The sequence below is a fragment of the Tamlana sedimenti genome (assembly GCF_038148895.1).
Taxonomy (GTDB): Bacteria; Bacteroidota; Bacteroidia; order Flavobacteriales; family Flavobacteriaceae; genus Tamlana.
The window spans coordinates 1-230686 of the sequence record NZ_JBBVGQ010000002.1; the positions used below are offsets into that span (position 1 = coordinate 1).

Annotated in this window: 153 protein-coding genes and 2 tRNA genes (1 of these 155 cut by a window edge); 104 read left to right on the forward strand and 51 right to left on the reverse strand. The window is 36.6% G+C overall.

Annotation, left to right across the window (positions count from 1 at the left end; translation table 11 throughout):
- A partial coding sequence (locus tag WJN01_RS06305; protein WP_445196305.1) for a M14 family zinc carboxypeptidase occupies positions 1-3503 on the reverse strand: 3503 nt, incomplete at its 3' end.
- Positions 3504-4056: 553 nt separating this feature from the next.
- Between WJN01_RS06305 and kduI the strand changes: the two genes are divergently transcribed.
- The 6 genes from kduI (at position 4057) to WJN01_RS06335 (ending at position 11629) form a co-directional block, all read left to right on the forward strand.
- Complete coding sequence (gene kduI / locus WJN01_RS06310; protein ID WP_445196306.1) at positions 4057-4896, forward strand: 5-dehydro-4-deoxy-D-glucuronate isomerase; 840 nt, start codon at positions 4057-4059, stop codon at positions 4894-4896.
- Positions 4897-4900: 4 nt separating this feature from the next.
- A complete protein-coding gene (locus WJN01_RS06315; protein WP_445196307.1) occupies positions 4901-5695 on the forward strand; it encodes a gluconate 5-dehydrogenase in 795 nt (264 codons plus the stop codon).
- Between the two features lie 24 nt (positions 5696-5719).
- On the forward strand, positions 5720-7126 hold the full coding sequence (uxaC, locus tag WJN01_RS06320) for a glucuronate isomerase (protein WP_445196308.1): 1407 nt from the start codon (positions 5720-5722) through the stop codon (positions 7124-7126).
- Positions 7127-7188: 62 nt separating this feature from the next.
- Positions 7189-8490: an MFS transporter gene (locus tag WJN01_RS06325; protein WP_445196309.1), complete on the forward strand. Its 1302-nt coding sequence runs from the start codon at positions 7189-7191 to the stop codon at positions 8488-8490.
- A gap of 55 nt (positions 8491-8545) precedes the next feature.
- Positions 8546-9991: a tagaturonate reductase gene (locus WJN01_RS06330; protein ID WP_445196310.1), complete on the forward strand. Its 1446-nt coding sequence runs from the start codon at positions 8546-8548 to the stop codon at positions 9989-9991.
- A gap of 30 nt (positions 9992-10021) precedes the next feature.
- Positions 10022-11629: a UxaA family hydrolase gene (locus tag WJN01_RS06335; RefSeq protein WP_445196311.1), complete on the forward strand. Its 1608-nt coding sequence runs from the start codon at positions 10022-10024 to the stop codon at positions 11627-11629.
- Positions 11630-11699: 70 nt separating this feature from the next.
- Here WJN01_RS06335 and WJN01_RS06340 read toward each other — a convergent pair whose 3' ends face one another.
- The gene (locus tag WJN01_RS06340) at positions 11700-12776 is read right to left on the reverse strand and encodes a LacI family DNA-binding transcriptional regulator (RefSeq protein ID WP_445196312.1); all 1077 of its coding nucleotides are present in this window, start codon (positions 12774-12776) and stop codon (positions 11700-11702) included.
- 292 nt (positions 12777-13068) lie between these two features.
- On the opposite strand from WJN01_RS06340, the gene pelA (WJN01_RS06345) reads away from it, so the two are divergent.
- The gene (gene pelA / locus WJN01_RS06345) at positions 13069-14685 is read left to right on the forward strand and encodes a pectate lyase (protein WP_445196313.1); all 1617 of its coding nucleotides are present in this window, start codon (positions 13069-13071) and stop codon (positions 14683-14685) included.
- 65 nt (positions 14686-14750) lie between these two features.
- Here the strand turns inward: pelA (WJN01_RS06345) and WJN01_RS06350 are convergent, their stop codons facing one another.
- From WJN01_RS06350 to WJN01_RS06415, 14 genes are all read right to left on the reverse strand, one after another.
- On the reverse strand, positions 14751-15521 hold the full coding sequence (locus tag WJN01_RS06350; RefSeq protein ID WP_445196314.1) for a rhamnogalacturonan acetylesterase: 771 nt from the start codon (positions 15519-15521) through the stop codon (positions 14751-14753).
- A complete protein-coding gene (locus WJN01_RS06355) occupies positions 15511-16482 on the reverse strand; it encodes an alpha/beta hydrolase fold domain-containing protein (RefSeq protein WP_445196315.1) in 972 nt (323 codons plus the stop codon). Before WJN01_RS06355 ends, WJN01_RS06350 begins: the two co-directional genes overlap by 11 nt.
- Positions 16482-17327 (reverse strand): rhamnogalacturonan acetylesterase, encoded by an 846-nt coding sequence (locus tag WJN01_RS06360; RefSeq protein WP_445196316.1) that lies wholly within the window; start codon positions 17325-17327, stop codon positions 16482-16484. Before WJN01_RS06360 ends, WJN01_RS06355 begins: the two co-directional genes overlap by 1 nt.
- Before the next feature lies 1 nt (position 17328).
- Positions 17329-19824: a glycoside hydrolase family 95 protein gene (locus tag WJN01_RS06365; protein ID WP_445196317.1), complete on the reverse strand. Its 2496-nt coding sequence runs from the start codon at positions 19822-19824 to the stop codon at positions 17329-17331.
- Between the two features lies 1 nt (position 19825).
- Positions 19826-21517: a glycoside hydrolase family 28 protein gene (locus WJN01_RS06370; protein WP_445196318.1), complete on the reverse strand. Its 1692-nt coding sequence runs from the start codon at positions 21515-21517 to the stop codon at positions 19826-19828.
- 2 nt (positions 21518-21519) lie between these two features.
- Positions 21520-23148: a glycoside hydrolase family 43 protein gene (locus WJN01_RS06375; RefSeq protein WP_445196319.1), complete on the reverse strand. Its 1629-nt coding sequence runs from the start codon at positions 23146-23148 to the stop codon at positions 21520-21522.
- Positions 23149-23166: 18 nt separating this feature from the next.
- Positions 23167-24396, reverse strand: coding sequence for a glycoside hydrolase family 88/105 protein (locus WJN01_RS06380; protein WP_445196320.1), 1230 nt, complete (start codon positions 24394-24396; stop codon positions 23167-23169).
- A 21-nt stretch (positions 24397-24417) separates the two neighbouring features.
- Complete coding sequence (locus WJN01_RS06385; RefSeq protein ID WP_445196321.1) at positions 24418-25431, reverse strand: DUF4861 family protein; 1014 nt, start codon at positions 25429-25431, stop codon at positions 24418-24420.
- A 122-nt stretch (positions 25432-25553) separates the two neighbouring features.
- Complete coding sequence (locus tag WJN01_RS06390) at positions 25554-26987, reverse strand: glycoside hydrolase family 28 protein (protein ID WP_445196322.1); 1434 nt, start codon at positions 26985-26987, stop codon at positions 25554-25556.
- A 126-nt stretch (positions 26988-27113) separates the two neighbouring features.
- A complete protein-coding gene (locus WJN01_RS06395; protein WP_445196323.1) occupies positions 27114-29351 on the reverse strand; it encodes a pectinesterase family protein in 2238 nt (745 codons plus the stop codon).
- Positions 29352-29436: 85 nt separating this feature from the next.
- On the reverse strand, positions 29437-30978 hold the full coding sequence (locus WJN01_RS06400; RefSeq protein ID WP_445196324.1) for a DUF5123 domain-containing protein: 1542 nt from the start codon (positions 30976-30978) through the stop codon (positions 29437-29439).
- A 31-nt stretch (positions 30979-31009) separates the two neighbouring features.
- Complete coding sequence (locus tag WJN01_RS06405) at positions 31010-32809, reverse strand: RagB/SusD family nutrient uptake outer membrane protein (RefSeq protein WP_445196325.1); 1800 nt, start codon at positions 32807-32809, stop codon at positions 31010-31012.
- Positions 32810-32827: 18 nt separating this feature from the next.
- The gene (locus tag WJN01_RS06410; protein ID WP_445196326.1) at positions 32828-36109 is read right to left on the reverse strand and encodes a SusC/RagA family TonB-linked outer membrane protein; all 3282 of its coding nucleotides are present in this window, start codon (positions 36107-36109) and stop codon (positions 32828-32830) included.
- A 363-nt stretch (positions 36110-36472) separates the two neighbouring features.
- On the reverse strand, positions 36473-38971 hold the full coding sequence (locus tag WJN01_RS06415; RefSeq protein ID WP_445196327.1) for a pectate lyase family protein: 2499 nt from the start codon (positions 38969-38971) through the stop codon (positions 36473-36475).
- 467 nt (positions 38972-39438) lie between these two features.
- On the opposite strand from WJN01_RS06415, the gene WJN01_RS06420 reads away from it, so the two are divergent.
- The 4 genes from WJN01_RS06420 to WJN01_RS06435 all read left to right on the forward strand — a co-directional run bounded on the left by WJN01_RS06420 (position 39439) and on the right by WJN01_RS06435 (position 49372).
- Complete coding sequence (locus WJN01_RS06420) at positions 39439-45444, forward strand: pectinesterase family protein (RefSeq protein ID WP_445196328.1); 6006 nt, start codon at positions 39439-39441, stop codon at positions 45442-45444.
- A 201-nt stretch (positions 45445-45645) separates the two neighbouring features.
- Positions 45646-46434 (forward strand): T9SS type A sorting domain-containing protein, encoded by a 789-nt coding sequence (locus WJN01_RS06425; RefSeq protein WP_445196329.1) that lies wholly within the window; start codon positions 45646-45648, stop codon positions 46432-46434.
- A 153-nt stretch (positions 46435-46587) separates the two neighbouring features.
- Positions 46588-48609, forward strand: coding sequence for a pectate lyase (pelA, locus tag WJN01_RS06430; protein WP_445196330.1), 2022 nt, complete (start codon positions 46588-46590; stop codon positions 48607-48609).
- Positions 48596-49372 (forward strand): rhamnogalacturonan acetylesterase, encoded by a 777-nt coding sequence (locus WJN01_RS06435; RefSeq protein ID WP_445196331.1) that lies wholly within the window; start codon positions 48596-48598, stop codon positions 49370-49372. The genes pelA (WJN01_RS06430) and WJN01_RS06435 overlap by 14 nt, the downstream gene beginning before the upstream one ends.
- Positions 49373-49439: 67 nt before the next feature.
- Here the strand turns inward: WJN01_RS06435 and WJN01_RS06440 are convergent, their stop codons facing one another.
- A complete protein-coding gene (locus tag WJN01_RS06440) occupies positions 49440-50129 on the reverse strand; it encodes an NUDIX hydrolase (RefSeq protein ID WP_445196332.1) in 690 nt (229 codons plus the stop codon).
- Between the two features lie 577 nt (positions 50130-50706).
- On the opposite strand from WJN01_RS06440, the gene WJN01_RS06445 reads away from it, so the two are divergent.
- From WJN01_RS06445 to WJN01_RS06545, 21 genes are all read left to right on the forward strand, one after another.
- The gene (locus WJN01_RS06445) at positions 50707-54645 is read left to right on the forward strand and encodes an FG-GAP-like repeat-containing protein (RefSeq protein WP_445196333.1); all 3939 of its coding nucleotides are present in this window, start codon (positions 50707-50709) and stop codon (positions 54643-54645) included.
- 390 nt (positions 54646-55035) lie between these two features.
- The gene (locus WJN01_RS06450) at positions 55036-56544 is read left to right on the forward strand and encodes an alpha-N-arabinofuranosidase (RefSeq protein ID WP_445196694.1); all 1509 of its coding nucleotides are present in this window, start codon (positions 55036-55038) and stop codon (positions 56542-56544) included.
- Between the two features lie 7 nt (positions 56545-56551).
- A complete protein-coding gene (locus WJN01_RS06455; RefSeq protein WP_445196334.1) occupies positions 56552-57529 on the forward strand; it encodes a glycoside hydrolase family 43 protein in 978 nt (325 codons plus the stop codon).
- Between the two features lie 8 nt (positions 57530-57537).
- Entirely contained in the window at positions 57538-58533 is a 996-nt protein-coding gene (locus WJN01_RS06460) for an arabinan endo-1,5-alpha-L-arabinosidase (RefSeq protein WP_445196335.1), read from the forward strand.
- Between the two features lie 13 nt (positions 58534-58546).
- A complete protein-coding gene (locus WJN01_RS06465) occupies positions 58547-60502 on the forward strand; it encodes a glycoside hydrolase family 127 protein (RefSeq protein ID WP_445196336.1) in 1956 nt (651 codons plus the stop codon).
- A 27-nt stretch (positions 60503-60529) separates the two neighbouring features.
- Complete coding sequence (locus WJN01_RS06470; RefSeq protein WP_445196337.1) at positions 60530-62233, forward strand: GH39 family glycosyl hydrolase; 1704 nt, start codon at positions 60530-60532, stop codon at positions 62231-62233.
- 49 nt (positions 62234-62282) lie between these two features.
- Complete coding sequence (locus tag WJN01_RS06475; protein ID WP_445196338.1) at positions 62283-64313, forward strand: alpha-L-arabinofuranosidase family protein; 2031 nt, start codon at positions 62283-62285, stop codon at positions 64311-64313.
- A gap of 153 nt (positions 64314-64466) precedes the next feature.
- Positions 64467-66140, forward strand: a complete 1674-nt coding sequence (locus tag WJN01_RS06480) for a ribulokinase (protein WP_445196339.1) — start codon at positions 64467-64469, stop codon at positions 66138-66140.
- 1 nt (position 66141) lies between these two features.
- A complete protein-coding gene (locus WJN01_RS06485) occupies positions 66142-66840 on the forward strand; it encodes an L-ribulose-5-phosphate 4-epimerase (RefSeq protein ID WP_445196340.1) in 699 nt (232 codons plus the stop codon).
- Between the two features lie 16 nt (positions 66841-66856).
- The gene (araA, locus tag WJN01_RS06490) at positions 66857-68353 is read left to right on the forward strand and encodes an L-arabinose isomerase (protein ID WP_445196341.1); all 1497 of its coding nucleotides are present in this window, start codon (positions 66857-66859) and stop codon (positions 68351-68353) included.
- Positions 68354-68381: 28 nt separating this feature from the next.
- Entirely contained in the window at positions 68382-69566 is a 1185-nt protein-coding gene (locus WJN01_RS06495; protein ID WP_445196342.1) for an aldose epimerase family protein, read from the forward strand.
- Between the two features lie 7 nt (positions 69567-69573).
- On the forward strand, positions 69574-71280 hold the full coding sequence (locus WJN01_RS06500; protein WP_445196343.1) for a sodium:solute symporter: 1707 nt from the start codon (positions 69574-69576) through the stop codon (positions 71278-71280).
- A gap of 352 nt (positions 71281-71632) precedes the next feature.
- Entirely contained in the window at positions 71633-73285 is a 1653-nt protein-coding gene (locus WJN01_RS06505) for a sodium/sugar symporter (protein WP_445196344.1), read from the forward strand.
- A 124-nt stretch (positions 73286-73409) separates the two neighbouring features.
- Positions 73410-74396: a GntR family transcriptional regulator gene (locus tag WJN01_RS06510; protein ID WP_445196345.1), complete on the forward strand. Its 987-nt coding sequence runs from the start codon at positions 73410-73412 to the stop codon at positions 74394-74396.
- A 3-nt stretch (positions 74397-74399) separates the two neighbouring features.
- Positions 74400-75887 carry a xylulokinase gene (locus WJN01_RS06515; RefSeq protein ID WP_445196346.1) on the forward strand — a complete coding sequence of 496 codons (1488 nt, stop codon included), beginning with the start codon at positions 74400-74402 and terminating at the stop codon, positions 75885-75887.
- A 35-nt stretch (positions 75888-75922) separates the two neighbouring features.
- Positions 75923-77248: a xylose isomerase gene (xylA, locus tag WJN01_RS06520; RefSeq protein WP_445196347.1), complete on the forward strand. Its 1326-nt coding sequence runs from the start codon at positions 75923-75925 to the stop codon at positions 77246-77248.
- A 29-nt stretch (positions 77249-77277) separates the two neighbouring features.
- A complete protein-coding gene (gene xylE / locus WJN01_RS06525; RefSeq protein WP_445196348.1) occupies positions 77278-78696 on the forward strand; it encodes a D-xylose transporter XylE in 1419 nt (472 codons plus the stop codon).
- A 192-nt stretch (positions 78697-78888) separates the two neighbouring features.
- Positions 78889-79329: a thioredoxin family protein gene (locus tag WJN01_RS06530; protein WP_445196349.1), complete on the forward strand. Its 441-nt coding sequence runs from the start codon at positions 78889-78891 to the stop codon at positions 79327-79329.
- A gap of 1 nt (position 79330) precedes the next feature.
- Complete coding sequence (locus tag WJN01_RS06535; protein ID WP_445196350.1) at positions 79331-80311, forward strand: FAD:protein FMN transferase; 981 nt, start codon at positions 79331-79333, stop codon at positions 80309-80311.
- Positions 80308-80520 carry a DUF4266 domain-containing protein gene (locus tag WJN01_RS06540; RefSeq protein WP_445196351.1) on the forward strand — a complete coding sequence of 71 codons (213 nt, stop codon included), beginning with the start codon at positions 80308-80310 and terminating at the stop codon, positions 80518-80520. The genes WJN01_RS06535 and WJN01_RS06540 overlap by 4 nt, the downstream gene beginning before the upstream one ends.
- Before the next feature lie 62 nt (positions 80521-80582).
- The gene (locus WJN01_RS06545; protein WP_445196352.1) at positions 80583-81848 is read left to right on the forward strand and encodes a DUF3570 domain-containing protein; all 1266 of its coding nucleotides are present in this window, start codon (positions 80583-80585) and stop codon (positions 81846-81848) included.
- Here WJN01_RS06545 and WJN01_RS06550 read toward each other — a convergent pair.
- Genes WJN01_RS06550 through WJN01_RS06560 form a run of 3 tightly spaced genes read right to left on the reverse strand, consistent with a single transcriptional unit; the run spans position 81845 to position 85818 of the window.
- Positions 81845-84346, reverse strand: coding sequence for a TonB-dependent receptor (locus tag WJN01_RS06550; RefSeq protein ID WP_445196353.1), 2502 nt, complete (start codon positions 84344-84346; stop codon positions 81845-81847). The two genes, WJN01_RS06545 and WJN01_RS06550, sit on opposite strands and share 4 nt — an antisense overlap.
- Positions 84339-85250 carry a FecR family protein gene (locus WJN01_RS06555; RefSeq protein ID WP_445196354.1) on the reverse strand — a complete coding sequence of 304 codons (912 nt, stop codon included), beginning with the start codon at positions 85248-85250 and terminating at the stop codon, positions 84339-84341. The genes WJN01_RS06550 and WJN01_RS06555 overlap by 8 nt, the downstream gene beginning before the upstream one ends.
- A gap of 16 nt (positions 85251-85266) precedes the next feature.
- Positions 85267-85818: an RNA polymerase sigma factor gene (locus WJN01_RS06560; RefSeq protein ID WP_445196355.1), complete on the reverse strand. Its 552-nt coding sequence runs from the start codon at positions 85816-85818 to the stop codon at positions 85267-85269.
- A gap of 100 nt (positions 85819-85918) precedes the next feature.
- Between WJN01_RS06560 and WJN01_RS06565 the strand changes: the two genes are divergently transcribed.
- The gene (locus tag WJN01_RS06565; protein WP_445196356.1) at positions 85919-86986 is read left to right on the forward strand and encodes a hypothetical protein; all 1068 of its coding nucleotides are present in this window, start codon (positions 85919-85921) and stop codon (positions 86984-86986) included.
- Positions 86987-86993: 7 nt separating this feature from the next.
- On the opposite strand, the gene WJN01_RS06570 is transcribed toward WJN01_RS06565, so the two are convergent.
- Complete coding sequence (locus WJN01_RS06570) at positions 86994-87479, reverse strand: hypothetical protein (RefSeq protein WP_445196357.1); 486 nt, start codon at positions 87477-87479, stop codon at positions 86994-86996.
- Positions 87480-87802: 323 nt separating this feature from the next.
- Between WJN01_RS06570 and WJN01_RS06575 the strand changes: the two genes are divergently transcribed.
- The 9 genes from WJN01_RS06575 to WJN01_RS06615 all read left to right on the forward strand — a co-directional run bounded on the left by WJN01_RS06575 (position 87803) and on the right by WJN01_RS06615 (position 100093).
- Complete coding sequence (locus WJN01_RS06575) at positions 87803-88588, forward strand: hypothetical protein (protein WP_445196358.1); 786 nt, start codon at positions 87803-87805, stop codon at positions 88586-88588.
- A complete protein-coding gene (locus WJN01_RS06580; RefSeq protein ID WP_445196359.1) occupies positions 88589-89926 on the forward strand; it encodes an NAD(P)-binding domain-containing protein in 1338 nt (445 codons plus the stop codon). It begins immediately after the preceding gene.
- An 8-nt stretch (positions 89927-89934) separates the two neighbouring features.
- Positions 89935-91773: a cytochrome c3 family protein gene (locus WJN01_RS06585; protein ID WP_445196360.1), complete on the forward strand. Its 1839-nt coding sequence runs from the start codon at positions 89935-89937 to the stop codon at positions 91771-91773.
- Complete coding sequence (locus WJN01_RS06590) at positions 91752-94688, forward strand: hypothetical protein (protein WP_445196361.1); 2937 nt, start codon at positions 91752-91754, stop codon at positions 94686-94688. The genes WJN01_RS06585 and WJN01_RS06590 overlap by 22 nt, the downstream gene beginning before the upstream one ends.
- A gap of 50 nt (positions 94689-94738) precedes the next feature.
- A complete protein-coding gene (locus WJN01_RS06595) occupies positions 94739-96325 on the forward strand; it encodes a hypothetical protein (protein WP_445196362.1) in 1587 nt (528 codons plus the stop codon).
- Between the two features lie 87 nt (positions 96326-96412).
- Positions 96413-97213 carry a hypothetical protein gene (locus tag WJN01_RS06600; protein WP_445196363.1) on the forward strand — a complete coding sequence of 267 codons (801 nt, stop codon included), beginning with the start codon at positions 96413-96415 and terminating at the stop codon, positions 97211-97213.
- A gap of 48 nt (positions 97214-97261) precedes the next feature.
- Positions 97262-98344, forward strand: coding sequence for an NAD(P) transhydrogenase subunit alpha (locus WJN01_RS06605; RefSeq protein ID WP_445196364.1), 1083 nt, complete (start codon positions 97262-97264; stop codon positions 98342-98344).
- 43 nt (positions 98345-98387) lie between these two features.
- Positions 98388-98702, forward strand: a complete 315-nt coding sequence (locus WJN01_RS06610) for an NAD(P) transhydrogenase subunit alpha part 2 (RefSeq protein ID WP_370479225.1) — start codon at positions 98388-98390, stop codon at positions 98700-98702.
- Positions 98702-100093 (forward strand): NAD(P)(+) transhydrogenase (Re/Si-specific) subunit beta, encoded by a 1392-nt coding sequence (locus tag WJN01_RS06615; protein WP_445196365.1) that lies wholly within the window; start codon positions 98702-98704, stop codon positions 100091-100093. Before WJN01_RS06610 ends, WJN01_RS06615 begins: the two co-directional genes overlap by 1 nt.
- A gap of 83 nt (positions 100094-100176) precedes the next feature.
- Here the strand turns inward: WJN01_RS06615 and WJN01_RS06620 are convergent, their stop codons facing one another.
- From WJN01_RS06620 to WJN01_RS06635, 4 genes are all read right to left on the reverse strand, one after another.
- Positions 100177-103290, reverse strand: coding sequence for a cytochrome c biogenesis protein (locus WJN01_RS06620; protein ID WP_445196366.1), 3114 nt, complete (start codon positions 103288-103290; stop codon positions 100177-100179).
- A gap of 324 nt (positions 103291-103614) precedes the next feature.
- Complete coding sequence (locus WJN01_RS06625; protein ID WP_445196367.1) at positions 103615-105048, reverse strand: DUF1593 domain-containing protein; 1434 nt, start codon at positions 105046-105048, stop codon at positions 103615-103617.
- 107 nt (positions 105049-105155) lie between these two features.
- On the reverse strand, positions 105156-107975 hold the full coding sequence (locus WJN01_RS06630; RefSeq protein ID WP_445196368.1) for an NPCBM/NEW2 domain-containing protein: 2820 nt from the start codon (positions 107973-107975) through the stop codon (positions 105156-105158).
- Between the two features lie 126 nt (positions 107976-108101).
- Positions 108102-109874, reverse strand: coding sequence for a T9SS type A sorting domain-containing protein (locus WJN01_RS06635; protein ID WP_445196369.1), 1773 nt, complete (start codon positions 109872-109874; stop codon positions 108102-108104).
- A 404-nt stretch (positions 109875-110278) separates the two neighbouring features.
- On the opposite strand from WJN01_RS06635, the gene WJN01_RS06640 reads away from it, so the two are divergent.
- The 14 genes from WJN01_RS06640 to WJN01_RS06705 all read left to right on the forward strand — a co-directional run bounded on the left by WJN01_RS06640 (position 110279) and on the right by WJN01_RS06705 (position 137525).
- Positions 110279-114376, forward strand: a complete 4098-nt coding sequence (locus WJN01_RS06640) for a two-component regulator propeller domain-containing protein (protein ID WP_445196370.1) — start codon at positions 110279-110281, stop codon at positions 114374-114376.
- 412 nt (positions 114377-114788) lie between these two features.
- Positions 114789-118013, forward strand: coding sequence for a SusC/RagA family TonB-linked outer membrane protein (locus WJN01_RS06645; RefSeq protein WP_445196371.1), 3225 nt, complete (start codon positions 114789-114791; stop codon positions 118011-118013).
- An 11-nt stretch (positions 118014-118024) separates the two neighbouring features.
- The gene (locus WJN01_RS06650) at positions 118025-120031 is read left to right on the forward strand and encodes a RagB/SusD family nutrient uptake outer membrane protein (protein ID WP_445196372.1); all 2007 of its coding nucleotides are present in this window, start codon (positions 118025-118027) and stop codon (positions 120029-120031) included.
- Positions 120032-120043: 12 nt separating this feature from the next.
- The gene (locus WJN01_RS06655) at positions 120044-121258 is read left to right on the forward strand and encodes a DUF5000 domain-containing lipoprotein (RefSeq protein WP_445196373.1); all 1215 of its coding nucleotides are present in this window, start codon (positions 120044-120046) and stop codon (positions 121256-121258) included.
- A gap of 104 nt (positions 121259-121362) precedes the next feature.
- Complete coding sequence (locus WJN01_RS06660; protein ID WP_445196374.1) at positions 121363-122064, forward strand: DUF4998 domain-containing protein; 702 nt, start codon at positions 121363-121365, stop codon at positions 122062-122064.
- A 179-nt stretch (positions 122065-122243) separates the two neighbouring features.
- A complete protein-coding gene (locus WJN01_RS06665; RefSeq protein ID WP_445196375.1) occupies positions 122244-124679 on the forward strand; it encodes a glycoside hydrolase family 2 TIM barrel-domain containing protein in 2436 nt (811 codons plus the stop codon).
- An 11-nt stretch (positions 124680-124690) separates the two neighbouring features.
- Positions 124691-126841, forward strand: coding sequence for a glycoside hydrolase family 43 protein (locus tag WJN01_RS06670; RefSeq protein WP_445196376.1), 2151 nt, complete (start codon positions 124691-124693; stop codon positions 126839-126841).
- A gap of 5 nt (positions 126842-126846) precedes the next feature.
- Positions 126847-127920: a glycoside hydrolase family 43 protein gene (locus tag WJN01_RS06675; protein ID WP_445196377.1), complete on the forward strand. Its 1074-nt coding sequence runs from the start codon at positions 126847-126849 to the stop codon at positions 127918-127920.
- Positions 127921-127923: 3 nt separating this feature from the next.
- Positions 127924-128925, forward strand: a complete 1002-nt coding sequence (locus tag WJN01_RS06680; RefSeq protein ID WP_445196378.1) for a glycoside hydrolase family 43 protein — start codon at positions 127924-127926, stop codon at positions 128923-128925.
- A gap of 12 nt (positions 128926-128937) precedes the next feature.
- Complete coding sequence (locus tag WJN01_RS06685) at positions 128938-130326, forward strand: glycoside hydrolase family 27 protein (protein ID WP_445196379.1); 1389 nt, start codon at positions 128938-128940, stop codon at positions 130324-130326.
- Between the two features lie 50 nt (positions 130327-130376).
- On the forward strand, positions 130377-130916 hold the full coding sequence (locus WJN01_RS06690; RefSeq protein WP_445196380.1) for a HEAT repeat domain-containing protein: 540 nt from the start codon (positions 130377-130379) through the stop codon (positions 130914-130916).
- Between the two features lie 5 nt (positions 130917-130921).
- Positions 130922-133354 (forward strand): glycoside hydrolase family 2 TIM barrel-domain containing protein, encoded by a 2433-nt coding sequence (locus WJN01_RS06695; protein WP_445196381.1) that lies wholly within the window; start codon positions 130922-130924, stop codon positions 133352-133354.
- Between the two features lie 24 nt (positions 133355-133378).
- The gene (locus tag WJN01_RS06700) at positions 133379-134791 is read left to right on the forward strand and encodes a glycoside hydrolase family 30 protein (protein WP_445196382.1); all 1413 of its coding nucleotides are present in this window, start codon (positions 133379-133381) and stop codon (positions 134789-134791) included.
- A 316-nt stretch (positions 134792-135107) separates the two neighbouring features.
- Positions 135108-137525 (forward strand): glycoside hydrolase family 31 protein, encoded by a 2418-nt coding sequence (locus WJN01_RS06705; protein ID WP_445196383.1) that lies wholly within the window; start codon positions 135108-135110, stop codon positions 137523-137525.
- Between the two features lie 81 nt (positions 137526-137606).
- Here the strand turns inward: WJN01_RS06705 and WJN01_RS06710 are convergent, their stop codons facing one another.
- Positions 137607-141203, reverse strand: coding sequence for a family 43 glycosylhydrolase (locus WJN01_RS06710; RefSeq protein WP_445196384.1), 3597 nt, complete (start codon positions 141201-141203; stop codon positions 137607-137609).
- Positions 141204-141497: 294 nt separating this feature from the next.
- Here WJN01_RS06710 and WJN01_RS06715 point away from each other — a divergent pair, with 294 nt between their 5' ends.
- The 7 genes from WJN01_RS06715 (at position 141498) to WJN01_RS06745 (ending at position 158719) form a co-directional block, all read left to right on the forward strand.
- A complete protein-coding gene (locus WJN01_RS06715; protein ID WP_445196385.1) occupies positions 141498-145325 on the forward strand; it encodes a LamG-like jellyroll fold domain-containing protein in 3828 nt (1275 codons plus the stop codon).
- 338 nt (positions 145326-145663) lie between these two features.
- On the forward strand, positions 145664-148477 hold the full coding sequence (locus tag WJN01_RS06720) for an RICIN domain-containing protein (RefSeq protein WP_445196386.1): 2814 nt from the start codon (positions 145664-145666) through the stop codon (positions 148475-148477).
- 147 nt (positions 148478-148624) lie between these two features.
- Positions 148625-152545, forward strand: coding sequence for an FG-GAP-like repeat-containing protein (locus WJN01_RS06725; protein WP_445196387.1), 3921 nt, complete (start codon positions 148625-148627; stop codon positions 152543-152545).
- A 64-nt stretch (positions 152546-152609) separates the two neighbouring features.
- Positions 152610-155708: a beta-galactosidase, LacZ type gene (gene lacZ / locus WJN01_RS06730; RefSeq protein WP_445196388.1), complete on the forward strand. Its 3099-nt coding sequence runs from the start codon at positions 152610-152612 to the stop codon at positions 155706-155708.
- A 105-nt stretch (positions 155709-155813) separates the two neighbouring features.
- Positions 155814-156962, forward strand: coding sequence for a galactokinase (galK, locus tag WJN01_RS06735; protein WP_445196389.1), 1149 nt, complete (start codon positions 155814-155816; stop codon positions 156960-156962).
- A 23-nt stretch (positions 156963-156985) separates the two neighbouring features.
- Positions 156986-158008 carry a UDP-glucose--hexose-1-phosphate uridylyltransferase gene (locus tag WJN01_RS06740; protein ID WP_445196390.1) on the forward strand — a complete coding sequence of 341 codons (1023 nt, stop codon included), beginning with the start codon at positions 156986-156988 and terminating at the stop codon, positions 158006-158008.
- Positions 158009-158035: 27 nt separating this feature from the next.
- On the forward strand, positions 158036-158719 hold the full coding sequence (locus tag WJN01_RS06745) for a hypothetical protein (RefSeq protein WP_445196391.1): 684 nt from the start codon (positions 158036-158038) through the stop codon (positions 158717-158719).
- Between the two features lie 74 nt (positions 158720-158793).
- Here the strand turns inward: WJN01_RS06745 and WJN01_RS06750 are convergent, their stop codons facing one another.
- The 10 genes from WJN01_RS06750 to WJN01_RS06795 all read right to left on the reverse strand — a co-directional run bounded on the left by WJN01_RS06750 (position 158794) and on the right by WJN01_RS06795 (position 170526).
- The gene (locus WJN01_RS06750; RefSeq protein WP_445196392.1) at positions 158794-160845 is read right to left on the reverse strand and encodes a DUF2264 domain-containing protein; all 2052 of its coding nucleotides are present in this window, start codon (positions 160843-160845) and stop codon (positions 158794-158796) included.
- Positions 160846-160861: 16 nt separating this feature from the next.
- A complete protein-coding gene (locus WJN01_RS06755) occupies positions 160862-163021 on the reverse strand; it encodes a glycoside hydrolase family 3 C-terminal domain-containing protein (RefSeq protein ID WP_445196393.1) in 2160 nt (719 codons plus the stop codon).
- A 37-nt stretch (positions 163022-163058) separates the two neighbouring features.
- Positions 163059-164897, reverse strand: coding sequence for an NPCBM/NEW2 domain-containing protein (locus WJN01_RS06760; protein ID WP_445196394.1), 1839 nt, complete (start codon positions 164895-164897; stop codon positions 163059-163061).
- A 51-nt stretch (positions 164898-164948) separates the two neighbouring features.
- The gene (locus WJN01_RS06765) at positions 164949-166133 is read right to left on the reverse strand and encodes a glycoside hydrolase family 88/105 protein (RefSeq protein ID WP_445196395.1); all 1185 of its coding nucleotides are present in this window, start codon (positions 166131-166133) and stop codon (positions 164949-164951) included.
- Between the two features lie 305 nt (positions 166134-166438).
- A complete protein-coding gene (locus WJN01_RS06770) occupies positions 166439-167371 on the reverse strand; it encodes a TolB family protein (protein ID WP_445196396.1) in 933 nt (310 codons plus the stop codon).
- Between the two features lie 165 nt (positions 167372-167536).
- Positions 167537-168379, reverse strand: coding sequence for an SDR family oxidoreductase (locus WJN01_RS06775; RefSeq protein WP_445196397.1), 843 nt, complete (start codon positions 168377-168379; stop codon positions 167537-167539).
- Positions 168380-168390: 11 nt separating this feature from the next.
- The gene (locus WJN01_RS06780; RefSeq protein WP_445196398.1) at positions 168391-168876 is read right to left on the reverse strand and encodes an anthrone oxygenase family protein; all 486 of its coding nucleotides are present in this window, start codon (positions 168874-168876) and stop codon (positions 168391-168393) included.
- Positions 168873-169265 carry a DUF5367 family protein gene (locus WJN01_RS06785; RefSeq protein ID WP_445196399.1) on the reverse strand — a complete coding sequence of 131 codons (393 nt, stop codon included), beginning with the start codon at positions 169263-169265 and terminating at the stop codon, positions 168873-168875. The genes WJN01_RS06780 and WJN01_RS06785 overlap by 4 nt, the downstream gene beginning before the upstream one ends.
- A 92-nt stretch (positions 169266-169357) precedes the next feature.
- Positions 169358-170209: a helix-turn-helix domain-containing protein gene (locus WJN01_RS06790; protein ID WP_445196400.1), complete on the reverse strand. Its 852-nt coding sequence runs from the start codon at positions 170207-170209 to the stop codon at positions 169358-169360.
- A 243-nt stretch (positions 170210-170452) separates the two neighbouring features.
- Positions 170453-170526, reverse strand: a tRNA-Met gene (locus tag WJN01_RS06795).
- A 131-nt stretch (positions 170527-170657) separates the two neighbouring features.
- Between WJN01_RS06795 and WJN01_RS06800 the strand changes: the two genes are divergently transcribed.
- Together WJN01_RS06800 and WJN01_RS06805 are read left to right on the forward strand one after the other, a co-directional pair.
- Positions 170658-171050 carry an START-like domain-containing protein gene (locus tag WJN01_RS06800; protein WP_445196401.1) on the forward strand — a complete coding sequence of 131 codons (393 nt, stop codon included), beginning with the start codon at positions 170658-170660 and terminating at the stop codon, positions 171048-171050.
- A gap of 62 nt (positions 171051-171112) precedes the next feature.
- Positions 171113-171955 carry an aminotransferase class IV gene (locus WJN01_RS06805; protein WP_445196402.1) on the forward strand — a complete coding sequence of 281 codons (843 nt, stop codon included), beginning with the start codon at positions 171113-171115 and terminating at the stop codon, positions 171953-171955.
- Here WJN01_RS06805 and WJN01_RS06810 read toward each other — a convergent pair.
- The 5 genes from WJN01_RS06810 to WJN01_RS06830 form a co-directional block, all read right to left on the reverse strand.
- Positions 171952-172512: a YqgE/AlgH family protein gene (locus WJN01_RS06810; RefSeq protein ID WP_445196403.1), complete on the reverse strand. Its 561-nt coding sequence runs from the start codon at positions 172510-172512 to the stop codon at positions 171952-171954. The genes WJN01_RS06805 and WJN01_RS06810 overlap by 4 nt on opposite strands.
- A 122-nt stretch (positions 172513-172634) precedes the next feature.
- Entirely contained in the window at positions 172635-172907 is a 273-nt protein-coding gene (locus WJN01_RS06815; protein WP_370479812.1) for an HU family DNA-binding protein, read from the reverse strand.
- Between the two features lie 187 nt (positions 172908-173094).
- Positions 173095-174042 (reverse strand): methionyl-tRNA formyltransferase, encoded by a 948-nt coding sequence (gene fmt, locus WJN01_RS06820; protein WP_445196404.1) that lies wholly within the window; start codon positions 174040-174042, stop codon positions 173095-173097.
- On the reverse strand, positions 174039-175943 hold the full coding sequence (locus WJN01_RS06825) for a RecQ family ATP-dependent DNA helicase (RefSeq protein WP_445196405.1): 1905 nt from the start codon (positions 175941-175943) through the stop codon (positions 174039-174041). The genes fmt and WJN01_RS06825 overlap by 4 nt, the downstream gene beginning before the upstream one ends.
- A 1-nt stretch (position 175944) precedes the next feature.
- Positions 175945-176484 (reverse strand): AAA family ATPase, encoded by a 540-nt coding sequence (locus WJN01_RS06830; protein WP_445196406.1) that lies wholly within the window; start codon positions 176482-176484, stop codon positions 175945-175947.
- An 88-nt stretch (positions 176485-176572) separates the two neighbouring features.
- Here WJN01_RS06830 and WJN01_RS06835 point away from each other — a divergent pair, with 88 nt between their 5' ends.
- From WJN01_RS06835 to murA, 3 genes are all read left to right on the forward strand, one after another.
- Positions 176573-176866 carry a DUF493 domain-containing protein gene (locus WJN01_RS06835; RefSeq protein WP_445196407.1) on the forward strand — a complete coding sequence of 98 codons (294 nt, stop codon included), beginning with the start codon at positions 176573-176575 and terminating at the stop codon, positions 176864-176866.
- A gap of 66 nt (positions 176867-176932) precedes the next feature.
- On the forward strand, positions 176933-177577 hold the full coding sequence (locus tag WJN01_RS06840) for a DUF4290 domain-containing protein (RefSeq protein WP_445196408.1): 645 nt from the start codon (positions 176933-176935) through the stop codon (positions 177575-177577).
- A gap of 5 nt (positions 177578-177582) precedes the next feature.
- Entirely contained in the window at positions 177583-178893 is a 1311-nt protein-coding gene (gene murA, locus WJN01_RS06845) for a UDP-N-acetylglucosamine 1-carboxyvinyltransferase (RefSeq protein ID WP_445196409.1), read from the forward strand.
- A gap of 1 nt (position 178894) precedes the next feature.
- On the opposite strand, the gene WJN01_RS06850 is transcribed toward murA, so the two are convergent.
- Positions 178895-179128 carry a hypothetical protein gene (locus WJN01_RS06850; protein WP_445196410.1) on the reverse strand — a complete coding sequence of 78 codons (234 nt, stop codon included), beginning with the start codon at positions 179126-179128 and terminating at the stop codon, positions 178895-178897.
- Positions 179129-179226: 98 nt separating this feature from the next.
- Entirely contained in the window at positions 179227-181461 is a 2235-nt protein-coding gene (locus tag WJN01_RS06855) for a M1 family metallopeptidase (RefSeq protein WP_445196411.1), read from the reverse strand.
- A 180-nt stretch (positions 181462-181641) separates the two neighbouring features.
- Here WJN01_RS06855 and WJN01_RS06860 point away from each other — a divergent pair, with 180 nt between their 5' ends.
- The 3 genes from WJN01_RS06860 to WJN01_RS06870 all read left to right on the forward strand — a co-directional run bounded on the left by WJN01_RS06860 (position 181642) and on the right by WJN01_RS06870 (position 185776).
- Entirely contained in the window at positions 181642-182169 is a 528-nt protein-coding gene (locus WJN01_RS06860; protein WP_370479315.1) for an inorganic diphosphatase, read from the forward strand.
- Between the two features lie 128 nt (positions 182170-182297).
- Positions 182298-184694 (forward strand): sodium-translocating pyrophosphatase, encoded by a 2397-nt coding sequence (locus WJN01_RS06865; RefSeq protein ID WP_445196412.1) that lies wholly within the window; start codon positions 182298-182300, stop codon positions 184692-184694.
- An 80-nt stretch (positions 184695-184774) separates the two neighbouring features.
- Positions 184775-185776, forward strand: a complete 1002-nt coding sequence (locus tag WJN01_RS06870) for an App1 family protein phosphatidate phosphatase (RefSeq protein ID WP_445196413.1) — start codon at positions 184775-184777, stop codon at positions 185774-185776.
- Here the strand turns inward: WJN01_RS06870 and WJN01_RS06875 are convergent.
- Both WJN01_RS06875 and WJN01_RS06880 read right to left on the reverse strand, forming a co-directional pair.
- Positions 185773-186387: a deoxynucleoside kinase gene (locus WJN01_RS06875; RefSeq protein WP_445196414.1), complete on the reverse strand. Its 615-nt coding sequence runs from the start codon at positions 186385-186387 to the stop codon at positions 185773-185775. The two genes, WJN01_RS06870 and WJN01_RS06875, sit on opposite strands and share 4 nt — an antisense overlap.
- Positions 186388-186391: 4 nt before the next feature.
- Positions 186392-187096, reverse strand: coding sequence for a hypothetical protein (locus WJN01_RS06880; RefSeq protein ID WP_445196415.1), 705 nt, complete (start codon positions 187094-187096; stop codon positions 186392-186394).
- A 243-nt stretch (positions 187097-187339) separates the two neighbouring features.
- Between WJN01_RS06880 and WJN01_RS06885 the strand changes: the two genes are divergently transcribed.
- Positions 187340-187422: transfer RNA gene (locus tag WJN01_RS06885), tRNA-Tyr, on the forward strand.
- Between the two features lie 110 nt (positions 187423-187532).
- Here the strand turns inward: WJN01_RS06885 and WJN01_RS06890 are convergent.
- The 4 genes from WJN01_RS06890 to WJN01_RS06905 form a co-directional block, all read right to left on the reverse strand.
- Positions 187533-187979, reverse strand: a complete 447-nt coding sequence (locus tag WJN01_RS06890) for a hypothetical protein (RefSeq protein WP_445196416.1) — start codon at positions 187977-187979, stop codon at positions 187533-187535.
- Positions 187980-188098: 119 nt separating this feature from the next.
- Entirely contained in the window at positions 188099-191455 is a 3357-nt protein-coding gene (gene secA, locus WJN01_RS06895) for a preprotein translocase subunit SecA (RefSeq protein WP_445196417.1), read from the reverse strand.
- A gap of 174 nt (positions 191456-191629) precedes the next feature.
- On the reverse strand, positions 191630-191851 hold the full coding sequence (locus WJN01_RS06900; protein WP_019387375.1) for a DUF2795 domain-containing protein: 222 nt from the start codon (positions 191849-191851) through the stop codon (positions 191630-191632).
- 204 nt (positions 191852-192055) lie between these two features.
- Positions 192056-192628 carry a cob(I)yrinic acid a,c-diamide adenosyltransferase gene (locus WJN01_RS06905; protein ID WP_445196418.1) on the reverse strand — a complete coding sequence of 191 codons (573 nt, stop codon included), beginning with the start codon at positions 192626-192628 and terminating at the stop codon, positions 192056-192058.
- Positions 192629-192882: 254 nt separating this feature from the next.
- On the opposite strand from WJN01_RS06905, the gene WJN01_RS06910 reads away from it, so the two are divergent.
- Positions 192883-194979 (forward strand): DUF5723 family protein, encoded by a 2097-nt coding sequence (locus WJN01_RS06910; protein ID WP_445196419.1) that lies wholly within the window; start codon positions 192883-192885, stop codon positions 194977-194979.
- A gap of 56 nt (positions 194980-195035) precedes the next feature.
- Here WJN01_RS06910 and WJN01_RS06915 read toward each other — a convergent pair whose 3' ends face one another.
- A complete protein-coding gene (locus WJN01_RS06915) occupies positions 195036-195809 on the reverse strand; it encodes an O-methyltransferase (protein ID WP_445196420.1) in 774 nt (257 codons plus the stop codon).
- Between the two features lie 7 nt (positions 195810-195816).
- Positions 195817-197676, reverse strand: a complete 1860-nt coding sequence (locus tag WJN01_RS06920) for an ABC-F family ATP-binding cassette domain-containing protein (protein ID WP_445196421.1) — start codon at positions 197674-197676, stop codon at positions 195817-195819.
- 105 nt (positions 197677-197781) lie between these two features.
- Between WJN01_RS06920 and WJN01_RS06925 the strand changes: the two genes are divergently transcribed.
- The 31 genes from WJN01_RS06925 to WJN01_RS07075 form a co-directional block, all read left to right on the forward strand.
- A complete protein-coding gene (locus tag WJN01_RS06925) occupies positions 197782-198576 on the forward strand; it encodes a polysaccharide biosynthesis/export family protein (protein ID WP_445196422.1) in 795 nt (264 codons plus the stop codon).
- A gap of 10 nt (positions 198577-198586) precedes the next feature.
- A complete protein-coding gene (locus tag WJN01_RS06930; RefSeq protein ID WP_445196423.1) occupies positions 198587-201055 on the forward strand; it encodes an exopolysaccharide transport family protein in 2469 nt (822 codons plus the stop codon).
- 23 nt (positions 201056-201078) lie between these two features.
- Positions 201079-201918, forward strand: coding sequence for an ABC transporter permease (locus WJN01_RS06935; protein WP_445196424.1), 840 nt, complete (start codon positions 201079-201081; stop codon positions 201916-201918).
- Positions 201919-201929: 11 nt separating this feature from the next.
- Complete coding sequence (locus tag WJN01_RS06940) at positions 201930-203186, forward strand: ABC transporter ATP-binding protein (RefSeq protein WP_445196425.1); 1257 nt, start codon at positions 201930-201932, stop codon at positions 203184-203186.
- Between the two features lie 2 nt (positions 203187-203188).
- Positions 203189-203818, forward strand: coding sequence for a sulfotransferase family 2 domain-containing protein (locus WJN01_RS06945; protein ID WP_445196426.1), 630 nt, complete (start codon positions 203189-203191; stop codon positions 203816-203818).
- Between the two features lie 11 nt (positions 203819-203829).
- Positions 203830-204957, forward strand: coding sequence for a polysaccharide pyruvyl transferase family protein (locus tag WJN01_RS06950; RefSeq protein WP_445196427.1), 1128 nt, complete (start codon positions 203830-203832; stop codon positions 204955-204957).
- Complete coding sequence (locus tag WJN01_RS06955) at positions 204954-206192, forward strand: UDP-N-acetylglucosamine 2-epimerase (protein ID WP_445196428.1); 1239 nt, start codon at positions 204954-204956, stop codon at positions 206190-206192. The genes WJN01_RS06950 and WJN01_RS06955 overlap by 4 nt, the downstream gene beginning before the upstream one ends.
- A gap of 13 nt (positions 206193-206205) precedes the next feature.
- The gene (locus WJN01_RS06960) at positions 206206-206982 is read left to right on the forward strand and encodes a glycosyltransferase family 2 protein (RefSeq protein ID WP_445196429.1); all 777 of its coding nucleotides are present in this window, start codon (positions 206206-206208) and stop codon (positions 206980-206982) included.
- Positions 206983-207002: 20 nt separating this feature from the next.
- Positions 207003-207968, forward strand: coding sequence for a glycosyltransferase family 2 protein (locus WJN01_RS06965; RefSeq protein ID WP_445196430.1), 966 nt, complete (start codon positions 207003-207005; stop codon positions 207966-207968).
- A complete protein-coding gene (locus tag WJN01_RS06970; RefSeq protein WP_445196431.1) occupies positions 207965-209497 on the forward strand; it encodes a DapH/DapD/GlmU-related protein in 1533 nt (510 codons plus the stop codon). The genes WJN01_RS06965 and WJN01_RS06970 overlap by 4 nt, the downstream gene beginning before the upstream one ends.
- 11 nt (positions 209498-209508) lie before the next feature.
- Positions 209509-210288 carry a glycosyltransferase family 2 protein gene (locus WJN01_RS06975; RefSeq protein WP_445196432.1) on the forward strand — a complete coding sequence of 260 codons (780 nt, stop codon included), beginning with the start codon at positions 209509-209511 and terminating at the stop codon, positions 210286-210288.
- A gap of 1 nt (position 210289) precedes the next feature.
- Complete coding sequence (locus WJN01_RS06980) at positions 210290-211129, forward strand: glycosyltransferase family 2 protein (RefSeq protein ID WP_445196433.1); 840 nt, start codon at positions 210290-210292, stop codon at positions 211127-211129.
- A gap of 5 nt (positions 211130-211134) precedes the next feature.
- On the forward strand, positions 211135-211914 hold the full coding sequence (locus WJN01_RS06985) for a glycosyltransferase family 2 protein (RefSeq protein WP_445196434.1): 780 nt from the start codon (positions 211135-211137) through the stop codon (positions 211912-211914).
- 17 nt (positions 211915-211931) lie between these two features.
- Positions 211932-212990 (forward strand): acyltransferase family protein, encoded by a 1059-nt coding sequence (locus WJN01_RS06990; RefSeq protein ID WP_445196435.1) that lies wholly within the window; start codon positions 211932-211934, stop codon positions 212988-212990.
- Positions 212991-214178: a polysaccharide pyruvyl transferase family protein gene (locus WJN01_RS06995; RefSeq protein ID WP_445196436.1), complete on the forward strand. Its 1188-nt coding sequence runs from the start codon at positions 212991-212993 to the stop codon at positions 214176-214178.
- Between the two features lie 6 nt (positions 214179-214184).
- Entirely contained in the window at positions 214185-215108 is a 924-nt protein-coding gene (locus tag WJN01_RS07000; RefSeq protein WP_445196437.1) for a glycosyltransferase, read from the forward strand.
- A 19-nt stretch (positions 215109-215127) separates the two neighbouring features.
- Positions 215128-216201, forward strand: coding sequence for a glycosyltransferase family 2 protein (locus tag WJN01_RS07005; RefSeq protein ID WP_445196438.1), 1074 nt, complete (start codon positions 215128-215130; stop codon positions 216199-216201).
- Positions 216198-217349: a glycosyltransferase gene (locus WJN01_RS07010; protein WP_445196439.1), complete on the forward strand. Its 1152-nt coding sequence runs from the start codon at positions 216198-216200 to the stop codon at positions 217347-217349. The genes WJN01_RS07005 and WJN01_RS07010 overlap by 4 nt, the downstream gene beginning before the upstream one ends.
- Before the next feature lie 6 nt (positions 217350-217355).
- Positions 217356-217976, forward strand: coding sequence for a class I SAM-dependent methyltransferase (locus WJN01_RS07015; protein ID WP_445196440.1), 621 nt, complete (start codon positions 217356-217358; stop codon positions 217974-217976).
- 12 nt (positions 217977-217988) lie between these two features.
- A complete protein-coding gene (locus WJN01_RS07020; RefSeq protein WP_445196441.1) occupies positions 217989-219146 on the forward strand; it encodes a cytidylyltransferase domain-containing protein in 1158 nt (385 codons plus the stop codon).
- 14 nt (positions 219147-219160) lie between these two features.
- Positions 219161-220036, forward strand: coding sequence for an N-acetylneuraminate synthase family protein (locus WJN01_RS07025; RefSeq protein ID WP_445196442.1), 876 nt, complete (start codon positions 219161-219163; stop codon positions 220034-220036).
- Positions 220036-220866 carry a polysaccharide pyruvyl transferase family protein gene (locus WJN01_RS07030; RefSeq protein WP_445196443.1) on the forward strand — a complete coding sequence of 277 codons (831 nt, stop codon included), beginning with the start codon at positions 220036-220038 and terminating at the stop codon, positions 220864-220866. Before WJN01_RS07025 ends, WJN01_RS07030 begins: the two co-directional genes overlap by 1 nt.
- Positions 220863-222257: a CDP-glycerol glycerophosphotransferase family protein gene (locus WJN01_RS07035; protein WP_445196444.1), complete on the forward strand. Its 1395-nt coding sequence runs from the start codon at positions 220863-220865 to the stop codon at positions 222255-222257. The genes WJN01_RS07030 and WJN01_RS07035 overlap by 4 nt, the downstream gene beginning before the upstream one ends.
- Complete coding sequence (locus tag WJN01_RS07040) at positions 222254-223402, forward strand: glycosyltransferase family 4 protein (RefSeq protein WP_445196445.1); 1149 nt, start codon at positions 222254-222256, stop codon at positions 223400-223402. The genes WJN01_RS07035 and WJN01_RS07040 overlap by 4 nt, the downstream gene beginning before the upstream one ends.
- Positions 223399-224931 carry a glycosyltransferase family 2 protein gene (locus tag WJN01_RS07045; protein WP_445196446.1) on the forward strand — a complete coding sequence of 511 codons (1533 nt, stop codon included), beginning with the start codon at positions 223399-223401 and terminating at the stop codon, positions 224929-224931. Before WJN01_RS07040 ends, WJN01_RS07045 begins: the two co-directional genes overlap by 4 nt.
- A 2-nt stretch (positions 224932-224933) precedes the next feature.
- Entirely contained in the window at positions 224934-225929 is a 996-nt protein-coding gene (locus WJN01_RS07050; RefSeq protein ID WP_445196447.1) for a glycosyltransferase family 2 protein, read from the forward strand.
- Positions 225930-226032: 103 nt separating this feature from the next.
- Positions 226033-226764 carry a class I SAM-dependent methyltransferase gene (locus tag WJN01_RS07055; RefSeq protein WP_445196448.1) on the forward strand — a complete coding sequence of 244 codons (732 nt, stop codon included), beginning with the start codon at positions 226033-226035 and terminating at the stop codon, positions 226762-226764.
- Between the two features lie 17 nt (positions 226765-226781).
- The gene (locus WJN01_RS07060) at positions 226782-227786 is read left to right on the forward strand and encodes a hypothetical protein (RefSeq protein ID WP_445196449.1); all 1005 of its coding nucleotides are present in this window, start codon (positions 226782-226784) and stop codon (positions 227784-227786) included.
- Between the two features lie 7 nt (positions 227787-227793).
- Positions 227794-228915: a glycosyltransferase family 4 protein gene (locus WJN01_RS07065; protein ID WP_445196450.1), complete on the forward strand. Its 1122-nt coding sequence runs from the start codon at positions 227794-227796 to the stop codon at positions 228913-228915.
- Positions 228912-230003 carry a glycosyltransferase gene (locus WJN01_RS07070; protein ID WP_445196451.1) on the forward strand — a complete coding sequence of 364 codons (1092 nt, stop codon included), beginning with the start codon at positions 228912-228914 and terminating at the stop codon, positions 230001-230003. Before WJN01_RS07065 ends, WJN01_RS07070 begins: the two co-directional genes overlap by 4 nt.
- Before the next feature lie 79 nt (positions 230004-230082).
- Positions 230083-230686 carry the beginning of an O-antigen ligase family protein gene (locus WJN01_RS07075; RefSeq protein ID WP_445196452.1) on the forward strand. Its footprint extends 689 nt past the window's final position, so only the first 604 of its 1293 coding nucleotides appear in the window; it begins with the start codon at positions 230083-230085; its stop codon lies off the right edge, out of view.

Consider the following 230686-nt stretch of genomic DNA (forward strand, 5'->3'; position numbering starts at 1 on the left):
TAAAGAATCTCTGTTGCAGCTGAATTCACCGCAGGGTCAGAGTCGTCACAATCGGTATCGGAGTTCTCACCGTCGCCGTCAGCGTCCACCGTGTCAGGCGTTGCCGGGTTACAGTCGTTGTCTATACCGTCGTAAAGAATCTCTGTTGCAGCTGAATTCACCGCAGGGTCAGAGTCGTCACAATCGGTATTGTCTGCCACATATCCCGAAGGTTGTGAAACAGCTACTTGGCTTACGCCTGAGTCACCAAATCCATCGCCATCAGTATCTGCATACCAAGTGGAAGCAGCAACAAGGTTAGCTGTTAAATTTAGTTCATCAACAGCCATGTCACTTCTAAAGCCACTTCCAGTCGTACCAACAAATCTTAGTTTTATAACTTGACCAGCATATGAGCTTAAATCAATAGTTTCTTGTGCCCATGCATTGCCTTGATCCCCACTTAAAGAAAATAATGAATTCCAATTAGAACCATTATCGATGGAAACTTCCAAAGCCAATGTTCCCATATTACTTCCATACATATGTCTATAGAATGTAAATGAAGGTGATGAGTAGTTTGTGAAATCAAAACAAGGGCTAATTAGATTTACTGTTGCATTGGTTCCAGGGTCTGAACCGTTTGACGCTTCAGTGTAAAAGTAATTTCCTCCACCTGTAATATCATCAGATGGCCCTGTGTTTCCAGAGGCGGTGCCACCTGAGTTTGATGTCCAATTTCCATCATCTAAAGTGTCTTGTGTCCAGTCGCCAATACCACCATCCCAATTTTCAGAATAAGGAAACGAGCTAATTGAAGTTCCAGTACATGGAACGGGGGTAGCTGTCGTAAAATATGAGGAAGAACTATATGAAGATGTGTTGGTTATACATCTGGTTCTAACTTGTACTTCGTAATCTGAGGAAGATATTAAACCAGATAATGAATAACTATTTGTTGATAAATCGGTTATTTCAGTCCACGTTCCAGAGCTGGTTAGTTTGTATCTAATATCGAAAGTAGCAGATGGTATGTTATCCCAGCTTAGATCAGCTGAAACCGTAGTTATTGAACTTGCAGATAGATTGGTAGGAGGAGTGGAACTGTTACAAGGGATTTGAATGTCAATAATTTTGAAATCGTCAAAAATAAAGCCATCAAAAGTAGTAGTTAAGTCATCTTCTCTGTTTGAGCTATCGGTTTTAAATCTAAACCTGAACTGTACATTTGATTGTCCTAATAAAAAATTATTGTCATCACTGTTAATTAGAATTTCTTCCATTACCCACTTATCCATGCTATCCCCATCATAAATAATATCTCCATTTGTTGATTGGTGGGTTCCAGTGGTTTTATTTAAGTGGTAATTTGTTAGTGATGTTGCCGCAGGTTTATTATATCTTCCACATAATGCCGTCCAGGTACCCCCGCCATTTGTGCTAGCTTCAATCTGAACCATATCATAGTTTCTCTCCAACTCCCATTTGGCGTAAAACTGCACTACAGTTTGAGTTGAACTTGATAAGTCGATAACTGAATTTAACGTAATGGTTTTATTTTCGTTATTTGCGTAAGCTCCAGAAGGAGAGTCTGTTATTGCAATTGATCCAGCGTAAGCATCAGCCGTAGTACCCCATGAACCGCCAGAGGTTGTCCAATTTGAAATATTTGTGTCGTTGTCTTGGAAGATAACTGTTGGTTGGTAGTATTTTACAAAGTTCGCTTGGTAAATTATAAAATCGCTGTTGCTTAACGTTACTTGAAATTCTATTTCGTCATTTGGTTGAATACCAGCGTCTAAAGTGTAAGGAATACTTAAATTGCGTTGTTCTAGTTTTGACCATGCAGTTTGAACAGATGGCGATGTCATTGAAGTTATATTAGCAGAAACAGGGGTAACTGTTAAAGTAATATCATCATAGGTTTTTCCTAAATATTCAACTCCAAAAGTTAAGTTTCCAGAGGTCGATGAAATATCGCTTGTGTTTAAATCGTGCAGTTTTGCAAATTTTCCGGAATGAATTGCTGAAATAAAATTCATTCTCATAGCACGTTTTGCAATTTCAGTGATTACAGTAGGAGTAGGCCAAAAATCATCACCATTTTCAGGTGCAAAAGCCAAAACATCTTTTCCTGAACCAGAACTTGTTTGTCCACCTGAAGTTACTGCTGGACCGCCCAACATCCAATCATTTACATCTCCATTCGCTTCGTACAAAGTGTTGGGTGCAGAACCATAAATATATCTGTTGTACTGTGTTAAATCATGGCATATTTTGGAATATTCATCTTCTCTACCAGAATCAGCTGCAGATACAAAGCCATTATAGGATGACGTAACAATAGAATTTAAGCCACCATGATGGTTCACGGCAACTTTTATATCGTGACTTGTTATAAATTCCTTGACGATTTGGGTTTCGGGTTCAGAACCTGCTGATGCACCACGATAGGTATTACTACTCATTGTAGGTGAGGAACCAGAATTGTCCCAGCCCCAGTAATAATCAAAGTTTCTATTTAAATCAATACCTCTGACGTTGTTTGAAGTGCTTGTAGTTCCGCTATCTGCAACGCCTGGTCTTAAGTTTTTTCGTTGTAATCCACCTCCAGAAGGTGCAATAACCTCATTCCATCTATACCCATCAGGGTTACTAATAGGCATCACATAAATTTCATGATTATCAACTAAATTCTTTATGAAGGGATCCGTGCTATAATTTTCAAGGATATACCACATAAAGTAAAACGTGTTCATTACACTACTAACCTCACGAGCGTGCATAGCACCTGTTATTAAAGTTTCGGGCTCGTTGGCTTCGTCAATGTCTGGGTTGTCAGATATTCTAACATAGTATATAGGTTGTCCTGCCCACGTTGTGCCTCCCGTAGTATTTCCATGAGTGGTAGTACCTGAAGTAGAGGCGTCCGTTCTGACTGATATTAAATTAGGATATAAGGTGCGCATCAAATCAAGCTCGGCGTAAGCTTCACTCAAGGTAAATGCTCCACCCATACTACCCAATTTGTAGTTAGTAGGTTCAACCCAATCTATTTCATCACATTCATCATGTTGCGCAGGGTTGTTTACGGTACTGGTTTTTAAGCTTAAAGTCTTACCTTGCAGTGAATTGTTATTTGATTTTTTACTAGATTTTTGAAGTCTTGCTTTTTGCTTAGCCAACTCCAATTCAGCTTTTGCCTTGGGGAGCTCGATAGCATTTCTTTCTTCGTAATACTTTGATAAGTTATCAATAATTATATTATAACTTACACCTTGACTTTGAAGAGCGAGTATTTCGGAATAACTCACTTCTAGAACCAAATTATTATTAATAAATTTTGGTCCGCAATTCAAATCTATGCCAGCCTTTTGAATTTGTTCAAGAGTATAAATAGAAGGGGTGCTTATCGATATTCTTTTTGATGCATAATCTGAGTTTTGAGAGTATGAATAATTTAGAAGCAATAAGAATGCTAAAAAAAGGAAAAGAAAATTTCGAGAGAAGGTAATTTTTTTCATCAGATTTGGGTTAATGAATTTGAGGGCTAAAATAGAATATTAATTCAAAATAATCTATGAAATGCAAAAAAAATCGATGAAATGCAATATTTTAAATATCTATAATCTTTAAAACATTGAAAAACAGTTACTTGAAATTTTAGATGTAACCTTGCTTAATTATAATGTTTTATAGGTTTTAAATTTTTTTGTAGTAATATATTTATAAATTATTAGAAAAATTATATCTTTTGTCATCAAGTTTAATTTGATAGAATTTTAAATGGGAGATTAAAAATTATAAATAGTCACGAAGATAGTTCAACATTATTAGCTTAAAATGAAAATATATTTTATCTTGGCAATCCTTTAAAAATGGTTGTGAATACAAGTAAAATTGGAATGAATCATACTCATTTTTTCCATTATAATTTTTTGTGATGACCTTTTAAATCAAATAAACTAAATTAATCATTGTAATTTCGATTGTAAACTAATAAACACATTAAAAACACTTGGTAATTCATTTAAATGTATTATTTTTGTGTAATCGATTACATAAAATATCTGAACAATGAAAGAATATGACATGAGGTATGCTTCGGGTCCTGAGGCAGTTAAACGATACGACACACAACAACTTCGCAAAGAATTTTTAATCCAAAACCTTTTTAGAGAGGACGATATCCATTGGGTTTATACACATTATGACAGGTTTATGGTGGCTGGTGTTGTACCTATGAAAAAGGGCGTTTCGCTCGAGGTCATCGACCCCTTAAAGGCTTCTTATTTTTTGGAGAGAAGAGAAATGGGCGTTATCAATATTGGTGGAGCCGGAACAATAACTGTTGATGGAACAACTCATGATATTGATAATAAAGAAGCACTTTACTTAGGTCAAGGAAACAAAAATGTTGTTTTTTCGAGTAAATCTTCGGATAGCCCTGCAAAATTCTACATCAATTCAACTCCAGCGCACAAAGCATATCCAAATAAAAAAATAGGTAAACAAGATGTTGAGACTATTGAACTTGGTTCTCCTGAAACGGCTAATGCCCGTACGTTAAGAAAATATATAGTAAATAGCGTGGTAGATGTATGCCAGTTGCAAATGGGTATGACGTCCATAAAAACGGGCAGCAGTTGGAATACCATGCCAGCCCACGTACATGACAGAAGAATGGAGGTTTATTTTTACTTTGAGGTTCCTTCCGATCAAGCTGTTTGCCATTTCATGGGTGAGCCAACCGAGACCAGACATATTTGGATGGGCAATAACGAAGCTGTAATTTCACCTCCATGGTCAATTCATTCAGGTTCAGGAACTAGTGCTTATAGCTTTATTTGGGGCATGGCAGGAGAAAATTTGGATTATGGCGATATGGATGTTTGTAAAATTAATGAATTAAGGTAAAATTATGTCTATAAACTTATTTGACCTTACAGGAAAAGTGGCATTAATCACGGGTGGAACGCACGGTTTAGGTATGGCCATGGCGATGGGACTTGGTAAAGCGGGTGCAACTTTGGTTGTGAACGGAGCTTCTTCTCAAGAAAAATTGGACAAAGCAGTTGCGGAATATAAGTCGGAAGGACTGAACGTTTACGGTTATCTGTTTGATGTCACTGATGAATCTCAAGTAATTGAAAATATCAACAAGATTGAAAAGGAAGTTGGCCAAATCGGTATTCTGGTAAACAACGCCGGAATTATTAAAAGAACCCCTTTGGAAGATATGGAAGTTTCCGATTTCGAGCAAGTTATAAAAGTCGACTTGGTAAGTCCATTCATCATGTCAAAACATGTCGTAAAAGGCATGATACAAAGAGGTGAAGGTAAGATTATCAATATCTGCTCCATGATGAGTGAGCTTGGAAGGAATACCGTTGGAGCATATGCAGCAGCAAAAGGAGGCTTAAAAATGTTGACCAGAAATATGGCAACAGAATGGTCCAAACACAATGTTCAAGTAAACGGCATTGGCCCAGGATATTTTGCTACGAGTCAAACCGCGCCAATTCGTGTTGATGGGCATCCATTTAATGATTTTATTATAGGAAGAACTCCAGCAGGGCGTTGGGGAGACCCAGAAGATTTACAGGGTGCTGCCATCTTTCTTGCCTCAAAGGCCAGCGATTTTGTAAGCGGACAGATTGTATATGTTGATGGAGGTATTTTGGCAACTATTGGAAAACCAGCTAACGAAAACTAAATAACAAACTAATTTCACTAAAAAATGAGTAAGACATTTATTCACGATAATTTTTTATTGGAAAATAAATACGCCGAAGAATTATATCATAATTATTCGAAAAACCAACCAATAATAGATTATCACAACCATTTACCTCCGCAACAAATTGCAGAGGACAAAACCTTCAGCAACATTACTAATGTTTGGATTAATGGCGACCATTACAAATGGCGAGCCATGAGAACACTTGGTGTAAACGAAAAATTTATAACGGGTGATGGTTCAGATAAAGATAAGTTTTTAAACTGGGCTAAAACTGTGCCTTATACCATGCGTAATCCACTTTATCATTGGACGCATTTAGAATTGGCCAGATATTTTGGTGTTACGGATTTGTTAAGTGAGAAGACCGCTGAAAAAGTATGGGATATCACTCAAGAAAAGTTAAATTCTGATGGTTATAGTTGCAGAGGCTTGCTCAAAAAAGTTAATGCCGAATTGGTTTGTACTACCGAAGACCCGATTGACACATTGCCATATCACCAAAAAATGGCTAAAGAAGATTTGGGCTTTAAGGTTAGTACAGCTTTTAGACCTGATAAGGCCATTTTAATCTCAGGAGAAGGCTACAAAGGGTATTTGGAAGAATTGGGAAAATCAGCGGGAGTTGAGATTAAATCTTTTTCAAGTTTATGCGATGCCCTAAGAAACAGAATACAGTTTTTCCATGATAATGGCTGTAGATTGTGTGATCACGGATTAAATCAAATTTATTTTGAAAACTACACTGAAAGCGAAGCTGATTCAATTCTCAAAAAGTATATTTCAGGAAAAACTTTGTCAAATGAAGAAGAACTGAAATTCCAAAGTGCTGTATTGGTTTACTTATCTGAAACTTACCATGAGTTTGGTTGGGTTCAGCAGTTTCATTTAGGGGCATTAAGAAACAACAATGCCCGTATGCACCGAATTTTGGGACCAGATACAGGGTGGGATTCCATAGGTGATTATCCACAAGCTGAAAAACTAGCAGCATTTTTAAATGCTTTGGACACAAAGGATAAATTAACAAAAACCATACTCTATAATTTGAATCCTGCAGACAACGAAGTTATGGCAACCATGATAGGTAACTTTAACGATGGTAGCGTAAAGGGAAAAGTACAATGGGGTTCCGGATGGTGGTTTTTAGACCAAAAAGATGGTATGACCAAGCAAATGAATGCCCTTTCTAATATGGGATTAATAAGTTGTTTTATTGGTATGCTTACCGATTCACGTAGCTTCTTGTCATTTCCAAGACATGAATATTTCAGACGTTTACTTTGTAACCTTTTAGGAGATGAAATTCAACGAGGTGAACTTCCAAAAGAGGAAATGGAATGGATTGGTAAAATCGTTTCCGATATTAGTTATAATAATGCCAAAGAATATTTCAATTTTAAATAAAGCATTGCTTAACCAAGGTAAGTTTTTACAAGATTAGCTGTGCAAACTAAACTAAATTAATTATGAGTGAAACAAAAAAGATAGGTAACTATCGTTACAGGATTTTAGCACTATTAATGTTTGCTACAACCATCAACTATTTTGATAGAAGTATTATAGGTGTGATGGCACCAACTTTAGAAAAATTGTTCGGATGGACGAATACTGATTATGCAAACATAATGATATCTTTTAAAGTGGCGTATGCTATCGGTATGCTTTCAATGGGTGGCTTAATAGATCGTCTTGGCACTAAAAAGGGATATGTTTTGTCAATCGGGCTATGGAGTTTGTTTGGTATGCTTCATGCTGTAGTGCGTCCTGGTTGGAGTGTTATTGGTTTTGCAGCGGCTAGATTTGGTTTAGGTTTTGGTGAATCTGGAAACTTCCCAGCAGCAATTAAAACCACCGCAGAATGGTTTCCTAAAAAGGACCGCGCATTCGCAACAGGTTTGTTCAACGCCGCAACCAGTGTTGGTGCTATTGCCGCTCCTTTTGTTGTGGGTTGGATTGTCCACGAAAATGGTAAAAACTGGCAAATCCCGTTTTTAATCACTGGTGCTTTAAGTGCATTGTGGGTTTTTTTATGGTTCAGAACCTACAAAAAGCCAGAAGTTCATCCACGCCTATCAAAAGAGGAACTGGATTACATACAAAGCGATTCTGGTAAAGTAGAATCTGAAGAAAAATTGCCATGGAGCAGTGTGTTGGGAAAACGCCAAACATGGGCATTTGGATTGGCAAAGGTTACTGACGCCGTATGGTGGTTCTACTTATTTTGGGGGGCAAAATTCTTGCACGATACTTTTGGTGTGAATATTCATGATATAGCATTGCCATTTTTTGTGATTTATATTATGGCTGATGGCGGAAGTATTTTAGGTGGTTACCTTTCAGGGGTGTTTATGAGAAAAGGTTGGTCTGTCAACAAAGCAAGAAAAACAACATTGTTAATATGTGCTTTAATAATCTTACCCGTTGCCATAGTGGCTATTACGGATAATAAGTGGTTGGCCATTTTCTTAATTGGACTAGGGGCTGCAGGGCACCAAGCATGGTCTGCTAATATTTTCACTCTGGCTTCTGATGTGTTTCCTAAAAAAGCTACAGCATCAGTTGTTGGAATTGGTGGAATGATTGGAGCCGTTGCAGGTATTATTGCTGATGCCTTACTGGGCTCTGTTTTAGATCAGGCAGGAAACTCAGGTTATTTCTGGGCATTTTTGGTAGCTGGTTCATGTTACCTAATCATATTAGGATTGGTACATTTATTAATGCCTAAAATGACACCGCTTGATGAAAATTTAAACCTAATTAAAGAGTAGAAAATTAGGTTTGTTAAAAAATGAACAATTATTGATTTTAGAGTTTTAAAGAAAAATGAAAAAACTAAATAGAGCAAACTTAGGACTAGAAGCAAAACGTCCTATTAAAATAGTGCAGTTTGGCGAAGGTAACTTTTTGAGGGCCTTTATTGATTATGCTTTTCAAGAATTAAATAAAAAAGCAAATTTTAATGCGGGGATTGCCGTTGTTCAGCCTATAGATAGAGGTCTTGTTAAGATGTTGAATGACCAAGATGGTTTGTATACACTTTTTATGAAAGGTGTAAAAAAAGGAAAGGAAATTCAGGAAGTAGAGCTGATTGATAACATTGTAAAAGCAGTAGACCCTTATGCTGATTTCAGTGATTATTTAAGCTTGGCCAAAGAAGAGTCGTTGGAATTTGTCATTTCCAATACCACTGAGGCTGGAATTGCATACGTAAGTTCTGATACTGCTAACATGCAACCACCAAGTTCATTTCCAGCAAAACTAACCGTACTCTTGCATGAAAGGTTTAAACATTTTAATGGTGACGCCAGTAAAGGTTTGACCATTATACCATGTGAACTTATTAACCATAATTCTGAAACCTTGAAGGAAATCATTTTAAAATACATTTCAGATTGGAATTTGGGTGATGATTTTAAAAACTGGATTTTAGAAAGCAATGCGTTCCATAGCACATTGGTGGATAGAATTGTGCCAGGTTATCCAAAAGATGAAATTGAGGAATATAACGCACAACTTGATTATGCCGATAATTTAATAGTAGCTGCGGAAGTGTTTTTATTGTGGGTTATAGAAGGCGGTGATGACCTGAAGGCAAAGCTTCCATTTGATAAGACAGATTTGGATGTTAAGATTGTTGATGACATGCAGCCGTACCGTACAAGAAAAGTGCGTATTTTAAACGGTGCACATACTGCAATGGTGCCATTCTCTTATCTTTATGGTAACAGAACTGTAAAACAATCTGTAGATAATGATTTTACAGGTAAATTTATAAACGAGGCTGTTTTCAACGAGATTATTGATACCTTGGAAATGGACAGAAATGAATTGAACAGTTTCGCTGATGAAATATTCGACCGTTTTAGAAATCCATTTATAATTCATAACTTATCAAGCATTGCCTTAAACTCCATTTCAAAATTCACCGTAAGGGTATTGCCAAGTTTATTGGGCTATGTTGATGTTCATGGTAAAATTCCAACCAATTTAACATTTGCTTTTGCTTGTTTAATACGCTTCTATAAAGGCACTTGGAATGGTGAAACACTTCCGGTACAAGATGGTGATGATATTGTAGCTAACTTTGCTAAAATTTGGGAATCCAATGATTTTGATAAAGTGGCAAACCAAGCGCTTAGCATAGAAGAATATTGGGGGCAAGATTTAACGAAAGTTGCAAACTTAACCGATGCCGTTGCCTTAGCTTTAAAAGAAATTGAAGCTAATGGAATAGAAGAAGGTTTTGCTAATTACAGTAAAACCTACTAGAGAAAAGTAAAAATTAATGCAATTTTAGGGATGCAAAAGAAACTTATAAAAGTAAATTCATCAGACAACGTTGCTGTTGCTTTGGTCAATTTAAAAGCTGGAGAGGTTATACCTTTTGAAGGAGAAGACATTAAGATTCTTTCGGATGTCAAATCAAAGCACAAAATAGCTTTGGAAAGGTTTGAGTCTGGAGACAGGATCATTATGTATGGTGTTTTGGTTGGTTCTGCAAATGGCGCCATTGAAAAAGGGGATGTGCTGACCATCAATAATGTGAAACATCAAAGTGAAAAGGTATTTGGTAAAACAGAATCTTTTAGTTGGACACCGCCAAATGTAGAGAAGTGGAAAGAAAGAACCTTTATGGGTTACCACAGGGAAGATGGGCAGGTTGGAACAGAAAACGTTTGGTTGTTTTTTCCGTTGGTCTTCTGCGAAAACAAAAACATTGAAAAACTCAAGGAAATATTTGAAAAGGAACTTTTAAAGAAAAAAGTAAATCCGCACCAAATGTTGTTACGCTCATTGGTAAGTGGAGGTGATGATGTTGATGTTGTTGAGGAATCTAAAGATGTTTTTGAAAATCTGGACGTAAAATTTATTACACATCCTGGAGGTTGCGGAGGTATTCGTCAAGATTCAGAAGTATTGGCTAAACTTTTGGCTGGTTACGTTAACAATCCTAACGTAGCGGGGGCTACTGTATTAAGCTTAGGATGCCAAAATTTACAGATAAGTATTTTTAAGGACGCGTTAGATGCCATTAACCCAAACTTAAATAAGCCTGTTTTAATATACGAACAGCAACAAATGGGTACAGTAGATGAAATGCTTTCAACCATAGTTAAGGATTCGTTTTTGGCCATGAAAGAAGCCAATAAAATTGAACGTAAACCCGCATCGTTATCTAAATTAAAAGTTGGTTTAGAATGTGGAGGTTCTGATGGTTTTTCAGGTATTTCCGCAAACCCTACTTTGGGAGCAGTTTCAGATTTATTGGTAGCTTTAAAGGGTACCGCTGTTTTAGCCGAATTCCCTGAGCTATGTGGTGTGGAACAAGAATTGGTTAACCGATGTGTGAACGACAAAGATGGCGAGAAATTTTTAGAACTGATGAAGTCCTATGAAAAATCGGTTGTCGCTGCAGGTTCTGGTTTTGATATGAACCCGTCACCAGGAAACATTAAAGATGGATTGATTACCGACGCCATGAAGTCGGCCGGAGCCGCCAAAAAAGGAGGAACTTCGCCTGTAGTTAGTGTGTTGGACTATGCTGAATATATACATGAGCCTGGGTTAAACTTATTGTGTACCCCAGGAAACGATGTAGAGAGCACAACTGGTCTAGTAGGTTCTGGAGCTAATGTAGTGTTGTTTACAACAGGTTTAGGTACACCAACTGGAAACCCTATAGCGCCAATAATCAAAGTGTCTTCAAATACCGAACTAAAAGAAAAAATGTCCGATATTATAGACATTGAAACTGGAGCAGTAATACGGGGAGAAAAAACAATCGATGAGATGGCTGAAGAAATGTTGGATTTCATCATTGAGGTGGCTAGCGGAAGAATAAAAACCAAAGCCAAACTGTTGAGCCAAGACGACTTTATTCCTTGGAAAAGGGGTGTTTCTTTATAAAATAAAATTAAGTGTTAAAAAAAAGGCCAAGATTAATCTTGGCCTTTTTTTTATTGTAAGCTTTTAAATTTTAGACTGTTATAGCAGAAGATTTTGAAAGAGAAGATTTTCTGATCATTAATTCAGGGCTTAAAACCACATGCTTTTCAGATTTTACGTTATTGCCATTTTCAACTTCCTCCAAAAACACTTTAGCTGCAATTCGACCCATCTCAGTAGGGGACTGGTCAACTGAAGTTATTGAAAGCTCCATAAACTTTGTAAAAGGTTCGTTACTAAAACCAACAACGCTAATATCCTCAGGAATTCTCAATCCTTGGTCTAAAATTTCTTTAATGGCTCCAAGTGCCGAAAAATCACTCACGGAAAAAATAGCATCGGGCGGTGTCTCCATAGCCAAAAGTTTTTGAGTCACTTTTCTGCCATCAGGTACTTTACTATAACATTCTATAACCAAACTTTCATCAAATTCAATTCCATTATCAATCAAAGCCTGTTTGTAGCCCAAATACCTATTTTTGAATATTTCCATATCCCTATTATTGGATAAATGGGCAATTCGTTTTTTTCCTTGGTCAATTAGGTGTTGAGTTGCATCGTAAGCCCCTTTAAAGTCATCAATAACCACTGAGCTTACGCCTTTAATATCTTTCTTTCTATCAAAAAATATGAGCGGTACATTTTTTTTAATAAGGTTATTAAAAATGTCATCCTCTATAACCTTTGTATCCGTGTCTGGATTTACAATATCGGCATCATTGACATTAGATACAGACATAATTACACCATCTACTTGCGCATTGAGCAAAGAATTGATATTTGTCAATTCCAGACTTTTTTGATCGTGGGTTTGGCAAATAATAACATGGTAGCCCATAGGGTATAATTCCTCTTCTATTCCACGAATTACAGAAGCAAAGAAATTAGAATCAATTCGAGGAACAATAACACCAACATTATAGCTTTTACCACTTTTTAATGCTTGAGCTAATCTGTTTTGCTCATAATTCATTTTTGCGGCCGTTTTAAGTACCAGTTCTCTGGTGGCTTCACTTATTTTCGGGTTATTGTTTAATGCTCTTGAAACTGTGGCAGCAGTAATATTAAGTTTTTTTGCAATATCGTAAATGGTGGTTTTTTTACTCATAAGCCTTAAAAATGATGAGGCGAAAATACGCTTTTTTTGTAATAATTATGGCAAAGTATTCATGAAGTGTTTTTGGGTGCTGAGTAATCGATTACATAAATATAGTATTTTATTTTAAATAAGAACTAAAATCAACAAAAATATTGAAATATCCATATATGCTTTAGTTGAGAGGCAAACAATGAGAATTGAAAATTTAACATTAATTTTATTTTAAGAGACACTAAATTTCCTTATTATTGTAATCGATTACATTATATGTATGTCAACGTAATATAAATTTATTAACTAAATGAAAAAATTAAAAGGACTATTTATATTAACGATTGGACTTACTTTTTTTACTGCTTGTAGTAGTGACAGTGATGCTGTTGAAGAAACGAACGATATTAAGGTAAAGACAATTGTTATTAATGGTAGCAATATTACTAATGGCACAGCCAAACAGCTTACGTTAGACGTATTACCGAATAATGCTACTGATAAGTCTGTTACTTGGAGTGTTTCAGACGAAAATGTTGCTTCGATTTCAAATACTGGACTTTTAAGCCCTATTAAAAATGGCACTATAATAGTTACCGCTACAGCAAATGATGGCTCTGGTGTTTCAGATAAAAAAGCTGTAAATATTTCAGGTGTTACTGCGCCAGTTGTTCTTGTTGAAAGTATTAATATTATTGGAAATAATATTAATGATGGTAAGCCTTTACAATTTACGGTTGAAGTTTTACCAACCAACGCTACTAACAAAGTAGTAACTTGGTCGGTTTCAGATAATACTGTGGCAGCCATTGGTAATGACGGGCTATTGACTCCAAAAAAGAATGGAACTATAAAGGTTACAGCTTCATCTATTGACGGCAGTGGCATTAAAGGTGAATTGGATATTACTATTTCTGGAATTGCAATTACCATATTAAGAGCTGAGAATGTTTTACTCTTCCAAAGAAACAATGGAGGTTGGCCTAAGTACCATAATGATTTTTCAGGTTATGATAGAGAACAAAATGCAACAGAGCTTGCCGAAGCGGCAAGGAAAGATAAGGTTGATACCACGATAGATAACAACCATACCATTGGTGAAATTAGAATTTTGCTAACCTCTTATCAGGTATCTGGTAATCAAGCTTATTTAGATGCCGCAATTAGAGGTATAGATTGGGTTTTCGAAGCTCAGTATGATAATGGCGGATGGCCTCAAATTTATCCAATTCAGCCAACGGGTTATAGTAGGCACATAACGTTTAATGACAATGCAATGAGCAATGTTATGAATTTAATGCGAGATATTTTCTTGAGACAAAATAACCTAAATTTAATAGATGAAAGTTATGTAGCGCAAGCGCAAACAGCTTTTGACAAAGGTATTCAAGTTATTTTGGACACTCAAGTTATAATTAACGGTGCAAAAACAGCCTGGTGTGCGCAGCATGATGCCGTTACTTTAGCGCCAGCAGATGCAAGGGATTATGAATTGGCCTCAAATAGCGGATCTGAATCAGTTGGTGTTGCAAGATTATTAATGACTTTAGATAATCCATCATCAGAAGTAATTGATGCCGTAAACAGTGCAGTAGCTTGGTTTGAAGCTGTTAAGATTGTTGGCTATGCTTTAGTGGATCAAGGTGGTGATAAAGTGTTGGTAGAAGCTCCGGGCAATGAAATATGGGCTAGATTTTACACTTTAGATAATTATGCAGGTCATGAATATGAGTCATTATTTAATACATTTGGACCTAATGAGCCGTTTTTCTGTAGTAGAAAGTCAGATAGCGAGGGTGGTGGACCAAGAAAAACAATAGCAGAGATAAGTTTCGAGCGTAGAAATGGTTACGCCTGGTATGGCACATGGCCGAAAAATTTAATAAGTTCAGAATACGCGGCTTGGAAGAATAAGCATGGTATTTAATTTTTATTTGAGTTAGTAGTTGAAAAAAGCCGCTTAATCAAGCGGCTTTTTTATTTTTAGTCAATTTAATTTCTTTTATAAGGCTTTATAACACGTTTAGCCAATTCTAAATCTTGCGCAATAATTTCATTCAATACAATTTCAGCCATTTTTCTAGCACCAAATTCTGTAAAGTGTGTATTGTCTGGGTAGCCATCGGGAAATTTGAAATACTCGCCTGGTTCAAAATACATATAAAGATATCTTGAACATTCTTTTCCCATTTTATCAAGAAGTTCGCGGCTTTTTGTGTCCAAATCTATGAAAGGTACATTTAATTCTTCAGCAACCTCTAAAAGAGCTTGTAAGTATGGCGCATGAGATTCTTCAGCTTTACCTTCAGAATCAAATTTCCATCGGGTAACTGGGCTTATAATTATAGGATTGGCGCCATTAGCTCGCGTTTCGTTAATGTATTTTTCAATATATCTTTTATACTCCTCAGGTGTTGTTTTTCTATCTGGATGGTTTTTGGAGTTCTGCGCATCGTTGTGTCCAAATTGTATCAAAACATAATCGTCTGTTTTCAAAGAATCGACAATGGGTTGCCAACGGTTTTCTTGGATAAACGAGCGCGAACTTCTTCCACCTTTGGCATGATTTTCAATGATTACGGTATCATCAAAAAAATGGACAAACGGCATGCCCCAACCTTCTTGGGGAAATTGGCTTTCATCATATAAACACATAGTGGAGTCACCCACAAGATAAATTTTGATTTTTTGTTCTTCTTGAGCATAGGCTAAATGCGAAAAGAAAAGTAGGAGAAAAATGTATTTTAGAACGTTATTTTTCATTTTTTAAAGTTTTATTTAGAAAATTTACGGTATAGCTTAATGTGGTTTCGAACCAAGGATGGACCAGCCAAAAGGAATGTGGACTTTCAGGAAGCGTATGGACTTCACTATAAATACCATGTTTGTTTAATATGTTAATCATATCATCACGTCCGGCATGAAAGCGCGCATGCGAGCTGTTAATAAAAAGAATAGGTGGTGTATTTGCTCCAATATATTCAAGTGGCGATGCTTCTTTCCAGGTTTTAAAATTTTCATCTTTTTCACCGTTTAGCCAAATGCCTCCCATCGATTTTTTTCCTGGTTTAGACTCAGCTGAAGCCTCCGGGTGAACAAACGATACAATGCCATCAACATTTACAATGGCTTGCACTTCATTTGATATTTTTTCATCAGTATTATATAAATTTGAATCTGGAGTTACTCCAATGAGTGTAGCAAGCTGCGCCCCAGCCGATGCTCCCAACACGGCAATTTTATCTGGATTTATATTATATTTTTTTGCATTTTTTTTTGTCCAAACAATGGCATCCTTTAAATCGTTTACTCCGGCAGGATAAGGGGCTTCAAGCCCTAATCGGTAAGCAACAGAAATACCCACATAGCCATTTAAGGCTAAATGTTGCGCCATGATGCGTTCATTTTCCTTGCTTCCCGTAAGCCAACCGCCACCATGAATGAGTAAAACCGCTGGAAATGTTTCTTTTCGGTTATTCGTATTAGGAATATAAACGTCTAACTTTAGTTTTGATGTTGGCGTTTTTTTATAGACAATATCTTCTTTGTACTTGAATTTGTCTGAAACCAACGGCACTATTGGCTTGATATTTGGGTAATACTTTTTTAGTTTTTGATAGGTGTTTTCTATGGTATAAGGTTGATAGTCTTCCTTTTTTTGGGCGAAAAGCGTGCTTCCAAAAATTAATAAAACCCCAAATGAGCACAGAAACCTCTTCATCATTATTTATTGTTTGAATCTGAATTTATTTCTTTTAAACCATCAAAAACCAAACCAGCCACAACGGTAGCACCTTTTGGTTGAAAATGAGTGTTGTCCCTTTGCCCGTCAGGGTAAGCTTCATAAGTGTTGGGTGGCAAATTCATAAAGTAATTTTGAGATACAAAGTCTTTTCCTTTCTTCGTAAAAAATTCTCTAGACTTTAAGTTTAAATCGATAAGACAAACGTTCATTTCTTTGGCAACATCTTTTGGAGCTTTATCGTATTCGCCGTGAACATCTTCCAGCTTATCATCTTTCCAAGGGTAGTTTCTAGCCACAGGAGTTAAAATAATGGGAATGGCACCTTTCTGCCTTGTTTGGCTGACATACAACCTTAAAAATTCCTTGTAACCTTCAATATTTACATAGCGTTCGGGTTTGCTTTCGGCAGCATCGTTGTGCCCAAATTGCATGATAACAATATCACCTTTTTTAAGGTTTTCATAAACGGCACGCCATCTGCCTTCTTGAAAAAAAGTGCGGGTGCTTCGTCCGCCGCGTGCTCTATCATCAACTAAAACACTATCTGTTTTAATGAGGTTTTTTAACTGATTTAAACTATCTGAAACCAAAAAAGGTTGAAAAACCTGTCCCCAACCAGTAACGGGGTATCTGGTTTTCATATAATCTTTTCCAATATCATAATCACCTGTATAATTGGCCATAGTAGAATCGCCGATAAGGTAAACTGTGGTTACAGTTTTCAATTCTTCAACAACAACTTCCGATTCCTTTTTTGAATTGCACGAGGTAACGTTAAGAAAAAGAACGGTTAATAAAACGGGGATTAAATTTTTAGGTATCATTTTATTTTTGAACATAAAAATCATAGGTTTTTCCTTTTTCAGTTGAAACGTCATAAACATGGTATTCAGGAAGTTGCAATGGTTTAATATTGGCTTCACTTGAAATTAAAGGTGTTTTAATTTTAGGTGTTCGGTAAAATTCATTGTCATTTTCACCTGATGCTTTGGTAAGCTCATTGCCGTTTTCATCAACTAAAACTTCAGTGGTTCTTAACCTTAGGTTTCCACCTAATTGTGATTTCATTTTAACCACATCCAAAGTGTTATTTGCCCAGTTTAAATCCACTACAAAACCACCTCTTGCTTTAAGTCCTTTAACTTCACCATTACTCCAATTATCTGGAAGTGCTGGGAGCAAATGCAGTGCCTCGTCATGCGATTGAACGAGCATTTCAGCTATACCAGCAGTGCAACCAAAATTACCGTCAATTTGAAAAGGAGGGTGTGCATCAAATAGATTAGGATAGGTGCCGCCTGATTCTGTGCCATCTTCCACCAAGGTTAGTTGGGTCTTTATGAGTTTGTAAGCTCTATTGCCGTTTAGCATACGCGCCCAAAAATTCACTTTCCAACCCATAGACCAACCTGTTGAAACATCGCCTCTAAACTCCAAAGTTTGTTCGGCAGCTTTGAATAATTCAGGGTTTTTAAAAGGCGATACTTGTGCGGATGGATATAAACCATATAAATGGGAAATATGACGGTGTTTGCTGCCAGGGTCGTCCCAATCCTTAATCCATTCTTGTAATTGTCCGTATTTACCAATTTGCATCGGTGGTAAACGCTTCTTTAAAACAGCTATGGAATCCGCGAATTCGGTATCAATATCCAAAATTTTGGATGCGTCAATGACATTGCTAAACACATCAAAAACCAATTGGTTGTCCATGGTAGTGCCATAACTAACCCCAACACTGTTGATGTATTTGTTTTCTGGTGACATGGAAGGCGTAACAACCAACCAATTATGTTCGGGCTCTTCCTGTAAAACATCGGCGTAAAACTGTGCCTTGCCCTTTAAAACAGGATAGTGTTTCTTTAAAAATTCTTTATCTCCGGTAAATAAATAATGCTGCCAAATATGTTGTGTCAACCAAGCACCACCCATAGGCCAAAAGCCATAAAAACCGCCATCAATCATACCAGCAACGCGCCAAATATCTGTATTGTGATGGATGTTCCAACCTCTGGCATGATACATTTTTCGCGCACTTTCCTGTCCGGTAACAGACAAGTCCTCTAACATAGAAAAAAGTGGTTGATGCAATTCAGAGAGATTGGTGACTTCCGCTGGCCAGTAGTTCATCTCGGTATTGATATTTACCGTGTATTTGCTGTCCCAGGGAGGAGACAATTTATCATTCCAAATTCCTTGGAGGTTAGCTGGCTGCCCTCCAGGCCTTGAGCATGAAATCAATAAATATCTACCGAATTGAAAATAAAGCGATACTAAAGATAAATCCTCAGTTTCGGCAAAATTTTCTAAACGCTTGTTGGTTGGGATAGAATCATTTTCTTTTTTGCCAAGCTTAAACGATACTCTGTTGAATAGCGATTGATAGTCTGAAATATGGGCATTTTTTAAAGCTTCTAAAGGTTTCGATTTAATTTTTTCAAGATAGCTGTTTGCTATGTCTTCGGCCGAATTACTTAAATCTTTATAATTTTTAAAGTTTGTTCCTATACTAACAAAAAGCAATACTTCATCTGCATTTTTAATAGAAAGCGAAGATTCTTGTTGTTCTAATTCACCACAACTTAGTTTAGGATAAAGTAATGTTTCAAAGTTAATTTTGCCTGTTTTATTTTCATGATTGCCCGTAGTTCCTGTTAGTTTTAAGGTATTGTTTTCAGCTGAAATTGAATGGATTTTGTGAGGCGTATCCATCGATACTTCAAAATTCAATTGCTTTGGTTTATCTGCAGAAAGACTAATGACCATAACTTGGTCTGGATATGAAACAAAATATTCACGCTTAAAATTCACTCCGTTTGAAGTGTAGGTTACAGTAGAAATGGCATTTTCAATATCCAATTCACGTCTGTAGTTTGATATGTTTTCTTGGTTTGAAAAATTTAAGTTTAAATTTCCAACCGTTTGATACGGAACTCCATAATTGTTGTCCTTTGGTGTGTTTTTAGGAAAAATTTCCAAAGCCATTTTTTGTGCTTCTTCATATTTTCCATCAAACAATAGTTTTCTGATGTTTTCTACATCGTCATAATAATCTCTGGTGATGTTATTGCCCGGTTCTCCGGCCCAAACAGTTTCTTCGTTAAGTTGAATTCTATCGTTTTCAACACCGCCAAAAAGCATACCTCCAATACGGCCATTTCCAATGGGTAGGGCTTCATTCCAATTGTTGGCGGCTTCTGAATACCATAAAATATTGTTATAGTTTTTAACTGGTGTCGGGGTTTTATCGCAAGAAACGAGGTTAGCTACTAGTACTAATATTAAAAGACTATAAAACGTATTTAATGGAATGGTTTTCATTTTATTTTCTGACGTTAATGGCCTTTTTGTTTAATTCTTTGCCCAGTTTGATATTATTTGAGGATACATTTGATTTTGAAAATTGAATATTTTCAGTTTTTGCCCCTAAGACTTTTATAGTGTTTTTGCTTTCTTCAACGCTGAAGTTTTCTGAAACTACATTTTTACTGTTGTAAATAGTCAAGGCATAATCTTCTGAGGCAATGACTTTCACATTTGTTAGTGTTATGCCATTGGCATCAATAGCCGTTATTCCTTTTTTTGTTTGAAAAATGGCGTTTTTAAGTGAAACATTTTTAAGGTTCATTTCGGGCAATCCCATAAAAAAAGCTGCCGTTTCAGAATTGGAAACCTTAATATTTTTCATGAAAATATTTTTGAAAGAGGGGGTTTCTTCGGTAACAGGAACCATAGTTTCATCACGTTTTTCATCTTCAGCATTTTGGTCGTCTTCGAGAACAGGGGAGTTTCCCTCATAAAACATATTAAAACGAATGGCTTCGGTTGGAATATTAATCATATCGATATTAGAGATGTAAATATTTTCAACAACTCCGCCACGGCCGCGCGTACTTTTAAACCGCAAACCTACATCGGTACCCAAAAATGTACAGTTTGACACGTGCACGTTTCTTACTCCACCAGACATTTCACTACCTATAACAAAACCGCCATGAGCGTGATATACCACATTATTTTTAACGATAACATTTTCGGTGGGCATACCTCTTTTTCTACCGTCTTTGTTTTTACCCGACTTAAAGCAGATGGCGTCATCACCAACATCAAAAGTATTGTTGTAAATCAAAACATTTTTGCACGATTCTAAATCCAGACCATCGCCGTTTTGTGAATACCATGGATTTCTAACACTTAAATTTCTTATAATGATATCTTCACTCATTAAAGGGTGAATGTTCCAAGCTGGTGAATTTTGAAACGTTGGGCCATCCAAAAGAATGCGTTTAGAATTAATCAAACTCACCATCACAGGGCGTAAATAATCTTTAACCGATTGTAGTTCTGTATCACTAATTAAATCTGGAACGTTAAAGTTTGAGGTGCCTTCGTAGCCATTTTTTGCACCTTCACTTGGAAACCAGATTTTTTTATCGGTTGAAAGAACGCCACCAGAACTCACTAATTTTTTCCATTGGCCATCTGTCATTTTTGATTTTTTAACAGGGCGCCACGCATCGCCATTACCATCAATGATGCCAGTACCGGTTATAGCAATGTTTTCAACATTATTGGCATTAATGGGTGAAATGTTTCTAACCGTGTTTAAGCCTTCAAAACTTGTTTTTATAAGTGGGTAATCATCAAAATCATCACTAAATAGAATTAGGGAACCGTCTTCTAAATGAATATTAACATTGCTTTTAAAGGTAATAGGACCGGTTAACCAAATACCACGCGGGACAATTATTTTTCCACCACCTTTTGAGTTTACATTTTCTATTGCTTTTTCAAAAGCTTCAGTGTTTTTAAATAGGCCTCCACTTTTAGCACCAAAATCATTGATGTAAACAGTATATTTTGGAAAGCTAGTGGTTTTCACCTTAGGCATTTCAAACTCAATGCCTTCGTATATTTCATTTTCGTTTATAACGTTCGTTGATTGTCCTACTAAAAGTTTTGAACAAAAAAGGGTTAAACAAATTAACCCTAATTTTAATATTGATGATTGCATAATTATTTAGTTATAGTAAAGTAATCTACATCTGCATATCCGCCGCGTTTGGCTTCTTGTGGACTAATACTGAATAGGCCTACTTTAGCGCCAATCCATTTTCCTTCTTTGGCTTTAAATGGTTTACCTATTTTTTTGAATTTTTTACCATTTTCAGAATATAAAAACTGGCACATGGCATTTGGCGCTGTAACTTCAACCTTAAAATAAGCTGTGTTTGATTTTAGTTTTACGGTTTCGTTAGTAACTTCAGCAGCACCATCAATAGCTTTAAGGGCTTCTGTTTGGTTAAGAAAGAAACCATTTTCATCGTGAGAAATGCTTAAGGTTGCATAATCCATGCCCATAACAATGAGTCCAGAAGTTTTTCCACTCTTTGCTTCTTCGGGGATTAACGTAATCTTTGTTGAAGCCGTAAAGCTGGGCGCAGGAAATTTTTGCAACAATAAGTTGGGGGCCATCCATAGGTTAGCGGCATCTTCATCTACTTTTATTGAAAATAAACGCAAGTAATCATTTCCAGGTAATTTGGCGTGCCAAACTACATCGTTATTGGCATGCCATTGCCATTGCAATCCTATATTGAATCCATCAAAATTATCAGTTTCAACTGGATTTTCAACGGCATAAGATTTCCCTATATTTGGTTTTTTATGCGATTTTACGGGCTCGCCAATGCCATTTCCATCAAAATCTTTTCCCATAATCGGCCAATCGTTTTTCCAAGTCATGGGTTGCAAATGCACAATTCTTCCGTAGGCATCAACATCTTGAAAGTGGTAAAACCATGATTCCCCATCGGGTGTATCAACCCAAGCACCTTGATGGGGTCCATTTATGTCCGTGCTACCTTGTTCTAAAACTACTTTTTCTTCGTACGGTCCATAAATGTTTTTTGAGCGTAAAATTAGTTGCCAGCCTGTGGCTACGCCTCCTGCCGGAGCAAAAATGTAGTAATAACCGTTTCGTTTATAAAATTTTGAACCTTCAACGGTATCGTGGTTGTCGTGTCCGTCAAATACATGTATGCCTTTATCTATAACTTTTGTGCCTTCAGTATTCATTTTATTGACTGATAACAAACTTTTCACGCCTCGACGGCTCCCTGCATAGGCGTGAACTAAGTAGGCATCACCATTATCATCCCAAAGCGGACAAGGATCTATAAGTCCTTTGCCTTCCATTACCAAAACAGGTTCATCCCATTTTCCGTAAGGATCTTTAGTCTTAACCATGTAAATACCAAAATCGGGATCGCCCCAATAGATGTAAATCTCACCTTTATGGTAGCGAATGGCTGGAGCCCACACACCGTTGCCATGTTGTGGCATATTAAATGTCTCCTCGGGTACTTGAGTTTCTAAAGCATGATTAATCAATGTCCAGTTTACCATATCTTTTGAATGAAGTATGGGTAAGCCTGGAGCGACATTAAAGCTAGAAGCGGTCATATAATAATCATAGCCAACGCGAACCACATCTGGGTCTGAATAATCGGCATATATGATGGGGTTATTGTAAGTTCCATCACCGTTATCGGCCACCCAAACCTCTGAAATGTAAGGTTTGTTGATTTGTGCTAATAATAGGTTATAGGCTAGTAATGAGAATATAAACAGCTTGAACTTCATTATAAAGTAAGGGTAATTTTATTTATCCAGTTCTAAGCTAGCCATAATGAACGGACCTGTTCCTTTAGGGTCGTTAGAACGAATTTTTTCACCTATATAGTATTCAAAAGAACCATCTCTGTATGGATTTCCACCTAAACCAGCAACGGCACAACATTGGTTTAGGTTAACCACGCCGTTTTCTTCAACGGAAACTAACTTGTCAAGCAATGCTTGATATGATTTTTTTGCCACATCTAAATATTTTTCTGGTAAATATCCTTTGCGAACACCCTTGGCAAAGGTATAAGTAAACATAGATGTCCCAGTTGCTTCAAGGTAATTACCTTCTCTGTCACCTTGATCTAAAACTTGCCACCATAAACCAGATTCATCTTGAACATTGGTAATAGCTTCTGCATATTGGTTTAGATATTTAATAATACGCTCCCGTCCGGGATGGTTTTCTGGTAAAAAGTCTAGAACATCTACCATAGCCATACCGTACCAGCCCATACCACGGGACCAAAAATGTTGTGAGTTACCTGTTTCTTTGTTTGCCCAACGTTGTTCTTTGCTTTCATCCCAACCATGGTAAAGTAGGCCTGATTTTTCATCACGACTGTGTTTCTGAATCAAATCGAATTGAAGTACCGCATGCTCGTAAATTTTTTCCTTTTTTTCTTCATCTTCAACATAATCCCTTGCATAACGTGTGTGAAATGGTTCAGCCATGTAAAGTCCGTCTAACCACATTTGGTAAGGGTATATTTTTTTGTGCCAATAGCCACCATCTGATGTTGTTGGTTGCGATTCCAATTGGCTATCCAAGGTTTGCATGGCTTTTAAGAAGCGTTCTTCTTTGGTAATAGGGTAGAGGAACAACAAAACATCTCCAGATTTAATCATATCCAGATTTTGCTTTTCTAAGCTATATGTATCAATGGTTCCTGTACTATCAATCAGCGTATCGGCATAGTCATAAATATAATCGTAATACTCTTGCTTTTTTGTTTGTTCATAAACTCTGGAGCATGCACTTAAAACTAAACCTGGAGTATATGTCCAACGAGCCCTTGTTGCAAAATCTAGTTTTGTAGCTTCCGGGAAACGTTCAATTTCTGAAAGCATCATACGCTCAGACCATTTTAAAGTTTCGGGAACAACTTTTTCAACAGTTGTCGTTTCATCTTGGGTGTTTTCTTTTTTTGAGTCTTTGCAGGATGTAAACAATACTAAAGCCGTGGCAAAGCCTGCAAAATATTTCATTTTAGATGTCATTTTTATAGTTTAGTTAATTGAATTCGTATTGTTTAATGATTGCAACTTCAGGTTTAAATCTGTCAAGAAAGCGTCTTCAGTTTTTATGCCGTTAAGTTCTTGCTCCCAAGCAGCCAAAAAGTAATAGGTAATGGTTCCAGTGGTTGGTTTGAAAATTACCAAATGTTCATAATCGCCCTTTTTTTGTTCTGCCACTTCATCCAATTTGTAAAAAAGTGCCATTCCTAAATTGTCCGGCGGACTTGCCAAAGTTTGTTGCCCATAAGTGGCAACGTATGCCCATTTTTCACCTTCTTTTTTGTGGATAGTGACACCGTGGTCTACAATTCCTGTGCAAATACCTGTAATTTCTTTTGATGGTGAAAGCTCCGCTTTTGTGAATCTATCGTTTGGAAAAATAGTCAATTTAGCTTTTAAATCGATAGAGTCATCTCCAGATTTCCATCCTTCATATGAAATGTTAACCGAAGAACTGCCTTCTGAATTTTCAATTGTAGCCAAGGTGTTTTTAACGGTTTGAAAATGAACTACAGAATCGGCAACAACTCGACCATAACCACCAATGCCCATAGAATTTCCAGCCTTAAGGATATCTTGTCCCCAAGGGGATGGTTCGTGGTACGAATCAAATCCATCTTGGCCAACATATGGCAGCACAATTGAATCTGCCTTTTTGCCAAAAATATCGATGGCATTTCTCCAATCTAAATATAAACGATAGCCAACCTGACTATTTTCCCAACCAGGTCCTTCATAACGGATAAACCATGAATGGTCTGTATGTTCTTTTGGTACATGAAGCGAATCTACGTTTTTGAAAGAAGTACTGGCATTGTATTCCTTATGCCCTCTGGAACCGTCAACCCACTCACCATCTTGGGCAATAGAAATTTCTGCATAGGTTTTTTGTGGAACTATTTCCTCTGAAACTTCCTCTGTAGTAACAGTTTCTGAATCAGACTTTTTCTCTTTACAAGAGATTAGACTTAAAAATACAATTGATAAAATTGCTAATTTTTTCATGTGTTAATTTTTATTGGTTTTTAATTGTCACATATAACCTTTGATTATTAAAATAATCATTTTACTGTATGTTTAACGATTATTTTAATCATGTCGGTTTCATGAGGTTTGGTTATTAAATTTTAATATGCTTTTCCGTTAATGGTTGTGTTTTTAAATATAATTGGCTCTGAATGTTCTACCGATAAGTCTTCATTGGCGCCTTTGATGTGTACATTGGTAAGTGTCACATTTTTTATAACGGCTTCTTCACGTCCTCTAATCAAAATGCCATATTTTCCACTGTTTTCAACCGTCATATTTTCTAAATGAATACCATCTATTTTTGGAATAAATTCACCTTCTTGATTGGCATAGATGCCATAATGTAAGTTGATTTTTAGGGCAGCTTCTTTAACTTGACCTACTTGAATATCTTTTACGTAAAGATTTTCAACAAATCCACCGCGAAGGGTATTGGTTTTTATACGGATAGCTCGATCTAAGTTTGGGCTATCCATTTTGCAATTTCTGACATAAACGTTTCTAACCCCTGAAGAGATTTCACTGCCTAAAACCACGCCTCCATGACCATCTTTCATGTCGCAATTTTCAATGACAATGTTTTCAGAAGCGATGTTAACTCGTCTTCCGTCGGAATTTCTACCAGATTTTATTGCGATACAATCGTCACCCGTGTTAAACGTGCAATTAGTAATGTGTACATTTTTGCAATATTCGGGGTCGCAGCCATCATTGTTTGGCCCGTGACTGTTGACAGTAACACCATCAATTTTAACAAAATTACATTTTAACGGGTGAATAACCCAGAAAGGTGCATTGGTAATGGTTACGCCTTGAAGCAACACGTTTTCACATTCAAAAGGTTCAAAAAATGATGGACGAATATGGTGATCTGCTCCAAAAACACGCTCTGAGATAGGTATTTGAGCTTCGTTCATTTTACGTAATGTTGGTAGGTTAATAGAATCGTGCTGTTTAGGAGCACCTTCTACCCAGCCATAAGAATCTTTACCACACCAAGGCCACCAATTGGTGTTACTGGCTTGACCATCTAAGATTCCTTTTCCTGTAACGGCAATGTTCTTTTGTTTATATGCGCGAATAAGTGGGGAGAAGTTCATGAGTTCTACACCTTCGTACGATGTGTGGACTACAGGAAGATAATCGTTATGATTAGTGGAAAAAAGCACGTGGGCACCTTCTTCTAAATGGAGATTAACGTTGCTTTTTAGTACAATAGGCCCAGTTAAAAATTTACCACTTGGAATAATTACTTTACCGCCACCCATGTTACTACACGAATCAATGGCCTTTGCTATAATTTCTGTATTAATGGTTTCTCCATCAGAAATGGCACCTAAATCAACGATGTTTAAAATGTTGTCTGCAAATTCAGGAATTTTTATAGATTCAATAATGGCATCAGCTTGAGCAAATGCATCTAGTTCTTCAGTTTTTTTTTCATTTTCCTTTTGTTTGCAGGAACTGAATGTTAACGAAAAAACTGAAAATAAAAGGATAGAATATAGTCCAAAAGGTGTTTTAGTGTTCATTTATTTTTGTTTAGTGTAATCGATTGTACTAAAAATAGCAAAAACTATTTTAGGGCATGATTTCTCAAAGATAATACATAGAATATTAAAAATGGAGGTGATACAATAACAATTTTATATTAAAATTTACAATTTAGGAATCCAATCGTCTAAACCTTTTAACACATTTTCTTTGCTAAAGGAATCAATGTCTTTTTTTGAAAGTTTTTTTCCCCAATTCACCCTTTTGTTGGAAGCTCCAGGCCCTGTTGAATTGTATTCTGCATAAAAAGTAGTTTCTTCTGCATGGGGTTTGCCCCAATTGTGCCAACCTTCGGGTTTTATATGGTTGTCCATGTAACAATTTATAAAAACGGTTTGGGCATAATCACGCCATGGCCGTCCGAGGTAAAATGTGCTATCTTGGGCATTTCCTGTTATTTTACAGTCTTTAAAAACAAAACCATATTTGGTGTCTTTATTGGTTGAAGCCGCGGTTATATAGCCGCGATTTTTGCAAAAGATTTCACAGTTTTCGAAATACCCGGTTGACCAACCAAAAATAAAATCTACTGTGCCTTCAATGTAACAATCTTTGTAATACTGTCGGCTATTGTCTCCGTACAAATAAAGCGTATCCTGATTTCCTAAGAATTTGCAATTTTCAAAAATAACTTTATCGCCATCAATCCTTACAGCAACAGCTTGACCAACTGGCCCCGCACTGTTTTCAAAAGTTATATTTTTGGCTTTAAACCCATCACCAAAGACAAAAAAGGATGTAGAACCTGTGGTGCCAACTTCTTCACCAAATGTGTTTCTTTTTTGGGCATAATCGTCATAAGTCAATATGGTGTTTTCTTTGTCCTCACCAATAAACGTAACATTTGTTTTTGAGGCTGGAAGAACCAATTTTTCTTTATAGACACCATTTTTTATAAAAATTCGGGTTTCTTTTTTTCTGAAATCTGGCACGGCGTCAATAGCTTCTTGAACTGTTTTAAAATTTCCGCTACCATTTGAGTCAACAACAAAATGATAAGTTTCACTATTGATGGTTGTTAAATTTGAAGATGAATGTATTAATGAGTTAGCGTATATCTCGATATTTGTGTAGACCTTATCTAAAGAGTTACCTTTAGAATCGGCAATTTCGGGATTAAGCTGATGCTGCTTTTCCCACTCATCAGGAATACCATCTTTGTCGGAATCTGTTTTTCCATTTTCTGACTTTAAAATGGGCCAACCCCCAACATTTTCCTGTGAATCAATAATGCCATTTTTGAAATTAACACTGCCTTCTTGGGTGTTGTGAACGATTCTGGAATCTACGGCATCTCTAAAAATACTGGCTCCAGCTTTTTTCATGACCTTTTTATAGGCCTCTTGAGCACTTGACGTTTTTATGTTATCGCTTATGGCTATCGGGGAGTTTAATTTAGTAGCTTCAGGATTATCGCATTGAACACCTCCATCCCAATTGTTTTTTGTGATATTTTCGAAACCACTAACGTAATTTCCATTTACATAAAATTTACCATAAGGCTTGGAGGGATTTACAATTCTATCAAGTTTGGAAGATGTTGTAGCCGGACCGGATTTAAAGTAGTTGTTAACCATATTATAGGTGCCATTTTCCCCTCCGTAGATACTGTTTTCACCCCAATTGTAAATCACGTTATTTCTGAAATCCACAAATTCGTTTTCTGAATTTTGGGTTGTTTTTGAACCACTAAATCTTGGATTTCTACTGTTATTGCTGGCTATTAAATTATGATGAAAAGATGCATTAACACCACCCCAAATGCCTCCATAACCATGGGCACCTTTAGGATGCACCGAATTGTTTAGTGCTTCTGATATGATGCACCACTGAAGTGTGAAATTTTTGTTGTTGTAAAATGAAGCATTTTCATCGGTTGCCCAACTAACAGAGCAATGGTCAATGATTACATTATTGGCGTTTCTGCACCCTAAGGCATCGCCTTCAACTTTGCTCACGTCTCCCATTCTAAACCTTAAATAGCGTACAATGACGTTATCTGCTTTTATAGTGAATGGATAGCCTTTTAGCGTAATGCCATGCCCTAGAGCCGTTTGTCCTAAGATGGTTAAATCTCCTCTGTTTACATCTAAATCAGACTTTAATTCAATAGTTCCCGAAATAGCAAATATTATGATTCTTGGTCCTTTTTTTACTATGCCTTTTCTTAAACTCCCTTCGCCGTCATTATTTAAATTGGTAACCGTGTAAACCAATCCACCTCTACCTCCAGTAGCATATTGGCCAAAGCCTTCTGCTTCTGGAAAGGCTAGTTGCTGTGCATGAGAAATAGATGTAAAAATTAAAAATAGGCCTATGATGTAACTGATTTTTAAGCTCATTAATACTTTTTTTCAATAAATTAAAAAAAGGGCATTCATTAAAAATGTTTGCCCTTTTGTATGATAAAAAATGTTTATTGCATTTTTAAGGTCTCCATCTTGGATCTCCAACTTGATTGTCCAATAAGGTTTGGTTAGTAACTGTAAAATCGCCTGCAAGAGGGTCAACAAATCCAGGGTCTAGTTCTGTATAGTTACTGGCATCAAAAATAAATTGGTCAGGATTAATAAATCCAGGTGCGTTAAAATAATTATTGTTATTAAACGTTGGACTTTCATCAACACCTGTTCTGTCAGCATATCCTTCAGATTCAGTTTCGGCTATTAAGGTATTTTGCACGGTAACTTCGTTGGTTTGGAATCTAACATATAGAATTCTTCTACTATCTGAATTAGAGCAGGCATATATTGTACAACTATCTATTAATATATTGCAAATGCTATTGCCATTGGAAGTACCGGCAGCATCAAGCCTTAAAAAATCACGACCTGGTGCGCAGTTATTAAATGTACTTGAGGTTATGGTAACGCCTAAAGCATCAGAGTTTCTAAAATCAATAAAATCTCCACCAGCTGTAAGTATGTTGGTAACTATGCAATTTTCAACAGTTACATTTTGCACAATGGCATCTGTAACATTTCCTGCAATAAATGAGCGTGCAAAATCGTGAATATTACAGCCACTAAGTAAGAGTGAGTTGTAATTGCCTGCACCAGTAAATCTCACGACATCAGAAACAGTTAATGCTCCGTCTAGATCTAAATTGATTAAGCTTACATCTGTTGCTCCACCATTTATTTCAAAATTAATACCCAATTTGGCCTTATCATAGCTAAGCAAACTTCTTACAGTTATAGGTTTGTCTAAAGTAGCCGTTCCGGTTTGAGATGTATAATCACCTGGTTCAAGCAATATAACATCGCCTGGGGCAGCATTTTCAATCATTTGAAGTATATCGTTGCTTGAATTTATAACAGTACCAGTTGATGGATCTACTTCCGTCAGAAAATCTGCAAAGCCCCTAACTTTTGAGTTGTTGTAAAGGATTGCTGAATATTCTGTATCACCTGTTAATCCTGTTATGGTTGCTACACCTGATGCTTTTTCTGATGCCGAAATATCATATCTTATATCTCCAGGTTGAAGAATGAAATGAGTAACATTCAATCCGGCTTCCCATCTTAATGTTGCCTGTGTTGCCTGTATGTCGCCTATTTGAGAAGGTTGCATAATTTGTTCGGATAATGTAGTTGCTTCACCTAAGGCCCATGAAGAATCGTTTAGTCCGCGGTCACTTACCGCTTTAACTCTGATGGAGTAAACAGTTTCTCCTTCCAGTCTTATTAAAATAGGCAATTCACTAGCCGTTACTATCTCAGACTGAAAAATATTGGTAAAATTAGGATCGTCGGCACTAAATTCCACAACGTAATAATCTACACTTTCATTTACAGCCCAACTTAATTCAACGAATGTTTGGTTTCTTACCCTAGCCGTTAAATCTACTGGAGCAAACTCTCGACTAATAGACAATTCTTCCACGACGTCTTCATGGTAACCACAGCTAACAATCAGCAGAGTTAGAATGAATGTGGATAATGTTTTAACTATATATTGTGTTTTCATAATTTTTATCTACTTTTTTCTTAATTAAATACTAATATCCGTAATCGTTTTCTAACATATTGTTACTTCCATCAATGAATACCTGCCATATTGGCCAAAATTGTCTTGTATCAGGATCTACGCCTTCTTTAAATAGGGAGTTTATCTCATCTATTTCCAGATCAGTCCAATCTTGTGCAGAATACTCCCCTCCAGGATTTGATGTTTCACCTCGGTTTAATCCGTAAATGTCAAGAGTTTCATTGTCGTCTTCATACTTGTAGTATAACGTTGTTGGTACATCAGCATAGTCTCCTGTTCTGAATAGCAAATCATTCATTTTTTGTTTTGCTTCCGCTAAATTTGCTCCCAGTAAGTTCCATCTAATTAGTGCATGTTTACGCTGTTTTTCTCCAGTAAACTCAAATTTGTGCTCATCAACTATGGCGTTGAACATGGCTTCTTTGGTAGCTAATGCATTTACATAGGCATCAACTTTTTGTGCATGGTTTTCTGGTGCAAAAGCTCTTCTGCGTAGTTCCTTCAAATAAGGAGCAGCAGCGGCAGGACCTTCCAATTCATTGGCAGCTTCGGCAGCCATTAGTAGAACTTCCGCATATCTCATTTCTAGCCAGTTGATACCATCATCGTTCGATGAAGTAACATAGCGATTCATCCATTCATAACGATATTTTCCAAAATACCAAGTGCTTAATCCCACCAATTGCTGTTGAGAAAATCCAAAGGCGTCTGCAGTACCCCATTCATAAGGTACAGCAGTAATATCTCTACGGGTATCTGCTTCGTCATAATCATAAAAAACAGTTGGTAAAGGGCCTGCTATACCTCCTCGAGGTTGACCTGTGTGCTGATCCACACTACGGTGACGAATTGCAAAAGAGAAATTTACACGACCACGGCCATCTGCAAAAGGCATTTCCCAAAGCGATTCACCACCGGCAGAAACATCCTCTTCATTTAATTTTCTCCAAACAGTTTCGAAAGAAGATTCTAATTGAACCGTACCACTGTTAATAACTGAACGGCATTCATCCAAAGCAATTTTATACATTTTTGCAACAGAAAGGTCCGGATCGGTACTTCTTCGTACACCATCTCCCGGGTACTGTTGAAAACCACTGGCAGCCAAAGCTAAGCGGGCTCTAAGACCTTTAACAAACGCTTTATTTATTCTTTCAACCGTCATGGTAGCAGAATTTTCGTTAGGCCATGGTACCAAAGTTGCAGCCTCTTCTAAGTCGGCAATAATTTGTTTGTATATGACATCTCTACTACTCTTTGCCAAATAAATGGTTTCAGAATTTATAGGTTCAAATCGAGCGGGAACATCTCCCCATGCCTTAATTAAGTCGCTGTAAAAAAGAGCCCTGTATGTTAAAGCTACACCCAATAGACGACCAAGCTCGGTATCTGGTTCTGTTGTTCCATACGTACGGATTCCTTCAATGGCTTTATTGGCTCTTTCTATTCCAATATAAATCTCATTCCAAGAACTGTTGTCCCTATTCATTTGGTCGTTATTTGGCTTAGTGTCATATATCATAAGCTCTCCAGTGGAATTACCTTCTGAAAATGAGTTGTAGTTCCATTCAGTATCAGTGTTAAAGCCATAGAATGGTATGTGACGCCCTCTGTAAGAGTTGGTATGTGCTATAATTTCTATAATACCATCAATAGCTCCTTGTGCTAAATCTGGATTAGAAAATATAACATTGTCTGCAATACTAGATTTTGCTGGGGAGTCTAAAAAATCTGCCTCAAATTCTTGACAGCCGTTTAAAAGACCGATCATAATTACTCCCGAAGTTAATATTTTAAATATATTTTTCATTTTCTGTAGAATATTTTATTAAAAGTTAAGGTTTAAACCGAAAACAATTTGTCTGCTTCGAGGATATGGAGAATAATCAACCCCAGGCGTTAGAGGTGTTCTTCTTCTTGTTGAAACTTCAGGGTCTAAACCAGAATAATCGGTGATGATGAACACATTATTTGCCGTAGCATAAAACCTTAGGTTTGTAAGCCCAATTTGAGAAGTAAACCTCTCAGGTACAGTATAGCCAAGAGTAAGTGTATTTAATCTTAAGAACGATCCATCTTCTACGGCCCAATCGCTAAACACAAAACGAGACATAAATGGAGACCACATTGTGGTATTCGCGTTAAGTGCTGCCAATTGAGTTGGATCTGTGACCAACTGACCGGTAGCGGGATCTAAGTTTGTCCATCTTTTTCCATCGGCCATGATGGTACTTAAGTTTCTGTATTGCGCATTTTGGTTAGAGGTTGTAAACTCTATTTTATTTGCATTATAGACATCGTTTCCAATGCTAAAGTTAAAAGCGGCCATCAGGTCAAACCCATAAGCACGGGCGTTGATTACCATACCACCTGTTACATCTGGATTGGCATCTCCTATGATGGTTTGGTCATTAATATCTACCACCCCGTCAGGTGTGCCATCTGGACCACTAATGTCTTTAAGTTTCATAGTTCCTGGCATAACACCCCCTAGCCATAGATTGTCAACAACACCTGAATTTAATGTGTAATCACCTGTTGTAGCATCATAGGTGAAATCTGAAACCTCATAACGTCCGTCACTTTGGAAACCGTACATGACACCCAAAGGTTCACCCACTGTTATCAAATAATCATTTCCGATTTGTGTGGAAGCCCAGCCCGTTGCTTGACCGAAATCATCCAAATCTCCTAGGGAGTTAATACGATTTTTGTTCATTCCAGCATTAAAAGAGAAACTTAACCCGTAATCTTCTTTTTCTATAGCCGATACATATAACGAAGCTTCGATACCGGTGTTTTGTACCTCACCCAAATTTCTATATTGGTCATCGTAACCAGATCCAGGTATTGGGAATCTTATTAATAAATCTTCGGTAATGTTTTTGTATGCCTCTACTGTACCACTGATGCGTCCTCTGAACAAATCGAAATCAAGACCTACGTTTTGAGTGACTGTAGTTTCCCATTTTAAATCTGGATTTGCCAATGTATTGTCTGGTCTCCAATAGTTTGAAAATGTATTGAATTGCGACGTTGCACTAGACTGGTAGTTTTGAATGGTTTGACCTGCCGGAATATTATTGTTACCTGCCTCACCGTAACTAGCTCTCACCTTTAAGGTATTTAACCAATCTGCACCAGCTAAAAATGGCTCCTCAGAAATTTTCCATGCAAATGCAGCAGATGGGAAATACCCCCATCGGTTGTCACCTAAGAACTTGCTTGATCCATCAGCACGGTATGTAGCGGTTAATAGATAGCGGTTTTTAAAATCGTAGTTAACACGACCAAAGAACGATAATAATTTATCATCAGGACTATAAAAGTCATCTACAAGAAGTGGAGTTCCTTGGCTAGTAAGGTTTCTTGCAGTGTTAAAGTCAAATAGCTTAGGAAATCCTTGAATTTCACTGGTAACTTCATTTCTTTCTGTAATAATCATTTCCTCACCTACAAGAAGTTTCAAACTATGGTCTTCATTGTCTAAAAGTTTTTGGAAGTCATAATTCAATGTATTGGCATTTCTGAAGGAAACACGTTTATCATCGCTGGAAACCAATGAAGGCAAGCCTTGGTTTTCGGCAGCCGGTCTGTTATTGGAGTAATAAGTTGAACGGCCATAAAAACGGTAATCTAAATCATTACGATTGTCAAGACCTAAGTCCATTTTGAATTGTAAATCATCCAATATTTTCCAAGAAAAACTACCTACCATGTTGAAGTTTTTTCTAGTTTTTAAACGTTGATTGTCATCAACCGCTACAAAAGGATTTATCAAATAGCTCGAAAGTGCTTCATCGGTATCTGTAGTCGTTAAGCCTGAAATAGGGATAGGAGAATAACCAACACTATGTCTTAAGCGAGCATCTGCAGACGAAACTTCATTCTGTTCATTGGCACCACCACCATTAATTTCAGTATCAGAATAACGTAAGGTGAATGATAAGTCTACTTTATCACTTGCTTTGCTTTTTAAAGATAAGGATAAATTGTTTCTTTTAAAATCCGAGCCTAGCATAATGGCTTTTTCATCGTAAAGCGCATAGTTAAAATTGAAATTAAATTTTTCAGATCCACCTCTAATAGCTAAATCCCTACTTTGAACTTCACCCATTTGGCCATATATCTGTTTTTGCCAATTGGTGCCTTTTTGCCCAAGGTATTGATCATAATCTTGCCATAACCCAAAATATCTTTCATATGAGTCTAGGTTGTTTGGGTCATCAAGCAAGGCATATTCATATTGCCACTTTACAAAATCTTCTGGGCTTTGCACATCAATAGTGTTAGCAATTTTCTTTGCTCCGTAAAACATGTTGAAGTTTACCGAAACTTTGCCTTCTTTACCACTTTTTGTCGTAATGATTACAACACCATTGGCACCTCTAGAACCATAAATGGCTGTAGAAGACGCATCTTTTAAGATACTGATGTTCTCAATATCTGAAGAAGAAACATCACTTATGTTGTTTACAGGAAACCCGTCTACGATGATTAACGGTGAACTGTCTTGGGTGATTGATCCACCTCCACGTACTCTTATGTTGATTTCAGCATCAGGAGAACCTTCAGAAGATACAACTTGAACCCCTGCCAATCTACCAGTCAATGCTTCTGCAACATTGGATATTGGCTGTTCCTTTAAGTCATCGCCTCCTATGGCAACGACAGAACCGGTTAAATCGGATTTACGAGCTGTACCATAACCTATAACTACAACCTCTTCGAGAGATTCTAAATCAGGTTGAAGTGTTATGTTAATCGTTTTTTGACCGGCAACAGATTTTTCTTGAGTTTTGTAGCCGATATAAGAAAAAACCAATGTGGCATTAGAAGCTATGTTTTGAAGCTCATAGTTTCCGTCAAAATCTGTTGATGTACCGGTTGTCGTTCCTTTAACAAGGATTGTTACACCTGGTAGGGGTCCACCTAAATCACCGTCGCTAACCGTACCCGTAACACTGATTTGGTTTTGGGCTCTGGCAAGGTTGATGCAAAGTAAAAATAGTCCGATGAATAAGACTGAATAAGCCTTATTTCGATGTCCACTTTTCTTCCGAACTTCTAAAAAGCTCAAAAGTTGATCAAATAATGAATAGTTTGTCATGAAGTTTTAGTTTAATTAGTATATAGTTTAAAGATTCGTGAATTATTTTCCTAAAGGATAGTTACTATGACTGTATCAATGCATGAACAAATAATTGCAATCGATTACACAAAACTATAATTTTTTGCTGGGAAAACAAATAAAATTGCTAGAATTTAAAAAATTTAACATGATACACCTTAAAAAAAACTAGTTGTTTTCTGTCATTTACCAATTTTCTTGAAATAACCAATCAGATTAATTTATGCGTCTCATATTTGATTATTTAACAATTTAATTAAAACCTTTGAAATTGTTTGATTTTTGTTTTGTTAATGAAGCGCATTCAAATAATCGGCAAAAAAATGAGACTAGAGGTCCAGGTTAGTTTTTAATTATGACTTTGGCAAATGCTCCTCGAGATGTATTTATTTTAACTAAATAGCTTCCTTTGCTCAAATCACTTAAATCTACACTCTCAAGGTTATTCTCAATTCTTTTGACCATTACACCCAACAGGTTGTAAATTTTTATGCATTCTAAATTTAATTCAGTAGAAACAATAAGTTTATCTGCAACTGGATTAGGATATAATTTGATTTTGGCTTTCAAGACCTCGTTCAGGCCTAAGGCGTCGTATTCAATACTCATATAGTACAGGTTGGCCACACTATCTTTAGTTATTTCATAGTTGCCGGCAGCCAAGGGCATAGAAAGGATACCTCCAGTAATGTTATAACTTATACCGTTTATTTTAATAGCACCAGAATAGCCCTCATTAAATACAAGCGTTAAATTAGATGAGCCGATAGTTGCAAATGTGATGCTGGTACTCGATTCAATTTTTAAACATTGGGTTAACGTAAGTCCATTATATACAACTGTGCCTTTTGTATCTGAAAGACTTCCAGAAATGGAATAAAAAGTGCTGCTCAGTCCAGATTCTGTGAAATTATGAATTTCGTCCCCCGTACCTGTTCCGCCTTCAGAAGGGGTTGCTAAATCTACATTGGATTCTAAAGAGCTATCAGCAACCACCCAATAATAATAGGTTGTTCCATTGGTTACTGTGCTGTCCAAATAGCTTAATGTGTTTGGGTTACCAATGTCTACTAGTTTTATTCTTCCTGCGGGGTCGGCATCTGTGTCTCTAAATACTTCATAAGAAGTAGCACTGTAATTAGTGACCGTCCAATTTAAATTGACCAAGGCATCTCCGGCATTGGCCGAAAGTACAATGGCTGGCTCTGGGCCAACATCGCCTTGTACGCAAATCAAACTAGTATTATAGTTTGTTAAAGCACTTTTTAGGGCAGGATCTACAGCATAAGATGTATCATCGGTAGCATTATTAAAGGTCCAATTGAAATCACCCCCATGCATTCGTCCGGAATATTGCATCACTTTCGTTCTAGCATCCTCTGGGGAATCTGGCGTGTAGGCATACATGACAGATGGGTTAGTGTCAAAATTATCATGAATATTTCCGCCATAAGCGGAAGTAACACTGGCAGGAACGGTTTCATTTCTTGTTGAAACAACATAAGCATCAAAATCGACAGTTGAATTTGGGAAACCCGCATCACCGTAAGGAACAAATCGTCTTGCTCCTTCTATATAGTTATTAAAAGCCTTTATGGTGCCTCCATCTTCACTGGAAAACGTTGGCATGTTTGAATAGTCGTTTGTTCCTGAGTTTTCATCATAAACATCAGAGCCTTGCATGGACGTTAACATAGGGTATTTACAATTTCTAAAATAATTGGCCTCTACAAATAGGGAAGAGCCATTTGTTGAACCGGCACCATATTTTGAATTTCCGTCATAATAGTTATTGTAAATATGGGCAGAATAAAAACGAACTCGAGGGTGTCGTGAATCTGAATGGTCGTACCAGTTATGGTGATAGGTAATGTAAAGATCATCATTTGGGTCTTCACTTAAGCCTAAAAGGTTTGACTTTCCAGAATCCCAAAAATGATTGTATGAAAAGGTAACATAAGTTGATCGTTTGCAATCAAGTGCACCATCTCCCTTTGCTTGATCGGCATCGCTACCTGCGTCACCATAAAAGAAATCCACATTATGCACCCATATGTAATCGTTGTTTTGCTGTAGGCCAATATTGTCGCCCTCATCACTGTTGCAATTTATGGTACCTATATTTCGAATCTCAATATTCGTTGCGTTTTTTATGCGAATACCCCATCCGTCTGCTACGGCATCATCACCGACGCCTTCAAAGGTAATATGGCTTGATAGGTTATTCTTGTTTTCAATAACAATGTCACCGTTTAATAGATAAGAGGGATCTGTAATTTGTCCAACCAAACGAACTATAAGAGGCCTTGTGTCGTTACCTTTCTTAAATCCATCCAAAATGGTTTGTAGACCAACACACGGATTGGCATTTGCCCCTGTAACATTAAGCTCAATAATGTTTTTGGTGTTTTCAGTAATATATAAAATGACAGCACCGTTTTGTGGTGTGCCATCCAAATTATACGCTCCTGGAATTCTTCCGTTGGAAAAAGCAAAGCCTGTGCGATCATGTGCCTCTACGGTAATTGTTCCACTTGTTGCTAGGGCACCCTCAATACCAGAAATTACAGGAGCGACGCTAATGGTATATGATCCAGCTTTAAGCCCTAAAATATCAGCCCTATGATAACCATCATAGCACCTTATAAGTTGGTCATCTATTTTTTGGTTAGAAATACCTTCACCGGTATAATAAACATTGTAGCTTTCAGCTTCTGCCATGGAATCCCATTTTATGTAGGCTGATTCTAGCCAACCAGCGGCTTCGGTAATGTTTGCTTGAGCCATTACGCCAATAGGCACAAGAATAGAAGTTAACAGTAAAAATAATTTGTGTTTCATTTTAACAGTTAGTTTAGTATGATTTGATTAGCATATAGTGTAATCGATTGCTAAGATAGATTATTATCTAATTCAAGCTTGATTTTTATGAAAAAAAACGACAATCGGCAATGGTTTTGTGGTATGTGCAAGATTAAAATGTAAAAAGTTGTTTTCAATGTTGTATAAATTCTGATTGAATTGGAAATTTTTGTACGTATATACGGCGCTTTTTTGTTAATTCTAATGGAGCATCAATTTTTTATTTGCATTTTCTTTTTTTTATGATATATTTGCGTAATCGATTGCATAAACTTTTATTGATTCCAATTTGTAATTCAAGTTAAAGCTAAAGGTTTTTCAATTGCTTTTCCAAGTCACCTCTTGCCTACAAAAGTTTAAAAAACTCTTGGTTTTCTTAACAGGTCAACTATGTTAAGATTGCCAAGATTCATTATACCACTATTTACTAAACTAATTTTAAAACAATGAAAAAACTTTATTTTTTATTATTAATTCCCTTGCTATTTATAGGTAAAATGGCTCTGGGACAAAATGTTGGTGCCGTAACCTATGATTTTAGGGACGGAACAATAATTACTAATCAGCAGAGTGCTGATGGAAAATTGACACTTGGGGGTGCCTACACACACCATGGAGGAACCTACGGATTAAACCTAAAAGTAGATCAAAACATTAGCATAGATGTTGATGGCAGCTGCACCGTTCGTTTTTTGGGCTCGCAATATTCTAGTCTGGATGTAAAAGGAACAGCAGTCGAAGATGGGGATTTGGGAACTCAAGTCGGACAGGTAGTAAACGATCTTGCGGACACTTTTGATTTTGTTTATTCAGGACAAGCTACTACTTTAACTTTTGCAACAGTGGCTGCAACAGGTAATGATTTGTACCTGCCTACTATTGAGGTTATTCCTGCTCAGGCCGGAAAAGATTCCACAGTCCCTGAATTGAATATTCCCTATTATTTCGACTTAAGGGATGAAAGTATTTATCCTGCTGGAGCTGGTAATCATGTTGAAGCTGGCCTCATCATAATCGATGCAGGCTGTTGTCATGGTATCAGTTTGAATGGAAGTCAGCATGGTATAACTTTTAATGACCAAAACACCATTACACTTAAGGTTGCTGGTAATACTAAAATTAGAGTAGCTGGCGATCAATACTCAGGGGGGGCAATTGCGGTCTCAAGTGCTTCAGGAGCATTTGATATTTCTCAGCAATCTCATGGAACTGGTGTTACCTTCCCTCAAGGTGTCGATGGTGGCCCTTGGGTAGATTTTACTTATGTGGGAACTGCTGGAGAAGTAGTTTTAACAGGCGTTGGTAGTACAAATTATATACCTTATATAGAGCTATCTCCAATTCCTTATGATATATCTCTAAATTCTTATGTTCAAAAATCTGGAACAATTACACTTAATGGCGTTAATATTGATCTTACTTCTGGAGCAACATCGGCTGATAATGCCACAATTGCTGTAAGTGCAGGAGTTGTTGTTTCGGCTTCAAAAAATACGGGTATGGTGGCTATAGATTTGGGAGGCGTTGATTTGTCAACACTTACTCCATCAGTTTCTGGAGATATTGCTTCAGCGAGTATCAATGGTAACAATTTAGAAATTACTTATTCAGATGGAGCTACAGACCCAAAAACATTCACCATTGAATTGTTTGATAACAGTTATTTTCATGATACAGTAACTTATGATTTTAGAGACGGAACCATTATTACCAATCAACAAAGTGCTGATGGAAAATTGGTGCTTGGCGGGGCTTACAACCATCATAGTGCGCAGTACGGTTTAAACCTTAAGGTGGACCAAACCATTAGTATTGATGTTGACGGAAGCTGTACCGTACGGTTTTTAGGGTCTCAGTACTCATCTTTGGACGTCAAAGGAACCGCTGTTGCTGATGGCGACTTGGGAACCCAGGTTGGTGTAGTTGTAAATGATTTATCTGATACTTTTGATATTGTTTATTCTGGACCAGCTAGAACTTTAACCTTCACCACAGTAGCTGCTTCTGGTAATGATTTGTATTTGCCTCAAATAGAAGTGATACCAGCGCAGTTTGGCACTGGTTTCCTTGCAAGCGAAATGAATATTCCATACTATTTTGATTTTCGAGATCAAACTATTGTTCCCCAAGATGCTCCTGGTAATGTTACCATCGAAAAAGGATTAATAAAAGTAGAGTCGGGTGCATCAAATGCATATGGTTATCACAGTGCGCAGCACGGATTAAACTATAAAACGGGTAATGTAATCACCTTGCAAGTTTCAGGAAATAGTAAAATTCGTTTGGCTGGCGACCAATATTCAGGAGGAAATATTGTAGCTTCCGTTACTAGTGGTACAGGTGGTTTTGATTTAACAGAACAGCCTCACGCAACAGCCGTAACTTATCCTCAGGGTGCTGATGGTGGACCATGGGTAGATTTTGTTTACGTGGGTACGGCTGGTACGCTAAGTTTTGAATCTACGGGCCAAAATTATTTACCGTATATTGAGGTTTCACCAATTCCTTACGATATCTCACTTACCCCTTGGGCTCAAAGGTCTGGTACAATAACTATTAACGGAACAGAAATTACCTTTTTGGGAGGAGCGGATGCGTCAGAAGCAGCCTCAGTTTCAATAACATCTGGAACTGGCTCTGTATTTAGTGCAACCAATGAAACCGCTTCCATTGAAATAGATTTGGGTGGAGCCGATTTATCATCATATACGCCTAGTTTAACTGGAGATATTGCTTCTACTTCTGTAAACGGAAACGAACTGACTATTACGTTTACCGATGATGGAAATGATCCAACATCTTACATCATTAATATTTCAGATAGTTCAGCGGTAGTTACTGCCAACCCGGGTGAAACCTATATTTATAATTTTGCCGATGGTTCTGAAATGCCGCAAACAAGTTACACATCTTTAAGGTATGAAACATTTAAAACAGCTGATGGCATTGTAACCATAAACAGTAATACCGCAGACGAAGCGGGGCAATTTGGTTATCACGATGCTTCTCATGGAGGTGTGTTTTTCCCAGGAAACTCGTTTGACATTATTGTAGCTGGAGATGCAACGATTACCTTTATAGTTTGTAGGTACGGTGTTGCGGACGACGCGGTATTGGTGTTTACCGATGAAAATGATAATGTTTTAGGTGAAATTGTAGCCACTGATATCATTTCAGGAGTTGGCGATATTCCAGTGAATTTTAGCTATACAGGGCCAGCAGGTATTGTAACGGCTACCTTGTCAAGTGTCGGATATCCAACGGCGGAAATATACTTGCATGGTATGTCTATAGAAAATGCCGCAATAATTGAACCGTCTAATGGGAAAATTGACGTTTGGGATTTTGGAGCAGAACAATTGGATGCCAATATTTATAACAATAGGTTAGATGAAACAAAAATTAATGCGTGGTACGATGGTTCCATTACTCCGGGGTCATCAAATAATGTATTGCCATCCTGGTCTGAAGGTGTTTTAAGTTGGATTGGTGGCAGTAATGACCGTTTAAGAACTTCTAACACAAACCTTACCCGCTATGATGAAAATTTAAGTGGTGTAAGTGGTTACACAGGTAGAATTTATGTGAATAGCGCTATGGCCGCTGGAAGATATATGAGTTTAACATTAAGTGAGGATGATGAGGTAACACTTGCCATGTTGGCTCAAAATGCTAGCGGTCAAATCCATTTCACCTATGTACCAGATCCATCAGCTCAAGATGATGTTGTACCTGTAAATACAAGCGGTTCAATAACTACGGTTAATTTTGTGGCAAAAGCAGCAGGTTCCTATCGTATTTATGACAGCGCTGACAAACCAAGTTATTTTAGAATTGAAAGAAAAGATGCCACCTACAAAACCTTGTCTGGTAACGTTGATGTATCTCAGGCATCAGGTATTCCTGCAAATTATGCTATTGTGTTCACCAACGAAGCAGGTAAAGATTGGTCTGTTATGCCATCCGGCGGTACCTTTAGTTTAGACCTTCCACAAGGCTATACTTATAATTTAAGTTTGGCTGATGCAAACGGTTATGTTATTAGCAGTGCAAATTCCATTCTTTTGGAAGAAACAACAGGTACATTTGATATTACTATTCAAACCGTAGAATTGTACACCGTTAGTGGAAATATTACTGGATTGGGAGCAGAAATTTCCAATGCGGCCATTACCTATACACCAGATCCAGCGGCTAACAAAATATTTGTGCCCGGAATATCAGTAGATACAGGTGCTTCTACTTATTCGGTTCAATTAGAACCTAACGTGGAATATACCATATCGGCTGAAGGTGTTAATGATTTTGAAATACTTTCAAATACCATTACCATTGGAACTGCGGATCAATCGGCAGATATTGATTTTACTCCAAAACCATTGTATAACATAACTATTAGTTCATCAGATCTTGATGCCACGCAATTGAGTAAATTGGAGTTGACTTTTAATAATTTGAATGAAGCAGGTTATTCATATAACTTTAGTGATGTAAGTACAGTAGCTCTGCGCGACGGAGTCTACGCCCTGGATTATGCAGGCTTGGATGAATATCCCATAGAATTGGCTTTAACCTCTAATTTAACCGTTTCAGGAGCAGCTACTTCAAAAGATCTGTCATTCAATCCAGTTACAAATTGGGGATTTGATGATAAAGTTATTTTAAACACAGACCTATATTACAAAGGTCTGGCTTTATCTGGAATGAAAAATGAAATTGCAAAAGGTCATATTTCAGGAGTTGATGGTAACACTATTACGGTACCACTTAATCCAGGAGAAAAAATGATTGTAACCTATTACTATTCAGCTGAATTTTCCATTGAAGGTGGGGCTACTGTTAGTACTAACAGTGGTAGTACTTCTGTTTTTGAAACCACTGAGTATATTTACCCAGGAGGCTCACCAGGTACTGCAACCATTGCATGTTCTGGATCAGGAACCACTTACTTTACAAACATTCAGGTCGTACCCAATGTCTCTTTTACTAACACGATTACAGTAGGAACAGATAAAGATTACCAAACCATAAATGAGGCTTTAGAAGCTATAAAAATAATGCCACGACCAAGCGACGAGCGAGTGACTGTATTAATAGATCCAGGTAATTATGAAGAAATGCTCGTTATCAACAGTAATAATGTAACGCTTAAAAATGCCGCAGCCACCCCAAGTATTGCATTGTTAAACAAAGGTATTGACATAGATGCAAATGCTGTTAGGATTACGGGCTATTATGGCCATGGCTATAACTACTACAGTATGGGTGCAGACCAAAAATGGCATGGGGATATTTTAGCAGTTAATAAAGCAAATGGCTCTTTAAGCTACGAAAATAATGGTGCAGGTTCAACAGATGGCTCATATTGGAATGCTACAGTAGTAGTGTATGCCAATGGCTTTATTGCTGAAGATATAATTCTTGAAAATTCATTTAATCAATATATTTCCCAGAAAGAGGCTAATGATGTTGTTATTCCAAATAATTCAGCTCCAACGGGCGGTGCAAGACCTATTTTGTATGGTGATACTTCAGTTCAGGATAGAGGATTGGGTTATGTAGAGAGAGCAGCAGCCATTGCAGTTATAGGAGATAAAACCATATTGAATAATTGCCGTGTGGTGGGCCGTCAAGACTCATTCTATGGTCAGCATAACTCTAGAGTAGCTGTTTATAAGGGAGCTATGATGGGCGCGGTAGATTATTTATTTGGAGGTATGATAGCTGTATTTTACCAAACAGACCTTGTTTTAAATACAAGTGATTCAGGAGGTGATTCGGCATACATCACAGCGGCACAACATGGCGGGGGTAGAGGATACTTAATGTATGAATGTAATGTAAAATCAACTGTCCCTGGTGTAGAAACAGCATCAACCAATTGGGGTAAACCAGGTTATTTCGGACGTCCATGGGCAGCAACAACTAGCGAAGTTGTATTTTATAAGACAAACATAGATATTTCCCAAAATCCAAGTTACACAGGGCAATCCATGATTTTTCCAGTAGGTTGGACAAGTTCTCTTGGAGGCGAATCTGAATTTATGTACGAGCGTAGCACTAATGAACTTTCAGGAGTTGATAATTCTGGTAGCCGTGCTTCATGGTCAACCCTGCTTAGTACTGACCAACTGAATGATGGAACAGATATTACTCCATTCAACTTTACAAAAGGAGGTGATAACTGGGATCCGTTTGCAGAATTAACTTTAAGTGTTGATGAAGAACTGAGTTCAAGAACCAATAGTGTTAGGGTTGTAGGTTATAATAATAGCGTGTTCATTTCTAATGTAAGATCTGCTACCACAGTAAATATTTATAATATTACAGGAGCGCTTGTAAAGACATTAAAAACCAATACAGATACCAGTTTTAGCTTTAAAAATGGTCTATATATTGTTACGGTTAAAGATGAATTAGGTCAAAAGGCCATAAAGCTTCTGGTACACTAATTAATAGCAATAATTTTTAGGAAAAGGGAGATTTATATAAATCTCCCTTTTTTTTGAGTAATTGAAATGGAAGGTCAAAACTTCTGGTTTAGAAAAAATTATGTTAATAAACCTAAAAACAATTTCATATTAAAAAAAAAATACATAAATTAGGCAATCGATTACAATAAAGTGGTCGAATTAAAACTAAAACTATTTTATATGATGAAAAAATTACTTTTAATTATTTTACCAGTGCTGTTTTTTACAGCAACTTTACAAGCCCAAACCAAGACATGGGATTTTTCTAGTAACTGGCCTGAAACAGATGGTTTTGCTGGTTATCCTGCAGCTGGAGGTACTGTAGTAGTAGATAATTTAACAATTGTGCCCCATACGTCCAGTGATAATATGGGTCAGATAAACGCAAGTGTTATTGACTTTGGTGATGGTTTTGTTTCTGCGTTACGTTTTAGAACGAACGGTAGTTCTGGCGGAACCGCTGAGTTGCCAACAAGTAGACGTTATTTGTCATTTCCTGTTTCAGGTAATGTAGATGTCACTATTTGGTGTGCGGCAGGAGGGTCTAGTGCCAGGGATCTTAATATTTCAGATGGGACTAGCGTTCTTGGAACAATAGTGACAGATGGCGAACAAGATGTTCCAAAAAAATTAACTGTTAATTACGTTGGTGGAGCAGGAACCATTTATATTTCTCAAACCAATAACTTTAGTATTCATAAAATTGAAGTTACTGGAGTAGGTGCTGATGTACTTGGTGTCAATGATGTTCAATCGTCCGTAACAACCAATGTAAGAGCAATCGGAAATAGATTATATGTTTCTGATGTAAAATTAGATACTGAAATAAATATCTACAGCATGACAGGCGCATTGGTAAAATCATTAAGAACTAACACAAATGCAGATTTTAGTTTTAAATCGGGGTTATACATTGCCACGGTAAAAACTTCTGAAGGACAAAAGTCTGTTAAATTGCTTTTAAAGTAAAAGATTAGTTTATTATTTTTTTTAGATAAAACATAAAGGATGCCTAAACAAGGTGTCCTTTTGTTTTCATATAAAGATTTAACATTAAGCTTGTTGTTTTAAATTTATGAGGAAATGGGTCTGGCTTTAATCGAATATTGAAAAGAAAGTAAAATGAAGTTTAATAAATTTTTGATTACAATTGTTTTATTATTGAGTTTTTGTAGTTTCCAATTACAGGCTCAAGTGCATCGCACAGGATGGAGACAGATAATCCACAAAAATGAAGGCTCTTGGTTTGCGTCGGTGGAGGCTAAAAGAATAGCAGAAAATGTTTTGCTTTACCAAAGGGATATTGGTGGCTGGCCTAAAAATATTCAAATGCAAGAACCTCTTAGTGAAAGTGAAAGGGAAAAATTGTTGGGCTTAAAGGAAAGCACTGAAGATGTTACGACCGATAATGGCGCTACCATTCAGGAAATGCGATTTCTTTCAAAAATGTACAGACAAGTTCCAGATGAACGCTACAAAAAAGCATTCCTTTTGGGGTTAGATTATGTTTTAAAAGCGCAATATCAAAATGGAGGTTGGCCTCAATTTTTTCCTCTAAAAGAGGGTTATTACACCCATATCACTTACAACGACGATTCCATGTTGAACATTATGAATCTTCTAAAAGATTTGAAAGATCATCCAGAAAGGATCTCTATAAAACCATCGGATGAAATTTTAACTAAAGTTAAAAAGGCTTTTGAAAAGGGAGTTGATTGTATTTTAAAAACACAATACAGGCAAAATGGTGTTTTAACAAGCTGGTGTGCACAACATGATGAAAATACCCTAGAACCGGCAAAAGCTAGAAGTTATGAGTTGCCATCACTAAGTGGTAAAGAATCCGCTGGAATTGTACTATTGTTAATGTCTATAACAAACCCCTCACAAGAAATCATTAATGCTATAAATAGTGCAGTTGCATGGTTTGATGATGTAAAATTAACAGGAATAAGGCAAGAATACATTGTAAATGAGGAAGGAAGATTTGTGGACAAAAAGATTGTAAAAGACCCTGATGCGAAACCATTATGGGCACGTTTCATGAATTTAGAAGACAATAAACCGTTTTTTTGTGATAGAGATGGGATTAAAAAGGCAACTATGGCAGAAATTGGATTAGAACGCAGGCGAGGCTATGCATGGTATACCGACGACCCTAGCGTGGTATTAAACCAATATCCAGAATGGAAAGCCAAGTACGATAAGCCAAATTTTAATAAAAAGCCTAAAGAGGAATACAATATGGTGGTTGCAAAAGATGGTAGCGGGGATTTTACAACCATACAAGAAGCCATCTATGCGTCCAAAGCTTTTCCTTATCAACGCGTTATCATCAATATTAAGAATGGTGTTTACCGTGAAAAAGTACGTGTTTATTCTTGGAATACGCATGTTTCATTGCTCGGGGAAAGCAAAGAAAATACCATAATTACCTTTGATGACTTCTTTAAAAAAATAAACTTGGGTAGAAACAGTACTTTTCATACATCAACCCTTTTGGTTGAAGGCGATGACTTTATTGCCAAAAATTTGACCATAAAAAATACATCTGGACCCGTTGGACAGGCTGTGGCACTTTCGGTAAATGCCAACCGATGCTATTTTGAAAATTGTTCTTTTTGGGGATATCAGGACACGTTATATACTGCCGGAGAAGGCTTTAAGCATTATTTTAAAAAATGCTATATTTCAGGTAGTGTGGATTTTATATTTGGTGCAGCTACTGTACTTTTTGAAAATTGTACCATTCATAGTAAATCTAATTCCTATATTTCGGCAGCTTCAACACCACAAGGTCAAAAGTATGGTTATGTATTTAAAAATTGTAAGCTTACTGCAGATGACAATGTTAATCAAGTCTATCTAGGAAGGCCATGGCGCTTATTTGCAAAAACGGTTTTTATTGATTGTGATATGGGTGGGCATATTAGACCTGAGGGCTGGCATAATTGGTCTAAAAAGGATGCTGAGTCTTTAACCTTTTATGCAGAATACAATTGTAAAGGAACGGGTTTTAAGCCTTCGGAAAGAGTTAATTGGTCACATCAATTAACAAAACGGGAAGCAAAAAAATATACAAAAAAGAATATTTTGGGAGATACTAGTAACAATTCAAAAATTCAATGGTATGAAAAACTTTAAAGTTTTAGTTTGTTTATTAATTGTTGCCACGATGGGGTGCAAAGAACAGAATTCCAATGGAGAATCAAAAGACCTTAAAAATTCAGCCATAACAATATACATGATAGGTGATTCCACAATGGCCAACAAAAAGAACCCTGAAGAGAATCCGGAACATGGTTGGGGGCAAGTACTACATCAATTTTTCAATGATAGCGTAACTGTTGATAACCGTGCGGTAAATGGTAGAAGCAGTAGAAGTTTTATTGGCGAAGGTCGTTGGGATTCTATCCTAAAAACCTTAAAGAAAGGCGATTATGTATTTATTCAATTTGGGCATAACGATCAAAAATTCAAGTCTCCTGATAGGTATACCAATCCACATGTTACATATCGTCATAATTTAATAAAATATATTACTGAAACACGAGAAAAAGGTGCTAATCCTGTATTGTTTTCATCAATTGTTAGGAGGAATTTTAATGAGTTTGGTACTTTAATAGACACACATGGGGAATACCCGTTGGAAACAAGATTAGTTGGCATGGAATATGAGGTGCCATTTATAGATCTTCAATATTTCACTGAACTTTTAGAGAATTTATATGGTGTTGAAGAATCGAAGAAATTACACTTGCATTTTGAACCTGGGGAACATCCATATTACGAAAATGGTAAAGAGGACAATACCCATTTATCAGAACTTGGGGCTAATGAAGTTGCAAAACTTGCAATTTCAGAATTGAAGAGAAAAGTTCCCGATTTAGCAAATTATTATAGATAACACAAGACGTTTGCAGAAAGGTCAAGTTTACATTTGTTTGAATAATAAAAGGTAAAATCTTATGATTTTATAACTTCAAATAAAAGTCGTTGTCGTTTTTTTCTATGTACTTTTCTTGATCAAACATATGGAGGTAAGAGCCTTTTGTGGAAGAGGTCATGTCTTTTTCGTCCAACTTTATCAAAATGTCCATAGAGCGTATTTTGTTGATAAAGTTTCTTTTATCAAGTTTTTTGTCTAGAATAGCTTCGTAAAGTTTTTGCAGTTGCCGCATGGTGAATTTTTCCGGCAACAGCTCGAATCCGATAGGATTGATTGAAGTTCTTCTTCTTAACCGTTTAATGGCCTTGTCTAGCATTTCATCATGATCGAAAATCAATTTTGGCACTTCAGACAAGCTAAACCATTTGGCATTAAAGTTTTCGATTAGCTCTTCATTGTGTTTTTCAATATTTATAATGGCGTAGTAGGATGTAGACACGGTTCTGGCAACGGGATCTCTATTAACCTCGCTAAATGCGTAAAGCTGCTCCATATATATATCGTGCATCCCAGTTAATCTATGAAGTATTCTCTCTGCGGCATCATCCAATGTTTCATTTTGCTTTAAGAATCCACCCATTAACGACCATTTTCCTTTTTCAGGCTCGAAATCTCTTTGAATGAGCAGTACTTTTAAATCTTCGTCGTCAAATCCAAAAATAATACAATCAACAGCAAGAAAAACTTTATCTTCAGGAATATATCCTTTATACATGAATTGCTAATTTTTATGCTAATATAAGGTTTATGGTATTCAATAATTTTTCAAATATATTGATTAAGTGTTAAAGGCACATTTATTTATTAAAAAAAATAATCGGTGTTAAATTTTTTGTTATTCAAATTCAAATGTATAATTTAAACTTATGATTTAATTGGTCTCTTTTTTCAGACTAATTTACATAATCAAATTATATTATTTGGGTTTAAAATTTTGGTTGTCATGTGATTATAATCAAATAAAACAAACCCGGAACAGGATGAGTTTAAATAATTATGAATCTAATTTATTTTTTATGCTTGTATTAATTTAGTTAGGTCAAATTTTAGCTAGATTAAATATACCCACATCTTTTTAAATAACCCTACAACAAATTAATTGATAGCGTGAATTTATTTAGAAAATTGATTTGAAAGTGTTTAATGCAAAACAATGCTTGCCTTTTTTTAGAGAGGTAAATAAAAAAGTGGAAATAAAAATAGTGCCTTTAAGTAAAATTATTTTCAGAAATTATTTTAGCTTGTTCATTGTCAGTCTGATTTTGGCTTGTAGCAGCACAATCAATGCCCAAATGTTTAAGCATATTGAGTCTTTTGCTGGCTTTAGTGGACTTGAAGAAAATAATGGTGTGGCTATAGCCGATTATGACCAAGACGGTGACCTTGATATTTTTGTGGTTGCTAGAGCAATGGATGTTGATGGAGTTTCCAACAGTAAGAGTAGATTGTTTAGCAATAATAACGATGGAACTTTCACTGATATGACTGAAGCTTCAGGATTGGTAAATCTATACCCTTATAATAGTTTAGTCAAAGTAAGTAGCGCTCTACAAGGTTTTAAATACGGGGCTTTTTGGGGAGACTATGATAATGATGGTTATCCTGATTTGTTCATGACCCATTTATATAAGATTCAGTTATTTCATAATGAGGGGAATGGCTCTTTTAAAGAGGTTACTTTTGAAGCTACATCCTATGGACAAGGATGTGCAAATACTGATGCTACCTGGTTTGATTATAATAACGACGGGTTCTTAGATATTCATATTTCAGAATGGGAGACTAGTTGTAGAGGAAATCGGTTATACAAGAATAATGGAGACGGTACTTTTACTAATGTTAGTAATTTGTTTCCCATAGGCATTACCAACAAACGCTCTTACCAAAGTATACCCTTTGATTTCAATAATGATGGCTGGTTGGATTTATATGTGGCCAATGATTCTTATACAAACAAATTGTTTATTAATTACCAAGGCGACGACTTTGTAGAGAACTCCAATGAGTTTGGACTTGATCATGCTACAACCGATATGGGAATGGCTTTTGGAGATTATAATAATGATGGATTTTTCGATTTGTTTGTTACTGCAATTAGAGATAATGTACTCTATGAAAATAATGGTGATAATACCTTTGTGGATAAGGGTAAAACTTTTGGTCTTCATAGCACTGATTGGGCTTGGGATACAAATTTTTCTGATTTTGATTTAGACCGAGATGAAGATTTATATATCGTCAATGGGTTTCATTCCTATTATCAAAATAGGTATTTTGAGAATTTACTAAGCCAAAATGAAGTTGGTTTTACAGATAGTTCCCAAAAGACAGGATTGGGAGAGTTAACTGAAAGTGTGGGTGCTGGTATTTTTGATTATGATAATGATGGTGATTTGGATATTTTTCTTTCAAACAACGACAAGCCATCTTATTTTTATGAGAACATCACCACCGATTTTGCAAATCCTACAGAGAACTTTCACTGGTTTAAAATAAAGCTAGAAGGCACGGTCTCCAACCGCGACGCGATTGGGACGAAGGTCTCGATACACACGGCTAGTGGTTGGTTGCATAGGTATTTCACTGGTAAGGGCTTTTTGTCACAGAACCTGGTGCCGGTTCATTTTGGATTGGGTGCGGATGCCGAGGTTCAGGAGCTGAAGATTTCCTGGCCGTCCGGTATCATTGACATATATTATGACCTGCCGGTGGACAAGCTCATCAAGGCGAGGGAGGGTGAAAGCTTTGAGATTATAGATCAATCGCCCAGTATTAAAACCTATGGCTGTACGGATCCAAACTCCTGTAACTACAACCCCAATGCTGTGGTCAGTACGGGCACCTGTATTTATTTACAGACCAGTAACATAACTGGAAAGATTAGGACGCTGAAGAACAGCATTGAGCTCTACACTTACCCTTTAAAAGAAGGCTATATATTGAACTGGCAGGTCACGGGTGGTCAGATTGTGAACACCCAGGAAGATAATGGTATCGTAGTGCAATGGGGCACAGGGGAAACGGGGATTATAACGCTTTTGGAGTCAAACGGCACCTGTTCAAGCGAGCCATTGGAACTGGTCGTTACCTTGCTTGACGAAGAATCAAGTGGCAATGAGCATTCCGTTGCCAGGCTATGGAATGAGACACTGCTGAGCCTTATCCGTAAGGATTATGCTCGCCCGACGGTACACGCAAGGAACCTGTTCCACACGGGCATTGCTATGTACGATGCTTGGGCCCTATACGATGCCAAAGCCTCTCCTTATCTTATAGGCAATGAGGTGCATGGTTTCCAGAGCGGTTTTCAGGGGTTTTCAACCACCGAGGACGTTATAGAGGCAAGGAATAAGACAATCAGCTATGCGGCCTACAGGCTACTATCGGAGCGATTTAGCCAATCACCGAGCCCAGCGCTGTCCAAGAGTATCCTGGATGTGGCCATGGCTAGCCTAGGTTATGACACGGGTTATGAATCAATTGACTACAGTTCGGGTGACCCCGGTGCATTGGGAAATTTTATAGCTGCCGAGATTATTGCCTATGGTCTACAGGATAACTCCAATGAAGTTGGCCATTACCAGAACGAATATTACGAGCCGGTCAATGAGCCCTTAGTACTCAATAATCCTGGTGTGAACGACATCACACAGATAGACCCCAACAGGTGGCAGCCATTGAGTTTTGATACCTTTATAGACCAAAGTGGGAATGTGATTGAAGGCAAGACTCCTGCCTTTTTGAGTCCTGAATGGGGCAACGTTTATCCTTTCTCACTAAAGAAAGAGGATAGGATAACCTATACCAGGGATGGTGATGTGTATCAAGTTTATCATGACCCAGGTACACCGCCAACAGTCTCGAGCGATGATTACAAATGGGCCTTTTCATTGGTGAGCAAATGGAGTTCTCAGCTGGATCCCACAGATGGGGTGTTCTGGGACATTTCCCCGAATACCATTGGCAATATTCAGTTCGATCAACTGCCACAGCAGTTTTCCGATTACAAGGACTTTTATAAGGAGGCAGAGGGCGGCGATATCGGCACAGGCCGTTCCATGAACCCATACACACAAGCGCCATACGATGAACAGTTGGTGCCAAGAGGTGACTATGCCAGGGTATTGGCCGAGTTCTGGGCAGACGGACCTGATTCGGAGACGCCACCTGGCCACTGGTTCACGATATTAAACTATGTGAACGACCACGAGCTTTTCGAGAAGCGGTTCCATGGAGAGGGGGACATCCTTCCCGATCTTGAGTGGGACGTGAAGGCATATTTTCTACTAGGGGGAGCGATGCATGACGTGGCAATAACTTCATGGGCAATCAAGGGCTGGTACGATTACATTCGGCCGATTTCTGCCATACGGTACATGTGTGCGAAGGGGCAGTGTACTAATCCTTCAGGGAAGCACTATGACGCATTGGGCATACCGTTGAAGACGGGTTATATTGAGATTATAGAGGTAGGCGACCCCTTGGCGGGCGACAGCAACGAGAACGTTGGAAAGATAAAGCTGTATTCTTGGAAAGGTCATGACTATATAGTAGACCCTGTTGTGGACGAAGCTGGCGTTGGCTGGATATTGGCGGAGGACTGGTGGCCTTACCAGAGGCCATCGTTTGTAACACCCCCTTTTGCAGGTTATGTCTCAGGTCACTCAACCTATTCCCGGGCTGCCGCTGTGGTGATGACTATGCTTACGGGCGATGAGTACTTTCCCGGGGGTATTGGGGAATTTGTTGCCAAGAAGAATGAGTTCCTGGTGTTCGAGGAAGGCCCCTCAATGGACGTAAAATTACAATGGGCCACATACAGGGACGCATCGGACCAGTGTAGTTTGTCAAGGATTTGGGGTGGCATTCATCCGCCACTAGATGACATTCCGGGGCGTATAATCGGCGAAAAGATAGGTAAGGATGCATATGACTTCGGTGTGAGGTTCTTCGAGGGACTACAGAAACCAACAATAATAGCGGAAGCAGAGGTTAAAGTTTACCCAAACCCTATCCGCAAGGCCTCTGAAGAATTGTTCGTTACAGGTGCAACCTTGGAAGACTCCATCCTGCTTTTCGATATCAACGGCAGACTTCTTCAGCTGCTCTCAAGGGAATACAATCAGGATAATGGGACCACCAGGCTAATATTTCCAGTGGCCATGGCTACTGGCATGTACATCCTTAGAGTGAATAACCATTCGTTAAAAATAATGGTGACGAGCAATTAAAGAATAATTGCTTTAAGGCCAATTGGAAAAATTCATTTTAAAAATTCAGTTTGAATTTGATGATTAATTTTAAATTATTTTTGAGACTTCTTTATTTTAAAAAGAGTGATATTTATTTATCTAAATGCTTATTTAATTTTGATAATAAGTAGATTTTTTAATTATATATTTTGATTAATTTTAAAAAAATTCTCTTTTTTATGAGTATATTCAAAAAATAATATCAAATTATATTAAAGATGTTTTTTTTGATTATTTTGCAAGTGTATATTTTACACTTTTAAACATCTTTTCTGAAATTGTATAGGTAAATCAATAAATAATAACTATAAGTCAATGGTCAAGTCTAAATTTAAAATTGTTTTTGTGAGAGTTTTGTCGGTCTCTTTGATGTTTACATTATCTCTTTATTCGCAGATTGAAAGTACAACAATTAAAATAAGCTCAGATGAGAAGGCACCAATTATTAGTAAACATATCTATGGGCATTTTGCTGAACATTTAGGAAGATCTGTTTATGACGGATTTTATGTAGGAGAAGATAGTTCAATACCAAACACAAATGGTATTAGAAATGATATTATCGATGCCCTTAAAGGATTGAAGACACCTAATTTGCGTTGGCCTGGAGGCTGTTTCGCCGATGAGTACCACTGGAAAGATGGTGTAGGCCCAAAGCAGGACAGACCTGTTATAATAAATACGCATTGGGGTCAGGTAGAAGAAGATAATAGCTTTGGAACCCATGAATTCTTAAAATTATGCGAGTTATTAGATGCTGAACCTTATTTGGCAGGCAATGTGGGAAGTGGAACGGTTGAAGAACTGAACGATTGGGTTGAGTATTGCAATTACGATGGAAACACAGACATGGCCAAATGGAGAAAGGCTAACGGGCAAGAAGAACCATGGCGTGTTAAATACTGGGGCATTGGCAATGAGAGTTGGGGTTGTGGTGGTAACATGACACCTGAATATTTCGCTAACTTGTATAGGCAATATGCAACTTATGCTAGAAGTTATCCAGGTTCTAGTGTCAAAAGAATTGCCTCAGGAGCTGATGCAGACAATTATCATTGGACCGAAGTTATGATGAAGGATGTGCCCCATTGGATGATGTGGGGACTTTCACTTCATTATTACACACGTACAGGATGGCCGCCTTCAGGTTCTGCTACAAAATTTGACGAATCAGATTATTTCCTTATCATGAAACAATGTTTAAAGACAAGTGAAATTTTGGATACGCATATCTCAATTATGGATAAGTATGACCCTAGAAAAAGAGTTGCTTTGGTAGTGGACGAATGGGGGAGCTGGTATGCCGTTGAGGAAGGAACAAATCCAGGGTTTGCGTACCAACAAAATTCAATGCGTGATGCTATGATTGCTGGTATTTCATTAAATATGTTTAATGAAAGAGCCGATAGAATTAAAATGGCCAATTTGGCACAAGCGGTAAATGTGTTACAAGCTGTAATTTTAACTGATGGTGAAAAAATGCTTTTGACACCTACCTATCACGTCATGAAAATGTATGCAGCTCATCAAGACTCAAAGCTTTTGCCTGTTTCTTTTGAATCACCTAAATATACTTTTAACGGAGAATCACTTCCTGCGATATCAGCTTCAGCTTCAAAAGATAAAAATGGCTTGGTCCATATATCTTTGGTTAATATCGATTCTCAAAAAGAAAATGTAGTTGAGATTGATTGTGGTGAATTAGGAGTAGAAGGTTTTACAGGAACCGTAGTAGCTTCAAAGAAATTACAAGATCACAATAGTTTTGACAATCCTGGCAAAATTGCTGTTGGGGAATTCAAGGATTTTAAATTCAAAAAAGGAAAACTTTCTATTACAATTCCTCCGTTTTCTGTAGTTATGGTAGAAGGAAAATAAATCAGTTATGAATAAAGTATTCGTCTCATTATTGGCTTCATTTATTTGTTTTGCTTGCGGTTCCAGTAAAAGTAAGGGAAGTTTTTCGGCTACAGATGGCTTAAAATTTAATAACCCAATAATCACCGAGAAATACACGGCTGATGCAGCTGCAATTGTGTATGATGGAAAGGTGTATTTATACGCCGGTCATGATCAAGCGCCAAATGATGTTAATGCATACAGAATGCATGAGTGGTTAGTGTATTCATCACCAGATATGATACATTGGACCGAACATCCAGTACCGTTAAAACCAACTGATTTTAAATGGGCTTCCGGCAGTGCTTGGGCTTCTCAAGTTATAGAAAAAGATGGAAAGTTCTATTGGTATGTTACTGTTGAGCATGGAAGTATTCACGGCAAGGCAATTGGAGTTGCGGTTTCAGATAGTCCAATTGGGCCATTTGAAGATGCTATTGGTAAAGCATTGATTACAAATAACATGACTACCCAAACGAAAATTAGTTGGGACGATATAGACCCAACGGTTTGGATTGATAATGATGGGCAGGCTTATTTGTTTTGGGGAAATACTGTTTGCAAATACGCCAAGTTAAAACCCAATATGATTGAGTTGGATGGTCCAATTATGACCATTGATTTACCAAATTTTACCGAAGCTCCTTGGATTCATAAAAAAGGCGATTGGTACTATCTATCTTATGCTTACCAGTTTCCAGAAAAAATAGCTTATGCCATGAGTAAATCCATTAATGGTCCATGGGAGTTTAGAGGAATATTAAATGAAGTAGCAGGAAATAGTAACACAAACCATCAAGCCATTATTGAGTTTAAAGGGAAGGATTATTTTATCTATCACAATGGTTCCATCCCTACTCATGGAGGAAGTTTTAGGCGTTCGGTATGTGTAGACAGACTTTACTATAATGAAGACGGCACCATGAAACGTGTTATCATGACATCTGAGGGTATTCAAGAATAATTAAAATTATGAAACTACTCCGCCTGATATTTTTTTCCTTTCTTCCTTTATTTGGCTTATCATTAACCGCACAAAACATTCGCGTACACGACCCTGTGGTCATTAAACAAGGAGACACCTTTTATTTATATTGCACGGGTAGAGGAATTGACTGTTACAGTTCAAAAGATTTAAAAAATTGGGAAAAGGAACCATCTGTATTCTCCGAAAAGCCAGAGTGGACGGATACTGTTGTGCCTGGATTCAGAAATCATATCTGGGCTCCAGACATTTCTTTTCATAACAATACTTATTATTTGTATTATTCAGTTTCAGCATTTGCCAAAAATACCTCTGCCATTGGTGTGGCCACAAATGTTACCTTAAATCCAAAGGATGAAAACTATAGATGGATAGACCATGGCATTGTTATTCAATCTATTCCAAATCGGGATTTATGGAATGCAATAGACCCCAATTTGGTTTTTGATGAAAATAATATCCCTTGGTTGTCGTTCGGTTCTTTTTGGGATGGTCTTAAAATCGTTAAACTAAATTCAGATTTAAAATCTATTGCAGAACCTCAAGAATGGCATACTATTGCAAGGAGAGAGCGTAGTTTTGAATTGAAAGATACTAATCCTGGAGATGCGGCTTTAGAAGCACCCTTTATTTTCAAAAAGAATGGGTATTATTATTTGTTCTTGTCTTGGGATTTATGCTGTAGAGGAAAAAATAGCACTTACAAAGTAGTTGTGGGACGTTCTGATAAGGCAACAGGCCCGTATTATGATAAAGATGGAAAATCTTTATTTGAAGGAGGAGGAACTTTGGTAGCTGAAGGAAATGAAAATTGGTTTGGCGTTGGTCATAATAGCACCTACACCTTTAATGATAAGGATTATATGTTTTATCACGGTTATGATGCCCACGATAATGGTAGGCCAAAATTGATTGTGTCTGAACTTGACTGGGATGATGAACTATGGCCACTGGTAAAACCAACGATTAAACAACACGATTAAATAACAACTAAAAATGAAACTATTAAAACATTTGCCAATTATTGCTTCGTCGCTTGTGCTATTAAATTGTGTAGCAGATAAAAAAGATATTGCTGATAAACAGGAGGCAAAACCTGGCTATCAAATTGAGTCTGTTGATATTCAGCATGTAAAGGTAACCGATGAATTCTGGCTGCCAATCATTAAAAGAGTTCAGGAAAAAACGATAGAATATGCTATAGCTAAATGTCAAGAAGAAGGCCGTTTGGATAATTTTTTGATTGCTGGTGGGCAGATGGAGGGTGAAGTAAAAGGTGAAATGCCTTTTGATGATACCGATGTTTATAAAATTATTGAAGGAGCATCAAATTCATTGATTAGTGCGCCAAATCAAGAGTTGGAAACCGTACTGGATTCCTTGATTGGCATCATAAAAGTTGGTCAAGAACCAGATGGCTATTTAACCACTTGGCGAACTATAAACCCCGCTAAACCATCAGCCGCTTGGGTTGAGGTAAAGGAAGGAAAGCGATGGGAGTCTTTATTTATGAGCCATGAACTCTACAATGCTGGGCATTTATATGAAGCAGCAGCAGTACATTACAAAGCTACCGGAAAACGAAGTTTTTTGGATATTGCTTTGAAAAACGCTGATTTAATGGTGAAAACCTTTGGTGATGGAGAGCATAAAATTTCTGCTGTTCCAGGGCATCAAATCATTGAGACAGGCTTGATAAAACTCTATCAAATTACAGGCAAGGAAGATTATTTAACCCTAGCTAAATACTTTTTGGATAACAGAGGAAACCCAGAAAACCATAAATTGTTTGGTCCATATTCCCAAGATCATATTCCTGTTATAGACCAAGATGAGGTTGTTGGGCACGCGGTTAGGGCAGTATATATGTACGCAGCCATGACAGATATTGCAGCTATTCAAAAAGATACTTTGTATGCCAGTGCGGTCAACAAATTATGGAACAATATGGTGGGCAAAAAAATGTACATTACTGGAGGTATAGGAGCAAAACATGATGGTGAAGCTTTTGGTAAAAACTATGAATTGCCAAACCTTACCGCGTATAACGAAACTTGTGCCGCTATTGGCGATGTGTATTGGAACCACAGACTACACAATCTATATGGTGATGTAAAATATTTTGATGTGATTGAACGCACTTTGTATAATGGATTAATTTCTGGTCTGTCATTAGATGGCACAAATTTTTTCTACCCAAATGCTTTAGAATCTGATGGTGTCTACAAATCCAATCGAGGATCATGCACCCGCCAAGCTTGGTTTGATTGTTCGTGTTGCCCAACCAATGTCATTCGCTTTGTGCCCTCTATTCCTGGTTTGATTTATTCCAAAGGAGACAATACGATTTATGTCAACTTGTATGCTTCTAGCCATGCAGATATTGATTTAAAAGGTGAAAAAGTAAAAGTTTCCCAAGAAACTTCATATCCATGGAATGGAAAAATTAATATAATTGTAGAAGCTAATTCAGAACTGACAATGAAATTTCGAGTTCCTGGTTGGAGCAGAAATGAGGTGTTGCCGAGCGACCTATATTCATACGACAATGCTTCACAAGATCTACCGACACTATCAATAAATGGTGAAAAAGTTGATGCCTCAGTTAAAGATGGCTATTTTGAAGTTACAAGAAGTTGGAAGACCGATGATAAAATTGTGATCAACTTACCAATGGAGGTAAGAACGGTAAAAGCCAATGAAAAAGTTGAAGAAGACAGAGGAAAATTATCTTTGGAATATGGCCCAATTGTATATGCTGTTGAGGAAGTGGACAACCCAAATTTTGATGATATTACAGTATCATCTTCAGATGAGTTTACTGTTCAAAAGGAATCTATACTTGAAGGCGTAAACACCATTGCAAACGATAAATTAAAAGCTATTCCTTATTATGCTTGGTCTAACCGAGGTGTAAACAAAATGAAAGTTTGGCTTCCAAAAGCCGAATAGGTTTCTCAAAAAGTAAAAGAACTAAAAATGTTAATAAATAAGTTCATTTTTAAAGCCATATTTGTTCTAGGTTTCTTCTTTTTTCAATTTGAAGCAAGCGCTCAAGATGGACCTGTTGAAATTCAGATTGATGCAAATGAAGAGCTTGGGCCAATGAAACCCATTTGGGCGTGGTGGGGCTATGATGAGCCTAACTACACCTATATGAAAGATGGTAAAAAACTGCTTTCGGAAATAGCGTCTTTAAGTCCTGTTCCTGTTTTTGTGCGCGCCCATAGTTTGTTGGTTACTGGTGAAGGTACGCATGCCCTTAAATGGGGTTCCACAAACGCATATACCGAAGATGAACACGGTAACCCTATTTACGATTGGACCATTGTTGACAAAATATTCGATACCTATATTGAACGAGGCATGAAACCTTTTGCTCAAATTGGGTTTATGCCAAAAGCCTTATCCTCAAAACCAGAACCATATAGACATTATTGGAAACCAGGGGCAGCTTATAATAATATCTATACAGGTTGGGCTTATCCACCGAAGGATTATAAAAAATGGGCAGAGTTGGTTTATCAGTGGGTGAAACATTCTATTGAACGATATGGAAAGGAAGATGTGGAAAGTTGGTACTGGGAACTGTGGAATGAACCAAATATTGGATATTGGCAAGGCACGACAGAAGAATACATTAAACTTTACGATTACACTGCCGATGCCGTAAAACGAGCATTGCCGACTGCAAAAATGGGTGGTCCAGAAGTTACTGGTCCCGCTTGGGATAAATCGGAGGAATTCTTACGTACATTTTTGGACCATGTTAAAAGTGGAAAAAACTATGTGACGGGTAAAACAGGTTCGCCGCTTGATTTTATAACCTTTCATGCCAAAGGAAGTCCAAAAGTGGTTGATGGTTTTGTTCAAATGAATATGGGTGCACAGCTACGGGACATTAGCAAAGGTTTTGAAATTGTGGCTTCTTACCCAGAATTTAAACATTTGCCTATTATCATTGGAGAGTCAGACCCTGAAGGATGTGCCGCGTGTTCCGAGGCAGATTATCCTCATAATGCGTATAGAAATGGCACCATGTATGCCAGTTATACGGCTGCATCATTTTCTAGAAAATACGAATTGGCAGACCATTACGGTGTTAATCTTTTGGGTGCAGTTACTTGGGGTTTTGAATTTGAAAACCAGCCTTGGTATGCAGGTTTTAGGGATATGGCCACCAACGGTGTTGATAAACCCGTGTTAAATGTTTTTAGAATGTTTGGCTTGATGGAAGGCCAGAGAATTAAAGTAAATCAAGAAAATCTAGATTATAACTTTATAAAAGTAAGGGATGAAAGTGTTAGAGGTGTAAACCCCGATATAAACGCCATTGCTTCAAAAACGAATAATTCAATAGCTATAATGGTTTGGAACTATCATGATATTAATGATTTGGATGTGCCTGCATCAACAGTAAAACTAACAATTGATAATATCCCTGCAAACAAAGTGTTGATAAACCATTTCAGGGTAGACCAAGAGCTGAGCAATTCTTACACCCTTTGGAAAAAAATGGGTTCACCCCAAAATCCTTCACCAGAACAAATTCAAAGCCTTGAGAAAGCAGGGCATTTGCACTTATTTACATCCCCGGAGTGGAAAAATATAGGAAAGGGAAAAACAACGCTTGAAGTTGAATTGCCAAGACAAGCAATATCGTTAATTACGCTGAGCTATTAATTCCTAGAATAGATAAACCAACTAAAACAATTAAACTAAAAAAATACCCATGAAGAAATCAATTTTAAAACATGTCATTTTAACCGCTACAGTTCTTGCTGCAGGTTTTTATGGTTGCAAAGATAATGCTGATAAATTAACTGCAGTCGATGAAAATAGTGCATCAAATGAAACAGCAAATTTGGTTGTCAATCTAGCTGATACTGGAATTAAAATTGAACCTACCATGTATGGGATTTTCTTCGAGGATATAAATTTTGCCGCCGATGGTGGTTTATACGCAGAAATGATTAAGAATCGTTCGTTCGAATTTACTTTGCCTAAAATGGGTTGGTTAGAGCCAAATAGTGACAGACATAAGTACAACAAGGGATCTGGTTTTTTAAGTCCGATGAAATATCCTGGCGAAACTACCAATCATAATTATGCCCGTGTTGAAGTTAAAGGCCCGGATTATGAATTGATTAATGAAGGATTCAGGGGTATGGGAATTAAAAAAGATGCCAAGTACAACCTTACTATAGATGCTAAAAAGGTGAGTGGAGACATCCAAAAAATCAACTTTCAGTTTATAGCTGAAAATGGAGTAGAGGTTGGCAAAACATCAATAACGCCAGAAACTACTGGTTGGAAAAGCTACGAAGCGCAATTAACGGCTACAAATACGGTGATGAAAGCAAAGCTTAAAATTACTTTTGAAGGCACCGGAACAATTGATTTAGATATGGTTTCGCTTTTTCCAGAAGATACTTGGAAAGGAAGAAAAAAAGGATTGCGTAAAGATATAGTTGAGTTGTTGGACGGATTAAATCCTGGATTTTTAAGATTTCCTGGTGGGTGCATAGTTGAGGGAAGAACCTTGGAAAGAAGGTATCAATGGAAAAAAACTGTTGGAGATATAGAAGATAGAGAGATTTTGGTAAACCGTTGGAATACGGAGTTTTCACACCGTTTAACACCAGATTATTACCAAAGTTTCGGATTAGGTTTTTTTGAGTATTTCCAATTGTCTGAAGATTTAGGAGCAGAGCCTCTGCCAATTTTAAGCTGTGGTATAGCTTGCCAGTTTAATACAGGTGAGCTGGTGCCAATGGATCAATTAGACCCTTATGTTCAAGATGCTCTAGATTTAATTGAATTTGCTAATGGGAGCACCGCAACTACTTGGGGAAAATTACGTGCTGATATGGGGCATCCTGAACCGTTTAATTTGAAATATATTGGTATTGGCAATGAGCAATGGGGGCCTGCATTTATAGAGCGTTATAAAGTTTTTCACAAAGCCATTAAGGCACAATATCCTGAAATCAAGATTGTATCGGGAAGTGGACCTTTTCCAGAAGGCGATTATTTTGAATATGGTTGGGAAGAACTCAAAAAACTAAATGTAGAGATTGTTGACGAACATTATTATAAACCACCAAGTTGGTTTAGAGAAAATGCAACCAGATATGATAGTTATGATAGAAAAGGGCCAAAAGTTTTTGCGGGTGAATATGCTGCGCAAAGTGTTGCCATTGCAAGTCCAGAGAACAAAAACAACTGGGAATGTGCATTGTCTGAAGCAGCATTTATGACAGGTTTAGAGCGTAATGCCGAGGTAGTTACGTTAACGTCTTATGCACCTTTAATGGCACATGCAGATGGCTGGCAATGGACGCCAGACATGATTTGGTTCAATAATTTAAAATCTTATGGAACACCAAATTATTACGTTCAAAAGCTATATGGCAATAACCCTGGAACAGATTTATTGTCTATCACAGAAAATGAAAAACCTTTAACAGGACAACACAGTTTGTATGCTTCGGCTGTTAAAGATGCCCACACCAATGAGTTAATAATTAAAGTGGTAAATACAAGTGATGGAAAACAAACTGTTGATATTTCTGCGATAGGTAGTAATTTTGCAGGAAGAGGAACTATAACAACCTTAAGACATGATGATTTATCTTCCGAAAATTCCTTCGATAACCCTCAGAATATAAATTTATATGATGTAGATTTTCAAGTTAAAGATGGAAAAATTGAACTAGAGCTTCAAAGTCAGTCCATGAATGTAATTAAAATTAAAATTTAAAAGTGTAAATTTTACACTTATAAAAATAAATTACTATATTTGTACGCTTTAATTAATTACGAAATGCAACATCTTTTATAAAATTTGTTATCAAAGACTGATTTTGATAGAGATGATGCATGTGACCTTTGAAAACCAATTAAACTTAAACGCATGAAAAAATACACAATAGGGATGGATTTCGGTTCAGATTCTGTACGGGCATTGCTGGTAGATACTGGTACCGGTGAAGAATTAGCTACCTCGGTTCATTACTATGCTAGATGGAAGGAAGGAAAATATTGTGAACCTTCAAAGAATAAATTCAGACAGCACCCTTTAGATTATATCGAGGGGATAGAAAACACGATTAAATCTGTTTTAAGTGAGGTTGATGCAGATGTTGTAAACAATATTGTTGGAATTGGAATCGATACTACAGGCTCAACTCCAGTAGCTGTAGACAAAACAGGAACGCCTTTAGCCCTCTTAAATGGTTTTGAGGAAAATCCAAATGCTATGTTTGTGCTTTGGAAAGACCACACAGGTATTAAGGAGGCTGATGAAATCAACGAACTTTGTAAAAAATGGGATATTGATTATTCACAATACGAAGGTGGCATTTATTCTTCAGAATGGTTTTGGTCAAAAATACTGCATGTTTCAAGAGCAGATAAAAGCATTTTAGATGCTGCTTACTCTTGGGTAGAGCATTGTGATTGGGTACCATTTTTATTGACAGGAGGAACAGATATAACAGAAATGAAGCGTAGCCGCTGTGCTGCTGGACATAAAGCATTATGGCATGAATCTTTTGGTGGTTTGCCACCAAATGAGTTTTTTGTGGCCTTAGATCCTATTTTAGATGGATTGAAAGACAGATTATTCACAGAAACTTACACATCAGATGTTTCTGCGGGTACCTTATCAGAAGAATGGGCAAATCGTTTAGGTTTACCTCAATCCGTTGTGGTAGCCGTTGGTGCTTTTGATGCGCACATGGGAGCTGTTGGTGTAAATATCGAGCCTTACTTTTTAACTAAAATTATGGGAACTTCCACTTGCGATATTTTGGTAGCACCAAAACAGCAAGAAGAACATTTGGTAAAAGGTATTTGCGGACAAGTAGATGGATCTGTGATTCCAGATATGTTAGGTCTTGAGGCTGGGCAATCTGCTTTCGGGGATATTTATGCTTGGTATAATCGTTTATTGGCTTGGCCAATTAAGGAACTTATTGGGAATTCAACGTTAATAGATGATGCAACTAAAGCAAAGTTAGTTGAAGAAGCTTTAGATAACTTAATCCCTAAATTAAGTGAAGCAGCAGCAAAAGAGCCCATTGGTGCTTCAGGTGAATTAGCATTAGATTGGATGAACGGAAGAAGAACTCCAGATGCCAATCAGAATTTAAAAGGTGTTATTTCTGGAATAAATTTAGGAAGCACCTCGCCAAAAGTATTTAGGGCTTTGGTAGAATCTTCTTGTTTTGGTGCAAAGAAAATTGCAGATAGGTTTATCAGTGAAGGCATTCCAATCAAAGGCGTTATTGCTTTGGGAGGTATTGCAAAAAAATCATCGTTCATCATGCAAATGATGGCTGATGTATTAAATATGCCTATAAAAGTTGTTAAATCTGAACAAGCTTGTGCTTTAGGTGCTGCAGTTTTTGGAGCCGTAGCAGCCAATAATTATAAAGATACTTTTGAAGCTATGGAAAATATGGCAAGCCCATTTGAAACGGTTTACGAACCAAACCAAGCAAATGTTCCTGTTTATCAAAAAGTATATGAGCGTTACAGTGAATTGGCTGTAACCATGGAAAATCACATTATGAAAAACTTATAAGATGAGTAAATATAAAGATTTAAAACAGGAATGCTACGAAGCAAATATGCAGCTAAATGAGCTTAATTTAGTGGTATATACTTTTGGAAATGTAAGTGCCGTTCATAGAAAAGATGGTGTTTTCGCCATTAAACCAAGCGGTGTTGCATACGAGGTGTTAAAACCAGAAGATATTGTTATCGTAGATTTTGATAATAATATTATTGAAGGTACTATGCGTCCTTCATCTGATACGAAAACGCATGCTTATCTTTATAAAAATTGGAATGATATTGGCGGAATAGCCCACACACATGCTACTTATTCAGTAGCTTGGGCACAAGCGCAAATGGATATTCCAATTTTTGGAACCACGCATGCAGACCATTTAACTGCAGATATTCCATGTGCACCACCAATGCGCGACGATCTTATTGAAGGGAATTACGAACACAATACAGGCATACAGATTATTGATTGTTTTAATGAAAAAGGCATTTCTCATAAAGAAGTAGAAATGGTGCTTTTAGGCAATCATGGTCCTTTTGCTTGGGGTAAAAATGCTGCAAAAGCAGTTTATAATAGCAAGGTGTTGGAAGTTGTTGCTGAGATGGCTTATCTAACCAGACAGATTAATCCTAACGCACCAAGACTTAAAGATTCATTAATAAAAAAGCATTACGATCGTAAACACGGGGCAAACTCCTACTACGGTCAATAATTAAACTATTCAAAAAATGATAGACATTTCTAAAAAAGAAGTTTGGTTTATTACTGGAAGCCAAGATTTATACGGCCCAGAAACCTTAAAGCAAGTAGCTGAGAACTCAACCGTTATCGCAAAGGCGTTAAATGACTCTGCATTAATTCCGGTAAATGTTGTTTTTAAACCAACAGTAAAATCTTCAGATGAGATTTTTGAAACTTTAACAGCGGCAAATCAAGAAAAAAATTGCATCGGTATCATTACCTGGATGCATACATTTTCGCCTGCCAAGATGTGGATTAGAGGTTTAACAGCTCTTCAAAAACCAATGTGTCATTTGCATACACAATTCAACAGAGACATCCCTTGGGGAACGATTGATATGGATTTTATGAACTTGAACCAAGCAGCTCACGGTGACCGTGAGTTTGGGTTTATGGTAAGCCGTTTACGTAAAAACAGAAAAGTAGTTGTTGGGCATTGGACGTCTGAAAAAGTTCAAAAACAAATAGGTGATTGGACTCGTGTTGCAGCTGGTTGGGATGATTGGCAAGGAGCAAAATTTGCTCGTTTTGGTGACAACATGCGTTTTGTGGCCGTAACCGATGGTGATAAAGTTGAAGCTGAAACTAAGTTTGGTTTTTCAGTTAATACTTATGGTATTGGTGATTTGGTGGCAGTGATTAATGCCGTTTCAGATGAAGCCGTAAATAAGTTGGTTAAAGAATATGAAGCTTCTTATAAAATGGCAGACTCACTTCTTGAAGGCGGAAAGAATAGACAATCGTTAATCGATGCAGCCCGTATAGAATTAGGTCTAGAGAAATTCTTAGTAGATGGCGGATTTAAAGGCTTTAGTGATACGTTTGAAGACTTGCATGGCATGAAGCAATTACCAGGTATTGCCGTACAGCGTTTGATGCAAAAAGGATATGGTTTTGCTGGTGAAGGAGACTGGAAAACAGCTGCATTAACCCGTGCTATGAAAGTTATGGGTTCAGGTTTGGCAGGTGGTAACGCCTTTATGGAAGATTACACGTATCATTTAGACCCATCAGCACCTAGAGTTTTAGGGTCGCACATGTTGGAGGTAGATCCTGTATTGGCGGCAGATAAACCATCGTGCGAAATCCATCCACTTGGAATTGGAGGAAAGGAAGACCCAGTGCGTTTAGTGTTTAACGGTAAGGCAGGAAATTCCCTAAATGCCGCTTTAATGGATTTTGGTAACCGTTTTAGATTATTGATTAACAAAACAGTTGGAGAGGAAGTTAAGCAAGCTTTGCCTAAATTGCCAGTTGCTAGAGTCATGTGGAAGCCACTTCCAGATTTTGAAACTGCTTGTACAGCTTGGATCTTAGGTGGTGGTGCACATCACACTTGCTATAGCGAAAACATCACTGTGGAACAATTGGAGGACTTTGCTGAAATGGCTGGAATAGAAGCTTTGGTAATTGATGAAAACACCACAATCAGAGATTTCAAGAACACAATAAAAGCCAACGAAGCATACTATATGTTCAAATAGTTAATAACTTACTAAACTAAAGATTATTATGAGAGTTTTTAAACGTTCCTTTTTTTATATTTTGCTTACCGTTTTGGTGGCTTCAAATATTCAATGTAAGAACAACAAACAAGAAAAACCTGCAGAAAACATGGAAGTTTCAGATGAAAATAAAGCAACGATAACCAAGTCTGATTACGGAATTATGCCAGATAGCACGACTGTTGAACAGTACGTTCTTAAAAATGCAAATGGTGTTGAAATGAATGTCATTACTTTTGGGGGAAGAATAACCTCTTTAAAGGTGCCAAATAAAAATGGCGAATTCGAAAATGTGGTTCTAGGCTTTGATAATTTAGATGATTATTTAAAGGACAATCCGTTTTTTGGTGCGTTGATAGGACGTTTTGGAAACCGAATTGCCAAAGGAAAATTCACTTTAAATGGTGAAGAGTACACTCTAGCCACCAATAATGGAGAAAACCATTTGCATGGAGGTGTAGACGGTTATGATCGTGTGGTTTGGACTGCAGAGCCTATAGAAGATGATAAAAACCCAGGGCTAAAGTTGACTTACTTGAGTAAAGATGGTGAAGAAGGGTACCCTGGTAATTTAAATATTACCGTAGTATACACGGTAACCGATGATAACACTTTGGAGGTTGATTATGAAGCCACAACAGATAAAGCTACAGTTATTAACTTAACGCAGCATGCTTATTTTAACTTAACTGGAGATTTCAGCAAAGATATTTTAGACCATGAAGTGGTTATTAATGCCGATGCATTCTTGCCTGTAGATGCTACATTGATTCCTACTGGTGAAATTAGAAAAGTTGAAGGTACACCGTTCGATTTTACAACTGCAAAAACGGTTGGAAAAGAAATTAACGCAGATAATGAGCAACTAAAACTTGGTGGAGGTTATGACCATTGTTGGGTGTTGAACGGAGATAAAGGAACTTTAAGAATGGCTGCTTCGGCTTACGATAAAGGCAGTGGACGTTTGATGGAAATTTTTTCAACAGAGCCTGGCATACAATTCTATACAGGAAATTTTCTTGACGGTACGTTGCCAATGCCTAACGGAGGAACCTATGCGCACAGAACAGGCTTTTGTTTAGAGACACAGCACTACCCAGATTCACCTAACCAAAAGAATTTTCCATCCGTGGTTTTAAACCCAGGTGAAACATATAAAACAAAAACAACTTTTAACTTTTTAACTAAATAATAAACATATGCAACAAGGATTGGGTAATTTAGACTGGATAGTAATTGCCGTATTTGGTGTTTTACTTATTGGAATTATCGTTTGGGTAGTTCGACAAAAACAAGAAGATTCTGCAGATTACTTTCTAGGAGGAAGAGATGCGTCATGGATAGCCATTGGGGCATCTATTTTTGCTTCTAATATCGGTTCAGAACATTTAATAGGATTGGCTGGAGCTGGAGCTTCGAGTGGAATGGCCATGGCCCACTGGGAAATTCAAGGATGGATGATTTTAATTCTGGGCTGGGTTTTCGTTCCATTTTACACACGTAGTATGGTTTATACCATGCCGGAGTTTTTAGAACGTAGGTACAATCCTCAGTCAAGAACTATTTTATCAGTTATTTCATTAATAAGTTACGTTTTAACTAAAGTGGCAGTAACTGTTTATGCAGGAGGCTTGGTATTTCAACAAGTGTTTGGTATTGAAACACTTTGGGGTATCGATTTCTTTTGGATAGCTGCCATTGGTCTTGTTGTGATTACAGCATTATACACCATTTTTGGTGGAATGAAATCAGTACTTTATACTTCTGTACTGCAAACACCTATTTTACTTTTAGGTTCATTGATTATAGTAGTTTTAGGGCTTAAAGAACTTGGTGGTTGGGATCAAATGATTGCAATTACTGATGCTGTTGTTGTTAATGATTACGGCGATAGTATGACAAACCTTATAAGAAGCAATAACGATCCAGATTTTCCTTGGTTAGGAGCCTTATTAGGGTCTGCAATCATTGGTTTTTGGTATTGGTGTACAGACCAGTATATTGTACAAAGAGTGTTATCTGGTAAAAACCTTAAAGAATCAAGAAGAGGAACAATATTTGGTGCTTATTTAAAACTTCTACCAGTATTTTTATTCTTAATTCCAGGGATGATTGCCTTTGCAATCCATCAACAAAACATTGCCGATGGTGGAGCAGGATTCTTGCCATTTTTAGATAATGGTGTTGCCAATGCAGATGCGGCTTTCCCAACTATGGTGGCTAAATTGCTGCCTGCTGGTGTAAAAGGATTGGTGGTATGTGGAATCTTAGCGGCATTGATGAGTTCTTTGGCATCATTGTTTAACTCTTCTGCTATGTTATTTACTATTGATTTTTACAAGAAAATCAGACCAAGTACTTCTGAAAGAAACTTGGTTAGAATAGGTCAAATGGCAACTTTGGTAATCGTTATTTTGGGAATACTTTGGATTCCTATTATGCGTAGTGTTGGTGATGTTCTTTATACTTATTTACAAGATGTTCAATCTGTTTTGGCACCTGGTATTGCTGCTGCATTTTTATTGGGTATTGCATGGAAAAGAACCTCGGCACTTGGAGGTATGTGGGGACTTATCTCCGGTTTAATAGTCGGTCTAACAAGGTTAGGGGCAAAAATCTATTATACTAGTACTCCAGATGCGGCAGATTCAACCTTTAAGTATTTGTTCTATGATCTAAACTGGCTATTCTTCTGTGGTTGGATGTTCTTGTTCTGTGTTATTGTGGTTGTAGCAGTAAGTTTATCAACTGCGGCACCATCTGCAGAAAAGATAAAGGGATTGGTGTTTGGTACTGCTAGTGAAGAACAAATAGCTGAAAATCGCGCAAGCTGGAATTATTGGGATGTTATCCACACGGTAATTATACTTACATTTACTGGAGCATTTTATTGGTATTTCTGGTAGACAAACTATAATCTTAAAAAAAAGGAGGTGTTAACGCCTCCTTTTTTTATTTAAAAACAAGTAGAAGTATTAACAACTTTTTTAAATACATCTATTCAAATTAAATTGAGATGTGAGAATCAATCATATCAAAAACCTAGATTTTGATGATTATCTTCACAAAGTAATTAGTATTATTGCAGAACTGTTTTTTCTAAATATGAAGTTTAAAAACAAAGATTTCAACAAGAGACTGGTAAATGTATACCTTTTAATGATCTGAAATATGCTTCAAATTATTTAAACAGACTGTTCGGAATTCAATTAAAGAAACAAACAAAAAACTAAAAACCAACTAAATAAAACGTAAACTATGAATACACATTTCGAATTTTGGGATTATTTCATTTTTATAGCATACGCCATTCTAATACTTGGTGTTGGCTTATGGGTTTCGAGAGATAAAGAAGGGCATCAAAAAAATGCCGAAGATTATTTTTTGGCCAGTAAATCTTTACCATGGTGGGCTATTGGTGCATCGCTAATTGCTGCAAATATCTCGGCCGAACAATTTATTGGGATGTCGGGTTCAGGTTTTGCATTGGGCTTGGCAATAGCTTCTTATGAGTGGATGGCTGCGGTTACCCTAATTATTGTGGGGAAATACTTTTTGCCAATTTTTATTGAAAAAGAGCTATATACCATACCAGAATTTGTGGAGAAAAGATATTCAACCAATTTGAAAACTATTCTAGCTGTATTTTGGATTGCATTATATGTGTTCGTTAATTTGGCATCTGTTATGTATTTGGGTAGTTTGGCTTTAGAGACCATTATGGGTATACCAATGATATATGGGGTTATTGGCCTGGCATTGTTTGCTGCAGCCTACTCACTATATGGAGGTTTATCTGCGGTGGCCTGGACAGATGTGATACAAGTAGTGTTTTTGGTTTTAGGAGGTTTGGTGACTTCCTATATAGCTTTAAATACTGTATCTAACGGGGAAGGCGTCATAGAAGGGCTTAAAACGGTTTACAATGCTACTCCTGAGCGGTTTGCTATGATATTTGATAAATCTGATGAATATTACGATATGCTACCGGGTATTGGTGTATTAGTTGGAGGATTATGGGTAGCAAATCTATATTATTGGGGTTTCAATCAATATATCATTCAAAGAACATTGGCAGCTAAATCATTAAGGGAGTCTCAAAAGGGTATTTTGTTGGCAGCATTTTTAAAACTAGTCATTCCATTAATTGTTGTTATTCCTGGAATTGCCGCATATGTAATGGTTAATGATCCTGAAATTATGTCAAGATTGGGAGACTCCGTTCAAAATAATTTACCTTCTCTAGGGCAGGCAGATAAAGCCTATCCGTGGTTATTGCAATTTCTACCTACAGGTTTAAAAGGAGTAGCTTTTGCGGCACTTGCGGCGGCAATTGTATCTTCATTGGCCTCTATGTTGAATTCCACGTCTACTATTTTTACAATGGACATTTATAAGCAGTACATTAACCCTAATGCTAGTGATAAAGCGACTGTAGGAGTTGGTAGGTTATCGGCTGCCGTTGCATTGGTGATAGCTGGTATAATGGCTCCCCTTCTTGGAGGTATTGATCAAGCATTTCAATTCATACAAGAATATACAGGTATCGTTAGTCCTGGTATTTTAGCTGTGTTTTTATTGGGATTGTTCTGGAAGAAAACTACAAACAAAGCGGCTATTATTGGTGCGTTGGCATCGATTCCTATAGCCTTATATTTTAAGGTAGCTCCAAATGAATGGTCTACAAGTTCGTTTTTTGTAGATGTTCCTTTCATGGACCAAATGGGATATACGTGTTTGTTGACCATGGGAATCATTGCTTTGGTTAGTTATTCGCAACACCATGGAGTAGATGATGAAAAAGGAATTCCGTTAAAAAAGGAATTGTTTAAAACTAGTCCACTGTTCAACATTGGTTCATTTGCTGTGCTTCTTATTGTAGCAGCATTATATGCTATGTTCTGGAACTAATACCAGTATCTTTATAAAACGAAAAAAAAAGGGAAGCAAAAATTGCTTCCTTTTTTTATGCAAATAATCAGAGCGTATTCAAATTTTACATATATTTGCATACCAGAACAGAACAGAACGGTTTATGTTTTTTGAGTTAGATTTTAATAGTGAAATTCCAAAATACCAGCTTTTGATAAATGCCATTAATGACGGCCTTTCAAATAATACACTGGCTAGCGGTGACGCTTTACCATCTGTAAACAGTATCTGCAAAGACTATAACTTGTCTCGCGATACCGTTTTTAAGGCGTATTCTATTTTAAAGGACAATGGTGTGGTAGAGTCTGTTCCAAATAAAGGCTATTTTGTAGCCGGCAATACCCGAAAAGTGCTTTTGGTTTTAGATACTTTTAAGGCTTATAAAGAGGTAGTCTATCATGCTTTTGTAAATAATTTGCCGAAAAACGTCATTGTTGATGTTCAATTCCATCATTATAACATCAATAACTTTAAAACGATTTTGACAAACGGTAAGGGCAAATATTTTAAATATGTGGTTATGTCTTTTAGCCATAAAGAGGTACCTTCAATTTTATCTGAAATTGATAACGAAAGCTTGTTATTGATTGATTGGAACATGTATTCAAAATCAAATAACAATTACGTTTTTCAAGATTTTGGAAAATCATTTTTCACGGCTTTAAATGAGGCTGTTATTCGGTTCAAAACCTATAAAAAGCTCGTTTTTGCTTATCCTACATTCACGAATCATCCTATTGAAACAGTAAAGTATTTCAAGAAATTCTGTGAAGAAAACCAGTTTAAATATCAAGTAATTACAAATCCAGAGGAATTTAAAGTTGTCAAAGGTGAAGCCTATATTAGTGTAAGTGATCGGATTTTGGGTGAATTCTTGGAGCAATGCCGAAGCAAAAACTTGGAGCCAGGAAAAGACGTGGGCTTTTTGTCATACAATGAAACGCCTATGAAACCCTTTATTTACAAAGGGATTTCGGTAATTTCAACTGATTTTAAACAAATGGGGGCGAAGGCGGCAGAGTTCGTTACAACCAAAGAACCCTTACAAACCTATATACCAACAAAATTAATATTAAGAGAATCTTTATAAGCCATGTATTATTTAGGATTAGACATTGGAAGTTCGTCCATTAAGGCTGCAATTGTTGAAATAGCGTCAGGAAAAAGCATTGGCGTTGTTCAAGAGCCAGAAAAGGAAATGGGCATGTTTGCCCAAAAAAATGGATGGGCAGAACAGGAACCAGAAGATTGGTGGAAACATGTCTGTAATGCCATTAAAAAGTTGCAAAAGCAGTACAACATATCTGCTAATAGTATTAAAGGTATTGGCATTTCATACCAAATGCACGGTTTGGTTATTGTTGATGAAAATGGAAAACCTTTAAGAAAAAGCATTATTTGGTGCGATAGTAGAGCAGTTAAAATAGGAAACGATGCGTTCAATGTTATTGGTGAAGAAACGTGTTCTAGTGCATTATTGAATTCTCCTGCAAACTTTACGGCTTCAAAATTAAAATGGGTAAAAGAAAATGAACCTGAAATTTATAGTAAGATCCATAAGTTTATGTTGCCTGGAGATTATATTGCCTATAAGTTTTCAAACACCATCAACACAACAATTTCAGGGCTATCCGAGGGCATTTTTTGGGATTTTAAAAATGACCAGATTGCTGATTTCTTGATGGAACATTACGGTATTGATAAAGCTTTGGTGCCAGACATTGTTGAAACTTTTGGTAAACAATCTGTTGTTGGTGCAAAAGGAGAAAAGGAAAGTGGTATTGTGGCAGGAACGCCTATTTTCTATCGGGCGGGCGACCAACCCAATAACGCTTTATCGCTAAATGTATTTAATCCCGGTGAAGTTGCAGCAACTGGTGGTACATCAGGTGTAGTATATGCCGTTACTGATAGTTTGTCGGTTAAGGAAAGTTCTCGGGTTAATAATTTTGCCCATGTTAATTATAAAAAAGGGGCAAATGCAAGAATTGGAAAATTGCTATGTATCAATGGAGCGGGAATTCAATACCGTTGGTTGCTCAATAATCTTGCGGTGGATTCATACGAAGAGATGAACAATTTAGCAGAAAATATTCCAGTTGGGTCCGATGGGGTTTGTTTGATTACATTTGGGAATGGGGCTGAAAGGATGCTAAACAACAAAGAGATAGGTACAAGAATTTTAAATCTAAACCTTAATATTCACCATAAAGGTCATCTTTGTCGTGCTGCTCTTGAAGGCATTGCTTTTTCATTTGTTTATGGTGTTGAAATTTTAAAGTCCGACGGCATAAAACCTAAAGTAATCCGGGCAGGCAACGATAATTTATTCCGTTCAGAAATTTTTGCAAATACAGTATCAACCCTTATTGGACAAGAAATTGAAATTTACAACACAACAGGAGCGATTGGTGCAGCACGTGCCGCAGGTTTGCATAAAGGCGATTTTAAAAATTTTGGAAAAAACATCATGGATAACGACCATGTAATGACATTTAAACCGCTAAATGATAAAGTACCATATTTGGAAGCGTACAATAAATGGAAAGACGAATTAGAACTCATATTGAACAAAAAATAACAAATTAATAAATCAACGATTAAACATTAAAAGCTATGGCATTAATAGGAAACAAAGAATACTATAAAGGTATTGGCAACATTAAATTTGAAGGAAAAGAATCAGACAACCCATTGGCGTTTAAATATTATAACCCAGACCAAGTGGTGGCTGGAAAAACCATGCGCGAGTGGTTTAAATTTTCGGTAGCTTATTGGCATACCTTCTGCGGTCAAGGAAGTGACCCGTTTGGACCAGGAACACAAAGTTTTGAATGGGATAAAGCTTCAGACCCAATTCAAGCGGCGAAAGATAAAGCTGATGCGGCTTTCGAATTCATAACCAAAATGGGATTTGGTTACTACTGTTTTCACGATTTCGATTTAATAAAAGAAGGTGCAACTTTTGCCGAATCGGAATCAAGATTGGCAACAATAGTTGATTATTTAAAACAAAAACAAGCCGATTCTGGCGTGAAGTTACTTTGGGGTACCGCAAACTGTTTTTCAAATCCGCGTTACATGAATGGTGCTGCAACCAATCCGGAATTTAGTGTTGTAGCTAGGGCTGGCGGACAAATAAAATTGGCACTTGATGCTACCATGGCTTTAAATGGTGAAAACTATGTGTTTTGGGGTGGACGTGAAGGTTATATGAGCCTATTAAATACAGATATGGGTCGTGAGCTGGACCATATGGGACGCTTTTTGGGTATGGCAAGGGATTATGCACGTTCTAAAGGGTTTAAAGGTAATTTCTTTATAGAGCCCAAACCAATGGAACCATCAAAACACCAATACGATTTTGATACAGCTACAGCTATTGGTTTCCTAAAGGAATATGGTTTGGACAAAGATTTCAAAATAAACATAGAAGTGAATCACGCAACCTTGGCGCAGCACACGTTTCAACATGAAATTGAAGTTGCAGCAAAAGCAGGTATGCTAGGAAGTTTAGATGCCAACCGCGGTGATTATCAAAATGGTTGGGATACAGATCAGTTCCCTAATAATATTCAGGAAACTACTGAAGCTATGTTGGTATTCCTAAAGGCAGGTGGTTTGCAAGGTGGAGGTGTTAATTTTGATGCTAAGATTAGACGTAATTCAACCGATTTGGAAGATGTGTTCCTGGCTCATATTGGGGGAGCAGATACGTTTGCCAGAGCCTTGTTGATTGCAGACAAAATAATCACCTCTTCTCCTTATGAAAAACTTCGTAAAGAACGTTACAGCAGTTTTGATTCAGGAAAAGGAAAAGATTTTGAAAATGGCAAATTAACCATGGAAGATTTGTATAAAATAGCTCAAGAGAATGGAGAGTTGCCTTTAAAAAGTGGTAAACAAGAGTTATTTGAAAACATTATAAATCAATACATTTAAGAAATAACAAACTAACCTAAAGAAGCATTATGGGAGCATCAACCAATTCAAAGTATTTGATAAAACTCACTTTAGTTGCAACGCTTGGCGGTTTATTGTTTGGATACGATACAGGCGTAATTTCAGGAACTGTTGGTTCGTTGGAGAGTTTTTTCGTAGCACCAAAAGGTTTGTCTGAGAATGCAGCAAATGCCTTTAAAGGGTTTATTGTAGCAAGTGCTTTGATTGGTTGCATTGTTGGAGGTCTTATAGGCGGAATTGTAAGCAAAAAGCTAGGCAGGAAAAATGGATTGATTTTAGCTGCTGTATTGTTTTTGGTTTCCGCTCTTGGGTCTGCCATGCCAGAGATGATTATTGCACCTATCGGTGAATTGGACCATACGTTTTCTACAATATTCATTATATATAGGATTACAGGAGGAGTAGGTGTTGGTTTGGCATCAATGCTGTCGCCGCTTTATATTGCTGAAATTGCGCCAGCCGAAAGTAGAGGTAAGTTGGTTTCCTTTAATCAATTGGCCATTGTAGGAGGTTTTATGGTGGTTTATTTTGTGAATTACTTTATCGCTAGGGGCGGTGGTTCAGACGAATGGTTAAATGCTGTTGGTTGGAGATGGATGTTCGCTTCCGAAATTGTGCCGGCCGGACTATTTTTGTTCCTATTATTCTTTGTGCCAGATACACCCCGTTCTTTAATGCTGAGAAGTAAACCGGAGCAAGCTTTAGAGATTCTCAGCAAAGTAAACGGTAAAGAACGTGCTTTGTCAATAGTGGAGGAGATAAAGGCCACTATGGTTCAACATTCAGGAAAACTTCTATCCTTTGGCTGGTTGGTCATACTTATTGGTATTGCACTGTCTGTTTTTCAGCAATTTGTCGGTATTAATGTGGTACTTTATTACGCACCGGAAATCTTTAAATCCATCGACCCTAATACCGATGGAGCATTATTACTAACCATTATTGTCGGAATAGTCAATTTCTTGTTTACAATAATTGCGATTAAGACTGTGGACAAATTTGGTAGAAAACCATTGATGATAATTGGGGCAATGGGCATGGGTGTGGCCATGTTGTCATTAGGATTTGTGTTTTTTTTAGGTGCCACGGGTTATTTAGCTTTGGGGTGCATGATGTTGTATGTTGCTAGTTTTGCAATGAGTTGGGGACCTGTTACTTGGGTATTGCTTTCTGAAATATTCCCTAATAAAATTAGAGGACGTGCCATGGCCATAGCGGTTGCTGCCCAATGGGTGTCAAACTATTTGGTTTCATTAACCTTCCCAATGATGGATGATAATACATACTTAACAGAACAATTTAACCACGGATTTGCATATTGGGTTTATGGGGTGATGTCTTTGGTGGCTATGTGGTTTGTTCGGAAGTATGTTCCAGAAACAAAAGGGAAAACTTTAGAAGAAATGGAAAGTCTTTGTGAAAAATAATTCTGACTGGGTATTTAATTGATGGGTTTTCTTGAGATGATTTTTTTATTGCACTGATTAACAGTTAATTAATGTATTTTGTTTTTTAAGTAGAAAATAGACTAATTAAATTTAATTAAAAAAGTACCACATGACAATGGTAAAATGGACGTTATAGTTGTTATCTAAGTATAAATTAAATTTAATTGAAGAATGAAAAAACAAATTATTGTTTTTATATTGTTTTTTGTGGGTTTAACTACAGCTTTCGCACAGGACTGGAATACAAATTTTGCCTTAGCAAAAGAAAAGGCAACTTTAGAAAATAAGCCCATTATATTGGTTTTTCAAGGCTCGGATTGGTGTGCCCCCTGCATTAAACTTGATCGTGAAATTTGGAGTACAGATGAGTTTAAGGCTTATTCCAAAGCACATTTTGTTATGCTAAAGGCAGATTTTCCGCGAAAAAAACAAAATGCTTTGTCAAAAACTCAAGCCAAAGAAAATGCAACTTTAGCTGAAACTTATAACAAGAATGGTATATTTCCCTTTGTTGTCGTTCTAGATAATAAAGGCAAAGTAATGGGACAGACAGGTTATAAGAAAACCACACCAAAATTATTTATTGATGAGCTAAATGCATTTCTAAATTAGTTTGAAAAGCCTAATTACTTCTTTTTTAATAGTATGCTCCATAGTATGCTCGGCGCAAAAGACATTCACGCGCACTCTCAAACTTATGGGTAGCCGATTTGACATTTCAGTGGTCGATCAAGATTCGATTTCAGCAAACGAAGATATAGATCTCGCTGTCGCAGAAATAACAAGAATTGAGAAACTAATATCCTCTTGGAATCCAAATTCCCAAACTTCAGAAATCAATAATAATGCAGGAATAAAACCTGTACAAGTTAGTGAGGAACTTTTTGGTCTCATTGAAAGGGCTATGGCCATATCAAAATTAACTGATGGCGCTTTTGATATCAGTTATGCCTCAATGGATAAAATTTGGAAGTTCGATGGAAGTATGACAGTCATGCCAATAGAGAGCGAAATAAAAAATTCGGTAGCCAAAGTTGGCTATGAAAACATTGTTTTAAACAAAGAAAACAGAACTGTTTTTCTAAAGCTTGCTGGAATGAAAATCGGTTTTGGAGCCATAGGCAAGGGCTATGCGGCAGACAAGGCAAAGGCCCTATTAATGGCCAAAGGTGTGCCTGCTGGGATTATAAATGCTTCGGGCGATATGAATACTTGGGGCAAGCAACCAAACGGGAGTGAGTGGAAAGTAGCTATAACCAACCCATTAAATAAAAATAAAGTTTTCGCTCTACTGCCTATCACAAATGGTGCCGTGGTTACTTCTGGAAATTATGAGAAATATGTTGAATTTAACGGAAAAAGATTTACCCATATCATTGATCCGAGAACGGGTTATCCGTCAAGCGGCATTATTAGCGTTACAGTTTTTGCTCCAAAAGCAGAACTGGCAGATGCACTGGCTACATCAGTTTTTGTTATGGGTAAAGAGGCTGGGTTGGACAGGATAAATCAATTGCCGCAAATAGAATGTATTATTATCGATGATGAGGGCAACATTATTAAATCCGAGAATATTCAAATAGAAAAATTATGATAAAGCGTTTTTTAATTTTAATGGCTATGGCTTGCATTTTTTACAGCTGTACTGTTGTTAAAGAATACGAAAAGGTAAACATTAACGATCCAGATATGGCGCTTACAACACATAAGAGCGACCGAAATGTAAGTACCATGCATTCATACCGAGAAGCCGCCGTTGGCGCAAACGGTGGAAAAACAGGAGGGGGCTGTGGTTGTAATTAATTATGGAAAATCAATTAAAAAAAATAATTTTTTTGTTGTGCATTTTCACGTTTGTGAAAACTATGGCACAAACAGACCAAGATGCAACCAACGTTTATAAAAAGCGTGTTTTAGAAACCAGTGAAGTCGATTTTTTGTCAAGTTACTATTCGCAAAATGGTGATAATGCTGCTGTAACTGGTGGTAATGGCACTGAGGAGCTAACTGATGCTACGGCAACTTTTGTAGTTTCAATGCCCATGAATGATGATGACGTTTTGACTATTGATGCTGGAATTTCAGCGTACACATCGGCTTCTTCAAGTAATATTAATCCTTTTGATGACGGATCAGCAGACCCATTTCAGGCATCTTCTGGTGCCTCAAGTAGCGATTTGTGGGCTAATCTTACCGGAAGTTATAGCCATAGCTCTGATGATAGGAATACTATTTGGTCCACTAAAATTTCCATATCTTCTGAGTACGACTACTTCTCCGTTGGTGTTGGTGGTTCGTACAGCAAACTTTTTAATGAAAAAAACACAGAATTAAGTGTGAATGCCAATGTTTATTTAGATACTTGGAATCCCATTTATCCTTTTGAATTAAGACCTTTTGAAGCTGGTGGAAATGGGTTGAACAATAGGCTGTTTACAACCAAAACCATTACAGGAAATGCCAATTATAATCCAAGCTTTCAGAGGTTCAGCAATCAGGGACGTAACTCATATTCCTTAGGGTTTGGCTTTTCCCAAATTCTTGATAAAAATGTGCAAGGTTTGTTGACCGTGGATTTTATAAAACAGCAAGGTTTGTTGTCCACGCCTTTCCAACGTGTATATTTTGCTGACGTTGCAGATTCTTTTATTGATAGTTTTCAATTGGCGGATGCTATTGAACAATTGCCAGACAGCAGATTTAAAGTAGCATTTGGAGGTCGTTTAAACTGGTATTTGAATGAAAGATTGACGATGAGGTCGTTCTACAGATACTATTTTGATGATTGGGGAATCAATTCGCACACGGCAAGTATAGAGTTTCCAGTTAAAATAACCGACAAGTTTACGCTTTACCCGTCCTATAGGTTTTATAACCAAACATCTGCAGATTATTTTAATCCGTATGAAGTTGCTTTGTCAACTGATGAATTCTATACTTCAGATTACGATCTTTCAGAATACACTGCAAATCAGTTTGGTTTCGGGGTTACCTACACCGATATTTTTGCGAAACCACACATTTGGAAATTGGGTCTGAAAAGTATAGATCTAAAATTTTATAAATATGACAGGGATACTACATTTGGCTCCAGTATTGTTACCACAGGCTTCAAGTTTGTGATGGATTAAAATGAAACCCTGAAACTAAGGTTTGGGGTAATGCCCAAAGAAGACTGTGAAACTTCTTCAATGGAATTGTCGTTGCCAAGAAGATAATACGTGTTTAAATTATTGTTGTGATTAAGCAGGTTCAAAACAGAAAATCCTATTTCACCTTTAATTTTTTTAGACAAATTTATTTGATAGTTAGAGGACAAATCAACCCTAAGATAGTCTTTTAATCGAGTGCTATTAGCAAGTTCATAATTTATTTTGTTGTTGTTAATTTCATCTCCAGATATGGGTTTTGTGGTTGGTTTACCAGAATGCCAATTGAATCCACCGGAAAATTTAAAATTGTTGAGATTATAGGAGGTTCCAAAGGTAATGGTATTTGTGATATCAAAATTCGTGTGAAATTCATCAGCACGAAGCGTTTCAAAATCGTAATAGCCATCCATCAAGGTATAGCTCAGCCAAGTGTTTAAATTTTTGAATTGCTTTCTCAGTAGGAAATCAAAACCATATACGGTGTAATCTCCAAATGTTCTTGAATAAATGTATTGATTTTGAAACCCTTGGCTTTGCGATGTTATTCCCGTCACCTTTTTAAAATAACCCTCTCCGTTAATCAACCAACCACCTCGGTTATATTGCAAACCCACAGAAGCCTGTTTACTTTTTATAACAGGAATATTGGTGTTGTTTGATAATTGCCATCGGCGTTCATCAACACCTAAAAAATCGCCCTGCAAATTGATGATTTGAGAGGTGACTTGATGTTTAAACTCTCCAAGGACTTCCAAATTTAAATAGTTGTTAATGGCTCTGTTGAAGCTTAATCTCGGCTCAAAAATATATGTATTGAATTTTGGGATGTAATTTGCACGCAAGCCAGCCGTTAGTGCATTTTTTTTGTTTTCTGAAATATATTTTACTTGTGAAAAAATATCGTGTGTTCTAATTACTTCGGCAACAAAAAGGCTATATGACGGATTATTTACGTCATCATAGTTGGTGACTTGGGTTTCAGTAAATTGATAGCCATTTAAGATTGAAAATCTGTTGTTGAATTTATAGATGGTGTTAAGTTTTGCCCCTGTTTCAGAAACCTTATTGGTTTGATATGCACGCTGGTTAAGGCCAATGTTTTCATTAATGCCTTTTATTTGGTAGTTGGTTTCGTAAGCTTGCAAGGTTATTTCGAAAGTTGGACTCCAGGTTCTTTTGTAAAATAAACCTCCTCCGTAACTAATTTGCTCAAGACTGCTCTGCCGTGATTCAATAGAACCGTTCATAGTGGCATTTTCATCAAATTTTAGTTCATTTTCAAGCGTTAAAAAATTTAATCTAATTTGGTTCTTTTCGTCTATTTGGTATAGCCATCTTAAACTGGTATCAAAAAAATCGAACTCAATATTTGAGTTGTTTTGGCTACTATTATTGCTGTCCAATTCAGAATTCTGTTTTATTCTCTTAAAAAATGAATCGTAGGTTGGGGTCTTGTAAAAATCGCTCAAGCCTTTTCGTGCTGAAATTTGTAGCGAAGAGTTTTTGCTTGTAGGCACATCGGCAAAGGCATCCAAATTCAAGAAATTTATGCCAATACTGGCCTTAAAATCAGGATTTGTAGCGTCAGTAGTTTGCATTTCAATAGTGCCAGATACGCCATCGGTATAATTGGCACTCGAACCATTTTTTATGAGCGTAACGTTGTCAATCATTTTGGGGTTAAAAATAGATACCAGCCCAAAAAAATGTCCAGATTGATACATTTTAATGCCATCCCATAAAAGAAGGTTTTCATCATTGCTACCCCCACGAATGTTGATGTTTGATACCGTTTCATCAACACTTTGTATTCCAGGTAGAGCTTGAACCGTTTGCAGAATATCAGGTTCAATCAAACCGGGCAAAATACCGAACTCTGAAACATTAATTTTAAACGTTCCGTTTTTGAGTTTACTAATTCCTTCAACTAAATAATTAGATAAAACAACTTGCTTTAACTTAACCAATTTGATATCTAAATATATGGTGGCACAGGAATCTCTTTTAAAGTAGTATAGAGGTTTTTTTAAAGGTTTATATCCCAAATGTTGAAACAGGAGGTTTTTCTCATTTTTTTTTATTTCAATCTGAAAATAACCATTGTCATCACTACTTGTTGTGGTGTTTTGGCTCTGTATGGTTGCATTAGCAATTGCAGTATTGGTTTCGGTTTCTTTAAGGTAGCCACATAAAAAAAAGGAATCTTGTTCAGTTATGGAAACAAAGTCGTTTAAAACGGAAAAATTTAAAGAGGTTTGTTTCTCTAAATCAATTAGAGCTTCTTCAAACGAACTATTTTCTGGTGGAAAGGTTACCATAACACCATCTATGGTGCTGAATAGGTAATTAAAACGATATGGATATTTTTTTTCCAAATGCTCTAAAACTTCAAAAAGGAGTACTTTTTGTTGCTGTGCTTGAACATTGAATGAAAAAAAAACAAAAAATAGGATTACTACATACCGTACGTTATTCAATTTGATGCAATGAAATTTTAGACGATGAATCCATAACAAACTTTAGCTTTAAGGGGAGGGTAATGGATTTTAGGGCTTCCTTTAAGTTATAATGATTAAAACCTCCTGTAAATAATTGATTTGCCGTATTTTCGTCAACTGAAATTTCAACATTGTACTGTCTTTCAAGTTCCTGAACAACTTCAGAAAAAGGTACTTTTTTAAAGTAACTGGCATTTGAAAGCCACAATGGTTTACTGCCTGCATCAACTATATCTGTAGTGACTTCTCCATTGATGATTCTATACATGTTTCCGGGAAGTACCGCCCATTTTTCTTTGCCATAAGTTAATAGTACTTGACCTTCAAAGCAACTCACCTCAAATAGGTTTTTTCGGTTTTTTACATTGAATCGCGTACCCACTACGGTTACTTTGCCAACGGCGGTATTAACATCGAAATTTGAACCTTTAGCTACCTTAAAAAAAGCTTCCCCTTCTAAAGTAACAGATCTTTTATCTGCCCAGGTTTTTTCATCATACTCAATTTCAGACGCTGCGTTTAGGGTAACTTGTGATGCATCTGGAAGTTGAACCAGTCTTTTTTCAGCAGCAGCGGTTTCAATGCTCACCGTATTATTTGAAAATAATAGAAAATAAACAGCAAAACCTACAACTAAAACACTAGCAATTTTCAACATTGGATTCAACCAGTTGTGTTTTTTCTTTAAATGCTTTTTAGCATCAATTTGTGGCTTGAGTTCATCAAAATCCTTTGCTTTTGAAAAGTGGGACACACTGAAAACAGGGGCTTCATCAACAATTTTTTTCAAAAGTTCGTTGTCCTCAATCAGTTCAAAAGCTTTACCCTCTTCTTCTGTTAAATCTCCGGCAAGCCATTTTTTATTTAAGTAATCTTTGTCCATAGATTATGCTTTACTATTATAACAATTTGGAAGACTTTTTTGCGTAAAAATTATTGAATTCTTCAAGTTCAGCTTTCAGCTTTAATGATGCGTTGTAAACCCTACTATCAACAACGCGCCTTGTAACACCAAGTATTTCGGCTATTTCGGTATGCGATTTTTTATCCGCTTTGCTCATCAAAAACGTAATGCGCTGTTCTTCTGGTAATGTGCCCAATGCCTTTTGGTATTTTTTTAAAAACTGTTTTTCCTCTAAAATAAATTCTGGGCTTTCATTGGTATATTCCTTTGGTTTTTCTTCTTTGTACCGCATAACCACTTTTTGGTGTTTTATGTCATTCAGCATTAAATTGTTGGCCACTTTAAATAGAAATGACCGTGCTGAGGAAGGTTTTACGTTTTTGCAATTTTCCCAAAGTTTAATAAAAGCTTCCTGCATTTTGTCATTTGGATCCAGGTGCGACCCAAATTTGTAGTACAAGAAATCATGCAGGTTTTTGGCGTATTTATTATAAATTCCTGAGAAAATCTTTTCTTCACAAATATGTTCCCGAATATCTTTTGGCATTACGGTTTATTATTGGTTAAATTTAGAAAAAATTGTTTTAGTACGTAATTTGGTTGATTAAATTGTTATATCTACGTAACGGATTAATTAAAAAGTTGTTGTGAATATTAAAATAAAGTTATTTCTTACATTGTTGGTGTTGGCTGTTTTTTCGGCTTGCCGAAATGACGAGTATCGCTTTGGAGAGCCTTTAAATGGTGAACCTTTGGTTAAAGAATCAATGGTTGCTAACTTAATCAAGCGCACCACATTAAAAGATGGTTCTTTTGATAACATTATTGACAGTGCAAGTTGCATCACCGTAAAACTACCAGTTCAATTGATGGTTAATGGTAACCAAGTTACAATTAATACAGTAGATGATTATGAAATAATTGCATCTATTTTTAGTGAAAGTGACACGGATACCGATACCCTTACAATTACCTACCCAATCACAATTATCTTGGAAGATTTTACTGAAGTGTCTGTTAATTCAAAAAGTGAACTTAATATTTACAGGAATGAATGTGACGATGAAGACGAAGAAGATGACGATATTGAATGTATAGATTTTGACTACCCAATTTTAGTAACAACATACAATACTTTAACCGATAAACTAGATGCTGTGAGCATTGATAGTGACAAAGCTCTTTATGAATTTATTGAAGAGATTGAAGATTATCTCATTGTCAACATAAACTTCCCAATAACCCTAACGCTTTACGATGGTACGTTTGTAAGCATAAATAATCTAGATGATTTACAATTGGCCATTGAAGACGTTATCAATGCATGCGATGAAGATGACGATTTTGATTTTGAAGATGATGACCATCATTCAACAGAAACAGAAGAAAGCTTCAAGGCTTTGATTGCACAATGTCCACTAAAAATATATGAACTTGTGGTTAGTGGCCAGCATCAAGAAGCTCAGTTTAGTGGTTTTGAATTTGAATTTAACTCTGATGGTTCAGCCATCGCAACCAATGGATCTAGTACTGTTTACCAAGGTTCTTGGTATGTAAGTTTAGATACTGGATTAAGGTTGACCATAGGTTTTGATGATTTTTCAATAATTAGACATACTTGGCGACTTAAAGAAATAAATCCTGAGGATAATGGCACCCAAATCGATTTACAGTTTGGTGAGGACGAAATGAAATTGAAGCAAGCTTGTCCTTAAATAACATTTAAGCTTTTAATTGCAGCGAAACTTCAACCGAAACGGTTTTAGCAGAACTTAGTGTTTTTGGGCAGTTCAATACCTTTTCAAAATCAAATTCTGAAGTATCTAACGTTAAGTTGGCTTTAATAAAAACGGTATCATCTATTTTTTTGATGCTGCCTAAAAAGGTTTTTTGTTTTTTATTGCAAAGCACTTTTAAGTCCCCTTTAAAAATTACGGTAGATTCACTTTCAGATAATTCAGAATAATCAAATTCTAAAAGCTCTCCAAAAAATTCAATTTTAGGAATTGCAGGAAAGACAATAATTCCATTTTCAAGGTCTTCATTTTTTTTAAACAACGAAATTCGAAGGTTATAATCTTCTAAAATAGATTCAATTTCAAACTTGTTTTTTAATGGTTGCCTTGAATAAGACTTTGCCATGTAAAATGTTATGTCGCCTTCAAAAGCTCTGTAAACTGGGTTTTGATTTTTAATTGCATTCGCCATAAAATAAGTTTTTAATTATAGTTTATCATGTAGGTTAAGCTATAATAGATTACTATTAATCATGGGCTGGATTACTTAATTCAATATATGCTCTTTTGTATATAACAACTTTAAAGGCTTTTTTACTGAAAAAAGATGAAATCAATCACTTAATCGATGTTGGTTGTCCAATTTTTAAAAAAAGTTCTACAAATTCTTAAAATCTCCGTGTAAACTTTAAAGTTGGGTTGTTATATAAATAAACATTGGTATTAGGGATTTTAACCAACTGAATAATATATAATATTTTGACACGCCCCTTTCATAATCTATATATCGCTGTAATGGTTGCAATTACTTTAATTGTAACTGCTTATTTGGTGTACACGGGCTACACATATTACAGTCTGCCCTTAGAAGAACGATTTTACCACCCCCGACACAATTGGTTTAAACCCAGCGGAATTTATGGACAGGGATTGGGTGTTTTTGGAACATTAATGATTTTAATTGGTGTTTTAATCTATATAGCGCGTAAACGCTATAATTTTTTATCGAAAGCAATTCGTTTAAAATACCTATTGGAGTTTCACATTTTTTTGTGCACGTTGGGTCCCATCCTTATTTTATTCCATACAACATTTAAGTTTGGCGGCATTGTTTCCATTGCGTTTTGGAGCATGGTGGCGGTAGTCTTGAGTGGTGTGGCCGGAAGGTTTATTTATATTCAAATACCCAGAACCATTGAAGGTAGGGCGCTAACTTTAAAAGAAGTTAAAAACCTAAAAACCGATTTGCCTTCGGTGCTAAATGAAAAGTTTGATTTTGATGCCCAAACGCTTCAAGTCATTGAAAATGTAACCAATTCGGAAAATATATCTTACAACAATGTAAGGCAGTTAAAAAGGGAGTTCAAGTTGAAGAAAATACCCAAAGAAGACCAAAAATATATTTTAAAATTGGTTCGGGACGATGTGAAGCTTTCGGGCAAAATAGCACGACTGGAAACCATGCAAAGGTTATTTAAATATTGGCATGTGGCGCATTTGCCATTTGCTTTAATTATGCTAGTCATTGTAGTTCTGCATATAGGAATTACAGTGGCTTTTGGCTATAAATGGATATTTTAAATGGAAGAGGTACTGTTAGAACAAATATTGGTTTATGGCACGGTATTTATACTTTGTGCGATAACAGTCTTCTTTTACACCCGAAAAAAGAAGGTGAAATCGGTTATTGTTGAAAAGAAAGTTGAAATAGCCAAAGAAGAAGGCCTTTTTGAGCCCGTTTCGCTATATCCCCACATTAACTTAAACTATTGTATTGGTAGTGGGGCCTGCATAACCGCTTGCCCTGAAAAAGACATTTTAGGTATAAAAGATGGTGTTGCCACGGTAATCAATACCGCCAACTGCATTGGTCATGGTGCCTGTTTTCATGCGTGTCCGGTAGAAGCCATTACCTTAAAAATTGGGACTGAAGCTCGAGGGGTAGATTTACCACATGTAAGCGAGTCGTTCGAAACCAACTTCAAAGGCATTTATATTGCTGGTGAGCTGGGTGGTATGGGGCTCATTAAAAATAGTGTGGAGCAGGGTCAACAGGCTATTGAAAATATGGTTAAGGCTAAAAAGCCTTCAAAGGAAAATGTTATTGATGTAGTAATTATTGGCGCCGGTCCTGCGGGAATATCGGCAACATTGGCCGCAAAACAACATGGTTTAACTAGTGTAACTTTAGAGCAAGACTCCTTGGGTGGTACGGTGTATACCTTTCCAAGGTCAAAAATAGTCATGACTGCTCCCATGGATTTACCGCTATATGGAAAGGCAAAATTATACAATACCTCAAAAGACGAATTGCTGCAACTGTGGAATAAAGTAATTTCCGAACACGACATCAAAATTCAGGAAAACACCAAGGTTGAAAGTATCATTCCAATAGAAGATAAAACGTTCAAAATAGTGACCAATACCAATGAAGAATTCATTTGTAACCATGTATTGCTAGCTATTGGTAAACGTGGAAGCCCGAGAAAATTGTACGTTCCCGGAGAGGACACCCAAAAAGTGGCCTACCGATTATTGGAGCCGGAAAACATTAAAGATAAAAACGTATTGGTTGTTGGTGGAGGCGATTCAGCTATAGAATCGGCGTTGCTTTTAAAAGATGAAAACAATACAACTTTATCCTATAGAAAAGACAAGTTTGCCAGATTGAAGCCAAAAAATCGGGAAAAAGTTCAACAGGCCATAGAAGATGGTTCGATGAAAGTTATATACAACTCTAACGTAGTTTCCATAAATGAAAAGGATGTGTTGTTAAAGATTGATGAAGATGATGAGGTGAAACAAATAGACAACGATTTGGTTTACATTTTTGCTGGTGGGGAACTGCCAACAAGCTTTCTGGAAAAGGCCGGTGTAAAAATCACCAAGCGTTTTGGATATACCATGAAAAGCCATTAAAACACTATTTGAAAAAGTTAATAGTACATATAGCAATTTTGGTTTTTTGTGCGGCCTTGGGCAATGCGCAGATATCTCCTGGTGAGTTATCTGAAGCACATAAAGAGTTGGAAGGCATGAGCAATTGTACCCAATGTCATGAGTTGGGAAACAAGGTTTTAAACAGCAAATGTTTGGATTGCCACAAAGAAATACAAGAGTTGATTAGTAATAAACATGGTTTGCATGCCAGTCCAAGTGTTGTTAAACAGGATTGTTTTAAGTGCCATAGTGAACACCATGGGAGGAAGTTTGATGAAATTCATTTTGATGAAGATAATTTTAACCATAGCGAAACAGGATATGAATTAGAGGGTAAGCACGCCACGATTGATTGTAGAGAATGCCATATGCCAGACAATATTCAAAATAGTGAGCTGAAAAAAAAGAAAAACACATTTTTGGGTTTAAACCAAGAGTGTTTAACCTGTCATGACGATTTTCACCAAAAAACACTGTCGCAAGATTGTATTCAGTGCCATGGTTTTGATGCCTTTAGACCTGCAACAAACTTTAATCATGATAATACCAAATTTGCCTTAAAAGGAAAACATATTGATGTGGAGTGTATTGAATGTCATAAGGAAACCACTAGAAACGGAAAAGAATTTCAAGAATTTACAGGGTTGGCGTTTGATGATTGTATTGCCTGTCATGAAGATGCTCACGAAGCTAAACTTCCGGGGGATTGCAAATCTTGCCACAAAGAAAGTGATTTTAATTTATTTTTTGGACAAAAAACCTTCGACCATAACTTAACCCATTTTACTTTAAAAGGAAAACATCAAGAAGTTGATTGCTATGAGTGCCACAAAGAAACCGACAATCCGCTATTGGTTTTCCAAGATAATTTGCGCATAACGGAAAACAATTGTGCCAAATGCCATGACGATGTTCATGATGGTAAATTTGGTCAAGATTGTGCCAAGTGCCACCGCGAAACCAGTTTTTCATCTATTAAAAACATCAAAAGTTTTGACCATAGCGTTACAGATTACCCATTGGAAGGCAAGCACCTTGAGGTAGATTGTAAAAAATGCCACAAAACGGGCCATTATACAGACCCCATTGACTTTTCGGCATGTAACAAATGCCATAAGGATTATCATAAAGGTGAGTTTGCGGTAAATAATGTGTCGCCAGACTGTGTGGAATGCCATTCGTTGCAAGAAGGTTTCGATTATAGTTTATTTACGCTCGAGCGACATGAGGAAACCAATTTTCCTCTAAAAGGCGCACATGTTGCCACACCTTGTTACGCTTGCCATGTTAGTAAAGAAAAGCAACGATGGACATTTGTTGATATGGGTTCAGAATGTGTGGATTGCCATAATGATATCCATGAAGATTTTATTTCAGAGAAGTTTTATCCAGAACAAAACTGTACGGCTTGCCATGTTAATGATTCATGGTCTAGCATTGATTCATTTAACCATTCAAACACAAAATGGCCACTTACAGGAAAACATCAAGATGTAGCTTGTAGTGCGTGTCATTTTAGCGAAAACGAAAAAAATAAGTCTGAAATAGTACAGAAATTCATCGATTTAGATTCAGACTGTATAGCATGTCATGAAAATGTACATGAAGATAAATTTGCCATAAACGGTGTAACCGACTGTGTGAGGTGCCACGTCACAACTAGTTGGATGCCCGAGAATTTTGATCACGATACCACAAATTTCCCTCTAGAAGGTAAGCACAGAGAAGTTGATTGCAAGGCTTGTCATACGAGCACCATAATTGACGGTAAAGAAGAAGTCATTTACAAGATAAACAAATTCGAATGTATAGACTGCCATTCATAATAGGGTTGTTTTTGATGGTGACATCGGTTTTTGCGCAATCGCCCCACGGGGAAGATTTCAAGATTAATTGTAACCAATGCCATAATCCATCAGGTTGGGAAATAGATATTTACCTCATGCGTTTTGACCATGGCAAAACAGATTTTGCACTTGAGGGTGCCCATGCACAAACAGATTGCAAAGCCTGTCATGAAACGCTCGTATTCAAGGGAGCCCCGAAAGATTGCGCTTCTTGCCATAACGATGTGCATAGCATGTCCGTGGGAAATGATTGCGCCCAATGCCATACCACCAAAACTTGGATTGTTGACAATGTTCAGGAAATACATGAAGCCAACGGATTTCCACTTATTGGGGCGCACGGAGGTTTAAGTTGTGTAGAATGCCATACTTCGGAAACGAACATAAGATTTGATAGAATCGGTAATGATTGTATTAGCTGCCACAGGCAAGATTTTGAGGCAACGCAGCATCCTAATCATACCGAATCTGGTTTTTCAACAAATTGTGTTGAATGCCACAGCCCTCTAGGAACTGGATGGGAGAGTGATAAAATTGCCAATCATGATTTCTTCCCACTTACTTTGGGTCATGACATACAAGATTGTACCCAATGCCATAAAACAGATAAATTTTCTGATGCCGACCCAAATTGCGTAACGTGCCATCAGGCTGATTATGATGGAACGTTAAATCCGCAACACAGAAACAATGGTTTTCCAACAGATTGTGTAAGCTGTCATACCACAAATCCAGGGTGGAAACCGGCTAATATAAATCATGATTTTTTCCCATTAACCCGAGGACATGATATTCAAGACTGTAAAGCATGCCATATTACTGATAATTTTTCGGATGCTGACCCGAATTGTGTGAGCTGCCACCAAACGGACTTTGATGGTACAACAAACCCGAACCATAGCACCGTTGGATTCTCAACGGATTGCGCAAGTTGCCATACAACAATACCTGGTTGGACACCAGCGAATATTAACCATGACTTTTTCCCTTTAACACAAGGTCATGATATACAAGATTGTACCCAATGCCATACCACGGGTAATTTCGCCGATGCGGATCCAAATTGCGTGAGCTGTCACCAAACGGATTATGATGGCACCACAAATCCAAATCACACTACTGTTGGATTTTCAACAGACTGTGTACAATGTCATACAACAATACCAGGTTGGACGCCTGCAAACATAAACCATGACTTTTTTCCATTGACTTTGGGCCATGACATTCAGGATTGTACGCAGTGCCATACCACAGGCAATTATAGTGACGCTGATCCAAATTGTGTAATGTGCCATCAAACTGATTATGACGGTGCAACTGACCCTAACCATAGTTTAAATGGTTTCCCAACGGATTGCGCAAGTTGCCATACTACGGTACCTGGTTGGACACCAGCGAGCATAAACCATGACTTTTTCCCATTGACTTTGGGCCATGATATTCAAGATTGTACACAGTGCCATACCACAGGAAACTTTGCAGATGCGGATCCAAATTGTGTGAGCTGTCATCAAACTGATTATGACGGTGCAACTGATCCTAACCATAGTATAAATGGTTTCCCAACAGACTGTGCAAGTTGTCATACCACAGCTCCAGGCTGGACGCCAGCAAGCATAAATCACGATTTTTTCCCGTTAACACAGGGCCACGATATACAAGATTGTACACAGTGCCATACCACGGGTAATTTCGCCGATGCGGATCCAAATTGCGTGAGCTGTCACCAAACGCATTATGATGGCACCACAAATCCAAATCATACTACTGTTGGATTCTCAACAGACTGTGTACAATGTCATACAACAGTACCTGGCTGGACGCCTGCAAACATAAACCATGACTTTTTTCCATTGACTTTGGGCCATGATATTCAGGATTGTACACAATGCCATACCACAGGTAATTACAGTGATGCTGATCCAAATTGCGTAAGCTGTCACCAAACTGATTACGATGGAACTACGAATCCAAATCATAGCTTAAATGGTTTTCCAACCGATTGTGTGAGCTGCCATACCACAAATCCTGGTTGGACACCGGCGAACATAAATCATGACTTTTTCCCATTGACCTTGGGCCATGATATTCAGGATTGTACGCAGTGCCATACCACAGGAAATTTTGCTGACGCCGATCCAAATTGTGTGAGTTGTCACCAAACGGACTATGATGGAACGACCAATCCAAACCACAGTTTAAATGGTTTCCCAACGGATTGTGCAAGTTGTCATACCACAAATCCGGGATGGACACCGGCGAACATAAATCATGACTTTTTCCCACTGACCATGGGCCATGATATTCAGGATTGTACGCAGTGCCATACTACAGGTAATTTCGCAGACGCCGATCCAAATTGTGTGAGCTGTCACCAAACGGACTATGAAGGCACCACAAATCCAAACCATAGCGCGAACAGTTTCCCCACAGATTGTGCAAGCTGCCACACCACGAACCCTGGTTGGACACCTGCTAATATTAATCATGACTTTTTCCCTCTGACCTTGGGCCATGATATTCAGGATTGTACCCAATGTCATAAAACAGCAAATTACAGTGATGCAGATCCGAATTGTGTGAGCTGTCATCAAACGGATTATGATAATGCTACAAATCCGAATCACAGGGCAACTGGTTTCCCAACAGATTGTGTAGAGTGCCATACTACAAATCCAGGATGGACGCCTTCAACGTTCGATCACAATCCATATTTCCCGATTGATAGCCAAAGTAGGCACAAACAGCCGGATCAATGGGATACTTGTATTGATTGTCATATAGATCCTAGCAATTTTTCAGTATTTGACTGCATACATTGCCATACGCGAGACCATAACACAAACCAAGGAAATCAAAGATGTTACGAATGTCACCCCCGGGGCAGAGCGTAACAGTGGACAAGATGATGAGATTAAGATTTTACTTTATTTTCATACTATGTATGGGATTAACAACAATTAACCTACAAGCGCAAGAAAACGAGCATACCATTATTGGTGAGGTTACTTTTGTTACTTCCAAGAATGCTTATGTGCGGTTTGAAAACACCAATGTTATTGCTGTTGGGGATACGTTGCAAACACCTATTAAGGAAAAATGTCTTTTGGTTACCAACAAGTCATCATCATCAGTAGTGTGTTTAAAACTTAATAATTGCATTGTAAATAAAAAAGATAAAATTTCATACGTATATGAAATAAAAGATAAAAGTGTGGTTTTGGAAAGCGAGGAAATTCAGGAAGATATTGGAATTAGCTATAATGATTCCATTCAAGCCATACAAAGTAAAAAGACCACTTATGTTGAGCGAATAAAAAGCAGGTTATCGGCCGCAAGTTATAGTAATTTTAATCAGCTTCAGGATGATAACCATAGATTAATGACCAGATTTTATTTGGAGGCCGACCATATAAATAACTCAAAATTCTCGGTAGAAAGTTACTTGAACTATAGGCAAAACATTTATCCGAAGGATACAACAAGTAATATGAACAAGAGTCATTTGAATGTGTACAACATGGCCGTAAGGTATGATGTCGATACCACACTTTCAGTTACTTTTGGTAGAAAGATAAATTATAAAATTTCCTCGCTTGGCGCCATAGATGGTATACAGGCCGAAAAGTTTTTGGGGAATAATTACGTTGGAGTTATCGCAGGATTTAGGCCAGATATTTATGACTACGGATTTAACCCAAACCTAATGCAATATGGGGGTTATGTTGGTAAATTAACAAAATCAAAAAATTTTAACTCTCAAACCACCCTTGGGTTTGCCGAACAAAGAAACCAAAGTGATATTGACAGGCGTTTTGCTTATTTTCAACACTCCAGTAGTATTTTTAAAAACCTCCATTTATTTTCAACTTTAGAAGTGGATTTATATAACAAAGTGAACGACAGCGTTAAGGAAAATGCCCGAATAACGAACTTTTATGTTTCTAGCCGATATCGTTTTAACAAGAACATTAATTTGTCCTTATCTTACGATTCCAGAAAACGCATCATTTATTATAAAACCTACGAAACTGATATTGAGCGTTTGCTTGACGAGGATATTGCCAGACAAGGATTCAGGGCGAGATTGAATGTAAGGCCAATAAAGCATATGTACACTGGGTTTAGCTACAGCAAAAGGCTTCAAAGTGATAGCCAAAATAAATCCGATAATATTTATGGTTATGTTAGCATGTCTAAATTGCCGATTGATGGGCGTTTGTCTTTGACGTTCAATATGAACAATTCCAACTATTTGCAAAGCAATATAGCCTCATTGCGTTATTCACGCGAATTTATTGATGGCAGGTTGGGCACAGATATGTACTATAGGTATGTAAATTATAAATACAATACTGATATACCAGATTTTGCCCAACATTACGTAGGAGGCTATTTTTCTTATTATATTGACCGATCTTTTACCGTTAGTTTATCTGGGGAAGTTTCAATATATGATAATGTCACAAATTATAGGGTGAACACCCAAATTATTAAACGCTTTTTTAGAAGCAAAAAACAAAAACAATGAAATGCCCATTAACAAAAAGCAGGAAACTAACCGAATTTTATAATAGGGCATTACATCTGACCATTAAAAAACAAATAATATTAACAGATGAAAACAAAATCTTTTTTAATTGCTGCAATGGCAATCATAACATTTATAGGATGTAAAAATGATCCAAAAGTAATTCCGGCCGCTGATGCCGAAAACAACAATGCATCAGGCATTTTTTCAGGAGATTCCGATTCAAAAGTAGATTTCAACAATGTATCTTCGGCATCAAATGAGTTCCATTCAGTGGTTGTAAAGGAAGTGCTGCCAACGTCAAAATACGTGTATTTAAATGTTACCGAAAATGGGGGAGAACCTTATTGGATTGCCTCAAGAAGTATGAAGGTAAATGTGGGGGAAACCTATTATTATAAAGGCGGGCTTTTAAAGACCAATTTTGAAAGCAAAGAATATGATCGTGTTTTTGATAGGGTGTATCTCATATCAAGTTTGATTAGTGCATCTGAACATGGCAAAGAAGGAGCAAGCCCAAGTGACGAGAGTTATACACCAGTTCCAAGCAATATGCCAAAAGTAGATATAGAAATGCATACTGAAAAAGTGGTGCATCATCAAGGTTCCATGAAAATTTCAGAATTGGTCAACAATCCAAAAAAATTTGAAGGCCAAACTGTGCAATTAGATGGTGTTTGTACCAAAATTAACGCAGGCATTATGAATCGAAACTGGATACATATAAAAGACGGTACAATGGATGATTACGATTTGGTTGTAACTTCAGATGCTTATGTTCCAGAAGGAGCTTTGTTTACAATTAAAGCCCAAGTTGTTTTAAATAAGGACTTTGGTGCTGGTTATAAATATGATTTGATTCTAGAGAACGGAACTTTAATAAAATAGCTTAAATTTGCATCCTTTGGGCATAAAATTAAACTAAAAAACAGATTGATGGTTATAGGTGTTTTAAAAGAATGGCATGATAAAAAGGTAGGACTCGTTCCTGCAGTGGTAAAAAAACTAATTACCAAAGGGTATGAGGTACAGGTGGAAACCAAGTCTGGAAGGACTTCATTCATTGCAAATGCAGATTTTGAAGCAGCCGGAGCTATTATAAAAGATAGGGAAGATATTTATAAAAATGCCGATATTATTATTTCATTTACTCCGGTAAAGGAGGAAGAATATGTGAAGTTTAGAAAAGGAACCATTTATATTTCACATTTTAAACCGTATATTTTTAATGATGTTTCCGAAAAATTGAAAAAACACGGTATACAAGCTTTTAGCTTGGACATGATTCCACGCTCATCAATAGCACAATCTATGGATGTTTTATCCTCTATGGCTTCAATTGCAGGATATAAGGCTGTTTTAAGGGCGGCAGATTTGCTTCCAAGGTATTTTCCTATGTTGATTACTTCGGCAGGAAGCATCAAACCAGCAAAAGTTTTGGTTATTGGCGCTGGTGTAGCAGGTTTACAAGCTATTGCCACAGCAAAACGTATAGGTGCTATAGTAGAAGCCGTTGATACTCGATTGGAAACCGAAGAAGAAGTAAAGAGTTTGGGCGGAAAGTTCTTAAAGGTGGAAGGGGCAAACCAAGCTATAAAAAATGGCTATGGTGCTGAGCAAAGTGAAGAATTCATGCAAAAGCAAAGGGAAATGATGTTTAGCCATGTTACAGATGCCGACGTTGTTATTTGCACGGCTACAGTAAGAAGTACTAAAGCCCCAATAATTGTAACAAAGGAAATGGTTGAAAATATGCGCCGAGGTTCCGTAATTATAGATCTAGCTTCTGATGCTGGCGGTAATTGCGAACTCACCGAAGATGGAAAAACCATTGTGCATAACTATGTGCACATTGTTGGGGATTCTAATTTATCTGACGCGGCTGTTGTAGATGCAAGTACCCTTTTTGCCAATAATGTTTTCAATTTTTTAAATCATATCTCTGATGATGATTTAAAACTAAAAACCGAAAATCAAGATGAGATTTATACATCTTCATGTATATCTTCTGTTGTTTAAATCTCAGCAATTCACAATATTTTACTAACAAACAAACTAAATTATGACTGAAATCATTGAATTCATTTCGAACAATTTGAATATGATTTACATTTTGGCTTTTGCCATTTTTCTTGGATTTGAAATCATATCTAAAGTCCCCACAATTTTACATACACCCTTAATGTCAGGATCAAACGCTATTAGTGGTCTTATATTAATTGGTGCTATATTATTGATTCGGGTAACACCTTCAGACAATTATATAACCTTAATATTAGGAACCTGCGGGATTATTTTCGGCACCATAAATGCGTTTGGTGGATTTGCCGTTACGGGTAGAATGTTACAGATGTTTAACAAAAAAAATAAGAAATAATGTCGGTTTTTTTAGATTTAATCATTTTTGTAAGTTCTATTCTATTGATTGTTGGTTTGAGGAAATTATCGCATCCTAAATCAGCTAATAATGGAAATATTCTAGCTGCCATTGGTGTTGGTTTAGGGATTATGTTGGCCATATTTTATCCATTAGAGACCGAAAACAACAATTATTTATTTATTGCTCTAGGCATCATTATAGGTGGTGTAATAGGGTTGATATCGGCGAAAAAAGTGCCTATGACAGCCATGCCAGAAATGGTTTCCTTATTCAATGGTTTTGGTGGTTTTTCTGCCGCGTTGATTTCTTTAATTTGGTTGATAAACAATAATGCCATTGGTGGGGTTTCGGATATGAGCGTTGTTTTGTCCAATCTGTTTTTAGGTTTTGTGGCTTTTACAGGTTCTATGGTTGCGTATGGCAAATTGAGTGGTAAGCTTCAAGATCGCCATCTTAAAATACCATATGCCACAGTTGTTAATATTATTTTATTAGCCGTTGCCATTGCAATGACTATATATTTTGCGTATCACGGTAGGTTGACCACTTTAGAACTTTCAGTATTTACAGTGCTTTCCGTCATTTACGGTATTACGTTTGTGGCTCCAATTGGGGGTGCTGATATGCCTGTTGTCATTTCATTATTGAACTCTTTAACGGGAATTACCGCTGCCATTTCAGGAATTATGACCGATAATAAGTTGATGTTGCTGGGTGGTGTTCTTGTGGGGTCTTCGGGTATTATTTTAACCATGCTCATGTGTACCGCGATGAACCGAACTTTGGTTGGGGTTTTATTTGGAAGTTTCACAAGTTCTGGTGCTTCAAGTGGAGCTTCTGGTAGTGCAACAGAAGGTACAATAAAGGAAATTTCTGTTTCCGATTTGGCGGTTCAATTGGCATATTCAGATCGTGTGGCTATTATCCCTGGTTATGGAATGGCTGTAGCTCAAGCTCAAAAAGTCACAAAGGACGTTGAAAATCTTCTTAACAGTAAGGGTGTAGAACTTAAATACACGATTCACCCAGTTGCGGGTAGAATGCCAGGTCATATGAATGTATTGCTAGCTGAAGCCGATGTAAGCTATGATAAACTTCTTGATTTGGAAGAGGCCAACGATTTTCTGGCTGATACCGATGTTGCCATAATTGTTGGCGCAAATGATGTTGTTAACCCAGCTGCTAAAGAGGATCCTTCCAGTAAAATTTATGGTATGCCTATTTTAGATTTGGCAAAAACCAAAAACGTGGTTGTTTTAAAGCGAAGCATGAATCCTGGTTATGCTGGTATTGAAAACCCTTTATTCTTTAAAGACAACACAAAAATGCTATTTAATGATGCCAAAAAATCTCTAGAAAGTATTCTTAGTGAGCTAAAGGAATTGTAAAAAATTAGAGTTCCGTTTCAATACTTAGAAACGGAACTCTTTCGGTACATTAATTAACCAACCAACCTAACTTTATGTACCGTTTAAGATATAACCTGATATTTTCTCTTTTTAAGGTAGGCTAAAATGCTTATCGCAACGATCCAGGCCACCACAACATATACCCAAGTTGGTATAGGAATTGGGTCTCCAGTGGCATAAGAATGCAATCCTGATAAATAGTAATTTACACCATAATAGGTCATGATTACGGTTGCCAAACCAAAAATGGTTGACACGTTGTAAATAAACAAACCTGTCATTTTTGGAATAATACGCATATGTAAAATGAAAGCGTACACCAAAACGGTAACCAATGCCCAAGTTTCTTTGGCATCCCAACCCCAATAACGGCCCCAAGATTCATTGGCCCAAACACCTCCTAAATAAGTTCCAATGCTTACCATAATCAAACCACCGGTAATGGTCAATTCACTGATATAAGACATCTCCGTAATGATGGCTTTTACGCGTTCTTTATTCTTTAAATTGGTAAAAATCATCAAAATCAGATTTATTAAACCGATGATGGCACCCAGCATTAAGAAGCCATAACTGCCAGCTTCCAGAGACACATGAATGGTTAACCAATACGATTTTAAAACGGGGACTAATGGCGTAATTTCAGGATCTAGGAAACTCATCATCGAAACCAAAAGAATGGTTGCGGCCAAAACCATAGTTGCTGCTAAACCACCAAACGATTTTCTGGTAAAAATAACACCTGCCAACGTGGTTGTCCATGCTATATAAATCATAGATTCGTAGCCGTTACTCCATGGTGCCCTACCTGAAATATACCAACGCAATCCCAATCCAATGGTATGGAATGCAAACCCAATTAAAACAATGGCGAATAATATCATATAGACTTTTTTCAGAGGTATCCTAGGTTTAAATACCGATAGAAATAGGAAGAACAAAAAGGCCATTCCCAATAAAAAATATAATAAAGCGAGTCTATTGAAAACATTAAGTTTATTCAAAAATATTTCAGCGTTTAGCTTGGTTTCGCTAGGCATAATATCACCACCGTTTTTAATTTGATATGCCTTTAATTCTGAAATTAAACCGTTCGCTTCAGCATAATTATTGGTTTCTACCCCTTTTATTAAGGCACTAGCATAGGCACCGAAAAAGTTTGAAGCCAACTGGCTGTCATGCCCATTTCCATGGCTATGATTGGAAATCCATGTGTTATTGTCGTCGTTTGTATCTGGAATGATATTCAACATACCACCAGAAAACATCATATTTACAATGTTTAACCTTTCATCTACTTTTATTAATTCTTTTTCATAAACACCACGGTCTTTGGGCGTTAAATTGTAAACTTGCCTAACCTCATCACGCAATTTATAATCGCCATTTTCATTAAAAAAATCTTTGTATGCAGCGTAATCACCTTTAACGCCTAATGCATTTAATAGGTCTTTATGTTTGCCCAGTTTAATAATTTTTTCACCGTACCAATCTTTACTATTAATAAACATACTTAGTAGAATTTGGTCGGCGTTCAAGCCTTTATAACTCTCTTTTCTATAAATTTTTCGCATTAATTCCCTGGAAAGCGTATGTACGGGTTTCATTCTACCTTTATAATCCTGTACCACCAATTTGCTAAAAGCTTCAGCGTGTTCTGAGCTAACCGAAGCATGGGTAATATGTGATATTTCGTTTTGGGCATTTATCATTTCCGTAGAAAGCATAAACCCTAAAGCAAAGATGAAAGTTGCGTTTGATGCTCTTAATTTTTTGATTTTTTGAATGACTTGATAGAATCTTGTATTCTTATTGAACAATGTCCAAATCAAGCCAATGGTAAGCAAAGCATATCCCAAATATGAAATGGTTGTACCCCAAAAATCATGGTTCACGCTTAGGTAAGTGCCTTTTTCATCCTTATCAAATGAGGATTGAAAAAATCGATAACCGCCATAATTCAATATGTTGTTCATGAAAATTCTAAAATCCATGTTCACGTTGTTGGGTTCATCAATAAGCACAACTTCACTGGCATAGGATGACGCACTATCGGTGCCAGGGTATTTATCTAAAATGAATTTTTTCAACTGGATATAAAATGGGAGATAAATGTCTTTTGAACCATAAGCTACAGAAAGGTTTAAACCCTCAAAAGACAAAATTTGAGGTCTTCCAGCGTTTCCCCGTGAACCATAAACAGTAGTTTCTTGTTTGTCGCCATTAACAGCAACCTCCAACTGCACGGCGGTTATGCTTTCGTTATTAACCTTTGGACTTTCAGATTCCATGGAAACGGTAGCTTTTGGGCTGAATTCGGGAAATACAAAATTATTCAAGCCGTCAGAATACAACGCTCTTAATCTTAAAGGTTTGTAGTTTTCAGAGCCAAAAATGGTATCGCGGGTTTGGGTTGCCATAACCATTTGCGAATAGGTTTTGCTGGTTTTGAACGATAACGAATCGCCTTGGTAGGAAATATTAAAAGCATCTGGGATTTCAGTATCATTAAAATTATAAAGTATGCCTTTAATGCGTTTGGTTTCACCTTCACTTAAAAAATAGTTTTCCCTTCCGTTCATGCCTGAAACCACCATTTTTAAGGTGGGTTTTCCGTTTTCATTGGTTGTTAAAACTTCGTTTGGGTTGGGAATAAAATCGGTGACTTCAACCTCCACCAAATCGCCATCAACCAAATAAGATTCTTTAAAATGATTGTTGCCAAGGGAAGCGAATAACACTTCTTCATTAAAATTATAGCTATTATTGTTTTTATTGACCTGAAATTTTAAATAGGAATTGGCAGATAAAAAACTGTTGGAAGCGTCGTTTTCGCGAATGTGCATCATGCCCTCATAACCAAAATACCGTGTAACGCCAGCTCCAATTAAAATAACGATAATGGCTGTGTGAAATAGAAGTAGAGGCCATTTTTTTTGTGGAATCATCCGGAATTTGAAGATGTTAACAATTATTGAAATCCCGAAAAGTGCCAGAAGTAGTTCGAACCACCATGCCTTGAAAATTAGTTTTTGGGCTGCACTGGTGCCAAAGTCGTTTTCCACAAATGTGGCAACACCTATGGCAATTGCGAACAGTAAAATATACAGGCCGGCGGCTCTGGTATTGAAAAATGGTTTTAGGTATTTGGCGAATACAGCGATGTATTTCTTCATAGAGACTTGATTTATTCAAAATTTGGGGCAAGGGGTAGATTTTCAGTTTGTTTTAAATTGACAAAATCTACACATTATAAGAACAACTAAGTCTCAGAAATTACATGGTTATTTCGGTCAAAAATGAAATAGAAATGGAATAATTCAGATTTATGGATTTGTTTATTCCGAAAATGGTCAAAAAAAGGAACATATAATACCCCCATTTAAACCGATTTATACCCTATATTTCATGCTCATTTTGCCGAAATTTGAATAATCATACTAGTAAAGTGGTTAAATTATACATTTAAAAACCTGCGCCTTAATTGACGCGGGTTTTTTTTATGGTATAACCTCGATTACGACTCGCTGGTATCTGGTTAACTTCGGGGTTCCCGAGTCTGATACTTCACAATTAAGGTGGATAGTTTCGCCCGGCTTAGCATCTTTGGGCACTATGATTTTTGATTTAGCAGAATTTGAAGATTGAATATCCTTCCCAGTATAGGTGTCGGCTTCATTATAATGCCACCATTTGTAAGAAAGCCCATCGCCATCTGGGTCTAATGTGGGTCTTGCATCTAGTTTAATTTTTGAACCGGCTTTAGCTTTTATATTCAGAGATTTATTTTTTAATCGGACAATTGGATGGTGGTTTGCCGAGGCATAATCCATAACACACCAATCTGCACGCGCGGCAAAATCATTTTGTACATCGTCAAGCCAACGCCATATAGGTTTAAAATAGTTGGTTCGTATTTTTACTTTTTCTTCATTGGTGTCATGCTCCATTTTTTTAGACCAACTGTTGTGGAAGCCCCATTGTTCCGTTGGGCGGGTATATGTTGAATCGGGTAGAGGATCCATCCAAACATTATGTCTTACCTTAACATAGCGTCCGCCCCAACCACCGTTGTTGGGTGATTCCATGCTTTGAAGTCCATTTGGTATATTGTATAAAAAGGAAGGGGTGTCTCCTTCTGCGTTAAAGGCTCCATGGTTGTTTTCATATACGTCACACAAAGGACCATGGCCATTCAGAATGTTTTTGGTCATCCATTCGGCTTCAAAATAGGTCTTGACTTCTTTTGGGAGCACTTTTGGCCATATATACGCCAAACAGTCAAATTGGTCGGATATGATGGTGGGAATGTTAAAATGCTCCCAATTGGGACGAATGTATTCTTGGTATGTTGTATCCTGTTCCCAAATAAGAAAGAGACGCATTTTAGCTGCAACTTCCTGCATTTTTTCAGGATGGTCTTCTTGAATGTTTTTCAATGCCCGCGAAATGGTATTGCAGCCACCCCAAGCCTGTATCCAAACTGGGCGAGGGTCGTCATCCAACAAAACTTGGGCAATGAGTGCTGCGCCTTGTGTACGGATATCATCTTCGCCTATTCCATCAATATTACCAACTTTCCATTTGCTTAAAAGATATTCTGGTTTTGGAAAATTTGGGTCGTGAAGTACAAGATTGTTATATACTTTTCCGTAATGCTCAATAAAGTCCTTTACCCAAGTAACAGGATGAAAGGCATGCCAACCTTCGCCGCCTACCCAATGAAATTGCGAACTGCTATTAATGATGCCTTCAACCTCGAATTCGTTGCTGGTTAATAGAAAACGCACCATTGAGGCACGGTCATCTGCTTCGCCATCCGTTGTTACGATAACTCGTGGTCTTTCTTGTTGACAAAAAGCTTTGTTTACTCTGGCATTTATTAAAATCAATATACCCAAATAAAGTAGTATTTTTAAATTATTGAATATCATTGGCTAATTGTATAAAGTAAAAATAAAAAATAAGTTCTGGATATTGCGTCCAGAACTTATTAATTAAGTCATCCTCATTTGTTATTTATAAACAGTGACTTTTATCTTTATAAAATGGCCTTTAAGGTTACCCAATCATTATCAGTTTTAACTTTAATGATCGCTATGCCTTGAAAATAGTTTATTGGTATTTTGTTTGATTTTGCTTTTAGACTCATCACTTTTTGGCCATAAATATTAAATATTTCTATTTCATTACCCACGGTAATGCCTGTTAGGAAAGTTTTTCCGTCGGCTCTTAATATACCAATAGTTGGTTTGTTTTTAGTTTTAACAGATAAAGTAGTACTCGTTACCTGTAATTCTGAAGATATTTTAGGCAAATAGTTAGCATTGCCACTATAATTTGCAGTAAAGGTATAAGTTCCATCTTCTGAAAATGCAGTGGTAAATTGTGCGTTGCCTGCAGCATCAACTTCAACCGTGCCCACATGAGTGCCATCTTGATATATCATGACATATCCAGAAGGCGTATCGGTACTCGTAACGACGTTGATGTCAAAAAATACATTCTCACCAGTATTTACTTCCGAAGGACCAGACAAAGTAATCACGGCCTCATTTGAACGATTTAATCCTGAAACGCGATATAAACCAGAACCATGATTATTGATAACAGGGGCAAAATCAGAACTCGAGAATGTTCCCAAATCAATTTTACTCCACATATCTCGAATACTGCAATCCCCATTAAAGCCGAGAGCGGCTAAATCAACGGGTATGGATAATGCATTGTCTATTGATGGGTCTTGGGTAAACACCATAAACTCCATGGTTACACCATTTGGTGCATTTAATACCTCATCATCGAAGCCACAAAAAGCTTTAAATAACGTGTAGTCTTCTTGGGGAATATCAAATTCAATGATTGAATAGGCGTTTACACCAAATCCGTATTCATAAGCCATTCCGTTCACCGTTAAAGGATTATTATCTAAACTTTTGTTTATTTTCACAGTATCCCATCCACTTGTTGCACTTACCCAACTTAAATCTGTCAGTCGTGTTTCTGTATTGTCAGTTTTTATAATTCTGGGGTTAATCCAATCACCATGGTCGTAATTGAAGTTGTCACCAGCATCGGTAACAACTAAATATAATTTTGTTGCTCCAGTTATGTCAGCTTCAAGATAAACACCTTCATTTTGAATGGTTCTGCTAACCCTACCGGAATTCTTAATAGTTTTATTAACATCTACCTCTCTTTTTGTTGGGTCCTCAGTAGCTATCATAAATTCAAGTGTTGGCGTACTATTTATTTGATTGGTGCCGCCAAAATCCAATCCTGCAAAAGCAGTGAAACGGACTGTATTATTCGGTATTTGGTAAAGAATAACAGAATTGGCATGCGTACCCAAACCATTAGTGTAGGTGGTACCATTAATATTTAAAGGTCCATTTTCAACATTCAGATTTTTTTTAACGGTCATCCACCCTGATGTCGCATATTCCCAATCTAAATCCGTTAAAAGGATTGTGGAGTCGTCATCTAAATGAATCGTAGGATTTATCCAATCCGCCCAATCATAACTATTACCATCACTGGTGCCATCTACTATTAAAAATAGAGAAGTAGTTCCAGGGGTAATATCAACATCTATATCAACACCATAACCATCAGTCAATTCGGTAATGTTGCCACTTCTGTAGATGAGGTCATTAGTATTTACAAAATCATTGCCACCGTTATTGAACAGAGCCACATATTTATCACCTTCTGAGGGATCATCGGCTATCCAGGCCGTTCCGCTTTCACTGCTGAACCATTCTTGATTGTTCACCGAGGTTTTGTGCATAGTCAGTACTTCTTCATTGGTAATTAATGCATTGGTAAAAGCATTATTATCAGGCAGATTGCCTCCAAACATGAGAGGTGATTTAAAAATGGTCCATAAACTCATTAAGGTATATTGTTCATCTTCAGTAAATAATGTGTAGCGGTTGGTTGCGCGTTCGCCTCTAATAAACTTCCCTAAGGGCAACATATCTGCGTCAGGCCATGCCCCTGGAGATATATAAGGTGCCCAATCGGCGCAAAGACCGAAGGCGTAATTTAATTGGCTCCAATTATCCCAAAAGTCATCAAATATGCGCCACATATTGGAATGGTCTTTGGCATGCTCGTGTTGATTTAAAGGAGTTGCACCAGGAGACATGCTCAATACCATAGGACGCCCAGTTTGGTCGATGGCATTTCTTATGAGTTCAATTTCTGGATCATGGTAAGGACGCGATAAGTCATCTACCTTGATATAATCTACACCCCATGAAGCGTATAAATCCATGATGGAATTGTAATATTCTTGAGCGCCTTCCTTTGAGGCATCAATAGTCCAGTTATCCTGTAGCCAAGTACATTCAAAAGCAGTGGAGTAGATGTCAGCCGCGGTTTTGCCATTCCCATTAAGTATAGGTAGATTATCAGTAACCGCTTTTTTGGGAACACCCCGCATGATATGGATGCCAAACTTTAACCCTAAGCCGTGTACATAATCTGCCAAAGGTTTAAAACCCATGCCACCTGTAGAAGAAGGAAAGCGAGTTGGCGAGGGCAAGTACCTACCAAATTCATCATAAACAAATGTAGAATTATTAAAAGCATTGTAATGCCCATCGTCTTCGTTGTCCACATACCAGCGTATATCTACAACAATGTACTCCCAACCGGAGGCTTTTAGATTGGCAGCCATATAATCGGCATTGGCTTTAACTTCGCTTTCAACTACCGATGGACCAAAGCAGTCCCAACTGTTCCATCCCATAGGCGGGGTTAATGCCCATTTTTGAAAAGGCAGCTCATTGCCATTTTGGGCTAGTGTCATGAAGCCCAATAATATAGTTGCAAGTACAAAAATCTTTTTTTTCATAACCATGATTTTTTTTTGAAAAAAATCCCCGATGTTTTACATCGGGGATTTTGGTTTTAACAATTTATAGGGATTTCAAATAAATTGTGTTGATTAAGTTGCTATTAATCAGTTTAGTCTAAAGGTTTACTTTACTACCAACTTAGCAGTAGCTTTATCATTTACCTTAACGATGTAAAGTCCTGAATTCAATTGGTGGTTTACTTCAATAGTTTTAGAGTTTGCAAAATCTTTGTTAAGCAATTCTTTACCTAAAATGCTATAAACTTTAACGTTTACAGAACCTTCAAATGAATTAAGCGCAATTTTAAATGAATCTCCGTTTGATGGATTTGGGAAAACGCTAAATGAAGCAGCGTTTAATTCAAAATCGCTTGCACTTAATAGAGATTCATCATATACTTCAAAATGATCAATATAAAGTAAATCTTCAATCAAACCTAAATCAGCAGAATCACAAGACATAATTAAAAAGCCTACGTTTCCAAATGCACCAGGTCCAGTTGTAATTGTTTGGTCAAATGTAACCCACCCAGAACCGGTTGGAATAGGTACAAGAGTTTGGTTTCCAGTAGTATCATTAGTTGTTAAATCCCATGTAGCACTGTTCAAACAAAAATTAAATACATCGCTACTTGCTGCTGTTTCATTTTTAATTTTTGCTAGAATTCTGTAGCTTGTATTTGGTTTAATTTCAACCCCTGAATCCCATTTTAAAACACCTCCATTTGGGTAACAGGTACCTTTTAAATAAATACTACCGAAAGAGGTACCACAAGCATCTTCAGTATCGGTTTTTGGGTCAAAATTAGTCCATTCGCGGCTAAAATCGGTCAAGGCAGTAAAAGGACCAATCATTGAAGGATTGGCAACCATGTTTCCAGATGGGAATGTAGGTGTAAAACAATCTGATTTTATAGTAATTGAATATGTTTTGGTGGTTACGCCATCTTCAGCTGTTACCACAACATCTGTTGAACCTGCGTCTCCAGTAAGTGTAATGGTACCGTTGCCTGAAGTGATATTGGCACCTGCAACTACAGTGGTTCCATCAATATCAACAGAAGCAGTACCAGAATCAACTAAAATAGAATAACTAGTAATATTGCTATCAAAAGCTGGATATAAAGTTCCTGTGCTATGAGATAAAGATGCCAAACTAGCGTTTGAAGCGTTTAAATAAGTAGCGGCACGAGTTGCTGCAGTGGTTTCATCCATAACGCCATCATAAATATTGAATTCGTAAATTTTACCTATCCAAGTGGCGTCTCCACTCCAGGCATTCGAGCCTTTTCCTAGCCATGCCTGCTCAGTACCAATAGTAAAGCTTCCTGTTTCGTTTACTTTTGATTGAACAAGTACACCATCTTTAAATACGGTAAGTTCGGTACCAGTCAATACTACAACAATATGGTGTTTAAACCCATCATTGTTGGCAATTGTTGGCTCAAAAATTTCTATTTGATTAGCGTTGTAAGTACAACGAAACTCATCATCCCAGTGGCTTAATGCGGTGTAAAGCGCATTTCCGCCCCCGTCATTGCCAAAGTACCCAGTCCAAGTCCATTCTTGATTATCAGTTGGTGCGGATGAGAACACGTATTCCATGGTGATGGCAGTGTAACCAAAATCAGGATCACTGAAAGCTAACTCAAAACCATCAAACCCTAAATAATCTCCGTTGTTTACTAAATTCAATGCACCGTCAGCTACGAATGGTGTTCCGTATACAGTTGTTTTGGCTCCGTTTACAGAATCACTGAAGTCAGATTCAAAAGTCCAGCTATGGTTCAAGGTTAATTGGGCATTTGCTGTTAAGCTAAACGCAGTCATAAGTAAAAACATTGATACATAAGTGTACAAATGTTTTTTAGTTCTAACATGTAATTTTTCTCTCATGTCTTAAAAAAGTTTTAGTTAATAATTGTTTAAATATACAATAAGTGTTGGAAATACACTTAATCGTGGTGTAAATATATTAATCAAATCAAATTTTATAGGGGTTTAAAACATCCAAAAAAGGGGTACAAAATGTCCTTAATATGATTTAATTAGTGTTTTGGAAATTAGTAATTTTTAAAATCGAAAACAAGAATTGCATAAAATTATTTTAGATGGAAAGACCACATATTTGGCGACAATGGCTATAAGTGTTACCTTAGATTAAGAAAACAATAAATAAAGGCTATTGATTTTGGTAATTTGAAAATTGTTTTTCAAGCCCTAAATTTTAAAATGTACTGGTGAAAATTTATTTTTGAATCATAAATTATGTAATAAAAAATGGTTTGCTCAAAAAAAATATGAAAAGAAAAATTTCTCTTATAATTATTTTATTGTGCCTTGTTTCAGGATATGGGCAAAATTCCACGACCCAATTTAGTCCAATAGAAGATGAGCTCACCTTTCATGCCTTGGATGTGGAGCTTGGCGTTAATTCTATTGAACAAGATTCTCTTGGTTTTATTTGGATTGGTACTCCAGGAGGATTGTTCCGATATGATGGTACAGAATTTATCACTTACGGTAAAGATAAAGAGATTGCCCCCAATCGAAATCTCAGTAACAATTTTATACGTCAGTTGCGTCTTATTGACAAGGGAAGGCTTGCTATTACAACTTATGAGGGATTAAATATTTTTGACCCACGAAAAGAGTCTTTTGAATTGGTTAATGAAAAAAATGGATTGTTAAGTGATAATATTAGCCGATTTGAATACGGAGATAACGGTGAGTTTATTTTAGGGGTAGATAGCGTTGGCGTTCAGATATTGTATCCCGATAAAAAAATAACCTTATATTCAAATAACCCCCATGACTATGAATCTCTTTTTTCAGATGATATTATAAGCATGGTGCGCCAAGATGATTCCCTGCTATGGGTAGGTTCTAAAAATAATGGTCTCAATAAAATAAATCTCAAGAAAAAAAAGGTAACCAGGGTTTCCCTTGAGGGCGCTAAAAAAAGCTCGGTACTTCAAATAGATGCGCTTTACACCTGTAGTGATAATAATTTATGGATTGGTTCCAACAACGGGTTGTACGTTATTACGGCAACAAGCGATACCTTACACATGCAGAAATCTGATTTTGAGGGGAAAGGTTTGAGCGACAATAATATCCTTTGTTTTCAAGAGGACAATCTTGGACAAATTTGGATGGGTACACGAAATGGAGGGCTTAGCATTCTGGATAAACAAAGTTTTTTACAAAAAAAACCAGATTTACGGGTAAAATGGTATTTGCCGGAGGATGATGGTACAAGCGTTTCCAATAGATCGGTAACTGCATTAAAAAAAGATTGGGATGGGAATATGTGGATTGGAACAGGTATAGGTTTAATGTTTGTTAAGCCTGATGGTGAACCAGTAAAATTATTGCGGAAAAACAATGCAACAAGTGAAAGCTTGGGGCATGATAGGGTGTCTGCCCTTGAGGAACGATTTGATGGGAAGATTTGGATCGGAACTGATGGTTCAGGGTTAGATTTATTCGACCCCATGACGGGTTTATTTGAGCATTATAAAAATGTTCCCTATAATTCTTCTAGCATCAGCAACGACTATATTTTAGCCTTACATGAAGACAAGAACAGGAGGTTGTGGATTGGCACATATTTAGGAGGATTAAACAAAATGAGTCCTGAAACTGGGCGTTGTACGCATTATTTACAGGGAAACCCTGACCAAGGAAGCGATGTACGGGTTGTTTTTGAAGATGGTAAAGAACAAATTTGGGTGGGCACTAATAGAGGCGGTTTATTTAAGTATAACGAGGAACTTGATAAATTTGAATTTATTAGTTCTTTAGGGAAATTGGACATTCGAGACATTAAAGAGGATTTAAATGGTTTTTTATGGATGGCTACTTATGGTGACGGACTTTTAAAATACAACCCAAAGACCAACGAGTCTATTTTTTATAACACCACAAATATTAATGATTTTCCGAGTGATAATGTGTTAGGTATTTTGCTGCTTTCAAACGGTAGTTTGTTGGCCGGAACGGAAAACGGTGGATTGGTTAAATTTAACGACAGCACCAAAGACATTGTTGTTTTTAAGGAAAGGGATGGCCTTAGTAATCACTCCATCGCAAGTATTGTTATGGAAAACCAAAAGAGCATTTGGTTGGGTACGTACAGGGGGATAAGCCATTATAATGCAGAAACGGGTCACATATACAATTTGAATACCTATACAAACATACAAAGGGGTATGTTTCGTTGTGGTTTAATAACCAAATCGGGTGCCATTTATTTTGGAGGAGACAAAGGCTTGAATATTTTTCATTCAGAAAAATTCGAGACCAAAAAGGAGGCTCATCCCATAGTTTTTAAAAAGTTAGAGGTATTGGATAAAAAGATTCAGGTCTCTGAAAATGATGACAACACCATTCTTGGTAGCTCTATCTTATATGAAGACCACATTTCCTTAAACCATAACGAAAACTTTTTGTCGCTAGATTATGTGGTCTTAAAATATCCGTACTTAAAAGATGTCGTTTACTCTTATTGGGTTGATGGTTATAATGATTATTGGGTAAGTACGAACGAATCGGGGAAGGTCAATTTATTAAATATTCCACATGGAGATTATACTCTAAATGTTAAGGCCCAATTGGGCTCAGGTGAGGAGGTTACCAAAAGACTACTCTTAACCGTCAACCCTCCCTTTTGGAAAACCACTATAGCATACATTTGTTATTTGCTGTTCTTTGTGGCTGCCCTATACTGGTTTATGAAATATTATACTGAACGCATCAAGCTTATAAACTCATTGGAATTTGAAAAGAAGCAACGCCAATTGGAGTATAATTTTAATGAAGAAAGAATGCGTTTCTTTACCAGTTTTTCCCATGAACTAAAAACACCACTTACCTTAATTTTGGCTCCTTTAGAGGACTTATTGGCTGAAATAAAATCAATTAAGCATAAAAATAGCCTTAACCTCATTCAGAAAAATGCCAAACAACTGTTGCAAACTATAAACAAGCTACTGGAATTTAGAAAATCTAATTTAGGATTAAGCAAACTAAGGATTGAAGAACATAACCTAACCGAATGTTTAGACCAATGGATACATAACTATTTTCCTTTGGCGAGAAAAAGAGGCATGGCATTAAGTTATGATTTTCCTGAAGAAGATCTTTTTGCTTGGTTTGACTTGGAAAAAATGCACATTATTTTTAACAACTTGTTGTCCAATGCATTTAAGTACACCAAAGATAATGGTGAAATACATGTATCTTTAAGTTATGATGAAGAGAGTTTTGAGATAAAAGTTAAGGATACGGGTTATGGTATGGAAAAGGAGGAGCTGGAACATGTTTTTGAAAGATATTACCAGGCAAGTTCGGTTAAAAGCAAGGAAGGTATAGGTATTGGTTTGGCGTTGTCCAAAAATTTCGCAGAACTGCATATGGGGACCATAAACATAGAGAGTGAGAAGAACAAGGGCAGTGTTTTTTCAGTGGTTATTCCTAGAGACAAATCGCTATTTGTAGATGCCATTTTAGATGTTAAGGACACCGACAAAGTAAATGAAACGGTGATTGCTGATGAATGGGTGGCATCATCAGAAGTAAAGTCTTCTGAAGATATCACCTCCAATATAAATATAGATAAGGAAAAGGAACTTGTTTTGCTCGTTGACGACAACCCAGATATTCTCAATTATTTAGACGGTTTGTTAGAAGGTAAGTACGATTTGATATATGCCAAGGATGGCGAAGAAGGGGTGGAAAAAGCATTGCGTTATGTACCAGATTTAATAGTGTCGGATGTTATGATGCCCAAACTAAGTGGTATACAACTTTGTAACGCCTTAAAAGAAACTATTGAAACCACACATATCCCTATAATTCTATTGACAGCCAAAGGAAATACCGAAAGTATAGAGGAAGGCTACAAGCATGGAGCCGACGACTATATTATAAAGCCATTTAGTGGTAAAATTTTGCAGACCAGAATTAGAAATCTTTTGGACACGAGGAAAAAACTGCGAAACTATTTCTTGAAAAATGAAGATGCTCAGTTGGATGCCATAAATGGAAACTCCACGCTTTTGGAGCAAGAAAAAGACTTTTTAAACAAACTGGAAGGTGTCATATTAAATCATTTAGATGAAGAAAAGCTGGATGTTTGGGTGGTATCACAAGATATAGGCATGAGTAGAACATCACTTTACCGCAAAATAAAAGCCATTACAGGCCTAAATATCAATCAGTACATTAGAAAAGTGAAAATGGATAAGGCAGCCGAATTATTAAAAACAGGAAACTATACAATAGCCCAAGCATCTTATGAAGTCGGATTTAGTAATGTAAAATATTTTAGAAAACTATTTAAAGAACAGTTTGAAAAGCTACCTTCCGATCTTACAAAAAACAAGATGTATTGATTGTAAGATTTAATTGTGAATTTTGTTGCTTTTAAAGGTTTTTTTTTTGAAATTCGTACATAAGCGTAATAAATTCAGAGTATTAATAGTTTGAAACTAGTTGATTTTAAGGCGTGTTTTGCTAGTTTGTTTTTATTTTGAACAATTATTACCCCAAGTTTAGATGATTTGTCACCTATCGACATAGTGGTGATAATCTAAATTTGTTCTGTGTGTATCGAACATTTTAAGACTACCAAAATAAAATAGAAATAACCAGATTAAAATTACAGTATATGGGGAAAACCTAAGATGAATTAAAAATCAATAAAAAGTAAAGTTTTGCAATTTGATTTTACAGTATTTCATCAGCAAACTAAAACAACAAAATAAAAGAACTAACAATTCTTTTCATTAATTAAACTAAACTAAAATGATAAAATTAATCAAAATGAGAAAAGTGTTCTTTTCTTGTCTTGAATTTGATTTGAAACTAAAATCCCTGATGCTTTTATTGTGCATCACTTCCTTTCAAGTTCAGGCAGCAAAAGAAAATGTTACGGATTTCAAAAGTGAAATTCAAAAACGAACCATTACAGGTGTAGTTAAAGATAACCAAGGTGTGCCACTTCCAGGTGCCAACGTTATCGTAAAAGGAACAACCACAGGAGTTGTTACAGATTTTGATGGTGAATTCGAGCTTAATATAGACGAATCTGCCACTATCTTAGTAGTTACTTATGTTGGTTTTGAGCCTCAAGAAATTAATATAGGAACCAGGTCTGTATTTAGTATTGTTCTAAACGAAAGCCAAGAAGCTCTAGATGAGGTTGTAATCGTAGGTTTTGGTGGAGCACAGAAAAAAGCCAGTGTTGTAAGTTCCATTACCACAATATCGCCTAAAGAAATAAAAGGACCTACAAGTAACTTAACCACTATGATGGCTGGTAGAGTTTCTGGTATGATTGCTTTTCAACGTAGTGGTGAGCCAGGTGCCGATAATTCAGATTTCTTTATTCGTGGATTAGGCTCTTTTGGTTCTGGTAAATTGAATCCCCTTATTTTAATAGATAATATTGAGTCTACATCAACTGATATGGCTCGATTACAGCCAGATGACATCGAAAGTTTTTCTGTATTGAAAGATGCGGCCGCCGCTGCAGTATATGGTGCCCGTGGTGCCAATGGTGTGGTTTTGATTGTTACTAAAAAAGGTAAAGCGGGTAAAACGAGTTTCAGTTTTCGTTCAGAAACAAGTTTTTCGTCTAATACACAGAATTTTAAATTTGCCGATAATATTACTTACATGAATTTGGCAAATGAAGCGTATTTAACAAGAGACCCTCAATTAACGCCTCCTTATTCGCAAAATAAAATATTTAGAACATCCATTGGTGATAACGAATATTTATACCCCAATAATAATTGGATAGATGAACTAATTAAAGACTATACAGTAAATAGCCGTTATAATATTAGTGCCCAAGGTGGTGGTGAAAAAGCAAGATACTATATATCAGGAACATATAACATAGACAATGGTGTTTTGAACGTAGAGGGTAACAACAATTTCAACAATAATATTAAACTGAGAAACTATTCTTTGAGAAGTAATGTTGATGTAAATCTTACTGAAACAACCAAAGCCTCTATAAATCTATATGGTCAATTTGATGACTATAATGGCCCTATTGGCGGTGGTGCTCGTATATTCAATTATGCACTATGGTCTAATCCTGTTCTATTCCCTAAAACTTATCCTTCCAGTTTTCTTCCTTATATTCAGCATCCATTGTTTGGTGCTGCTGTAACAGGAGGTATAAACCCTACCATTATGGTGAATCCTTATGCTGAAATGGTAAAAGGGTTTCAGGTTAACAAGGCATCCACCATCCAAGCACAAGTAGAGTTTAATCAAGACTTCGGTTTTATTTTGGAAGGTTTGACGGCACGTGCTATGGGTTATGTGAGACGTTACTCATTTTTTGACCTTAGAAGGGAATATAACCCGTTTTATTACACCGGTCAATTTAATCCAGATGAGGGTACCATCCGTTTAACAAATATAAACTCCGGTGCTGAAGGTTCTATAGGAGCTGCCGGTAGAGATTACCTTGAATATTTTCCTGGTGCCAAAGTTTTGGATTCTAGAATTCATCTGCAAACCGCGGTTAATTATGCCAGAACGTTTAATGAGGTGCATGAAGTTACAGGTATGTTAATCAATTATTTAGAGAGTTTTGAAACTGGCAATGCTGGAAACTTAATACTTTCATTACCGAGTAGAAACCATGGTATTTCAGGTAGATTTACTTATGGTTATGATAGCAAATATTTCTTTGAGTTCAATTTTGGTTATAACGGTTCCGAGCGTTTTGCAAAGGGATCCAGATATGGATACTTCCCTTCTCTAGGTTTTGCTTACAATCTCTCCAATGAAAATTTTTGGGAACCAATTAGAGACGTAGTTTCTGATCTTAAATTCCGTTTTACTTATGGTTTGGTGGGTAATGATCAGATTGGTGCTGCAGATCAGCGTTTCTTCTATCTTTCTAATGTTGATCTAAATAACGGTACTTATGGTTATTCGTTTGGTGAAGAATTTGAGTACGGTAGACCGGGCGTATTTTTATCTAGATACGCTAATCCAAATATTGGTTGGGAAGAATCAAGACAAATAAACTTAGGTTTAGATTTGGAATTATTTGATGATTTAGGACTTATAGTCGATGCATTTAGACAAAACCGTACTAATATCCTTCAAGCACGTTCCAATATTGGGGCAACTCTAGGACTTACCAGTACGCCTATAACCAACTTTGCAGAAGTTGAAAGTAGAGGTATGGATGCAACTTTAACCTATAATAAATCATTTAACGAAAATTGGTGGACGCAATTGCGAGGAAACTTTACCTATGCGACCAATGAATTTGTAGTATCTGATGAAATCAATTATCCCGATGAATTATCTTACCGCTCTGTTATTGGTCTAAATACCAACCAAAGGTTTGGGTATATTGCCGAACGTCTGTTTGTTGATGATGACGAAGTTGCAAACTCTCCAGCTCAGTTTGGTGATGTAAGAGGTGGCGACATTAAATATAGGGATGTAAATGGTGATGATGTCATCAATGAGAACGATTTAGTGCCCATTGGCTTTCCAACAGTACCAGAAATTGTTTATGGTTTTGGTGGTACCATAGGATACAAGAACTTTGATATCAGCGCCTTTTTTCAAGGTGTTGCCAGAACCTCATTGTTTATCAATGCAGAAAACATTGCTCCTTTTGTAATTAATGGGCCTTTCCAAAACGGATTGTTGGATGTTATTGCTAACGATTATTGGTCTGAAACCAATCGTAATTCTTATGCCTTCTGGCCACGTTTAAGTAATCAATTTGAGGTTAACAATAACCAAAATTCAACGTGGTGGATGCGTGATGGGTCTTTCTTAAGGTTAAAATCGGTTGAGGCAGGTTATAATTTCCCAGAAAGCTTTACTAACAAGTTAGGCATGCAAGGTATTAGATTATATTTTAGTGGTACCAATTTGGCTTTGTGGAGCAAGTTTAAATTGTGGGACCCAGAAATGGGAGGAAACGGATTGGGGTATCCAATTCAGCAAGTTTATAACATAGGTTTAAAAGTTGACTTCTAAAAAAATTAGTTATGAATATTATAAATAAGATAAAAATTAATCGAAAAAGTAGAAAACTTCAGGGAATGATAGGTTCCGTGATAATGGTTTTCAGCTTGTTGACCTCAGAATCGTGTGAGGAAACTTTTTTGGATGTGGTACCAGATAACTTGGCTACCATTGAGGATGCATTTACATTAAGGAACGAAGCAGAAAAGTATCTGTTTACGTGTTACAGTTACATTCCGATAGGTGGTGATGTAGTATATAATTTTGGACTTTTGCTTGGTGATGAAGCTTGGATACCACCCAATAACTCTTCTTTCACGGCATTTTCACATTATATTGCCCGTGGATTACAACAAGCCTCAAATCCCTATTTAGATGTTTGGGAAGGTACTGGACAGGGTGGTGGGTACCCTTATCCAGGTGGACCTGGCGTGCCAGGAAATTATCCAATGTTTGATGGCATCAGGCATTGCAATGTTTTAATTGAGCGTTTGGAAGGTACTAATCAAGTGCCAGACCTAAGTACTAATGAGCGTGCTAGATGGGTGGCTGAGGCTAAGTTTTTAAAAGCTTTTTACCATTATTATTTATTACGTATGTATGGGCCTATACCTGTAATGCGTACAAATATTCCTGTTGATGCACCGGACGACGAGATTCAGGTATCTCGCGAGCCTGTTGATGATGTTGTAGATTATTTGGTGCAATTATTGGATGAAGCAAGAATAGATCTTCCTAGAACTATTGTTAATACCCAAAATGAATTGGGACGCGTTACCAGATCGGCAGCGGTTGGATTAAAAGCGGAATTATTGCTTATGGCTGCAAGTCCTTTATTCAATGGAAATACAGATATGGCTGGTTTTACAAATAAAGATGGAACACCTTTGTTCAATACCAGTTATGATGCGTCAAAATGGCAAAGAGCTGCTGATGCGGCCAAAGCGGCTATTGATATTGCCGAAACTGATGAGCACAGTCTTTATTATAAAATGGATGATGTTTATGAACTATCAGATACTACTCTAACAAAGCTTAATGTTAGAGGAGCTGTAACTGAAAGTTGGAACACCGAGGTTCTTTGGTCCAGCCATTCTGCTTCATCTGTGCCTTTGCAACAAATATGTGTTGCACCATTTACGCATAGTTCGGATGCCTCTTATTCACCTGCTAACCAAAACACAGCACGTAGATCTTATGCTGCCACTTTAGAATCAGCCAATAATTTCTACACGATTAATGGTGTGCCAATGGAGGAAGATATTACTTTGGATTTTACAAAGGTGGATTCCATAAGAAGGGCAGGTCCAGAACATAAATTAAACATACATGAAGGCTACACGACAGCAAATTTGAATTTTAACAGAGAACCCCGATTTTATGCTGATTTGGGCTTTGATGGTGCGGTTTGGTACGTTAATGAATGTTTGGATAATGAAGAGCAATATTACTTAAGAGCCAAGCGTAGTGGTCCTGCTGGAAATGGAGATAGCCCATTCAACTACAACACTACAGGATATTTTGTTAAAAAATTGGTGCATAACGAATCCAACGGATTTACAATTAGAGATTATGCCTGGCCAGAAATACGGTTGGCAGATGTGTACCTCATGTACGCCGAGGCCTTAAATGAAGTACAAGGTCCTACTGCTCAAGTTATTGAATATGTTGATAAAGTGCGTGAACGTGCTGGTTTAGATGGCGTGGTTTCTTCATGGCAGAATTTTTCTAAAAACCCAGCAAAATACACGACGCAAACAGGTATGCGTGAAATAATTCATAGAGAGCGCAGTATAGAGTTGGCGTTCGAAGGAAAAAATTATTGGGACATCAGACGTTGGAAAAAAGCTGCTCTTGAGTTTAACGAGCTTATCCAAGGTTGGAACGTTGGTTCAGATACAGAAAGTTCTTATTATAAGATAGTTACCTTATATCAACAACGCTTTGTTTCACCAAGAGATTATTTCTGGCCTATCAATCAATCAACGCTTATACAAAACCCTAATCTGGTTCAAAACCCAGGTTGGTAAAAAATAATTATTATGAAACGAAACTTTTTAAAAGAATTTTGGGCTATTGTCTTAGTTGTCATGTTAGCCTTCATGGCTTGCTCCGAAGAAGAGGGGCATGGGCCGCTTGAAAGTAATACGGTGCCGCCGGGAATTGTTGAAAACGTGGCTATTGAAAATTTACCAGGAAAGGTAAAATTAACATATACCCTTCCATCTGACGAAGACCTGTTGTATGTTGTAGCACGTTATACCACCGAAAATGGAACACAACGAGAAACTAAATCATCTTATTTTAAAAATAATATGGTTTTAGAAGGGTTTAAAGGAGGAGAACCTATACAAGTAACCATTACAGCTGGTAATAAAAGTGAGACAGAATCTCAACCTGTTGTTGTTACGGTTAACCCTTTACCAGCACCTATTTTCGCTATTTTTGATTCACTAGAGATTGGACCGGATTTTGGTGGTGTTAATGTAAAGGCATCAAACCCTACAGAGGATGATATTGCTATTTTAGTGATGTTAAGAAACAACGTAGGAGATTGGGAGCCACTACCAACTAGTATTTACACTAAAAGTGATGAAATAAACAGAAGTCTTAGAAATTTGGAAGCTGTAGAGCAAGATTTTGCCATTACGGTTAGGGATAGATGGTCTAACGTTACCGACACTCTGTTTACTACAATAACTCCGTTATTTGAACAGTTGATGCCAAAATCCGGTTATGTAGGTATTAGATTGGCCAATGATGCTAATAACGATGGTTATGCTGTTTCTAATCTATGGGATGACGAGACCATTGAATGGTTCGACTCATATTTTACAAACAGAGGAGCCGATACTAACCCAGACATTGGTCATTTGGTTACATTCGATATTGGACAAGAAACAAAAGTAAGTCGTATCCATATTTGGAATTTCTCAGAACCTCTTGGTGGTCAGCGTTTTTATTATTACTTAGGTGCTATGAGGAAATTTAAAATATGGGGGGCCAATGAGTTAAACAATGGTGATTTATCCGGATGGACTTTAATGACTGAATATGAGGTCTTAAAACCGTCAGGTTTACCGGAAGGTGAAGAAACGGCAGCCGATACCGAAGCTGGTGAAAACGGTGAAGATGTGTTGTTTAGCATTGACAAACCGAAGGTACGCTACCTGAGAATAGAGTGTATTGAGAATTGGAGAGGGCTGGAATATATGTCTGTAAATGAAATTGCCATTTATGGAGATCCTAACTTTTAAAAAACTAAATTGATATGAAATGAGCCATTACGAATCTTGATACACATAAAGATGATTTTTGGCGAATTGCATCTGACAGATAAATAAAAAATAAAAATATACAGATGAAAACTAATTTTAAGAATATTTTAATTGTTTTGGGTTCCCTTATATTGGGTTCCTTGACCTATTCCTGTGATGATTACAGTGATGATTACCTTAAATATGTAGAAGGTGGTGAGCGAATTTATGTTGGTAAAATGGACTCTTTGTTTGTTTTTGGGGGCCATAACCGTGTTCAATTGGGGGGTAATTTGCCTTCTGATCCCAAGGCAACTGAGGTGCGAATTTCTTGGAATAACTCAAATAATTCCATTACGGTGCCTTTAACAGGTGGTTCAGTAGGTGAAAGGTTCTCTACTATAATTGATAATCTGCCAGAGAATATTTACAGCTTCCAAGTACGTAGTTACGATAGTGATGGAAATAGTTCTATTCTTTCAACAGTTACAGGGAGAGTTTATGGAGAAGGTTATGTAGCTACACTTTTTAACCGTCCTATTACACTTGCCAGACTTTATAGTGGCAATCGTTACAGGATTACATTCGATAATATGGATAGAAGTACTGGAGTTATTGGGAGTGAGATAGTATACACTTCTCGTGATGACGGAATGGAAAAAACTATTTTTGTAGATATTAGCGAATCAGCTATCCTCTTTACAGATTGGGATGGTACATCAACCATTAAGTATAGAACTTCTTTTATTCCCGAAAAAACGGCTATTGATACGTTTTACACACCTTTCGAAATTATAGAGGAATAGTAAAAACCTAAGAGGAAATAAATTAAATTGACCACTCTAGGGGTCAAGACTTAATAAAATGGGGAGGCGTGAGATTATTTACCCTCCCTATTTTTTACATCGCCATTTAGAAACAATTTACCTACCAAAAATGCTAGTTATGTAATTGGCTTGGATGCCTATTGATAATTTTTAAAATAATGATACTAAAGAAAATATTGTTTGGGATTTTTGTTTGCTCACAATTGACTTTGACGGGGCAAATTGGATTTGGAAATGCCCAAAAGGTTAATGAAGATTGGAAGTTTATTTTACAGGACAACCAAAATTTTCAAGCACCATACTATGACGACTCTAAATGGGAAACCATTAATATTCCCCATGATTGGAGTGTAAAGGGCCAGCTTAATTCAAACTTGGCCAGTGCCACAGGTTATTTACCTGGAGGTATAGGTTGGTACAGAAAAAGCCTAAAGATACCAACAACTAAAAGTGGCCAAAAAGTGTATCTCTACTTTGAAGGCGTTTATAATAGGAGTGAAATCTTTATTAATGGAAAATCTTTAGGAAAACGTCCAAACGGTTACATTTCGTTTGCTCATGATGTAACAGCTTATGTAAATTATGGTCAAGAAAATACAATTGCCGTAAGAGTAGACCACAGTAAGAGTGCCGATTCCAGATGGTACACAGGTTCAGGTATTTATCGAAATGTGTGGTTGGTTTATGCCAATCCTATTCATATGGCGCAGTGGGGTGTTTATGCATATCCTGAAATGCAAGATAATTCAGGAATCTTAAACGTTGAAGTTGATGTCGTTAATCAATCTGATAATGATACAAGCATTTCAATAATTAATGAATTAATTGATGCTAAGGGAAAATCTAAAGGAAAGACATCCAACAGTATTCAGTTATCGGCTAATTCATCCAATAAAACTTCCACTGAATTAAAAATTGATAATCCACAACTTTGGAGTTTAGAAAATCCAAATCTTTATCAGCTTAAAACAACAATACTTCAGGATGGCGACTTAGTGGATGAAACCATTACCCAAACAGGATTCCGAAAGTTTACATTTAACCCAAATAAAGGGTTTGCGCTAAATGATGAATGGATGAAAGTAAAAGGTGTTTGCCTTCATCATGATGCTGGCGTTTTAGGTTCGGCGGTTCCAAAGGAAGTTTGGAAAAGCAGATTGGAAACCTTGAAAGAATTGGGCGTTAATGCCATTAGAACAAGTCATAATCCACAAGCACCCGATTTATATGATTTATGCGATGAGTTGGGCCTTTTGGTATTAAATGAAGCTTATGACGAATGGGAATTCCCAAAGCGTAAATGGTTAGAAGGCTGGAATGTGGGAACACCCGGTTTTGAAGGTAGTTACGATATTTTTGCTGATTGGGCAGAAAAAGACCTTGAAGATTTTGTTCGCAGAGATAGAAATCATTTGTCTGTTTTTGCGTGGAGCATTGGTAATGAAGTTGATTATCCAAACGATCCCTATTCACACCCTGTTTTAGATGGCGGAGGCGATACTGGTTTTTCCCAGGCTGTATACGGTGGTTTTAAAAAAGAAGCACCAGATGCCATGCGTTTGGGAGCTATTGCAAAGCGTTTGGTGAAAGCGGTAAAGAAATATGACAATTCTAGGCCTGTTACCGCAGGTTTGGCAGGTGTTGCAATGTCCAACGAAACGGAATATCCGGGCGCTTTAGATATTACAGGCTATAATTATACCGAAAGTAAGTATCAATCAGATCATGAGAAATACCCAAACAGAGTGATTTACGGGAGTGAAAATAGACACGATTTAGAGGCTTGGAAAGCGGTAACTGAGAATGAACATATTTTTGGTCAGTTCTTATGGACCGGAATAGATTATTTGGGTGAATCTGGACGTTGGCCTTCACGCGGATTTTACTCAGGGCTGGTCGATTTGTCAGGGAACATAAAACCACGAGGTTATTTCCGTCAATCACTTTGGAGCAATAAGCCAATGATTTACGTTGGAACTTATCCTATTCGTAATAGAAATAGAAGAAGATTGTCAATTGATGCTTGGCCAGTTTGGAGTTATGAAAGCAATCAAACCATTCGTGTGGTTTGTTATACCAATGTGTCAAAAGCGCACCTTGAATTAAACGGAAAAATAGTTGGTGAAGAAAAGGTATATGATAATGAAACAGGTATTATTTTTTGGGACATTCCTTTCCAATCTGGAAAACTGGAGGCTGTGGGTCTATCTGAAAAAAATGATGAGTTGAGCAGATATACCATTGAAACGCCAAAAACGCCTTATGCCCTAGAGGCAAGAATTGAAAATGATAAAAAAGTCATTAGCAAAAACAGCGAAACCATTTTAGTCCGCATTGAATTAGTTGATGAACATGGCGTTTTGGCTAACCTTTCGGAAAATGAAATTACTTGCAACATAGAAGGTCCAGCAAAACTTTTAGGGATGGAAGCTGGCAATAATCAGGATATGTCTGATTATACCGATAACACCCAAGCGGCTTTTCGCGGAAAAATTTTGGCTTACATACAGGCTACGGGAGATTCAGGAAACGTAAAGGTTACCTTTTCAAGCCCGTTATTAAAGCCCGTGGAAATAAATTTTGAAACAAAATAAAACTAAATAAGATGAAAAAAATTAACCGACTAAACTTAAACCTTTTTGCGCTATGCGTTTTGGCGTTCATGGTGTTTTCGTGCAAGACACAAGAAAAGTACACCACTTATTTATTCACTTATTTTACAGGAAATAGCCAAGATGAAGAAGCCATTCGTTATGCTTTAAGTAGCGATGGATATAATTATTATGCGCTTAATGGGAATCAACCCATTATCGACTCTAAGGAAATTAGTTCAACTGGAGGTGTTAGGGATCCACATATTCTAAGGGGGGCTGATGATAAAACATTTTATATGGTGGTTACCGATATGGTTTCTGCCAATGGGTGGAGTTCTAACAGAGCGATGGTGCTCATGAAATCAACCGATTTGATTAATTGGACGCATTCAGTGGTTAATATTCCTAATACCTATCCAGAAGAATTTGGCGATGTAGTGCGCGTTTGGGCACCACAAACCATTTATGATGATAAAACCGACCAGTATATGATTTATTGGTCAATGTTGGGAGCTCAAGGCCCGGATATTATTTACTATGCTTATGCAAACAAAGATTTTACAGGGTTGGCAACAGTACCAAAACAATTGTTTTTCAGTCCGTCTAATAGCGCCTGCATAGATGGGGACATTATATATAAAGATGGAAAATACAATCTGTTCTTCAAAAATGAAAGTCATGGAGGAGGCATTAGAAAAGCAGTTTCAGATAAATTAACTGAAGGATATGAACAACAAGAAGGGTTTTACGACCAAACAGATGCAGCTGTTGAAGGATCTGGAATTTTTAAACTGATAGATTCTGATGAATATATTTTGATGTACGACATGTACACCTCAGGCACTTATCAGTTTACAAAATCAAAAGATCTAGAAAACTTTACTGTGGTTGATGATGCTATATCAATGAATTTTCATCCAAGACATGGTACGGTAATCAGAATTACAGAAACAGAAAAACAAAGACTGTTGAACAAATGGGGAACAATTGATGCTTCGTCGTTCACAGGTTTTAATTCACCAAACATCAAAGAAAATAATGTGATTATTGATGATGAAGAAGAAACCATCAATATTCCGGTTATTCCAAACACAGACTTAGTAAGCTTCGATCCCGAAATGACACTGGTGGCATGGGCTTCAGTTTCAAAATCAGGTCCTCAAGATTTTTCTAATGGTACGGTAGAATATACCATTTCATCTGGCGACAAGCAAAAAACATACAAAGTTACCATTGTTCAAGAAAACAATCCGACTTTAGTGGGTTATTATGCCGACCCAGAAATTATCTATTCCGAAAAGAATAAAAAGTATTATATCTATCCAACAAGCGATGGTTTTCATGGTTGGTCTGGAACGTATTTCAAAACCTTTTCATCTGATGATTTGGTAAACTGGAAAGATGAGGGCGTTATTTTGGACCTGAAAAAGGACGTTTCTTGGGCAGACCGAAATGCATGGGCACCATGTGCCATTGAGAAAAAAATAAATGGTGCGTTTAAATATTTTTACTACTTCACAGCAGCACAAAAAATTGGTGTTGCCGTTGCTGATGACCCTGCGGGTCCTTTTGTGGATTCAGGAAAACCAATTATAGGGAAAAAACCAGAAGGCATTAATAGAGGGCAAGAAATAGACCCTGATATTTTTACCGACCCGGTTTCTGGCAAAAGCTATCTGTATTGGGGCAATGGTTACATGGGTGTTGTTGAGCTGAACGACGATATGGTATCGGTTAAAGAAAATAGCTTTAAAAGATTAAATCCGGACGGAACGTTTAGGGAGGGAACTGAAGTGTTCTATAGAAACGGAACCTATTATTTCCTATGGTCTGAGGACGATACCCGAAGCCCAAATTACCGAGTGCGTTACGCCACTTCAGATTCACCAACAGGCTCGTTTAATATCCCAGAGAATAATTTGATTTTGGAAAAAAGACCGGAAGAAGGTATTTATGGCACGGGTCATAACAGTGTTATTCAAGTACCAAATAAAGATGAATGGTACATCGTTTACCATCGTTTTACACGTCCAAAAGGTATTAAAATGGGGGGTAATGCAGGTTTCCACAGAGAAGTTTGTATCGATAGGATGGAATTTAACGAAGATGGCAGCATAAAGCCAGTTACCCCAACAGTGTCCGGAATTCAACCTTTAAATTAATATTAATGTTAATTCAAAGGCACATATTTGGTTTGGCTTTAGTCATTCTATTCGGTTCTTTTTTTGGCTGTAAATCTAAAAAAGATACTACAACAGCACAGGAAGATTTAAGTGCTTACCTCATGGTGTATTTTAAGGATGACGACCATAGTTTGCACTTGGCTTTAAGTACAGATGGAAAAAGCTTCGCAGATATAAATAAAGGAAAGGCTATAGTGGCAGGAGACACCATTGCAAGCCAAAAAGGGATTCGCGACCCTCATATTTCGCGTGACCCAGATGGTGCTTTTTATGTGGTTATGACCGACCTTCATATTTTTGGAAAGGAAAAAGGCTATCGAGATACCCAATGGGAGCGACCTGGTGAAAAGTACGATTGGGGTAACAATAGAGGTTTTGTACTCATGAAATCGTATGATTTAATTAACTGGACGCACAGTAATTTTCTTTTTGACGAAGCTTTTGAAGGATTTGAAGACATTGGTTGTGCTTGGGCGCCTCAAGCTATTTACGATCCACAGGAAGATAAGATGATGGTATATTTTACCATGCGTATGGGGCACGGGCTTACTAAATTGTACTACGCTTATGCCAATAAAGAATTCTCGGAATTAATTACAAAACCAAAACTTTTGTTTGAATATCCAGATGAGACCATTCAACTTTTGGATGCCGATATTACACTAATGCCAGATGGCCGTTACTGTATGATGTATGTGGCCCAAGAGCGACCAATAGGAGTGAAAATGGCGGTTTCAAACTATATTAATAAAGGTTATGAATATATTCCAGACTGGATAGATAAGGAGCCGGGCTCTTGCGAAGCGCCCAATGTTTGGAAACGATTGGATAGCGATAAATGGATCCTTATGTATGACATTTATAGTATCAGTCCGCACAATTTTGGTTTTGTAGAAACTACCGATTTTAAAACCTTTAAGGAGATTGGTCATTTTAATGAAAGTGAAATGAAAACAACAAATTTCACGTCGCCGAAGCACGGTGCAGTAATACATTTAACCAAAACCGAAGCTTTACGCTTGGCGAATCATTGGAATTTCGACTTAAAACTGAACTAAATAATGAATTTTAAAAGAACGACCTTAGTAGCTTTTTTTTCGATTGTAGCCACTACAATTAATGTACAGGCACAAAATTCAGAGCAGGGTAAAAGCAAAATCATTTATTCATGGGAAGCAAATGGCAACCCAGTTGTTACCCATAAATATACTGCTGATGCTGCAGCTCTAGTACACAATGATACTTTGTTCATTTATACAGGAGAAGATTTTGAGGGTGGTCAAAAATGGTATAGCATGCTAAAGTGGTGCGTGTTTGCTACAACCGACATGAAAAAATTTTGGGAATACGAAACGCCATTAAAAGCCACAGATTTTTCTTGGGGTGAAACCAAGGCAGCTTGGGCAAGTCAAGTGATTGAGCGTAACGGAAAATTTTACTGGTACAACAGCTCACAAACTACGGGCATTGGTGTTGCAGTTTCAGATAGGCCAGAAGGCCCCTATAAAGACGCTATAGGAAAACCATTATTCACTAATGAAGATAGCTTCGGAAAAGACCACAGTTGGCGTACTATAGACCCAACGGTATTTATTGATGATGATGGCCAAGCTTGGATTTACTGGGGAAATGGAGCTTGTTGGGCGGCAAAATTGAATGATGACATGATTTCTTATGACAAAGCGTATGGTATAAAAATGATAGACATACAAGGGGAAATGGAATTTCCATACACTGAAGCCCCATGGATTCAAAAAAAGGATGACAAGTATTTATTGTCGTTTGCTATTGGGTTTCCAGAACGTATAGCTTATGCCATGGGAGATAATCCTGAAGGACCTTTTGTTTATAAAGGGATCATCAATGAAATTGCTGGAAACAGTAATACCAATCATCAAGCTATAATTGATTTTAAGGGAGAATCGTATTTCATATATCACAATGGGGGCATTCAAGCGGATGGAAATAGCTACAGTCGGTCTATCTGCATCGACAAGATGGAATACAATCCAGATGGAACCATTAAACCTATAATAATGACCACTAAGGGTGTTCAAGATTAGGTTCAGAATCAAATGAAACTATTAACCAACATATTTAGGATATTAGCCTTAGTAGTGCTTTTGTCGGGTTGCAATGGAAAGGCCAAGGATTTGGCTTTAGCAATAGATAAAGAATCCGATTTTAAACAATGGGCGCAAACACCTCCTATGGGTTGGAACAGTTGGGATTGTTACGGCCCAACGGTTAGGGAGCATGAAATCATGTCTAACGCCGACTATATGGCAGAGCATTTAAAGGACTTTGGCTGGGAATATGTTGTTGTAGACATCAGGTGGTTTGTAGAAAATCCAAAATCCCATGGGTATAACCAAAAAGACCCCATTTATGTGGTTGATGAATACGGAAGATACATGCCAGCTACAAACCGTTTTCTTTCCGCAGAAGATGGCAATGGGTTTAAAGTTTTGGCAGATTATGTACATGGAAAGGGTTTAAAGTTTGGCATTCACATCATGCGCGGAATTCCAAAATATGCCGTTGAAAATAAACTGCCAATTAAAGGAACGAATCGCATTACAGCAGACCAAATTTATTCAACAGAAAATCAGTGCAAATGGCTTAAGGATAATTATTCTATAAATACCAATAAACCAGGGGCGCAAGAATACTACAATTCCATTTTTGAATTATACGCCGATTGGGGTGTCGACTTTATTAAAATAGATGACTTATCTGCGCCAATTTATCATAAGGAAGAAATTGAACTCATTAGAAACGCCATTGCCCGTTGTGGTCGCCATATTGTATTAAGCACATCTCCTGGCGAAACTCCCGTTGATGCAGGTTCCCACGTAAGTGAGCATGCCAATATGTGGCGCATGGTCAATGATGTTTGGGATAGCTGGTCACACATAAAGCACTTAATGGAAGTAAGTCAAGATTGGTATGAGCACATCAAACCAGGTACTTGGCCAGATTGCGATATGATTCCTTTGGGGAGACTCTCAATACGGGGCGAAGTTGGTGATGACAGAATGGCTAACTTAACCAAAGCAGAACAATATACCTTAATGAGCTTTTTCACCATTTTTAAATCTCCTTTAATGTTTGGCGGTGATTTACCAAGTAACGATGATTTTACTTTGTCGCTTCTTACCAATAAAGAGGTATTAAAAATGCATGCTGAAAGTACGGATGTTCGTCAGTTATATTTCAATGATGATAAATTGGCCATTACCTCTAAAAACATAGAAGAGGGTATAACTTATTTAGCTTTATTTAATGTTTCAGATGAATTATCTCAAGATGTAGACGCAAAACTTTCAGAATTGGGAGTAGAGGGAAAGGTTAAAATCACAAACCTTTGGACAGGAGCATTGGTTGGTGAATTTGAAGGTGAATTTATCCAAAATTTGAAACCACATACTTCAGGTTTGTTCAAAATTGAAATGGTAAAATAATGTTTCTTACAAACCAGCTAAGTTTTGAATTAATTGTATAAAAGCAAAAAATGAAAACCATTCTACAAGTTATATTAAGCATTTTATTTATTGTTTTTTCTTTCTCTTGTTCAAACAATAAGGAAATTGCAGCAAAACAAAAAGCAGAACAACCCCAGAAAAATTTATTAAATAATAAAGAGGAAATAAATTCTGCATTAAGACATTTCGCTTATTTTCATAAGGACTCATTGATTAGGTTGGAAGCGGTAAAAAAACTCATTGATGAAGAGGTTTTAAAGCATGTTGCATATTTTGACTCGAATGTTTCAGTAAGAACATTGGCAACCAATAAAATAAATAATGAAGAATATCTTAAGCAGGTTGCATATTTTGATGATAATGAATCTGTGAGATGTGTCGCTGTAAATAAAATAAGTTCGGAATCTTATCTAAAACATATCGCTTATTTTGATGAATCGCCAAGAGTGAGGCAATTGGCAGTAAGCAAAATACAATCTGCAAATATTCTTTCACATGTTATAAAATTTGATAAAGATTTAGATGTAAGGAAAACTGCAATTAATATGTTGTCAAATCTAAAAACATAAATAAAATGCTTCGTTCAAAACTCTTAATTCTATTCGTTTCACTTGTTGCTTTTGGTTGCAATTCTGTAAAAGAAGAAACAAAGCCAGAAAGAAAGCAGTTGTTCAATTACGATTGGAAATTTAATCTTGGGGATACCTCCGAGGGCAGAACGGCAAATTTTGACGATTCCAGTTGGAGAACCCTAGATTTGCCTCATGATTGGAGCATTGAAGGTAAATCGGAAATTGAAAATCCATCAGGTGGCGATGGTGGATATTTCCCTATGGGAAAAGGCTGGTATAGAAAGACATTTCATGCAGCCAATGATTGGAAAGGTAAAAAGATATCCATTTATTTTGAAGGGGTTTACATGAACGCTGAAGTATTCATCAATGGAAAATCTATTGGAATCCAACCTTATGGTTACACCTCATTTAGCTTCGATTTAACGTCGCATTTAGAGTTTGGTAAAGACAATATCTTGACCGTTAAAGTAGATAATTCACTACAAAAAAATTGCCGTTGGTACAGCGGTTCCGGCATTTACCGCAATGTTTGGTTGAAAATTACAAATCAGGTTCATGTTGAAGATTGGGGAATTGCCATTACCATACCAGAGGTTTCAAAAGAAAAAGCTACTGTTCAGGTAAAAGCAAATGTTAAGAATGAATCTGATAAACCTGAATTGGTGAAGTTACAGGTTACCGTCCGTAATCCAGAAGGCAGAAGGATTGCACTTCCTGAAATGGACTATACCATTCAGGCAAATAGCGAATTTGAATTCGATTACGAAATTGAGGTAGATAACCCTAATTTATGGTCTCCAGAATCGCCAAGTTTGTATCAAGCTGAATTTCTCTTGAGAACTGAGGAAAATGAGGTTCTTGATGAATTGACAAAAACATTCGGTATCAGAAGCATTGAATTTTCAGCGGAAAATGGTTTTGTTCTAAATGGTGAAAAAGTACTTTTAAATGGAGGTTGCGTACACCACGATAATGGTTGTTTGGGTGCAGCGGGTTATGATAGAGCAGAGGTGAGAAAAGTAGAATTGATGAAAGCGGCTGGTTTTAATGCCTTGAGAACCTCACACAACCCACCTTCAGAAGCTTTTTTAAACGCTTGTGATAGTTTAGGTATGTTAGTGGTTGATGAGGCTTTTGATGGATGGCGTGAAATGAAAACCACCATTACACCAATAACTCATGATTATTCAACATTATTTGATGATTGGTGGAAGTATGACTTGCAATCTATGGTGTTGCGTGATAGAAACCACCCGTCAATCATTATGTGGAGCATTGGTAACGAAATCATTGAGCGTACCAAGCCAGAAGCTGTTGAAACAGCAAAAATGCTATCTGATGCGGTGAAAGAAATTGATACGACACGTCCAGTAACGTCTGCCATGACCACTTGGGGCCAAGGTTGGGATATTTTCGACCCGCTTATGGCTGCGCACGACGTGGCTGGGTATAACTACCAATTACAGGAAGCGGAATCTGACCACGAAAGAGTGCCTTCAAGAATTATTGTGAATACAGAATCTTATCCTAAAAGTGCATTTTTTATCTGGAATTTGGTTCAAAAAAACAATTACATCATCGGTGATTTTGTATGGACGGCTATGGATTATTTAGGAGAATCGGGCATTGGGAGATACTATTACCCTGGAGAACCCGATGGCGAGCATTGGATGGTAGATTTGTATCCTTGGCATGGCGCCTATTGTGGCGATGTTGATTTAATAGGTTGGCGTAAACCTATTTCGCATTACAGAAGCATGCTGTATAATGATAACGAAAAACTTTACATGGCGGTTAGAGAGCCAAATCCTGAAATAGGTGAGATTAAAACCACCATGTGGGCGGTATGGCCAACTTGGGAAAGCTGGACATGGCCAAATCAAGAAGGTAAAGACATAGAAGTTGAGGTGTACTCCAAATATCCAAAAGTACGTTTGTATTTAAATGGAGAGTATGTGGGTGAAAAAAACACCACGGTTGCAGAAGAATTTAAAGCCACATTTACGTTGCCTTATAAAGTTGGAGAATTAAAAGCGGTTGGGGTTAGTGAAGAAGGCAAAGAGGTTGAGAGCACTTTATTGAAAACAGCAGGAGAAGCTACTAAAATTAAACTGAATGCAGACCGTCAAACCATAAAATCAGATGCACAGGATTTGGTTTACGTAACAGTAGAAATCACCGATAAAGATGGAATCCTTAACCCAAATGCATCAAACAGACTTCAATTTAATGTTACTGGTCCTGGGGTAATTGTTGGGGTCGACAATGCCAATTTAAAAGATACTGATTTATATGTTTCCAATATCCGAAAAGCTTGGAACGGACGGGCAATGGTGGTTATTAAAAGCATGAGGGAAGCTGGCGATATTAATTTGGAAGTTATCGCTGATGGCTTTCAAACCGAAAACTTAAAGATTAAAACCATAAACTAAAATACAAACTAAAACAATTTAACTATGAATAAGATTTTCTTAACTCTAACAATTTTCCTTTTGATTACGATTGGGACTTTGGCCCAAAAAGTATCATGGACGTATACAACTGAAACAGAACAATGGGTTAAAGGCAAAAGTTTAAGTTTAAAATCTGCCGAGAGTAATGCAAATATTACTATTTATCCAAATGATAAGTTACAGAAAATGGATGGATTTGGAGCTTGTTTTAACGAATTGGGGTGGGAGGCTTTACAAAGTGTAGATGAAGAGTTTAGAACCAATATCATCACCGATTTGTTTTCTAAAGAAGGTGTTAATTTTTCGTTATGCAGAATGCCTTTAGGTTCTAACGATTATTCGTTAAATTATTATTCATACAACGATGTTCCTGAAGATTTTGAAATGAAAAACTTCAATATCAATAGAGACCGTTACATTTTAATACCATACATTAAGGAAGCCTTAAAAGTAAGACCAGATTTAGAAATATGGGCATCGCCATGGGTACCACCATTATGGATGAAAGTGAACAACCACTATGCCATGGGACCTTATGGAGGCGATAAAAGTATTAGTGAGGGTCAAGCCATTAGGAACAACGCCACAGCCTTTAAAATGGAAAATAGATATTTACAAGCCTATGCCTTGTATTTTTCAAAATTTGTAGAAGCTTATGAAAATGAAGGCATTGATATTTCTTTTATTATGGTGCAAAATGAACCTATTTACCAACCACATTGGCAAAGTTGTACTTGGAGACCAGAAGATTTAGCATTTTTTATTGGTCGGTTCCTTGGCCCTCAATTTCAAAAAGACGAAACCAAGGCAGATATTTGGTTAGGTACAGTAAATTCTGGAGACCCCAACTATGCACGAACAATTTTAAAAGATGGTGAAGCCTCAAAATATATAAAAGGACTTGGCGTACAATGGGATTTTAAACATGCTATTTCAACTATTCATAGTGAGTTTCCAAATACTACCATTATGCAAACAGAGTCAGAATGTGGTAATGGTGAAAGAAACTGGGCTTCGGCTGAATATACATGGTCCTTAATAAATCAATATATAAGCAACGGAACCAATAGTTATATGTATTGGAATATGATATTGGATCCAACAGGAGCGAGTACTTGGGGGTGGAAACAAAATGCTATGATTACTATTGATAAAGTTAGCAAGCAAGTTACCTACAACCCAGAATATTACCTGATGAAACACTTGAGCCATTATGTAAAACCAGGGGCACACAGAATTAAAACAACAGAAAATAAAGACCATTTAGCTTTTATCAATCCCAATGGAGAAATAGTATTGATGATTATGAATCAAGAAGAAAGTGATAAGGATGTTGATGTAGCTGTAGCAGATAAAAATGTTTCATTAAAATTAAAAGCAAAATCAATAAATACATTTACATGGATGAATAACTAAAGGGTTTGTTTTTCGCATTTAAATGATTTCAAACCAAACTAAATAATATTGACCTGTGTTAAAATTATTTATAAACATAGGATTAAAATGGATTTCATTGGTTCAGTTTTAGAATATTTAGTACCATGTTTTGGGCTGGAGAAAGTTGAATTATTAGAACGGCCAATAAAAGTAAATGCCATTAAAAATTTATCGGGTTTTTATTAGAATAGAATAAATTTAAACTAAGCAAAACCTGACAAACATTTTGAGGTATATTGATGCAGGATTACATAAAATAACACAAAATAAATAATAACATTAAACAAATATTACAATGAAGTATTTACAAGTTAGTTTAAGCATAACATTGCTATTTATATGTTTGGCAGGCAGAGCTCAAACTTACGAAAGAACGGTATCAGGCATAAAAACCAAGGTTAATACTATTATGGTTGAACTGGAATTTTATGGCCCCTCAACCATTAGGGTGGTTAAGTATCCAGAAGGCAAAGTGTTTTCAAAAGAAAGTCTATCAGTCATTCAATCTCCAGAGAAAGTTAAATTTAGTGTTCAGCAACAAGATGATTTACTGATGCTGGACAGCAGAGAGGTGAAAGTATACCTTAACCTTATAAATGGCCAGATTTCTTTTAAAAACAAAGGAAAAACGCTTTTAAGTGAGAATGAAAACGGTGCTTCGTTTGTTGATTTTGTTGATGCTGGTTCTAAAACGTATTCGATTACCCAATCATTTGTACTTGATCCAGAAGAATTTATTTATGGTTTGGGACAGCAACAGGAAGGACTGATGTCTAAACGTGGTGTTGAATTAACTATGATACAAGGAAATACCGAAGACTATATTCCATTCTTTATATCGAATAAAGGTTATGGTGTATTTTGGGATAATTACTCACCAACTACATTCAAAGATACTCCTAGCAACACTTATTTTAAATCAGATGTGGGTGATGGTATCGATTATTATTTTATGGCCGGCGGGAATGCCGATGATGTAATTACCTGCATGCGTAACCTTACAGGGCAAGCACCCATGTATCCATTGTGGACATTTGGTTTTTGGCAAAGTAGAGAGCGTTATAAAAGTCAGGATGAGTTGGTTGGCGTCGTGAAAAAATTCAGAGAACTGGGTGTTCCTTTAGATGGTATTATACAGGATTGGCAATACTGGGGCAATAATTATCAGTGGAATGCAATGGATTTTGTGAATCCTGGTTTTCAACAACCCCAAAAGATGGTGAACGATGTACACGAGTTAAATGCCCATATGATTATATCTATCTGGAATTCGTTTGGACCAATGACCAAGCAATATAAGGAGCTCGATAGTATCAATGCCCTATTTAGTTTCGAAACATGGCCATCATCGGGATATGAGGCATGGCCACCACGTATGGATTATCCCTCTGGAGTTAGGGTGTACGACGCTTATAACCCAAAAGCACGAAATATTTATTGGAAATACCTAGATAAAGGGCTTTTTTCATTGGGTATTGATGGTTGGTGGATTGATTCTTCTGAGCCCGACCATTTGAATCCGCAGCCTGAGGATTTCGACACAGAAACATATCTAGGTTCTTTTAGAAAAGTACGGAATGCATTCCCACTCATGACGGTTGGTGGTGTTGCAGAACATCAGTTGGCAGAAACAAAAGATAAGCGATTGTTCATTCTTACGCGCTCCGCTTTTGCTGGCCAACAACGCTATGGAGCCAATTTATGGTCGGGAGATGTAGTGGCTTCGTGGGAAGCCTTGCGCAATCAGATATCTGCTGGATTGAACGTATCGTTAAGTGGATTGCCTTATTGGAATAGTGATATAGGTGGATTCTTTTTGTGGGATTTTAATAACCCACTTAATAACCCAGATTATCGTGAATTGCACGTTCGTTGGATTGAGTTTGGGACATTTTGCCCAATGATGCGTTCGCATGGAGAAGGGTATCCCCGTGAAATTTATCAGTTTGGGGAAAAAGGAAACCCAACATATGATGCAATTGAGAAATATATCAATCTTCGCTATAGTCTACTCCCTTATATTTATTCTACTTCATGGGATGTAACAACCAACCATTCCAGTATGATGCGTGCCTTGATGATGGACTTTGCTTCTGATAAAAACGCACTAGATATAGACGACGAGTTTATGTTTGGTCCGTCATTATTAATAAATCCAGTTACAGAAGCTATGTACTGGAAAAACAAGTCTGAGGATAAGAACATGGGAATGGTTGAAGATTTCAGCGTGGTAAAAGCTAAGGAAGTCTATCTACCAGAAGGTAGCGATTGGTTTGATTTCTGGACTGGTGAGAAATTTAACGGAGGGCAAAATGTAAAAAAGGAAGTGCCACTCGATATTATTCCAATATATGTAAAAGAGGGGTCGATTTTGCCTTGGGGTCCAGAGGTTCAGTTTGCAACAGAAAAAAGTTGGGACACCCTGGAAATTAGGATTTATGAAGGGGCAGATGGACAATTCACTTTATACGAAGATGAAAACGACAACTATAATTATGAAAGTGGGAAATATTCAACCATCAGTTTCAAATGGAACGACAATAAAAAGATGCTAACTATTGATAGCCGTAAAGGTTATTTTCCTGGCATGATAAGCAATCGTAAATTTAATGTCAAATTTGTCAGCGAAAATAAAGGGACAGGTATTGGATTATCTAAAGAATACGATCTTGTGATTAATTATTCAGGAAAGAAAATGAGTTTTAAAAAATAATCTGAGGTGGTTAATAGCCATAGATAAAAGCAATCTGTAAAGGTTAATTTTACATGAAATTATGTAACCAATTGTTAACTCTTAGTTAGAATGTTTGTAAATCTTTCTAGTAGAGACTGAACCATTTTCATAATAGCTTTTAATGATGTAAAGCCCGTTTTTTAAACGATTAATGTTAACACCTAAAAACTGTCCCGAAAAATTATAGATTTCTCGTTTTAAAAGTTTGTGGCTTTTGGTATCCTCATCAATATCGGTAATGCTCAAGACGCTCTGAACATGATCTAAAATTACAGGGTCTATACCACGTCGCGTAGGTGTTACTGGAATTATGGAGCCATCATTATTAAAAGTTAATTGGTCAATGCACACTTCTCGGTGGGTACCAGGGTCTGAATATAGGTAATCGGCATTAATGCGATGGTAAACAATGTACCATTCATCTTTTCCGGGTATTTGTATAATGGAATTGTGCCCAGTTCCATAAATTTTATTCGCAGGATCTTGAATAATAACAATGGGTTGGCTTGCAACGTTAATTGGTCCGGTTGGAGAGGTTGAGGTACCGTAAGCCACATGGTAATTAGCTGAACCTGTATCGTCAACAGACCAGAGGAAATAGTATAATCCATTTCTATAAAAGACATAAGCGCCTTCACGATATGCATAGGTTCCTAAATTGCCACCAGAAGGTGTAATGACTGATGTGGTATTGGGCTTGATGGACACCATATCATCATTAAGTTCGGCAACAGCCATAAATCCATTTCCGTAGTAAAAGTAACTTTTCCCAGAAATTGGGTCTTCAAAAATATCACCATCAATAAGCTGGCCATTGGCACCAACCGGTAATTGTGAAATCATAGGAGCACCAGAATCAATAAAAGGTCCTGTAGGGTCGTTTGCAACGGCTACACCAATTTTCTTTATACCATCATTTCCACTGAAGTAAAAAAAGTATTTGTAGTTGCCATTTATATTTTTTTCTATAATAGCAGGAGCCCAGGCATTACCAGTAGCCCAAGGTACTTGATTGGTGCTTAAATCCAAAATTTCGCCTTCATTGGTCCAATGCACTAAATCGGGTGAAGAAAACACGTTAAAATTATAGCCTCCCCATCCAGGATAGCCATCATTTGTTGGGTAAATATAAAAGCGTCCTGTTTTTTCAGAATATAATACTTCGGGATCTGCATGAAAATCGGGAAGAACAGTATTTGACTCAATTTGAGTGTAAACCGAATACGTAACACTTGCCCCACCTTGGGTTAATAGGTAATTTACAGAACCACTACTAAAATCTTGTGGACCAGAGGGTGCAATGGTCGCTCCAGGAGACGCGAATAACTCAGGGTCAAAATTTGAAAGGTCTGTTCCATAATTAACAGCTAGCTGGACAGTATTATTGGTTGTATTTATATTGAAACCATTTTTTCTAATTCTCTTGTTTCTAGCACCTTCAGGTATAGGTGTTAGGGTAGAACTGGGCCATTTAGTAGCTAATCTTGTGGCTTCTTCACCAGATATCGCAATTGTTGTACCATGGCGGGCACCTATATTATAATTATCTTGTACAAAGCTAAAATCTGTAAGGTTGGGCGTATTGCAATATTGATAATGCCCGCTTGTGTAGCAATCGTACATTAATACCCAATTATTGGTATCAATCAATCGAAAAACACCAGATCCTTCAACAGCTTTGTTAGTTTGTTGCACAGGAGGGGAGGGCTCGCTCCATTGTGAGCCTTCTTGCCCAACTGGGGCCGTAAGGGAGGAGGCCGTTACTTTACTTATGCCTCCTAAGGCCTCATTTTTAAAGAACATATGGTATAGATTGTCAACCTCATTAAAAACAATATCTCCATCAATGGTAGAGGTTCCCCGGTCAAAAAGTAGTTGGGGAGTGCCTATTAAATCGGTAAAATCATCATTGGCATAACAATAATAAATTTTGTCATATGGAGCTGTCGCATCATTGTTCCAAAGGGAAAAGTAAACCATATACTTGCCTTCAACTGGATCATAAATGGTTTGTGGTGCCCAAACGCGCAATACATTCCCCCATTCAGTAGGCCATTTTGTTGGAAAATTAACGGTAGCATGTGTCCAGTTTACCAAATCGTTCGATTTAAGTAAAACAATACCCCGGTTGCTATCCCAGCCATCAAAAGATTTCATATCGGTAACCACCATGTAAAAGGTATTTCCATCTTCACTTCTCAGAATATGTGGGTCGCGAACACCTTTTTTTATCGAAATAGTATCAGAATTTATTATAGGCTGTCCGTTGTTCAATGGAGTATAATTATAACCATCATTACTAACTGCAAAGCGAATTTGCTCACCATTTGTGTCATTACCGGTAAAATAGGAAAATAGATATGCTGAACGATTTTCTTTTTCAGCAACCCAAACCTCAAAGTTTTTGCTGGCTTTTTCATTTCCTTTGATGAGTGTAGCGGTTAAAACAACTCTCTTTTTACCGTTTCCATATGGAGATAGTTGCTGTACTTGGCCAACATGGTTTAAATATTCGGGAGTATCGGAGGACCAAACCACTAATGAGCCTTCAGCGGTTGTTATGGGTAGATGAATAAACTCTCTAATGTTATCTGTATTGCCTGTTAGGGTCAGTGCATCTAAATCCATTTGAAGACTTTCGGTATCTGAATATAATGGAAGTACGGTAATATCAAAAACTTTGTCTAGTGTAGCACCATTTAGTTGCAAAACAGCTGTAAGTGTTAAGCTCACAGGGCTTGAGCCAATGGAAGGACGGTTAACTTCGCCATTGGATGTTAAAACATCTGTGTTTGACGAGGTCCAGCTAACTGTAATGCCATCATTGAGATTTATTGGCAATATTAAATTTGATTTTATGGCATCTGCATTGGGGATGCTAAGTGCATCAGCAGCTCCGGCCAACAACATTTCGTCTAGGATGTCATTCAGTGGTGTTACAGATTCAGCTAAAGTTGTAATTTCCTGTTGGCTTAACGCTCCATTATAAATTATAAAATTATCGTATTGTGCTGTTTTTAAATATTTGTCGGTTGAATAACATGAACGTCCTAAAAAATTAAATGCTGTTGCCCCAAGATTCTGTGGGTTGATATTAATAGTTCCTTGAATTTTTAAAACACCGTCAATATAAATTTTTCCAGTCCCGTTAAGTTGAGTGTAAACTAAGTTTATCCAACGACCTTGAGGTAAAGTTTGATTCATGGAAAGATTCTCTTCTCCTTGCCAATGAGTTAGTGAAATGGCGTAGCGTGAATTTATAGCGCCAAAGAAAAGATTTCCATTCGCAGTGGCCGCCATATCTGTAGAATTGGCAAAAGTCCAAACAAAGTTGCCAAAGTTGCTTATTCCATATGTGCTGGAGATATATAAGTTGGTTGAAATGCTAAAGTTTCCGAGTTGTGAGACAATGGTTCCAAAATTAGAACCAAAATCAAAATAACCATCGTTGTTGCCTAGCGATAGCACATTATGTCCATTATAAGGAATTAGTGCTGCGCCATTTTCCAAGGTTCCAGTAAAATTACCAGAGAGATCCTGGGCTGTGTCAAAGTCGTACTGCACCAAAACAGTGGCTTGTCCGTTCATAATTAAAGTAAAAACAAAAGAAAAAGCAATAAATACAACCCTAATGGACTTAAGTAATGAGAGGTTCATAATAGTTATGTTAAAGTTGGCATTTTATAAGATAAGCAATATTAACAATATTATTTATTGAAAAGACCTGTTTTTAGATTTTGGACGTTTTACCCCCCAATTTTTGTTAATCTATACCCTATTGATTTGGGGCTCGCTAATTTTCTTTGTAATCAGATTTTTTTTGATTATCTTATGTAACTTTTTTTTAATCTCAAAAAACTTTAAGGATAAAAAGTTTAAAATTAAAGATAATTGATGAAATAAAAACCTAATACCACTAAACTAAAACTACGACATAAACTAAGGATTACTATGAAAAATTTTTTTACTTATTTATTTTTAACTGCCGTATTTTTTTCTTTTCAGTTACGAGCCCAAACACCTTTAACAGTATATACAGAAGAAAATCTTCAGGGAAGCTCGCAGAGCTATCCTATCTTCAATACCTATACAAATTTAGGTGCTTTTGATAACGCAATAAAGTCGTTTACATTGCAACAAGGTTATATGGCTACCTTTGCTACCAATTCTGATGGTACGGGGTATAGTAGGGTTTTTAGGGCTGATGATGACAATTTGGCAATACCGGTCTTGGCAACAGAATCTGTTTATTTAGACGAAACCATTTCATACATTAGGGTTATGGCTTTGCACGACTACGTGACCAAAAAAGGATGGGCCGGTTGGATTCTTGACGAAGTGGATGCCATTAACGCTTCTTGGAGGTACGATTGGTCTGCTGGTGGCGCTACAAGTTCTACTGTAGAATACGTGCCTATTAAACAGAATCTTGGATGGCCAAGTTTTGGTGAAATTGAAGGTAAGCCGAATGTTACCCATGTTTTGGGGTACAACGAACCAGATCGTCCAGACCAAGCCAATATTCCTAATGATGTTGTAATTGACAATTGGAAATATTACATGAAGAGTGGATTGCGTGTTGGTTCTCCAGCACATTCAGACCCCTATAATGGTCTTTGGGGATTCATGGCAGAGGCAGAAGCAAATAATTTGCGTGTAGATTTTATAGCGATACATTCCTATTGGTCTGTAAATCAGCAAGATTGGTCTTGGCGTTTGGATAATGTTTGGAATGCTTTTCAACGACCTATTTGGATTACGGAGTGGAACAACGGTGCCAACTGGACTACTGAAGCGTGGCCAAATGGTAACAGGTTAGCAACCGATGCCAATGTGCAAAAACAGTTGACTGATATTACAAACATCATAAATATTCTGGAAAGCAAACCTTATGTAGAGCGCTATTCATTTTACAATGCGGTTGAAGATTGTAGGTCGGCGGTACTAATAATTAACGATTGTTGGAAAGCAAACAATCCAAATTGGGCTAATTACCAATGGCTACAGACTGCGCTACAAGACCAAAACAACGAAGTTATTTCAACATGGTCTGATGGCTGTGGTGTTAATACTAAGGTTTTAACACCAGTTGGGGTATATCTGCGAGATAGGGTCTCTGCAAAAGCGTTTAATCCATCAACGGAATACATACCCACTTGGAAACCTTACAAAGAGAATTTGAGCTATAAAATTTCAGAGGACTTTCAGAACGTCATATTGCAATGGGAAGGACTCAACGGGGAATTGGTCAACAACTATATAGTTGAAAGAAGGTTGAGCGGAGAGACAAGCTGGTCGCCGTTTTATGATTCTTCAGATTACAATGTCCTCACTGCATCTGATGCCCTGCCCAACTATGCACTGTACCACCTAAAGACGGTTGGCAAGGACAATTCGGAAACAACCTCCGCGCAAATAGCCGTTTCCGCAAAGTCAATGTTGGGCGCTGTGCCAGTTTCAGCCAAAAAAATTGATTTAAGCTGGTCCAATGTAGAAAATGCGGTATCCTACAATATTAAAAGGGCTACCACATCTGGCGGTACCTACGAGCTGATCGCTGCAAACGTGGTCGGTACGAGCTATCAAGACACCAATTTGGATCCCAATACTACCTATTACTATAAACTTTGGCCCGTGAATGCTGGTTCTGTCGAAAGCGGATTTTCTTCACCAGAAGCCATGGCAACTACTTTTGCATTGGTAGAACCAAGCGGAGCTGTTCAAAATATTTTGGTTGGGTCTGGCGATGATCAAGTGAAATTAAAATGGGATTTTAAATTGGATTCTCAATTTGATATTAAGCGTTCAGAATCGCAGTCAGGGCCTTTTACTTCAATTGGCACCACAGGTTTTGAGACCACCCAGTATACAGATTTATCTGCTGCTAATGGAACTACATATTACTATACCATTTCGGCATTTAACGATATGGGAACAACACCCGATTCTGATGTGGTGACTTCAAATCCAAATGCAGGTCAACATTTGTATTACGATTTTAATGGTGTTTTTGGGGCAAGTCCATATGACCAGTGGGGTGTGTACAATGGAACCTTGTTTCCTTCAGTCGGATCTGCTGCAGGTAAAGGCGGTGGTGGTATTAATCTAACAGGTACGGATGATTCTTATATGCAAATAGAAAATGGTGTTGTTAAGGACTTAACGGACTTTACGATTGCCACTTGGGTCAAATTAAAAACTAGTACCAATTGGGTGCGTATTTTTGATTTTGGAACAGGCAGTGCAACCAATATGTTTTTAACACCCCAAAATGGTAATAATGGCACCTATCGTTTTGCAATTAAGAAAAATAACGGTGCAGAACAGCAGATTAATTCCTCTACGAATCCAGTATTAAACACTTGGACCCACATTGCAATAACCATGAGCGGTACTGTAGGTATCATGTATATAAATGGTATTGAGGTTGGTAGAAAAGAGAATTTCACCCTTAATCCATTTAGTTTGGGTATAACAACTCAAAATTATATTGGAAAATCTCAATATCCAGATCCACTTTTGGATGGAGCCATTGATGAGTTTAGAATTTATAATCGTGCTTTAGATGCATCGGAAATTACGAGTCTGTTTGGCGAAGATATAAGTGTTCCTGGGGAATGTCCTTTCACGCCATTATATACCGATAAAACAAATTTAACTCCAGACCCAGAAATGGATGCTTTTAATTCCTACCAAGGTTGGGGCGCTGGAAACCAAGTTTTAGAAACAGCAGATACTTATTGTGGGCCAAATGCCATGAGATTAAATGGTAAATGTGGCACTTCTCTAGACCTACCTGTAAACTGGGTTCCTAATAGTACTTATCGTGTAAGATTTGCAGCTAAAACTGTTGGTGGAACAGCTAAGGTGGGGTTTTCGGGCACCGATGGTGCGGCGGCCTTTGTTTTTGACAACCCAACTTGGGACATAGTGGATTATACGTTTAATACGGGCGCAAATGCCGGAACGGGACTGATCTTCATTAATAGTTGTGAGTCTGAAACGGCCACGGCAATTCTTATTGACAACTATGAATTGTATAGAGTAGCAGATGTTGTAGCAAATGAAAACAATGAGGATTGCGGTTTTGTACATCTTTACTCAGGAGAACAAAATTTAGCACCGAATAGAGCATGCGACGATTTGTCTGCTTATCAAGGATGGGCCAATAATGGCGGTATTAGGCAAGTAGTTACTGATAATATAGATGCGCATTGTGGCGATTACATTAAAGTGACAACCTTGGGGGGGTGCAATGCGGCACTTGACATCAATCCAGTAGACTGGGCACCTAATGCCACCTACCGTTTGCATGTGTATGTAAAGACCATTGGTGGAAGCATCGGGTTTATTGCAAACAATGTCGACCCAACGGTTGTTGAAACCTTTGATACCGGAGGGGAATGGCAACTGATTGATTATTCATTTTCTACGGGTTCAAGTCCATCGGCAAGTTGGCTGTCCTTCAACGGATGTGATGGTGGCCCAACCGCTACGGAGGTTTGGATTGATGACTTTGAATTGTACAGGACAGATACCATTCTTGGCGTAGATGATAATTTTGCTCCTGTTTTAACGGATTTAAGAGCCATTGGCAACCGTGTTTACGTATCCAATGTAACCTCGACAACCGAAGTGAACATTTACAGTATTACGGGTGCTTTGGTTAAAACATTAAAGACCAATATCGATACTGATTTTGAATTTAATACTGGTTTATGGATAGCAACTATTAAAACTGCTGAAGGTCAAAAAACACAAAAACTTTTGGTGAGGTAATATTTGGTTTAAAAGCAAATAAAAACAGAAAAGCCAGCTTCATACAATGCATATCAAGCTGGCTTTTGTTTTAGGATTATCTCGCAATCACTAGCTTGAAGATTTTCGTAATATTCTGTATATTTGATAAGAGGGTTATTAATGATTTTGACCCAAAAATGAGGATATCTTACATATTGGACATTATGTGTCCCATTTATTAACAATTCGCCCCCTTATTAAAAGTATGACAATAGGTATTTTTGTGATAAGGAACACCACGTATTCCTTATTGTAAAATCCTTCTCTAAAAAATGGAATAGCTGAGCGGTTTTTACCAACTAATAAACTTAAAAACGATGTTAAGAAAAATTACTATCAAATTTATTTTGGCCTTTAGTGTTTTATCAATTATTGGCATAAACTCCAACTCAATTCAGGCGCAGGCAAGTACGAGTGATAATCTTAAAGCGCAACCTCGTGCAGATAGAGCTGTACCGTTCGATCTTACAGATACAGGAGTGTCTAAACCAATTATATGGGGATTGGATTTGGCATGGCTTTCAGAGCATAATTTGCGTAGGGGTATTGCTTTTATGGGTGATGTTGATGTTGTTAGGTCTTCCTTTATGCCCACTAATCCATTGAATAATGGAGCACTTCAAGGCATAGCCCTAACAAATACCAACTTGAGAATAAACATAATAAAGAACAGGTTAGGAACGCAACCTGGTATTGTGCTTAATAGTGACCACCCGAGCGTAGACCCTTCCTTTGTGGGTAATGCCACTAATTGGTCGGATTTGATTCAGATAACGGCCCAAATGCACATGGATGCAGGTCTTACTGTTGTAACAGTTTCCCCTTTTAATGAACCAGATTATTCTGCTACGGGTCAAGGTACCATTAATGATTTTTATAATATCTGCGAGGAATTAAAGACCAGGCCTTTTTTTACTTCGGAAAACACTATTCGCGTTTCAGGTGGTAACACCTTAAATAATGATGTAGCCTTGGATTGGTATAATTTTTTAAAACCTGCTGGGCTTGAAGAGGGCAATACGCACCAATTGGCAGGGAATTTTGATAATTATGCCGCTTTTTATCAGGCCGTAAGTGCTAATGGCGACCATGCAACCAATGATGAGCTCCACAACGTTATGGAGGCTATGGTAGGTGTAGAATACGGTTTGCAGACTGGTATTTGGTGGGGCACTGCCGAATATGCCCGTGGTGAGTTCTGCAAGGCCAGTGATGGACAGCGATTGGCATACGCAGAACATAGGCCAAACTGGACGGCGGCCTCTGTTTACAGGCACCCGAATGGTAAGGTGCAAGCTTTTGGTGGTGTATCAGAACGCCAAGCCAGACCGACCAATTATGCGTTCCTTTCAAAGGATAGAATGGTTTATTACGATGGCCACGGTCCACAACGCGAGTATGTAATTGAATTGCCGGCCGATCCCAATGGGGCCTATCAAACAGTGCTTCAACGAAATGCGGAACGTGTTGTAAATATTACCTGGGGAGAAGACATACAACCACCAGTAGACGGTGAGTACATGTTGGTCAACAGAAATAGTAGTAAGGTATTGACCGTAGGGGCCGGTCAAAATGATGGAACCAATGTTTATCAATCTACTTACACAGGTACAACTACCCAACAATTTAAGGTAAACCCTGTACCTATAGATATTGGGGGAGATTTTAGCTATTACCGTATCCAGCCGGTTTCTGATCCAGCAAGGTCATTGGACGTGAATAATTTTTCTTTGGACAATGGAGCAAACATCCATCTTTGGACTTCGGCCAATGGGGGCAACCAACAATGGTATTTGGAATATGCCGGGGATGGTTGGTTCTATATCCGAAGTAGGGAGAGTGCATTATGTATTGATGTAATGGGTGCATCTACTGCCGATAATGCAAATGTTGCGCAATGGACACAAAATTTTCAAAATAACCAACAGTGGCGTTTGCTGCCTGTAGATGCTGATATAGAATTTGACGCGCCAAGTAATCCAGCTGGTTTGGTGGCAACGGCACAAAAATTGTCCATAAGGCTTTCTTGGGATGCAAATACCGAAATAGATTTGGATGGATATACCATTTTCCGGGCAGAATCGTCTGGTGGTGCATATAACACCATTGCACGAAATGTAACGGTTACAGAATTTGTAGATAACACCGTTACTCCCGGAGTTGAATATTTCTATAAAATCAAGGCCGTAGACCGTTCATTGAACCGTTCTGGATATTCCAGTGAAGTTTCAACAACTGCTACAGCAGGCGATGCCCTGGTTGCCCATTACACATTTGATGATGACTCAACATCAGACAGTTCGGAAAACCTGTACCATGGTGCGCCTTACACACTACCGAGCTATGTTGCAGGGCAATATAGCTCTCAAGCGCTGTCCCTAAATGGGTTGAATTTTGTACAGCTTCCCGAAGATATTGCCAACCACCAGGAAATCACTATCGCATGTTGGGTATATAGGGCTGGTAACGTGGGATGGCAGCGCCTTTTTGACTTTGGCAATGGTTCGGATGAGTACATGTTCTTGAGCCCGCGATCGTCAACAGGGCAGTTACATTTTGGCATAAAGAAGAGCGGGGGCGTAGAGCAATCATTGCAGGTAAGCAGCTTTCCAACTGGGCAGTGGCGCCATGTGGCCATAACCATAAGCCAAACTGAAGGGACCAAAATGTATTTGGACAATGTATTGGTGGCCGAAGATATAAACATGAAGGTTGGCCCAGGGGAATTTAAGCCCATGATGAACTATATTGGACGCAGCCAATGGGCAACAGACCCTTTGCTGAACGCCCGGGTAGAAGATTTCCATATTTACAATTATCCTTTGTCTCCGTCTGAAATTTCATCCTTATTTAATGATGGAACGCTGTCCGTTGAAGACGCAGGTGCTCTGGAAAGTCTAAGTTTATATCCAGTCCCAGCCAAGGATGAGCTGCATTTGGATTTAGGGGCGGCAGTTGCAAATGGCCGATTGAGCGTTAGTATTTATGACATCCATGGCAGAACATTATCAACTAAGCAAATAAACGAGAACAAAACAACATTGGATATTTCTGACTTACCGGCCGGCATGTATCTACTTAAGCTGGACAATGGAACAAGCTCTACGGTTAAAAGGTTTGTGGTTAAATAGCACTTGAAAAATAAGGTTAAATATCAGTTTATAATTGGTTTTGCAAAAAGGAAATTTATTTATTTCCTTTTTGCATTGCTGGTTACTCTATTTTCCTATAATAGGTTATATGCGCAATCATTTCATCACATTGAAACTTATGCAGGATTGTCTACGTTAGAAGAAAACAATGGTGTTGCAATCGCCGATTTTGATTTGGATGGCGATTTAGACATGTTTGTTGTGGCCAAGGCTCAAGATTTGGAAGGTTTTACCATTAGCCATAGCAAATTGTTCAGTAATAACAATGATGGGACTTTTACTGATGTAACGGAAGTTTCTGGGCTTGTTAATCTTTTTCCTGTTGGAGAGACTGGGGAAGAATCTGTGGCCTTAACGGGGTTTAAATTTGGTGCCTTTTGGGGAGATTATGATAATGATGGCTACCCAGATTTGTTCATGACACATACCAACAAAATGCAACTGTTCCATAATGAATCCAATGGCAGTTTCAAGGAAGTTACCATTGAAGCTGGTTTTAAAAAATACAATGATTGTATCAATACTGATGCAACTTGGTTTGATTTCAACAAAGACGGATTTCTTGATATTTATATCTCTGATTGGGACAGTGATTGCGAAGGTAACCGACTTTATAAGAACAATGGCGATGGCACTTTTTCGGATGTCAGCAATATTTTTGATGGCCCATTGAGTAAGCTTTCCTATCAAAGCATTCCTTTTGATTTTAATGGTGATGGCTGGTTAGATCTATATGTTGCCAATGATGGAAGTAGCCAAACAAGTGATTTATTTATCAATCAAGAAGGTACAGGTTTTGTAGAACAAGCCAATACTTATGGACTGCTCCATTCTGCCGACGATATGGGAATGGCTATAGGGGATTACAATAATGATGGTTTTTTTGATTTATATATCACCGCGATTGAACGAAATGCTTTGTTTACCAATAATGGTGATTATACGTTTCAAAATTTGGCCCCAACACTTCAAGTTGAAAGAACAGGTTGGTCGTGGGACGTGGCTTTTCATGATTTTGATCTTGACCGGGATGAAGATTTGTTTGTGGTTAATGGATTCAAAGTACGAGTAGAGAAAAATGAATATTTTGAGAATCTCTCTTCTACTAACCAGATTAGTTTTGTTAACCGTTCAAGTACCATAGGGTTAGGAGAAGAAACAATAAGCGTTGGGGCTGGAGTTTTTGACTTTGATAATGACGGAGACTTGGACATCTACGTCAGCAACAATGATAGACCTTCTTACTTTTATGAAAACGATATTACGGACCAATCTAGGGAATCAGATAACATAAACTGGTTCAAGATTAAATTGGAGGGAACGATCTCTAACCGGGACGCGATTGGCTCGACACTTTCAGTAAAGACGTCAAGCGGTTCGTTGCACAGGTATTATTCTGGAAAGGGCTTTTTGTCCCAGAATTTGGTGCCTGTGCATTTTGGACTTGGGGCAGATAATGTAGTGTCGGAGTTTAAAATTACGTGGCCCTCTGGATTAAGCGAAACTTACACGAACATTTCAGCCAACACCACTATTTTAGCAAAGGAAGGTCAGGGCTATCAGGTTTTGGACGTTCAGCCCAGTGTAAAACTCTATGGCTGTATGGACCCTAGCTCCTGTACTTACAATCCCAATGCTGTAATTGGGACGGACGCTTGTGTTTATCCGGAAACGGGTAAAATCGAAGGCAAGAAAGAGGCACAGAAGAACAGCGTTGAAACCTACTCTTATTCATTGGATGATAATTCTGTCTTGAATTGGCAGGTCACGGGCGGTGAGATTTTGGAACGTCAACCAAATAGCATTACTGTAAACTGGGGAACTGAAAATGAAGGTAGGATAACTTTATCGGTTACGAATAAAATCTGTTCTAGTGAGATTATTGCATTAGTGGTATCGTTACTAGATGGAGGTACGGTAAATCTGGATGGGCATTCCGTTGCGCGTTTGTGGAACGAAACGCTACTTAGCTTGATTAGAAAAGACTACGCGCGTCCCACTGTTCATGCTAGAAACCTATTCCACACGGGTGTTGCCATGTACGATGCTTGGGCCATCTATGACGAAAAGGCATCTCCTTATTTGATAGGGAATCAGGTTCAAGGCTTCAAAAGCAACTTTGATGGTTTTTCTACCATCGAACCAATTATAGAAGCTAGAGACAAAACCATAAGCTATTCGGCTTACAGACTATTGACAGAACGTTTTAAGCATTCTCCCAACCCAACCCTTTCGCAGGCCATACTGGATGCGGTCATGGAGGGCCTAGGTTACGATATATCAATAAAGGATGAGGATTACGGCACCGGCAGCTCAATCGCATTGGGCAACTATATAGCGAGTCAAGTCATAGAATACGGCTTGCAAGATGGCTCCAATGAGCAGAACGAGTACGCGAACATTTTTTACGAGCCTGTTAACGAGCCTTTGAACCTTTCACAGCCGGACCAGTCGCAAATGGAATCGATAGACCCTGAAAGGTGGCAGCCGCTCAGCTTCAATACCTTTATAGACCAGAGCGGTAACGTGATAGGGGGCGTTACCCCAGATTTTTTGAGCCCAGAGTGGGGCAATGTTCAACCGTTCTCATTAGTGGAAGGGGAAAAGACTACCCATATACGAGACGGTCATGACTATAGGGTGTACCACGATCCCGGTGCGCCACCATCTGTGACCTCACAGGACTATAAATGGACTTTTACGATGGTCTCACGCTGGAGCTCGCACTTGGACCCTTACGACGGTGTTAAGTGGGATATATCACCAAAATCCATAGGGAATATTTCATCGAACCAATTTCCACAGAAATTTTCTGATTATAAAGATTTTTACAAAGAGGCCGAGGGTGGTGACATAGGCGCGGGGTACACGATGAACCCAGTGACGAAACAACCCTACCAAGAACAGATTGTTCCCAGGGGAGACTATACGCGTGTTCTTGCTGAGTTCTGGGCGGACGGCCCTGACTCCGAGACGCCACCGGGACACTGGTTTACCATACTGAACTATATCAACGACCATGAGCTTTTGAAGAAAAGGTTCAATGGTCAGGGAAACATCCTATTTGATTTAGAATGGGATATCAAGGCCTATTTCATCTTGGGAGGCGCTATGCACGATTCTGCCATAGCTTCCTGGGGCGTTAAGGGGTTTTACGATTACATACGTCCCATATCGGCCATACGCTACATGTGCGCTAAGGGGCAGTGTACGGATGCTTCGAAGCCAAACTATAATACACTCGGAATCCACTTAATACCGGGCTTGGTCGAGCTTGTTGAGGAGGGCGACCCATTAGGCGGCAAGAGTAATGAGAACATTGGCAAGATAAAGCTTTACTCTTGGAAGGGGCACGATTATATAGATGACCCAGCGGTTGACGAAGCGGGCGTGGGCTGGATATTGGCGGAGAACTGGTGGCCTTATCAGCGCCCCACATTTGTTACACCTCCATTTGCAGGCTATGTTTCAGGGCATTCCACCTATTCAAGGGCGGCGGCCGAGGTGTTGACCCTACTAACGGGCGATGCGTATTTTCCTGGCGGTATGGGCGAGTTCTTTGCCAAGAAGAACGAATTTTTGGTGTTCGAGGAAGGGCCCTCGGTGGACGTTACCCTGCAGTGGGCGACCTACAGGGATGCGTCAGACCAATGTAGTCTGTCGCGTATCTGGGGTGGGATACACCCACCTGCGGATGATATCAATGGACGGATAATAGGTGAAAAGATAGGAAAAGAGGCCTTTGAGTTCGGGGCAAGGTATTTTGAGGGTTTCACGGACGGCACAACGCCAATATCCGTAATGGACATGAGGGTTTACCCGAACCCTGTGTCGGTCACCACAATGCAGGTGTACATTACGGGTACGGCCTTGGATGATTTGGTCTACCTGTTTGACATAAATGGCAGGCTTCTGGAAGTGCCTAATAGGGAGTACGATGAGGCCACTGGTGTGTTAAGGATAACATTGTCAAGGTCATTGGCAACGGGTATTTACGTGCTGAAGGTCAACGATCGGTCCAGAAAGATTGTTGTTGTTAGGGAATAATTAAAATTAATGAGTAACCAACTAAAGTTTAAATAAAATATTAACGGGCATTATTAAATATTACATGAAACATCTAAAATTAACATTGGTATTATTGCTTTTTACTGTGCTAGGGAATTCGCAGAAAGAAACAAATGAATGGGAAAATCCACAAATAATTGATCGTAACAAAGAAGCAGGAAGGTCCTCTTTTGTGTTATATGATGATGAGGAATCTGCGCTTACAGATACACCTCAAAATTCAAAATATTACAAAAGTTTAAATGGCACTTGGCAATTCCATATTGTTAAGAATCCTGAAGAAAGACCAATGGATTTTTATAAGTCAGATTTAGATGTTTCAAACTGGAAAACCATTGAAGTGCCTGCAAACTGGGAAATGCAAGGTTATGATATTCCAATTTACACCAATATCGTTTACCCTTTTCCTAAAAATCCGCCTTTTATTGATGGCAATTATAACCCTGTTGGTAGTTATAGACGTACATTTACGGTTCCAACTGATTGGGATGGAAGTGAAGTGTTTTTAAATTTTGGCTCCATTTCTGGATATGCCCGTGTATTCCTGAATGGTAACGAGGTTGGAATGACCAAAGCGTCAAAAACTGCTGCCGAATTTAACATAACCCCATTTTTGAAAAATGACGAAAATTTGCTTGCTGTACAAGTTTTCCGTTGGCACGATGGAAGCTACCTTGAAGACCAAGATTTTTGGCGATTAAGCGGTTTGGAGCGTGATGTGTATTTGCAGGTTGCTCCAAAAAAAACAATTTGGGACTTTTTTGCAACCGCCAGTCTAGATGATACCTATACAAATGGTGTTTTCAATGTTAATGTAGATTTAAGAAAATTTGAAGGAAAATCTCCAAAAAAGCAAGTTGCTTCTATAAAACTTTTTGATGAGAATGGAAATGTGGTTTATTCAGAAGAAAAGAAAATTAAATCTTCCGATGCAAAAATTAATTTCGCTTCAACAGTAAATAATGTCTCAAAATGGAGTGCAGAAACGCCCAATCTCTATCGTTTGGTTTTAACACTATCGGATAAAAAAGGAACTCAGGTTGTTTCCAAAAAAATAGGATTCAGAAAAGTTGAAATCAAGGATTCCCAACTTATGGTAAACGGACAGCCATTGATGGTCAATGGTGTAAATCTTCATGAACACCACGGTACAAAGGGGCATACTCCTGATAGGGAAACGATGTTGGAGGATATCAAAATAATGAAGCAAAACAACATTAATGGGATTAGAATGAGTCATTATCCGCACGACCCTTACTTATACACCTTGTGTGATGAATTGGGTATGTACGTGGTAGATGAAGCCAATATTGAAACCCATGATATGGGTGCCGAATGGCAATCTTGGTTCGATAAAGGTAAACATCCGGCTTATTTGCCAGAGTGGGCACCGGCACATATGGATAGAATGAAACGCATGTTAGAGCAAAATAAAAACCATACTTCGATTATTATTTGGTCTATGGGTAACGAATGTGGAAACGGGCCTGTGTTTTATGATGGTTATAAATGGTTGAAAGAACGAGATAAAACCCGTTTTGTACAGTTTGAACAGGCTGGTCAAAATCCGAATACAGATATTGTAGATCCTATGTATCCTGGCATTGATCATATGAAAGATTATGCTAACGGTGATGATCCACGTCCTTTTATCATGTGTGAGTATTCTCATGCTATGGGCAACAGTAATGGTAATTTTCAAGAGTATTTTAATATCATGAAAATGAACAAAAAGATGCAAGGTGGCTTTATTTGGGACTGGGTAGATCAGGGTTTAAAAGCTGAAACACCGGATGGTAAAATGTTTTGGGCTTATGGTGGTGATTTAGGAGGTGAAAGCCTACAGCATGACCAAAACTTTTGTGCCAATGGTTTGGTATCGGCAGATAGAACTCCCCATCCGGCACTTTATGAGGTTAAAAAGGTGTATCAGGATATTTCTTTTTTACTAAATGATGATAACCTGGAAATAACCAATCACTACAATTTTACCAACCTAGATAATTATAACTTCAAATGGGTTTTAAAAGCGAACGGAAAAGTAGTTGGAGAAGAAGCTTTTGAAGTTAAAGTAGCGCCAAATGAAACAAAAGGAGTTAAATTAAATTTGCCAGTTTTGGAGGGTGATAAGGAATATTTCCTTGATGTTTATGCCTACACAAAACATGCGACTGAAACTATTCCCGAAAACCATGAAGTAGCCAGAGAGCAATTGAATCTTGACTCAGGTAATTATTTTGTTTCAAAAGCCAATATAGAGGGAAATATTGCCTTCAAAGTAAAAAAAGACATTCTTTTATTTTCAAATGATTTGGTTGAAGGGGAGTTTAATATAGCCACAGGTAAATTACAAAAGTTTATGGCCAAAGGCGAAGAGGAAACTATTGAGAATTTTCCAGAACCTTATTTTTGGAGAGCGCCCACAGACAATGATTATGGCAATGAAATGCCAAAAAGATTAGGTGTTTGGAAAAATGCACATAATAACTTAACGGTTGAAAAAGTTACTGTAGGAAAGAAAACAGATACTGGTATACCTATTAAAGTGGAGTTTGTCATTTCAGAATTGGATGTTCCATATACCGTTGACTATTTGATTCAAAACGATGGCTCAATAAAAATAACAGCCAGTATTGATATGACTTCCAAAGAGTTACCTGAAATGCCAAGATTTGGTATGCGCATGATTTTAGATGGTAGTTTTGATGGATTGACCTATTATGGAAGAGGTCCTTGGGAAAATTATTCCGATAGAAACACGGCATCTTTTGTTGGAATTTATAACGATGATGTTGAAAATCAATTTACTTGGGAGTATATAAGACCTCAAGAAGCTGGTTATAAAACAGACGTACGTTGGTTAAAACTAAAAAACCTAAACAACGAAGGTTTAAAAATTGTTGGCGAACAGCCATTGGGGTTTAGTGCATTAAATATGAGCACTGAAGCTTTAGATGGGGGAGAAAACAAAGCTCAAACACACCCCACAGATATTATTGTTGAAAAGGATAAAATATATCTTCATATTGATTTAAAACAACGTGGTGTTGGTGGGGATAATAGTTGGGGAGCCTATCCGCACAAACAATACCGTTTAGAGGATAAGCAGTATTCGTTTAGTTATATTTTAAGACTATTTTAGTAAAAAATTTGTACTGGATTAGCATGGTCATTATTTAATTTTCAAGAATTTTGCTTCTATCTTTGCATATATTTATAATTGAATTTTATTTCCAACTTAAACTAAATGAATACAGAATTAGTACAACAGGTAAAGTCCCGATTTCTCGAATTATATAAAAAGGAACCCATTCTTGTTTTTTCACCCGGAAGGATAAATATTATAGGCGAGCATACCGATTACAACGATGGGTTTGTTTTTCCAGCAGCGGTAGATAAAGGAATTGCTGCGGCCATCGAAAAAAGTGATTCTGGAAAATCAACGGCCCACGCTTTAGATTTTGAGAGTACAGTGGAATTTAATCTGGATAAACTAAAACCTTCTAAAGAAGGAAGCTGGGAAAACTACGTATTTGGTGTGGTTGCAGAAATTCAAAACAGAAACAAAGTTGTGGGCAATTTTAATATCATGTTTGCCGGCGATATTCCTGCAGGTTCCGGCATGTCGTCTTCTGCAGCTTTAGAAAATAGTGTGGTTTTTGGTTTGAATGAACTTTTTAATCTGGGCCTTTCAAAACACGATATGATATTGATTTCGCAAAAGGCGGAACATAATTACGTGGGCGTAAATTGCGGTATTATGGACCAATATGCCAGCATGTTCGGTATTGAAAATAATGCGTTGCTTTTGGATTGCAGAACTGTGGAATCCAGACCCTATGAAATCGATTTTAAGGACCACCAATTGATGCTTATCAACACCAACGTAAAGCACAGCCTATCTGATAGTGCCTATAATGACCGACGTTCGGCATGCGAAAACATTGCAGGATTGTTGAATATCAAAGCTTTACGGGATGCCACTGAAAGTGATTTATTAGCTGTAAAAGATAAGGTCACTCCAGAAAACTACCAAAAGGCACTCTACGTGATTCAAGAAAATGATAGGGCCGTTAAAGCTTCAAAAGCGATAGAGGAAAATGATTTGGAAACCTTGGGGCAACTGATTTATGCTTCGCATGATGGTTTGTCCAATCAATACAAGGTAAGCTGCGATGAATTGGATTTTCTTGTTGATTTGGCCAAATCAAACCAAGAGGTATTGGGCGCCAGAATGATGGGCGGTGGTTTTGGTGGCTGTACCATTAACCTAGTATCAAAAACGGAAGCCAAGGCATTTGCAGATGCTGCCTCAAAAGCATATCGAAATCAGTTCAACAAGGATTGTTCGGTATATTTTATCCAACTTTCACAAGGTACACATACCGTTAATTAACCAACCAAAAATTAAAATCCATCATGGAAAATACAGATTTACAGGATTATTCACATAAGCGATTTAATATACTAACTGGCGAATGGGTTTTGGTTTCACCACATAGAGCCAAACGACCATGGCAAGGGCAAAATGAAGCGGTATCCAACGAAGTACGTCCGTCTTACGATGAAACCTGTTATTTGTGTGCCGGTAACACCAGAATTAACGGCGAGGTTAACCCAAAATACGAAGATGTATTTGTGTTTACCAACGATTTTGCAGCACTTCAAAGTGACTCTAAAACTTTTGAGGTTAACGATGGATTATTGATTGCGCAAAGCGAAACGGGAATCTGTAAAGTGGTTTGTTTTAGCCCAGACCATTCAAAAAGTTTGGCCGATATGGAACCGAAGAATATTAAAAAAGTCGTTTCTACTTGGCAAAAGGAATACAAAGAACTTGGCGACAAACCAAACATCAATTACGTTCAGATTTTTGAAAACAAAGGAGCAGTAATGGGGTGTAGCAATCCGCATCCGCACGGACAAATCTGGAGCCAGTCTACATTGCCGAATGAAGTTGATAAAAAGAACACGCAACAGTTAAACTATTACATTAAAAATAAGAGTAGTCTTTTGGGGGATTATCTAAAGCAGGAACTGGAAAAGCAGGAGCGCATTATTTTTGAGAATGACAGTTTTGTAGTTTTAATTCCGTTTTGGGCGGTATGGCCTTTTGAAACTATGATTGTTCCTAAAAAGCACCAAACCAATATTTTGGAAATGAACGATGCTGAGGCCATGCAATATGCAGAAGCTATTTCTGTAATTACTAAGGCTTACGACAAGTTGTTTAATACATCATTTCCATATTCCAGCGGAATTCACCAATCACCAACAGATGGCAATGAAAATAAACATTGGCATTGGCACATGAGTTTTTATCCGCCATTGCTAAGAAGTGCCACAGTAAAGAAATTTATGGTAGGTTACGAAATGTTTGGTTCACCACAGCGAGATATTACTGCTGAAAGTGCCGTTAAATTGATAAGGGCTTTATTGTAAAACAACCCGTCCCTGCTAACATTAAATATGAAACATGTTAAAGAAGAATGGTTGAAGGCTTTCCCCAACCTTTGTCCAACTGGGAGTAATAAGTTTTTTGAAATTTTAGGGCCTATGATTGTTGGAATTGAGTTGGTAAAATTATCATATGGAGACGAATATAGACCTTATATGGTAGTGTCTTCCTTTTGGAATACTGGAATTATAAAGAATAAACTTGAATCAGATTTTAAAAGAAGGATTAGTACACCTAATATTTACAGTAGTTTAACTCATTCTGATGGTCGAGGTTTCAATATAGGATATTATGACACTAGTCTAATAAAAGAGGCTTCTTCACAAATAAAGGAACGGTTTTTGCCTCTTGGACAAAATGTAAGTATCAATACGTTTTTTAATTATTTAGATTTCTATAAGGATTCATCTAAGCAGGCACAAACCTCGGCGGGCGAAGCTCGTTTGTTGGAATTTAAATATTTAGTGGCAAAATATTCTGATGATGAAAATTTGTCGAATCAAATAATGCAGTGCATAGAAACAGGCCGTAAAGTTTGGGATATGGAACATTTTGAAAAATGGATAGGGAATTATGATGCTTGGGTTAAAAAATTAGAGAACATTTCAAGGAATGAACTGCTTGATGTTGTAAATAAGTTTAAGCTTAATTCACAAATAAAGAAATTGCACGATTACAAATTAATGATCAATTAACCCTATTCTTCGAATTTTTTTAACATCTAAATAAATAATAAGTAGTTCAAGTAAGTGTTATCAGCAATGGTAAATTAATAACTCACCCTTCTAATTCCTGAACCTTTTATCTTAAAACTGATGTCTCCATTATTAAGAACTTTCAGGTTTTTAATGGGTATCAGTTCTTTGTTCGTCCACTTTTCACCAGATTTTTTCCAAAGCATTAAAGAGGCATAGGTTTTTGATTTGGATGAATTTGATGATTCATTTTTAACAACATTTATAACTTTGCTTTCGGCGCTTTCAGGGTGAAGGTTTTTGGTTTCACCCACTTCGGTATTATCCCATCCCAACAAAGGCACCATAGCCAATTGGTATTTGCCATTGTCGATTATGGTAACCTCGTGGTCTTTAATTTTTTGTTTCGTAGTTATAATATTTTTATCTAATTGTGGTAAAGCATAATGCCCTAAACGCATTTCAATAAGTTTATCACTTGCATTTTTATCTACTCTTAGAATACCATTGGCTAATGGGATATCGGCTAAATGAAATTTAATGTTTTCATCGGTTTCAAGTGTAACATCTCTGTAATAAATCCCATTTTCGAATTTTTTAAAATCGTATAATCTGAAAGCTTCCCATGTATTATTTTTGTTTTTTATCACATAATTCATTGCCACTTCACCATTATCGCCATCGGCTTGCCACGGAAATGCGCTGTTGTATGACAGTCGGTTGTAATTTTCGGTTGAGCGGAATTTTTGCCAATCGTCCTTCACTTTTTCATGGCACCATGCACGTATTTCGGAAGCCCCAATATTTGGATAATCGGTTATAAGGATTTCTGAAGCCTCTTGGTAATTGTTGTAAACTTGGTCTTTTTTAAAATCTGTGTCCCAAGCGCCATTGTTTTCTTTTGCCGTCCAAAACGGATTGTCATCTGGAACCAACAATCCTAAAAATGCCTTACCCATCCAGTACACGCTTCCGCGGCAGCTGTAAACTTGCACAGCAGGCTCAAAGGCGCCATAAAACCCGAGAGTAGGGACGTGGTCTTTCATAAAATCGGGGTGTGTAAAAAATTGTGTGATAACGCCAGATGAAATGCGGCGCATCCAACCAAAGTTGATGTCTTTTTTGTTTTCCTCAAAACCCATCAAAGGAAATGGAATAATGGAGCCAATACGATAGCTGATGCTCCTTCCGTACATAATCATTTTACCATCTTCACTAAAGAGATAGGGGTAGTTGTATTTTAAATCGCTAAAGTTGTTTTTAAACTTTTGGGAAATTTCAGGATAATACTTGTTTCCAAAATATTCAGACCAAACCATGCCGTACATTTGGAAAGCCCACATGCTGTAGTAGTCGTAGGCGGGACTATCGTTGTACCACCCTTGGCCACGGTAGTGGGTTAAGGATTTTTCCAGATACTCAACCAGTAATTTTTCGTTAACCGAATAACCATGTTCCTTGAAAAAACTCAACACAAAAATGTTGAAAAACTTCCAATTGGAGTCTACCGTTGGACCATCGCCGTAACTTATCATAGTTTTAGCCAAAGCATCTTTTTGCGATTGGGGCAGTGGTTCCCATAAAATTTCTGGAGCAATGAGCATAGACACAGCCAAGGCTCCAAATTCCACCAGATTTTGACTTGGACCTTCGTTTTTCGCACGAGGAACAATATAAGATTCGCTTTCAGAATCAATTAATTTTCCAATTTGGTATCGATAATATTCGGCTACGTTTATGTGGTTGATAACCAAATTTGGCTGTTCCTTTAAAAGAGGAGCGGCAACAAAAAGCGTTCTACAAAGGCCCTCTAATTTTTCGGTAGGCACTCTACCTTCATCATGTGGATAACTTTTCCCTGGTTGCTTTGGGAATTTCATCGGGTCGTCCAAAGTATTGATGTAGCTAAAAGCACCTTCTAACAAATACATGGCGGCATCTTTCCAATGTTGCTTGGTCATACCTGTGTATGGACTTAGCTTATAATCTGGATTTTTAATTTTAAAAACTTGCCCATTTTTTGTTTGTTCTTGGGCATATAGCGAAGAAACAAAAAAGATTATGGGCAGTAATCTACCCATAAATCCAATTAGTTTTAAAAATGAAATTTTAACCTTATCCGTCATAAAAGTTGAGTTTAGCTTATAGCTTAAATTTCAATGCAGTGCCAGGAACATTTAGTTCTTCAGTTCGTTTACCCGGTGCAGCTCCTGAAACAGTAAGTGTATATTCACCTTTTAATAATTTTGAGGAACCATCCTCTTGAATGGTTTTTAAGAGTTCAGGTGACATGTTAAAAGTAACAGTTTTTGTTTCATTGGCTGCAATTTTTACTCTTTTGAAATCGACAAGACTAGATAAAGCAAATCCTTTGCCTGAAGCTGGCGTGGATACATAAACTTGAACCACTTCTTCAACAGGCATATCACTACTGTTAGTTAAACTGACTTCTACTTTTAAAGTTTCCTTACCTTTAAATCTTTTGTTTAATATTTTAGCATTGGCATAAGTAACTTCACTATAAGTAAGTCCATAGCCAAATGGATACATGATATTGTCTTCCATGTACTTGTAGGTACGACCATTCATGGTATAATCTTCAAAACCTGGAAGTTTTTCTACGCTCACAGGAAACGTTATTGGCAGTCTTCCTGAAAAGTTTGAATCGCCAAACAACAAATCGCCCAAAGCATAACCTCCACCTTGTCCAGGATACCATGCCATAACCACCGCGTCTGCAAGTTCAGAAATCTCCTTAACATCAATAGGGCTACCTCCTGTAAGCACCACAACCACTTTGTTGTTATTGTCTTTAGTTACATTTCTTAAAAACTCCATTTGATGCTCTGGTAATTTAATGTCTTCTTTATCCCCTCTATGGGCCGAAGCAATGGCATCACCTTCTTCACCTTCTAAAGCACCTGAAATTCCCATTACCACAATACAAACTTGGGCACTTCGGGCTTCACCTAAGGCCCAATCCATAGAATTCACGCTTTTCATATAAGGTAAAAAACCTAATTTGTAGTTAATACTGGTTCCGTCGCTTACCTTATCAACAATACCCTCTAAATAGGTACTGTAGCTATTTGAAAGTCCAAAATAATTACCCATCATGGAGAATACATCTGTAGCATGTGGGCCAATAACATACATGTTTTTAACGTTCTTGTTAAGAGGAAGCGTGCCATCATTTTTTAAAAGTACCATACTTTTTTCGGCAGCTTCTTGGGCAACTAAGGCGTGTTCTTTTGAAGCTATTACTGAGCCAGAAATGTCACTATATGGTGATTCATCAGCATCAGTTAAAATTCCAAGCTTTAATCTGGTCATCATCAATGGCATCAATGCTTCGTCTAAATCTTTTTCAGTTAACAATCCTCCTTCAACGGCTTTTCCCAAGTCATTAAAAGCCCATCCACAATTCAGATTCAAGCCACTTTTAATGGCTATGGCCGAAGCTTCTGCCATGCTTTTAGCTATTTTATGGCCTGTAAAAATATCGGCAACGGCTCCGCAATCGGATACTATATAGCCATCAAACCCCCATTTTTCACGTAGTGTTTCTTTTAAAAGGAAAGGGCTTCCCGATGCACTTTCTCCATAAACGGCATTGTAAGCGCCCATAACGCCTTCAACATGGCCTTCGGTAACCAATTTTTCGAATGCAGGAAGATAAGTTTCATACAAATCTCGTTTAGATGGATTTACGTTGAATTCGTGACGCAACTCTTCAGGTCCTGAGTGCACAGCATAATGTTTGGCACAAGCGGCCGATTTCAAGAAAAATGGATCTTCGCCTTGGAGGCCTTTTACAAACGCTGTCCCGATTTCCCCACTCAAAAATGGGTCTTCTCCGTAGGTTTCTTGTCCACGGCCCCATCTGGGGTCCCTAAAAATATTCACGTTAGGGGACCAAAAGGTCAATCCTGCATAAATACTATAGTTGTTAATTTTTTGAGCAGCATTAAATTTTGCCCGCCCTTCTGTAGCAATAATATCACCTATTTGTTGAACCAATTTAGTGTCAAAAGTGGCGCCTAAACCAATGGGCATAGGAAATACAGTAGCTCTACCATTTCTAGCCACGCCGTGTAAGGCCTCATTCCAATAATCGTATGGTTTGATTCCAAGATGCTCAATGCCTGGAGCCGCATTCATTAATTGCTTGGTCTTTTCCTCAAGAGTCATTTTGGAAATATAAGATTCAGCCTTTTGCTTCATCTGAATTTCAATATCTGAATTTTGCGAGAAACCAGCGGCAAACGTTAGTAATAGAAGTGTTAATAGTTTAGTTTTCATTTTTTATTTTTTATTTGTTTGTTGTTTTAATTGAAAATTATTCTGAAAGGGGTGATATTCGATATAACCCTGCTCCGTGATAGTTTATCACCGGAGCAAACTCTGTCCCAGAAAAAGTTCCCATATCTTCTTTATTCCATAAATCGCGGATAACACATTTATTGGAAAAACCTAGAACCTCTAAATCAACGGGAATTGCAGTTGGTTCTTCGTTTGAGGGTGTTGGGTCTTCGGTTGAAACCATAAACTCAACGGTAGTGCCTTCTTTAACATTGGTTCCTGCTATATCTAACCCTGCAAAGGCCGTAAAACGCACACTGTTTTGTGGCAGTTTATAATGGATGATGGATTGCGAATGGGTACCGATACCATTTTCATATTCAATTCCTTTTATATTTAAAATACCACCAGAAACACTTTTGTTAATACCAACAGTACCCCAACCAGCAAAGGCTTTTTCCCAAGATAAATCGGTAAGTTTAATAGTTTTTCCATCGGCCAAATGTACTGTTGGGTTAATCCAGTTGGCGTGGTCCCAAGAATAGCCATCACCTCCATCATTGACAATTAGGTATAAATCTTCACTTTCTTTAGGTAATTCAATATCGATATCTTCACCAAATCCGTCAGTTAAATGAGATACAGTACCACTGCGGTATAATAGGTTTTTAGTCGTAATGAAACCATCACCTGCACTATTGAATACGGCAACAAATTTATCCTTACTATCTGGGTCATCAGCGATCCAGCTAATAAGGTCATTTTCATTAAACCATTGCTTGTTGTTAATTGACTTGCCATGAACCTCTAAAACTTCTTTGTTGGTCAATAATGAATTTGTGAACTCATCATTATCGGGTAAATTACCACCAAACATAAGTGGTGATTTGAACATGGTCCACAAGGTCATTAGAGTATATTGCTCATCTTTAGTGAATTTTGTGTAGCGGTTTGTAGCGCGTTCACCTCTTATAAATTTGCCCAAAGGAAGCATATCGGCATCTGGCCATGCGCCTTGGGAAATATACGGCGCCCATTCTGCACATTTTTCAAATGAATAATTTAGCTGAGACCAGTTGTCCCAAAAATCATCGATGGTGCGCCACATGTTTGCGTTTGCTGTTGCATGGGCATGTTCTTCAATAGGCGTTGCTCCGGGAGACATGCTTAAAACAATAGGTCGCCCGGTTTGGTCAATGGCCTTACGAATCATTTCAATCTCATTGGTGTGATATGGGCGTGAAAGGTCGTCTACCTTTACAAAATCCAATCCCCAAGAGGCGTACAAATCGAAAATGGAGTTGTAATATTCCTGTGCACCTGGTTTTTCTCTCACAACGGTGTAATTGTCTTGAAGCCAAGTACATTCATATTCCGTAGAGTAAATATCTGCTGCAGTTTTGTCGGTTCCTTTAATAGGCAATTTATTGAGAACAGCTTCTTTTGGAACTCCACGCATAATATGGATGCCAAATTTTAATCCTAAGCTGTGAATATAATCCGCCAGTGGTTTAAACCCAGAACCGTTAGCTGCAGAAGGAAACCGTTTTGGAGACGGCATATACCTTCCATATTCATCTATTACAAAATCTGACTGATCATAGGCATTGTAATGACCTGTTGTTTGATTCTCAACATACCAACGGATATCGACAACTACATATTCCCAACCAAAATCTTTTAGGTGCTTCGCCATGTAATCTGCATTGGCTTTCACTTCATCCTCAACAACAGAAGGTCCAAAACAATCCCAACTATTCCAACCCATCGGTGGCGTTTTTGCCCAGTCTTTAAAGTTTGTTTTTTCGTTTCTATTGTTACAAGCTACCAGAACTAGCACAATAGCCGTTAATTTGAAAAGTTTAATTAATTTCATTTTTAAGTTTATTTGATTTCAGTTTAGTTGTTATGTTGATTATTGAATATTCTAATTTAAGGATCGATACATTTCTGAGGCAGCCAACAAAAATGCACCAACACCAAAATCTGAAGTTGAATTTACATCTACTACTTGCCCTGGAATTGCTTTTTCCCCAATGGGCTGTACATATCCTACCGAGCCATTTTCTTGTAAAGCTACTTCTGTTAAATAACTCCAGGATTTTTGTACTATGGGTAAATATGTTTCTTTGTTCAAAATGCCATTGTTTATGCCCCACAAAAAGCCAAAGGTGAAAAATGCCGTTCCGCTTGTTTCAGGGCCAGGTGCATGCTCGGGGTCTAAAATACTCCGTGTCCAATACCCTTCATCTTGTTGGGCATTGGCTAATGCTTTGGCCATTTTTTTAAATCGGACTATGTATCTTTCTTTTTGTTCAGATTTGGGTAAATCTTGAATGATTTTGGCATATCCGGCAAATATCCAACCATCACCGCGTGCCCAAAAATCCTTTTTACCATTAACACTTTTGTGCTTTGGATAAACATACTTTACATCTCGATAATAAAGGTTTGCGTCATCATCCCACATAATGCTATTGGCATAACCTAAATATTCATCCAGTTTTTTTAAGTACAGATCGTTTCTTGTAACGTTGTATAGTTTCGTCATTACTGGCATTACCATATATAAACCATCAACCCACCACCAATAATCGTTTTTTTTGGTGCTCATTTGGTATTCCATGACTTCCAGGGCACGGGCGATTTTGTTTTCATCATTTGCTCCAGTAAAGTTGTAAAGGTCTATGTATGTTTGAAAGCATATTTGCCAATCGCCAAATAGTACAAAATCATCGCTTTCGCCGTAAGTGTATTTCCAATTTGATTTGTCTTCGGATTTTGCTCCAATCCATTTGTTATGCTCGGCCCAAGCTAGTGAATAATTTAAATAGTCCTGATTTTTAGTGACTTTGTAGGCTTCCATGTTCCCTGTGTGATAAGCTGAAACATGCCAAAAGGCATTGCCAGGCTCTGGATGCGTTTTTTGCCAATGGCTATTGACTTTTTCAATAATTGAAAGAACATCTTCTTTTTTTTGATTAGTTAGGCTATTATCCCTTGTTTGTTCTGCACTGACAACAGAATTTGTTTTAGAAGCTGAGCCGCAATTAAGAAAAAGAAAAGAAATTGTAGTAATGTAATAAAAGAGAAGGTTGGCCTTTAAATTCATGGTTATGATTCGTTCAAATATCGTGTTTAGTTTATAATTTTAAAATTAGTTGGTAAATAAGAAATGAATTCTCAAAAAATTGAGTTAACACTTAAAAGTGCATCACAAATTTCTATAATCATAACAGATTGGGTAGGGTACAAATTGGTGGAAAAAAGGGCAATATTTGCCCATATGTTAAAATTAGTGATAATTTGCCAATAATTGAATGGTTTTGTTGGTATTCAAAATTGTTTTAAGAGGAGTTGCATTATAAAATTTTTGGAAGGCTTACGGAAAGTATCAATTGCATTTAAACTCTATTTTTAGTCGACCTTTAAGATTTCAATTCGTTTTTTAAGTAGGCTAAAATCTATCCAATAAATATCTCCACGGTCATTGCTACCTCTATGAAAAAATAGATACTTTCCATCAGGTGATAAACTGGGACACATTTCCGTTTGGTCTGTGTTTACTTCAGGTCCTAAATTTATGGCATCTGTCCAAATGCCGTTTTCGTTGAAGCTGATGTATAAATCGCTATCTCCATATCCTGAATCACTTTTAGCATCATAAATGATGTAACTTTCATCTGGAGAAATATATGAATGGGCAATATATTTTCCATTGAAGTTTATTGCATTTCCCATTCTTTTAATGCTGTTGTATTTACCGTTTTCATTTATTGAGTTATAAATCACCCAGTCTTCAGGTTTGTCTCCTTTTTCCCCTGTGGTAAAGTATAAATTCCCGTTTTCTGAAGAGGTTAGGTACATAATAATGGACCTGTCGATAAAAGGTTTTTCTAAGGGAATTGGTTGTTCCCAGCCATGCTTACTTTTTTTACAATACCATTGGTGTAATCCAGATGCTTTGACTGTATCGTTAAGTGGTCTGGTACTTCCAAAATAGAGTCTATTTCCTGTGGGGTCAATATGGGGTTCAAAATCCCATCCTTTATTTGGTTTGAAAAAAGCCGGTTTAGGATTTGACCATTTACCATCAACTAAAGTCATGGTATAAATTTCATTGTCCTTATCTGGTTTTCGTCGTGTAAAAAACAGTTCGTCCATTTCAGGGCTGAAAGTAATTGCGAATTCAAAATTGTTTGTAGAAATAATACCTTTCCCAAAAACTAGTGCGGTATTGGTCGGTATTTGATTGTCAAGCAAAGTAAGATTTGACTTTTCATTTTCCGCACACGAAGTAAGGATGAGAATTGAAAAAGTAAAAAAGCATAAGGTTTTTTCGAATGTCATTTTATTACAGAATTACTTAATTGATTCTATGATTTGAGGAATAGTTGCAAGCTTGTAGGAACAGTAGAGGGCATTTACAAAACTTTTCATAAAGCAATATACTTTTAAAAAATCTAAAAGTAGATTTTTGTAAATGCCCAATAACTAATTCTTATACAGTGTTGGTTATATTTGATTGGCTTCAACTTGGTTCCAAATACCAGTTTTTGCAGTTTCTTCGGCATATTCTGAAAATGTTTTTGCTTTTCGCTTTAATACTTGTTCAATGCCATCAGTAATCTGTTGATTTTTTGGATTGGTCAATACATGACTGAATAAATACTCGATTAACCAAATAACATCATTGGGTAATTGCATTTGTTCCATTCCTTCTACATACTGCTCCAAAGTAATATCGTAAAAATTTAAAGTTGTATTACTGGCTTTTGCAATGGTGTTGACTATGTCTTTAAAAGTGATTAGCTCAGGGCCCGTTACTTCTACGATTTCTCCATTATAAGTATCATCCAATAATACGGTAGCTGCTACTTCGGCTATGTCATTTGCATCTACAAATGGTATTAAAACATCAGCCATTGGTAAAGCAACTTCACCTGAAAGGATTGGCTCTAAAAAGAAGCTTTCGCTCCAATTTTGGTTAAACCAAGAGGCTCTTACAATGGTGTAATCCACTCCAGATTCCATTACAATTTTTTCACAAGCCTCTGCCTCGGTTTCACCTTTTCCAGAGAGTAATACGATTTTTTTTACGCCCAATTCCTTGGCTAAATAGGTTAAACTTTCAATGGCTTCTTTAGCTCCAGGAACGGCTAAGTCTGGGTAATAGGTGACATACATTTTTTCTATGCCATCCAAGGCTTTTACCCAAGTGTCTTTATTGTTCCAATCGAAACTTGGTGTTGCACTTCTTGAGCCAATTCTTGGTTGAATTCCTTTGTTTTGTAATTGTTCTACTACTCGGCGACCAGTCTTACCAGTCCCTCCGATAACTAAAATGTTTGTGTTCATAATGAATCGTTTTAAAATAATTTTTGAATAAATGTTGCTATGAGTAATAGGATGAATGAAATCATACCTGAAATTGTTCTTATGTTATGGTAATGGTTCCATGAACCTTCGTAATAAGTCCTGAAATCCCTTAGGTCTAATGAGCTTAATTGAGTAATGTCCAATGCCTCTAATGCATTGTTTAATGGCACATTTCCAAGGGCTGTAACGCCAAAGGTGCCAACTAGGTAGACGATTGTTGATGCCAAGACCAACCAAAATACTGGTTTGTTGTTAAACTGTAGGGAGGTATTAACAATCAATGCAATTAAGCTTCCAAAAAACACAACAAAGAATACAGGATTTAAGATTTCTCTATTGATGTTTTGCATGGTTTCCAAGTAATTGAAATCACCTACTTTTTTTGTTCCTAAGATTACAGAAACTGACCAGGCGAAAAAAAAGCCTGCTGAAAGTGCGTTCAATAAAATGGTGGTGAAAAATATAATGGTTTTCATTTTTTGATTTTTTTAGTTTGATAATTTCCGAAATACAATACGATGAAGAAAAACTCAACCATAATGATGTAGAACATAGGGGCTTTAAAGAATTCTATATAACTCCCACCGGCAGGAATAACGAATACAGGAACGGTTATGAGTACATCCAATAAAGCCGCCGTAACCACGAATATGAGTGCCAATGCGGAGGGTTTCATTTGTCCTTTTCTGTAGAACAAATAAGTTCCTAAACAAGCACTGGGAATGATGGCTAATACCAATACAATGTTGGCTTGTTGCTCTGGATTTTCCAAAATGGGAAGGTAAAACGAACTTAAGTAAAAGCTTACGCCTAAAATCCAGACTAAAAAGGCACATGTAATGCTAAATAGTTTATTGTTAATCATAATTTTTTGGTTTTTTAATTATGATACAAATCTATAGCGCCTGTAAACCAACGGCTTATTCAGAAAGAATTATGATTTATTCGAAAAGAATTTTACACTTGGCTGGGTCTGTAGCCGAACTTTTTTTCAAAGGCATTCGAGAAGGAGCCTAAACTATCGTAGCCAACAGCCCAAGCAGCTTCTTGAATGGTTTTTTGCTCATTCTTGATTAAGTTGTGGGCTTTTTTCAAGCGTTCATTTTGAAGATACTTAAAAACAGGAACACCAAACTGCGCTTTGAATTCTATTTTAAGTTTATTGGTATTGGTGCCAATTTTATTGGCGAGTTCTGTTAAGGAAGGAGGATTTTCTAAATCAGACAACAAAATTTCTTGGGCTTGATAAATCTTTTCAAGATTAGAAGTATCTATTTCACTGGACTTTTGACTTGCCAACTGACCAAAATAATGAGAAAGCAAAGCAGTCATATGGCTTTTATAGAACATCATTTTAATTTCACCTTGGTAAGTGTTGCTAAAAAACTGTTCTACCAATAGAAACATTTCTGGGGTCATGTTGAATACGGGACCTTCTACATAATGGTCTTTTGGATATACCAATTGTGTTAAAAATTTTTCTAGAAATTGACCTTCACCATTAGGTAACTTGTCTAGATTTCTAATTGTAGTAGCGATTACCAAACATTGTAACGGTTTTTGTTCAGAAACATGATGCTCAAAGGCAACATGTTCATCGGCATAAAATGAAAGTACCATGCCTTTGGTGTGATGAAACTCTTTGGTTTTTTTCCCATATTTAACTTTAAGGCCAACATCACCTGCACCGTAAAAAGCAATGGCAATAACCGGTTCATCAAAATAGCACGAATCTACCAAAGCTTTATCCGTTGAAGCTTCTTCCAATAAAATAGTAAAATCGTTGATATCAATTATTTCGCGATTCATTTATTTATGTATTAAACCATTTAGTTTAATTGTTTTCAGCGTGTTTGTCCATGATTTCATTGTCCGTCAATCAGTTAAGATTTTCCGATAATGTAACCAAGATAATAAAAGCTTTAGGATTTTCCGAATGAATGAGCAGAAGCGTTAGCCAAAACCAGGTCTGGCAACTTTAATTTGTTTAAAGACATAAAAAAACGGCTCAGAGAAAATCTAAACCGTTAATTTTTAAATACTTTAATTATGTAGCGAGAGGGGGGCACGATCCCCCGACCTCCGGGTTATGAATCCGACGCTCTAACCAGCTGAGCTACCTCGCCTAATTTGAGGCTGCAAATATAAAAACAATATTGTTGTGAGCAAACCAAACTCAGGGAAAATATTCTTTAAAATTATTGTTTTTCTTATCAATTTATGTATATATTGGGCAATATTAATTTCAAAATTGCTTATGGACGATAAAATTAGATTTGATATAGAATTTCCAATACATGCATCTCCTCAATTACTCTATCAATATATTTCAACGCCTTCAGGTTTATCCGAATGGTTTTCAGATAATGTAAACTCTCGCGGTGAAATGTTTACCTTCATTTGGGATGGCAGCCAAGAGAAAGCCAAACTATTGAACAAAAAAAGTGGTGAGCGTGTGAAATTTAGATGGCTAGCCGATGAGGAAGATGAATTGAGTTGCTATTTTGAAATTCGAATTCAAGTTGATGAAATTACAAAAGACGTTTCATTAATTGTTACTGATTTTGCTGAAGAAGATGAAATTGATGAGGCCAAAATGCTTTGGGAAAATCAAATATCCAGTTTAAAACAAGTGCTTGGCTCGGCATAATCAAAATAATATTTTAAATTATCTTTGTCCCGTTTTAAAATTGAATTTAGCGGGATTTTTTTATGATAAATTTTAACGGAGAACTTTTAGGGGAGCACACTATTTTATCAACCAAAAATAGGGGATATGCCTATGGTGATGCCCTTTTTGAGACTGTAAAGGTAGTTAATGGAAAAATATTATTTTGGGAAGACCACTATTTTAGATTGATGGCCTCTATGCGCATTATGCGCATGGAAATACCGATGAGTTTTACCATGGAATACTTAGAGGAACAAATCATTAAAACTCTCAATGCCAATGCATTATTAAATTCATCCTCACGTGTTAAATTAATAATCCATAGAAATGAAGGTGGGCTCTACACTCCCGAAACCAACGCTGTAAGTTTTGTTATTTCTACCAGTTTTTTAAAAGATGATTTTTACTCAATAACTGATGGCTTTTATGAGATTGATTTGTTTAAAGACCACTATGTTTCGCCAAGTTTGTTGTCTACATTAAAGACCAATAATAAAGCCTTAAATGTTGTGGGTAGTATCTATGCCAAGGAAAATGGTTTAAATAATTGTTTGTTGTTGAATACCAATAAGCAAGTGGTTGAAGCATTAAATGGTAACGTTTTTATTGTGAAAGGTAACAGTATAAAAACCCCTCCTTTAAGTGACGGCTGTTTAAAGGGCGTCATGCGAACCCAAATTTTAAACATAGTAAAAGAGCTTCAAGAATATGAATTGGTTGAAGAATCTGTTTTGCCTTTTGAACTTCAAAAAGCAGATGAAATTTTTATAACTAATGTTATTAGTGGAATTCAACCCGTTAGTAAGTATAGAAAAAAAGAATTTGGTAATGAAGTAGCTAAATTACTGCTTCAAAAGCTAAAGGTTAAAATAAGGTTGAACTAGTTATAACTTGGGTTTTCTGGGGCGTTGGACCAAATGCTGTATTCGCCACCAAGTTCCAACATTTTTTCTTTCCAAAAGGTTTCATAATCCTTTTCTATGATATCTTTTTTGTAGATATTCTCAGTAACCACCCATGAACTTGCTTTAAGTTCATTTTCGAGTTGATGAGAATCCCAACCAGAATAACCAAGGAAAAACTTAATGTCATTTTCCTTGATGGTATCGTTCTTTATAAGCTCTGCAACCTTAGTAAAATCTCCACCCCAATAGATGCCCAATGAAATTTCAATACTGTTAGGTATTAACTGTGGAACTTTATGGATAAAATATAAATTATCCTGTTCAACAGGGCCGCCATTGTAAACCTTGAAAGTGGCTTCTACCTCTGGTATTAAATCGTTGATATTGTATTCTAGGGGTTTATTTAAGATAAAACCTATGGAGCCTTCATCTGAATGATCTGCCAATAAAACTATGGATCGGTTGAATGAAACGTCTCCAATTATTGCAGGTTCCGCGATTAGTAAGTTCCCTTTTTTTGGTCTTATTGTTACCATATTGTGAGGAATTAGTAACTAAATCTAATATTTATTTATTAAAAATGCAACTGTTTAATGCATATATAAAAAAAGCCTTCATGTTTGTGAAGGCTTTTTCTATTTTATTTAACTGTAAATAATTAGTTTACGGCATTAGATAAATCTGATCCTGCTTTAAACTTTACAACTTTTTTAGCTTTAATTTTGATAGTTTCACCAGTTTGAGGGTTTCTTCCTTCTCTAGCTGATCTTTTAGAAACTGACCAAGACCCAAAACCTACTAAAGAAACTCTGTTTCCTTTTTGTAAAGCACCTTCAATTTCAATTAGCGCGCACTCTAAAGCTTTTTTTGCTGCTGCCTTAGTAATTCCTGCGTGTTCCGCCATTGCGTCGATTAAATCTGTTTTGTTCATAATATAAAATTTAATTATTAATAAATCGGTTAAACATTTTGTTAAATCCTCTACAAATTTATACGGATTATGCAACCATGCAAGTAACTGCAAGGGAAATGCGCAGTTTTGTTGATAACTTGGAGCATTTGTTAATAAAGGAAAGGTATTTCATCGAGTTTTTTAGAATATCAGTGTTAACAAGGGTTTACAGCATTTTGGCATTTTCTTCAAAGGCATATCCGTTTAATAATGATTTTACATCCATCGTCCGTTTTCCTGGAAGCTTAATTTCATCAATTATTATGTATCCTTTCCCTACGGCAATCTTTAATTCGTTTTTGGAAGATACAACGGTACCTACTGTTAAGGAATGGCTAGTATAAGCTTTTTCAGCTTGGTAAATTTTGATATCCAATTCGTCATCTCCATTTTTTAATGTACACCACGCCCCAGGATATGGACTTAGACCACGTATTTGGTTGTAAATGTTTTCCAGTGAATTTCCCCAATCTATTTTACAATTGTTTCTATTGAGCTTGTAAGCCGTTTTAATTTTTTTAGTTTCTTTTTGGGGAGTGGTTTCAACATGTCCTTTTTCAATAAGCGCAACTGTTTTTAAAACCAATCTACTACCTATTTCCATCAATCTGTCATGAAGGCTTCCAGCATTTTCATCTGGCTCAATGGCTATTTCTTCTTGAAGAATCATATCTCCGGTGTCTATTTCTTCATCAATAAAAAAGGTTGAAACCCCTGTTTTGCTTTCACCGTTTATTATGGCCCAATTTATGGGTGCTGCGCCCCGATAGTTTGGCAACAATGAGGCATGCAAATTAAAAGTACCATATTCTGGCATCCGCCAAACCACTTTGGGCAGCATTCTAAACGCTACCACAATTTGAAGGTTGGCCTGTAATGCTTTCAGTTCGGAAATGAAATCTTCGTTTTTTAAATTGGTTGGTTGTAAAATGGTTAAATTTTTAGACTTCGCATATTGTTTTACGGCACTTTCGTTGAGTTTTCTACCACGCCCAGCCGGTCTATCGGGTGCAGTGATCACCCCAACAATGTTATGGTTGTTTTCAACCAAAGCTTTTAAAGTGGCTACCGCAAAATCCGGAGTGCCCATAAATACGATTCTTAAATCCCTCATAAATGGCTTAGTTTATATGTGTTTGTTGGTGTAATGGTAATAATTTGATGCTCTAAAAGCAATTTTAAAACAGTTTTTAATTCAGTTTCATCGCAGTTTGTATTTTCTAAAATGCTTCGTGACGATTGGTCTCCATTTTCCAATAATTGGATTATTTGGTTTTTCAAGGAAACTTTAGGTTGGCTTTTTTCCACTTGCTTTGACTGAATACAAACCGAGCAAATGCCACAAGGTTTTGTGTCTTTTTCACCAAAATAAGCCAATAGTTGCTCACTTTTGCAAATTGAATCATTTTCAACATAATCTAGCATGGCAGCCACTTGTTGTTGCTTTAACGTGTTTTGTTGCTCAATTATAGAGGCTATTCTGTTGATGGTTTTGTCGTCTTCACGCGGTTCAATAAAGGTGATTTGCGCATCGGTTTTAGCCAGGTTTAAAGTAATAATCTCGTCATGTTCCAGTTTTTGTAATGTGTTGACAATTTTATCTTCACTTATTCCGGTTTTCTCGGCAACCTTACTTAAATCTATTTTGGTGATGTTATCAAAAACGCCACCGTACATTCTCAATATTGACTTTACAAGAATATCTAAGCCTTTATTGGTATCCAAATATCTAAAAAGGGTATTGTTTGGAGTAAGAAACTGCAAAGTTACCTTGTTTTGAAATTGCCTTGAAAGCGAGATGATGCTATTTCTATCTAAAATCAACAACGCATTGTAGCATAATATGCTATTGAAATTATAGGTTTTGCAAAAGGTGTTGAAATCAAAATCGAATGTTTGGTATTCGCCCTCTCCGTAGGATATCTGAAAATAGGTACTCAGTTTTCTGTAGACCTGTTTTACTAAATCAACCGAAGGCAAAACGCTCAAAAATTGGTTTTTAACTAAATCTTTATCACTATTATTTTTTAAAATAACAGCAAAGGCTTTTTCGCCGTTTCGACCAACCCTACCAGCTTCTTGATAATAGCTTTCAATACTTTCGGGCAAACTAAAATGAACAACGGTTTTCACATCTGGTTTGTCTATGCCCATTCCAAAGGCATTTGTGGCTACCATAACCTGGTTTTGGTCATTAAGCCACGAGGTCATGTTCGTTTCTTTCTCGGCATTTGAAAGTCCTCCGTGGTAATTGGTGGCACTGATTTTTTTGGATTTTAAAAAGTCTCGAAGTTCAATGGTTAGTTTTCTATTTCTAACATATACTATGGATGACTTTTCATGTTTTTTCAGAATGCTTTCCAGCCTGTAGTATTTATCATTTTCATGAAAAACCATATAGGCCAAATTAGACCTAAAAAACGACTGCTTGAATATTTTAGGGTTAATAAAATCCAGTTCTTTTATAGTATCAGCAATAACTTCTGGACGGGCTGAAGCTGTTAGCGCCACAACATTTACTGTTGTTTGAAGCTGCCTTAATATGGCGATGTTTTTGTAAGCTGGCCTAAAATCGCTGCCCCATTGCGATATACAATGCGCTTCATCAACAGCAATTAAATTTACATTCATCTGTCGGATTCTATCTTGAACCAATTCTTGTTGCAAGCGTTCCGGTGATAAGTATAAAAACTTATAATTTCCGTAAATACAGTTGTCTAAAAGCGTATCCAATTCGTCATAACTAATACCGCTGGTGATAGACATAGCTTTAATGCCTTTATCTTTTAGAGCCTGTACTTGGTCTTTCATCAATGCGATTAATGGTGAAATGACAATGCAAATGCCATTTTTTGCCAAAGCCGGAATCTGGAAACACAACGATTTGCCACCGCCCGTGGGCAGGAGTGCAAAGGTGTCTTCTCCAGAAATTACGGCATTTATAATATCTTCCTGTAAAGGTCTAAAAGAGGTGAAACCCCAATAACGCTCAAGTATTTGCAAAGGGTGCTCCATCTTACAGGTTTAGCGATTTCAGAATAAAATCTGTTCGGTTATCAACAGTATCAAAAGGCACATCCACCAAATTATAGCCAAATTTTTGGTAAGTGTTTACTAAATGTTCGTGGATTTGCAATGCTTGGTCAAAATTTTCATATCGTTCGTTGTCACTCGTGTAAATATCTCGCCAAGGTTTTAAGATAAAAACTCGGTGGTATCTTAAGTTATCACAAGCGGCAATAAATCTTTCGGGGTAGGTGTCACCGATATAATCCATATAGGCAATAATATCTGGAATGCCCCGGTCAAAAAAAATGGTTTCATTTTTATAAATATCGGCATCGACAAACTGCTTCCGTCTTCCTTTTAAAAGCATATCACTAAACAGCAATGGGTTACTTAAAAACAATTGGTCTACACCTTGTTTTTTTGCATCTAAGGTTACTTGTCGCGAAATTTCTTCAAGACAGGTGTGCCCCTTTTTGATTAAATCGTTGATTAATGTCGATTTTCCTGTTCCTGGCCCACCAGTAATAACAATCTTTTCAGTGTTCAAATCAGCTATATTTGCTGTAAAATTCGGAATTTAACTTCTATAAAAAAAATGGAAAGTAAACCGTATATTTGCAATAGAAAAAATGACTATGGGTGCACCTTCAAATTCTGATGAATTCTACGAAAAGTTAAAATCTCAGCTCTATGCCAATAATAGTTGGCCAGCAGAATACTTATATAAATTTATAGTGAAGTCTGATGTCGCTAAAATTGCAAAATTGGAAGCCATTTTTGATAATATGGGGGCGGTAATTAATACAACCGAATCTAAAAATGGAAATTATACAAGCATTTCGGTAAACCTTTTGATGAGAGATCCAGAAGGCGTAATTGAAAAGTATCAGGAAGTTGCAGAAAAAATTGAAGGCGTAATTAGTCTTTAATATTTTTTTGTATTTTGCCCAAGCACAAAAACTACATGCAAAACATTAATCTTTACACATTTTATTTTGATTGATAATCTAGAATATAACACAGAGCGTGAACATTTAATCATTCCCGAATATGGGCGCCACATGCAGAAAATGATTAATTACGCCAAAGCCATTGAAAGCAAGGAAGAACGTAATAAAGTTGCAAAAGCCATAATTGCAGTTATGGGTAACATGCAGCCGCATTTAAGGGATGTGCCGGACTTTCAGCATAAACTTTGGGACCAACTTTTCATCATGTCTAATTTTGAGTTAGATGTGGATTCTCCTTTTGAAAAGCCTACCAAAGAGCTTTTTGAGGAGCGCCCAGAACCCTTAAATTATCCGCAAAACCACCCAAAATATCGTTTCTACGGAAATAATATAAAAACCATGATTGACGTGGCAAACACATGGGAAGATGGCGATTTAAAGGAGGCTTTGATTTATACCATTGCCAACCATATGAAAAAGTGTTTTTTGAATTGGAACAAAGATACCGTTGAAGATGATGTAATCTATGATCATTTGTTTGAACTTTCTGGAGGAAAAATAAATTTGAAAAATTCTGATGAAGATTTATCGGATGCTTCGAGTTTAATGCGTTCAAAAAATAAGTTTTCAGGAAACAAAAAAGGGGGGCACCATCACAAAAAAGGTTCAAATAAAAGAAAGCGCTACTAACAGGTATGGGAACATTTAAAATTGAAGGTGGCCACCGATTAAAAGGGAGCATTCAACCCCAAGGTGCAAAAAATGAAGCATTACAAATTTTATGTGCTGTACTACTTACTTCTGAAAAAATAACAATCCACAACATCCCAGATATTGTTGATGTCAACAAACTTATCGAGTTGCTCAGAAAATTGGGTGTTAAGATTGAAAAACTAAAAAGAGGCAGTTATACCTTTCAGGCTGATGAAGTCAATTTAAGTTATTTGGAGTCCGATCAATTTAAGGTTGATGGCCGTGGTTTGCGGGGCTCAATCATGATTGTTGGACCCTTATTGGCGCGTTTTGGAAAAGGCTACATTCCTAAGCCCGGTGGGGATAAAATTGGTCGTAGAAGATTGGACACCCATTTTGAAGGATTAATAAAACTTGGGGCAAAATTTGGTTACAGTAGGGAAGAACAGTTCTACGGTGTTGAAGCGAAAAAATTAAAAGGAACCTATATGCTTCTTGAGGAAGCTTCAGTTACTGGTACGGCAAATATTTTGATGGCGGCTGTTTTAGCTGAAGGTCAAACAACCATTTACAACGCGGCTTGTGAACCTTATTTACAGCAATTGTGTAAAATGCTGAATAGAATGGGGGCCAAGATTAGTGGCGTTGGTTCCAATATGTTGATTATTGATGGTGTTGATAGCTTGGGAGGGACTGAGCATACCATGTTGCCCGATATGATTGAAATTGGTAGCTGGATTGGTCTTGCGGCCATGACAAAAAGTGAATTGACAATTACCAATGTGTCTTGGAATGATCTGGGATTGATTCCTGAAACATTTAGAAAATTGGGCATTACCGTTGAAAAACAAGGAGACGATATTCATATTCCAGCCCATACTGATGGTTACGAAATACAAAGTTTTATTGATGGCTCCATTTTAACCATTGCAGATGCGCCGTGGCCAGGGTTTACCCCAGATTTGTTGAGTATCATACTTGTTGTTGCGACTCAAGCACGTGGAAGCGTGTTGGTTCATCAAAAAATGTTTGAGAGCCGTTTGTTCTTCGTGGATAAATTGATTGATATGGGAGCCAAAATTATTTTATGTGATCCACACAGAGCAACTGTTATTGGTCATGATTTTAAATCGACTTTAAAAGCCACAACAATGACATCACCTGATATTCGTGCGGGAGTATCGTTACTTATTGCTGCACTTTCAGCAAAAGGAACGTCAACTATCCAAAATATTGAGCAGATTGATAGAGGCTACGAAAATATTGACGAACGGTTACGGGCTATTGGTGCAAAAATTGAAAGGATAGCCTAATTTAAGAAGCTTTAAAATTAGAATAGACTATTTTTAAATTTGATTGATGAGCATCATTGCTTTGTTCGGCAGATTCTTCTTTTAATGATTCAATGTAGTCGTGCAAAATAGATAGTGGTATATTAAAGTATTTTGCAACTTTAATGTGGTGTTTGAATTCTATTTCAAGCATTTTATCCTGTTCATTAAAATTCAAATGCTTTACTATTGAGGGATTTAAATGTAAGCGTATCATAACATATTGTTGTTTAAACTTTTACATTTTAAAGATAACGCTATAAATAACCAAATCAAATACGCACATCTACGTATTTTTTACCTATTTGGAATCCATTAGGGGTTTGATTTGTTGTCTTTAAACCGTTCAAAATCAGATTTAGTTTGAACCTTTGGGAACGTATTATTTGACATGTTGGTGTCTGCAAATTCAAAATTTGGATCTAAATTTACTTTACTTACCTCTTTTTCCTTGATAAAGGTTTTTTTAATTTCATATTCGTTTCTGCGCCAAATTTGTGCAGGCAATTGGTCTATTTCTTTGGTACCATCAGTAAATATCCATTCAATGGTAACAGGCATAACCAGGCCACCAACATTTTTAATGGTAACCTCGTAAATGTTTTTGCCTGAAAGCTCTTTTCTAATTTCTTTTTCATCAATTCTTGATAAAAATTGACCATACGCATTGTCAGGTGTATCCATCATATTGATAACCTCTGGACCATTAGAAAAATCTTTTTGAGCTTCTGTAGCACCTTTTTCGTTTGCAGCTATTTTCACAGCTGAAGAATTATTTTTGTCTTCAATGTTTGTGTTTTCTTCAAAAACCTTAAACCATTTTACATTGTTCAATTCCATATCTACATTATCCGTTGTAAAAAACCATCCTCTGTAAAACCAGTCTAGATCGGTTGCTGTGGCATCTTCTAAAGTCCTGAACAAATCAGCAGGATTGGGATGTTTATATTTCCATCTATTGGCATATTCTTTAAACGCTTCATCAAAAAGTTCTTTTCCAATAATGGAGTTTCTCAACATTTGAAGACCAACCGTAGGTTTAATGTAAAAATTCATGCCAAACTGGTTGAAAAGTTCATTGTCTGAAGTTGTCATAATTGGCCTTAAAATGCTTTTGTCTCCATTCATGAAGGGAACAATGGTTTTTGGGGTAACACTGCTATAGTCTGGATAGCGCTCGGCTACCGTGCGTTGGTGAAGAAATGTGTTTAAGCCTTCATCCATCCACATCCATTTACGCTCATCCGAACTCACAATCATAGGAAACCAATTGTGCCCCACTTCATGGATTATGGTGCCAACCATACTTTGTTTTGCTGCATTACTAATTTTTCCATTTACGGGTCTGCCTCCATTAAAACTAATCATTGGGAATTCCATGCCAATATTGGATGTATTTACCGAAATACAAACAGGGTATGGATAATCAAAAGTAGCTTCAGAATATACCTCAAGTGCTTGCTTAATGGCATTGGTAGATTCTTCCTGCCATACGGGCAACCCTTCTTTTGGATAAAAAGACATGGCCATAACGGTATTGGTTGGCAGCTTTACGGTCTGGGCATCCCACAAAAATTTTCTTGAAGAGGCAAAAGCGAAATCCCGAACATTCTCAGCTTTGAATTTCCAAGTTTTAAGCTTTTTTGATTTTCGTTTTTCGTTATCAACGGCTTCATCTTTGGTTATTACCATAACAGGCTTGTCAAAGGACTTTTCCGCTTTTTTGAGCCTATTTAATTGTGTTTTAGTCAATACTGATTCACTGTTTAAAAGCGTGCCGGTTGATGCCACAACATGGTCTTCAGGAACAGTGATTTCAACGTCGTAATCGCCAAATTCCAATGCAAATTCACCTAATTTTTGAAATTGTTGATTTTGCCAGCCCTCAGTGTCATTGTACACTGCCATTCTCGGGAACCAGTGGGCTATGAGATAAACTGTGTTGTCATCTTCAGGAAAATATTCATAACCTTCCCTTGATAATAAAAATAGGCTTCTGTCGGTAATTGGATAGGACCATGCTATGGATAACGTTGCAGATTCACCAGAGTTTAGCGAATTATTCAGCTTCACCTTCATCATGGTATTGTTTACCAGTGTTTTCAGGTTATTCCCTTCGCCATCCTTGACATATTTTATGGAGTAGCCAGCAGGAAAATCCATTGCCCGGGTTAAAAATTGCATTTGTCTGGAGGTTATGCCGTCTTTCACATTGTTGTTAATGCTTCCAAAGTCTTCATTTCCCTTTTTATTGACATTTTGTTCCAGTTGTAACCATAAGTAACTTAAATCTTCGGGTGAATTGTTATGATAGGTTATCATTTCTTCACCCAAAATCATATTGTTTTTTTCATCAAGGGTTACTTTTATTTTATAGTCAGCACGCTGTTGCCAATACGCTTTCCCGGGGGCACCACTGGCTGTTCTGTAACTGTTTGGGGGAGAAATTAAATTATCAATGGGTTCAAACTTTCCCTGCCATGGCTGGTTTTGTGCATTAAAACTTAGAAAAGGGCAAACCAGTAACAGGACGAACAGAAGTCTTCGCATTATTAATTAGTTATTTAAATTAGTCTAGGACAATATATGAAATATTAAAACATTTATCCTAATAATTATGATTAGGACGAAATCGACACTAATGTTTGAAAAAAACGGATAAAACATTTTGTTTTTGTTGCTTTACGGAATAGCGTTCTGTAAATTTGCAGCGCAAAAAAGCAAGTAAATATGGCAAATAAAAAAAACTTAACATTCGATGTGTTAATTGAAATACCAAAGGGAAGTAGAAATAAATACGAATACGATTTTACTTTGCACAAAATTCGCTTTGATAGAACCCTGTTTTCTTCAATGATGTATCCAGGAGATTACGGTTTTATACCTGAAACTTTGGCTTTAGATCAAGATCCTTTGGATATTCTGGTACTATCTACTGAGCCATCATATCCTATGGTTGTTATGGAAGTTAGGCCAATTGGTGTTTTCCATATGACCGATGAAAAAGGACCTGATGAAAAATTAATTTGTGTACCGGTTTCAGATCCAGTTTGGAGCAAACGAAGTGATATTACAGATTTGAACCCACATAGACTAAAAGAAATAGAGCACTTTTTTCAGGTTTACAAAGATTTGGAAGAGAAGAAAGTTGATGTTGGTGGATGGGGCAATGCAGAAGAAGCCAGAAGAATATATTTTGAATGTGTACAGCGTTATGAAGAGAGTGAACACAAGAAAAAAAGAACATTTACCATCTAGATTATCATATTGATAATATATCCTAAAAAAATTGAACCATCTTAAATATAAGGTGGTTTTTTTTATCACTTATATTTTCCTATTTTTGGCAGCATTGAAAAATATTAACTTAAAATAACTGACTGAATATGGAATTAATAGTGAAGTTTTTGCCGCTTTTTGGCGTATTGGCTTTGGCGTTTGTATTTATTAAAAGTGCATGGGTATCAAAGCAAGACCAAGGTGATGAAAAAATGATAAGAATAGCTAAAAACATTGCCGACGGAGCAATGTCATTCTTAAAAGCAGAGTACAAAATATTATCTGTTTTTGTGGTTGCTGTAGCCATCTTATTGTATTTCAAGGGAAGTTCTGAAGAGGGGTCTAATGGTATGGTTGCGGTATCTTTTATTGTTGGGGCTATTTGTTCTGCTTTAGCTGGTTTTATCGGTATGAAAGTTGCTACCAAGGCAAATGTTAGAACAACGAGCGCTGCCAGAAGCTCATTAGGAAAGGCTTTGGAAGTTGCCTTTGCCGGAGGTGCTGTAATGGGCTTGGGTGTTGTAGGTTTGGGAGTTTTAGGACTTAGCGGACTTTTTATGATTTACAGTGAAATGGGCTGGGGAACTGCTGAAGTACTTAATGTGCTTTCTGGATTCTCTCTTGGTGCTTCTTCTATTGCATTATTTGCACGTGTTGGAGGTGGCATTTATACTAAAGCTGCTGATGTTGGGGCGGATTTAGTTGGGAAGGTTGAAGCTGGTATTCCTGAAGACCACCCTTTAAACCCGGCTACTATTGCCGATAACGTTGGTGATAACGTTGGTGACGTTGCAGGTATGGGCGCTGATTTATTTGAGTCCTACGTTGGGTCTATTATTGGAACAATGGTTTTGGGAGCTTTAATTTCAACTGAAGGCTTTAATGGCTTAGGCGCTGTTTATTTGCCATTGGTGTTGGCTGCCATAGGTATCATTATGTCTATTATAGGTACATTTTTTGTTAAAGTGAAAGATGGTGGTTCACCTCATAAGGCACTGAATATTGGTGAGTTTGGTTCGGCCGGACTAATGGTTGTTGCTTCCTATTTTATTATTGATCAAATGCTTGTTGGCGCTGAAGGCTTACCTCACGGTTCTATGGGTGTTTTTATAGCCGTAATAGCTGGTTTAGTAGCAGGTTTGGCCGTAGGAAAGGTAACTGAATATTACACAGGCACAGGTACAAAACCAGTAAATGCTATTGTTAGACAGTCTGAAACTGGTGCTGCAACCAACATCATCGCTGGTTTGGGTACAGGTATGATGTCTACCATGATTCCAATTCTTTTAATTGCTGCTGCAATTTTAGTATCCCACCATTTTGCGGGATTATATGGTATAGCCATTGCTGCCGTTGGAATGTTGGCTAATACAGGTATTCAGTTGGCTGTTGATGCTTACGGACCGATTTCAGATAATGCCGGTGGTATTGCGGAGATGGCTGAATTACCTAGTGAAGTTAGAGAGCGTACTGACAAGTTGGATGCTGTTGGTAATACTACCGCGGCCATTGGTAAAGGATTTGCCATCGCTTCTGCTGCTTTAACAGCCTTGGCATTATTTGCTGCTTTTATGGAAACGGCTGGTGTAAAAACTATTGATGTATCCCAGCCAGATATTATGGCAGGACTACTGGTAGGAGGTATGCTTCCATTTGTGTTTTCTGCACTTTCTATGAATGCTGTTGGTCGTGCTGCTATGGCGATGATAGAGGAGGTACGTCGTCAATTTAGAGATATCCCTGCCCTTAAAGGTGCTCTTGAGGTTATGCGTAAATACAACTCCGACATGAGCAAGGCTTCTGATGCCGATAGAAAAATATTTGATGCCGCTGATGGTGTGGCCGAGTACGATAAGTGCGTTGCTATTTCAACTACAGCCTCTATAAAGGAAATGGTACTTCCTGGATTATTGGCCATTGCAGTGCCCGTTGCTGTAGGCTTTATTGGAGGTGCTGAAATGTTAGGTGGTCTACTGGCGGGTGTAACAACTTGCGGTGTGCTTATGGCAATCTTCCAATCTAATGCTGGTGGAGCATGGGATAATGCTAAAAAAACCATTGAAGAGCAAGGCAAAAAAGGGACGGATGCTCACAAAGCTGCAGTGGTTGGTGATACTGTGGGCGACCCATTTAAAGATACTTCAGGGCCTTCTTTAAATATTTTGTTGAAATTAATGTCTGTTGTAGCCTTGGTAATTGCTCCAAGTATTGCTTTATCTTCTGATGTTGTTACGGCTTATGTTTCAGAAAATAATCAAATGGAAAATGTTGAGGTTGTTAAAAACGTGAAGGTAGAAATGACCAGAAATGATGATGGAACTGTTAAGGCTATTGTAACTACAATTACAACCAAAGATGGTGAGAAATCTACTGAATATGAAACTTTTGAAGGTTTAGAAGAAGAAGTAAAAATAAAGATTGAAGCCCTAGAAAAGAATATTGAAAACGGACAAGCCAAAATTAAAAAGGTAATCAAGTCCGTTGAAAAAGAAGTAGTAAATTAACTAGCTAAACTTTTTTCAGAAAATTAACCACGCAAAAAGGCGTGGTTTTTTTGTATTTTAGAATGTTTTAAATAGGCAGAATGTTTAAAAAAGATCCGCTTCAAATAATTGCTTTTCAAACCTATGGAAAAGCTAATCATTTGTATCTAAGAGGTCGAGCTTTAGAAGATGAAAGCATCGACTTAGAACAAAAAGGGGCATTTAAGCTGTTGTTCAATGCTTGGAAACGTTTTGAAACGGATGAAATTAAAAATGCCGAACTTATAATAAAGGTTGGAAATAGTAAGTTCTTCAATACAAAAACTAATGAAAGGGGGTATTTTTTATTGGACGAAAAGGTTGAAAACCTTAGTGCTTTTGCTAACGATGAGGGCTGGGTAAACCTTGAGTGCTCGTACAAAAAGGATAACTCAAAAAGAACCATTCAATCAAAAAACAGGTTTCCAGCCGAGATGTTAATCCCTTCAAATAAAGCTTCTTTTGGTATTATTAGTGATATTGACGATACCATTTTACATACGGGAATAGCATCTCCGTTAAAGTGGCGGGTAGTTTTTAATACATTGTTGACATCTGCCGGAAAACGCTTGCCACTTGAAGGCGCCCCAGAGTTTTATAATTTGTTGCACCAAGGAAAAAGTGGAAACGAAGCCAATCCTGTTTTTTATGTAAGCCACAGCCCGTGGAATTTATATAGGTATCTAGAGTATTTTTTAAAGAAGCATAATTTTCCGAAAGGCCCCATTATTTTAAGAAACTTTCCAAAACCATTCACAAGAAAATCTAATCCCAATATACCTCAAAAACAAAAGGAAATTTTAAACTTGCTAAAAACATACCCCAATTTAAAATTCATACTTATCGGTGATATTGGGGAACATGATCCTTATATTTATTTGGAAATAGCAGAAATGTATCCTGAAAACATCTTAGCTATTTATCTAAGAAGTGTGAACCATAAAGCGAAAATTAAGCGGGTAAAAGAGTTATATAAAAATTATAGAACAACACCTGTGCTTTTGGTGGAGAGCAGTGAGCAGGCTTTACAGCATGCAAAAAAGCATGGTTTTATAGCATCTTAAAACAGCCCATGAATTTCAGCATCAATGGTGTTGATTACGCGGCCTAAATCTTCTGGGTTGTCCACAAAGTTAAGGTTGTCAACATCAATAATAAGAAGTTTTCCTTTATTATAGCCATGAATCCAGGCTTCGTAACGTTCATTTAGTCGACTTAAATAATCGATGCTTATTGAATTTTCATAATCCCTGCCACGTTTGTGTATTTGGGATACTAAATTAGGTATAGAGCTTCTTAAATATATTAAAACATCAGGCCCTTGCACTAAAGACTCCATTAAATCAAAAAGCGTTTTGTAATTCTCAAAATCACGATTGGTCATCAAACCCATGGCGTGCAAGTTAGGTGCAAAAATATGGGCATCTTCGTAAATGGTTCGGTCTTGAATAATATCTTTTCCGCTTTGCCGTATTTGAAGTACTTGTCTGAACCTACTGTTTAAGAAGTAAACCTGCAAATTAAAACTCCATCGTGCCATTTGGTTATAGAAATCATCCAAATAAGGATTGTCCACAACATCTTCAAGCTGGGCTTCCCATTTATAATGTTTTGCCAATAATTTTGTTAAAGTGGTTTTTCCAGCGCCAATGTTTCCGGCAACAGCAATATGCATAGTTTTAATTGATTTTTAGTTGCAATTCATGAAGGCTTTCGCTGTCGTAAATATACAAGGTTTCGTTGGTAAGAGAAAACTGTTTTATTAAAAAATTGGGAGCGGATATGCGAATAGGGTTGTTATTATTTTTACTTAAATAGAAAAGCGAATCACCTTTTTTAAAGACAATATTTTCATTGCTTACCACAATTGACGTGAATCCATCGTTCTTCATTTTTTTAGCAAGACTCCCGAAATAATTGTAAACGTACAAATAGTTTTTAGTGAGTAGATAGCACCAATTGTAATCACTTTTTAAATCTAAAACATCGCTTTGAACGGGAGCAGTTTGGGCTCTGGTTATGAGCTTTTTATAGTCAAAAAGTTCAAGTTTTTGCGTGTCTTGATTGAATAACCAAATGTTATTGTCAAAACCTGTCGATATATGTGTGATGTTTTTATATGGAGATAGCGTGTTAAAGTCTATTTTAAAGATTTCGGCCAACCTATTGTCAAGTATAATAACGGTATTGAAGTCTTTATAAAACAGATTAATTTTTAAGGGGTTGAACGTATTTACCGAGAACAAGTTACCTAATTGAAGATTATTATACGTTGTAGTTTGTTGCTCGCCTTTTTTATAAAAAACATTACTTTTGGTGAAATAGATGTTGCCAAAATTATCTGCTGAAACGAGCATGTCAATATCCAACTTTGTCTTTTTCATGGATTCTGTTTCAATTATCTCTTGCGAAAAAATTGAAGATGATAAAAATAAAAAGAGATAAATAACATGTTTCATATAACGATAAAAGTACAAAAATGGAAGAGCTTTTTGCTAATTAACGTTTAGATTTTGTTGTATTGTATTGAGGTTGAGAAACTTTATTTTTTAATTGTAATTTTTTTAGTGGAGCACCATTTTTTGTTTGATAATATGAATAACTATGATATATTTGCCCACGGTTTTGGGGAGATACTCAAGCGGCCAACGAGGACAGACTGTAAATCTGTTGTTTTTTAACTTCGCAGGTTCGAATCCTGCTCTCCCCACGTTTATTTAAAAAGTCTGCTCTTGCAGACTTTTTCGTTTTTAATCATTAGAGTAAATGACCAATCCATAAAAAATCCCATTTAATTTTTTACGACAGAGCTTTTAAAGTTTAAATGTAAATAGTTAGCATATTTACATTGTCATCAAATTCAAAAGAATATTCACTTGTTACTTCTAAGTTTTCAATATCTCCAAAATCACAGCAACTATTTGTTTTAGGAGGTGTAATTTCATATAAAAGCAGTATTTCTGTTAAATTTTCAACGCTAATAGTCTGGTTTAATTGGTTTGGAACGATTGCAATGGTCTTGTTGTATATGCTTTCACTTTCAGGTAAAATGAAAAAGCTAATACTTTCGTTATTCACATTAATAATGGAAATATTGTCAGATGTTAAGTTGTTTTCTTGAATATAATTGTTGCTAGTTTTCGAATTAATTAATTTAACATAAATGGCTAACGAAATGCAATCAACTGCTGAGCAATCGGGTGTATTATCGTTTTTATCGCAGCTAATTGCCAATAAGGTTAAAAAGGAAAGTACAATTTTTCTCATTCAAATAATTTTAACTAAGATGGAAATTTAAGAGATAGGTTGCGTAACAAATAAAAAATCCCAACAAATATTTTTGTTGGGATTTTACTTAATAAGATTCCTGTTTTCTAAGGAATTTGTTAATCTTCAACCAAAACCCAGTCACCTTTGGCAATTAAAGGTTCGGCTTGCTTGTATTTTAGTGTTTTGTTTTCACCGTTCAAAACGTGCTTAATGGTAACACGGTCGTTACGTCCAATTTTTGGCTTGTCACGTACTACGGTTTCAACAGTTTGTTGTTGTCTGCTTGCCCCAGCCCCAGCAGCTCTACTTTGCGCTGAACGTTCATCCATATTAGGAATTTCTTCTTTAGAGGTTTGAACTTTTTCTTGTTTACGTGCTCTAGCTTCTTGAATCGTGCTTTGGGTTTCTTGAGGCAATTCACCTTTAAACAAGAACGAAATAACATCTTTGTTCACTTGGTCAATCATGGCCTTGAAGAGCTCAAATGCTTCAAACTTATAAATTAAAAGTGGGTCCTTTTGCTCATGTACGGCCAATTGAACGGACTGTTTTAACTCATCCATTTTACGTAAATGGGTTTTCCAGGCATCATCAATAATGGCAAGAGCTATATTTTTTTCAAAATCGGTGATTAATTGCTTGCCATTGGTTTCATAAGCTTTTTGAAGGTCTGTAATCACATTTAAGCTTTTGGAGCCATCAGTAAACGGTACTACAATACGTTTGAATTTATCACCTTGATTTTCATACACATTTTTAATAACAGGGAATGCTAAGTCTGCGTTTCGAGTCATTTTTTCTTTATAATGCTCAAATGCAGTTTTGTAAATTTTAGAAGTGATTTCTTGTGGGGTTAATTTTCCAAATTCCGCTTCTGAAATTGGTGAGCTCATTGAAAAGTAACGAATCAACTCAAATTCAAAGTTTTTATAATCGTTGGCTCCTTTGTTGGTTTCGGCAATGCCTTCGGAAGTATCAAAAATCATATTTGCCAAATCCACGCGAAGACGTTCACCGTGTAAAGCATGTTTTCTACGTTTGTAAACTACTTCACGTTGTGCGTTCATTACATCATCATATTCCAATAATCGTTTACGCACCCCAAAGTTGTTTTCCTCAACTTTTTTCTGGGCGCGTTCAATAGATTTTGAAATCATGGAATGTTGAATAACTTCACCTTCTTTCAATCCCATTCTATCCATCATTTTTGCGATACGCTCGCTACCAAATAATCGCATTAAATTGTCTTCCAAAGACACATAAAACTGTGAGCTTCCTGGGTCACCTTGACGACCAGCACGACCACGCAACTGCCTGTCCACACGACGCGAATCGTGACGTTCTGTACCTACAATGGCCAATCCGCCAGCTTTCTTAACTGCATCAGATAATTTAATATCGGTACCACGACCCGCCATGTTTGTTGCAATGGTTACCTGGCCAGCGTTTCCAGCATCAGCTACAATTTCGGCCTCTTTTTTATGTTGTTTTGCGTTCAAGACGTTGTGTGGTATCTTACGAATACTTAACATTTTGCCAAGCAATTCGGAAATTTCAACGGAAGTAGTACCAATTAAAACTGGACGACCAGCTTGAGAAAGCTGCGTTACCTCGTCTATAACTGCATTGTATTTTTCGCGTTTGGTTTTGTATACCAAATCTTCTTTATCATCGCGGGCTATAGGGCGATTGGTTGGAATTTCGACCACATCCAATTTATAGATTTCCCAGAATTCTCCAGCTTCTGTAACGGCAGTACCCGTCATACCAGATAGCTTACGATACATTCTGAAGTAATTTTGAAGGGTTACCGTTGCAAAGGTTTGTGTGGCGTCTTCAATTTTCACGTTTTCCTTCGCTTCAATGGCTTGGTGCAACCCGTCTGAATAACGACGCCCATCCATTATACGGCCAGTTTGCTCATCAACAATCATTACTTTATTATCCATCACTACATACTGCGTATCCTTTTCAAATAAAGCATAGGCCTTTAGAAGTTGGTTTAGGGTATGGATGCGCTCTGACTTCACGCCAAAATCTTTGAACAATTCCTCTTTTAAATTGGCTTCTTCTTCTTTAGAAAGACCCTGTTCTTCAATTTTTGCTATTTCAACACCTATTTCAGGTAGAATGAAAAAATCTGGATTATCATTTCCTGAGATGTATTCAACCCCTTTGTCGGTCAACTCAATTTGATTATTCTTTTCTTCAATAACATAATACAACTCAGCATCAACTTTGGGCATTTCGCGGTTATTGTCTTGCATGTAGAAGTTTTCGGTTTTTTGAAGCAATTGCTTCACACCTTCTTCGGATAAAAACTTAATTAAGGCCTTGTTTTTTGGCATCCCACGGTATACACGCAATAACTGGAAACCTCCTTCTTTAGTGTCGCCAGATGCAATTAATTTTTTGGCTTCTGCTAAAACACCGGTTAAATATTTGCGTTGAACCGCAACAATATCATCAACTTTTGGCTTTAGTTCATTAAACTCGTGGCGGTCTCCTTTTGGGATGGGACCAGAAATAATAAGTGGTGTACGGGCATCATCAACCAAAACCGAATCTACTTCATCCACAATGGCATAATGGTGAGGGCGCTGAACCAAATCTTCTGGTGCGTGCGACATGTTATCACGTAGGTAATCAAAGCCAAATTCGTTGTTTGTTCCGTAGGTAATATCGGCATTGTAAGCTTTTCTGCGTGCAGCCGAGTTAGGTTGGTGGTGGTCAATACAATCTACACTTAAGCCATGAAACTCGAAAATTGGAGCCATCCAAGCGCTGTCACGTTTTGCCAAATAATCGTTAACCGTCACAAGGTGTACACCTTTGCCAGCCAGCGCATTTAGGTAAACGGGTAGGGTAGCCACAAGCGTTTTACCTTCACCTGTTTGCATTTCGGCAATTTTGCCCTGGTGCAATGCAATACCACCTATTAACTGTACATCGTAATGCACCATATCCCAGGTAATGGGTTTTCCCGCGGCATCCCAAGAGTTTGCCCAAACTGCTTTATCGTCTTCTAAAACAACATAGTCTTTTTCGCCAGAAAGTGCTCGGTCAAATTCATTGGCAGTTACTGTTATTGAAGTGTTGTTTACAAAGCGTTTCGCCGTTTCTTTTACAACCGCAAAAGCTTCGGGCAAAATATCGTTTAAAACATCTTCGGTAATCTTGTAGGCGTCATCTTTAAGGCTGTCTATTTGCTCGTAAATATCTTCTCGTTGGTCAATATCTTCGGTATTTTCAGCCTCTTGTAAAAGATTTGCGATTTGGTCATTAATATCTTTATTTGCCTCTGCAATTTTAGCCTTAAACTCTGCGGTTTTAGCTCTTAATTCGTCATGGCTTAAGGCTTCCAAAGCCTTTTCAAAGGTTTTGATTTTATCAACTAAAGGGGTTATGGCTTTTACATCTTGTTTTGATTTATCACCAACAAATACCTTTAGAACGGAATCTAAAAAATTCATGTGTTTATGTTTTTTGGTTACACTATTTTGCTAGTGCAGCTCGTGTTTGTTTATTCTATTTTTGAAGTATCTCAAATAACATTCAAAGATACATTATGTTATGATTCTATAAAGATTTAGGACAAAAAAAAAGCCTCAAATCGAGACTTTTTAACTATTCTTTATGCTTTTATTTTAATATTCATCTTCGTTCCAAAGATAATCTTCGTCTGTAGGGTAATCTGACCAAATTTCCTCAATCGAATCGTATGAATCACCTTCATCTTCGATTGACTGTAAATTTTCAACAACCTCCAATGGAGCACCCGTTCTAATAGCGTAATCTATTAATTCGTCTTTAGTTGCTGGCCAAGGCGCATCACTTAAATAAGATGCTAATTCTAAAGTCCAATACATTTCTTTATGCGTTTAATTTTTCTGCAAAAATAAATTTTTAGTTCAAACAGACAAGGAAAAAATGAAATATTTAATCATTAATTTTAAGAACGTATTCTTTTGTGCCAGAAACCTTTAAAAATTTACTATTGCGGCGTTAATTGTTGGGCAAGTTTTTGGGTGGAACCTTAAGAAATCGATAGGTAATCTAAAAGTTTTTTAAAACTATTTTTTTTCAGGAATCCACTTAATTTCATTTGCTTGCAAGTCATAAGTCAACTTTCGTGCCAAGACAAATAGATAGTCGGAAAGACGGTTTAAATAAATTAAAGCGTTTGCCTCAAAGGGTTCTAAATCGTTAAGCGTAGAGGCCAAACGTTCGGCCCTACGGCACACACAACGGGCAATATGACAGAATGACACGGTTTGGTGCCCACCAGGAAGCACAAAATGTGTCATGGTAGGTAGGTCTTTGTCCATTTTGTCCATTTCTTTTTCAAGAAGCTCAATATCTTTTGAAGAAATTTTTTCAATATTCAAGCGTTCTTCACCACTTTTCAAAATAGCTTTTTTTGGATCTGTAGCCAAAATAGCCCCAATGGTAAAGAGTTTATTTTGAACTTCTATAATTAAATCTTTGTAATGTTGATTTATATTTTGGTCTCGAATTAAGCCGAGGTGGGAGTTTAATTCATCAACAGTTCCATAACTCTCAATACGAATGTGGTGTTTGGGCACACGTGTCCCACCAAATAATGCTGTGGTACCGTTGTCGCCTGTTTTTGTGTAAATTTTCATGTTACGAAGTTAGAGGTAAAAATTGATAAGTTAAAAGGTTTTGCAGCATTTAATAGATGTTTTGTCATTTTGGTTACTAGCAGGCATGATTAATTAAATTAGGAAAAAGAGTTTTTCGGTTCTCTAAAACTGCTTCAAAAGGTATCTTTTTAACGGTGAATGTCAAAAAAAATAGGATTTTTCAAATTTTTTACGGCAAAACGTTTATTTTCGTCAAATAATTTTTTCTAACTAACAAACCAAATCTGGAAATTATGAAGAAAACTACTTTATTTATGTTGTTCGTTTTAGGAGCAATTGGCCTACAAGCACAATCTTTTATCGGGTATCTAACAGACAATTACAGTGGTGTAAATGGCGTTATATCGAACCCTGCCAACATTGTTGATTCTCGTTTTAAAACTGATATTAATCTTTTAGGTGCCAGTGCACTTATCGGTAATGATTATTATGGCGTTAATTTATTTGATGCTTTAAAAGACGAATATGATTTTGATTTAGACGCCACAAAATCCCCGTCGGCTGACAATAATCTTATTGTTTATGAAGATGTTTTGGGGCCGTCGTTTATGTTTAATTTATCCAAAACAAGTTCGTTGGCTATTTTTACGCGGGCAAGATCTGTAGTTAACATCAATGAAATCAATGGGAACACCGTTGATGCCATAGATGATGAGACAACGGATGATTTTAATGTTAATGAAGGTGATTTCGATATTTTTGGCCAGGCTTGGGCAGAGGTTGGGTTAACCTATGCCATGGTATTAATGAACAATGAACAGCACTTTTTAAAAGGAGGTCTTTCCTTGAAATACTTGCAAGGTATGGGTAGTGGTTATCTTTACGGTAGAAACGTTACCGTGAATTATGACGCTGACGGAACAAATTTAGGTGGAGGTGAAACCACTGGAAGTATTGTTTCTACTGGTGAAATAACCTTTGGGCGTTTTGATAATTTTGATAATGACAATTACGATTACGAATTGCCCAAGGCCAATGGTTTTGGAGTTGATTTAGGTTTTGTTTACGAATTTAGGCCAAACCATGCAGACTATACCAAAACCAACTCAAATGGCGATGCTTATACTTTAAAACACAAGAATAAGTATAAGTTAAAGCTAGGGCTTTCGGTAACTGATTTGGGTTCCATTAATTACAAAGAGGGTCAGGAAGATGTTTATGGAATTGATACAAATTTTTCTGAAGACGAATTTGACAATGCCGAAGATGTTCAAGCTTTCTTAGAGGATATTTCTTCTTCAGATGTCTCTAAAGTAGGCTATAAAACAAAACTGCCAACAGCTTTGCATTTTAATGCCGATTGGAATTTTAGTGGTAAATTTTATTTGAACCTAAACACAGATTTTGCGCTTTCTAAAAAGGGCAAAATGAATACCAGCAGTATACCTAACATTGCTTCTTTAACCCCACGTTTTGAGAGCAGATGGTTCAGTTTTTATCTGCCATTAAGTATGGTAGAATATAATGGTTTTCAAGCTGGTGCTGGACTTAGAATGGGCCCATTGTACTTAGGGTCGGGTTCTGTGTTAACAGCACTGACAAGTGACGATACTAAAGGAGCTGATGTTTATGCGGGTGTTAAAATACCAGTTTATCAAGGAAAAGCAAAAGATAAAGATGGAGATGGGGTAATTGACAAATTGGATGCCTGTCCCAAAGAGGCTGGGCCTGTTGAAAACAATGGATGCCCATGGGGAGATAAAGATGGTGATACTGTTTTGGATAATGTTGATGCCTGTGTAGATTTAGCCGGTGAGGTTGAAAATAATGGTTGCCCATGGGGTGATGCTGATGGTGATACTGTTTTGGACAATGTTGATGCCTGTATAGACGTAGCAGGGCCAGCTGAAAATAATGGTTGTCCGTGGCCAGATACTGATGGTGACGGTGTGCTTGATAAGGATGATGACTGTGTTGATGTGCCCGGCACTGTTGCCAATAACGGTTGTCCGGAGCCAGAGCCAGTGGTTACTGAAGAGGTGCAAAAAACATTGAATGAGTATGCAAAAACCATACTGTTCAATTCTGGCAAGTCCTCAATTAAAGATGAATCTACAGATATTTTAAAGGAAATAGTTGGTATTTTAAATGAATATCCTTCGGCTAAATTTTCAATAGAAGGGCACACGGATAGTGTAGGGAAGGATTCATCAAACCAAACTTTATCTGAATCTAGGGCAAGTTCTGTTATGCTTTATTTGATTGAGCATGGGGTAGCTTCAAATAGGTTATCTTCAAAAGGTTATGGCGAAAGCAAACCTATTGCAACCAATACAACCAGTGCTGGACGTGCGTTAAACAGACGTGTTGAAATCAATTTGATTAAATAGATAATCTTTTTTTAAAATTTAAATCCCGAAGTATAGCTTCGGGATTTTTTTTAGCATTAAATACGAATGCTAAAATGTTCTTTAACTTGTTCTTTTCTGAAGAAAACAAATCCCCAAAAGAAAGTATCTACGGTCACGGTTACTTTTGGATGTTTTTTTATGGTTTCCCAAGCTTCGGTCATCCCTTTGCTCCAATAAATGTCATCAAAAATAAAGACGGAATCATTATTTGCAGTCTGTAAAAGGGTTTCAAAATAACTTAAGGTAGCTTCTTTCTGGTGGTTTCCGTCAAAGAAAATTAAATCATATTGTTTTGAAACATGCTTTCCAATTACTTCGTTAATATCGCCATTAACAATATTTACGTTTTTCACTTGAAACTTTTCCAATTGTTTTTTTGTAAAAGCTGAAATATTTGGGCAACCTTCAATGGTTATAATGATAGATTCAGGATTTCCTAGACTCAAGGGATATGTTGCAATACCCAAAGACGTTCCCAGTTCCAAAATGTTTTTTGGCTTAAAACAGGATACGATTCGGTATAAAAGTTTGGCTCTTTTGTGTGTGGAACCAGCATTTTTGGCCATTTTAGAAACCATGCGTTCCTGTTTTTTCATCACTTGTGAGCCTGCCCCTAAATCTGTTACCCTTATTTTAGAAGAGTTTTTTAAAAGTGCGTTTATATAAGTTGAAATGGAACTATAGGCTTTATGTTTTGTCTTATCATATAAGCATTTGGTGACTAAGTTGTAAACAAAAGGAGAGTGCACCCCATGTTGATTTGTGGATTTTAAAAGAAACTTTATATATTGAATAGATTGGTAGAGCATCAAATTGTCATTCTAATTTTGCTGACAATTCAAACCAGCGCTCTTCCTTAGCTTCAATGTTATCAATAATTTTCTGAAGATCTTTTGATAATTTGTTTATTTCCTCTTGAGAAAGATTTGGGTTATTGAACTTGTTTTCCAGTTCTTTTTTGTCATAAGCCAACGAATTTAATTTGCTCTCAATATTCCGTAATTCCTTTTCTTCATTGAAGCTTAATTTCGAGGCTTCATTCTGTTTCCAAGATTCTTTTTCCTTTTTATCTTCACCAATAGTTGAAATATCAGGTTGGCTGTCTTCATACACCCGATAATCGGTATAGTTTCCAGGGAAATCTTCAATAACGCCATCACCCTTGAAAACAAAAAGATGATCTACCACTTTGTCCATAAAATAGCGGTCGTGGGATACTACGATGATACAACCGGGGAAGTCCAAGAGAAACTCCTCCAATACATTGAGTGTTACAATGTCTAAATCATTTGTGGGCTCGTCAAGAATTAAAAAATTTGGATTTTGAATCAGCACCGTGCACAAATAGAGTCTTTTTCGCTCTCCACCACTAAGTTTTTCAACAAAGTCGTATTGTTTTTTTCTGCTGAACAAAAAACGTTCTAAAAGCTGTTGAGCACTAATTTGCCTACCTTTTTTTAACGGAATGTAATCACCAAATTCACGAATAACATCAATAACCTTTTGTTCAGGTTTTATATTGATGCCGTTTTGGGTGTAATAGCCAAATTTTACGGTATCTCCTTTTACAACCTTGCCAGAATCTGGTTTTGCCGTTTGGGTCAATATATTTAAAAAGGTAGTTTTTCCTGTGCCGTTTTTGCCAATTATGCCAACACGTTCACCCTTTTTAAAAGTATAATCAAATGCATTTAAAATGATTTTATCTTTAAACGATTTTGAAACTTTATGAAACTCAATAATCTTGCTTCCCAATCGTTCCATATTGAGTTCCAACTGCACTATATGGTCATTTCTGCGTTGATGGGCTCGGTGCTTTATATCGTTAAAATCATCAATTCTTGATTTCGATTTTGTCGTTCTGGCTTTCGGCTGCCTCCGCATCCAGGCTAGTTCTTTTTTATAAAGCTGTTGCGCCTTTCCGGTTTCAACTGCTTCTCGCTCAATTCGGGCATCACGTTTATCTAGATAATACGAATAATTACCTTTGTAACTATAAAGCTGTCCTTCATCCAACTCTATGATTTCATTGCAAACCCGTTCTAGAAAATAACGGTCGTGCGTTACCATGAATAATGTTAGATTTTCCTTGGCAAAAAAGTCTTCTAGCCATTCAATCATCTCCAGGTCAAGATGGTTTGTGGGCTCATCTAGAATTAACAGGTCGGGTTTATTGATTAATGCATTGGCAAGGGCAAGCCTTTTCTTTTGTCCGCCTGATAGCGTGTTAACCTTTTGGCCTAAATTTTCTAGTTTAAGTTTAAATAATATTTGTTTATAGAGTGTCTCAAAATCCCATGCTTGGTGACGTTCCATGGCATCAAATGCTGTTTGGTAGGCATCGGTGTCCTCTGGGTTTAAAAGAGCCTTTTCGTAGTTTGAAATGATTTTTAAAATAGGGTTGTCACTAACAAAAATGGTTTTTTCAACGGTTAATGAATCGTCAAATTTCGGGTCTTGAGAAAGGAATGAAACTTTTATGTCCTTTCTATAAATAATGTTTCCAGAATCGGGTTGGTCGTCACCAGAAAGAATATTTAATATTGAGGTTTTTCCTGTACCGTTTTTTGCAACAAACGCAATTTTTTGGTCTTTATGTATACTGAATGAAATATCCTCAAAGAGCACAAGTTCTCCATAGGATTTGGATATGTTTTCTACCGTTAAATAGTTCAATGCGATAATTTTTTACAAAGAACGGACAAATAACCAAAAAATCCGATAAAAGTTTTATTGTTAAGCCTTAAAACTTATATTTGCTTTAAATCAACATGCCTCAATATGAAGAGCTATTTTATTGTTTCTTTGTTAGTTGTTAGCTTGCTATCAGTTTCCTGTATTACAAATAAAGATATTGTTTACTTGCAAGATAAGGGTGTTCATTTAGAAGATTCCCTTTCAATTAAAGAACTTTCAAAACCCTATAGGGTTCAAGTTAACGATATTTTGAGTATTAACGTAAAAGCTCTTGATGATGAATTGACAGGAATATTCAACCCTGCAGGAGAGAAAAGTACCAATGGGCAAAACTTAGGAGGATTATATTTTAATGGTTTTACGGTAGATTTACATGGAAACATTGAGTTTCCAGTTTTGGGAGAAATTAATGTTTTAGGTTTTACTATAGATGAGATAAAGGATAAAGTAGAAAGTGAACTCTTAAAGCAATATTTTAAAAGTACTGCCGAAATTTTTGTGACCGTTAAGCTTGCTGGTTTGCGATATACAGTTACAGGAGAGGTTAGAGGAACAGGGGTTTATACTTTATTTCAGGATAGAGCTAACATAATAGAAGCTCTAGCCAATGCAGGGGATATTCTCTCAACAGGAGACAGAAAGGATGTTTTAGTTATTAGGCAATATCCTGATGGACAAAAAATCCATCATATTGACTTAACGGATATCAAGGCAATGCAATCACCATATTATTTTATACAACCCAATGACATTATTTTGGTAAAACCGCTTAAACGCAAAGCTATTGGGATTGGGCAAACGGCAACCCAAAACTTAACCACTATAGCATCTATACTGTCGGTTTTAGTATCAACTTATTTCTTAACCAAGAACTTATAACACACTGAGCATGGAAGAGGAATTTGACGTTTCAGAATCATCAGGGGTAACACCAACATTTGATTTTAAGGCGTTTTTAAGTAGAGTTTTAAGTTATTGGAAGCTTTTTGTGTTGTTCATAGGGATCGGAGTTTTTATAGTTTATCAGCAGAACATTAGAAAGCAGCAATCATACAGACTTAATACGCAAATTTCTATTGAAGAAGAATCAAATCCATTATTTACTTCAAATACGAGCTTAACTTTTAATTGGGGAGGTGTTTCAGGTAAAGTTCAAACCACAATTAATTCGTTGAGGTCACGTTCCATTCATGAGAAAGTGGTGGATAATCTAGAGTTCTACGTTACTTATCTCAAAGAATCTAGATTTAGAAAAGACGACATATATACCTATGCACCTTTTAAATTTGATTTATCGCCAAACACAAAGCAAATATTAAATGTTCCCATTAAAATAACATTTATTGAAAAGGATGAGTTTGAAGTTTCTGTAAACTTTGAATCTAACACCGCTCGAGCCCAAAATTTTTATAATAAAAGTAAATCCAATTTAAGTGTACCGATAGGAGAGTTTAAGAAACAATTTAAGTTAAATGACACGATTAAGCTGCCTTTCATAAACGGGGTTTTATCATTAAGAGAGGGCAGGGAATTAAGTCAAAACGAGGAATACTTTATACAATTTGTAGACTTTAACACTGTAGTGGCAAAATACAGAAACAAATTAGACATTGAAAACCCTAGAAATTCAGCCATTTTAAATCTAAGCATGGTTGATGTTAACAAAGCAAAAATTGTTGATTATTTGAATGAAACGGTACGTGTGCTTAGTCAAGAACAGTTAAACAGAAAAAATCAGTTTGTTACCAACACCATTAAATTTATTGATGAGCAACTGAATAGGGTAAAAAATCAGTTAACAGTTAATGCAGATTCTTTAAACAGATATAAACAAGAAAATAAAATTTTTAATTTGAACAGTGAGAGTTCGGCAATTAGCGAAAAGCTAAATTCTTTAGAGCTTGAAAAGGACAACAATAATAGAAAACTTGCCTATTATGCTAGTTTACGGACCTATCTTGAAACAAGTAATAGTTTTACTGAATTGCCTGCTCCAGCTGTGGCCGGTATTGAAGACCCGAATATATTGTCCAACATATCAAAGATTAATGATTTATCCGTGCAAAAATCGAAATACAGCACAACAGTAAGAAGTGATGCCACCATTTTTGCAGATATAAATAGAGAAATTGAAGGGCTGAAAAATGTGCTTTTAGAAAATATAAGCTCTGCAACCAATGAAATAAAACGAGAAACCGGATTGATCAATTCAAAGATTGCCGTTGAAGAAGCCAAGATTAGAAAATTACCAAAGGCCCAACAAAAACTATTTGACATACAAAGGCAATACTCTTTAAGTGAACAGACATATAATGTTTTCTTGGCAAAACGCGGTGAAGCAGATATAATAAAATCAGCAAGTGTCTCGGATATTTTAGTAATAGATACAGCAAAAGATACAGGAGCCGTACCAATAGATTTAAAATTAAGTTCACGATACCTATTTGCCATTATAGGAGGTATATTGCCACCTTTGTTACTGGCTTTTTTTCTAACTTTTTTTGACAATAAAATACATAACCCGCAGGTTCTGGAGAATTTAACTAATATACCGTTATTGGGAGTTGTAGGAAAGAATTATTTGGACAATAATTTAATTGTACATCTTAAGCCAAAATCAACAGTAGCTGAAGCATTTAGGTCCTTACGCTCAAGTCTACAATACTTTTACAAAAAGCAAAGTTTGGAGAGTGGTAAAACTGTTATGGTAACTTCATCAGTAAGTGGTGAAGGAAAAACGTTCTGTTCTATCAATATTGCAACAGTTTTTGCCATGAGCGGTAAAAAAACCATTTTGGTAGGATTAGACCTAAGAAAACCTAAAATTTTTGGAGATTTTAATATTGAAAACGATGTAGGTGTTGTTAACTACTTAATTGAGCAAAAAACTTATGAAGAAATAGTTCAGAAAACAATGGTTGCAAATTTGGATGTAATTACTTCAGGACCAATTCCGCCAAACCCTTCTGAATTATTAATGAGTGAAAGCATGGATGGCTTAATGGAGCGTTTGAAGAAGTCCTATGACTATATTGTTTTAGATACACCTCCCGTTGGCTTGGTTGCTGATGCATTGGAACTTACGGAGTATGTTGATGCTACCATTTATGTTATAAGGCAAGATTATACTAAAAAGGGTATGATAAACTTGGTTAACGACAAATACAATAAGGGGGAAATTAAAAATATAAGTTTTGTTTACAATGGCTATAACCAAAAAGGAAAATATGGCTACGGTTACGGATATGGTTACGGATATGGCTATGGTTATGGTGCATATGCTAACGGCTATCATGAGGAAGTAAAGCAAAAAAGAAATTGGCTTAAAAGCCTAGTAAGTTTTTTTACAAAAATATAATTCTAAAAGGTTTAATAAAGAGATTGGAAACCAGGGTTTACCAAAAAGAAAATAATTTAAACGTATGGAAACTTCTAAAAGCTTCAGTTTCAGATATGTTTTCGTCTCGGTTTTTAGCCACACAACTGGCAGTAAGGGATATAAAAGCGCAATATAGGCAATCTTATTTAGGAATTATTTGGGTTTTTATAACTCCACTTACCACAGCATTTATTTGGATTTTCTTAAATAGTTCAGGAACAATAAGATTAACGGACACAGGTGTTCCTTACCCTGTATATGCCTTTTCGGGAACTTTATTGTGGGCAATTATTAAAGAGTCCATCAATACGCCCATTGGTAGTACTAATTCGGCAAGGTCTATTATAACAAAAATTAATTTTCCGAAAGAAGCACTGATAGTTTCCGGGGTCTTTAAACTGCTGTTCAATAGTTCTGTTAAAATACTTCTACTAATAATTTTCATCTTTGTTTATGGCATTGGTTTTCACTGGTCATTGTTATGGTTACCATTGACCGTCTTGGCCGCTGTAGTATTTGGCATAACCATTGGGTTATTTTTAACTCCAATAGGTATGCTCTACAGGGATATTGAAAAATTAATTAATTTCACTTTAGGTTTCCTCATGTATGCCACACCAGTAGTATATGCTATTCCGGCTAGTGGAATAATGAAAACCATTATGGTTTGGAATCCTTTTACACCATTTATCTTAACCACCAGAGATTTGGCGTTGGGGCTACATCCTGAGTATCTAACCTATTACGCGGTACTATTAATTTGCTGCATACCACTGCTAAGTTTAGGTTTGGTATTCTATAGAATTTCAATTCCAATAATTGTAGAAAGGATGAGTGCTTAATTATGGGAAATGTGATAGAAATAAAAAATAGTTTGTCTCAAATTTCACATAATGAAAGTGAAGAAGAGGTTTTGGTTAATGTTGAGAGCTTAAGTAAAAAGTTTTGTAAAGATCTTAAAACAAGCCTTTGGTATGGTGTTAAAGATTTGGTTACGGGCATTAGTGGTAACAAGAATGAGCGTGAATTACGACCTAAAGAATTTTGGGCGGTCAAAGATATAAGTTTTAAGTTGCGCCGAGGGGAATGCTTGGGTTTGATAGGCCATAATGGAGCTGGAAAAAGCACGTTGCTAAAAATCTTAAATGGCTTGATCAATCCAGATGCTGGCAAAGTTACCGTAAATGGTCGGGTAGGGGCACTAATTGAATTAGGAGCTGGTTTTAATCCAATATTGACTGGACGTGAAAATATATACAATAATGGGGCAGTGTTGGGTTTTACGCGTAAAGAAATTTCTGAAAAGTTTGATGAGATTGTTGCTTTTGCTGAACTAGAGGAATTCATTGATATGCCCGTACAGCATTACAGTAGTGGTATGAAAGTGCGCTTGGGGTTTGCCATAGCTGCACAAATGGAGCCCGATGTACTTATTATAGATGAAGTTTTAGCAGTTGGAGACGTTGGCTTTAAGATTAAGTGTTACAATAAAATAAGTGAAATATCGACTAAATGTGCTATGATTTTTGTTTCCCATTCAATGCCTCAAATAGCAAGGATTTGTACAGATTGTATTTTGATGACCCATGGTGTTCCAAAATTGTTCTTTGGAGATGTAGGTAAGGCCATTGAAGCTTACGACAGTAGTTTTTCAAATAGAGAACAAATAAATACTATTAGTGATTTTTTTAGTGTTTCAGAAATTAAGGTTAATGGTGAAACTGTCTTAAATGACAATAAGCAAATACAGATAAACTTTGGTGATAGTGTTAATGTTTATTTTGAGCTATCTTTCTTTAAAGAATATAATTTTGAAGATATTCTTTTTTCACTTGTCGTAACAGATAAATCGCAAAGGGCAATTGCCATTGCAGAAAAACAGTTTAAAGCTAAAAACAAGATGAATAATGGTGTTTTCAGTTTCAATGCACATTTGGAAGAAATGAATTTAACAGGAAGTGTTTACTCGTTAACCTTAAATGTTGTTGAGTTCAAATCTAACGGACTCCGAAATGTTTTAGGTAGGGTATTGTATTTTGCAGAATTGCTTGTGCAAGGTAAAAAGCAAGAAAGCTATGCGCCTATTGTTTTAAATTCAACTTGGAAATAGAAATGGTCATTTCTAAAAAACATAAATTTGTTTTCATTCATATTCCTAAAAACGCAGGAACTAGCATCCAGCAAGCTTTGCAAAGCGTAAAAGAAAAAGAAAAACATTGGGCGGAATCTGGTAAAACTAAGCATCAAACATTTCAAGAGTTAGTTAAAATATATGATGAGTCCAGTTGGATACAAAAACAAGTTAAGGATTTTGATTTTTTGACTTATTTTAAGTTTGCCGTTGTTAGAAATCCATTTGAAAGGATGGTGTCGCTTTACAATTATTTGAAAAAGTATGAAGTAAGAAATGAAATAAAAGAGATAGATAACTTTCAGGCTTTTGTAGATTTACTTGAGGAGGAAGACAGTTGGGTTTCTAAGCTCTATTCTACAAAATTGCAATTAAATTTTGTAACAGATTTAAATGGTAAAATAGCAGTGGATTTTATTGGAAGATATGAAGACCTATCAGCTTTCCAATCAAAAATTGAAGATACTTTTGGGTTTAAACTAAATTTGAAAAAACTTAACGTTTCAAATAGCAGTAAACCAAATTACAAAGGCTATTATAATACCGAAATTAGAAGAATAGTTGAAACCAAATTTTTGGAAGATTTAAATACTTTTAATTATTATTTCTAATTTATTTTAGCATGAAAGTCCTTTTCTTTAATGACACACGCATAGAAACAAATCCAGGTTGTCACGCCACAGTAACGGAGCTTTCAAAATTTGTAACAAAACACTTGCCAAGTTCTCAAATAGAATTTAAGCCGTTGGGAACAGAATATGGCATCTTCAAGCACGGTTTATACAAGCAATCCAATAAATTACTTTTAAAAGTTCTGAGAAAATTTAAAGTATTAAAAAACAGAAAAGTAATTGATTTGAAATTATGGGAGCAGTGTGCCCTACAGAATATATCTGAGGAAACTAAAAACAGCATTAAAAGAGCTGATTTAGTTTTAATCAACATGGAAGGTACCATTCATCATAATTCCATGGGAGGTCTAACTCTTTTGGCAATTGGTTATTATTCTAAACATATTGGTAAAGTTGTGGCTTTGGTTAATGGAAGTTATCAGGAAATGCATGATGAAATTACCAAAAAAGTAATGGGAGTTGTTGATTTCATCAGTGTTAGGGAAACTTCATCATACAACTATCTTAAGTCAAAAAATATTGATGTATCTATAATTCCCGATTTTGCTTTTAGAGCTAACATTAACCAGAATGACGACTTCAACAAAAATATTTTGCTAGAACAAGGTAATCCGCCCGAAAAAAAATGTTTATATACCGTTGGAGTTTTAGGTGTTTATCCCAATCAAAAAGATGGAATTTCTTTGCTATCCATTAAAAAGCAAATAAATGATATCAAGGCTTTAGGTTTTCAGCCATATTATCTTAAAATTGAAGAAAAGGAGATACAGATAGCTAGTGAGTTAAATAAAATAGGAGTCCAAACAATTTCATATGAAGATGGAGTTGATTATCAAAACATAGGTAACTTAATCAATCATTTTGATGTATTAATTACGGGTAGATATCACATAGGAATTTTTGGTTTGATGAATTATGTGCCAACATTTTTCCTAAAATCTAACACATATAAAATTGAAGGTTTGTTGGCTATGCTCGGGTTAAAAGAACTAGCGATTGTTGATAATGATATAAGGAAGATAAAACTGGATCGAATAAATGAGAATTACCAATTGCCCAACGATAAATCATTCCTAGAGTTTAGAAATTTTTTGGAAAACCTTAGCAACAAAAATTGAGTTATCTTAAAAAGAAAATATCAGCGTTGTTTTTGTCAAAATATCAGGTAATTGAAAATTATTTTCCAATTACTAAAAAGAATTTGACCAATTACTTTAAGGAAAAGGTTTTTTTTAAGGATGCAAAAAATACAAAAGGGTTATATATTAATTTTATAATCACATCCAAAACGGAAATCAGAATTTTTACGCCGTTGTTAAACTATATTTTGGAAAATAATCCTGAGATAAAAGTTTCGCTGTTTTTTGCTAAACAAAATTTAGCGTTCGATTCAAAACTTTCCAAGAAAATTACCGAGAGCAAAAATGTAAATTATGATAGTTCTCCATTTAACCTAATCAAGTTCAAAAAATCGGTTAACGTTGTATGCCTTGACCATACTTTTTACATAAAGGCACACAAATTGGGAATAGAAATAATCGACTTCTTGAACCGTGAAAATTTAAAAACGGTGTGTATTCAACATGGTGGTAATCAAGATGATTACATAAAGGGGCAACTGTCCTCTAAATCTAAATATCAAATAGTTTTTGGTAAGTTAATTTTTAATAGATTACTTGAATATGGATTTGGTTCAGGTAAAGTATATCTCACAGGAAATCCTTTACACGACAATCTATTCAGTTCAAATTCAAATTTAAAGCTTGATGAAAATCGAAAAGTTATATCTTTAGTAACTTGCATGCACACAGAATATGATGATAGGCCAGACCCAAAGGCTTGTTACATTGAGTATTTGAAAAATGTTTACACTAGTATAAATTTTGATGACTACCAATTGGTAGTAAAAATGCATCCGTATGACAATGTACTAGATAACATCTATGATGTGGTAAGTCAAGATTTAAAATTGGCAGATTATGATGTTAGAATAATAAAATCTAATGATAGTAACAATTCAGTTTATGATATCATTTCGGCGTCTGATATAGTAATCAGTAGGGCTTCCACAATTATTGAAGAGGCGCTCATGATTAACAAAAGAGTAATTGCTTTTGATTTGTTTGAGGATGGAAATAGTCAATATTATGATTTTCTGCTCAAGTACAGAAATTATGAAAAGGTGATAGGGAAGGCTGGCAACTTGAGAGATATTATAGCCAAATCAAGTTCTGAAGCTGAAGATAATTTAGGTGATATTGATGAATTAGTACTAAACACCACTTACAAATTGGATGGGAAATCCACAGAACGAATAATACGTGCTTTAAAAGATATTTCTAAGATTAATTAAAAAGCTTCTGGAAATGCTGGTATCAATAATAACGGTAAATTATAACGATAAATCGGGCTTGGAGCGCACGGTAGAAAGCGTTCAAAATCAAAATTTTGCCAATTTTGAGCATGTTATTATTGATGGAGGTTCAACAGATGGCAGCAAAGAATTTATTGAAGCCAATAAAACCGGTTTCAGTTATTGGGTAAGCGAACTGGATAAAGGTATATATGCAGCCATGAACAAAGGCATAAAAATGGCCAAAGGCGAATATTTGTTTTTTTTGAATAGCGGTGATGATTTTATTGAAAGTGATTCGTTGTCAAATATAGCTACTCATTTAGCAGGGGAGGATATCGTATATTTCAACATCAATCAAATACAAGAAGGAGAAGTAAAATTAAAAAAGACGCCGGAAACCCTATCGTTTTCATATTTACATCACGATTTACCCCCACACCAATCAACATTTATAAAAAAGAAACTGTTTGATGAGTATGGCTATTACGATGAAGAGTTGAAAATTGTTTCAGATTGGAAATTCATTATCAAGGCATTGATAAAACACAATGCCACTTATAAATATGTTGATGGCGTTTTTACCAATTTTTACCACGGAGGAATAAGTACCAATCCAGAAGGTCGAAAAATTATGGAAAAAGAAAGAGAATTGGTTTTAGATGAAGAGTTTCCAATACTGATGAACGACCTTAAAGATAAATTTAAACTTGAAAGAGTCATTAGAGGGCTACGAAAATCAAAAAAAATACAATTGTTGGTCAAGCTTGGTTTAATCAATAAGTTTTAATCATAAATTTTATTCAGCTTATGGAGTTTTCTGTTTCAGTAATTATACCTGTTTACAACGGAGAACAATTTATTGAAAAAGCTATTTTATCGGCTTTAAATCAGCCAGAGGTTACAGAAGTTATAGTTGTAGATGATGGTAGTACTGATGATACCCAAATTATACTTGAAGAGCTTAAAAGCAACAATCCCAAAATTAAAGTTTTTCATCACAAAAACAATCAAAATAAAGGGCGTTCGGCAAGCCGAAATTTAGGCATAGAAAAAGCAACGGAAAACTATATTGCCTTTTTGGATGCCGATGATTTCTATTTAGAAAACAGATTTCAAGCTGACAAAGAAAAGTTGGCTTTAGATACAAATATAGACGGTATTTACAACGCAGTTGGCTACCATTTTTACAGAGATGCAACCGTGGAAGAACGAAAATCGTTTGAGTTGAACATGGTTAAAAAAGCCATTAAACCAACAGAACTTTTTAAAGCTTTATTTTCTGGTGAATTAGGGCATTTTCATGTTAACGGTTTAACGGTGAAAAAAAAGGTTTTTAATAAAAGTGGGCTTTTCAACGAAAGACTGAAGGTGGGTGAAGACACAGAGCTTTTTTGGAGAATGGCCCTAAAATGTCAATTAAAAACTGGCTTGCTCAACACACCAGTTGCTATTAGAGGGGTTCATGACAATAATGTTTTTAACAGAAAAGATTTGTACAAAACTTACACCATAAAAATGTATGAAACCTTATTTTTCTGGATGGACAAAAACGGGATTAAAAAAAATTACGCCGATGAGACCTTAAAAATCATATGGCTTATAAAATATAAGCAAGATATTGGGTTGATTCAGGCCATTTTCTATTGGAACTTCCTATTTTTGAATAATATGAAATTTTTGTTTTCAACGTTGAGCATTAAATATTTTCCCATTGTGAGATTGAGGCAACAATTGTTTCCATTTTTATTTATAAACAGAAATCCACCGGCATGAGTTTGGCTCCCATTGCACTTTTTGCTTATAATAGACCTTCACACACCCGTAGGACTTTAGATGCATTGGTATTAAATCCTGAAGCGGCAGAAAGTGATTTGTACATATTTTGTGATGGGCCAAAACCTAATTCAACCGATTTAAATAAGATTAGCGAAGTTGTTGAAATAGCCAAAAAAGAAAATAGGTTCAAAAATGTATCCGTTCTCGTAAGTGAAAAAAATAAGGGTTTGGCAAGGTCTATAATTGAAGGTGTTACAGAAGTTGTTGAAAAACATGGTCGGATTGTTGTTTTGGAAGATGACATAGAAACTTCCCCAGGATTTTTAAAATATATGAATGATGCTTTGGAATTCTATGAAAGTAATGATAATGTGATGCACATTTCTGGCTATATGTACCCAAACAAGGAAGAGTTGCCGGAAACCTTCTTTTTTAACGTACCGTTATGTTGGGGTTGGGCTACCTGGGAAAAGGCTTGGAAGCATTTTTCAAACGATTCGATTTTTTTGTGGAATGAATTAAAACGTAAAAAACTATTACAAGAATTTGATAAGTTTGGTGATGACTATTTAAGCAGCCAATTAGCTAACAATATTTCAGGAAAGTTAAATACATGGTTTATAAAATGGCATGCATCCGTTTTGTTAAGAGATGGTTATACCCTTTACCCTAATAAATCTTTAGTAGAAAATATTGGTTTCGACAATTCTGGGATGCACAATGGTGGGCACAAGGAATTTACCATTGGAAAATTGGCTAAGCATATTAAGATTCAACCAATTGATTTAGAGGAAAACAACCAAGCTACTACACTAATCAAAAATTTTTACAAGGCATTAAAAAAACCAACAAAAAAAAGCTTCAATAAAATACTCAAGCAAAAAGTTCGAAATGCTGTGTTTTTGTTTTTTCCGGAATTAAAGAAAACTCTTAAATATAGCCAACAAATAGTTCGGTCAAAAACGTATTTGGGCAATAACGTTAAAGTGTATGCTCCATCAAGATTGACAAATAGCGTAATAGGCAACTGCACTTATATATCAGAGAATTCGGTGCTAAACAATACAATAATTGGGAAGTTTTGTTCCATTGGTGCCAATTTTATGGCTGGAAGAGGTATTCATCCAATTCATGGTGTTTCAACGCACCCCATGTTTTATTCAACTGCCCAGCAGAATGGATTGTCTTTATCTTCTGCCAATAAATTTGATGAGTTCAAACCCATCACCATTGGGAATGATGTTTTTATTGGAATGAATGTTACTGTCTTGGATGGCGTTACAATTAGTGATGGGGCTATTATAGGTGCAGGGGCGGTCGTTTCAAAAGACATACCTCCTTATGCTATTGCTGTTGGTAATCCAATTAGGGTAATTAAATACAGATTTGATGAAGAAACAATCAATAAATTACTCGAGTTGAAGTGGTGGAACTTTGGCAGGGAAGAATTGAACCTTGTTGAGAAGCATTTTTTTGATGTTGATGATTTTATGAGAGGCTTAAACAACGAAGAAAAAAAGGCTTAAAATTAAATTTTTTGAAACCAAAAATTTCCATAATAACCGTTAATTACAACAATCTTGAAGGATTGAAAAAAACAGTTGATAGTATTAAGAACCAAACTTATAACGAGTTTGAATATTTGGTTATAGATGGTGCTTCAACTGATGGTAGTGCCGAATTTATTGAAAACAATAAAAATAACTTTGATTATTACATAAGCGAACCCGATAATGGCGTTTACCAAGCCATGAACAAAGGCATAAAAGCTGCAAACGGAGAATATTTGTTGTTTTTAAATAGCGGTGACCATTTTTTTGATAATGATGTTTTAAAGGAAAATATTCAATTTTTGGGAGATGATAATATTACTTTCTTTAACCTTCAAGTAATTGAAAACAATAAGACTTTTATTAAAGAATATCCTGATACACTTTCGTTTTCATATTTTATGGAAGATACGCTGCCACATCCTGCAACATTTATAAAAAGAGAGGTTTTTCAGAAAATCGGAATGTATAAAGAAGACTTTAAAATTGTTTCAGACTGGAAATTTTTTTTAGATGCTATTTGTAAATTCAATGTCTCATACAAGTATGTAAGTAAACCTTTGTCAACTTTCTACATAGGGGGCATGAGTTCTAATCCTGAAAATAGAATTTTAAAGCAAAGCGAAAAGAAAGAAGTTTTAAAAGATTACACCGTTTATGCCCAAGATTTAGAAGATGTGATAGCATACAGAAAAACTTTAAACAATTTAAGGTCTTCTAGAACTATAAAGTTATTAGTTAAACTAGGTCTTTTAAATAAATTTTAAAATGAATAAACTAATTTCAATAATAGTTCCGTGCTACAATCAAGCCCATTTTTTGGGAGAGGCTTTGCAATCGGTTTTAAACCAAACTTATGCTAATTGGGAATGTATAATAGTAAACGATGGAAGCCCCGATAACACAAAAGAAGTTGCTGGAAATTGGATTAAAAAAGACAGAAGATTTAAATATATTGAAAAGCATAATGGCGGATTAAGTAGCGCCAGAAATGCTGGAATAAAAGTCAGCCAAGGTGAATTTATTTTGCCTTTAGATGCCGATGATTTTATCCATGAGAAATTCCTAGAGAAATTAGTTCCAGAATTGGAAAACGACAATTCTTCAGCTATCGTAACTTGTTACAGTAAGTTTTTTGTAGATAACAAAACGAATATTGTTCATGAATTAAAACCTTCAGGCTCGACCTATCGCGCATTGATGTTTGAAAACAATATTATAGCAACATCTTTGTATAGAAAATCATGCTGGGAACTCGCAGGAGGTTATGATGAAACTATGAAAAATGGATTCGAAGATTGGGAGTTTTGGATATCCATTCTTAAACGAAATTGGAATTTTAAAGTGGTCGAAGAATTTTTGTTTTTTTATAGAAAATCCAAGAAGTCTATGTTGCTTGATACGCTTCAAAACCATAGAATTTCCAACATGGAATATGTTTTCAATAAGCATAAAGAGATTTACAAAGATAATTTTGAAAATACCATAAAATATATGTTCTATCTCTTGAATCTTTACCAAAATAAGAATAATAAATTGGAGTCATCAAAAGAATTCAAGTTAGGAAAAGCAATAATTAACCCAATCAAAAAGCTAAAAAATAGGTAGGTACAGTGATATCGGTAGTCATTAGAAATAAAAACCAAGATAAGGCACTGGGCTTTCTTTTAAAAAACCTTACTGAAAGATATGCAGATGACATTGGTGAAATTTTGGTCATTGATAATTTGTCTACCGATAGAAGTGAAGCGTTCTCAAATCAATACGGTGCTAAATTTATTACTATAAAAAACTTCAGTTATGGTGGCAGTGCCAACTTTGCCGCACAGCAAACAAATTTTCCTTATGTTGTTATGTTTAGCGCGCATTCTTACCCAGTGAGCCACGATTTTTTTAAACTCATTAAAATGAAATTTGATAAAAACCCAAACTTGGCAGGGTTGAGGTGTTTGCATAGTCCAAATGATTATAGAAACTTTATTAACCAAGTTTCAGCAAAAAAAGACCCCAATAAATCAGGATTAATTTTTTCGGGATCGGCATTCAGAAAATCGGTTTGGGAGAAATATCCATTTCGTGGTGATGTGGCAACGTTTGAAGATAAGGAATGGACGGTTCGGGTTTTAAAAGCTGGTTATGATATTGATTTTGTCGAATCCATTTTTTGCTATCAAATAAAACGTAACAAAAAACAAATCTTCTTTCGGTTTAAAAATGATTTGATTGGCAATTATCAACTTTGGCACCAAGATGTTGGCTTTTTCAGTGCATCCAAAGGCTTTATAATGTCATCGATAAGATTGGTTAAAGATTTTTTTGTTGACCTTTGGTTCATCATATTACGCTTTTTATATACCATTAAATTTTTATTCAATAAGCCAAAAAAATTTTGAGTTGAAGAGCTAGTATAATGACAAAAAAAAATAACTTTGACTTTTTAAGATTTCTTTTTGCCGTTTTTGTGGTTATATCACATTCTTACCCTTTATCAGGAGCTAGTGAATCATCCCAATGGATTTATCAAATCAGTAACGGACAAATTGTGCTGGCTCGATTGGGTCTAGATGGTTTTTTTATAATTAGCGGATATTTCATTTTTCAGAGCCTTCAGCGTAGTAGCAGCCTTTTTAATTATTACAAGAAAAGGTTTCTTCGGCTTTTTCCGGCGCTTTTTGTTGTTTTGATTTTGACTCTAATATTTGCGCCAATTGTATATGAAAGTAGTGTCCCTTTCATAAAAAACAAAGATGTTATTACATACCTGCCATATAATTTGTCTCTTTATGGCTTTCAACCTGTTGTTAATGGGATTTTTGATGATAATCCTTATCATTCCATTAACGGATCATTATGGACCATAAGGTATGAGTTTTCATTATACATTGCTTTATCTCTGTTGTTTGTTTTTAGAAAACATCAAAAGGTACAAGTTTTGTCACTAGCGCTTTGTTTTGCTAGTCTGTTGATTATTTACAACGGTTTTCTGTACAGATTTGCAGGTTCATCTATTTTTGGAATGAACGGTTATGAAATACTCGATTTGGGTACATTTTTTGTTTGTGGGAGCCTTTTGGCAGCATTAAATTTCGAAAAGATATTTAAAACTTGGCTTGCCCCTTTAGCTATTATAATTATTTCGGGTTCAATTTATTTTAATGTTTATGATATGGTAAAACATATTGTTCTGCCTATTATAGTTTTATCTGTTGGATTTATGCCGTTGCCATTTTTCAGTACTTTTGGCAAAATAGGAGATATGAGCTACGGCATTTATATTTATAGTTTTCCCGTACAACAAACACTGGTGTACTTTTATAAACTGAATGTGTATCAATTAATGCTTTGGTCGTTATTGCTATCAATTATCTTTGGATATTTGTCATGGCATTTAGTTGAAAAACGAGCCTTGAAGTTTAAAAATAGACCCTTATTTGGAAACAAAAAATTATTAACCCTGCACCAGCTGTAAATGAAAGACCTCAATAAAATACATTTTTTGTCAGCTTCAGATAGGGTTAATTATGGAGATTTGTTATTTGCTATTGTATTTGGTGAAGTTGCGAAAAAGAAAAAAATCGATTCAAAAATATATTATTACGGCATTGTAAAAAGTAATTTGAGTTACTTTGGTGGCTACCCTACCAATTCTTATGGGGAATTACATCAGAACCTAAAAAAAATGGGAGGTACTGTTGTTGTTGGTGGAGGTGACGTTTTTTTTGCAGATTGGGAAACATTATATTCCTATATCAGTCCTTTGTTTGTTAGGTTAATGAAGTACAAATTCATCAGAAGAGTAAATGCTAGGTTAAAAATAACGGATGCACTATTGCAAAAAAAAAATGTGTTGCTTCCGTTCACACCCGGAACTTTTGAATTTGAATCTTCCAAGCAGGTTCAAATTGTTTATAATGGAGTTGGCGGAACGTTCAATAAAAATAACCCTTCCGATTTTAATGTAAAAATAGTGGATAGGCTGAAGTCTTCATGTCACATTTCAGTAAGGGATAATAGGACATTAAAGTCATTAAAAGAATTTGGGATAAGTTCGATTTTGTCGCCCGATTCTGCCGTAATAATGTCAGACTTCTATCCAGTGGAAGAGCTCGAAAAAAAGATAAATTTAAACCCTGATTCTATTCCTGAAAAATACTTTTTCGTTCAATTTGGATATAATAAATCGCCAGAAAATTTTAAGGAAACTGCTTTGTTGATAGAAGAGCTAGCCAGAATACATGAAGCAAAAATTATATTATGCCCAATTGGTTTGGCGCTTAAACATGAAGATGATGTAGAGCTGATGAAGATGGAGAAGTATTCGTCAAACTTTCAATTCGTGATGCCAAATAACATTTTTGATATTATGTGGCTCATTTCCAATGCCAAGGCTTATATGGGCACGAGTTTACACGGTGCCTTAACGGCTCAAAGTTATGGTGTCCCGTTTTTTTCTTTGAACAAAAAAATAAAAAAGGCAGATTCCTATTTTAAAACATGGTGTCCTGAAATTGGTCACGGCTGTATTGACTTTAATGATTTAGGAACAATAGATGAAAAATTAAAAAACTGGGATTACCTAAAAGCCGAAGAATACCTAAAAGAACAAAAGGCATTGGTTTATAGGAATTTTGATGAAATTTTTAAAAAAGTTGGTTAATTGGAAATGATGTCAGCAATCAAAGTCAGCATTTTCATGCTCACCTACAATCAAGAAGCTTACATATCGCAGGCTATTGAGGGTGTTTTGATGCAAAAAACTAACTTTAATTATCAGCTGGTTATCGGTGAGGACTGCAGCACAGATAACACCAGAAAGATTTGCCAAGATTATCAAAAAAAATATACTTCAAAAATAAAGTTGCTTCCCGAATTGGATAGAAACATTGGCCTCATAGCCAACTATATGCGCACCATTAAAGCATGCGATGGTGAATACATTGCCATTTGTGACGGTGATGATTATTGGATTGATGAATATAAGTTGCAAAAGCAAATAGATTTTTTAGAAAATAATCCAGATTATCATATTGTCGGTTCAAATTATTTTAAGCTTTACAAGGATAACCGATTGGTTGAAGATAAAAAGCACAGAGAGAAATCGGTTTATGGATTTGACGATTTGATTTTTAGTAACTTAATTCCCTCAGTAACGGCAATGTTCAGAAATATTCCTAAAAAAGACCCTTTGCCCAATTGGATTTTAAATTTTCCCTATGGAGATTGGCCCACTTATTTGTGGGTATTAAAAAATGGAGGTAAAATTCATTTTTTAGATGATGTAACAGCTGTATATAGAATGGAAATAGGAGTTTCCGCGAAACTGAGAAAGAAAATAAGTGACATTGAAAAGGTTAATTTAAGTATTTTGAAGCATGTGGCCTTAGACCAAAAGTTCTCCCACAAAAGGAAAATCACACGACAAAGCATACAACAAACCAAAATTTCCTTGATGGCTGCTTACAATAGAGAAAAGCAATATATAAAGGGTTTAATGTTGGTTTTCACAATCATTCATAAAGAAAAAAACAAGTTTGCGTTTATAAAATTCTATTTTTACTCATTATTCAAATCTTTAAAATTGTTCTAATCGACACATAAAAGTATAAATGATAACCTTAGTTTTAACCAATAGAAATCGCGATTTAAGAATCGTAAGGAATTGTTTGAATTCTTTAAAGAAGCAATCTGTTCAAGATTTTAGCTGTGTATTGGTTGATTATGGTTCAGATGATGATTATGTTGTTAAGCTAAAGGAAATTCTGCCCAATCATCCAAAAATTCAATTTATTGGCTGTCCCGTTTCAGGGCAATTATGGAATAAATGTCGCGCCATAAATATTGCTCTAAAACAATGTGAAACGCCTTATTTTTTTGTTGGGGATATCGATTTGGTTTTTCATCAAGATTTCATAAAAAAGGCTCAAAATTTGGCAAAACCAGAGGAAGTATATTATTTTCAATATGGGTTTTTATCTAAAAATGAATCTTTTAAAACAAAAGGATTTGATGATTACACTGTTGAATTTAAAGGTACCGATGAAGTAACGGGTACTACATTATTTCCAACAGATGTGCTCAAAGAACTAAATGGTTACGACGAGTTTTATCACGGTTGGGGAGCTGAAGATACCGATATCCACATCCGAATGAAAAATAAAGGGTTGACGGTTCATTTTTATAATCGAGAAATTTTAGTGAAGCATCAATGGCACCCTAAAGCTTATAGAAGTAAAAATAGCTCACATCCGTTTCATTCTCAGTTGGAACGTATCAACCACGCTTATATGGTGCAAACACAAGAAACAAAGAGAACTCAAGCAAATCGGTTTTCAGAATGGGGAAAAATGCCAAACCCAAAAGATTACGAAAAACTTTTTTGGCCTAATCATCAATTTCATTTGCAATCTTCAAATTTGCAATTGCAGGCATTTTTGGCACAACTGGATAATTTTGAAAATGAAACAGTTCAATTAACAATATCAGATTTTTCTGTTTTGGAGAAAATCAAGAACAAACTTAAAAGATGGTTTGGGAAGAAAAGTATTCCATTTTTATCCATGGAAGTGATCAATAACTTGATTTTGGAGGAAATCATAAAGAAATATCGCAACAACCCCTATCAATATTCCTTTAACCGCCAAAAGGGAATCATTGTTTTAACCATATATCGAGCTTTATGAAAATTTTAATGGTATCGATGCCCACCTTGCATTTTTTTCGTTGGACTGACCAACTTAAGGATGCTGGCCATGAGGTTTTTTGGTTTGATATTTTAGGGATGAGCGGTTATGTAGATAAGCTAGATTGGGTACAGCAAAAGGTGGGTTGGAAATTAAAATATAAATACCCTGGAAGAACTTTTTTAAAGAAATCATTTCCTAAGCTATACCAATTTATTCAACGTTTTAATGAGCGTAAAACAGTTGAGGTTTTTGAAAAATACCTTCAAGAAGTCAATCCAAATGCGGTTCATAGTTTCGCCATGCAAATTTCTTGCGTTCCCATAATAGACATATTAGAAAAAAACAAACACATAAAATGGATATATTCTTCATGGGGAAGCGATATGTTTTATTTAAATTCGGTTAATCTTTTGGAAATTCAAGTAAGGAGAGTACTCAAAAGGGTTGATTATTTTATTTCAGATTGCCATAGGGATTATAAAATTGCAGAAAATTATGGGTTTAAAGGAAGATTTTTAGGTGTTTTTCCGGGTGGTGGAGGTTATGATTTCAATCTTTTTGATAATGATATAGTTAAACCAATTAAAGAGCGTAAAATTATATCAATTAAAGGTTATCAAGGAGAATTGGGTCGTTGTTTACAGGTATTATATGCCATTAAAAAACTTGAGGATAAAATTAAAGGTAATAAAGTTGTAGTTTTTTCGGCTGATATAGAAGTGGTACATTATATTGAAATGTTAAAAAAAGAAACAATTTTGAATATTGAATATTTTGAAAAAGAAAAGTTTTTACCGCAAAATGAGATTATGAAACTCATGGGGAAATCACTTATTTACATAGGCAATAGTGTTTCCGATGGCATTCCCAATACATTGATTGAGGCCATTGTGATGGGGGCATTCCCCATCCAATCTAACCCAGGCGGGGTCTCTTCCGAGTTGATAAAAAATAATGAAAATGGATTTTTAATAGAAAACCCTGAAGATAACCTAGAGATAGAATCGTTAATTTTTAAGGCTATTTCCAACGATAAATTGTTAGAGCAATCTTTTGAAATTAACCAGAAAGATGTTAAACCTAAATATGAATTAAATTTCATCAAAAATAAAGTGGTGGATTTATACAATGAATCGTTAAACTAAGTATTGATGGGCAATTACTTAAAAAAAATTATCAATAAGGTTAAAAGTATTTTTAACAACCAGAGAAACAAAAGACTTATTGAAAAAAGAGAAAAAGCTCATAAACAACTCATTAAAACTAAAACCTCAGACCATAACAGGTGGAAAAATAATAATGAACTTCATGAATCTTGGAATGAAAGAACCGCTATTTTGGGAGATTTTATTAGGCCCCATTGTGATATTTTAGAGTTTGGCGCTGGTAACATGTTTTTAAAAAACTACCTAAAGAACTACAAAAGCTATACGCCTTCCGATATCATAAAACGTTTTAATGACACTTTAGTTTGCGATTTAAATAAGCCCATATCGTTTGATTTATCTATATTTGATGTGGTTGTTTTCAGTGGTGTTTTAGAATATGTTTACAATATAGATAGCGTTTTTAATCAATTAAGCGGTAATAATATAAAACAGGTTGTGATATCTTATTGTTGTTCAGATATTATCAACCTATCAAGAGATAAAAATGGTTGGTTAAGTGATTACTCTAAATCAGAATTAGAAGCAATTTTCAGAAAGTATGACTATGAAATACAGGATTATTGTGAGTGGAAAAAGCAATCTATATATAATCTAACAAAGTAAACTTTATTTTAAATGAAAAAAATAGGCTTTATTCCACTTAGAAAGGGTTCTAAAGGCATTCCAAACAAAAACAAACGTAAAATGGTCGGTCGGCCTTTGTTTACTTGGGTTTTGGGTGAAGCAATTTTTTCAAATCTTGACGAAATTTTTGTGTATACTGATGATGAGGGGATTATTGAATTCATTAAAAAAGAATACCATTGGACAGGCAAAGTAAAGCCATTGTTGAGAAGCGCAGAGAGTGCTAGTGATTCAGCTTCAACCGAAATGGCAATGATTGAATTTTGTGAATCGATGAATTATAATTTTGATGTGTTTTGTTTGTTGCAAGCCACATCACCATTCACAAAAAAAGAAGATATAAATATCTGTTTGGAAAGGTTAAATGGTGATTTTGATTCTGCATTGACCGTTGTAAACACCCACCGTTTTTTATGGGATAAATCAGGAAAGCCTATTAACTACAATCCAAAAAATAGACCGCGCAGACAAGATTTTGAAGGCCTGCTTATTGAAAACGGGGCCGTTTATGCCACAGCCAAGGAGAGTTTGATAAGCTCGAAAAACCGATTGGGCAATAAGGTAGCTGTAGTGGAAATGTCCGAAGAATCTTTATACGAAATAGATTCAGAAACCGATTGGATAGTGGTTGAAAATTTATTGATGGAGCGTCAAAAACGTAAAAAAAGTCCAGAAAAAATAACCCATTTGGTTTTAGATGTTGATGGAGTTTTTACTGACGGAACAATAACCTATAATGAGGATGGCGAGCATACTAAAAGCTTCGATATGCGTGATGGGATGGGGCTTGAAATCATTAGGGAACATGGTGTAAAGGTTATGGTGATGACTTCAGAGAATTCAGAATTGGTAGCCAAACGTATGGAAAAATTGAAAATAGAAGACGTTTTTCTCGGCGTAAAAGATAAATACACATTACTGAAGCACATTGCTCAAAATAAAAATACAAGTTTAAATAACATGGCATACATTGGTGATGATGTGAATGATTTGACCAATATTTGCAGCGTTGGTTGGTCTTTAACACCAAATAATGCTACCGATATAGTAAAGCAACATGCTGATATTGTGCTGTCTAAAAACTCCGGTGCTGGAGCGATTAGAGAAGCTTGTCAGTTTATTTTGAATTATAACAAAAGATTTCAATAACCCCAAAAAATCTAATGAATACTTACAAAAAGCCCTATATTATTGCAGAAATTGGTTGCAACCATAAAGGTGAAATGGAGATTGCCAAAGAACTCATAAAAGTGGCAAAAATATTCTGTAATGTTGATGCAGTAAAATTCCAAAAGCGCAACAATAAAGAGCTATTGACCGAAGAGCAATACAACCAACCGCATCCAAATCCAGTAAATTCCTATGGTGATACTTATGGTGCCCACAGGGAATATTTGGAGTTTGATGTCAATCAACATAAAGAACTTAAAGATTATTGCGAAGAAATAGGAATAGCCTATTCCACTTCAGTTTGGGATTTGACATCTGCAAAGGAAATAGCTTCACTTAACCCAGAGTTTATTAAAATTCCATCGGCTTGCAACAATAATAAGAAGATGTTACAGTGGTTGTGTCTGCATTACAAAGGTGATATACATATTTCTACAGGTATGACCACCAAAGATGAGATTGACGATTTGGTAAATCTTTTCAAAAAGTATGGGAGAAACAAAGATTTGGTGCTTTACAATTGCACCTCTGGTTACCCTGTGCCTTTTGAGGATGTTTGTTTGTTGGATATCAATTTACTTCTTGAAAAGTACCAAAATGATGTTAAACATATTGGATTTTCTGGGCATCATTTGGGAATTGCAGTTGATGTAGCAGCCTATACTTTGGGCGCAAACATAATTGAGCGGCACTATACCATTGATAGAACTTGGAAAGGGACAGACCATGCCGCTTCTTTAGAACCCATGGGTTTAAGAAAACTTTCAAGGGATGTAAATGCGGTTTACAAGGCACTTCAATTTAAAAATCAGGATATTTTACCTATTGAACAGGTACAACGAAGCAAGCTAAAAAACCAGAAAGTGTAATGTTTTCAGCCAATAAAATTAGATTATTTTGGTGGAACGAAGTTAAGATTCAGGGCAAGGCCAAAGAAAATTATGGCGATGTACTTGGTAAGTATCTTGTTGAAAAAATATCTGCTAAAGAGGTCGTTTTCAGTTGGCCTAAAAAGTTTTCCATTTATGATTTTTTTGCACCCATTTATGTTACCATTGGTAGTATTTTGGCAAATGTGAACCATAAATGCATTGTTTGGGGAAGTGGTATTATTTCAAAAGAATACCCCATAAAAAAAGCACAATTTTTGGCTGTTCGTGGGCCGCAGACCAGAAAACACTTGTTAAGCCAAGGTTACGATGTTCCTGAAATTTATGGTGACCCGGGACTGCTTTTACCAAAGTATTACAACCCGAAAATTGAAAAGAAATATAAGTTTGGGGTTATTCCGCATTACCGCGATTTTAATAGGATAGAAGATTTTTATGCCAATGAAAAGGATATTCTGCTTATTGATATGTTGACCAATAATATTGAAGAAAAGACCATTGAATTCTTGAAATGTGAAAAAATAGTATCCTCATCTTTGCACGGGATTATTGTGGCACATGCCTATGGAATTCCGGCTGTTTGGCAAAAATTTTCAGATGATGTGTTTGGTGATGACATTAAGTATCAGGATTATTTTGAGTCGGTTTCAATGCTTGCATACAAACCAGAAATCGAAGATTCGAAAATGGATTTAAAAACACTTGAAAACCTTTTTAGTAGTAAAGAAACGCTTCCAAAAAAAGAGGTTTTAGAGGGGATTTGTGATAATTTAATGGCCGTTTGCCCATTTAAAAGTAACAGTAAATGAAGAAAAAAGTGTTCGTTTTTTTTCCAGATGGTGTTGGTTTACGCAACTTTGCTTTTACAGATTTTAAGGCTATTGGTGAAAAAATGGGATTCGATATCACTTATTGGAACAACACTATTTTTTCATTGAAGGATAGTATGGGATTTAAGGAACTCAAGATTGAGGACCATTCCGCACATCCCCTATTGCCCATTTATTCTAGGGCAAGAAAGCGTGCCGAATTAAATGTGTCGAGAGACAAATTTAATGACGACGTTTACCCAACTTATAAATTTCCATTCAATTACAAAGGGTTGAAAAACATAATTAAAAGTTTGTATGCCAAATGGTTAATTGGTTTGCATTCTTCGGAAAGAGGTATTGAAAAACTTCGGAAAAAAATAAATAAATTAGAGCGTTCCACGTCAAAATACAACTATTGCAAATCGCAATTGCAACAGCACATACCCGATTTGATTTTTTGTACCACACAACGTGCTACACAGTCCATTAGTGCACTTTTGGCTGCTCAAGATTTAGGTATTCCAACGGTGGCTTTTGTGTATTCTTGGGATAACGTACCCAAAGCCATGCAAGTAGTTGAAACGGATTATTACTGTGTTTGGAGCGATTTAATGAAAGACCAAGTGCTTCAATATTATCCGTTTATAAAGGAAAATCAGGTTTTCGTAACGGGTACACCACAATTTGAACCACATTACAACGAATCATTAAAACAAAACAGGGAAGAATTTTTTGAAGAATATAATTTAGATGTCAATAAGAAATACATTTGTTTTTCAGGTGATGATGAAACGACTTCACCCCTCGACCAATTTTATTTGGAGGATTTAGCTAAAGCCGTTAGAAGTCTGAACAATAAAGGCAAAAATCTGGGCATCATATATAGGAAATGCCCTGTTGATTTTACTTCAAGGTATGATGAGGTAGTTGAAGCCAATAAAGATATTATAGCTGTTTTAGACCCCATTTGGAAGCAAGTTGGTACTATGTGGAACCATGTTTTGCCAACGCCAGAAGATTTTAAGATGCTGTATAATGTATGCGAACATAGTGAGTTTGTTACCAACGTTTGCTCTTCAACGGTGTTTGATTTTGTGGCTCACAACAAACCTTGTATCTATTACAATTATGAGCAACCCCAGCTAAAAAAGGGCATTCGAGATATCGGGCAAAATTATAAATATGTCCACTTTAGGAGCATGCCAAGTGATAAAGCAGTGGTTTTTTGTACCGATAAAAACGATTTGGAAAGTTTGGTTGAGCAAATTTTGGATGGAAAACTGTCCAATGTGGATGAGTGTAAAACATGGTATGATATTGTAGTTGGAAAAACGCCAACAAAAGCCTCCGAGAATATTTGGAGGGCTATTAGCAAGATATTAGAATGAATGTAGGTTTTATAACATCTGAGTATCCTCACCCAAAGGTAAATCATGCCGCAGGCATTGGCACGAGCATCAAAAACTTGGCTATTGCATTGGTGGGAAAAGGTGTTGGGGTTACTGTTTTTGTTTACCATCAAAACGAAGACGCTTTTGCTGAGGATGAAGGTGTTAAAATTCATTTAATAGCTAAAAGAAGTTATCGATTTTTAACCTGGTATCATTATCGTTTGCAGTTGCAACGTTATATAAATTCAGTTGTTAAACAAGAGGATATTTATATTCTAGAAGCACCAGACTGGACTGGTATAACAGCCTTTATGAAATTTAATGTGCCATTGGTCATCCGTTTTCATGGTAGTGATGCTTATTTCTGCAAATTAGAGCATAGGAAGCAGAAGTTTAAAAATTTCATGTTTGAAAAAATGGCCATAAAAAAAGCATCTGCCTATATAGCGCCTACAACCTACGCAGGTGAAGAAACTAGAAAAATTTTCGGACTTAATAAAAAGAAGATTAAAGCCATCCATTACGGTTTGCAACTAGAAAATTTTGAAAATCATACCCCAGAGATTTACAATAAAAATACAATCCTATACATTGGTACAATCATAAGAAAAAAAGGCGTTTTCGAGTTGGCTGAAATTTTCAACAAGATAGTTGAATCCAAACCCGAAAGTAAACTTATTTTAATAGGAAATGATGCTCCAGATATTAAAACAGGAGCAAAATCGACTTACAAATTAATCGAACAGATTTTTTCTAAGGAAGCAAAAAATAATGTTAGTTTCTTGGGTAAAATTCCATACGGAGAAGTTAAAGAACATATAAAACAGGTTCATGTTTGTACCTTTCCTTCTTTTGCAGAAACGCTGGGCATGGTCACTATAGAATCTATGGCAATGCAAAAACCAGTGGTCAATACAAGTATAGGATGGGCACAAGAATTGATTGACGATGGTGTAAATGGGTATTTAGTACATCCAACAAACATTGATTTATATGCTGAAAGGATTTTGCAACTATTCAATGATGAAAACTTAAGTTTACAAATTGGAAAAGAGGCCCGACAAAAAGTTGAAAAGCTTTTTGATATTAAAAAGAATGCAAGCATCAACATAGAATATTATAAATCTATTTTAGGCGAATGATTCTTTTAACGCATACTGGAGAAAAGGTTGTCGATATTGTTGATTTAAACAATAATAAACCTATCAGTATTGATGTTAAAAATCCAGCCAAAGCCTTGCTTGATCTTGCAAAAAATTACCAAGAGCGCATTTTAATTTGGGCACACACTTCCCAAAAAGAAAACATAAATATTGAAGGAGTCAAGGCATCGTTTTACCTAAAAAACATGATGCTCTCTTTTAGTAATCACCAATATTTACCAGAGCAAATTGGTTATGTTGAAGATTCCCCTTTTTTAAAAGTAAACAAAAAAGTAAAATACCCAACCTGGTTGATGAGCAGTAATGTTGGCGCAATACATGCATCCCAACTATTAAAATTTGAAAACAAAGTCAAGTTAAATTTGCCTTTCGATTTTGTGTTGAATTCCATGGCTAAACTCGGTATGCCCAACGGATTGTTTTGTTATTCTGAACCAAAACTATTGTTGGAAAATAATATTGGTTTTAATCTGCCAAAAGCTTCAACAGTTCAACTTTTTATGTTTGTAAAACAACATTACAAAGGTATTTGGAGTTTATTATTCCCATTAAATTTTATGGTTTTTGAAAAGCGATTTCCTATTTTGACTTTCATTAGAACCATCCTTGTAAAAAAGCATAAGTTTTCATCAAATTTTGATTTACAACCCTTGGAAAAACAAAGTCAAAATATTGATAATATAACTATCGATGTCATTATACCTACATTGGGAAGGAAAGCATTTTTGCACGATGTTCTTTTGGATTTGGAGAAACAAACCTTATTGCCACAACAGGTTATTATAATTGAACAAAATGAAGATGAGAATAGCACAACTGAATTGAATTTTATTTCAAATAAAACTTGGCCGTTTAAAATAGTTCACAAATTTATTCATCAAACGGGAGCCTGTAACGCGCGAAATTTGGCTTTAAAAGAAGTGATTTCAGATTATGTTTTTTTCGCTGATGATGATATTAGATTCCCGACAAATTTCATCGAAGTTTCATTATATAAGATGAGGCGACATCAATTTGACGCCGTGACCTTAAGTTGCTTACAAAAAAAGGACAAGAAAACTCACTTAAAGCCAATTCAGTGGAGTACTTTTGGTTCAGGATGTAGTATTGTTAAATCAGAATGTCTTAAAAATTTAACTTTTGACATGAATTATGAATTTGGTTTTGGTGAGGATGCCGATTTTGGCATGCAACTTCGTAAAAAAGGCATTGATATAATATATTTGCACGAACCTGAAATCGAACATTTAAAAGCCCCAATTGGTGGGTTTAGAAAACCTCACGAACATATTTGGGCTAAATATGGAGACAAGCCAAAACCATCACCAACTATTACATTTTATAAGCTGATGCATCAAACAAAGAAGCAATTAAAGGGGTATAAAATGGTTTTGTTTTTTAAGTTTTATTTAGTTCAATCAATAAAAAATCCATTTAAATACTACAAAACCTTCAAAAAACAATGGAGACAGAGTGTTTATTGGGCAAATCAAATGATAGATAAATAAAGATGAATTTTTCATTAGTGGTATGCACATACATGAGGCCAAAGGCTTTGCATAATTTGCTGAATTCAGTGAATGAACAAACCTTGTGCCCTAATGAAATTATAATTGTTGATGGTTCTACTGATGATGAAACTGAGCTATCATTAAAGACTCACCTTTTCAAAAACTTGAAATATTTTAAAGTTGAAAAAGCTAATAGAGGATTGACAAAACAACGAAATTATGGTATAGAAAGAGTAGGTAAAAATATTGATATTGTTTGTTTTTTAGATGATGACATAGTTTTGGAAAAGAATTATTTTGAAAATCTCTTAGAAACCTATAAAGTCAAAAATGATGCTCTCGCAGTTGGAGGCTATATTAAAAATGAAGTTGAATGGCAATTGAGCAATAATAGAAACAATCCGTCCAAATTTTATTTTGACGGTTGGATGCGCAACGAACCTTCTCGTTTTAAATTAAGGAGAAAGTTTGGTTTATTGCCAGATACACCACCGGGTTTTTTGCCAACATTTGCCCATGGCAGAAGTATTGGCTTTTTGCCACCCTCAGGTAAAATTTATGAGGTTGAGCAAATTATGGGAGGTGTTTCGTCTTACAAAAAGGAAGTGTTCGATAAACTTTCATTTTCAACCTATTTCGATGGCTACGGACTTTATGAAGATACCGATTTTAGTTTGCGCCTCTCAAAAATGGGCAAGCTTTACGTAAACACTTCGGCAAAATTAAATCATTACCATGATGAAGATGGGCGGCCAAATAAGTTTAAATACGGAAAAATGGTAGTAAGAAATGGTTGGTATGTGTGGCGGGTTAAATACCCAAAACCAACCTTTAAGGAAAAGTTTAAATGGTATGCCACGGCTATTTTATTGACTGCTATTAGATTGACCAATACTTTAACCACCAAGGACAAAAAAGCGGCATTTACCGAAAGTTTTGGTAGAATTACAGGATTAATAAGTGTAGTATTTAATGCGCCAAAAACAAAAAAATAGAAAGCAGATGGGCACAACATGTAAAATATGCAATAGCGAAGTCCAACTGATTAACGAAAAATTCAACTTGGGTGAATGCAACAATTGTAAGCTAATTTTTTGTTTGAAATTTTTCACCCAAGATGAGCTGGTCAGTCTTTATGACAAACTATATAATAATGCCAATGCCAAATATAGCAGTTATGCCGTTGATGAATATAGTATGCTGCTCGAAAACAAAAAAATTAAAATAGGGCACAATAGGGCCAAGATTTTAAAAAAGCATGTTTTAAACTCGGGGTGCAGTTCTGTTCTGGAAATTGGAAGCGGTATTGGCCTAATGGGAGCTTACTTGAGAAATGAAAATAGCCAAATTAAATACTTGGGAATTGAAATTGACAAAGAAGCCTTCGAAAAATCAAGAGCATTGGGTTTGAACACCATAAACGCCGACTTCAAGGCCATGGAAAAAATTGAGGAATCCTTTGATGTTATCTTGTTATGGGAAGTCATTGAGCATTTGCAAGATTTGAAAAAGTTTATTGAACTTGCTTATGCCAAATTGAATAAAAATGGAAAAATAATCCTTTCAACACCAAATTATAACAAAATACATAATTATCCAGATAGAGAAAAAGACAGCCTTTACCAAGATGCCCCGCCAATTCACTTAAATTTTTTTACCAAGCAAAGTATTCAGAAAATTTTTGAGCTTAATAACTTTACCAATTGCAAAGTGAAAATCAAAAAGTTTCCTTATGTTCAGTATAAATCCTTGAATTTTTATAAAAATGTTGTCAAGGCTATTTTTAATCAATACGAAGGCTCCACAATATTTTTTATTGCAAAAAAATGATTATTTAATCAATGAACATGAAATTAGAACTATCAATATGGACACATCATTTAACGCATTTGGTGTACGCATATTTTTATTATTGCAGAGCCAATAAAATGGATGTGAATATTGCTCATAATTCTAATCTAAAGCATAACGCAGCGTTGTTGACGGTTAACAATAAAGCGATCTTTTTTGATTATTCGGACGACACCAAGTTCATCGATTTACCAAATAATTTCGATTTTTATTTTAAACGTTCGCTGTTGGAAAAGGATAAAAAGAACAACGTATTCCCTTTGAATTTTAACGTGCCAATGGCTTACAAAAGTCATCTTCTTTTAATGAAATTGAACAAAGATTTGCTATTCCAAAAGTTTAATAAAACGGAAGTTGGCAGAGCTTTGGACGTTTTTGGCTTATTTACCAATTCAGGACATGGCACCTTGGATATTAGGAATTATCCAAAAACAATATCAGATTATGGAGGAAATATTATTTATTACACCAGATTATGGAACCCAGACAACCACCCGGACGAAGATGAGAAAGAACGCAGAAGTCTTCAAAATGAATTCAGGATAAAGGCTTGTAGGATTGTAAAAAAGGAATTCAAAAATGCATCGGTAGGATTGTACGGTGATAGTTTATCGAATAAAATGGCCCCAGATTTGGTGCTTTCGCCTGATGAATCCGATAAAAAAAGCTATCTAAAAAAACTATCGGTTTACAATATTGGTATTGCTGACGATGGCTTAAAAAACACACCGGGCTGGAAAATTGGTGAATATGCATTGTACGGAAAGGCCATTATTTCAACCCCTTTAAATGTTTGTATAGAAAACTTTGAGGAACATGTAAATTACGAAAAATTGTCATCGCGTTCATCGTATGAAGAAATTCCAGGAAAAATAGAATTTCTTTTGGAAGGAAAGAAATATCTTGAAATGGGAAAAAATAATTTTGAGTGGAGCAGAAAATATCTACATCCTGAAAATTATTTAAACAGAATTTTAATTCTGGCTGGAGAAAACATTTAGAAGAATTATGAAATTCTTAATCATCACACATGTTGAGCATAAATTAAAAGGGGAAAATATTTCCGCATATGCTCCTTATGTTCGGGAAATGAACTTGTGGTTAAAATATGTTGATGAAGTGTTTATTGTTGCTCCAAAAACTCAGGAAGAAAAAACGGCCATTGATTTGGATTATAGGCATAGTAATATCCAGTTTTCTGAAATTCCGGCCATTCAGTTTACCGATTTTAAGAATGCAATCCGTTCATTTTGTAAACTTCCAATTATTTTGATGGCCATATACAGAGCTTCAAAAAATGCCGACCACATCCATTTGCGCTGCCCAGGCAACATTGGTTTGTTGGGCGGATTGGTGCAAATATTTTTTCCAAAGAAAGTCAAAACAGCCAAATATGCCGGAAATTGGGATCCAAAGGCAAAGCAACCTTTTAGCTATAAACTTCAAAAATGGCTACTTTCTAACACGTTTCTTACTAAAAATATGTCGGTTTTGGTCTATGGAACATGGAAAAACCAAACCAAAAATATCAAACAGTTTTTTACGGCAAGTTTCAAAAAAGATGAAATTGAATTCCCCGAAGTTCGCGATTATTCCGAAACATTACAATTTGTTTTTATCGGGACTTTGGTTGAAGGGAAACGGCCGTTGTTAACTATTCAAATCGTTGAAAATCTTCAAAAAAAAGGAAAAAAAGTAAGCTTGGATATTTTTGGCGATGGGGTTTTAAGGCCAGAATTGGAGAGTTACATAAACCATAATAATCTAAAGGATTTCGTTACGTTCCATGGCAATCAAAACAAACAAGTGGTAAAACAAGCTCTAAAAAACGCCTATTTTTTGATATTGCCATCAAAATCTGAAGGTTGGCCCAAAGCCGTGGCTGAATCTATGTTCTATGGAACAATTCCTATTACCACTTCAATTTCATGTGTTCCATGGATGTTGGATTTTGGAAAAAGGGGTATTTTAATTGAACCGAATTTGGTTGATGCTGTAGATAAAATCGTATCATATTTGGGCAAAGAGGAAGAACTGATAGAAATGTCTAAATTAGCCTCAAAGTGGTCCCAAAACTATACTTTGAACACTTTTGAAACTGAAGTTTCCAAATTACTGAAGCATAAATGAGGGTTTTACAGCTAATAGATTCTTTACAAACAGGTGGTGCAGAGCGGGTTGCTGTAAATATTGCCAATGCTTTGTCAAATGAAATAGGTTATTCAGCATTATGTGCAACTCGAGAAGAAGGACTGTTGAAAAATGATATTTTGAAAAATGTTGATTATTTATTTTTAGATAAAAAACAAACTATTGACATTGGGTCAATTAGACAGCTAAATGCTTTTGTTAAGAATAAAAGAGTCCAAATTATTCATGCACACTCAACCTCTTTTTTTTTAGCAACCTTAATAAAATTATTAAATAGAAAAATAAACATTGTATGGCATGACCATTATGGGAATAGTGAGTTTTTAAATGAAAGAAAACATACCGTTTTGAAATTATGCTCAAAATATTTTTCCCATATTTTTAGTGTAAATAAAAACTTGGAATTTTGGGCAAAACAAAGGTTAAAGTTTCAAAATGTATCCTATTTGCCAAATTTTGCCATCTTAAACAAAACATTAACCGAAACCAAACTGCATGGAATTTCAGGTAAGCGGATTGTTTGTCTGGCTAATTTGAGGCCCCAAAAAGACCATATGACGCTTATTGAAGCTTTTAAGGAGGTACATATCAAATATCCTGATTGGACTTTACATTGTGTTGGTAAAAATTTCAATGATGGGTATTCAAAAATGGTAAAAAATAAGATAGATGAACTGAGTTTGATAGAATCTGTTTTCTTATATGATAGTAACCCCGATGTATACCATATTTTAAGCCAGTGTGACATCGGTGTGTTATCTTCAAAATCTGAAGGTCTGCCCATAGCTTTGTTGGAGTATGGATTGACAAATTTAGCGGTCATAGCTACTAAAGTGGGTGAGTGTGAAACTGTTGTTAGCAACCAAATTAATGGAGTATTGGTCAATCCATCATCACCGAGTGAGTTGGCGGAAGCATTGATTTTGTTAATTGAAAATGAAACGACAAGAAAAACTTTTTCGACTCTTTTTAACCGACACATTGATGAAAATTTTTCTGAAAAAGCACAAATAAAAAATATTATTTCTACCTATAAATTTATATCAAATAGAATTGAAAAACTTTAATTACATAAAAACAATTGCAATACATGCACTGATTGGATTTTTGATTTATGGTTTTTCAGTTTTGTCAAAAGTTTATTTATTGGCTATTTCTGTCTATTTCTTCTTCCAAATAGTGAGGGCGAAGCCATCACAAAAAGCTTTAAATGTGTTGTTGGCATGTAGTTATGTTGTGGGAGCAGAAGTTTTTATAAGGATGACAGGGGGTAATTTATTGTACGAAGCCTCCAAGTATTTGGTTATTCTTTTTACCTTATTGGGAGTTTTTACGACACGATTAAGCAAACAACCAATACCTTATATTCTCTATATCTTTCTACTTGTTCCCGGAATTTTGGTTGCAGGATTTAATGCCACAGAACAATCAACTTTGCGAACAGATATTGCATTTAATTTGAGTGGTCCTGTCTGTTTGGGGATAGTTTCAATTTTTTGTTTCAAACGAAAAATAAGCTATCAAAATATGCAAAATGTTCTTTTGTATATGGGTTTGCCTTTAGTCGCCATGACCGTTTACTTGTTTTTATACACTCCGGACATTAGAGAAACCTTGACAGGGACTGGTTCAAATTTCGCCGCATCAGGAGGGTTTGGCCCCAATCAAGTATCAACGGTTTTAGGGTTGGGCATGTTCGTTTTTACGCTGCGCTTTTTTATGTTGTCACCAACATTATTGCTTAAAATTA

Excerpts from the sequence above, each read along its gene's own strand:
- WJN01_RS06770 (WP_445196396.1), bottom strand. The coding sequence starts at position 167,371 with ATGACATTCGAAAAAACCTTATGCTTTTTTACTTTTTCAATTCTCATC.
- WJN01_RS06880 (WP_445196415.1), bottom strand. The coding sequence starts at position 187,096 with ATGAAAAAGACAAAGTTGGATATTGACATGCTCGTTTCAGCAGATAAT.
- WJN01_RS06810 (WP_445196403.1), bottom strand. The coding sequence starts at position 172,512 with ATGGTAACAATAAGACCAAAAAAAGGGAACTTACTAATCGCGGAACCT.
- WJN01_RS06685 (WP_445196379.1), top strand. The coding sequence starts at position 128,938 with ATGAAACTATTAACCAACATATTTAGGATATTAGCCTTAGTAGTGCTT.
- WJN01_RS06680 (WP_445196378.1), top strand. The coding sequence starts at position 127,924 with ATGAATTTTAAAAGAACGACCTTAGTAGCTTTTTTTTCGATTGTAGCC.
- WJN01_RS06495 (WP_445196342.1), top strand. The coding sequence starts at position 68,382 with ATGAGAGTTTTTAAACGTTCCTTTTTTTATATTTTGCTTACCGTTTTG.
- WJN01_RS06325 (WP_445196309.1), top strand. The coding sequence starts at position 7,189 with ATGAGTGAAACAAAAAAGATAGGTAACTATCGTTACAGGATTTTAGCA.
- WJN01_RS06425 (WP_445196329.1), top strand. The coding sequence starts at position 45,646 with ATGATGAAAAAATTACTTTTAATTATTTTACCAGTGCTGTTTTTTACA.
- WJN01_RS06825 (WP_445196405.1), bottom strand. The coding sequence starts at position 175,943 with ATGGAGCACCCTTTGCAAATACTTGAGCGTTATTGGGGTTTCACCTCT.
- WJN01_RS07020 (WP_445196441.1), top strand. The coding sequence starts at position 217,989 with ATGAAAAAAATAGGCTTTATTCCACTTAGAAAGGGTTCTAAAGGCATT.
- WJN01_RS06470 (WP_445196337.1), top strand. The coding sequence starts at position 60,530 with ATGTTAATAAATAAGTTCATTTTTAAAGCCATATTTGTTCTAGGTTTC.
- WJN01_RS06915 (WP_445196420.1), bottom strand. The coding sequence starts at position 195,809 with ATGCTCTACCAATCTATTCAATATATAAAGTTTCTTTTAAAATCCACA.
- galK (WP_445196389.1), top strand. The coding sequence starts at position 155,814 with ATGAATACAGAATTAGTACAACAGGTAAAGTCCCGATTTCTCGAATTA.
- WJN01_RS06615 (WP_445196365.1), top strand. The coding sequence starts at position 98,702 with ATGTCGGTTTTTTTAGATTTAATCATTTTTGTAAGTTCTATTCTATTG.
- WJN01_RS06515 (WP_445196346.1), top strand. The coding sequence starts at position 74,400 with ATGTATTATTTAGGATTAGACATTGGAAGTTCGTCCATTAAGGCTGCA.
- WJN01_RS06480 (WP_445196339.1), top strand. The coding sequence starts at position 64,467 with ATGAAAAAATACACAATAGGGATGGATTTCGGTTCAGATTCTGTACGG.
- WJN01_RS07005 (WP_445196438.1), top strand. The coding sequence starts at position 215,128 with ATGATAACCTTAGTTTTAACCAATAGAAATCGCGATTTAAGAATCGTA.
- WJN01_RS06620 (WP_445196366.1), bottom strand. The coding sequence starts at position 103,290 with ATGAAGAAATACATCGCTGTATTCGCCAAATACCTAAAACCATTTTTC.
- WJN01_RS06560 (WP_445196355.1), bottom strand. The coding sequence starts at position 85,818 with ATGCCAAAAGATATTCGGGAACATATTTGTGAAGAAAAGATTTTCTCA.
- WJN01_RS06385 (WP_445196321.1), bottom strand. The coding sequence starts at position 25,431 with ATGAAAAAATTAGCAATTTTATCAATTGTATTTTTAAGTCTAATCTCT.
- WJN01_RS06990 (WP_445196435.1), top strand. The coding sequence starts at position 211,932 with ATGACAAAAAAAAATAACTTTGACTTTTTAAGATTTCTTTTTGCCGTT.
- WJN01_RS06870 (WP_445196413.1), top strand. The coding sequence starts at position 184,775 with ATGTTTAAAAAAGATCCGCTTCAAATAATTGCTTTTCAAACCTATGGA.
- WJN01_RS06390 (WP_445196322.1), bottom strand. The coding sequence starts at position 26,987 with ATGAACACTAAAACACCTTTTGGACTATATTCTATCCTTTTATTTTCA.
- WJN01_RS06805 (WP_445196402.1), top strand. The coding sequence starts at position 171,113 with ATGATAAATTTTAACGGAGAACTTTTAGGGGAGCACACTATTTTATCA.
- WJN01_RS06710 (WP_445196384.1), bottom strand. The coding sequence starts at position 141,203 with ATGAACCTCTCATTACTTAAGTCCATTAGGGTTGTATTTATTGCTTTT.
- WJN01_RS06640 (WP_445196370.1), top strand. The coding sequence starts at position 110,279 with ATGAAAAGAAAAATTTCTCTTATAATTATTTTATTGTGCCTTGTTTCA.
- WJN01_RS06850 (WP_445196410.1), bottom strand. The coding sequence starts at position 179,128 with ATGATACGCTTACATTTAAATCCCTCAATAGTAAAGCATTTGAATTTT.
- WJN01_RS06485 (WP_445196340.1), top strand. The coding sequence starts at position 66,142 with ATGAGTAAATATAAAGATTTAAAACAGGAATGCTACGAAGCAAATATG.
- WJN01_RS06415 (WP_445196327.1), bottom strand. The coding sequence starts at position 38,971 with ATGAAACACAAATTATTTTTACTGTTAACTTCTATTCTTGTGCCTATT.
- WJN01_RS06695 (WP_445196381.1), top strand. The coding sequence starts at position 130,922 with ATGCTTCGTTCAAAACTCTTAATTCTATTCGTTTCACTTGTTGCTTTT.
- WJN01_RS06660 (WP_445196374.1), top strand. The coding sequence starts at position 121,363 with ATGAAAACTAATTTTAAGAATATTTTAATTGTTTTGGGTTCCCTTATA.
- WJN01_RS06925 (WP_445196422.1), top strand. The coding sequence starts at position 197,782 with ATGAAGAGCTATTTTATTGTTTCTTTGTTAGTTGTTAGCTTGCTATCA.
- WJN01_RS06875 (WP_445196414.1), bottom strand. The coding sequence starts at position 186,387 with ATGCATATTGCTGTTGCCGGAAACATTGGCGCTGGAAAAACCACTTTA.
- WJN01_RS07025 (WP_445196442.1), top strand. The coding sequence starts at position 219,161 with ATGAATACTTACAAAAAGCCCTATATTATTGCAGAAATTGGTTGCAAC.
- WJN01_RS06460 (WP_445196335.1), top strand. The coding sequence starts at position 57,538 with ATGAAACTACTCCGCCTGATATTTTTTTCCTTTCTTCCTTTATTTGGC.
- WJN01_RS06590 (WP_445196361.1), top strand. The coding sequence starts at position 91,752 with ATGTATAGACTGCCATTCATAATAGGGTTGTTTTTGATGGTGACATCG.
- WJN01_RS06800 (WP_445196401.1), top strand. The coding sequence starts at position 170,658 with ATGGACGATAAAATTAGATTTGATATAGAATTTCCAATACATGCATCT.
- WJN01_RS06605 (WP_445196364.1), top strand. The coding sequence starts at position 97,262 with ATGGTTATAGGTGTTTTAAAAGAATGGCATGATAAAAAGGTAGGACTC.
- murA (WP_445196409.1), top strand. The coding sequence starts at position 177,583 with ATGGGAACATTTAAAATTGAAGGTGGCCACCGATTAAAAGGGAGCATT.
- WJN01_RS06775 (WP_445196397.1), bottom strand. The coding sequence starts at position 168,379 with ATGAACACAAACATTTTAGTTATCGGAGGGACTGGTAAGACTGGTCGC.
- WJN01_RS06330 (WP_445196310.1), top strand. The coding sequence starts at position 8,546 with ATGAAAAAACTAAATAGAGCAAACTTAGGACTAGAAGCAAAACGTCCT.
- WJN01_RS06375 (WP_445196319.1), bottom strand. The coding sequence starts at position 23,148 with ATGAAGTTCAAGCTGTTTATATTCTCATTACTAGCCTATAACCTATTA.
- WJN01_RS06645 (WP_445196371.1), top strand. The coding sequence starts at position 114,789 with ATGATAAAATTAATCAAAATGAGAAAAGTGTTCTTTTCTTGTCTTGAA.
- WJN01_RS06360 (WP_445196316.1), bottom strand. The coding sequence starts at position 17,327 with ATGATACCTAAAAATTTAATCCCCGTTTTATTAACCGTTCTTTTTCTT.
- WJN01_RS06365 (WP_445196317.1), bottom strand. The coding sequence starts at position 19,824 with ATGAAAACCATTCCATTAAATACGTTTTATAGTCTTTTAATATTAGTA.
- WJN01_RS06930 (WP_445196423.1), top strand. The coding sequence starts at position 198,587 with ATGGAAGAGGAATTTGACGTTTCAGAATCATCAGGGGTAACACCAACA.
- WJN01_RS06755 (WP_445196393.1), bottom strand. The coding sequence starts at position 163,021 with ATGAAAACTAAACTATTAACACTTCTATTACTAACGTTTGCCGCTGGT.
- WJN01_RS06855 (WP_445196411.1), bottom strand. The coding sequence starts at position 181,461 with ATGCGAAGACTTCTGTTCGTCCTGTTACTGGTTTGCCCTTTTCTAAGT.
- WJN01_RS06650 (WP_445196372.1), top strand. The coding sequence starts at position 118,025 with ATGAATATTATAAATAAGATAAAAATTAATCGAAAAAGTAGAAAACTT.
- araA (WP_445196341.1), top strand. The coding sequence starts at position 66,857 with ATGATAGACATTTCTAAAAAAGAAGTTTGGTTTATTACTGGAAGCCAA.
- WJN01_RS06780 (WP_445196398.1), bottom strand. The coding sequence starts at position 168,876 with ATGAAAACCATTATATTTTTCACCACCATTTTATTGAACGCACTTTCA.
- WJN01_RS06865 (WP_445196412.1), top strand. The coding sequence starts at position 182,298 with ATGGAATTAATAGTGAAGTTTTTGCCGCTTTTTGGCGTATTGGCTTTG.
- pelA (WP_445196330.1), top strand. The coding sequence starts at position 46,588 with ATGAAGTTTAATAAATTTTTGATTACAATTGTTTTATTATTGAGTTTT.
- WJN01_RS07040 (WP_445196445.1), top strand. The coding sequence starts at position 222,254 with ATGAATGTAGGTTTTATAACATCTGAGTATCCTCACCCAAAGGTAAAT.
- WJN01_RS07065 (WP_445196450.1), top strand. The coding sequence starts at position 227,794 with ATGAAATTCTTAATCATCACACATGTTGAGCATAAATTAAAAGGGGAA.
- WJN01_RS06600 (WP_445196363.1), top strand. The coding sequence starts at position 96,413 with ATGAAAACAAAATCTTTTTTAATTGCTGCAATGGCAATCATAACATTT.
- WJN01_RS06720 (WP_445196386.1), top strand. The coding sequence starts at position 145,664 with ATGTTAAGAAAAATTACTATCAAATTTATTTTGGCCTTTAGTGTTTTA.
- WJN01_RS06785 (WP_445196399.1), bottom strand. The coding sequence starts at position 169,265 with ATGATTAACAATAAACTATTTAGCATTACATGTGCCTTTTTAGTCTGG.
- WJN01_RS06745 (WP_445196391.1), top strand. The coding sequence starts at position 158,036 with ATGAAACATGTTAAAGAAGAATGGTTGAAGGCTTTCCCCAACCTTTGT.
- WJN01_RS06475 (WP_445196338.1), top strand. The coding sequence starts at position 62,283 with ATGAAGAAATCAATTTTAAAACATGTCATTTTAACCGCTACAGTTCTT.
- WJN01_RS06570 (WP_445196357.1), bottom strand. The coding sequence starts at position 87,479 with ATGGCGAATGCAATTAAAAATCAAAACCCAGTTTACAGAGCTTTTGAA.
- WJN01_RS06715 (WP_445196385.1), top strand. The coding sequence starts at position 141,498 with ATGAAAAATTTTTTTACTTATTTATTTTTAACTGCCGTATTTTTTTCT.
- WJN01_RS06950 (WP_445196427.1), top strand. The coding sequence starts at position 203,830 with ATGAAAGTCCTTTTCTTTAATGACACACGCATAGAAACAAATCCAGGT.
- WJN01_RS06510 (WP_445196345.1), top strand. The coding sequence starts at position 73,410 with ATGTTTTTTGAGTTAGATTTTAATAGTGAAATTCCAAAATACCAGCTT.
- WJN01_RS06890 (WP_445196416.1), bottom strand. The coding sequence starts at position 187,979 with ATGAGAAAAATTGTACTTTCCTTTTTAACCTTATTGGCAATTAGCTGC.
- WJN01_RS06965 (WP_445196430.1), top strand. The coding sequence starts at position 207,003 with ATGGAGTTTTCTGTTTCAGTAATTATACCTGTTTACAACGGAGAACAA.
- WJN01_RS06540 (WP_445196351.1), top strand. The coding sequence starts at position 80,308 with ATGATAAAGCGTTTTTTAATTTTAATGGCTATGGCTTGCATTTTTTAC.
- WJN01_RS06445 (WP_445196333.1), top strand. The coding sequence starts at position 50,707 with ATGTTTAAGCATATTGAGTCTTTTGCTGGCTTTAGTGGACTTGAAGAA.
- WJN01_RS06555 (WP_445196354.1), bottom strand. The coding sequence starts at position 85,250 with ATGGACAAAGATTACTTAAATAAAAAATGGCTTGCCGGAGATTTAACA.
- WJN01_RS07030 (WP_445196443.1), top strand. The coding sequence starts at position 220,036 with ATGTTTTCAGCCAATAAAATTAGATTATTTTGGTGGAACGAAGTTAAG.
- WJN01_RS06905 (WP_445196418.1), bottom strand. The coding sequence starts at position 192,628 with ATGAAAATTTACACAAAAACAGGCGACAACGGTACCACAGCATTATTT.
- WJN01_RS07000 (WP_445196437.1), top strand. The coding sequence starts at position 214,185 with ATGATGTCAGCAATCAAAGTCAGCATTTTCATGCTCACCTACAATCAA.
- WJN01_RS06995 (WP_445196436.1), top strand. The coding sequence starts at position 212,991 with ATGAAAGACCTCAATAAAATACATTTTTTGTCAGCTTCAGATAGGGTT.
- WJN01_RS06860 (WP_370479315.1), top strand. The coding sequence starts at position 181,642 with ATGGCAAATAAAAAAAACTTAACATTCGATGTGTTAATTGAAATACCA.
- WJN01_RS06440 (WP_445196332.1), bottom strand. The coding sequence starts at position 50,129 with ATGTATAAAGGATATATTCCTGAAGATAAAGTTTTTCTTGCTGTTGAT.
- WJN01_RS07035 (WP_445196444.1), top strand. The coding sequence starts at position 220,863 with ATGAAGAAAAAAGTGTTCGTTTTTTTTCCAGATGGTGTTGGTTTACGC.
- WJN01_RS07070 (WP_445196451.1), top strand. The coding sequence starts at position 228,912 with ATGAGGGTTTTACAGCTAATAGATTCTTTACAAACAGGTGGTGCAGAG.
- WJN01_RS06380 (WP_445196320.1), bottom strand. The coding sequence starts at position 24,396 with ATGAAATATTTTGCAGGCTTTGCCACGGCTTTAGTATTGTTTACATCC.
- WJN01_RS06740 (WP_445196390.1), top strand. The coding sequence starts at position 156,986 with ATGGAAAATACAGATTTACAGGATTATTCACATAAGCGATTTAATATA.
- WJN01_RS06335 (WP_445196311.1), top strand. The coding sequence starts at position 10,022 with ATGCAAAAGAAACTTATAAAAGTAAATTCATCAGACAACGTTGCTGTT.
- lacZ (WP_445196388.1), top strand. The coding sequence starts at position 152,610 with ATGAAACATCTAAAATTAACATTGGTATTATTGCTTTTTACTGTGCTA.
- WJN01_RS06760 (WP_445196394.1), bottom strand. The coding sequence starts at position 164,897 with ATGAAATTAATTAAACTTTTCAAATTAACGGCTATTGTGCTAGTTCTG.
- WJN01_RS06790 (WP_445196400.1), bottom strand. The coding sequence starts at position 170,209 with ATGAATCGCGAAATAATTGATATCAACGATTTTACTATTTTATTGGAA.
- uxaC (WP_445196308.1), top strand. The coding sequence starts at position 5,720 with ATGAGTAAGACATTTATTCACGATAATTTTTTATTGGAAAATAAATAC.
- WJN01_RS06910 (WP_445196419.1), top strand. The coding sequence starts at position 192,883 with ATGAAGAAAACTACTTTATTTATGTTGTTCGTTTTAGGAGCAATTGGC.
- WJN01_RS06340 (WP_445196312.1), bottom strand. The coding sequence starts at position 12,776 with ATGAGTAAAAAAACCACCATTTACGATATTGCAAAAAAACTTAATATT.
- WJN01_RS06400 (WP_445196324.1), bottom strand. The coding sequence starts at position 30,978 with ATGAAAACACAATATATAGTTAAAACATTATCCACATTCATTCTAACT.
- WJN01_RS06765 (WP_445196395.1), bottom strand. The coding sequence starts at position 166,133 with ATGAATTTAAAGGCCAACCTTCTCTTTTATTACATTACTACAATTTCT.
- WJN01_RS06815 (WP_370479812.1), bottom strand. The coding sequence starts at position 172,907 with ATGAACAAAACAGATTTAATCGACGCAATGGCGGAACACGCAGGAATT.
- fmt (WP_445196404.1), bottom strand. The coding sequence starts at position 174,042 with ATGAGGGATTTAAGAATCGTATTTATGGGCACTCCGGATTTTGCGGTA.
- WJN01_RS06835 (WP_445196407.1), top strand. The coding sequence starts at position 176,573 with ATGGGTGCACCTTCAAATTCTGATGAATTCTACGAAAAGTTAAAATCT.
- WJN01_RS06970 (WP_445196431.1), top strand. The coding sequence starts at position 207,965 with ATGAGTTTGGCTCCCATTGCACTTTTTGCTTATAATAGACCTTCACAC.
- WJN01_RS06355 (WP_445196315.1), bottom strand. The coding sequence starts at position 16,482 with ATGATGAAGAGGTTTCTGTGCTCATTTGGGGTTTTATTAATTTTTGGA.
- WJN01_RS06315 (WP_445196307.1), top strand. The coding sequence starts at position 4,901 with ATGTCTATAAACTTATTTGACCTTACAGGAAAAGTGGCATTAATCACG.
- WJN01_RS06750 (WP_445196392.1), bottom strand. The coding sequence starts at position 160,845 with ATGACGGATAAGGTTAAAATTTCATTTTTAAAACTAATTGGATTTATG.
- WJN01_RS07050 (WP_445196447.1), top strand. The coding sequence starts at position 224,934 with ATGAATTTTTCATTAGTGGTATGCACATACATGAGGCCAAAGGCTTTG.
- WJN01_RS06670 (WP_445196376.1), top strand. The coding sequence starts at position 124,691 with ATGAAAAAAATTAACCGACTAAACTTAAACCTTTTTGCGCTATGCGTT.
- xylA (WP_445196347.1), top strand. The coding sequence starts at position 75,923 with ATGGCATTAATAGGAAACAAAGAATACTATAAAGGTATTGGCAACATT.
- WJN01_RS06395 (WP_445196323.1), bottom strand. The coding sequence starts at position 29,351 with ATGAGCTTAAAAATCAGTTACATCATAGGCCTATTTTTAATTTTTACA.
- WJN01_RS06700 (WP_445196382.1), top strand. The coding sequence starts at position 133,379 with ATGAATAAGATTTTCTTAACTCTAACAATTTTCCTTTTGATTACGATT.
- WJN01_RS06575 (WP_445196358.1), top strand. The coding sequence starts at position 87,803 with ATGGTTGCAATTACTTTAATTGTAACTGCTTATTTGGTGTACACGGGC.
- WJN01_RS06410 (WP_445196326.1), bottom strand. The coding sequence starts at position 36,109 with ATGACAAACTATTCATTATTTGATCAACTTTTGAGCTTTTTAGAAGTT.
- WJN01_RS06675 (WP_445196377.1), top strand. The coding sequence starts at position 126,847 with ATGTTAATTCAAAGGCACATATTTGGTTTGGCTTTAGTCATTCTATTC.
- WJN01_RS06420 (WP_445196328.1), top strand. The coding sequence starts at position 39,439 with ATGAAAAAACTTTATTTTTTATTATTAATTCCCTTGCTATTTATAGGT.
- pelA (WP_445196313.1), top strand. The coding sequence starts at position 13,069 with ATGAAAAAATTAAAAGGACTATTTATATTAACGATTGGACTTACTTTT.
- WJN01_RS06900 (WP_019387375.1), bottom strand. The coding sequence starts at position 191,851 with ATGTATTGGACTTTAGAATTAGCATCTTATTTAAGTGATGCGCCTTGG.
- WJN01_RS06465 (WP_445196336.1), top strand. The coding sequence starts at position 58,547 with ATGAAACTATTAAAACATTTGCCAATTATTGCTTCGTCGCTTGTGCTA.
- WJN01_RS06690 (WP_445196380.1), top strand. The coding sequence starts at position 130,377 with ATGAAAACCATTCTACAAGTTATATTAAGCATTTTATTTATTGTTTTT.
- WJN01_RS06980 (WP_445196433.1), top strand. The coding sequence starts at position 210,290 with ATGAATAAACTAATTTCAATAATAGTTCCGTGCTACAATCAAGCCCAT.
- WJN01_RS06595 (WP_445196362.1), top strand. The coding sequence starts at position 94,739 with ATGGGATTAACAACAATTAACCTACAAGCGCAAGAAAACGAGCATACC.
- WJN01_RS06530 (WP_445196349.1), top strand. The coding sequence starts at position 78,889 with ATGAAAAAACAAATTATTGTTTTTATATTGTTTTTTGTGGGTTTAACT.
- WJN01_RS06450 (WP_445196694.1), top strand. The coding sequence starts at position 55,036 with ATGTTTACATTATCTCTTTATTCGCAGATTGAAAGTACAACAATTAAA.
- WJN01_RS06945 (WP_445196426.1), top strand. The coding sequence starts at position 203,189 with ATGGTCATTTCTAAAAAACATAAATTTGTTTTCATTCATATTCCTAAA.
- WJN01_RS06705 (WP_445196383.1), top strand. The coding sequence starts at position 135,108 with ATGAAGTATTTACAAGTTAGTTTAAGCATAACATTGCTATTTATATGT.
- WJN01_RS06500 (WP_445196343.1), top strand. The coding sequence starts at position 69,574 with ATGCAACAAGGATTGGGTAATTTAGACTGGATAGTAATTGCCGTATTT.
- secA (WP_445196417.1), bottom strand. The coding sequence starts at position 191,455 with ATGAATTTTTTAGATTCCGTTCTAAAGGTATTTGTTGGTGATAAATCA.
- WJN01_RS06630 (WP_445196368.1), bottom strand. The coding sequence starts at position 107,975 with ATGAAAAAAAAGATTTTTGTACTTGCAACTATATTATTGGGCTTCATG.
- WJN01_RS06635 (WP_445196369.1), bottom strand. The coding sequence starts at position 109,874 with ATGAGAGAAAAATTACATGTTAGAACTAAAAAACATTTGTACACTTAT.
- WJN01_RS06405 (WP_445196325.1), bottom strand. The coding sequence starts at position 32,809 with ATGAAAAATATATTTAAAATATTAACTTCGGGAGTAATTATGATCGGT.
- WJN01_RS06655 (WP_445196373.1), top strand. The coding sequence starts at position 120,044 with ATGAAACGAAACTTTTTAAAAGAATTTTGGGCTATTGTCTTAGTTGTC.
- WJN01_RS06580 (WP_445196359.1), top strand. The coding sequence starts at position 88,589 with ATGGAAGAGGTACTGTTAGAACAAATATTGGTTTATGGCACGGTATTT.
- kduI (WP_445196306.1), top strand. The coding sequence starts at position 4,057 with ATGAAAGAATATGACATGAGGTATGCTTCGGGTCCTGAGGCAGTTAAA.
- WJN01_RS06960 (WP_445196429.1), top strand. The coding sequence starts at position 206,206 with ATGCTGGTATCAATAATAACGGTAAATTATAACGATAAATCGGGCTTG.
- WJN01_RS06455 (WP_445196334.1), top strand. The coding sequence starts at position 56,552 with ATGAATAAAGTATTCGTCTCATTATTGGCTTCATTTATTTGTTTTGCT.
- WJN01_RS07015 (WP_445196440.1), top strand. The coding sequence starts at position 217,356 with ATGGGCAATTACTTAAAAAAAATTATCAATAAGGTTAAAAGTATTTTT.
- WJN01_RS06350 (WP_445196314.1), bottom strand. The coding sequence starts at position 15,521 with ATGAAAAATAACGTTCTAAAATACATTTTTCTCCTACTTTTCTTTTCG.
- WJN01_RS06370 (WP_445196318.1), bottom strand. The coding sequence starts at position 21,517 with ATGCAATCATCAATATTAAAATTAGGGTTAATTTGTTTAACCCTTTTT.
- WJN01_RS07010 (WP_445196439.1), top strand. The coding sequence starts at position 216,198 with ATGAAAATTTTAATGGTATCGATGCCCACCTTGCATTTTTTTCGTTGG.
- xylE (WP_445196348.1), top strand. The coding sequence starts at position 77,278 with ATGGGAGCATCAACCAATTCAAAGTATTTGATAAAACTCACTTTAGTT.
- WJN01_RS06435 (WP_445196331.1), top strand. The coding sequence starts at position 48,596 with ATGAAAAACTTTAAAGTTTTAGTTTGTTTATTAATTGTTGCCACGATG.
- WJN01_RS06545 (WP_445196352.1), top strand. The coding sequence starts at position 80,583 with ATGGCACAAACAGACCAAGATGCAACCAACGTTTATAAAAAGCGTGTT.
- WJN01_RS06625 (WP_445196367.1), bottom strand. The coding sequence starts at position 105,048 with ATGATATTCAATAATTTAAAAATACTACTTTATTTGGGTATATTGATT.
- WJN01_RS07060 (WP_445196449.1), top strand. The coding sequence starts at position 226,782 with ATGAAATTAGAACTATCAATATGGACACATCATTTAACGCATTTGGTG.
- WJN01_RS06665 (WP_445196375.1), top strand. The coding sequence starts at position 122,244 with ATGATACTAAAGAAAATATTGTTTGGGATTTTTGTTTGCTCACAATTG.
- WJN01_RS06610 (WP_370479225.1), top strand. The coding sequence starts at position 98,388 with ATGACTGAAATCATTGAATTCATTTCGAACAATTTGAATATGATTTAC.
- WJN01_RS07045 (WP_445196446.1), top strand. The coding sequence starts at position 223,399 with ATGATTCTTTTAACGCATACTGGAGAAAAGGTTGTCGATATTGTTGAT.
- WJN01_RS06505 (WP_445196344.1), top strand. The coding sequence starts at position 71,633 with ATGAATACACATTTCGAATTTTGGGATTATTTCATTTTTATAGCATAC.